The organism is Streptomyces sp. BRA346, assembly GCF_052851135.1.
This window is the reverse complement of record NZ_JAIWIH010000035.1, coordinates 56,321-275,187: the sequence shown is the minus strand read 5'-3', so window position 1 is coordinate 275,187 and position 218,867 is coordinate 56,321. Positions and strand designations below refer to the sequence as shown.

169 protein-coding genes and 6 pseudogenes (1 of these 175 cut by a window edge) are annotated in these 218,867 nt (G+C 72.4%); 78 read left to right on the top strand and 97 right to left on the bottom strand.

The features are described from left to right. Together LCH29_RS33485 and icmF are read left to right on the top strand one after the other, a co-directional pair. On the top strand, positions 1-288 hold a 288-nt coding region (locus LCH29_RS33485; protein ID WP_446464926.1), incomplete at its 5' end, for an electron transfer flavoprotein subunit alpha/FixB family protein. 204 nt (positions 289-492) lie between these two features. Then, positions 493-3,744, top strand: a complete 3,252-nt coding sequence (icmF, locus tag LCH29_RS33480) for a fused isobutyryl-CoA mutase/GTPase IcmF (RefSeq protein WP_446465444.1) — start codon at positions 493-495, stop codon at positions 3,742-3,744. 138 nt (positions 3,745-3,882) lie between these two features. Here icmF and LCH29_RS33475 read toward each other — a convergent pair whose 3' ends face one another. Together LCH29_RS33475 and asnB are read right to left on the bottom strand one after the other, a co-directional pair. Beyond that, complete coding sequence (locus LCH29_RS33475; RefSeq protein WP_446465443.1) at positions 3,883-4,395, bottom strand: hypothetical protein; 513 nt, start codon at positions 4,393-4,395, stop codon at positions 3,883-3,885. Positions 4,396-4,504: 109 nt separating this feature from the next. Then, positions 4,505-6,337 (bottom strand): asparagine synthase (glutamine-hydrolyzing), encoded by a 1,833-nt coding sequence (gene asnB / locus LCH29_RS33470; RefSeq protein WP_446465442.1) that lies wholly within the window; start codon positions 6,335-6,337, stop codon positions 4,505-4,507. A gap of 242 nt (positions 6,338-6,579) precedes the next feature. On the opposite strand from asnB, the gene LCH29_RS33465 reads away from it, so the two are divergent. Beyond that, positions 6,580-6,942 carry a hypothetical protein gene (locus LCH29_RS33465; protein ID WP_446465441.1) on the top strand — a complete coding sequence of 121 codons (363 nt, stop codon included), beginning with the start codon at positions 6,580-6,582 and terminating at the stop codon, positions 6,940-6,942. A 39-nt stretch (positions 6,943-6,981) separates the two neighbouring features. On the opposite strand, the gene LCH29_RS33460 is transcribed toward LCH29_RS33465, so the two are convergent. Further along, positions 6,982-7,722: an SDR family oxidoreductase gene (locus LCH29_RS33460; protein WP_446465440.1), complete on the bottom strand. Its 741-nt coding sequence runs from the start codon at positions 7,720-7,722 to the stop codon at positions 6,982-6,984. 97 nt (positions 7,723-7,819) lie between these two features. On the opposite strand from LCH29_RS33460, the gene LCH29_RS33455 reads away from it, so the two are divergent. Beyond that, positions 7,820-8,380, top strand: a complete 561-nt coding sequence (locus tag LCH29_RS33455) for a TetR/AcrR family transcriptional regulator (protein WP_446465439.1) — start codon at positions 7,820-7,822, stop codon at positions 8,378-8,380. Positions 8,381-8,874: 494 nt separating this feature from the next. Here the strand turns inward: LCH29_RS33455 and LCH29_RS33450 are convergent, their stop codons facing one another. Then, positions 8,875-9,723: a DUF5134 domain-containing protein gene (locus tag LCH29_RS33450; protein WP_446465438.1), complete on the bottom strand. Its 849-nt coding sequence runs from the start codon at positions 9,721-9,723 to the stop codon at positions 8,875-8,877. A gap of 196 nt (positions 9,724-9,919) precedes the next feature. Here LCH29_RS33450 and LCH29_RS33445 point away from each other — a divergent pair, with 196 nt between their 5' ends. From LCH29_RS33445 to LCH29_RS33430, 4 genes are all read left to right on the top strand, one after another. Continuing rightward, entirely contained in the window at positions 9,920-10,381 is a 462-nt protein-coding gene (locus LCH29_RS33445; RefSeq protein ID WP_446465437.1) for a hypothetical protein, read from the top strand. Positions 10,382-10,475: 94 nt separating this feature from the next. Then, positions 10,476-12,095: a multicopper oxidase family protein gene (locus LCH29_RS33440; RefSeq protein WP_446465436.1), complete on the top strand. Its 1,620-nt coding sequence runs from the start codon at positions 10,476-10,478 to the stop codon at positions 12,093-12,095. Positions 12,096-12,202: 107 nt separating this feature from the next. After that, a complete protein-coding gene (locus LCH29_RS33435; RefSeq protein WP_446465435.1) occupies positions 12,203-12,604 on the top strand; it encodes a BlaI/MecI/CopY family transcriptional regulator in 402 nt (133 codons plus the stop codon). Beyond that, entirely contained in the window at positions 12,601-13,521 is a 921-nt protein-coding gene (locus LCH29_RS33430; protein WP_446465434.1) for a M56 family metallopeptidase, read from the top strand. Before LCH29_RS33435 ends, LCH29_RS33430 begins: the two co-directional genes overlap by 4 nt. 11 nt (positions 13,522-13,532) lie before the next feature. On the opposite strand, the gene LCH29_RS33425 is transcribed toward LCH29_RS33430, so the two are convergent. The 16 genes and pseudogenes from LCH29_RS33425 to LCH29_RS33350 all read right to left on the bottom strand — a co-directional run bounded on the left by LCH29_RS33425 (position 13,533) and on the right by LCH29_RS33350 (position 41,469). Further along, positions 13,533-13,871 carry a DUF4307 domain-containing protein gene (locus tag LCH29_RS33425; protein ID WP_446465453.1) on the bottom strand — a complete coding sequence of 113 codons (339 nt, stop codon included), beginning with the start codon at positions 13,869-13,871 and terminating at the stop codon, positions 13,533-13,535. Positions 13,872-13,880: 9 nt separating this feature from the next. Beyond that, a pseudogene (locus tag LCH29_RS33420) lies at positions 13,881-14,732 on the bottom strand (SURF1 family protein); the annotation flags it as partial. 26 nt (positions 14,733-14,758) lie between these two features. Beyond that, on the bottom strand, positions 14,759-16,399 hold the full coding sequence (locus LCH29_RS33415) for a condensation domain-containing protein (RefSeq protein WP_446465433.1): 1,641 nt from the start codon (positions 16,397-16,399) through the stop codon (positions 14,759-14,761). Positions 16,400-16,404: 5 nt separating this feature from the next. Next, positions 16,405-20,415, bottom strand: coding sequence for a non-ribosomal peptide synthetase (locus tag LCH29_RS33410; protein WP_446465432.1), 4,011 nt, complete (start codon positions 20,413-20,415; stop codon positions 16,405-16,407). Further along, positions 20,412-23,882: an amino acid adenylation domain-containing protein gene (locus LCH29_RS33405; protein ID WP_446465431.1), complete on the bottom strand. Its 3,471-nt coding sequence runs from the start codon at positions 23,880-23,882 to the stop codon at positions 20,412-20,414. The genes LCH29_RS33410 and LCH29_RS33405 overlap by 4 nt, the downstream gene beginning before the upstream one ends. Before the next feature lie 322 nt (positions 23,883-24,204). Beyond that, the gene (locus LCH29_RS33400; protein ID WP_446465430.1) at positions 24,205-24,849 is read right to left on the bottom strand and encodes a response regulator transcription factor; all 645 of its coding nucleotides are present in this window, start codon (positions 24,847-24,849) and stop codon (positions 24,205-24,207) included. 237 nt (positions 24,850-25,086) lie between these two features. After that, positions 25,087-26,700, bottom strand: coding sequence for an MFS transporter (locus LCH29_RS33395; RefSeq protein WP_446465429.1), 1,614 nt, complete (start codon positions 26,698-26,700; stop codon positions 25,087-25,089). Positions 26,701-26,779: 79 nt separating this feature from the next. Further along, positions 26,780-29,752 carry a type I polyketide synthase gene (locus LCH29_RS33390; protein WP_446465428.1) on the bottom strand — a complete coding sequence of 991 codons (2,973 nt, stop codon included), beginning with the start codon at positions 29,750-29,752 and terminating at the stop codon, positions 26,780-26,782. Further along, complete coding sequence (locus LCH29_RS33385) at positions 29,749-33,744, bottom strand: SDR family NAD(P)-dependent oxidoreductase (protein ID WP_446465427.1); 3,996 nt, start codon at positions 33,742-33,744, stop codon at positions 29,749-29,751. Before LCH29_RS33385 ends, LCH29_RS33390 begins: the two co-directional genes overlap by 4 nt. 15 nt (positions 33,745-33,759) lie before the next feature. After that, the gene (locus LCH29_RS33380; RefSeq protein ID WP_446465426.1) at positions 33,760-35,388 is read right to left on the bottom strand and encodes a beta-ketoacyl synthase N-terminal-like domain-containing protein; all 1,629 of its coding nucleotides are present in this window, start codon (positions 35,386-35,388) and stop codon (positions 33,760-33,762) included. Then, the gene (locus tag LCH29_RS33375) at positions 35,385-37,154 is read right to left on the bottom strand and encodes a fatty acyl-AMP ligase (RefSeq protein WP_446465425.1); all 1,770 of its coding nucleotides are present in this window, start codon (positions 37,152-37,154) and stop codon (positions 35,385-35,387) included. The genes LCH29_RS33380 and LCH29_RS33375 overlap by 4 nt, the downstream gene beginning before the upstream one ends. 2 nt (positions 37,155-37,156) lie before the next feature. After that, entirely contained in the window at positions 37,157-37,840 is a 684-nt protein-coding gene (locus LCH29_RS33370) for a methyltransferase domain-containing protein (RefSeq protein WP_446465424.1), read from the bottom strand. After that, a complete protein-coding gene (gene purF, locus LCH29_RS33365) occupies positions 37,837-39,297 on the bottom strand; it encodes an amidophosphoribosyltransferase (protein ID WP_446465423.1) in 1,461 nt (486 codons plus the stop codon). The genes LCH29_RS33370 and purF overlap by 4 nt, the downstream gene beginning before the upstream one ends. Further along, positions 39,294-39,815 (bottom strand): hypothetical protein, encoded by a 522-nt coding sequence (locus tag LCH29_RS33360; RefSeq protein WP_446465422.1) that lies wholly within the window; start codon positions 39,813-39,815, stop codon positions 39,294-39,296. Before LCH29_RS33360 ends, purF begins: the two co-directional genes overlap by 4 nt. Further along, entirely contained in the window at positions 39,812-40,696 is an 885-nt protein-coding gene (locus LCH29_RS33355; RefSeq protein ID WP_446465421.1) for a hypothetical protein, read from the bottom strand. The genes LCH29_RS33360 and LCH29_RS33355 overlap by 4 nt, the downstream gene beginning before the upstream one ends. Then, positions 40,693-41,469 carry a thioesterase II family protein gene (locus LCH29_RS33350; protein ID WP_446465420.1) on the bottom strand — a complete coding sequence of 259 codons (777 nt, stop codon included), beginning with the start codon at positions 41,467-41,469 and terminating at the stop codon, positions 40,693-40,695. Before LCH29_RS33350 ends, LCH29_RS33355 begins: the two co-directional genes overlap by 4 nt. 391 nt (positions 41,470-41,860) lie before the next feature. Here LCH29_RS33350 and LCH29_RS33345 point away from each other — a divergent pair, with 391 nt between their 5' ends. The 7 genes from LCH29_RS33345 to LCH29_RS33315 all read left to right on the top strand — a co-directional run bounded on the left by LCH29_RS33345 (position 41,861) and on the right by LCH29_RS33315 (position 49,225). Continuing rightward, positions 41,861-43,492, top strand: a complete 1,632-nt coding sequence (locus tag LCH29_RS33345; RefSeq protein WP_446465452.1) for a (2,3-dihydroxybenzoyl)adenylate synthase — start codon at positions 41,861-41,863, stop codon at positions 43,490-43,492. 68 nt (positions 43,493-43,560) lie between these two features. After that, positions 43,561-44,925, top strand: coding sequence for a salicylate synthase (locus tag LCH29_RS33340; RefSeq protein WP_446465419.1), 1,365 nt, complete (start codon positions 43,561-43,563; stop codon positions 44,923-44,925). 128 nt (positions 44,926-45,053) lie between these two features. Beyond that, complete coding sequence (locus LCH29_RS33335; RefSeq protein ID WP_446465418.1) at positions 45,054-46,667, top strand: DHA2 family efflux MFS transporter permease subunit; 1,614 nt, start codon at positions 45,054-45,056, stop codon at positions 46,665-46,667. A gap of 100 nt (positions 46,668-46,767) precedes the next feature. Beyond that, positions 46,768-47,394 carry a TetR/AcrR family transcriptional regulator gene (locus tag LCH29_RS33330; protein WP_446465417.1) on the top strand — a complete coding sequence of 209 codons (627 nt, stop codon included), beginning with the start codon at positions 46,768-46,770 and terminating at the stop codon, positions 47,392-47,394. Between the two features lie 40 nt (positions 47,395-47,434). Beyond that, positions 47,435-47,869, top strand: a complete 435-nt coding sequence (locus LCH29_RS33325; protein ID WP_446465416.1) for an ester cyclase — start codon at positions 47,435-47,437, stop codon at positions 47,867-47,869. Between the two features lie 369 nt (positions 47,870-48,238). Continuing rightward, complete coding sequence (locus LCH29_RS33320) at positions 48,239-48,919, top strand: DsbA family oxidoreductase (RefSeq protein ID WP_446465415.1); 681 nt, start codon at positions 48,239-48,241, stop codon at positions 48,917-48,919. Continuing rightward, positions 48,920-49,225, top strand: a complete 306-nt coding sequence (locus tag LCH29_RS33315; protein WP_446465414.1) for a hypothetical protein — start codon at positions 48,920-48,922, stop codon at positions 49,223-49,225. It abuts the gene before it with no gap. Positions 49,226-49,356: 131 nt separating this feature from the next. Here LCH29_RS33315 and LCH29_RS33310 read toward each other — a convergent pair whose 3' ends face one another. Then, a complete protein-coding gene (locus LCH29_RS33310) occupies positions 49,357-49,743 on the bottom strand; it encodes a winged helix-turn-helix transcriptional regulator (protein WP_446465413.1) in 387 nt (128 codons plus the stop codon). A gap of 62 nt (positions 49,744-49,805) precedes the next feature. On the opposite strand from LCH29_RS33310, the gene LCH29_RS33305 reads away from it, so the two are divergent. Both LCH29_RS33305 and LCH29_RS33300 read left to right on the top strand, forming a co-directional pair. Beyond that, positions 49,806-50,927: a Gfo/Idh/MocA family protein gene (locus tag LCH29_RS33305; RefSeq protein WP_446465412.1), complete on the top strand. Its 1,122-nt coding sequence runs from the start codon at positions 49,806-49,808 to the stop codon at positions 50,925-50,927. A gap of 129 nt (positions 50,928-51,056) precedes the next feature. Continuing rightward, positions 51,057-51,394 (top strand): annotated as a pseudogene (locus LCH29_RS33300) (IS5/IS1182 family transposase); the annotation flags it as partial. A gap of 214 nt (positions 51,395-51,608) precedes the next feature. Here the strand turns inward: LCH29_RS33300 and LCH29_RS33295 are convergent. Both LCH29_RS33295 and LCH29_RS33290 read right to left on the bottom strand, forming a co-directional pair. Further along, on the bottom strand, positions 51,609-51,734 hold the full coding sequence (locus LCH29_RS33295; protein ID WP_446465411.1) for a hypothetical protein: 126 nt from the start codon (positions 51,732-51,734) through the stop codon (positions 51,609-51,611). 108 nt (positions 51,735-51,842) lie between these two features. Beyond that, complete coding sequence (locus tag LCH29_RS33290; RefSeq protein ID WP_446465410.1) at positions 51,843-52,958, bottom strand: serine hydrolase domain-containing protein; 1,116 nt, start codon at positions 52,956-52,958, stop codon at positions 51,843-51,845. A gap of 80 nt (positions 52,959-53,038) precedes the next feature. Here LCH29_RS33290 and LCH29_RS33285 point away from each other — a divergent pair. After that, a pseudogene (locus tag LCH29_RS33285) lies at positions 53,039-53,191 on the top strand (flavin reductase family protein); the annotation flags it as partial. A gap of 281 nt (positions 53,192-53,472) precedes the next feature. Here the strand turns inward: LCH29_RS33285 and LCH29_RS33280 are convergent. From LCH29_RS33280 to LCH29_RS33270, 3 genes are all read right to left on the bottom strand, one after another. Beyond that, positions 53,473-53,925, bottom strand: coding sequence for a winged helix-turn-helix transcriptional regulator (locus tag LCH29_RS33280; RefSeq protein ID WP_446465409.1), 453 nt, complete (start codon positions 53,923-53,925; stop codon positions 53,473-53,475). A gap of 332 nt (positions 53,926-54,257) precedes the next feature. Beyond that, positions 54,258-55,421, bottom strand: a complete 1,164-nt coding sequence (locus LCH29_RS33275; protein WP_446465408.1) for a thiolase family protein — start codon at positions 55,419-55,421, stop codon at positions 54,258-54,260. Positions 55,422-55,551: 130 nt separating this feature from the next. Continuing rightward, positions 55,552-56,988: a DHA2 family efflux MFS transporter permease subunit gene (locus LCH29_RS33270; RefSeq protein WP_446465407.1), complete on the bottom strand. Its 1,437-nt coding sequence runs from the start codon at positions 56,986-56,988 to the stop codon at positions 55,552-55,554. A gap of 391 nt (positions 56,989-57,379) precedes the next feature. Here LCH29_RS33270 and LCH29_RS33265 point away from each other — a divergent pair, with 391 nt between their 5' ends. The 7 genes from LCH29_RS33265 (at position 57,380) to LCH29_RS33235 (ending at position 65,003) form a co-directional block, all read left to right on the top strand. Further along, positions 57,380-58,573: a cytochrome P450 gene (locus LCH29_RS33265; protein WP_446465406.1), complete on the top strand. Its 1,194-nt coding sequence runs from the start codon at positions 57,380-57,382 to the stop codon at positions 58,571-58,573. 140 nt (positions 58,574-58,713) lie between these two features. Then, positions 58,714-59,607, top strand: a complete 894-nt coding sequence (locus LCH29_RS33260) for an alpha/beta fold hydrolase (protein ID WP_446465405.1) — start codon at positions 58,714-58,716, stop codon at positions 59,605-59,607. 258 nt (positions 59,608-59,865) lie between these two features. Next, positions 59,866-60,609: a thioesterase family protein gene (locus LCH29_RS33255; RefSeq protein WP_446465404.1), complete on the top strand. Its 744-nt coding sequence runs from the start codon at positions 59,866-59,868 to the stop codon at positions 60,607-60,609. Positions 60,610-60,667: 58 nt separating this feature from the next. Next, positions 60,668-62,443 carry a fatty acyl-AMP ligase gene (locus LCH29_RS33250; protein WP_446465403.1) on the top strand — a complete coding sequence of 592 codons (1,776 nt, stop codon included), beginning with the start codon at positions 60,668-60,670 and terminating at the stop codon, positions 62,441-62,443. Between the two features lie 216 nt (positions 62,444-62,659). Beyond that, positions 62,660-63,121, top strand: coding sequence for a phosphopantothenoylcysteine decarboxylase domain-containing protein (locus LCH29_RS33245; RefSeq protein WP_446465402.1), 462 nt, complete (start codon positions 62,660-62,662; stop codon positions 63,119-63,121). 16 nt (positions 63,122-63,137) lie between these two features. Beyond that, complete coding sequence (locus LCH29_RS33240) at positions 63,138-63,929, top strand: class I SAM-dependent methyltransferase (protein WP_446465401.1); 792 nt, start codon at positions 63,138-63,140, stop codon at positions 63,927-63,929. 201 nt (positions 63,930-64,130) lie between these two features. Further along, a complete protein-coding gene (locus LCH29_RS33235; RefSeq protein ID WP_446465400.1) occupies positions 64,131-65,003 on the top strand; it encodes a LysR family transcriptional regulator in 873 nt (290 codons plus the stop codon). A gap of 32 nt (positions 65,004-65,035) precedes the next feature. Here the strand turns inward: LCH29_RS33235 and LCH29_RS33230 are convergent, their stop codons facing one another. From LCH29_RS33230 to LCH29_RS33220, 3 genes are all read right to left on the bottom strand, one after another. Next, positions 65,036-65,953 carry a ketopantoate reductase family protein gene (locus tag LCH29_RS33230; RefSeq protein ID WP_446465399.1) on the bottom strand — a complete coding sequence of 306 codons (918 nt, stop codon included), beginning with the start codon at positions 65,951-65,953 and terminating at the stop codon, positions 65,036-65,038. An 83-nt stretch (positions 65,954-66,036) separates the two neighbouring features. Beyond that, entirely contained in the window at positions 66,037-66,309 is a 273-nt protein-coding gene (locus tag LCH29_RS33225; protein ID WP_446465398.1) for a hypothetical protein, read from the bottom strand. A 430-nt stretch (positions 66,310-66,739) separates the two neighbouring features. Further along, positions 66,740-67,570, bottom strand: coding sequence for a recombinase family protein (locus LCH29_RS33220; RefSeq protein WP_446465397.1), 831 nt, complete (start codon positions 67,568-67,570; stop codon positions 66,740-66,742). Between the two features lie 113 nt (positions 67,571-67,683). On the opposite strand from LCH29_RS33220, the gene LCH29_RS33215 reads away from it, so the two are divergent. Both LCH29_RS33215 and LCH29_RS33210 read left to right on the top strand, forming a co-directional pair. Beyond that, positions 67,684-68,301, top strand: coding sequence for a flavin reductase family protein (locus LCH29_RS33215; protein ID WP_446465396.1), 618 nt, complete (start codon positions 67,684-67,686; stop codon positions 68,299-68,301). A gap of 4 nt (positions 68,302-68,305) precedes the next feature. After that, positions 68,306-68,959 (top strand): HAD family hydrolase, encoded by a 654-nt coding sequence (locus tag LCH29_RS33210; protein ID WP_446465395.1) that lies wholly within the window; start codon positions 68,306-68,308, stop codon positions 68,957-68,959. Between the two features lie 215 nt (positions 68,960-69,174). On the opposite strand, the pseudogene LCH29_RS33205 reads toward LCH29_RS33210, so the two are convergent. Further along, positions 69,175-69,312: pseudogene (locus LCH29_RS33205) on the bottom strand (undecaprenyl-diphosphatase); the annotation flags it as partial. A 693-nt stretch (positions 69,313-70,005) separates the two neighbouring features. Between LCH29_RS33205 and LCH29_RS33200 the strand changes: the two are divergent. The 3 genes and pseudogenes from LCH29_RS33200 (at position 70,006) to LCH29_RS33190 (ending at position 73,427) form a co-directional block, all read left to right on the top strand. Further along, positions 70,006-71,589, top strand: a complete 1,584-nt coding sequence (locus tag LCH29_RS33200) for an ATP-binding protein (protein ID WP_446465394.1) — start codon at positions 70,006-70,008, stop codon at positions 71,587-71,589. Positions 71,590-71,803: 214 nt separating this feature from the next. Beyond that, on the top strand, positions 71,804-71,941 hold the full coding sequence (locus tag LCH29_RS33195; protein ID WP_266567769.1) for a hypothetical protein: 138 nt from the start codon (positions 71,804-71,806) through the stop codon (positions 71,939-71,941). 397 nt (positions 71,942-72,338) lie between these two features. Further along, positions 72,339-73,427, top strand: a pseudogene (locus LCH29_RS33190) (integrase core domain-containing protein). 315 nt (positions 73,428-73,742) lie between these two features. Here LCH29_RS33190 and LCH29_RS33185 read toward each other — a convergent pair. Further along, positions 73,743-74,615: an undecaprenyl-diphosphate phosphatase gene (locus LCH29_RS33185; protein ID WP_446465393.1), complete on the bottom strand. Its 873-nt coding sequence runs from the start codon at positions 74,613-74,615 to the stop codon at positions 73,743-73,745. Between the two features lie 185 nt (positions 74,616-74,800). Then, positions 74,801-75,505, bottom strand: a complete 705-nt coding sequence (locus LCH29_RS33180) for a TVP38/TMEM64 family protein (protein ID WP_446465392.1) — start codon at positions 75,503-75,505, stop codon at positions 74,801-74,803. A 174-nt stretch (positions 75,506-75,679) separates the two neighbouring features. Between LCH29_RS33180 and LCH29_RS33175 the strand changes: the two genes are divergently transcribed. The 3 genes from LCH29_RS33175 (at position 75,680) to LCH29_RS33165 (ending at position 78,225) form a co-directional block, all read left to right on the top strand. Continuing rightward, entirely contained in the window at positions 75,680-75,841 is a 162-nt protein-coding gene (locus tag LCH29_RS33175) for a hypothetical protein (protein WP_446465454.1), read from the top strand. A gap of 103 nt (positions 75,842-75,944) precedes the next feature. Continuing rightward, entirely contained in the window at positions 75,945-77,129 is a 1,185-nt protein-coding gene (gene tuf, locus LCH29_RS33170) for an elongation factor Tu (RefSeq protein ID WP_446465451.1), read from the top strand. A gap of 247 nt (positions 77,130-77,376) precedes the next feature. Then, the gene (locus LCH29_RS33165) at positions 77,377-78,225 is read left to right on the top strand and encodes a spermidine synthase (protein WP_446465391.1); all 849 of its coding nucleotides are present in this window, start codon (positions 77,377-77,379) and stop codon (positions 78,223-78,225) included. Between the two features lie 36 nt (positions 78,226-78,261). Here LCH29_RS33165 and LCH29_RS33160 read toward each other — a convergent pair whose 3' ends face one another. Together LCH29_RS33160 and LCH29_RS33155 are read right to left on the bottom strand one after the other, a co-directional pair. Next, positions 78,262-79,554: an MFS transporter gene (locus LCH29_RS33160; RefSeq protein WP_446465390.1), complete on the bottom strand. Its 1,293-nt coding sequence runs from the start codon at positions 79,552-79,554 to the stop codon at positions 78,262-78,264. Positions 79,555-79,613: 59 nt separating this feature from the next. Beyond that, positions 79,614-80,681: a hypothetical protein gene (locus tag LCH29_RS33155; protein WP_446465389.1), complete on the bottom strand. Its 1,068-nt coding sequence runs from the start codon at positions 80,679-80,681 to the stop codon at positions 79,614-79,616. Positions 80,682-80,765: 84 nt separating this feature from the next. Here LCH29_RS33155 and LCH29_RS33150 point away from each other — a divergent pair, with 84 nt between their 5' ends. Together LCH29_RS33150 and LCH29_RS33145 are read left to right on the top strand one after the other, a co-directional pair. Next, the gene (locus LCH29_RS33150) at positions 80,766-81,218 is read left to right on the top strand and encodes a DUF4442 domain-containing protein (protein WP_446465388.1); all 453 of its coding nucleotides are present in this window, start codon (positions 80,766-80,768) and stop codon (positions 81,216-81,218) included. Positions 81,219-81,399: 181 nt separating this feature from the next. After that, on the top strand, positions 81,400-82,089 hold the full coding sequence (locus LCH29_RS33145) for a DedA family protein (protein WP_123103446.1): 690 nt from the start codon (positions 81,400-81,402) through the stop codon (positions 82,087-82,089). Positions 82,090-82,113: 24 nt separating this feature from the next. On the opposite strand, the gene LCH29_RS33140 is transcribed toward LCH29_RS33145, so the two are convergent. Next, entirely contained in the window at positions 82,114-82,659 is a 546-nt protein-coding gene (locus LCH29_RS33140) for a gamma carbonic anhydrase family protein (protein ID WP_123103448.1), read from the bottom strand. 39 nt (positions 82,660-82,698) lie between these two features. Beyond that, positions 82,699-83,565: an EamA family transporter gene (locus tag LCH29_RS33135; protein ID WP_446465387.1), complete on the bottom strand. Its 867-nt coding sequence runs from the start codon at positions 83,563-83,565 to the stop codon at positions 82,699-82,701. A 114-nt stretch (positions 83,566-83,679) separates the two neighbouring features. Here LCH29_RS33135 and LCH29_RS33130 point away from each other — a divergent pair, with 114 nt between their 5' ends. Together LCH29_RS33130 and LCH29_RS33125 are read left to right on the top strand one after the other, a co-directional pair. Continuing rightward, on the top strand, positions 83,680-84,252 hold the full coding sequence (locus LCH29_RS33130) for a helix-turn-helix domain-containing protein (RefSeq protein ID WP_446465450.1): 573 nt from the start codon (positions 83,680-83,682) through the stop codon (positions 84,250-84,252). A 44-nt stretch (positions 84,253-84,296) separates the two neighbouring features. Next, positions 84,297-84,851, top strand: a complete 555-nt coding sequence (locus tag LCH29_RS33125) for a YbaK/EbsC family protein (RefSeq protein WP_446465386.1) — start codon at positions 84,297-84,299, stop codon at positions 84,849-84,851. 76 nt (positions 84,852-84,927) lie between these two features. Here LCH29_RS33125 and LCH29_RS33120 read toward each other — a convergent pair whose 3' ends face one another. The 8 genes from LCH29_RS33120 to LCH29_RS33085 form a co-directional block, all read right to left on the bottom strand. Then, positions 84,928-85,338: a CoA-binding protein gene (locus tag LCH29_RS33120; RefSeq protein WP_446465449.1), complete on the bottom strand. Its 411-nt coding sequence runs from the start codon at positions 85,336-85,338 to the stop codon at positions 84,928-84,930. Between the two features lie 111 nt (positions 85,339-85,449). After that, positions 85,450-85,644: an MbtH family protein gene (locus tag LCH29_RS33115; protein ID WP_446465385.1), complete on the bottom strand. Its 195-nt coding sequence runs from the start codon at positions 85,642-85,644 to the stop codon at positions 85,450-85,452. Positions 85,645-85,677: 33 nt separating this feature from the next. Then, positions 85,678-86,955, bottom strand: coding sequence for an MFS transporter (locus LCH29_RS33110; protein ID WP_446465384.1), 1,278 nt, complete (start codon positions 86,953-86,955; stop codon positions 85,678-85,680). Continuing rightward, on the bottom strand, positions 86,952-107,030 hold the full coding sequence (locus tag LCH29_RS33105) for a non-ribosomal peptide synthase/polyketide synthase (protein WP_446465383.1): 20,079 nt from the start codon (positions 107,028-107,030) through the stop codon (positions 86,952-86,954). Before LCH29_RS33105 ends, LCH29_RS33110 begins: the two co-directional genes overlap by 4 nt. Positions 107,031-107,041: 11 nt before the next feature. Further along, a complete protein-coding gene (locus LCH29_RS33100) occupies positions 107,042-125,695 on the bottom strand; it encodes a non-ribosomal peptide synthase/polyketide synthase (protein WP_446465382.1) in 18,654 nt (6,217 codons plus the stop codon). A 122-nt stretch (positions 125,696-125,817) separates the two neighbouring features. Next, a complete protein-coding gene (locus tag LCH29_RS33095) occupies positions 125,818-127,182 on the bottom strand; it encodes a serine hydrolase domain-containing protein (protein WP_446465381.1) in 1,365 nt (454 codons plus the stop codon). 49 nt (positions 127,183-127,231) lie between these two features. Then, positions 127,232-128,431, bottom strand: a complete 1,200-nt coding sequence (locus LCH29_RS33090) for a copper amine oxidase (protein WP_446465380.1) — start codon at positions 128,429-128,431, stop codon at positions 127,232-127,234. Between the two features lie 14 nt (positions 128,432-128,445). Then, a complete protein-coding gene (locus LCH29_RS33085; RefSeq protein ID WP_446465379.1) occupies positions 128,446-129,195 on the bottom strand; it encodes a hypothetical protein in 750 nt (249 codons plus the stop codon). A 470-nt stretch (positions 129,196-129,665) separates the two neighbouring features. On the opposite strand from LCH29_RS33085, the gene LCH29_RS33080 reads away from it, so the two are divergent. The 3 genes from LCH29_RS33080 (at position 129,666) to LCH29_RS33070 (ending at position 131,141) form a co-directional block, all read left to right on the top strand. After that, positions 129,666-130,073, top strand: a complete 408-nt coding sequence (locus LCH29_RS33080) for a helix-hairpin-helix domain-containing protein (RefSeq protein ID WP_446465378.1) — start codon at positions 129,666-129,668, stop codon at positions 130,071-130,073. 111 nt (positions 130,074-130,184) lie between these two features. Continuing rightward, a complete protein-coding gene (locus LCH29_RS33075) occupies positions 130,185-130,502 on the top strand; it encodes a hypothetical protein (RefSeq protein ID WP_446465377.1) in 318 nt (105 codons plus the stop codon). Positions 130,503-130,511: 9 nt separating this feature from the next. Then, positions 130,512-131,141: a YigZ family protein gene (locus LCH29_RS33070; protein WP_446465376.1), complete on the top strand. Its 630-nt coding sequence runs from the start codon at positions 130,512-130,514 to the stop codon at positions 131,139-131,141. A 207-nt stretch (positions 131,142-131,348) separates the two neighbouring features. On the opposite strand, the gene LCH29_RS33065 is transcribed toward LCH29_RS33070, so the two are convergent. Then, the gene (locus tag LCH29_RS33065; protein WP_446465375.1) at positions 131,349-132,845 is read right to left on the bottom strand and encodes an ATP-binding protein; all 1,497 of its coding nucleotides are present in this window, start codon (positions 132,843-132,845) and stop codon (positions 131,349-131,351) included. Continuing rightward, positions 132,842-133,630: a response regulator transcription factor gene (locus tag LCH29_RS33060; RefSeq protein WP_123107414.1), complete on the bottom strand. Its 789-nt coding sequence runs from the start codon at positions 133,628-133,630 to the stop codon at positions 132,842-132,844. Before LCH29_RS33060 ends, LCH29_RS33065 begins: the two co-directional genes overlap by 4 nt. A 174-nt stretch (positions 133,631-133,804) precedes the next feature. Between LCH29_RS33060 and LCH29_RS33055 the strand changes: the two genes are divergently transcribed. The 4 genes from LCH29_RS33055 to LCH29_RS33040 all read left to right on the top strand — a co-directional run bounded on the left by LCH29_RS33055 (position 133,805) and on the right by LCH29_RS33040 (position 141,083). Further along, complete coding sequence (locus LCH29_RS33055) at positions 133,805-134,407, top strand: carbonic anhydrase (RefSeq protein ID WP_446465374.1); 603 nt, start codon at positions 133,805-133,807, stop codon at positions 134,405-134,407. 200 nt (positions 134,408-134,607) lie between these two features. Continuing rightward, entirely contained in the window at positions 134,608-136,491 is a 1,884-nt protein-coding gene (locus LCH29_RS33050; RefSeq protein ID WP_446465373.1) for a SulP family inorganic anion transporter, read from the top strand. Positions 136,492-136,644: 153 nt separating this feature from the next. Continuing rightward, positions 136,645-137,805 (top strand): exonuclease SbcCD subunit D, encoded by a 1,161-nt coding sequence (locus tag LCH29_RS33045; protein WP_446465372.1) that lies wholly within the window; start codon positions 136,645-136,647, stop codon positions 137,803-137,805. Next, on the top strand, positions 137,802-141,083 hold the full coding sequence (locus LCH29_RS33040; protein WP_446465371.1) for an AAA family ATPase: 3,282 nt from the start codon (positions 137,802-137,804) through the stop codon (positions 141,081-141,083). Before LCH29_RS33045 ends, LCH29_RS33040 begins: the two co-directional genes overlap by 4 nt. 1 nt (position 141,084) lies before the next feature. Here LCH29_RS33040 and LCH29_RS33035 read toward each other — a convergent pair whose 3' ends face one another. From LCH29_RS33035 to LCH29_RS33005, 7 genes are all read right to left on the bottom strand, one after another. After that, positions 141,085-141,615 (bottom strand): GNAT family N-acetyltransferase, encoded by a 531-nt coding sequence (locus tag LCH29_RS33035; protein ID WP_446465370.1) that lies wholly within the window; start codon positions 141,613-141,615, stop codon positions 141,085-141,087. Positions 141,616-141,849: 234 nt separating this feature from the next. Continuing rightward, entirely contained in the window at positions 141,850-142,734 is an 885-nt protein-coding gene (locus LCH29_RS33030) for an ATP-grasp domain-containing protein (RefSeq protein WP_446465369.1), read from the bottom strand. Between the two features lie 232 nt (positions 142,735-142,966). Further along, entirely contained in the window at positions 142,967-144,649 is a 1,683-nt protein-coding gene (locus tag LCH29_RS33025; RefSeq protein WP_446465368.1) for a DUF885 domain-containing protein, read from the bottom strand. A 138-nt stretch (positions 144,650-144,787) separates the two neighbouring features. After that, positions 144,788-146,071 carry a GNAT family N-acetyltransferase gene (locus LCH29_RS33020; protein WP_446465367.1) on the bottom strand — a complete coding sequence of 428 codons (1,284 nt, stop codon included), beginning with the start codon at positions 146,069-146,071 and terminating at the stop codon, positions 144,788-144,790. A gap of 133 nt (positions 146,072-146,204) precedes the next feature. After that, a complete protein-coding gene (locus LCH29_RS33015; protein ID WP_446465366.1) occupies positions 146,205-146,756 on the bottom strand; it encodes a DUF1990 family protein in 552 nt (183 codons plus the stop codon). Between the two features lie 50 nt (positions 146,757-146,806). After that, a complete protein-coding gene (locus tag LCH29_RS33010; protein WP_446465365.1) occupies positions 146,807-148,390 on the bottom strand; it encodes an alkaline phosphatase D family protein in 1,584 nt (527 codons plus the stop codon). Positions 148,391-148,535: 145 nt separating this feature from the next. Continuing rightward, on the bottom strand, positions 148,536-149,282 hold the full coding sequence (locus tag LCH29_RS33005; protein WP_446465364.1) for an SDR family oxidoreductase: 747 nt from the start codon (positions 149,280-149,282) through the stop codon (positions 148,536-148,538). Positions 149,283-149,465: 183 nt separating this feature from the next. Here LCH29_RS33005 and LCH29_RS33000 point away from each other — a divergent pair, with 183 nt between their 5' ends. Further along, positions 149,466-150,221: a GntR family transcriptional regulator gene (locus LCH29_RS33000; protein WP_446465363.1), complete on the top strand. Its 756-nt coding sequence runs from the start codon at positions 149,466-149,468 to the stop codon at positions 150,219-150,221. Positions 150,222-150,272: 51 nt separating this feature from the next. On the opposite strand, the gene LCH29_RS32995 is transcribed toward LCH29_RS33000, so the two are convergent. After that, positions 150,273-151,463, bottom strand: a complete 1,191-nt coding sequence (locus tag LCH29_RS32995; RefSeq protein WP_446465362.1) for an ROK family protein — start codon at positions 151,461-151,463, stop codon at positions 150,273-150,275. A gap of 136 nt (positions 151,464-151,599) precedes the next feature. On the opposite strand from LCH29_RS32995, the gene LCH29_RS32990 reads away from it, so the two are divergent. Continuing rightward, complete coding sequence (locus tag LCH29_RS32990) at positions 151,600-152,019, top strand: hypothetical protein (protein ID WP_446465361.1); 420 nt, start codon at positions 151,600-151,602, stop codon at positions 152,017-152,019. A gap of 2 nt (positions 152,020-152,021) precedes the next feature. On the opposite strand, the gene mug is transcribed toward LCH29_RS32990, so the two are convergent. Genes mug through LCH29_RS32975 form a run of 3 tightly spaced genes read right to left on the bottom strand, consistent with a single transcriptional unit; the run spans position 152,022 to position 154,851 of the window. Next, positions 152,022-152,582 carry a G/U mismatch-specific DNA glycosylase gene (gene mug, locus LCH29_RS32985; RefSeq protein WP_446465360.1) on the bottom strand — a complete coding sequence of 187 codons (561 nt, stop codon included), beginning with the start codon at positions 152,580-152,582 and terminating at the stop codon, positions 152,022-152,024. 4 nt (positions 152,583-152,586) lie between these two features. After that, on the bottom strand, positions 152,587-154,020 hold the full coding sequence (purB, locus tag LCH29_RS32980) for an adenylosuccinate lyase (RefSeq protein ID WP_446465359.1): 1,434 nt from the start codon (positions 154,018-154,020) through the stop codon (positions 152,587-152,589). Positions 154,021-154,080: 60 nt separating this feature from the next. Next, positions 154,081-154,851: an SGNH/GDSL hydrolase family protein gene (locus LCH29_RS32975; RefSeq protein ID WP_446465358.1), complete on the bottom strand. Its 771-nt coding sequence runs from the start codon at positions 154,849-154,851 to the stop codon at positions 154,081-154,083. 67 nt (positions 154,852-154,918) lie between these two features. On the opposite strand from LCH29_RS32975, the gene LCH29_RS32970 reads away from it, so the two are divergent. Both LCH29_RS32970 and LCH29_RS32965 read left to right on the top strand, forming a co-directional pair. Continuing rightward, entirely contained in the window at positions 154,919-155,131 is a 213-nt protein-coding gene (locus tag LCH29_RS32970; RefSeq protein WP_234365206.1) for a hypothetical protein, read from the top strand. Between the two features lie 148 nt (positions 155,132-155,279). Further along, positions 155,280-155,501 (top strand): hypothetical protein, encoded by a 222-nt coding sequence (locus tag LCH29_RS32965; RefSeq protein ID WP_039936516.1) that lies wholly within the window; start codon positions 155,280-155,282, stop codon positions 155,499-155,501. 71 nt (positions 155,502-155,572) lie between these two features. Here LCH29_RS32965 and LCH29_RS32960 read toward each other — a convergent pair whose 3' ends face one another. The 5 genes from LCH29_RS32960 to LCH29_RS32940 form a co-directional block, all read right to left on the bottom strand. Continuing rightward, the gene (locus tag LCH29_RS32960) at positions 155,573-156,577 is read right to left on the bottom strand and encodes a hemolysin family protein (RefSeq protein WP_446465357.1); all 1,005 of its coding nucleotides are present in this window, start codon (positions 156,575-156,577) and stop codon (positions 155,573-155,575) included. Continuing rightward, positions 156,574-157,959 carry a hemolysin family protein gene (locus LCH29_RS32955; protein WP_446465356.1) on the bottom strand — a complete coding sequence of 462 codons (1,386 nt, stop codon included), beginning with the start codon at positions 157,957-157,959 and terminating at the stop codon, positions 156,574-156,576. Before LCH29_RS32955 ends, LCH29_RS32960 begins: the two co-directional genes overlap by 4 nt. A 113-nt stretch (positions 157,960-158,072) precedes the next feature. Continuing rightward, positions 158,073-158,498 (bottom strand): GNAT family N-acetyltransferase, encoded by a 426-nt coding sequence (locus tag LCH29_RS32950; RefSeq protein ID WP_446465355.1) that lies wholly within the window; start codon positions 158,496-158,498, stop codon positions 158,073-158,075. 52 nt (positions 158,499-158,550) lie between these two features. After that, a complete protein-coding gene (locus LCH29_RS32945) occupies positions 158,551-159,489 on the bottom strand; it encodes a TIGR03621 family F420-dependent LLM class oxidoreductase (protein ID WP_446465354.1) in 939 nt (312 codons plus the stop codon). Positions 159,490-159,544: 55 nt separating this feature from the next. Beyond that, complete coding sequence (locus tag LCH29_RS32940; RefSeq protein WP_446465353.1) at positions 159,545-160,339, bottom strand: ABC transporter ATP-binding protein; 795 nt, start codon at positions 160,337-160,339, stop codon at positions 159,545-159,547. A 247-nt stretch (positions 160,340-160,586) separates the two neighbouring features. Between LCH29_RS32940 and LCH29_RS32935 the strand changes: the two genes are divergently transcribed. Both LCH29_RS32935 and LCH29_RS32930 read left to right on the top strand, forming a co-directional pair. Beyond that, positions 160,587-160,856, top strand: a complete 270-nt coding sequence (locus tag LCH29_RS32935; protein ID WP_446465352.1) for a hypothetical protein — start codon at positions 160,587-160,589, stop codon at positions 160,854-160,856. Then, complete coding sequence (locus LCH29_RS32930) at positions 160,853-161,224, top strand: hypothetical protein (protein ID WP_009712939.1); 372 nt, start codon at positions 160,853-160,855, stop codon at positions 161,222-161,224. Before LCH29_RS32935 ends, LCH29_RS32930 begins: the two co-directional genes overlap by 4 nt. A 23-nt stretch (positions 161,225-161,247) precedes the next feature. Here LCH29_RS32930 and LCH29_RS32925 read toward each other — a convergent pair whose 3' ends face one another. The 4 genes from LCH29_RS32925 to bioB all read right to left on the bottom strand — a co-directional run bounded on the left by LCH29_RS32925 (position 161,248) and on the right by bioB (position 165,326). Beyond that, positions 161,248-161,919, bottom strand: coding sequence for a class I SAM-dependent methyltransferase (locus LCH29_RS32925; protein ID WP_446465351.1), 672 nt, complete (start codon positions 161,917-161,919; stop codon positions 161,248-161,250). Between the two features lie 70 nt (positions 161,920-161,989). Then, positions 161,990-162,724 carry a dethiobiotin synthase gene (gene bioD, locus LCH29_RS32920; RefSeq protein WP_446465350.1) on the bottom strand — a complete coding sequence of 245 codons (735 nt, stop codon included), beginning with the start codon at positions 162,722-162,724 and terminating at the stop codon, positions 161,990-161,992. 54 nt (positions 162,725-162,778) lie between these two features. After that, on the bottom strand, positions 162,779-164,095 hold the full coding sequence (locus tag LCH29_RS32915) for an adenosylmethionine--8-amino-7-oxononanoate transaminase (RefSeq protein WP_446465349.1): 1,317 nt from the start codon (positions 164,093-164,095) through the stop codon (positions 162,779-162,781). Then, a complete protein-coding gene (gene bioB, locus LCH29_RS32910; protein ID WP_446465348.1) occupies positions 164,088-165,326 on the bottom strand; it encodes a biotin synthase BioB in 1,239 nt (412 codons plus the stop codon). The genes LCH29_RS32915 and bioB overlap by 8 nt, the downstream gene beginning before the upstream one ends. 202 nt (positions 165,327-165,528) lie before the next feature. On the opposite strand from bioB, the gene LCH29_RS32905 reads away from it, so the two are divergent. Then, positions 165,529-166,698, top strand: coding sequence for an 8-amino-7-oxononanoate synthase (locus LCH29_RS32905; protein WP_446465347.1), 1,170 nt, complete (start codon positions 165,529-165,531; stop codon positions 166,696-166,698). Positions 166,699-166,732: 34 nt separating this feature from the next. Here the strand turns inward: LCH29_RS32905 and LCH29_RS32900 are convergent, their stop codons facing one another. Further along, entirely contained in the window at positions 166,733-166,966 is a 234-nt protein-coding gene (locus LCH29_RS32900) for a DUF397 domain-containing protein (RefSeq protein ID WP_446465346.1), read from the bottom strand. Positions 166,967-166,976: 10 nt separating this feature from the next. Next, complete coding sequence (locus LCH29_RS32895) at positions 166,977-167,846, bottom strand: helix-turn-helix domain-containing protein (RefSeq protein WP_446465345.1); 870 nt, start codon at positions 167,844-167,846, stop codon at positions 166,977-166,979. 266 nt (positions 167,847-168,112) lie between these two features. Between LCH29_RS32895 and LCH29_RS32890 the strand changes: the two genes are divergently transcribed. Then, a complete protein-coding gene (locus LCH29_RS32890; protein ID WP_446465344.1) occupies positions 168,113-168,541 on the top strand; it encodes an ATP-binding protein in 429 nt (142 codons plus the stop codon). On the opposite strand, the gene LCH29_RS32885 is transcribed toward LCH29_RS32890, so the two are convergent. The 5 genes from LCH29_RS32885 to LCH29_RS32865 form a co-directional block, all read right to left on the bottom strand. Next, a complete protein-coding gene (locus LCH29_RS32885) occupies positions 168,538-169,068 on the bottom strand; it encodes a DUF6328 family protein (protein ID WP_446465343.1) in 531 nt (176 codons plus the stop codon). The two genes, LCH29_RS32890 and LCH29_RS32885, sit on opposite strands and share 4 nt — an antisense overlap. Before the next feature lie 24 nt (positions 169,069-169,092). Then, positions 169,093-170,298, bottom strand: a complete 1,206-nt coding sequence (locus tag LCH29_RS32880) for a hypothetical protein (RefSeq protein WP_446465342.1) — start codon at positions 170,296-170,298, stop codon at positions 169,093-169,095. A 157-nt stretch (positions 170,299-170,455) separates the two neighbouring features. After that, positions 170,456-170,929 (bottom strand): C40 family peptidase, encoded by a 474-nt coding sequence (locus LCH29_RS32875; protein ID WP_446465341.1) that lies wholly within the window; start codon positions 170,927-170,929, stop codon positions 170,456-170,458. 264 nt (positions 170,930-171,193) lie between these two features. After that, the gene (locus tag LCH29_RS32870) at positions 171,194-171,502 is read right to left on the bottom strand and encodes a hypothetical protein (RefSeq protein ID WP_446465340.1); all 309 of its coding nucleotides are present in this window, start codon (positions 171,500-171,502) and stop codon (positions 171,194-171,196) included. A 7-nt stretch (positions 171,503-171,509) separates the two neighbouring features. Further along, positions 171,510-172,145 (bottom strand): ATP-dependent Clp protease proteolytic subunit, encoded by a 636-nt coding sequence (locus LCH29_RS32865; protein WP_446465339.1) that lies wholly within the window; start codon positions 172,143-172,145, stop codon positions 171,510-171,512. Between the two features lie 81 nt (positions 172,146-172,226). On the opposite strand from LCH29_RS32865, the gene LCH29_RS32860 reads away from it, so the two are divergent. Beyond that, on the top strand, positions 172,227-172,529 hold the full coding sequence (locus LCH29_RS32860; RefSeq protein ID WP_446465338.1) for a type II toxin-antitoxin system Phd/YefM family antitoxin: 303 nt from the start codon (positions 172,227-172,229) through the stop codon (positions 172,527-172,529). Positions 172,530-172,550: 21 nt separating this feature from the next. Here LCH29_RS32860 and LCH29_RS32855 read toward each other — a convergent pair whose 3' ends face one another. Beyond that, entirely contained in the window at positions 172,551-173,504 is a 954-nt protein-coding gene (locus LCH29_RS32855; protein WP_446465337.1) for a M28 family metallopeptidase, read from the bottom strand. A 179-nt stretch (positions 173,505-173,683) separates the two neighbouring features. Between LCH29_RS32855 and LCH29_RS32850 the strand changes: the two genes are divergently transcribed. From LCH29_RS32850 to LCH29_RS32825, 6 genes are read left to right on the top strand one after another with little or no spacing between them, the layout of a single operon-like run. After that, the gene (locus LCH29_RS32850; protein WP_446465336.1) at positions 173,684-173,986 is read left to right on the top strand and encodes an urease subunit gamma; all 303 of its coding nucleotides are present in this window, start codon (positions 173,684-173,686) and stop codon (positions 173,984-173,986) included. A 16-nt stretch (positions 173,987-174,002) separates the two neighbouring features. Next, positions 174,003-174,308 (top strand): urease subunit beta, encoded by a 306-nt coding sequence (locus LCH29_RS32845; protein WP_446465335.1) that lies wholly within the window; start codon positions 174,003-174,005, stop codon positions 174,306-174,308. Then, positions 174,305-176,026, top strand: coding sequence for an urease subunit alpha (locus LCH29_RS32840; protein WP_446465334.1), 1,722 nt, complete (start codon positions 174,305-174,307; stop codon positions 176,024-176,026). The genes LCH29_RS32845 and LCH29_RS32840 overlap by 4 nt, the downstream gene beginning before the upstream one ends. Before the next feature lie 5 nt (positions 176,027-176,031). Further along, positions 176,032-176,736: an urease accessory protein UreF gene (locus LCH29_RS32835; RefSeq protein WP_446465333.1), complete on the top strand. Its 705-nt coding sequence runs from the start codon at positions 176,032-176,034 to the stop codon at positions 176,734-176,736. Between the two features lie 33 nt (positions 176,737-176,769). After that, positions 176,770-177,471 carry an urease accessory protein UreG gene (gene ureG, locus LCH29_RS32830; RefSeq protein ID WP_446465332.1) on the top strand — a complete coding sequence of 234 codons (702 nt, stop codon included), beginning with the start codon at positions 176,770-176,772 and terminating at the stop codon, positions 177,469-177,471. Further along, positions 177,468-178,268: an urease accessory protein UreD gene (locus tag LCH29_RS32825; RefSeq protein ID WP_446465331.1), complete on the top strand. Its 801-nt coding sequence runs from the start codon at positions 177,468-177,470 to the stop codon at positions 178,266-178,268. Before ureG ends, LCH29_RS32825 begins: the two co-directional genes overlap by 4 nt. On the opposite strand, the pseudogene LCH29_RS32820 reads toward LCH29_RS32825, so the two are convergent. Next, positions 178,219-178,356 (bottom strand): annotated as a pseudogene (locus tag LCH29_RS32820) (zinc-dependent alcohol dehydrogenase); the annotation flags it as partial. The gene LCH29_RS32825 and the pseudogene LCH29_RS32820 overlap by 50 nt on opposite strands. 273 nt (positions 178,357-178,629) lie before the next feature. Between LCH29_RS32820 and LCH29_RS32815 the strand changes: the two are divergent. The 6 genes from LCH29_RS32815 (at position 178,630) to LCH29_RS32790 (ending at position 184,950) form a co-directional block, all read left to right on the top strand. After that, positions 178,630-180,216 (top strand): alpha/beta hydrolase, encoded by a 1,587-nt coding sequence (locus LCH29_RS32815; RefSeq protein WP_446465448.1) that lies wholly within the window; start codon positions 178,630-178,632, stop codon positions 180,214-180,216. A gap of 373 nt (positions 180,217-180,589) precedes the next feature. Beyond that, complete coding sequence (locus LCH29_RS32810; RefSeq protein WP_446465330.1) at positions 180,590-182,152, top strand: sensor histidine kinase; 1,563 nt, start codon at positions 180,590-180,592, stop codon at positions 182,150-182,152. Between the two features lie 24 nt (positions 182,153-182,176). Beyond that, positions 182,177-182,563: a roadblock/LC7 domain-containing protein gene (locus tag LCH29_RS32805; RefSeq protein WP_184503146.1), complete on the top strand. Its 387-nt coding sequence runs from the start codon at positions 182,177-182,179 to the stop codon at positions 182,561-182,563. Then, positions 182,560-182,919: a DUF742 domain-containing protein gene (locus LCH29_RS32800; protein ID WP_446465329.1), complete on the top strand. Its 360-nt coding sequence runs from the start codon at positions 182,560-182,562 to the stop codon at positions 182,917-182,919. The genes LCH29_RS32805 and LCH29_RS32800 overlap by 4 nt, the downstream gene beginning before the upstream one ends. Then, a complete protein-coding gene (locus tag LCH29_RS32795; protein WP_446465328.1) occupies positions 182,900-183,523 on the top strand; it encodes a GTP-binding protein in 624 nt (207 codons plus the stop codon). Before LCH29_RS32800 ends, LCH29_RS32795 begins: the two co-directional genes overlap by 20 nt. Continuing rightward, positions 183,520-184,950, top strand: coding sequence for a cytochrome P450 (locus tag LCH29_RS32790; RefSeq protein ID WP_446465327.1), 1,431 nt, complete (start codon positions 183,520-183,522; stop codon positions 184,948-184,950). Before LCH29_RS32795 ends, LCH29_RS32790 begins: the two co-directional genes overlap by 4 nt. A gap of 176 nt (positions 184,951-185,126) precedes the next feature. Here LCH29_RS32790 and LCH29_RS32785 read toward each other — a convergent pair whose 3' ends face one another. From LCH29_RS32785 to LCH29_RS32765, 5 genes are all read right to left on the bottom strand, one after another. Further along, positions 185,127-185,279, bottom strand: coding sequence for a hypothetical protein (locus LCH29_RS32785; RefSeq protein ID WP_179932627.1), 153 nt, complete (start codon positions 185,277-185,279; stop codon positions 185,127-185,129). Between the two features lie 118 nt (positions 185,280-185,397). Next, positions 185,398-186,348, bottom strand: a complete 951-nt coding sequence (locus LCH29_RS32780) for a cytochrome c oxidase assembly protein (protein WP_446465326.1) — start codon at positions 186,346-186,348, stop codon at positions 185,398-185,400. A gap of 57 nt (positions 186,349-186,405) precedes the next feature. After that, the gene (locus LCH29_RS32775; protein ID WP_446465325.1) at positions 186,406-187,431 is read right to left on the bottom strand and encodes a 6-phosphofructokinase; all 1,026 of its coding nucleotides are present in this window, start codon (positions 187,429-187,431) and stop codon (positions 186,406-186,408) included. Positions 187,432-187,688: 257 nt separating this feature from the next. Further along, positions 187,689-188,429, bottom strand: a complete 741-nt coding sequence (locus LCH29_RS32770) for a type 1 glutamine amidotransferase (protein WP_446465324.1) — start codon at positions 188,427-188,429, stop codon at positions 187,689-187,691. Between the two features lie 23 nt (positions 188,430-188,452). Next, positions 188,453-189,691: a MurT ligase domain-containing protein gene (locus tag LCH29_RS32765; protein WP_446465323.1), complete on the bottom strand. Its 1,239-nt coding sequence runs from the start codon at positions 189,689-189,691 to the stop codon at positions 188,453-188,455. Between the two features lie 176 nt (positions 189,692-189,867). Between LCH29_RS32765 and def the strand changes: the two genes are divergently transcribed. Beyond that, positions 189,868-190,416, top strand: coding sequence for a peptide deformylase (gene def, locus LCH29_RS32760; protein WP_446465322.1), 549 nt, complete (start codon positions 189,868-189,870; stop codon positions 190,414-190,416). A gap of 10 nt (positions 190,417-190,426) precedes the next feature. Here def and LCH29_RS32755 read toward each other — a convergent pair whose 3' ends face one another. Further along, on the bottom strand, positions 190,427-191,086 hold the full coding sequence (locus LCH29_RS32755; RefSeq protein ID WP_446465321.1) for a TetR family transcriptional regulator: 660 nt from the start codon (positions 191,084-191,086) through the stop codon (positions 190,427-190,429). 181 nt (positions 191,087-191,267) lie between these two features. On the opposite strand from LCH29_RS32755, the gene LCH29_RS32750 reads away from it, so the two are divergent. Then, complete coding sequence (locus LCH29_RS32750; protein ID WP_446465320.1) at positions 191,268-192,494, top strand: acyl-CoA dehydrogenase family protein; 1,227 nt, start codon at positions 191,268-191,270, stop codon at positions 192,492-192,494. Positions 192,495-192,510: 16 nt separating this feature from the next. Here the strand turns inward: LCH29_RS32750 and uppS are convergent, their stop codons facing one another. The 5 genes from uppS to LCH29_RS32725 form a co-directional block, all read right to left on the bottom strand. Beyond that, entirely contained in the window at positions 192,511-193,329 is an 819-nt protein-coding gene (gene uppS, locus LCH29_RS32745; RefSeq protein ID WP_446465319.1) for a polyprenyl diphosphate synthase, read from the bottom strand. Between the two features lie 114 nt (positions 193,330-193,443). After that, on the bottom strand, positions 193,444-194,262 hold the full coding sequence (locus LCH29_RS32740) for an SAM-dependent methyltransferase (RefSeq protein WP_446465318.1): 819 nt from the start codon (positions 194,260-194,262) through the stop codon (positions 193,444-193,446). A gap of 65 nt (positions 194,263-194,327) precedes the next feature. Further along, the gene (locus LCH29_RS32735; RefSeq protein ID WP_446465317.1) at positions 194,328-194,939 is read right to left on the bottom strand and encodes a hypothetical protein; all 612 of its coding nucleotides are present in this window, start codon (positions 194,937-194,939) and stop codon (positions 194,328-194,330) included. 225 nt (positions 194,940-195,164) lie between these two features. Beyond that, positions 195,165-195,404, bottom strand: coding sequence for a DUF397 domain-containing protein (locus LCH29_RS32730; protein ID WP_123100881.1), 240 nt, complete (start codon positions 195,402-195,404; stop codon positions 195,165-195,167). After that, positions 195,404-196,270 (bottom strand): helix-turn-helix domain-containing protein, encoded by an 867-nt coding sequence (locus LCH29_RS32725; RefSeq protein ID WP_446465316.1) that lies wholly within the window; start codon positions 196,268-196,270, stop codon positions 195,404-195,406. Before LCH29_RS32725 ends, LCH29_RS32730 begins: the two co-directional genes overlap by 1 nt. A gap of 289 nt (positions 196,271-196,559) precedes the next feature. Between LCH29_RS32725 and LCH29_RS32720 the strand changes: the two genes are divergently transcribed. After that, entirely contained in the window at positions 196,560-197,960 is a 1,401-nt protein-coding gene (locus LCH29_RS32720; protein ID WP_446465315.1) for a hypothetical protein, read from the top strand. 120 nt (positions 197,961-198,080) lie between these two features. Here LCH29_RS32720 and LCH29_RS32715 read toward each other — a convergent pair whose 3' ends face one another. After that, positions 198,081-198,914, bottom strand: coding sequence for an SDR family NAD(P)-dependent oxidoreductase (locus LCH29_RS32715; RefSeq protein WP_446465314.1), 834 nt, complete (start codon positions 198,912-198,914; stop codon positions 198,081-198,083). A gap of 354 nt (positions 198,915-199,268) precedes the next feature. On the opposite strand from LCH29_RS32715, the gene LCH29_RS32710 reads away from it, so the two are divergent. The 3 genes from LCH29_RS32710 (at position 199,269) to LCH29_RS32700 (ending at position 201,373) form a co-directional block, all read left to right on the top strand. Next, positions 199,269-199,850: an ATP-binding protein gene (locus LCH29_RS32710; RefSeq protein ID WP_446465313.1), complete on the top strand. Its 582-nt coding sequence runs from the start codon at positions 199,269-199,271 to the stop codon at positions 199,848-199,850. Continuing rightward, complete coding sequence (locus LCH29_RS32705) at positions 199,847-200,314, top strand: hypothetical protein (RefSeq protein WP_039936494.1); 468 nt, start codon at positions 199,847-199,849, stop codon at positions 200,312-200,314. Before LCH29_RS32710 ends, LCH29_RS32705 begins: the two co-directional genes overlap by 4 nt. 297 nt (positions 200,315-200,611) lie before the next feature. After that, complete coding sequence (locus LCH29_RS32700; protein ID WP_446465312.1) at positions 200,612-201,373, top strand: sulfite exporter TauE/SafE family protein; 762 nt, start codon at positions 200,612-200,614, stop codon at positions 201,371-201,373. A 6-nt stretch (positions 201,374-201,379) separates the two neighbouring features. Here LCH29_RS32700 and LCH29_RS32695 read toward each other — a convergent pair whose 3' ends face one another. Together LCH29_RS32695 and LCH29_RS32690 are read right to left on the bottom strand one after the other, a co-directional pair. Further along, positions 201,380-202,264 (bottom strand): NmrA family NAD(P)-binding protein, encoded by an 885-nt coding sequence (locus LCH29_RS32695; RefSeq protein ID WP_446465311.1) that lies wholly within the window; start codon positions 202,262-202,264, stop codon positions 201,380-201,382. Further along, positions 202,257-202,682, bottom strand: coding sequence for a nuclear transport factor 2 family protein (locus LCH29_RS32690; protein WP_446465310.1), 426 nt, complete (start codon positions 202,680-202,682; stop codon positions 202,257-202,259). Before LCH29_RS32690 ends, LCH29_RS32695 begins: the two co-directional genes overlap by 8 nt. A gap of 95 nt (positions 202,683-202,777) precedes the next feature. Here LCH29_RS32690 and LCH29_RS32685 point away from each other — a divergent pair, with 95 nt between their 5' ends. From LCH29_RS32685 to LCH29_RS32670, 4 genes are all read left to right on the top strand, one after another. Continuing rightward, on the top strand, positions 202,778-203,419 hold the full coding sequence (locus LCH29_RS32685; protein WP_446465309.1) for a TetR/AcrR family transcriptional regulator: 642 nt from the start codon (positions 202,778-202,780) through the stop codon (positions 203,417-203,419). A gap of 142 nt (positions 203,420-203,561) precedes the next feature. Beyond that, a complete protein-coding gene (locus LCH29_RS32680; protein ID WP_446465308.1) occupies positions 203,562-204,416 on the top strand; it encodes a caspase family protein in 855 nt (284 codons plus the stop codon). 88 nt (positions 204,417-204,504) lie between these two features. Beyond that, positions 204,505-206,634, top strand: coding sequence for a SpoIIE family protein phosphatase (locus LCH29_RS32675; protein ID WP_446465307.1), 2,130 nt, complete (start codon positions 204,505-204,507; stop codon positions 206,632-206,634). 47 nt (positions 206,635-206,681) lie between these two features. Then, entirely contained in the window at positions 206,682-207,821 is a 1,140-nt protein-coding gene (locus LCH29_RS32670) for an asparaginase (protein ID WP_446465306.1), read from the top strand. A gap of 198 nt (positions 207,822-208,019) precedes the next feature. Here LCH29_RS32670 and LCH29_RS32665 read toward each other — a convergent pair whose 3' ends face one another. Beyond that, complete coding sequence (locus LCH29_RS32665; protein WP_446465305.1) at positions 208,020-209,006, bottom strand: GlxA family transcriptional regulator; 987 nt, start codon at positions 209,004-209,006, stop codon at positions 208,020-208,022. Between the two features lie 15 nt (positions 209,007-209,021). After that, the gene (ligD, locus tag LCH29_RS32660) at positions 209,022-210,026 is read right to left on the bottom strand and encodes a non-homologous end-joining DNA ligase (RefSeq protein WP_446465304.1); all 1,005 of its coding nucleotides are present in this window, start codon (positions 210,024-210,026) and stop codon (positions 209,022-209,024) included. Positions 210,027-210,106: 80 nt separating this feature from the next. Between ligD and LCH29_RS32655 the strand changes: the two genes are divergently transcribed. Continuing rightward, entirely contained in the window at positions 210,107-211,168 is a 1,062-nt protein-coding gene (locus tag LCH29_RS32655) for an ATP-dependent DNA ligase (RefSeq protein ID WP_446465303.1), read from the top strand. Between the two features lie 133 nt (positions 211,169-211,301). Here the strand turns inward: LCH29_RS32655 and LCH29_RS32650 are convergent, their stop codons facing one another. Next, positions 211,302-211,964, bottom strand: coding sequence for a dienelactone hydrolase family protein (locus LCH29_RS32650; protein WP_446465302.1), 663 nt, complete (start codon positions 211,962-211,964; stop codon positions 211,302-211,304). Positions 211,965-212,001: 37 nt separating this feature from the next. Continuing rightward, the gene (locus LCH29_RS32645) at positions 212,002-212,787 is read right to left on the bottom strand and encodes a SigB/SigF/SigG family RNA polymerase sigma factor (protein ID WP_446465301.1); all 786 of its coding nucleotides are present in this window, start codon (positions 212,785-212,787) and stop codon (positions 212,002-212,004) included. 234 nt (positions 212,788-213,021) lie between these two features. On the opposite strand from LCH29_RS32645, the gene LCH29_RS32640 reads away from it, so the two are divergent. Further along, the gene (locus LCH29_RS32640; protein WP_446465300.1) at positions 213,022-213,612 is read left to right on the top strand and encodes an HhH-GPD-type base excision DNA repair protein; all 591 of its coding nucleotides are present in this window, start codon (positions 213,022-213,024) and stop codon (positions 213,610-213,612) included. A gap of 18 nt (positions 213,613-213,630) precedes the next feature. Here the strand turns inward: LCH29_RS32640 and LCH29_RS32635 are convergent, their stop codons facing one another. The 4 genes from LCH29_RS32635 to LCH29_RS32620 all read right to left on the bottom strand — a co-directional run bounded on the left by LCH29_RS32635 (position 213,631) and on the right by LCH29_RS32620 (position 218,314). Further along, positions 213,631-214,599: an alpha/beta hydrolase gene (locus LCH29_RS32635; RefSeq protein WP_446465299.1), complete on the bottom strand. Its 969-nt coding sequence runs from the start codon at positions 214,597-214,599 to the stop codon at positions 213,631-213,633. A gap of 607 nt (positions 214,600-215,206) precedes the next feature. Further along, the gene (locus tag LCH29_RS32630; RefSeq protein ID WP_446465298.1) at positions 215,207-215,998 is read right to left on the bottom strand and encodes a DeoR/GlpR family DNA-binding transcription regulator; all 792 of its coding nucleotides are present in this window, start codon (positions 215,996-215,998) and stop codon (positions 215,207-215,209) included. A 22-nt stretch (positions 215,999-216,020) separates the two neighbouring features. Next, complete coding sequence (gene pdxA, locus LCH29_RS32625; protein ID WP_446465297.1) at positions 216,021-217,049, bottom strand: 4-hydroxythreonine-4-phosphate dehydrogenase PdxA; 1,029 nt, start codon at positions 217,047-217,049, stop codon at positions 216,021-216,023. After that, a complete protein-coding gene (locus LCH29_RS32620; RefSeq protein WP_446465447.1) occupies positions 217,046-218,314 on the bottom strand; it encodes a four-carbon acid sugar kinase family protein in 1,269 nt (422 codons plus the stop codon). The genes pdxA and LCH29_RS32620 overlap by 4 nt, the downstream gene beginning before the upstream one ends. A gap of 250 nt (positions 218,315-218,564) precedes the next feature. On the opposite strand from LCH29_RS32620, the gene LCH29_RS32615 reads away from it, so the two are divergent. Continuing rightward, positions 218,565-218,867: the 5' end (the start) of an ABC transporter substrate-binding protein gene (locus LCH29_RS32615; protein ID WP_446465296.1), read on the top strand. It continues 1,302 nt past the right edge of the window; 303 of the gene's 1,605 nt are visible here — the first part of the coding sequence; its start codon is at positions 218,565-218,567; the stop codon falls past the right edge of the window.

Sequence of the window (218,867 nt, the reverse complement as noted above, 5' to 3'; positions counted from 1 at the left end):
CTCGGTGCGGCGGTGGGTGCCTCGCGTGCGGCGGTGGACGCGGGCTGGTACCCGCACACCAACCAGGTGGGGCAGACGGGGAAGACCGTCTCCCCGCAGCTGTACATCGCGGCCGGTATTTCGGGTGCGATCCAGCACCGGGCCGGTATGCAGACCTCGAAGACCATCGTGGCGGTCAACAAGGATGCCGAGGCCCCGATCTTCGATCTGGTCGACTACGGCGTGGTCGGCGACCTCTTCGAGGTCGTCCCGCAGCTGACCGAGGAGGTCAAGACCCGCAAGGGCTGACGCCTGGGCCAGCGGGTCGCATCCGGCAGTGAGAGCAGGGGCACACCGGATTCGGCTTGTGCGGCCCGCCGTCTCCCGATTTACTTGGACGTCCTAGTAGTTCACTTTCGGTGACGGTGGTGCATCACGGGTCGTGGCGTGGTGGCTTCCGGCCGGAGGCGCGTCCGCTTGTTCGCTTCGTTCGCTCCCTCTCTGGAGGACACCTTGCCTGCTTCCGCCTCCGCCGACGCCCTGTACCGCTCGCAGCATCCGGTCCGGTTCGTCACGGCTTCGAGTCTCTTCGACGGGCACGACGCCGCGATCAACATCATGCGCCGCATCCTCCAGACCCAGGGCGTCGAGGTGGTGCACCTCGGGCACAACCGCTCGGTCGACGAGGTGGTGACGGCGGCGCTGGAGGAGGACGTCCAGGGCGTGGCCGTGAGCTCCTACCAGGGCGGGCACATCGAGTACTTCGAGTACCTGGTGGAGCTGCTGCGGGAGCGTGGCGCCGGACACGTGAAGGTCTTCGGTGGCGGCGGCGGGGTCATCGTCGCGGAGGAGATCGCCCGGCTGGCCCGGGCCGGGGTACGGATCTTCTCCCCGGAGGACGGCCAGCGCCTCGGCCTGGCCAAGATGATCAACTCGATGGTCGAGGAGTGCGACACCGCGCTGTGGGATCTGGCCCCGGTCGCGCCGGACCAGGTGCTGGCGGGGGAGCGGCCCGCGCTGGCCCGGCTGCTCACCGGCCTGGAGGCCGGTGCGGTGGCCGACCCGGAGCTACGCGTCGTGCGCGAGGCCGCGGCGTCCCACCGGACCCCGGTCCTCGGCATCACCGGCACCGGCGGCTCGGGAAAGTCCTCGCTGACGGACGAGCTGGTACGTCGGCTGCGCAGCGACCAGGACGGCAGGCTCAAGGTGGCGGTGCTGGCCGTGGACCCGACCCGGCGGCGCGGCGGGGGCGCCCTGCTGGGCGACCGGATCCGCATGAACTGCCTCGACGGCGACACGGTGTTCTTCCGCTCGCTCGCCACCCGCGCCGGACGCGAGGTTCCCGAGGGCCTGGCGGACGCCATCGCGGCCTGTCAGGCGGCCGGTTTCGACCTGGTGATCGTGGAGACGCCGGGCATCGGGCAGGGGGACGCCGCGATCGTCCCGTACGTGGACGTGTCGCTGTACGTGATGACACCGGAGTTCGGCGCGGCGTCCCAGCTGGAGAAGATCGACATGCTCGACTTCGCCGACGTGGTGGCCATCAACAAGTTCGAGCGGCGCGGAGCCAAGGACGCGCTGCGTGACGTGGGTCGGCAACTGGTGCGCAACCGCGAGGCGTTCGGGCAGCGGCCGGAGGACATGCCGGTGTTCGGGACCAGCGCGTCGACCTTCAACGACGACGGGGTCACCGCGCTGTACCAGCATCTGCGGGACTTGTTCGCCGAGCGCGGCCTGCCCGTGGTGCCCGGAGCGCTTCCCGAGGTGGCGGTGCGCCACTCCAGCGGCGCCACCCAGGTCGTGCCCCCGGCCCGGGTGCGTTACCTGGCGGAGATCGCCGAGACGGTGCGCGGCTATCACGAGCGGACCGACGTCCTGGCCGGGCAGGCCCGCCGGATCCAGCGGCTGGCGGCCGTCCGCGACGAGCTGGCGGCGGTCGGCGCGCGCACTGACGACGTCGAGAAGCTGCTGAAGGACGCGGAGGACACCTTCGCACCGGAAGCGCGCAACGCGCTGGCCGATTGGCCGCAGACCGTACGCGACTACTCCGGCGACGAGCTCGTCGTGACGTCACGCGACCGCGAGCTGCGGACCGCGCTGGTGCGCGAGTCACTGTCCGGGAGCAGGATTCCCCGGGTGGCGCTGCCGCGCCACACCGACCACGGAGAGCTGCTGCGGTTCCTCCGCGCCGAGAACCTTCCGGGGTTCTTCCCGTTCACCGCCGGGGTGTTCCCGTTCAAACGGGAGGGCGAGGACCCGGCGCGGATGTTCGCCGGTGAGGGCGATCCGTTCCGTACGAACCGCCGCTTCCACTACCTCTCCGAGGGCAGCGAGGCCACCCGGCTGTCCACGGCCTTCGACTCGGTCACCCTCTACGGCCGCGACCCCGACCTGCGTCCCGACATCTACGGCAAGGTCGGAACCTCGGGCGTGTCGGTGGCGACCCTGGAGGACATGAAGGCGCTGTACGACGGCTTCGACCTGACCTCGCCCACCACGTCGGTCTCCATGACGATCAACGGTCCGGCACCGACGATCCTCGCCTTCTTCCTCAACACCGCGATCGACCAGCGACTCGACGCCCACGCCACCGAGCACGGGCGCGAGCCGACCGCCGAGGAGGCCGAAGAGGTCCGGGCGCATGTCCTGCGCAGCGTCCGCGGCACCGTGCAGGCCGACATCCTCAAGGAGGACCAGGGCCAGAACACCTGCCTGTTCTCCACCGAGTTCAGCCTGCGGATGATGGCCGACATCCAGGAGTGGTTCATCGAGAAGGAGGTGCGCAACTTCTACTCGGTGTCCATATCCGGCTACCACATCGCCGAGGCCGGGGCCAACCCGATCAGCCAGCTCGCCTTCACCCTCGCCAACGGCTTCACCTACGTCGAGGCGTACCTCGCCCGCGGGATGCACATCGACGACTTCGCCCCCAACCTGTCGTTCTTCTTCTCCAACGGCATGGACCCGGAATACTCCGTGCTCGGCCGGGTGGCCCGCCGCATCTGGGCGGTGACCCTGCGGGAGCGCTACGGCGCGGGGACACGGGGCCAGAAGCTGAAGTACCACGTGCAGACCTCCGGGCGCTCCCTGCACGCCCAGGAGATGGACTTCAACGACATCCGCACCACCCTGCAAGCGCTGATCGCCATCTACGACAACTGCAACAGCCTGCACACCAACGCCTACGACGAGGCCGTCACCACCCCCACCGAGGACTCGGTGCGCCGCGCGCTCGCCATCCAGCTGATCATCAACCGGGAGTGGGGCCTGGCGATGAACGAGAACCCGTTGCAGGGCTCCTACGTCATCGACGAGCTCACCGACCTGGTGGAGGAGGCGGTGCTGAGCGAGTTCGAGCGGATCAGCGAGCGCGGCGGGGTGCTCGGCGCTATGGAGACCGGCTACCAACGCGGGCGCATCCAGGACGAGTCCATGCTGTACGAGCAGCGCAAGCACGACGGCACCCTGCCCATCATCGGCGTCAACACCTTCCGCCACCCCCACGCCGACGCCGAAGGGGGCGGGACGGACGTCGAGCTGGCCCGCGCCACCGAGGACGAGAAGCAGTCCCAGCTGAAGCGCGTCAGCGACTTCCAGGACCGCCACCGCGACCAGGCGCCCGCCGCCCTGGCCGCGCTCAAGGACGCCGCCACCAGCGGCCGCAACGTCTTCGCGGTGCTGATGGACGCCGCCCGGGTCTGCTCCCTCCAGCAGATCACCGAGGCCTTCTTCGAGGTCGGCGGGGAATACCGCCGCAACGTCTGACCGCGGGCCCGCCCGCCCCGACCACCCCGACCCCCGGACTTCGGAGCGCACCGTGACCGAAGCCGTCATCGTCAACGCCGTCCGCACCCCCGTCGGCCGCCGGTGCTCCCTGGCCTGCCACACCGGTCTCGCGCGCGGTCACCGGTGACGAGGCCGCCTGTTCCCGGGCGGCTCGGCCCCACGGTCGTCGGCGGGCTCGGTGGTGGCCGGGCGACGGTCCGCGGCGGCAAATCCGATCATCGCCGTCAGCAGCCCGAGCACCTGGCTGATGAGCCCGATCCAGGTGGTGAGCAGCGCCGCCGAATTGGCCACCACCTCCTGTGCGCCCTGGGCCAGCGGGCCCGAGGCGGGGCCCGGCGTGGCGGGCGCGGACTGCGGGGCGGGGCTGGTCGGCGGCGTGGTGGGCGGAGACGTGACCGGTGAGGTCGGCGGCGTGGTGGGCGGCGTGGTCGGCGGTGAGGTCGTCGGGCCGGACGTGGTGTCCGTGACGGTGGGATGCGGGCTGACCGTCCGTGTGGGATGCACCGTCAGGACGGTCAACCCGCCCGCCGACAGGAGCGTGCCGAAGCCGACCAGCACGAGCGTGACCAGCAGCAGGGCGGCCGGGAGCTTGAGGACGGCGAGGGTACCGGCTTGCGGGAGGCGCCACATGGGGCCACTGTACGAACTCGACGCCCTGATCCGATCACGCTGCGTTACGCCTGTCGGGGCAACGCAGCGCCTCCCCTGCTGACCCGCAACCGCGCTGGTGCGGCTCGGCTCAGTCCAGCGTGATGGTGGGCTTCCGCAGATCCAGCCATGCGGCCAGGTCGAGGGCGCGTTCGATGGCGGCGCGCTGCTGCGTGGTGATGGTCTCGCCCGGTGCGGCGATGGCCTGCTTCAGCGACTCGACGCGGCACAGGTCGAGGACCGGGTGCCCCGAGCTGATGAGGTCGCTCGCCTGCCCCTTGATGGCGGCCAGATAGGCGGGGTCGAAGCTGCCGGGGTAGCCGCTCTTCTTGCGGTTCGCCACCGACTCGGGCAGCACATCGCGGGTGGCCTCGCGCAGGATGCTCTTCTCCCGCCCGTCGAACGTCTTGAGCGACCACGGGGTGTTGAAGACGTAACTCACGAGCCGGTGGTCGCAGAACGGCACCCTGACCTCGAGGCCCACCGCCATGCTCATCCGGTCCTTGCGGTCGAGGAGCGTGTTGACCATGCGGGTGAGGTGCAGATAGGAAACCTGCCGCATGCGCTTCTCCAGGCCCGACTCGCCCTCCTTGAGGGGGACTTCCTTCAGCGCGGTGACGTAGTGGTCGCGGAGGTAGGTGTCCAGGTCGAGCCGGGCGGCGAGGTCGTCGGGCAGCAGGCTCGAGGTGTCCCCGAGCATCGGCCCCCCGGCGAGCCACGGGAAGGTGTCGGCCTCGCGCCGCTTGTCGTGGAACCACGGATAGCCGCCGAAGACCTCGTCGGCCGACTCTCCGGACAGCGCCACCGTCGACTGCTCGCGGACGGCCTTGAACAGCAGGTAGAGCGAGTTGTCCCGGTCGCCGAGCCCGGTGGGCAGGTCCCGGGCGGCGATGGCGGCCCGCCGGACGGCCGGGTCGGACAGGGCGGAGCCGTCGAGCACGATGTCCTGGTGGTCGCTCTTCACGTACTCGGCCACCGCGTGCACGTACGGCGTGTCGACGCTGGGCGCGACGTCGAGCGCGCGGAAGTTCTCCGCCTGGTCGGGGAAGTCGACGGCGAAGCTGCGCACGGTCTCGCCGTCCTCGGCGAGCCGGCGGGCGGCGAGCGAGGTCATCGCGGAGGAGTCGAGCCCGCCGGAGAGCAGGGTGCAGCGGGGCACGTCGGAGACGAGCTGGCGGGCGATGATGTCCTCCAGCAGCTCCCGCACATGGGCGACGGTCGCCTGCTGGTCGTCGGTGTGTTCGGACACCTCCAGGCGCCAGTACGCCCGCTCGCGCAGCCCGTTGCTGTCGACGACGGCCAGATGGCCGGGGCGCAGCTCCTTCATGCCCTTCCATATGGCCTCGCCGGGTGTCTTGGCGAACGAGAAGATCTCGCGCAGCCCGTCGATGCCGACCACGGGGGCGGCGAGCGGGTTGGCGAGGATGGCCTTGGGCTCGGAGCCGAAGAGCACGCCGTCGTCGGTCTCGTAGTAGTAGAACGGCTTGATGCCCAGCCGGTCCCGGACCATCACCAGCTTGTCGGCACGGGAGTCCCAGATGGCGAAGGCGTACATGCCGTTGAGCTTCTCGGTGAGGGCCTCGCCCCACTCCAGGTAGCCGCGCAGGACGACCTCGGTGTCGGAGTCGGTGGTGAAGCCGTGGCCCCTGCGGCGCAGTTCGTCGCGCAGCTCGGTGAAGTTGTACGCCTCACCGGAGTACACCAGGGTGACGGGGCCGTCGGCCGTCTCGACGGTCATGGGCTGGGCCCCGCCGGGCAGGTCGATGACGGCCAGCCTGCGATGGCCGAGCGCCGCCTTGCCGGTCACCCAGGTGCCCGCCGCGTCCGGGCCGCGGCACGCCATCGTCTCCGTCATGGTGTCGAGGAGTTGGCGGTGGGAGGTGAGGTCGCGGCGGTAGGAGACCCAGCCGGTGATGCCACACACGAGTGATCAACCCTTTCGATCGGGAGAGCAAACGGTTGCCTGAGATAACCATCTACCTCTCCGGAGGCGGATCGCTACCTTCCGCCGCCAACGCCGACGGGTGGCGTTTCTCACGCGTAAATTCCTGTTAAGGGAACGTTTCGCCTCGAACGCTGTCCGAAATCCAGCCCTTGGAAAGGGGTCCTACGGGAGGCTCACAGCGCATATGGGGGCGCTCAAGTGTTTTTCCAGCATATGTGTGGTTGTCCGGTGGTTCACACACGGTGCGGCAGGGGTCCATTCCTCGCGCCCTGGCGCAGGCCCTATGGGGCAAGCCCGACCACGCCCAAGGCGCGCAGCGCGCCATCGAGGCCACCGATCTGCTCCGCCGACTCGCCACCGGGACCCCCGGGAGATATCGCGGCGGCCTGGGCGACTGGCTGATGTTTCCGGCGATCCCCTACCTGCGGCAGTCCGGCCGACGGGACGACGCGCTCACGCGGGCGCGGGAAGCCGTGGACATCTTCACCGCACTCGACGCCACGGACCCCGCGGTCTACGGGCCGAAGCTGGCGGCGGCGAGGAAACTCGTCGCCGACATCCAGACCGAAGTGCCGTCCGGCTGACCCGCTCCCCGTGCGGCGCGGCCAAGCCTGCGGCGTGCGTCATGCCTGGACGGTGGGGCGGACGTTGATTTCGCCGATCTCGACATCGTCGGGCTGCTCGATGGCGAAGGCCACCGCGCGGGCTACCGCCGCCGGAGGGATGCCCACCGCGTCCATGTTCTTGCGCGTCTGCTCGCGGATGTGCGGGTCCGCCATGGAGTCGGCGAGATCGGTGCGGACGTATCCCGGCGAAATGGCGGTCGTCCGCACCACCCCGTCGGTGGACTCCGTGCGCAGCCCTTCGTGGACGGTGCGCACCGCGTTCTTGGTCGCGGCGTAGACGGCCATCGAGGGGGACACGGACAGACCGGCCACCGAGACGATGCTCACCAGGTGGCCCGACCCCTGCTCACGGAAGACGGGCAGCGCGGCGGCGACGCCGTTGAGCATGCCGCGAAGGTTGACATCGATCATCGCCGCCCAGCTTGCGGTGTCGAGGTCGGCCAGCGGGCTGATCGGGGCGATACCGGCGTTGTTCACCAGGACGTCCATACGGCCGTACTGGCCGACGGTGCTGGAGACCAGGCGGTGCAGGTCCTCGGCCTCGGTGACGTCGACGACGCATGTGGCGGCGCGGCCGCCCGCCTCCCGGATGTCCTCCGCTATGGCGTCGATGCGCTCGCTGCGGCGCGCCGCGAGGACGACCGTGGCGCCGCGCTCGGCGAGCAGACGGGCCGTGGCTTCGCCGATGCCGCCGCTCGCTCCGGTGATGGCGACGATCTTGTCGTGAAGAGAGAGCACTGCTGCCTCCAAGTAAAGTGGACACGTGTCCGCAGTGGGGAATCACCCTAGCGGACACGTGTCCACTTGTCACAGGATGAACATCAGGAGAGGCCCCATGAGCGCGTCAGCCCGTCGTCCGGATGCGGTGGAGAACCGGATCCGCATCGTGGAGGCCGCCCGCGCAGCCCTCGCCGAGTCCCACCACGTCCACCTCAACGAGATCGCCAAGCGCGCCGGGGTAGGACAGGGAACGCTCTACCGGAACTTCCCCAACCGCGAAGCGCTTCTCGCAGAGGTCTACCGGCGCGACGTCGAAGAACTCGTGAACGCGGCCTCCGCCCTGCTGACGGAACACGAGCCCGTGGAAGCCCTGCGCCACTGGCTCGACCGCGTGATCGACTACGCCGAGGTCAAACGCGGCGTCCTGGCGGCGCTCGAACCGGTGGCGTGGCAGGACCTCGTCGCCCACAGCCACAACCCCATCGAAGGCGCCCTCACCCAACTGCTGGACGCCGGGAAGGCGGCCGGTTCCCTCCGTACGGACGTGGACGCCCATGGGGTCCTGCTGCTCATCGCCTATCTCGGCCGACTGGACCGGGATGAGTGGGAATCCACGGCGCGGCCCCTGATGAGCGTCATCCTCGACGGCCTTCGCCGACCGGACGCGGTGCGGTGACCGATGTGGTGAATTCTCGTACTTCTTCTTCTAGGGCTCCTCAAGGCGTGCAACTGTCGCTCAGGAATGAGCGGAAGTGGGGAGGGATTCGAGTGGAGGATGACGAATGGCCAAAGCGCCCGTGGCGTGATCCTGCGTGGTGGCTGGTAGCGATTGCGGCTCTCGGATTAATTCATCAGATGATGGTGAACATGTTCCGGTAGGCCCGGCTCCCCATACCGGCTCGGCCCGCTCCCTCGCCTCACGCACCGGTCAGGTGACCAGCCGGAGGATGTCCGCCAGGCCCCGGTCGGCGGTGTGGCTTCCGGCCGGCAGGATGTAGGTGCGGAGCCCGCAGTACCCGCAGGGTGGGCTCGGTGTCCGAAGAGCCTTCGGCTCCGGCTCCGGAACAGGAAGTGGCGAGGAGGGCGGTGGCTGCGGCACCGACGACGAGGGTGTATCTCGAACGCTGATCCGCTACCTCGACAGCGACGTGGCGCTCGGCGCGGAGCCCGTCACATGGCCATCATGAGCAGCATCGCGGACATGGTTCCGCCCATCCCGATGTGCGCGGCCAGTGCCGCGTCCGGCGCCGCGCCGACCCTGCGCCGTCGGCCGTGGTTTCCCCGGTCCACCGCGCGGGCCTTGTCCCACACCGAGAGGGTCAGCGATACCAGGAACACCACCACGGTGTCCGGCATGGCCAGCAGCCAGCGCCCCCATGTGCGGCTTCGGCCGCTGTCACGGTCGGCGGGGACGTCCTCCCTGTTCGTTCCCCGGATCCGGGCCCAGACGGAGGCGCAGATGGACAACAGGAAGTACACCGCGAGCGCTGCGATCACGTAACGCCAGAAGGGGCCCGACGACATCGCGGTGGTGGAGTCGGCCGCGGTGGGCATGCCCGGCGTGTTCATTCCGTGCATCCCTCCCATGCCCTGCATCCCCTCCATGCCTTCCATGCCTTCCATGCCTTCCATGCCCTGAGCCGAGTCCATCCCGGGCATGTTCTCCATGCCCGGCATCCCGGCCATGGAGGAGCCGCCCAGCGCCAGCACCGGCCCGGAGGGCGTACTCGTCATGGCGAGTGTCATGATCACCATGCCGGCGCTGCCGACGATGAGATGCACCCAGTGGCGGCCGTGACCCCAGCCGCTTGCACGCGTGTGTTTGACGGCCATCATCACGCCGCCGAGAGTCAGGAGGGCGAATGCCGTTGCCCACCACATGCCGTAACCGCCGTACCAGGCTGCCGTTGAGGGCATGGCCATGACAGTCATGCACGCGCCCATCAGTGCATCGCCCCCCGCGGCGAAGCGGGTCTCCCCCCTGGTGGTCATCATGCGGACCAAGCTGACGGCGGCCACCAGTGCGGCGACCGCCGCTATGGACCAACTCAGAGTCTCCATCGTTGCGCTCCCTCTCCGTCCGAGTGCGGTCTCGGTGCCTCGTGCGGCATCGACTGCTGATCCCCTGAGTACGTAGGAGCTTAGGAGAGCGTTCAGCATTACCCCTACCGGGTATATTGGCGGGGTCGCCCACCGGGAGCAGAGAGGGGGAGCCATGACGACAGCCGCGTACGGTCGGGGCCGCGCCCGCGGTGGCGCCGTCCGCTGGGCGCGGGTCGCCGCTGTCGCACTGCTCGCCGCGCTCGCGGTGCTCCTCCACCACGAGACGAACAGCGCTTTCCCGCCCTCGGTGCGTGCCACCGTCATGACCGGTATGGCGGGCATGGCCCACGCCTCCTCGGCGACGATGTCCATGGACGGGGACGGGGACGGGCGCGACGGCCCGGCACGGGCTTCCGCCCCGGCCGCGCACGGTGACGACGCCGGCGCCTGTTCCGGCATGGCCATGCAGCACTGCTCGACCGCCGGCGTCGACGGCGTGGCGTACATGCCACCGAACGAGCCCTGGGGCGGCCGCGAGGGCGACGCGCACGCCACCCCGGCGGGTCGCTTCGTTCCCGGCGCGGTGAGTCGGGCGCCGCCCGACCTTTCCGTTCTCTCCCGATTGCTTCTGTAGGCCGCCTCCACGGCAGCTCCGCGTCCGTGGACGCGATCAGCCGTGCCCGCGTGCGACCGAACAGAAGGCACATCGAGAAGAGGACACCATCATCGTGAACAGCATCAACCGACGTTCCGTCCTGCTGACCGGGCTCGGCATCGCGGGCGCGGGCGCGCTCGCCGCCTGCGGTGGCTCCGGCGGCGAAGAGGGCGGGGCCACCGCCCTGGTCAAGCCGTCCGACCCGGCCGTGGCCGCCGCCGAGAAGAAGCGCACCAGCACCGGCACGGTGCACAAGCTGACCCTGACCGCCGCGCCCGCCATGCTGGAGCTCGGCGGCGGCGTCATGGCCAAGAGCTGGGCCTTCGGCGGTCAGGCCCCCGGCAAGGAGGTTCGGGTGTCGGCCGGTGACACCGTGGCCGCCGAGCTCTCCAACCAGCTGCCGAACAAGACGGCCACGTCCATCCACTGGCACGGCCTCGCGCTGCGCAATGACATGGACGGCGTCCCCCCGGCCACGCAGACTGCCGTACGGGCCGGAGCCGGTTTCACCTACCGCTTCATCGCCGAGACCCCCGGCACGTACTTCTTCCACCCACACGTCGGTGTCCAGCTCGACCGCGGGCTGCACGCACCGCTGATCGTGGAGGACCCGAAGGAGCCGCTGTCCTACGACGACGAATGGGTCGTCGTCCTGGACGACTGGGTCGACGGCGTCACCGGCACACCCGACGAGGTCTTCGCCGAACTGAAGCGGGGCATGGGCGGGATGGGCATGGGCGGCCACGACATGGGCGGCCATGACATGGGTGACATGGGCGGGATGGACATGAGCGGAGACAAGGGCGGGAAGAGCGCCTCACCGTCCGCGTCCGCCTCCGGCGACGGCATGTCGATGAAGTTCATGCTGATGGGCGCCGAGAGCGATCTGCTCGGTGGGGACGCCGGCGACGTGAAGTACCCGTACCACCTGGTCAATGGCCGTGTCCCGGCCGACCCGGACGTGTACACCGGCAAGCCCGGCAAGCGGGTCCGCCTGCGGATCATCAACGCGGGCGGCGACACCGCCTACCGCGTCGCGCTCGGTGGCCACCAGATGACCATCACCCACACCGACGGCTTCCCCGTCGAGCACCGGCGGGCCGACGCCCTGCTGATCGGCATGGGCGAGCGCTACGACGTACTGGTCACGCTCGCCGACGGCGTCTTCCCGCTCGTCGCACTCGCCGAGGGGAAGAACGCCAGTGGCATGGCCCTGGTCCGTACCGGCTCCGGCAGGGCCCCGAACGCCACCGTCCGCCCGAAGGAACTGAACGGCGCGGTCGTGACGGCCTCCCGGCTTCGCGCGGCCGACGACGTCCGGCTGCCGTCGAAGAAGGTCGACCGGGTGCACCGCATCGACCTGACCGGCGGTATGACGAAGTACAACTGGGCCATCAACGGCAAGCCGTTCGACATGAGCGATCCGACGGCCGCCCCCCTCGTGATCGAGGAAGGGCAGCGGGTCCGGCTCGACTTCACGAACCGCACGGGCATGTGGCACCCGATGCATCTGCACGGCCACACGTACCAGCTCGGGAGCTCCGGACCCCGCAAGGACACCGCGATCGTGCTGCCGAAGAAGAAGCTGTCCGTGATCTTCGACGCCGACAACCCCGGCCGGTGGATGCTGCATTGCCACAACGCCTACCACGGGGAGGCCGGGATGATGGCGCTCGTGGCCTATCGAGCCTGATGGCGCCGGAGGCTCCCGCCACGGTGGACGCCACCCGCCAAGTCCCCGTCGGCGAGCACGAATTCAGGGAGGCGATCACGCAACCCTGAGCGATTATTCTGAAGCCCATGCGACGCTTGGGAGATCTGGAAGCCGAGATCATGAATCGGTTGTGGGACTGGGGGCAGCCCGCGACGGTGCGTGAGATCGTCGACGACATCAACAAGAGTCGCCCCGTGGCCTACACGACGGTGACGACGGTGGCGGACACCCTGTACCGCAAGGGCTGGCTCATGCGCTGGAAGAACGGGCGGGCCTGGACGTACGAGCCCGTACGCAGCCGTGAGGATTACACCGTGGGCCTGATGCAGGATGCACTGGGCAGCAGCGCCGACCGGCAGGCGGCGCTGCTGCGCTTCGTCGAGCACATGTCCGCGGAGGATGCCCGGACGCTGGACGAAGCCCTGCGCACCGTTGGGCGCTACGAGTCCGGCGGGGCCGCGGGTACGGGCGGCGGCGTGTCGGCGTGAATCACCACATCGTGCCGCCGCTGATCACGGCGCTCTTCACCGGGCTGGCGTTACCCTGCCTGCTGGCACGGGCGCGCTGGGTCCGGTCGGCGCCCCGGCTCGCCCTCGCGACCTGGGGAGCCCTGGCGGCCACGTTCACCGGGGCGGTCGTGACGGGCGTGCTGACGCTGCTCCTGCCGTACGACAACGCGCACCGGATGGTTCGCCGAGTGGCGGGCTGCGTGCCGGGGGACGGCCAGGGGTGCCACCCGGGCCCGCACGGCACCGCGGATCTCGTGGCACTGATCGCGTCAGCCGCGGTACTGGCGCTGCCGACGGGTGCCCTTTTCTGGGAACTGCTGAAGGCACGGCGTCGGCGGGCCCGGCATGCGGAGGGCCTCCGCATGATCGGCCGACGGGACGCCGGCCTGCGGGCCACCGTGGTCCCGCACCCCGAGCCCATGGTCTACTGCCTGCCGGGGCGCGCCGCGCAGATCGTGGTGACCACCGGCGCCCTGCACATCCTCACCGACGCGCAACTCGCCGCCGCGCTGCGGCACGAGCGGGCCCACATCGCGGGTCGCCACCACGTGATGATCGGGGCCTGTGAGGCGTTCGGCCGGGTGTTCCCGGGCCTGCCGCTCACGCGTCGGGCGCGCTCGGAGGTTCCGCTGCTGCTGGAGATGGCCGCCGATGACCACGCGCTGCGCCGCTGCACACGTGATGTCCTGGCCACCGCGCTCTACTCGATGGCCACCGCCCGGATGACGGAGAAGGCCGCCCTGGCGGCGGGCGGGCCCTCCACGGCCATCCGGATCGCACGCATCCTCGCCGGGCGCCGCGGCGGCCACCCGGTCCTGGCCTGCCTCATGGCCGTCGGGGGCACGGCCATCGCTCTGATGCCCCTTGCCACGACCTGCTGCTTCATCCTGCCGTGAGGTGACGGCGGTCAGCCGGCCGCCGCGTCCTGGCAGCCGACCAGCTCGACCGCCGTGGCGCGGCCCGTCGTACGCAGTTCCACGACCTTGTCCACGCTGCCCTGCCGCTCCGCGAAGCCGACGTCCTTGCGGCCGACTTCGCGGCCCGCCTCGGACAGCGAACGCAGCGTGCACACCACGACCGTGTCGGTGTCCTTGCGGACGGACAGGTGGGCCTGGGCCGACGTGTCGGAAACGACCTCGAAGGCGATCAGCTCACCGCTGTAGTCCTGGCCCGTGAGGTACGCGGTGCCGCTCCAGACGATGAAGGCGAGGAAGGCGGTGCCGAGGACGGCCCCGGCGATCTTCAGCGTGCGGTCCTTGCGGGCATCGGCGGAGCGGTCGTCGGCGCGAGCCAGGGCAAGGACGGGCGTGGCGTCGACGGAGCCGACAGGACTGCCAGGGCTGACAGGGCTGACCGGGCCGGTTGGACCGGCGCCCGCCGCATCGCTCCGGGCCTCCCTCTCCCGGCGGTAGAGGCGGAACCACATGAAGAGGACGAAGCCCGCGAAGACGAACCACTCCCCGGTGTAGCCGAGGTTCTGGAACGCCTTGAGGTCCAGGCCGGTGCCCTGCACGGCGGCCGGTGGGACCGCACGGAGTCCGCCGGCCGTCTCCGGAAGGGTGAGCCACGCGTCGTACACCTCGTACGGCACGACGTTGACCAGCGAGGCGGCACTGATGATGCCGATCCGCCCCGGCGAGAGGCCACCCACCCGTACGCCCTTGGTGCGCTGATTCTCCGGCGCCTGGAGCACGCCGGTGACGGTCACCGTACCCGCGGGCGGGGCGGGGACCTCCGCCGACCGGGCCGCGCCGGGGAGCCAGCCGCGGACCACCGGCAGCGCGGCCCCGCCCTCCGTACGCAACACGGACAAGGCGAAGAAGCCGCGTTCGCCTTCCAGCCGCCGGTCCGGTACGAGAAACTCGGCACCGGGGTCGTACCGGCCGGTGGCCGTGGCGAGCCGACCCACGGTGCCCGCCGTCACGGGCAGCATGCCGGTCAGCGGTGCGGCCGGTGCGTCCCGCGCCTTCCGCTGCTCCTGATGGAATGCGACGCGCGCCGAGAAGCGGTCGAGCTGCCAACTGCCCATGACGAGGCAGAAGGGCACGGCGAGGACGACGAAGAGGTTGATGCCCCACCATCGGGGAGTGAGCAGGAAGTGCTTCATGTCGGGTCCATTCACGACTTTCTGGTTCAAGGTTGTGCGTGCACGCCCGCCGTGGACACCGCGGCCGGCCCCGACCAGTCGTCGTCCTCGTCGGCCAGCCGGGCGAGCAGGCGCCGGTAGGAGCGGAGCATGTCGTCCATCAGCCCGGCCGGGAAGAGTTCGTCCACGGCGTCCCAGGCCAGCAGCACCGCGTCGTCGATTTTGTAGACCTGGTGGTCGAGCCAGACCTGCGGCGTCTGGGAGAGCATCCAGTTCCATTCGCCGAGCTCGGCCCGGACCTCGGGACGGACGAACGCCGAGCCGAGGTTGCAGGCGAAGACCACGGGGGCGGCGGCGCGCTTCCCGTTGTGGGCCCGCCGCAGGTCCTGGAGCACGTTCAGGGTGGAGTACTGGGCGTGCGAGGCGTTCTCCTGGAGTTGCCGCTGGAGGTCCCGTACGCGCTGCGCGAAGGGCAGGGGCTCCCGGAGGTCCACGCGCAGCAGCACGAGGTTGGTGAAGTCGGCGACCATGTCGTGCACTGCCGGGGCCAGTGGCTGCCGGTCGAACAGCGGCACGTTGAGCAGGAAATCCCGCTCCGTGCTCCAGGCGCCCAGCACCTCGGCGTACGCGGTCGCGAGGACCATCGCGGACGTCAGCCCGTGTTCGCGGGCACGGCGGGTGATGCGCTGCCAGTCGGCCGCCCCGAGCGTGAAGCCGCGCCGGGAGAACACCGGTTCGGTGACCTCCTCGGGGCGTACCGCGAGCGGCAGCCGGGGGCCGGAGAGGGGGAGTTCGGACAGTCGTCCACGCCAGAACTCCCGCGCCACGGCGAGCGGGCTGTCCGCCGCGCCGGGGGCGCCGCACGAGGCGCGGTAGTCGTCCAGATACTGCGGGAATCCGTACCCGGGCTCCGCAGGCAGGCGCTCCGGGCCCGCGTACGCCGTCGCGAGGTCGGCGAGGACGATCTCGATGCTGGCGACGTCCGCCACCAGCAGATCGATGTTGATGTGGATGCGGGTGCGCTCGTCCGGCAGCAGGGAGAGCTGTACGTCGAACACCTCGCCGGCGGCGACGTCGAGAACCCGGTGGGACAGGCTCGCGCGCAGGTCCTCGAGGTGCCGCTCGGCCTTGTCGGCGCCGGACGCCGTGACATCGTGAACGCGGAGTCCCGGCCAGGGGCTCTCGGGGAGGATCTGCTGCCGCCCGTCTTCCAGGAACCTGGCGCGCAGCATGCCGTGCCGGGCGAACACCCGCCGTACGGCCGTCTCCAGCCGGTCCGGCCGGATGCCGGTGCCGTCGAGTTCGAGGTAGGCGTGGCAGCCGACGCCGCCGAGGGCCATCCCGTCGCGGCGGCCGATCCAGTAGGCCCGCTGCACGGGGGTGAGGTCGAAGGGCGCGCCGGTGTCGACGGGCGGCCGCTTCGTACGCGCCGCGGGCGCGGTGGTGTCCCGCGGGTCGGTCCGGTGCGCGGTCAGCAGCGCGTGCCAGCGCTCCACGGTCGGATCCTCCGCGAGCTGGCGGAAGGTCACGGCCGAGCCGGCGCGCCGCCAGCCGCCCGCCAGCCGCATCATCCTGATGGAGTCCATCCCGGCGGCGATGAGATTCGCCGAATCGGTGATCGTCTCGGGGTCCGCCGAGAGAACCGCGGCGGCCGCGCGCCGGATGTCGTCTTTCGACAGTTCGGTCATGCCAGTCAGCCCCTGCCGTCGGATGGGGAAATCAGCGCGGTGCCGAGCCAGTCGGCGACGCGGGTGGCGATGGCCGGGAGCCGGCCGGGTTCGACGATCGAGTAGTGGTCGTACGGCCAGACCTCCACGTCGAGGTCGGCGCAGAGCTCGCGCCATGCGGGCGCCGGGTCGGGGCGCCGCACCTCACCGGCGACGAGGAGGAGGGCCGGCACCTTGGACGCGGCTGCCCGGTACGCGCCGAGGATCGCCAGATTGTGGGCGTGGACCCGCATGAGCAGCTCGTACTGCCGTACGTCGGCCTCCGCAGGGATCCAGCCCTGAGCGGCGGCGACCTCCGCGCCGGTCTCCATGAGCCGGTCGACGGGGGCGGCCAGCACGGCCCGCCGCGCGGCCGCGGGCAGGTGTCCGGAGGCCAGGTCGCCGAGGAACGCGAGGTGCCGGTCCGCCTCGCCGGCGGCCTTCCGTTCCTCCGTGAGATCGCTGTCGATCATGAAGAGCCGGACGTCGTGTCCCTGGCCGGCCAGCTGCCCGGCGACCTCGTACGCGAGGATGCCGCCCATCGACCAGCCGCCCAGCACATAGGGGCCGGCCGGCCGCAGTCGCTGGAGCTCCTCGCGGTAGGCCGTCGCCATCGTCACCAGGTCCGGGGCGAGCGCCGCTGTCGTGCCCTCCGCGAGGGCACGGCACTGGAAGGCATGGACGGGGCCGGGCCAGGAGCGCGCCAGCGCGGTGTAGCCGGTGACCGAGCCGCCGACCGGGTGGAAGAGGAAGAGCTCCCGGCCCGCGCCGTCGGGGGCGGCGCCGTCGGACAGGGTGACGCGACAGTTCGCGACCCCGTCGTACTCCTGGATGCGCCCGGCGAGCGCCCGTACGGTCGGCGTCTCGAAGACCTGGCCGAACTGGAGCTCGACGCCGAAGTCCGACTGGATGCGGTTGATCAGCCGCAGCGCCAGCAGCGAGTTGCCGCCGAGCGCGAAGAAGTGGGAGTCAGGGGTGATCGCGGGCACGTCGAGAAGCTCGGCCCAGAGCGCGCTCAGCTTCTGTACGAGCCCGGGAGCGCCGGTGTCCGCTCCGGCGGTTGGGTCCGCCTCCGGCCGGACCTGCTCGGTGAGGGCGGCCAGGGCCCCGGCGACGTCCACCTTGCCGTTGGCCGTCAGCGGCAGCCGGTCCAGCACATGGATCTGTCCGGGGATCAGGTAGTGCGGCAGCCGGGACCGCAGGTGGGTGAGGATCGCCGCGCCGTCGAGCCGCTCGCCCTCTCGCGGGACGACGAGCGACACCAGACGGCGCTGGCCCCCGGGCGTCTCGGCGCCGTCGACCACGCAGTCGCGTACGGCGGGGTGTTCCCGGATCGCGGCCTCGACCTCACCGGGTTCCACCCGGAAGCCCTGGATCTTGAGCTGACGGTCCTCGCGGCCCAGGAACTCGATGGTGCCGTCCGGCCGGTAGCAGCCGAGGTCCCCGGTCCAGTACAGACGCTCACCGGTCCCGGGATGCCGGAAGAACCGCTCCGCGGTGCGCTCTTCGTTCCGCCAGTAGCCCTTGCCGAGCCCCACCCCGCCGATGTGGATGCGGCCGACCGCCCACGGCGGGCGGAGCCCCAGACGGTGGTCGAGCACCCGCATGGTCTGGTTCCGCAGGGGGACACCGTACGGAATGCTCGGCCGGGACGGATCGACGGTGCCGATCTCGTGGATGTTCGACCAGATCGACGCCTCGGTGGCGCCGCCCATCGCGATCAGCCGGACGTCGGGCCAGCGGGAGCGCAGCCGGTCCGGGAGGGTGGTCGGAATCCAGTCACCGCTCATCAGGAAGGCCCGGATGGGTGGGGTGCCCGTCGCCGGCCGGTTCGCCACCACCTCGGCCAGCATCTGCGCCAGCGCGGGCACGGAGTTCCACACGGTCGCGCCGTGGGTGACCGCGGCCTCGGCCCAGCCCACCGGGTCCGGTCGGGATGTCGCGGCCGGCAGCACGACGGCGGCGCCCACGGCCAGTGCGCCGAAGACGTCCCACACCGACAGGTCGAAGCTCAGCGAGGAGATTCCGAACACCCGGTCATGCGGGGCGAGTTGGAGGCGCCCGTTGATGTCGGCGATGGTGTTGACCGCGGCCCGGTGCTCGATCATCACCCCCTTGGGCGTTCCGGTCGAGCCGGAGGTGTGGATGATGTACGCGAGGTCGGCGGGATCGCCCGGCCGCGGGGGAGCAGGGGCGTCCGGCTCCTCCGCGCAGGCGGATTCGTCCACGGACAGGGTCGGCCGGGGGCCGAGCGCGTCGGCGCCCGGGGTGCTGTGGGACTGGACCAGCGCCACCCGCGCCGAGCACGAGTCGAGCAGGTGACGAACGCGCTCGGCGGGCAGAGCCGCGTCCACGGGGCAGTACGCGGCGCCCGCCCGCAGCACGCCCAGCACCGCGACGATCTGCTCCCAGCCCTTGGCCATGACCACGGGTACGACATCGCCGCGGACCGTACCCCGCCGGGCCAGCCAGGACGCCACCGCCCGTGACCGGCTCTCCAGCTCCGCGTAGGTCAGTGTTCGCCGCGCGGAGACGACGGCCGGGGCCTGCGGACGCAGTGCGGCCTGGCGCAGGAAGCCGTCCTCCAGGCGCTCCGCGGGGGGCGGTGAGACGTCCGCGTTCAGCGCCGCCACCAGGGACCGGTGGCCGGGAGGCACCGGGTCGGGTTCCCGCTCCGCCCCGTCCGGCCCGGCGAGGGAGTCCAGCATCCGTCCGTACGCCTCGAACATCAGGTCGGGCAGCCCCGGTGGGAACGCCTCGTCGACGACGTCCCACACACAGTCGACACCGCCGTCCGGCCCGTCGTGCAGCTGATTGTCGATCAGTACCTGAGGGGTGCGCAGCTCGCTGGTGACTTCGCGGCAGGCCAGCCGGTCCTGCTCATGGTGCCCCTGGTCCCGCGCGGCCCCCGCGGTCGGCTTCAGCATGCTGGTGAAGACGTACGGGAGTGCGGCGCGCGAGGTCCAGCCGCGGCGCGCGGACAGCTCGCGTGTGATCCGGACGCCGGCCACATCGGCGTTCTGCAGATCCCGCCAGACCTGCTTCTGGAGGTTTCCGGCACGTTCCCAGAAGTCTCCGGGACGGCGCAGGTCCACCTCCAGTGGCAGGGTGGCGCCGAACTGCCCCATGGTGTTGGCCATTTCGGGCCGGGACGTCGCCCAGTTCTGGTGCAACATGTTCAGGCTGAAGTGCGGGGTGTCCGACCAGGCACCGAGCACCTCGGCGAACACGTGCAGCAGTGCTGTCGTCGGCAGGACGCGGTGGCGGCGGAACGCCGCGCACAGCCGCTGCCACCGGGCGGCGGTGAGGCGGTGGGTGCGGCGGCGGAACCGTACCGAGGTGATGGCCGAGGGCTGCACCGCCATCGGAAGCCGGGGAGCGTCCGGGAGGGTGTCGAGCCGGTTCTCCCAGTACCGCCACTGCTGCTGGTACTCCGGTGTGTTCTCGTGGGCCAGCAGCTTCATCCGGCATTCGCGGTACGTCAGTTCCGGGCGGGGCAGGTGCGCGTCGGGGGCGTGGTAGTACGTCCGCCATTCGTCCATGACCTGGCGGATGCCACGGCCGTCCAGGAGGAGCAGGCTCATCGCGATGTGCACCCGGGCCCGCCGCGCCCGTACGAGACTGACGGAGATCTCGAACAGCGGCCAGCGGGACGGGTCGACGCCCCGCTCGGCCATGCGCCGCCGGGTGGCGAGGAGCTCGGCCTGGCGCGCGTCCTCCCCGAGGCCGGTCAGATCCTTCACCGGCAGCCGGTACGGGGTGGTCTCCGCCTCGTCGAGGACCCGCTGGGCACCCGACGCCTCGACCACCACGCGGAGGTGGTCGTGGCGGCGCAGCAACTGCCCGACGGCGCGCTCCGCGCGGGCGACGTCGAGGTTCACCATGTCGAGCTCGACGTAGTAGCCCGGCAGGAAGCCGCCGAGTTCGACCATGGGGGACATGCCGACGAGGTACGCCTCTTGAAGGGGGGTCAGCGGGAAGGAGAGGTGTCCGGTCATCCGCGAGCCTCCGTCCCGGTGGACAGCGCCACGGCCAGCTCCCGGACGGTCGACGCCTGGAACAGCATGTCGATGACCTCGTCGCCCGCCTTCTCGATTCCGAGTTCGAGCCGGAACCTGGCGACCATGCGGACCGCGTGGAGGGAGTCGCCGCCCAGGTCGAAGAAGTTGTCCTCGACCCCGAAGCCGTCGTGCCCCAGCGCGTCACACCAGATCTCGTACAGCTTCCGCTCCAGCTCGGTCCGCGGCAGGGCCCGGTTCTCCGGTGTCGTCGCACGCCAGGGGGAGGGGAGGGCGGAGCGGTCGACCTTGCCGTTCCCGCTGAGCGGGATCTCGTCCAGCAGCAGGAAGTGGTGCGGAACCATGTAGTCGGGCAGGAGTTCACCCAGTTCCTTGCCCAGGGTGGTGAGGTCGGGGGCGGACCGGCCGACGGGCGTGCCCGCGATCAGCACGTGCTGGATCAGCGCGTCGATCTCCGGTTCGCCTTCGGGTACGGCGGCGACCCGTGTGAAGCCGGCGGCTGTCAGCTGCCGGAGCCACTCGGGCGACGCCAGCAGGGTGGCCTCGCGCTGGTCCTGGTAGTTCCCGAAGCCTTCGAGGAAGGCGAAACTGATCATGTTCAGCGGGGAGTTGACCGTGCCCTCGATGAGCACCAGCAGACCGCCGGGAGCGAGCAGTTCGCGGAGGGTACGCAGGCTCTCGCCCAGGTTCTTGGCGTCGTGCAGGACGTTGGCCGCGACGACGACGTCGGCACAGCCGGGTGCGAGGCCCTGCCCGGTCGGTTCTTCGTCGATGTCGAACAGGCCGTAGCCGACGAAGGGGTAGACGTCCTCGTAGCGCTTCCTGGCCTGTTCGGTGAAGGCGGTCGAGAGATCGGTGAAGTGGTAGGTGACACGGTCGGCCGGCAGTGCGGGCAGCACCCGGTCCGCGGTCGCCCCGGTGCCCGCCCCCACCTCGAGGATGCGGACCGTGCGCTCGGTCGGGAACCGCTCCACGAAGGAGCGGACGGCCCGGGCGGCGATCCGGTTCTGTAGTTCGGCCGACGGGTTGGCGGCGTACAGGGCCTCGGTGACCCGCCAGTCGCCGTCGGGGAGCAGCAACTGAAGCGGACGCACCTCGCCGTGCAGCAGCGGGAGCTGCCGGTCGATGCAGTCGGTGAAGTAGTCGAGGAGCACCCGGTCGGAGCCCGTCGCGGTGACCGAGCCGAGCGCGTCGGTGATCTCCCGGTCGAGGACGTCGGGGTCCAGGGCCCGCTCGCAGCGGTACTCGGCGGGCCGCCCGGTGGCCGTCAGCACGCCCCGGTCCGCGAGGATGGCCGCCCACTGGCCGACCAGGCCGCGGTACAGGGGCTTCACACCGCCGCGCTCCACGATCTCGTCGATGGTGACCGTCTCGCCCGTGGTGGTGAAGACACCGAGTCGCGCGAAGGTGCGCGCCATGACGGACGGGGCGAGCGACTCCAGCCGGTGCCACAGGTGGCGGAACGTCGTGATCGCCGGGGCGAGTTCACCGGCGGCCTGCCGCAGTTCCTCATGGGCCGCGTCGAGCACCGCGGGCCAGGAGGGGGTGGCGGTGTCCGGGGCGGGTTCCCCGGCGTCGTCCGGCCCGGCGGGGCCGTCTTCGGGCACCAGATAGGCGACGAGCTGGTCCCGGTCGGTGGCCGGGTTGGTGTCGATGGTGAGGATCGCCTCGCGTACGCCCGCCTGCCGGCGCAGGACGGCCGCGATCTCGTCGAGTTCGATCCGGAAGCCGTTCAGCTTGACCTGGGTGTCCTCGCGGCCCAGGAACTCGATGTCCCCGCCCGGGAGATAACGGCCGAGGTCTCCGGTCCGGTAGAGCGTTTCGCCGGTCACCGGGTGGACGATGAACCGCTCGCCCGTCCTGATTGGGTCGGCCCAGTACCCCTTGGCCACGCCGATGCCGCCGATGTAGATCTCGCCGGTCGCCCACACGGGGCACGGGTCGAGCCGGTGGTCGAGGACGTGGAGGGTCTGGTTCGCGAGCGGCTTGCCGTACGGGATGCGGGTCCACTCGGCGGGGACCTCCCCGATGGGGAAGTGCACCGACCAGATGGACGCCTCGGTGGCGCCGCCGAGGCTGATGACGTGCGCGTCCGGATACGAGGTGCGCAGGAGGTCCGGCAGCGCCACGGGGATCCAGTCACCGCTGAGCATGACCAGGCGCAGGGGCGCCGCGGTCGGCACCGGGGTGGGGGCGTCCAGCCAGACGCGCAGCAGGGCCGGGACGGAGTTCCAGATCGTGACGTCATGCCGCGCCACCAGCTCGGACCAGTGCTCGGGGTCGTGCGCCCGGCCGGGGGAGGGGAAGACCACCGCCGCGCCGGCGGCGAGCGCGCCGAAGATGTCGTAGACGGAGAGGTCGAAGCTGAGGGAGGAGAGCGCGAGCACGCGGTCGGCGGGGCCCACGTGGAACCGGCGGTTGATGTCCTGGACGGTGTTGGCGGCACCGCGGTGGTCGATGACCACGCCCTTGGGGCGGCCGGTGGAGCCGGACGTGAAGATGACGTAGGCCAGGTCGTCCGGAGCGGGCGCGATGTCCAGCGGACCGGAGTCGGCAGCGCGCACCTCGCCGTCCTCGATGGTCACCAGGTGGACGCCGGTGGGCCACTCCAGCTCGTCACGCAGACGCGGGGTGGTCACCACGATCTCCGCGCCGCCCTGCTCGATGAGCTGTGCGCGGCGGGCGGTGGGCCACTGCGGGTCGATGGGGAGGTACGCGGCCCGGGAGAGCGTGACCCCGAGCACGGAGGGGACCTGGGCGAGGCCCTTGTCGACGACGACGCCGACGAGCTGTCCGGGGCGTGCGCCGAGGGCGACCAGGCGGCGGGCGAGCTGCCGGGCGCCGGTCACGGCCTCGCGGTAGGTGAGCCGGCCCTCCCCCGAGAGGGCCGCGACGGCGTCCGGGGTCCGGGCGGCCTGGGCCTCGACGAGCGCGCCGAGGGTGGTGGTGGGGATGTCGGCGGCGGTGCTGTTGGCGCTGTCGCGCTCGGCGGTCTGCCACCGCGGCAGCGAGGTGAGCCGGCCCGGAGCGTCCCAGGCATCCGGGTCGCGTACCAGTCGGTTCAGGAGTTCCGCGCAGACGTCGGTGAGGTCGTCCGGCAACCCGGCGGGGAAGAGCTCGTCCTGGATCTCCCAGGTGAGGGTGACCGCGCCGTCCTGCTGGGTGACATGGCACGCGATCCCGGACGGGGCGGGCGGGGCGGACCGGCCGGACCCGGGCCGGTCGTCCGGGACCTCGGCGGCGGCCGGGGCGAGCTGCCGCTGGACGCGCTCGGCACGTGCGGCGAAGGAGTCGTCCGGCCGTACCTCGAAGTCGACCGGGCAGCTCGTGCCGAGGTCGATGTCGAGTGAGAAGCCGGGCTGCTTGGACCAGAGCCGCAGCACGTCGGCGACGGCCGTGGCGAGGACTGCGGTGGGGCTCAGACATCGACTCTTCGCTATTTGCACGAGAGAAGAGTAGTGATTCTCGGGTATTCGTGCTTCGCGTGGAACGGTGCTGTATTCCCGTGTCCGTTCGGCGAGCGGCAGAGAGGGGATTTCCGGTGCCGGGGCAGATTCCGGGAATCGTATCCTCATTCCGGAACCAGGAATTTCGGCATGACTGTTCTGCTGCATTCTCGCATGTCCCCCTGTCGAAGATGGTATTGCCCGGCTCATCGCCCGTGGGCCGTGCGGGAAGCCGTGGCGGTGCTGCGGTTCGGCGACGGCGCACGGAGGGCGCGGTGCCGGGGCCGGTGGCGGCCGGGAAGGGGCCGGTGAACTCGGCCGCTCAGGAGGCGTCCGTGCCGACGTCGCTGAGCTCCAGCAGTCCACTGCGGAGCGCGACGGCCACGGCCGACGTCCGGTTCTGGCAGTTCAGCTTGCCCATGAGGTTCGCGAGGTGGCGCTTCACGCCGTGTTCGGTGATGCCCATGGTGCGTGCTATCTGCCGGTTGCTCATGCCCTGGGCCACGCCCCAGAGGGTTTCCGTCTCGCGCTCGGTGAGGCGAGGACGTCGGTTCTCACCCTCGGGCGCGGCGCACGCGAGCCGGATGACCTGGCGCAGGGCCTCGGGCGACACGGAGACCGTGCCGCGTCGCAGCGGGGTGAGGACGTCCTCGGGCACCGCGCTCTGGAGGTCCTCGAGGCGCAACACCACGTCGGCCAGTACCCATTGGGCGGTGTCGAGCTGGTTCTGCATCAGCGAGCGCAGAACCAGCACCACGTGGGTGGACGGCTCGGCGAGCAGCGGGCTGAGCAGGGAAAGGTCCTGTACTCCCAGGGCCGAGGACAGCACCAGGGTCAGGGGCTGGGCGAGCTGATCCAGCGGAATGTCCGCGGCGGAGGCCGTGGAGACGACGGATCCGGCCCGTGCGCCGGGCTCCGCGAACCGCCTCAATAAGACCCGCGAGGCCGGGTCGGGATCGACTACCACTATGCGTCTACGGTATTCGTCCGCGTCTTGACGCTCGACTGTCATGATACCCCCGTGGTCGGCATGTTCAGCCCAAACAACGGGACTACTATTGACGGTAGAAGTTGGAGCGTCAAGCCTTATTCACTAGTTGTGGATCGCAAATCTGATGAGTGCGGTGAACCGCCCCGGCGGGTATCTCGCCCGCCGGGGCCACGGCTCCCGTGTGCGGGTGCGCGGACATGTCTCCGCGGTGGCTCAGTGGGCCATGATCGGCCCGGCGGAGGGGTCGGGCTTGCCCTTGGGCAACAGCGTCAGGCCGACCACGGCGGCCATCGCCGCGATGGCCGCGCAGGCGAGGAACGCGCCGCCGAAGCCGTCGACCGACGCCGTCGTGCCACCCTCGAGGCTGGTGCCGGCGACGGCGGCGACCACCGCGATCCCCAGCGAGGCGCCCAGCTCATGACAGGTGTTCACCAGGCCTGAGCCCAGTCCGGCGTCGGCGTGCTCGACACCGTGCATGGCGCTGGTGATGGCGCAGACGAAACCGGTGCCCAGTCCGAAGGCGAGCAGCAGGAAGCCGGGCAGTACCTGGGTCCATGCGTTCCCCTCCCGCTCCAGGCCGGTCAGCAGCAGCGCCCCGGCCACGGCGAGCACCATCCCGGCGGCGGCCGTCACCCGCCAGCCCAGGCGCGCCACGGCCTGCGAAGCGAGGTGGGCGCCCAGGGTGGTGGCGATGGCGACCGGCAGGAACATCAGGCCGGTGCGCAGCGCGCTGAACCGCAGGACGTGCTGGAGGTAGAACGAGCACAGGAAGAACGCCGAGATCAGTACGCCCGACGCGGCGAGCATCAGCAGGCTGCCGCCCACCATCGAGGGGCGTGCGAGGAAGGGCAGGCGTACCAGGGGCGTTGCCGCGGATCGCTCCGCCAGCACGAAGAGCACGGCACCGACCACCGCGCCCAGCAGCGGGAGCCAGGCGGACTGGTCACCGAAGCCGTGGTCGCGGGCCTGCACCAGCCCGTAGATGAGCAGGGCAGGGGTCGCCGTCATGGTCAGTGCGCCCGGCAGGTCGACCCCGGACGGTGCCTCGCCGTGGCCGTGGCCGTGGCCGTGAACCGCGACCGTCTGCTCCTTGAGCAGCGCGGGGACCGCCAGCAGCACCACGAGACCGATCGGCACGTTGACGAAGAAGATCCATTCCCAGCCGGGCCCGGACGCCAGTACCCCGCCGATCAGCACGCCGAAGGCCGCGCCGGTGCCGCCGATCGCCGCCCACACGCCCAGTGCGCGATTGCGCTCGGGGCCCTGGAACACGGTCATGACCAGGGCCATGGCCGCCGGCGACATGACGGCGGCGGCCACGCCCTGAACGGCGCGGGCGCCGATCAGCACGCCGCCGCTTTCGGCCAGTCCGGAGACGAGTGAGGCGGCCGTGAAGAGCGCCAGGCCGACCAGGAACATCCGCCGTCGGCCGACGAGGTCGCCGATCCGCCCGCCGAGCAGCAGCAGGCTGCCGAAGAACAGCGTGTACGCGGTGACCACCCACGTCAACGAGCTCGGGCCGAGGGAGAGTTCGGCGCCGATCGTGGGGAGCGCGACGTTCACGACGGTCACGTCGACGATGAGCATGAACTGCGCCATGCACAGCAGTGCCAGGATCAGCCAGCGGCGCGGGTCCGGTGGGCCGTCCGCCGCCTCGCCGTGGTGGCCGTGCCCGTGCCCGTGCCCGTGCCCGTGCCCGTGCCCGTGCCCGTGTCCGTGTCCGTGGGGGCCGTGTCCGGTGGCCTCCGGCCGGCTCTGCTGCGTGGCCGTCGCGTCGTGGTGTCCCGCCCCGGCCGCGTCGCCGTGGGTGTGACTCTCCGGGTTCACCGCAGACTCCTTAACTTGAACAATGCTGTCAGGGTTAGCTTAGGGCAAGCCAGGGCTAATCTGAACAGCGTTGTTCAAGTTATTTGTCGGTGCGGACGACCCTGGCCAGCAGCCGGGCCACGGTCGGATGCTCGAAGAGGTCCTTCGGCCGGAACTCCAGACCCGCTGCCGCGGCCCGCGCCGCGACCTGCCCGGCCAGCACCGAATCGCCCCCCAGCTCGAAGAAGTCGTCGTCGGGCCGGACCTGCGTCACGCCCAGGACCTCCGACAAGATCCCGGTCAGCGTGGCCACCGCGCCCGCCGCCTGCGGGACGCTGCCCGGCGCCGTCTCCGCCTCCCCCGCCTCCGCCCGCGGTGCCGCGTACGCCGGGTCGGTCCAGTGCCGTACGCGCCGGAAGGGATACCCCGGCAGCGGAACCCGGCGTACCGGCCCGTGCCGCATTGCCGACCAGTCGACCTCGACGCCGGACTCCCACAGCACCCCGAGCGCCCGCGACAGCGCCTCTCCGTCGTCCAGGGAGGTCTGCTCGGCGTGCCGCATGGCGCTGACCGCGCGGTGGCCGTCCGACCACCCCGTACTGCGCCGCGCCGCCGATACCAGAGAGCGCCCGGGCCCCGTCTCGACGAGCACCCGGCCGGGTTCGGCCAGCAGGGTCCGCACACACTCCGACCACCGCACGGCGCCGCGCATCTGCCGGGCCCAGCGCTCCGGGTCCGTGGCCTCCGCGGCCGTCATCCAGTCACCCGTCACGTTCGACACGAGCGGGACCGCCGGGGCGGACAGCGGGACCGTGCGGACCAGTTCCCCGAAGCGCTCCGCCGCCTCGTCCATGGCCGCCGTGTGGAACGCGTGCGCCGCGCGGAGGACGGACACCTCGACGCCGGACGACGCCAGCCGCGTGGCGAAGGACCGAACCTCCCCGGTGGGCCCGGCGACCACGCACGCTCCGGGCTCGTTGACAGCGGCCACCTCCAGCCCGGTGTCCGTCAGGAGCTCGCCTATCCGCTCCTCCGCGAGCCGGACCGAGAGCATCGCCCCCGCGGGCGCGGAACGCATGAGCCGGCCCCGTGCCGCCACCAGTCGTACCGCGTCCCCGAGCCCCATCACCCGGGCCAGGCAGGCCGCGGTCAACTCCCCGACGCTGTGGCCGCCGAGAGCCGTGGGGCGCACCCCGAACTCCTCCAGGCTCCGCGCCAGCGCGTACTCGACGGCGAAGAGCGCGGGCTGGGCGATGTCGGTCCGGCGCAGTGCTGCCGCGTCGTCGCCGAACAGAGCGGTTCGGACGTCCAGGCCGGTCTCCGCCGCGAACAGTTCCGCGCAGCGGTCGAGTTGGGTGCGGAAGACTCCGCCACGGCGGTACAGGTCCGCGCCCATCCCCGGGTACTGGGCGCCCTGGCCCGGCAGCAGCAGCACCGGGGCGAGCGGGCCCTGCGGGAGGCGGACGGGTGTGCGGTCGGCGCGCAGCAGTTCCGCGGCCCGCTCCGTGGTGTTCGCGGCGACCGCGGTGCGGTACGGGAAGGCCCTGCGCCCTTCGGCGAGGGTGTGGGCGACATCCGTGAGGTCACTGTCCGGGCTCAGGGCGTCGGCCAGGTGCCGGCAGGAGTCCCGCAGCGCCTCGCGCGTGTGGGCGCTGACCAGCAGGACGGGCGTGGCGGCGCGGGAACCGTGCTCCCGCCGCGCTTCCCGGGCGGCGGGGACCGGTGACTCGGCCACCACCACATGGGCGTTGGTGCCGCCGACGCCCAGCGAGCTGACCCCCGCCAGCAGCGGCCCCGGCCCGGTCCACGCCCGCGTCTCGCCGACGATGGCGAAGGGGGAGGAGTCCAGGTGGAGTTCGGGGTTCGGGGCACGGTAGTGGGCGGTCGCGGGCAGGCTCCGGTGTTCCAGCGCGAGGACCGTCTTGATCAGCCCGATGACGCCCGAAGCGGCTTCCAGGTGACCGATGTTCCCCTTGACCGACCCGATGAGGCAGGGCGCCGTCCGGTCGCCGTCGGGGTCCAGGGCCTGCCGGAGGGCGGCCATCTCGACCGGGTCGCCCAGCGCGGTGCCGGTGCCGTGGGCCTCGACGTAGCCCACCTCATGCGGGTGGGCCCCGGCCACCGCCAGCGCCTCGGCCACGACCGCGGCCTGCATCTCGACACTGGGTGCCGTGAACCCCATCTTCAGCGAACCGTCGTTGTTGACGGCGGTGCCCCGGATGACGGCGCGGATCCGGTCACCGTCGGCGAGTGCGTCGGACAGCCGCTTGAGGACGACCACCCCACCGCCGCTGCCGAACACCGTGCCGCTCGCCGCCGCGTCGAACGGGCGGCAGTAGCCGTCGGCGGACATCATCGAGCCGGGCTCGTGAAGATAGCCCACCCGGTGCGGGACCTTCACCGTCATGCCGCCGGCCAGCGCCAGGTCGCTCTCTCCGCACAGCAGGCTCTGGCAGGCCAGATGCACCGCCACCAGGGAGCCGGAGCAGGCCGTCTGCACGGTCAGTGCGGGTCCGCGCAGGTCCAGCGCGTGAGCGGCCCGGGTGGCGAAGAAGTTGGGGTCGGTCAGCGTCAGGGCGTGGATCAGCGCCGCCGACGTGCCCGCGCCGAGCAGCTCCCCGCGGTCGTGGTGCGAGAGCAGGTTGTAGCCGAAGTAGCCGCTGAACGACGGCGCGGCGAAGACGCCCACCGCACCCTCCCGTCGGGCGGGGTCGTGCCCCGCGTCCTCCAGGGCGTGCCAGCAGCTCTCCAGGAACAGCCGCGTTTGCGGATCCATCGCGGCCGCCGTGCCGGGCGGAAGCCCGAAGAACTCGGCGTCGAACTCCTGGTACCCGTCGAGGACGGCGGCCCGGCGCACATACCCCGGCCGCTCCAGCGCCGACTTCGGCACGCCGGCGGTCAGCAGCTCCTCGTCGGTGAGGTCGACCAGGCCGTCACGCCCCGCTCGGAGGCCGGCCCAGAACTCCGCCGGGGTACGCCCGTTGGGAAACCGTCCGGCGAGTCCCACGACCGCCACCGCCTCGGGGCCGGCGAGTTCGCCGCCGCCGCGATGTGCCTGCTGTTCGCCGCTCATGTACGTCTCCTCCGCACGTCGCGCCGCCACGGCCGGGTGGCCGTGCTCCTCGCAGCGGCCCTACGGGTCGCCGCCCGTACCGAGTCGGCCGCCACCGGTCGCGGCCCGTCACCGCCGGACATCATGTCCGTCACCTGTTCCGCCAGCTCCAGCGCGCTCGTTCCCTGCAACAGCCGGGCCACCGGGATCTCCACGTCGAAGTCCTCGCGCAGTGCGTTCCTGATGCGCACCGCGGACAGCGAGTCCAGGCCCAGGTGGACCAGCGGCTCGTCCGCGACCCGGTCCGGATCGGTGAATCCGAGGACCCGGCCGACGCTCAGCAGGGTCCTGGCCCGTACGGTGTCCCGGCGTGCCTCGACGGTCAGTCCGGCCAGCGCCGTCCGGTCGAAGCCGCACCCGTCGCCGTCCTCCTGGTCCGCCTCTCCCCACAGCGCGGCGAAGAAGGACGAGTCACGGCTCTGCGGGTGGGCACGGGCGAAGTCACGGGGCGACAACCGGGCCACACCGCCTTGTCCGGCGCCCCGGGCGATCAAGGTCTCCAGTGCCGCGAAGCCCTCGCGGACGGTGAGCTCGCCCACTCCCGGGATGCTCCGGCCGCGCACCGCGCCGATCTCACCCCACGGGCCCCAGTTGACCGTCAGCGCGGGCAGCCCCGCCGACCGGCGCAGCGACACCACGGCGTCCAGGAAGGCGTTCGCCGCGGCGTATTCGGCCTGACCGGGCGAGCCCACCAGCGACGCCAGCGAGGAGTAGCCGATCCACCAGTCGAGCCCGGCGTCCGCGGTGGCCTCGTGCAAGCGCCACGCGCCGCCCGCCTTCGGCCCCCACACCCGCCGCAGCCTCATGGCGTCGGGCTCGGTCACCAGCGCGTCCTCCAGCACGGCTGCCGAGTGCACCACGCCCCGCAGCCGGGCGCCGGACTCGGCCAGCGCCGCCGTCATCCGCTCGGCCGTCCCGGGCTGCGCCACGTCCCCGGCGACCAGCTCGACCCTGGTGCCCAGCTCCCGGATCCGGTCCAACTCCGCGGCGCAGTCGTCGTCGACGAGCCCTCGTCCGCCCAGCACCACGGCCCCGGCGCCCCGCTCCGCGAGCCAGCGCGCGGTGGCGAGCCCCAGTCCACGGGTACCGCCGGTGACGAGATAGCCGCCGCCCGGACGTACCACCACCCGGTCGCGCCGCGGGGCCGTCGGCGGCCCCGGGACAAGCCGCGCCACCCAGCGCTCGCCGTCCCGCCACGCCACCTCGTCGGGGCCGTCCGCCGCGAGCAGCTCCCCGGCCAGGAGGGGCGACCCGAGGTCGTCCACATCGACGAAGCGGGCGCGGAGTTCGGGTCGTTCCTGGCGCAGCGTACGGACGACTCCGCGCAGCGCGGCCTGTGCCGGATCCGGCTGCTCACCGGCGCGCACCTGCTGAGCACGCCGGGTGAGGACCGTCAGCGGGGGTGGTGGGGTGCCGGCCTCGTCATGAGCGCGCAGCAGCCCGGCGACCAGCCGCAGCATCGAGCGCACCCGGAGCTCCGCGGACTCCGCCGCGTCGGCGGTCCCGGCCTCCCCCTCCCACGCCGCGAGGACGACACCGTCCACGGCCCGCCCGGTGTCCCAGGGGCCGTCGGGGCCGACGGCCACGGTGTGGACACCGGCGGCCGACAGCGCGGCGACGACCGCGGTACGACGCGGAGTCGCGGGTTCGGCGCCCACGAGGAGCAGCCACCGCCCGTCGCCCCGCCGCGGTTTCGGCGGAGGCACGGCGTCCCAGTCCATCCGGTGCAGCAGGGGCGCGACAGCGACCGGGCGCGCTTCCTCGCCGACCGGGCGGAGCCGTACGCCGGTCAGTTCCGCGACCGGTACGCCCCGGTCGTCGGCGATCTCCACATCCGCCGACAGGGCGCCGTCGACCGGGCCGGGGCTCAGCCGGGCCCGGCAGACGAGCGTGCCCCCCGGCTGCCCGGTGACACGGAGCCGCTCCACTCCGGTCGGCAGATGTGTGCCCTCCGTGCCGGGCGGCAGCAGTGCGCCCAGCCCGTGCAGACAGGCGTCGAGCAGGGCCGGATGGAACCGGAACCGGCCGTCCGGCGGCAGCACCGACGGGCGGTCCACCCGGCTGACGGCGGAGTTCCCGTCCACGCGCACGGCCGTCAGCCCCGTGAAGGCGGGCCCGTGTTCCTGGCCGAGGGCACGCAGCGCGGTGTAGACGTCCCGCACGTCGTGCCGTACGCCGCTGTCCGGCGGATCCTGCCGCGGGCCGCCGGGAGCCGCCGCGGCGGCCCGGCCGACGGTCGCCCGGGCGCGGGCCAGCGTCGTGGTGGCGCCGCCCGAACCGGCGACGACCACGACGGAGCCACCGGGTCCCTCGGCGTCCTCCTCCAGGGTGGTGGTGACGGTGGCGGGTTCCGCGACGGACAGGACGTGCTCGAAGGTGAGCTCGGTGATCTCCACCTCGTCCGGCCCGGCGCCGAACACCTCGCAGGCCGCGGCCACGGCCAGCTCCGCGTGGGCGGTGCCCGGCAGCACCGGGTCGCCGTGCACGCGGTGGTCGCCGAGCCAGGGCAGCCGGTCCAGGCCGACGACGCTCTGCCACACATGGCGTACCGGCATGCCGGGCAGCGTGGTCCGGCGGCCGAGCAGCGGGTGCGCCGGAGTGTCCAGGGGGGCGCGGCGCGGGGAGGGGAAACTCTGGTGCTGCCAGTCGTAGGTGGGGAGTTCGGCGTGCCGGCCCGCCGGGACCGCCTCGCGGGGCAACGGAACGCCCGCGCAGTGCAGGGCGGCGAGCGTGTCCGCCAGGGCGGTGTCGCTGGGGACGCCGCGGCTGAGGGTGCCCAGCACGGTGCAGCGGTCCCGGCGCGCGCTGTCGGCCTGCGTCACGGTCTCCAGGACCGAGTGCGCGACGACCGGGTGGGGCGAGACCTCGAGGAAGACCCGCCGGTCGTCCTGTACGGCCGCTTGGACCGCCTCCAGCAGCCGCACGGGGCGACGGAGATTCGCGGCCCAGTACGCGGCGTCCAGCACGGGCCGCTCTCTCGGATCGTACGATGTGGCGCTGTAGTAGGGGAGTTCCACATCGCCGCACGGAATGCCGGACAGGGCCGTGCGCAGGTCTTCGAGCAGGGGGTCGACCAGTGGGCTGTGCGCCCCGATGCGTACCCCGGGCACCAGCCGGGCGAGCAACCCCTCGTCCCGGCACTCGGCCACGAATTCCTCCACGACCGCGGGCAGGCCGGCGACCACACAGGCGCGCCGCGACGAGTGCACGGCGACCGAGATACCCGGACGGCCGTCCAGACGGCGGCACGCCTCGGCGGCGTCCAGCTCCACCAGCGCCGTCGCGCCGGTGCCGGCGAGACGCTCCTCCATCAGCCGGGACCGGCGGCAGACGACCCGCGCCCCGTCCTCGGGTGCGAGCGCCCCCGCGACCACGGCCGCGGCGATCTCGCCCATCGAGTGGCCGATCACGGCGCCCGGATGGATGCCGAGCCCGCGCCACACCTCCGCGAGGCCGACCTGCATGGCGTACACGGCGGGCTGGACACGGTCCATGCCGGCACCCGCCAGCCCGTCCTCGGTGACGAGCACGCGCAGGGACAGGCCGGTCTCCGCTCGTACGACCGGTTCGAGACGGTCGATGACCGCCGCGAACAGCGGCTCCTGGGCCAGGAGTTGGGCGCCCATGCCGTCCCACTGCGAGCCATGCCCGGAGAAGACGAACACCGGGGCGGTGCCGTTCGCGTGCGGAGCCCTTCCCCGCGCGCTGTGCGGTCCCGGCTCCCCGCCGTCCGCGGTCGTACGCAAGCGCAGCGCGAGCGTCGCGCGGTCCGCCGCCCGGATCACCAAGCGCTCCGGCAGATGGGTCCGGCGCTGCGCGAGGGTGTGCGCCACGTCGGCGAGCGGAGTGTCCGCGCCCTCGTCGGTCAGCCAATGGGCGAGCCGGGCGGCGTTGCCGCGCAGTGCGGCGGGTGTGCGGGCGGAGAGCGCGAAGAGCATTTCTCCCTGGGGCATGCTGTCGGTCCACTCTCACTCGGTGACGGTCGCGGTCACGGTCTCGGGGGCGGCGGGGACGGGGGCCGGGGCCTCGACGAGCACCGCGTGGGCGTTGGTCCCGCCGAATCCGAAGGAACTCACACCGGCGGTGCGCGGGCGGCCGCTGCGCGGCCACGGGCGGGGGCGGTCCACCACGGCCAGGCCCAGGTCGTCCAGTGCGATGCGGGGGTTCGGGGCGGTGTGGTGCAGGCTTGCCGGGATGAGCTCGTGGTGCAGGGCGAGCGCGCATTTGGCCAGCCCGGCGAGCCCGGCCGCCCCTTCCAGGTGGCCGAGGTTGGACTTGACCGAGCCGATGCGCAACGGGGACGCCGCGGACCGGCGACTGCCGAGGGCGGCGCCGAGGGCGGCCGCTTCGATCGGGTCGCCCAGCGGGGTGCCGGTGCCGTGTGCCTCCAGATATCCGGCGTCCGCCGGATCGAGGCCGGAGCGGTCCCACACCTCGCGGATCAGCGCCTCCTGGGCGGCGGGGTTCGGCGCCATCAGGCCGTTGGAGCGGCCGTCCTGGTTCATGCCGGTCGCACGGACGACGGCGAGGATCCGGTCGCCGTCGCGCAGTGCGTCGTCGAGCCGGCGCACCACGGTCACCAGGCACCCTTCGCCTCGCACGTAGCCGTCGGCCCCGGCCGAGAAGGGCCGGCACCGGCCGCCGGGCGAAAGGGCGCCGCTCTCCCCGAAGTTGAGCGTCACGCCCGGCGACAGCATCAGATTCACCCCGCCGACCAGCGCGGTGTCGCATTCCCCGGCGAGCAGGGCCTGCCGGGCCAGGTGCAGCGCCACCAGGGACGAGGAGCAGGCCGTGTCGACGGTCAGGCTGGGGCCGCGCAGGTCGAGCACGTACGAGAGCCGGTTGGCGATGATGCTCATGGCGGATCCGGTACCGGTACGTGCCGTGATCGAGGGCAGATCGTCCAGGGCGCTCCGCCCGTGGTCGTCACTGCACGCACCCACGTACACGCCGGTGTGGCCGGTGGCCGGCCCGTCGGCCGGCACCCCCGCGTGCTCCAGCGCCTCCCAGGCGACCTCCAGCAGGATCCGCTGCTGTGGGTCCATCTCGGCGGCCTCCGCCGGCGAGATGCCGAAGAACTCGGCATCGAAGCTTTCGACATCGGCCAGGAAGGCGCCGTGCCGGTTCGCCCGCTCGACCGCCGCCGCGTGGCCGGGCGAGACCTGACGGTAGGAGTCCCACCGCTCGGCGGGCACGGTGCCGACGGCGTCGCCGCCGGAGCGGAGCAACTCCCACAGCCCGGCCGGTGAACCGACCCCGCCGGGCAGCCGGCAGCCCAGCCCGACGATGGCGATGTCTCCCTCGCCGCCGGGGCGAGCGGCCGGAGCCCGGACCGGGGCGGGTGCTGCCGGGGCTCCGGTCAGAAAGGCGAGCAACTGCCGGATGGTGGGGTGCTGCCACACCACGGTCGGTGCCAGGGTCCGGTCGAGCAACTCCTCCAGCTCGCCCGACAGGGTCACCGCGTCGACCGAGGTGAACCCGTACGCGTCGAACGGCAGGTCGGGGTCGACCCGCTCCTCGGGGATGCCGGCGCGACGGGCGGCGCGCGCGACGAGCAGGTGGCGCACGTCCTCCGCCGAGGCCGGGGAACCGGTCACCGGCTCCCCTCCCCGGCCGTCGTCGCGGCGGTCAGCGCACCGGCGAGATAGAGGTCGCGGCAGGCGGCCCGGCGGATCTTGCCGCTCGTCGTCTTCGGCAGGGTCCCGCGCCGGATCAGCACCACCTCCGCGACGTCCAGCGAGTGCCTGGACAGCACCGACCTGCGGATCGTGGAGCGGACCTCCGCGAGATCCGCGCTCGCCCGGCCCCGGTCGAGTTCGGCCACGACGACGGCCCGCTCGCCGTCCTCGCCGAGCAGACCGGCCGGGAAGGCGGCGACATGGCCGGGACGGATCGCCGAGTCCGCGCCTTGAACGGTCAGTTCCACATCTGCCGAATGGTGGTTGCGGCCGTCCACGACGATCAGGTCCTTGAGCCGACCCGTCAAATACAGTTCGCCGTCGTGCACGAACCCCAGGTCACCGGTGCGCAGCCAGGATCCGCCGCCGTCCGCCCCGCTCTCCGGGCCCGCGGCTCCGGAGAGCGCCGCGCCGAAGACCTCGGCGGTGCGCTCCGGCTGGCGCCAGTATCCGGCGCACACGTTCGTGCCGCGCACCCACACCTCGCCGGTGCGCGCCGCGTCCGGCGGGAGGGGCTCGCCGGTGGCCGGGTCGACGATGCGCACCTCCTGGTCGGCGGGGGTTCCGCAGGCGACCACGCGGTAGCCGTCGGTGTCGCCGTCCGGCAGCACCCGCACCCGGTCCCGGGCCAACTCCGCCCGGCTCAGCCGGAGCGTCCGGGGGGCCTCCGGGCCGCCGAGCGTGACGGCGAGGGTGGCCTCCGCGAGGCCGTAGCTCGGGCAGTGGGCCGTGTCCTGGAACCCGTACGGGCCGAACCGCGCCGTGAAGCGGTCGAGGGTGGTCGCGCGCACCGGCTCGGAGCCGTTGACGAGGGCGCGCAGTGACGACAGGTCGAGGCCCTCGCGGGCCTGCCCGGAGATCCGGTCGACGCACAGGTCCAGGCCGAAGTTGGGCGATACGGTGTGCGTGGCCCGGTGGTCGCTGATCGCGCGCAGCCAGCGAACCGGCTGCTGGATGAAGGCGAAGGGTGCCATCAGGACCGCCGGGGTGCCGGTGATCAGCGGCACGGCGATCATCAGCAGCAGCCCCATGTCGTGGAAGAACGGCAGCCAGCCGGCGATCCGGGCGTCCTCGCCGATGCCGAGCCCGGCGCGCAGTTGCTCGGCCCCGACGGCGAGGTTGAGGTGCGTGACCTCGACGCCCGCCGGGTTCCGCGTGGAGCCCGAGGTGTATTGCAGGTACGCGATGTCGTCAGGACGCTCCGCCACGGGCAGCAGCACGCCACGGGCCTGCGCCGGGTCCGCCGTGTCCACGGCGACGACCGCCGTGGAGGCGCCCCCGAGAAGGTGCCGCACCTGCTGCTCGTGGGGTGTGGTCGTCAGGACGGCGCTCGGGGCGCAGTCGGCCATCGCGAGCAGCAGCCGCTCGTCGGACCGCGACGCGTCCGGTGCGTACAGCGGCACCGCGAGCACCCCGGTGTACAGGCAACCGAGGAAGGCGGCGACGTAGTCGGCGGTGTGCGGGCAGAGGATGGCGACCCGGTCGCCGGGGGACGACGTCCGGCTCAGCGCGCTCGCCACCGCCGCCGCCTTCGTGTGGAGCTGACGATAGGTGACGTCGACCGCGGTGCCGGAGCGATCGGTCGCGTAGTCGAGGAACGTCATGGCCGTGGCGTCGGGACGCAGCCGCGCGGCATCGCGCACCGCCGCCGCCAGCCCGAGCGGCTGTGTGGTCGGGGTGTTCACCGTCACATGTCCTCCGACCAGGCGCGCACGGCGGGGCGGGGCAGCGGCTCCGCGGTGCCCCGCAGGTACGGTGTGTTCGTGGGGTAGCGCGGCCACGGTCGGACGACCTCGTGGACACGCACCCGGTAGCCCGCGTCGCGCAGCGCCGGGAGCAGGCGCCGGTTGGCGTTGCAGCCGCCGGCGATCCGGCGCCACAGCGGGGCCAGCACGTCCTGGAGCAGGCCGACCGCGCCGGGGGACCGGACGTGCTCGAAGAAGACCAGCCGCCCGCCCGGTTTGAGTACGCGTCGGATCTCGTCCAGCGCCGCGGGCAGGTCGGCGACGGTGCAGAGCACGAGCGTGCAGACCACCGTGTCGAAGGCGTCGTCGGGCAGCGGCAGCCGCTCGGCCCGGGCGTCCACGACCGTGACGTCGAGCGGCACCTCCTCGGCTTTCCGCGTCAGCTTCACGCGCATCTCACCGGCGGGCTCCACGGCGACCAGCGAGTCGGCCTTGGCGAAATAGGGGAGGTTGGCTCCGGAGCCGGCACCGACCTCCAGGACGTCGCCGGTCAGCTCGCCGAACATCAGGGTCCGCAGCGGTCGCCCCCACTTCTCCTCCGCGCGCGCGGTGATCGCGTCGTAGTAGCGCGCGAAGAGCCTCCCGCCGCGGCTCTCCAGGGGGTTTCTCTCCGTGGTGGTCGTCAATTCAGGGCTCTCTTCCGGGTGAGTGCGATGGGGCGGCCGGCCGGACCGGCGGTGGGGTAGCGCCCGTCGAGACAGGCGGTGCAGAGCTCGTCGGCGGTGGTGCCGACGGCCCGGATCAGATCGGTCAGCGGGAGGAACTCCGCGCTGTCGCACCCCAGTTCGGCGGCGAGTCGGTCATCGGTCCGGCCGGCGGCGAACAGTGTGTCGCCCCGTCCGGTATCGATGCCGTAGAAGCAGGGCAGGCGGTGCGGCGGTGAGGCGATGCGCAGGTGGATGTCCCGGGCGCCGGCGGCACGCACGAGGGCGACGACCGCGGCCATGGTGGTGCCGCGGACCAAGGAGTCGTCGACCAGCAGCACGGACCGGCCCGCCACCGCGGCGGGCACGGCCGACAGCTTGGCCCTCACCGTGGCCTCGCGGTCGTCGGCGGTGCCGCCGATGAACGAGCGGCCTGCCCCGCTGTGGCGCAACAGCCCCTGAACCGTCGGCAGCCGGGACCGCCAGGCGTAGCCGTCCGCGGCCACGCGCGCGGTCTCGGGAACGGCGACGATCGCCGGGTCGACCGCGTCGGGTGGCGGCGGGGCGTGCTCGGCGAGCGCGATCCCGGCCGCGTACCGGGTGTGGTACACGCTCCGGGAGTCCAGGACCGAGTCGGGGCGTGCGAAGTACACGTATTCGAAGAGGCAGGTGGCGCGCCGCGCCCCGGGGGCGCCGAGCCAACTGCTGTGGATGCCGTCGCGGTCGACCTCCACCACCTCGCCCGGCTCCAGCTCCCGGACGAACGCGGCGCCGACGGCGGCCAGCGCGGCCGACTCGGAGGCGAGCAGCCAGGCGTCACCCAGACGTCCCAGGCACAGCGGCCGGAAGGCGTGCGGATCCCGTACCCCGTACATGCGTGAGCCGTCGGTGAGGACCAGGGCGTATGCCCCGGTCACCGTGGGCAGCACATCGTGCAGGGCGGTCGGCAGCGACACCGCGCCGACGTCCGTCGCGGTGTGCAGCAGCCGGGCGAGGAGCGCGGTGTCGGAGTGGCCCGGCACCCACGGTACGCCGCGGGCGGCCGCGACCCGCTCGGCGTCGACCAGGGTGCCGTTGTGGGCCACGGCGAGCGCGGGGTGGTCCGGCGGACCGGCCAGGACGGGCTGGGCGAGCTCGGCGTCGGACGGCGTACCGCCGGCCGCCGAGGCGCCGCTGCCGGAGGTGGCGTAGCGGACATGGCCCACGGCGCCGGGGCCGCTCGGCAGGCTCCCCGGTGTGGCGAAGACCTCGTCGACCCGGCCCGCGCCGGCCCGGCGCTCCATGCGCCCGTCACGGCAGGCGACGATGCCCGCGCTCTGCCGGCCACGGTGTTGCAGCGCCGCCAGCATGGTCCGTACGAGGGGCGCGGCGTCCCCCGTGGCTCCCCACATCCCGGCGACGCCGCACGCCTCCCGGGGCTTGTCGGTGGGATCGCTCATACCGCGTCACCGGTTTCCACGGGCTCCTGGAGCCAGCGCTCGAGGGCGGGGAGGTCGGGCAGGATGACGTCGGAGCAGGACAGCACCGCGAGGTTCTGACGCATCTGGGTGACGGCGACGACCGTGGCGCCGGCGCGGTGGGCGCTGAGCATCTCGGCGGCGGTGCCCATGCTGGGCTCGTGGTCCGGCAGCCAGGCCACGCACACGTCGCTCTCGCCCGCGAGGACGGTGAGCCGGTGAAAGGTGGCGGTCAGCAGGGCGACCGCGGGATCGAGGGCGGCCCGGCGCACCTCCGGGGTGTGCGCAAGCGCGGCGTGCCCCTTCCGGATGGCCTCTTCGTGCTCACCGATCCACTCCTTCATCAGCAGGCCGGGGTCATGCACCACGGCGCCGGGTTCGTGCTCGAGGATGAGACGGCTCAGCCGGCCGCGGTAACTCTGGTCCGAGAGACCGGCCCCGGTCCGCGCCCCCTGCATGAGTCCGGCCAGGAAGAAGGAGCGGGGGCGGCGGCCGGTCACGCGTCCTCCAGGGAGTACTCGGGAACCACGATCGAGGCCGGGGCGGCGGCGTCGTAGAGCGCGGCGGCCTCGACGAGGTGGTCCACGACCTCCTCGGGTGTGGTGCGCAAGGCATCCGCGACCCGCTGGAGTTCGCGGTCGAAGGCGATCTCGCCCCAGGTGCTCACCGTGCCCTGGTTGTCGCGGGCGATGAGCGCCCGCCGGTCGGCGAGCGCGCCGCGGGGGCGTCCCGAGAAGGGAAGGGCGACCTCGGTGAGATGGTCGTCGCCGGGATGCACGGCCCGTATGGACAGGTTGTTCTGCTCGGGGTGCAGCAGCAGTTCACGCACCAGCGGGGCCGGTACGGGCAGTTCGTCGACCGTGTCCCCGGGACGCATGGTGTACGCCCGGTGGGTGACGGTCTCGCCGACGCGCGGACTGTAGCGCAGGTACTGGAGCCGCAGCAGGCCGTCGGCCGGCCGCCAGACGGCACGGAGGGTCGACGGGGCGGGCGAGCCGTCGGGACGGCGGCGCAGCGGGTAGGCGTCGGCGTCGGCCCGTACGGCGCCGTCCACGGCATCCGTGCGCGCGAGCCGCAGTGGTGCGCGGTGCAGCAGATACGGGTCGAGGAGGGTCAGGGCCTTGCCGTCGTCGTACAGCGCGCAGACGTGGCGGCCTCCGACGCGGTACTCGGCCGTCGCACCGGTACGCAGGGCCACCAGCTCGCCCGCGCTGAACGTCTGCCAGGCGCAGGCGGTCCCGAACCGCTCGGGGGACGTTCCTGTCCCGTAGTGGAGGTGGTATTGGGCGGCACTGTTGTACGGGATCCGCGTGAGCACCTCCGTGTGGACGTCCTGCAACACCTGAAGGTCCAGGCGGGCATCGGGGGCGGGAGCCGTCATGGGCGAGGTCTCCTAGAGCAGAGCGTGGCGGCGGGCCGGGGCGTCGCGTCCGGCGACACGGCCCTGATGCCGCCGAGGCTGGTGAGCAGGAAAGCGATCAGTTGCGCACGGCGCGGGACGAGGTAGAAGTGATCACCCGGCATGGCCCGCAGCGTGAACGGCCCGGTCGTGCACGAGCGCCAGGCATCGGCCTGCCGGGCGCTGACGTGGCTGTCGTGTGTGCCGACCAGGGCGGTGACGGGGCAGGCCAGCGGTGGCCCCGGCCGGTAGTGGTAGCTCCGGGCGAGCCGGAGGTCGGCGTACACGGTGTCCGGCGGAATGCCACCGGCTCCGGTGAGGCGGCGCAGCGTGGCGGGTTCGTCGTCGCGTCGCCGCGGTTCCGGGCGCCGGCTCTCCGTCGGCGCCGGCTGCCCGGAGACGAACAGCGCGCGCGGGGAGGGCAGGTGACCGGCGGTCAGGAGCCGGGCCGTCTCGAAGGCGAGGGCCGCGCCCATGCCGTGCCCGAAGAGCACCAGCGGTACGTCGCCCGTCTCGGCCAGCGCTTTCGCGGTCGGCTGCGCCAACTCCTCGAGGTGTCCGGGCACGGGCTCGCCGTCGCGCTCGTCGCGCCCCGGATACCGTACGGCGGCCAGTTCGACGGAGTCCGGCAGGTCGTCCGTCCACGTCCGGAAGAACCGGGCCGAGCCGCCCGCGTGCGGGAAGCAGATCAGCCGCAGCACGGGCCGGCGCCGGGGTTGGGGCGTCCACAGCCAGGACTGCTCGTACCTGACCAAGAGACCGACCTTTCATTGCGTGGCCAGAATGCGGGTGGAATGAAATTGCAGAGCCATTGGGTGAATTCGTCGACGGTAATCGAGGCGACCGTTCTGCGCTCTCGCCGAGGGCGAACCTTTGTCAACCTACGGCATGAAAGCGGCGGGGAGAAGAGGGGTGGCCGAAGGGTGAATACCCGCCCCTGTCATGCCAGATATGAACGGATGTATCCCATTTAACCAGGGCAACAATGCGTCGTGAGCGCGCCGGATTTTGCCAAACGCTGACCAAATTCAGATTGCCTCTGACTTTTCGAGCGGGGGAGTCTTTACGGCGGTGTTAGCGTTGAAAATGCCCCGTGAGTACTGCCGATGATTTCCCTCGGCGTGAGGAGTGAGATTCTTCGTGGACATGGTTCGATGGCCAGGAGCGCTGGCGGAGCGGTATCGGAAGGCCGGGTACTGGCAGGGCCGTCCGCTCGATTCCTTCCTCACCGGGCACGCGCGGACGTTCGGGGAGGCCAGCGCCCTCGTCGCCGACGGACAGCGGCTCACCTACGCCGAACTGGACCGTCGCGCCGGCCACCTCGCCGCCGGCCTCGTCCGTCTCGGTGTCGGCCCCGGTGACCGGATCGTCGTCCAGCTCCCCAACGTCCCGGACTTCTTCGTCCTCCTCTTCGCCATGCTCCGGATCGGCGCCGTACCGGTGCTGGGTCTGCCCGCGTACCGGCGGAGCGAGGCCCTCCATCTGTGTGGACACGCCGAAGCCGTGGCCTATGTCATCCCCGACACCGAGGCCGGTTCGGGCTTCGACTACCGCGAACTCGCCGATGACGTGCGCGCGCACGTGCCCGCTCTCCGCCATGTCCTGGTGGTCGGCGACCCGGGCCCGCACACCGCGCTCGCCGATGTCGAGCGGGCGGGCCGGGAGGCCCCCGGGCTCCCCGCGTTCGTCACCCCCGATCCGCAGGACGCGGCGGTACTCCTGGTCTCGGGCGGCACCACCGGCCTGCCCAAGCTCATCCCGCGCACCCACGACGACTACGCCTACAACGTCCGGACCAGCGCCGAGCTCTGCGGCTTCGACCGCGACACGGTCTATCTCGCGGCCCTGCCCGTCGCCCACAACTTCGCCTTGGCCTGCCCGGGCGCGCTCGGCGCCCTCCAGGCCGGCGGGACCGTCGTACTGGCCGAATCCCCCGATCCGGACACCGCGTTCGGACTGATCGAGGAGCATCGGGTGACCGCGACGGCCGTGGTGCCTCCGCTCGCCGCGCTGTGGTCGCAAGCCGTCGACTGGAGCCCCCACGACCTCGGCAGCCTGACCCTGCTCCAGGTGGGCGGGGCCCGGCTGAGCCCGGACGCGGCCCGGCGGGTGCAGGCCACCCTCGGCTGCGAGTTGCAGCAAGTCTTCGGCATGGCGGAGGGGTTGCTCTGCATGACGCGCCGTGGCGACGACGCGGAGCGCATCGCGACCACCCAGGGCCGCCCGATGAGCCCCGACGACGAGATACGGGTGGTGGACGCCGACGGCACGGACGTCATGCCGTACACCACCGGCGAGTTGCTCACCCGCGGCCCGTACACCCTGCGCGGCTACTACCGCGCCGCCGAGTACAACAAGACCGCCTTCACCGACGACGGCTTCTACCGCACGGGCGACCTCGTCCGACAGCTCCCGGACGGCGACATCGTCATCGAGGGGCGGAAGAAGGACCTCGTCAACCGCGGTGGCGACAAGGTCTCCTCGGACGAGTTGGAAGGCCATCTGCGCGCCCACCCCGCGGTGCTGGACGCGGCCGTGGTGCCCGTTCCCGACGAGTACCTCGGCGAACGCACCTGTGCCTGGATCGTGTTGCGTGAGGGCCACGCCGCCCTCGGCGACGGAGCGCTCGACGCCTTCCTCGACGAGCGCGGCCTCGCCCCGTACAAGAAGCCGGACGTCGTCCACGTCCTCGACGCGCTTCCGCTCACCGGCGTCGGAAAGGTCGACAAGCGCGCCCTCGCGCGGCGTGCGTCCGACTCCGTCGCCCGGCAGAGCTGACCTCCACTCCCGCACCGGTTCCCTCATCGCGGCCGAGCCGATTTCGTATGTCACGAAGGAGACTTCACATGTCCACGACCACCCTGCCGCCCCGGACCGGCCACGCCCCGTTCTCCGGGAGCCCGGAGCGGGCCGCGGTCCGGCTGGCCGAAGCCGGACCGCACGGGCAGTACGTGGTGTACGAGCGGGACGGAGCCTGGTGGTACGCCGGCGGCGTCCGTGCGGCTCTGGTGCTCGACAGATCCCGGGTGACACTCGACCATCAGGGCGAGGTCACCAGCGCACCCTGGCACGAAGACCCCTTGGAAACCGTTCACCGGATGCTGTCCCTGCTGCCGTATCCGGACTGGCGGGCATACGGCTGGGCCGCCTTCGAGCTGTCGTACGCCCTCGCCGGGGAGCCGGTGGAGCTCGGCACCGAGCCGCTGCTGCGCCTGGTGATCCCGGAGACGGAGGTCCGCCTGTCGGCCGGCGGAGCCGAGATCCGATGTAGCGCCGCGGCAGAGGAGGCCGCGGTGCGCGCGCTGCTCGCAGCCACCGAACCGGACGCCGGGCCCGTGGAGTTCACCCCCGTGCCGGTCGACCTGGGCGAGTCGCCCGAAGGCTCCTACCGGGCCTCCGTCGCACGCGCCGTCGAGGCGATCCGCTCAGGTGAGCTCCAGAAGGTCATCGTCTCGCGCGCCATCCCGGTCGAGCGGGACCTGGACCTGCCCGCGACGTACCTGGCCGGCCGTGCGGTCAACTCGCCGGCCCGCTCCTTCCTGCTCGACCTCGGCGGCATCGAGGCCGTCGGCTTCAGCCCGGAGACCGTCCTGGAGGTCTCGGAGGACGGCCGGGTGTCCACCCAGCCGCTGGCCGGCACCCGCGCGCTCGTCGGGGACCGCGCCGAGGACGCGGCCCGCCGCGCGGAGCTGCTCACGGACGCGAAAGAGATCTACGAGCACGCCATATCCGTCCAGGTGGCATGGGAGGAGATGGCGGGGGTCTGCCGCGAGGGATCGGTGCGCGCCGAGGAGTTCATGGCCGTCAAGGAGCGCGGGAGCGTCCAGCACATCGCCTCACGGGTCAGCGGTGAGCTGCCGGACATGGACCGGGGGCCGTGGCCCGCACTTGCCGCCCTCTTCCCCGCGGTCACCGCCTCCGGGGTCCCGAAGGCGGCCGCGTTCCAGGCCATCCGCCGGCTGGAGCCGGGGCCGCGGGGGCTCTACAGCGGAGCGGTGCTGACGGTCGGCAGTGACGGCTCGCTGGACGCGGCGCTGGTCCTCCGTACGGTCTTCCGGCAGCAGGGGCGGACCTGGCTGCGGGCGGGCGCCGGCGTCGTCGGAGATTCGTCGCCGGACCGGGAGCTGGAGGAGACCTGCGAGAAGTTGCGGAGCGTCTCGCGCTCCTTGGTCCCGGCGGGGGCCGTGGAGCCGACTTCGGCGGCGGGCTGACCGATCCGGTGGCCGCCGGGCACGCCCGACCCGGCGGCCGGGCCTAATCTTTACATTACTGTTCGACTTACGCCGGGTGCGGCATTACAGTGAACCCGAACAGTGGTGTTCAACTTATGGAGTGTGCCGTGGGTTCCGTACCGTCCCCGTCCCCAGTCGCCACCGCCCCCGGCGCTGCGGGCCATCCGCTGCGCTGGCCGATCCTGGCGGTGCTGTGCCTGAGCCTGCTGATCGTCGGCCTCGACGTCACCGTGCTGAACGTCGCGCTTCCCACGCTCGTGAGTGAACTCGGCGCCACCACCAGCGAGTTGCAGTGGCTGGTGGACATCTACAGCCTGATGGCCGCCGGTCTGATGCTCGTCGCGGGCAGCGTCGCGGACCGATTCGGCCGTAAGCCCGTCTTCCTGATCGGCCTCGTCCTCTTCTCGGGCGCCTCGGCCGTCGCCGCCTTCTCGGACAGCACCACGTCCCTCATGGCCGCCCGCGCCGTGATGGGAGTCGGAGAGGCGCTCATCATGCCCGCGACGCTCTCCATCATCGGATCGGTCTTCACCGATCCGGCGGAGCGGATGAAGGCGATCGGACTGTGGTCCGCGATGATCGGTGTCGGTCTGGCGATGGGGCCGCTGGTCGGCGGCTGGCTGCTCGGTGAGTTCTGGTGGGGCTCCGTCTTCCTGATCAACGTCCCCATCGGGATCGTCGCCCTGGCGGTGGCCCTCAGGATCGTGCCGAACTCGCGCGCCGCCATCACCCGGCGGCTGGACCTGCCGGGCGCCGCACTCTCCGTCCTCGGCGTCGGCACCCTGCTGTGGGCGATCATCGAGGGCCCGGTCAAGGGCTGGACCAGTGCGCCGGTGCTCATCGGCTTCGCCGTCTCGGCAGTGCTGCTGGCCGCCTTCCTCGGCCGCGAGCGCACCGCCAAGGAGCCGATGCTCCCCCTGGGGATCTTCGCCAACCGCCGCCTCGCCGTGGGCAACGTCCTGGTCTTCCTGGGCCTGCTGTCGCTGCTCGGCGCGCTGTTCGTGCTCGTCCAGTACCTCCAGTTCGTCCTCGGCTACGACGCGGGGGAGACCGGCATGCGGATCGCACCGACCGCCCTGGTCATCCTGGTCGCGGCCCCGCTCGCGTCCTTCCTCGGGCAGCACGTGGGCACCCGGTGGCTGGCCGCCGCCGGCCTCACCTTCGCCACCGTCTCCTTGCTGCTCCTGGCCACCACCGGGGACGGTGACGGCTACGGCCGGGTGCTCGCCGCCATGCTCTTCCTGGGCTTCGGCGCCGGCTTCATCATCGGCCCGACCAGCGACGCCATCGTCGGCTCGCTCCCCGAGGACGACCTCGGCGTCGGATCCGCCACCAACAGTGCGGCCGTGCAGCTCGGCTCCGCGCTCGGCGTGGCCGTACTCGGCAGCCTGCTCGCGGGCACGTACCGCGACCGGCTGGCGGACAGCGGGGCCGCGGCCGGACTGCCCGGGCCGGCGCTGCACCACGCCGGTGAATCAGTCGGCGCCGCGTTCGCCGTCGCCGGCGAGCTCCCCGGACGGGCCGGGCAGGCGCTCGCCGAGGCCGCCCGCTCCGCCTTCGTCTCCGGCATGGCACCCGCCATGTTCACCGGAGCCGTCGTCGCCGCCGTCGGCATCGTTGTATCACTGGTGTTCTTCCCGAAGGGCAGGACCGGGTCCGCGGACGGGCCGGGCGCGGACGAGTCCGCTCCCACGGAGCCGGGACCCCGCCCCCGTGCGTGACCCGCGCAGCGGGCACCCGCTCCGGGGCCGCCCGTAGACCCGCTGCGCCGGGCCACCGACTGCGTGGTACGGCGCGAAGGAGGTGACATACGCTCCCACCATGTCCACGCCGCAGAACAAGGTACGCCGAACCACCGGATCGGAACGGGACGAACCGCGTCGCCGCGCCGACGCGGAACGCAGCATCGCGGCCATCATCGCCGCCGCCATCGACTGTTTCCGCCAGGACCCGAACATGAGCCTGACCGCGGTGGCGAAGGCGGCCGGGGTCAGCCGGGTCACGCTGTACGCGCACTTCCCGTCCCGTGAAGCACTCCTGGACGCCGTGCTGGAGGATTCCGTACAGCAGGCCGATACCGCGCTCCAGGCCCAGCGGCTGGACGAGGGCCCCGCGGACGAGGCGTTCTCGCGGCTCGTCCGGTCCGGCTGGCACATCCTGGAGCGCCACGCCTTCCTCCTCCTGGCCTCCGAGGGCGTCATCGCCCCGGCCCGTCGCCGTACCCACCACAAGAAGGTGCTCGCCCGCGTGGAGCGAATCCTGGTTCGCGGCCAGGAGGAAGGGGTCTTCCGCACCGACCTGCCGCTGGCCTGGCTGGTGACCACGTTTTACAGCCTGCTGCACGCGGCGGCCGCCGAGGCCGACGCACGGCACCTCAAGACCAAGAGTGTCCCGGACATCCTCGACCGCACGTTGTCTTCCATCCTGCGGCCGGTCCCCAACAGCTGACGCTCCCGTACGGGCGTCCTGCTCCCACACCGGAGAACACATGTGCGCCCATGAAGCCCTCGTCCGTACCTGCCTGGCCGCGATCAGCGCGGGCGATGCGGAAGCCTGGCTCGCCTGCTACACCCCCGACGCGGTGTCGGAGGACGTCCCGCTCAACTCCTTCTGGCGAGGACGCGACGGTCTCGACGCGGGGGTGCGCTCCTGGCTGGAGGCGATCCCGGACACCCGCATGGAGGTGCACACCGTCGTCGCGGGCGACCGGGACGGCACGTGCGAGTGGACCATGTCGGGCACGCTCGAGGGCGCCCTCGACGGGCTGCCTCCACATCTGTCCACGTTGGCCAAGGGAAAGAGCTTCTCCATGCGCGGGGTGACCGTCTACCGGTTCTCCGAGGACGGCAGGATCGAGCGGGAGGCCCTGTACTGGGATCTCGCCGGGGTGCTCGGACAGTTCGGACTCCTGCCGCCCTTGTGAGCCCGGGTGGGCGCCCAGGCCCTCCATCGGCCGCTCTCGCCATGGGGGGGCTCGCATCCCGGTATCCCGGGGCAAGGTATCTTGACCCTGGGGTCAAGATGTGTGTTATCGCCCGAAGGGTAAATTGACCCTCGGGTCAAAATGACCCCGTGTTCCACCCGGGACACGGACACCGCGGACCGCCGCGCAGCGCTCCTCGGAAAGAGGTACGTCGAACGTGACATCAAGCCTGAGGAATGTCTCCGCGCAGGCGGACGACACGCCTGATCGGGGCGAGGGGACGGAAGCGACCGGGGTGCGTCCCGCATTCGTGACGCTCGCGTCGGACGACACTGTGGGCGTGTGCACCGTGGACGGGGAGTGTTCCTGATGAGCGCGCCCGAGCGCCCCGAGGGCCGGCTCGTCGTCGATGTGTGGAGCGACATCATGTGCCCGTTCTGCTACATCGGCGACACGCTGCTCGCGCAGGCCCTGGAGAAGTTCCCCCACGGCTCCGACGTCGAGATCCGCTACCACAGCTTCCAGCTGATGCCGCACCTGCCGGCCGACCATGCCGTCGACCTCAACGAACTCCTGTCGAAGGAGCGCGGTTTCCCCAAGGCGCAGGCCGAGGCGATGAACGCGCAGGTCACCGCTCGCGCCGCGCAGATCGGACTGGACTTCCGGCTCGACTCCGCGATCGCGACCAACACCCGCGCCGCCCACCGGCTGATCCACTTCGCCGAGAGCCAGGGCCGTCAGCACGACATGGTCCAGCGGCTCTTCCGCGCCTACTTCACCGACGGACTCCATGTCGGCGACCACGACACCCTCGCCGGACTGGCCGCGGAGATCGGCCTCGACCGGAGCGCCGCCCACGAGGCGCTGGACAGCGGCGCGTTCGACGCCGACGTCGACGCCGATGTGCGGCAGGCCGGGCAACTCGGCATCGGCGGAGTCCCGTTCTTCGTCTTCGACGGTCAGTACGCCGTGTCCGGTGCCCAGCCGGTCGAGACGTTCCTCGAGGCACTCGACGTTGCGTGGAAGGGCACATTCACCAAGAGCGCATGAGTGGCTGGTGTCCCTGCTACCGCGCTCCGCCGCACCGAGTTCCGTCGCGACCGGCTCGGGCGCACGCGGCAGGTGTTGGAGACCACCTGGAACAACTGGCTCACCCGGCTGTTCACGGCCGTATGCGAAGACTGCGCGGGGGTGGTCCCGGATGCGGAACCCGGCGGGACGGGCTGGGAAGCGCTCCGGCGTCGGCTGTACAGGTCCGCCGAGGACCTGCGCGAGGCGTACGGCCCCGAAGCCTTCGATCCGGCATCGGCCCGTGTCCTCATCGGACAGGGTCATCTCCGACGCGACCGCCAGTAGGTCACCGGATGCGGGGGCTTCGGGGGCGGTTGGGTCAGCGGTGGAGGGGCCATGCGCGGCGGATGAGGCTACGGACGGTGATGATCGCGGCGGCGAGGGCGATGAAGAACTCGACATGACAGGTCGGCCGCTCATTCCCCCAGCTCTTCGGGGGCGAACCGGCCGGTGTTGGCACGGATCCAGGTACGCAGGTGGGCCAGCGGCTCCAGGGCGCCGCGGCCGAGATTGGTCAGCTCGTACTCAACACGCGGCGGGACCTCCGGGTAGACGGTGCGCACGACCAGGCCGTTGTCCTCCAGGCGCCGCAGGGTCTGGGTGAGCACCTTGGGACTGACGCCCTCCAGCTTGCGGCGCAGCTCGCCGAAGCGGCGGGGGCCGCCTTCCAGGGCGGTGATGGCCAGGCCCGTCCATTTGTTGGCGAGCAGTTCGAAGACGGCGCGGCCCGGGCAGAGCAATCCGTAGATGTCGTGCCGGTACGCGCGCTCGGCCATGCCGGAAAACTGCCTCTGAGCTGTCACGGTTTCCAAAATATACTTGGCGCCCTTGCAGGTGATCGTGGGGTCGCCCGTACGTTCGCGGCATGCACTCGATGGCCGCTTCCGCCCCTGTCCGCGTTGGCCTTGTCGGCCTCTCCGCCCGCGGCGGCTGGGCTCCCCAGTCGCACCTGCCCGCTCTCTCCCGCCTCAAGGGGTACGAGCTGCGCGCCCTTTCGGCTTCGAGCGCCGAGTCCGCCCGGGCGGCGGGCGAGAAGTACAGGGTGCCGCTCGCCTTCGGCAGCACCGCGGAGCTTGTGGCGAGCGACGAGGTGGACCTGGTGGTCGTCAGCGTCCGGGTGCCGCTCCACCGCGAGGTGATCCTCGCGGCGCTCGGCGCGGGCAAGGCGGTGCTCTCCGAGTGGCCGCTGGGCAACGGGCTCGCCGAGGCAGAGGAGCTCGCGGCCGCCGCGGCGAAGGCCGGAGTGCGGACGTTCGTCGGGCTTCAGGCCCGCTCGGCGCCCGCGGTGCGGCAGGTGCGGGACCTGGTCGCCGACGGGTATGTGGGCGAGGTCCTGTCCACCAGCCTGGTGGCGTCGGGGCGCCGGTGGGGCGCCACCTTCGAGCCGGGCGGAGCGTACCTCCTGGACCGCGAGAACGGCGGCACCATGCTGACGATCCCCTTCGGGCACACCGTCGACGCCGTAGCCCAGGTGCTTGGCGAGTTCACCGAGGTCTCCTCGACACTCGCGACCCGGCGGCCCGTGGTGCACGAGGAGGGCACGGGCCACGCGGCGGCGATGACCGTCCACGACCAGGTCGCGGTGAGCGGCCGCCTCGCATCGGGCGCGGTCGCCTCGCTGCACTTCCGCGCCGGGCTCTCCCGGGGCACGAACTTCCACTGGGAGATCAACGGCACCGAGGGCGACCTCGTGGTCACGGCCGACCACGGCCACCTTCAGCAGGCCGCGCTCACCGTCCACGGCGCCCGGGGCACAGCCGCCGCCCTCGCCGAAATCCCGCTGCCCGCCCGCTACTTGGACGTACCGGAACTTGCCGGTCTGCGGAGGCACACCGCCTACAACGTGGGCGCGCAGTACGCGCAGATCCACGCCGACCTGGCCCAGGACACGGCGCTCTCCCCGGACTTCGCGCACGCGGCGCGGCGGCAGCGGCTGCTTGACGCGATCGAGCGGTCGGGGGATTCGGGGACGCGGATCACCCTCTAAAGAGCGTCTGCGGGTAGGCGTTGACTTTGCCGGTTTCCGCACGCGGACGGGCATGGCGCCGTGATCGTGGAGTTGTTCACGCTCTGCGACCGGGGAGGCGCCGTGAACCGCTACGACGACTTCGCCAAGGTGCTCGGCCCACTGCCCGAGCAGCCGGCGCTGAGCCTGGATGCGGGCTATGACTATCGGCCGGTCCACGCCGACCTCGACGCACGCGGCATCACCGCGAAGATCGCCAAACGGGGCGAACAGACCCGATCCAAGCCGACGGACGGTGGGTCGTAGAGCGCACGAACTCGTGGATGAACAACTTCGGCAAGCTACGCCGATGCACCGAACGCCGCCGCGCCTGTGCCGAGTTCTCCGTCGCACTCGCCGCCGCGCTCATCACCGTCCGTAGCCTCATCCGCCGCGCATGGACCCTCTACCGCTGGCCCAACCGCCCCCGAAGCCCCCGCATCCGGTGACCTACTGGCGGACGCTCTAGTAGTGGGGCGTGGGTCACTCGGCTGGGCAAGGGCCTGGGCCCGGGCGGTGATCCGCCCGGGCCCGGAGGTTCGGTGTTCAGACCCGTACGAGTCGGGCGATCGCCTTGGATGCCTCGGCGACCTTGGTCCTGGCCTGGGAGTCCGCGGTCCGGCAGGTCAGCCGTCCAGGCGGCCGGCGAAGTCGTAGCCGGCCTCATCGACGGTCTTGGCGATCAGCTTGTCGAGCGCCCCGTCGGGCTTGGCGGAGGGAGGTCGTGACGGTCACCAGGCCAGTGCCGATCTCGACCTCGACAGCCTTGACGTCGCCGAGAGCTTCCACGGCTTTGGTGACGATGCCCTGGCAGTGGGCGCTGCCGACGCCGTCGACCTGGTAGACGGTCCTGCTCTCCGAGGTGTGGCAGCTTCCGTCCGTCCCCGCGCAGCGGACCTACGAGCGCGGCTCAGGTACAGAATCCTCGCCCACCACGGTCAGGTCGTCGCCCAGGGCTGCGGCGATTTCGGCGGCCCGGGAGTGATCGTCCAGCCGGCGTGTCAGGTAGGCGCAGGCGTGGTGATGCCGGAGTGACCACCAGGCCGCGGAGCCGCCGATCCCGCCTTTGGCGATCTTGCCCTTGTCGCGTACGAAGCCCAGCGTCCAGGTGATCTCGGTGCCGAAGACCTCGTCATAGTCGGTGACTTGGGAGGCGAGGAGCTCGGTGTGCAGCTGTGGCCCCAGCAGTTCTCGTACCGGTCCGTCCTCGCTGATGAGATGGGAGAAGAACGCGGCCATTGCCGTCGCGGTCGTGTGCAGGTTGACCGCTCCGAAGACCGACTGCCGCCACGCCCGGGAGTTGGTCCGCTTCGTGTCCAGGGCTCCGGCGGGGATCTGAAGCCATGGTGCCGCGTGGAGCAGCCGTGGCCAGTTCGGGTCCGCGTATTCCAGGTCGGCGACGCGGTCCAGTGCGTGATCTGGAACGCCGAACCAGGCGTCGAGGTGCAGCGCGGGCCGCACCACATCGTTGAATATCTCTCCCAGCGTTGCCCCGGCGCCCGCGCGCAGGATGCCGTCGACCAAGTGGCCATAGGTCAGCGCGTGTTCCCCGAGTGATGTCCCGGGAGCGTACTCCGGCGCCGCCTGTGCCAGGCTTGCCCGCAGGCCGCTGTCGTCCAGGAGGTCAAGATCTGCGGCTTCGGGTCCGAATCGCGGCTGACCCGCCCGGTGTGTGAGCACGTGGCGGAGGGTGGTCCGCTCCTTGCCCCGGCTCCCGTACGCGTTCCAGTACCCGGCGATCGGCTCGTCCAGCGTCAGCGCACCGTCGCGAACCGCTACCAGGGCGGCGAGCGTGACGAACGACTTCGACAGCGAGTAAGGCTGGACCAGCGTGTCGCCACGCCAGGGACGGCTCCGTCCGGCATCAGCCCACCCCGCGTTCAGCCGGACGACCTCGCGACCCTCCCGCCACACTGATACGCCCGCACCTGTTTCCAGGCCGTTGTCCACCAACCGCTGGAAGGCTTGACGCACCCCGTCATACCCGTCCTCGGCGAAACCCTCAACGTTCATCGCACCTGCCTCTACGCCCGCTCCGTCAGGGGTGCACTTCTGCCACCAAGTTACCCCGGAGGGGTATCTGGCTCGTTGGGGTGCGTCGGCGGGGTTGCGGATACTGGGGCGTATGCGTATCGACGAACCCCTTCTACAAGCTGCTGACCTCGGTCGTCGTGCCTCGGCCCATCGCCTGGGTGTCCACCATCAACCCGGACACCGGGACGGCGAACCTCGCCCCTGCGAAGTTCTGCGGAAAGCGGTATCGGTGAGCTGGACGTTGGCCCAGGCCAGACCGACGGGCAACCGTCCTCGGGGCGGGGTGGGGCGGCTGCGCACGGCGACGAGCGCCCGGGGGGAATCCGGCCGTCGCCGGATGACCGGGCGCGGGTGCGTAGCCAGCGGCAGCGGACTCGGGCTGGCGTCTTCCGTATGGGCGTCGGCCAAGGCCTCGCCATGGCCCTGGAACGACGATGTGGAACCCGAAAACTGATGTGGGCGGCGCGGAGGAGACACTCCACGGTCCCGCGCTTCAGTCCTCACGGGGCAGCACGCCGCGTCCCGTCGCGGAGTGAAGGTGGTCGCGGGCCGGCTCCTGGCAGTGTCGGCAGACGACGACCGGTTCGAGAACCTCACCGCAGCTGTGGTGCAGCACCACTGGCGGATGGTCCGCGTTGAGGTGCCTGTCACCCCATCGCATGAGCGTGAGAAGGACGTCACCGAGTTCTGATCCCGCCGGCGTCAGGTGGTATTCGCAGCGCTGCGGGCGCTCGCTGTACCGTTCCCCCTTGATGACGCCCACTGTCTCCAGCTTGCGCAGTCGGGTGGCCAGGATGTCTCGTGACATGCCTGTGTTGCGGATGATTTGGTCGAAGCGGTGCACTCCGTGCATCAACTCGCGCACCACAAGCAGTGACCAGCGTTCTCCCACCATCTCGAGCGCATCGGCGATGGAGCACTCGCGGGGAGCCCTCGACTTGGGCATGCCCACCATTCTAGATGAACAGCCGACGTCTTGGGGCCGGCCGCAACCATGGCGGAGGGGGCATTTATCGGCCTTGGCGTGACTTTTCGCCACGCCGCTGCCGTGTGCCGCCTCCTGTGAGACCGCCAAGCGGTTCGGGCCGGTCGAGTATGCCGGATACGGCCACTTCCGCCGGGCGGATCTTCTGGGCGAGCGGAACGTGGTGATCGCGTTACTCGAACGCGATCACCATATCCGGGTACCGGTCAGGCGGCTCTGGTCGGCAAGGGCCTCGCCAGGGCGGGTTTGGGACGTTGCTCACCGTGCCCCGGTGTCCAGCAGAGCGCCGGATCTCAGATGCGTTCGACGATCAGCGCGTTGGCCATGCCGCCGGCCTCGCACATGGTCTGCAGTCCGTACCGGGCGTCATGGTCCTCCAGGTTGTGCAGGAGCGTGGTCAGGATGCGCGCACCGCTGCCACCCAGCGGATGACCGACGGAGATGCCACCACCGCGCACGTTGAGCCTGTCGATGTCCACACCGGTCTCCCGCTGCCAGGCCAGCACCACTGAGGCGAACGCCTCGTTGACTTCGAACAGGTCAATGTCCGTTGCCGCGAGTCCTGCCTTGGCCAGCACCTTCTCCGTGGCTGGCATGATGGCCGTGAGCATGAAGAGGGGGTCGCCTCCGGCCACAGCGAAGGAATGGAACCGAGCGCGGGGCTGTAGCCCGAGACGCCGGGCGACATCCGCTTCCACGATCAGAACAGCGGCGGCGCCGTCGGTGAGGGGCGAGGAGTTGCCCGCGGAGACCGTCCAGCCGATCTCCGGGAATCGCTCCTCCATCCGCGGATCGTAGTAGGCGGGCTTCAGCCCAGCCAGTGCCTCAGTGGTAGTGCTGGGGCGCACGGTCTCGTCACGCTGTCCGCTCCACGCCACTTCCCGGCCGAAGTGACCACTGTCCCAGGCATTCGTGGCACGCTCGTGGGACAACAAGGCGAAGGCATCCTGCTCGCTGCGGGTGATCTTCCAGCGGGCCGCGATCAGCTCTGCGCTGATGCCCTGGCCGACCAGCCCGTCGGGATAGCGCGCAGCTACCGCCGGCCCCCACGGATCGGTGCCGGGCAGCACGCTCGAGCCCATCATTACGCGGGACATCGACTCCACACCGCAGGCGATGGCGATGTCGTACGCTCCGCTCATCACTCCCTGAGCCGCGATGTGGGCGGCCTGCTGGGAGGAGCCGCACTGCCGGTCCACGGTCATCGCAGGCACACTTTCGGGGAATCCGGCGGCCAGCACGGCGTTGCGCGTGGTGTTGAGCGATTGGTCACCTACCTGGGTCACGCATCCGCCGATGACATCGTCGATCAGCCCCGGATCAATCCCGGCACGATCCACCAGGGTTTGCAGCGTCCGGGCGAGCAGGTTCACCGGGTGCTCCCCGCTCAGGGCCCCGCCAGGTTTGCCCTTGCCGGTAGGCGTACGAACCGCTTCGATGATGACTGCGTCACGCACAACGACTCCTATGCGATCGAGATGGGAGGTAACTCGGTAAGGCTGGTGGAACGGGGCCGCTGCCATCGCGGGGGCTATGGGACCGGTACCCCGCGCGCCGGCGGAACGGCCCTCGGCTTCGCGATGTGTGTCAGGGCGTCTGAGGGGCGGCCTTCGGTGCTCGTCCGGCCGCGCCGGTCAGGAGGCCGACGCCCCCGGCGGCAACCGCGACGACGAGGGTCATGAGCCAGCCGTCCTTGAAGGCATCCACGTTCCCGGGCGCGCCGTTCGCGGACGTGCCCATGACAGCCACGAGGAGTGCGATGCCGAGCACTGTGCCAATCTGACGGGCCATGGTCACAACTCCCGAGCCGGTCGAGAACCCATGGGGCGGTAGCGCAGTGATGGCGGCGGTGACGATGGTCGGGAGCGCGAGCCCGACACCGACCCCCGTGAGCAGCATGCCCGGCAGCATGGCCGACGCGTAGTCGGCTGAGGGCGTCATCTGCGCGTACCACCACCAGATGCCGACGGCGAACACCAGGCAGCCGACCGCGGAGACCGGGCCCGCACCCACCTTGCGGATCACTGGGCCGATACTGATGGCCAGGACAGGGGGGAGTAGCGTGCCGGGAAAGAGCGCCAGCCCGGTCCGGAGCGCCGACCAGTGCCAGACGTTCTGGCACCAGAGCACGGCCGACAGGAGCATGGCGGCGAAGGCCACCGCGAAGACAACATTGGCGAAGGACGCCGGGCTGAAAGCGCGCAGCCGGAAGAGCGGAAGCGGAAGGACCGGCGACTGGTGCGTCGCCGAGCGCCTGATGAACCACAGCAGCAGTACGGCCGCGACGCCCAGCGAGCAGAGGAACGCGGCCGAGCCCCAGCCCCACTCGTCGCCCTTCACCAGTCCGAGGGCCACGGCTGCGATGGCGATGGTGAGCACACTGGCACCGAGCAGGTCCGGCCGGGGGACCTGCCGCGGCGGGGACTGCGGCAGGATGCGTCGGCCGATCAGTAGTGTCGCGATCCCGACCGGTACGTTCACCAGGAACACGCAGCGCCAGTCCAACTCGGTGAGCAGGCCGCCGAGGACCGGGCCCAGCGCGCTGGCCACGCCACTGATGGCCGTCCAGGCGCGGACCGAAGCAGCCCGGCGCTCAGGCGGCGCGGTCGCCAGCAGCAGGCCGAGGGACGAGGGGATGAGAAGCGCGGCGCCGACTGCCTGTAGCACCCGGGCAGCGACCAGGACCCACACTCCGGGCGAGATGGCGCACAGCGCGGACGCCGCGGTGAACGTCGCGATGCCGCCGAGGTAGACACGTCGCGGGCTGGTGCGGTCGGCCAGGTTTCCTCCGGGGACCAATAAGGCGGCGAAGACCACGGCGTATGCGTTGAGTACCCAGGACAGCGAGGTCAGTGAGGCACCGGAGTAGTCGCGGCCCATGTCCGGCAGGGCCACGTTGACGATGAAGACGTCCAGATTGGCCATGGCCACACCAGCGGCGATGACGGCGAAGAGCAGGCCGAATGGTGCCTGCGATGCCTGACGGTCGGGGGTTTCCTGTGTTTGTTCCCCAGAGGCACCCATACCGCTTCCCTCCTTGATTGGGTTTGATTTTCCAACTCACCTCGGGCAGCGAAAGTAGCAGTGGGCGGTTGGTGCTGCAACCATGAGTGAGCGAGGGGAGTTTGCTGGTGCAACGGGGGTCGGGGGTGTGTGTCGCAACAACTGATTGTTGGTCGGGGTAACCGGTTGCCCATTTCCGTGGGCGGTTGCTACTGTTCGGTATTCACTGATCGGGTTGAGTCGTTCCACCACCAACTCGGTGCGGAAGCACTTTCTGCCGTTCGGGCACCGCCCTGAAGGCGTTGCGGAGCGTAGGCGCCGCTTGTACCACCTCGCATGGATGAACCGGTACCACCTAGCAACCGGAGTGAGCGTGAGTCCTGGCAGTGCTCTGGCGGATCCCCTCGACGTGATGGGTCGTCTCCTCTCCTACGAGGGCAAGCAAAATCCGTATCCGCTCTATGAGGAGATGCGCGCCCACGGGCCGGTGGTGGCGGTGGGCGGTACCCATGTATTCGTCACCGGATACGAGGAGTGCGCGCGGGCCCTGCGCACCCCTGACCTGCTTTCCACGGACGCCGTCGTGCAGGACGCGAAGCTGCCGGGATGGCGCGAGCACTCGTCGTGGTTATGGCTGACCAGGAACATGCTGTTCTCCAACGACCCGAACCACGAGAGGTACCGGCGTTTCTTCTCCAGCGCCTTTTCGGCCCGCAGTGTGGCTGCCTTCCGGCCCATGGTGGAACGCAGGGCGCACGACGTGGTGCGGCACGTCCAGGATCTTGGCGCCGACGGCCGAACCGTGGACCTCGTGCCCGAGTTCTCGTTCCGCCTGGCCACCGGAGTGATCGGGGAACTGCTGGGCATACCCGATGAGGACCAGCCGGGCCTGCGCGAGCTGGTCGGTGACATCACCCTCGCGCTCGAGCCCATCGGTGACATGCGCCAGCTGCTACCGGGCGACGCCGCCATGGACCGGTTGGCAGAGTACTTCCACGCCTTGGTCGCCCGCCGCCGTGTTGCCCCCGGAACGGACCTGACCAGCGAGTTCGTTCGAATCCGTGATGCGGGCGAGGAGCTGACGGAGCAGGAGCTCGTGGGTAACCTGATGCTTCTGCTCGTGGCGGCGGCCGAAGCGCCCCAGGACCTGCTCAGCAATATGGTGCGCCTTGCCCTGGAGCGCGCAGAGGAGGCCGAGCGGCTGCGTAAGGACCCGGAGGCGGCAGCAGGCTTTGTGGACGAGGCCTTGCGTTTCGACCCGGCGGTGCAGGCGCTCAACCGGGTTGCCGCCCGGGACCTGGACTACTTCGGTGTCCAGGTTGCAGAAGGGACTGCCCTGACCCTGTTGATCGCGGCCGGCAACCGGGATCCCCGCCGGTTCGATGCCCCTGGCGTGTTCGACCCGCGGCGGCCCGACAACCAGCCCTTGACCTTCAGCGGCGGGGCGCACTACTGCCTGGGCGCCGCACTCGCCCGGATGTCGGCCGAGACCGTCGTGTCGAGGTTGCTGACGGAACTTCCCGGCATGTCTCTGGCCGGCCGACCGACGTTCCGGGACCAGATCGTGCAGCGTGGCCACGACCGGCTCCTCGTCACGACGGTCTGACCGGCGTTCCCCCACGAGGTCGCCCGTGCCCGCGGGCCTGGTGGCGCCTCGCGCACTCTCCGGCGCGGCGCGGCCCTCTCGCATGGGGCCGCGCCACCGTTCCATCCAGCGACAGCGAAGCACAGATGAAAGGACGTTACGTGTCGACGAACGCGGTGGCCACTGACGCCGAACTGGCGGCGTCCCTCGACGGGGACTTCACGAGCGCCCATGCTGAGGTCAATGGGGTCCGGTTGCACTACGTGAGCGGCGGTGAGGGTGAGCCGCTGATCCTCCTTCCCGGATGGCCTGAGACATGGTGGGAGTACCGAAAGGTGATGCCCGCTTTGGCGGAGCGCTACCGCGTGATAGCCGTCGACATTCGCGGAATGGGGGGTTCAGGAAAGCCGGCATCGGGTTACGACAAGAAGTCGATGGCGGCTGATATCCGGGGACTGGGTCGTCAACTGGGGTATGAACGGGTCAACATAGCGGGCCACGGGATCGGTTCCATGGTGGCATTCAGTCACGCGGCGAATCATCCCTCGGCCACTGGGCGGCTGGCGCTGCTGAACACCACACACATTGATGAGAGCTACTACGGTTTCCGGATCATGCCGCGCCCGGAAGATACACCTCCGCATCGCTGGTGGCTCGCCTTCAATCTGGTGCCGGAATTCCCGGAGAAGCTGCTGGCGGGCCGGTATCGGCACATGGTGGACTACATGTTCGGCCTCAGCCTCCGGAACGCGGACGCCATCACATCCTTCGATCGCGACGTATACGCCGCCGCCTACTCCGCTCCCGAGGCGATCCGCGCCAGCCAGGCGTGGTTCCAGGCGTACCAGCAGGACATCGAGGACTTCAACCGGTACGGCAAGCTGACCGTGCCGACTCTGGGCCTGGCGTACGGGGGGTTCTTCGAGTACATGCAGAAGGTGCTCCCGGAACAAGCGGAGCAGGCAGAGGTGGTGGAGGTGGCAGACACCAGGAACTACCTGGTCGAGGAGCAGCCGGAAGCCGTCATATCGGCGTTCGTCGATTTCTTCGGCTGACCGGAGCGCCAGGCACCGCCCGAAGCGGCCATGGCGCGGCCGCCGGTGGGCGGATGCCCGGCACCGATCTCGCGAACCAGCTGCCCATCGCAGTGAATGGGCGGGGTATTTTCTTTGTTCGCCGAATTTTTCCCCAGGTTGTCGCGGGCTTCAAATATGCCGTTGTGTCATGCGTATGGGGCCGGTAGTATCAATGGTATGCCTCGTATTCCAAGTGCTCGTGATTCGGGCGAACCAGGAATGCTGTTAAGGAAACCGGTGAGTGGTTGGGTCACCGCGGACAGTAGGCTCAATGGCTTCGGTGGATTTCACGGCGGGCTTGCTCTGGCATTGCTTGCCTCTGCCGCCCGTGAGCAGGTACCGGGATTGCAGTTGCAGAGCATCACCGGACGGTTCGACAGGGCGATCGGAACAGGTTTCGACGTCAAGGCGTCGCTGATCCGTTCCGGACGGAGCACGGCGGTGGTGTCCGCTCGTGCTGAGAGCGACAAGGGCGTGCACATCGAGGCGTCGGCGGTCTACGGGGTTCCCACGGAGCCCGTGTGGGACGCCGTGGCGCCGACCGCGCCACAGGCGCCGCCGCCTGAGGACTGCGACGTGCTGACGATCCCGCCCGAGTTCGTCCCCGTGGCGGCCAGCATGGAGATCCGCCCGGTTGGTGCGGCGCGCCCGTACGGAGGAGGAACCGAACCGGAGCTGATCGCCTGGGTGCGTCTGCTGGAAGACGACGACCCGCCGGACGTGCTGCGCCTGATCTTCCTCATGGACGCCCTGGCGCCCTCGTACACGGCGACGCTCTCCACTCTCGCGCTGGCGCCCACCATCGAGTTGACCGTTCGGCCCGCCGACGGACTCCTCGGTGCGGCGTCACCGTGGATCCTCGTGCGCGCGAGGACGTCGGCCTCGAGCGTTGGCGGCTGGATCGATGAGCACATGGAGGTCTGGGGGCGTGACGGTGCGCTCCTGGGCACCGGTCACCAACTGCGCATCCTGCGCACCTGATGACCCTGCTGGTACGACACCTCTTCTTCGGCACACTACTGACTCGGGGGCCCTGTCTGTGGAAGCACTGGATCAGCACGCCTTACCCTCCCTGCTGCACCTTCTGTACGAACGGGCGCGGACGCAGCCCGATCGGCTCGCCTACCGCTTCCTGAAGGACGGGACGAGCGAGCACGCGGTCGACTGGACGTACGGCGAACTGGCCGCACGAGCCGACTCGGTCGCCGCCGACCTGGAGAGCCGGGGACTCAGCGGCGGACGGATCATCCTGGCCCTCGCTCCCGGACTCGACTACGTGGCGGGCCTGTTCGGCATTCTCAGGGCGGGCTGCACCGCCGTCCCGTCCTTTCCGCCCTTCGGGCGCCGCGCCACCAGCCGGTTCCTCGCCATCGTGGAGGACTGCGCCCCGGTGGCCGTGCTGACCGACGCCGGATTCGCGGGCCAGGTCACGGAGTATCGGCAGCGATTACCGGAATCCGCCCGGTCACTGGAATGGATCCTTCCGGACGAGCAGTTCGTCCAGGGGGACGCCAAGCCTTCGGGCCGGCTCCGGGCGGCGGATCCGGCCCTGCTCCAGTACACCTCGGGGTCGACAGGGGAGCCGAAGGGCATCATCCTGACCCACGCCAATCTCGTGGCCAACTGCCGGGTCTTGGACGTCCACATGGGCTTCGACGCGGACCGGGTGGGTTGTTCCTGGCTGCCCCCGTACCACGACATGGGCCTCATGGGCACCATCATGCTGTCGCTGTACGGCGGCTGGCCGCTGGTCATGCTGTCCCCGATGCACTTCGTGCAGGATCCCTACCGGTGGCTGAAGGCGATCACCGACAATCGCGTGACGATCAGCGTCGGACCGAATTTCGCCTTCGATCTGTGTGCCACGATGGTCAGCGACGACGAGTTGGCGACGCTGGACCTCAGTACCCTGCGGCAGGTCTTCTGCGGCAGTGAGCCGGTGTCGATCGCGACCCTGGAGAGGTTCGCGGAGCGGTTCGGGCCCGCCTGCGGATTCGACCTGTCGTCGCTCATCCCGTGCTACGGACTGGCCGAGGCGACCCTGTTCGTGTCCGGCAAGCCGGAGCGAAGCACCGGCATCCGTACCGAGTGGCTGGACAAGAAGGCCTTGGAGGCGGGCGCCGTCCGCCGGACCGACACCCAGGACCCGGCCGACGCGACAGCCGTGGTGAGCTGCGGGGTGATCGCGGACGGCCACCAAGTGATCATCGTCGATCCCGATTCGTCGGAGCCCCTTGCCGCCGGCCGCGTGGGTGAGATCTGGGTGACCGGCCCCAACATCGCAGCCGGTTACCTCCATCGCCCGGATCTGACCGATCGGACCTTCCGTGCCCGTCCGCAGGGCCGCACCGGCGGCCCCGTCCATCTGCGCACGGGCGACCTCGGTTTCCTGCTCGACGGGGAGCTGTTCGTGACCGGACGGATCAAGGACCTGATCATCGTCAGTGGCCGCAACCTCCATCCGCAGGACATCGAGCGGTCGGTGCTCCAGGCGGACGCGTTGGTCCGCCGGACGGCGGCCTTCTCCGTGCACAATCCGGCGCGGGACGAGGAGGACGTGGTCGTGGTCGCCGAGTACCGAGGGACACCCCGGGACTTCACGGCGCAGGAGAGCGACCTCAGGGAGCGGGTGACCTCGGCGGTGGCGGGCGACCACGGGGTGCGCCTCGCGGCGCTCCACTTCGGCCCGCCGGGCACGGTCCTGATGACGACCAGCGGCAAGGTCCGGCGCCGTGCGACCCGTGACGCCTACCTGGCCGGCACTCTGAGTGCGTTTCCGCCCGTCGCGGCGGGGGATCGGGCGGTGGTGTCATGACAACGGCTGATGTCAACGCCGGTCTGCCGGATCCCGGGGCGGAGATCGCCGGGAAGGCGGATGCCGCGGCCCGCCGACTGGCCTGGATCACGGTCGGGGTGCCGACCCTTGGCATGATCGCGGCCATCGTGTTCGCCGTGCGGTATGGGTTCACCCTGCTGGACGGCGCGCGTCACGGTCATCCACGTCTCGTCCACCGCGGAACTGCGGGACGCCATGACCGTCGCGGCCCGGGGGAGCGGGGAAACCGGCGAGCCTGCGGACGCCGTGGTGATGGCGGCCGCGGTCGCCGACTTCCGGCCGGACTACCAGGAGCTGAAGATCAAGAAATCCGCTGGTATGCCGCCGCCGGTCAATCTCCACCTCAACCCCGATGTCCTTGCCGAGCTGGGCGCGCAACGCACGCCCGGACAGGTGATCGTGGGCTTCGCCGCGGAAACGCACGACCTGCTCGCCGGTGCGGAGGCGAAGCTCAAGCGCAAGGGCTGCGACTTCCTGGTCGCCAACCGGGTGGGCCCAAACCTCACCTACGGGGCCCCTGACAACCAGGGCTTCGTACTGTCGCAGGACGGCGGCCGGGTGGACATACCCCTGAGCAGCAAAGAGGATTTCTCGGATGTCATCTGGGACCTCGTGGTCAAGAAGCTGGCCGAAAATCCGGCCGGCACCGCCCAGTAGCCGGAAGCCAGCTGTCTTGGACACGGACATCCATCCCCCTGCGGGACGGGACGAGCGGGCCCCGCATGAGGACCCCGTCAAGGAAGCCAACGCGGCGCAGTTCGACCGCGGCGGCTATGTCAGCGGCTACCAGCGGGCCGATGCGCGCCACATGGTGCGCATCAGGGAGTGCGCCGACCTGCTGGCAGCCCACCTCAGCCGCCAGGCCCCGGTGACGGGCTCCGTCCCGCGCCTTCTGGATCTGGGCAACGGTGGCGGCATCACGGCCTCGGCGATGCTGGACCGGGGCTTCGAGGTCGTGGCCGGTGACATCGTGACCAGCGGGCTACGGGAGCTGGACCCGCGGGCACACAGAGTCCAGTTCGACGCGGCTCGGCCGTTCCCGCTCGCGGCCGGTTCCTGTGACGCGGTGCTGGCCGGTGACATCATCCACATGATCTTCGATCCGGTGACGTTCCTGCGGCAATGCCGCAGGGTGCTGACGCCGAACGGGATCGTGGTGGTCACCACGTTGAACATGGCGACCGTGCAGGACCGGCTGCGGTTCCTGGCGGGGCGGCCGCCGTACCACATCGATCCGATGAACGAAGTGTTGCGGCTTCACATTCGCCCCTTCACCTTCCCCACGCTGGAGGCATCGCTACGGGCGGCCGGCCTCCGGCCCGTGGCACGCAGGTCCAACCATGTGGTGCTGCGTTGGGGCGAACGGAAGACTTTCGTGCGCTGGCCCGCGAGGCTTCTCCCGGGCCTGGGCAACGCACTGATCGTCGCTGCCGTGCCCGAGCGGCCCGGCAACGGCGATACGTGAGGGAAGAACCGTTTCCACGAGGTCGGCACCTGCCCGCGGTACCGGTATTTCTCCGGATGCCCCGCATGCTCGGGTCCGGAATTCCACGGGCAGGTTGCCGCCGCTGGAGGAGATCATGTCGTTTGGGAACGCAACAGTCAATCCTCAAGGATTCCTGCACACCACCAAGGATTTGCTTGGGTGCTTTGGTAGGTTCAGGCAGTGACGCTTGATGATCTGAAGGTGTTCGCGGCGGTGTACCGGGCGCGCAACCTCAGCGCTGTGGCGCGGGAGATGAATTGCAGTCAGTCGGCTGTGAGTCAGCACGTACGCCGCCTGGAGAAGGAGATCGGTCTTGCGCTGATGGAACGTCGGCCGCGTGGCGTGGTGCCCACGGCGGCCGGAGAGATCCTTTATCAGGCCACTTCGGACGGGCTCACGGCGCTCAACGATGGACTGCGCCTGCTCGCCGAGCTGCGCACCGGCCGGCAGGGTAAAGTGGCCATCGCCACAGGAGCCACCACCATTCGCCATTTCATGGGAGCGGCTGTCGCGGAATTCCGCCGCAGCCATCCCGACGTACAACTCGAGTTCCACACGGAGCGTTCCAGCGAACGCTGTCTCCGGGCGCTCCGGGAAGGTCTGGTGGACCTGGCGTGGGTCACGATCACCCCTGACGTCGCGGGGGTGGAACAACGCCCGGTGACGGATCTCGAGTGGGTCCTCGCGGTCCATCACGAAGACCCACTCGCACGCGCATCGGAGCTTTGCACCGATGACTTTCACCACACACAACTGATCCGCCCGCCATCGAGTACCAGTTCCGGCAGGCAGGTCGATCAGCGGCTCGGGGCCGCTCCCACGGGCGCCACGGATTGGGACACGGCCCTGCTTCTCGCCGAACTGGGGCTGGGACACGCCCTGGTGCCGGCGGTCCCCGGGCTGCGCGCGCATCCCGGGGACGATCTGCTGCTCATACCGGTCAAGGGCCTCGAACCGCTGAGTGTGGGATGGGCGGCCCGTCAGTGGTCGGCGCTGTCCCCGGTGTCACAGGTCTTCGCGGCGATGGTGAGTGATCACCTGTTGTGCAGATGAGGGAGAGGATCGTCACCACTGGCGGATTCAGGTCACCCGGCGCCGAGGCCCAACGTGGCGCTCAGGCGTGCGGTGATGGGCACGGGAATGTCGTGCCGGTCCCCGGCCCGAAGGACCGCGCCCGCGATCGCGTCGAGTTCCAGCGGGCGGCCGGCCTCCGCGTCGCGTTGCATGGAGGATTTGCTGTCCGCGGGGAACGCGTCGTACAGCGCCAGCGCCTTGCCCGGAGAGGTCGTGGCCCCACAGGCCCCGGCCACGGTTGCCACCTCGGTGACAAGGGCTTCCAACTCGGCGCGGTGGTCGGTCCGCAGAGCGCCTATCGGCACGCGATGGTGAGTGGACAACAGTGCCCAGGGTGCCAGGAAGGCGAGCTTGGCCCACAGGGAGGCCTGCTCGCCCTCGACCAAACGGGTCTGTACGCCTGCCCCATCCAGCACCGCCGCCAGCGCGTCAGCTCTCGCGGGCTTCGCCGGGAGGTCGATCTCCATGAACGGGCTGCCGTGCTCGATGACGCCCGGTGCGGTGCGCGTGGATTCCACACGGATCACGCCCCCCGCCACCCGGTGCGCACCGTACCGGGACCGCAACGCGTCGGGGTGTTCGGTGCCGTTGAGCAAGGGAACGATCAGAGTGTCGTCCGCGAAGGCGGGAGGAAAGCGCTCCAGGGCCGCCCGGAGAGAGGTGTGCTTCACCGCGATGAAACAGGCGTCCACCGGCTCGCGTAATTCCACGTCGGCTTGAACCCGCGCGGTGAAGTGCCCGAACTGGCCGCTGCGCACCTCGATGCCGTTGTGTCGCAACGTCTGTACGGTGTCGTCACCGGCGAGGACGATCACCCGGTGCCCAGCGCGCGAGAGAAGCGCGGCAAGGAGTCCACCGACACCCCCCGGGCCCAGTACCGCGATGGTCCACGGGGAGTCAGGAACTGGTGATGCGGACGGGCCTTTCACAGTGGTCGACGTCCTTTCGTATCGGCCGGCGGACAATTCCGTATTTCCGCCGACCAAGATCCTGTGCCAGGAGTGCGTCGAGGTCAATCGTCGAAAACACTTATGTTGCTGAAAGTTGTTGCTACGTGGCGTTGCCGGGTGCTTGCCCGGTGCCGTGGCAGGCCGCGTGACGCGGGTGCGATCAGCGGGGCGGTCCGGCAGAACCACCACCAGTACGCCGATAGTTTCTGCCCTTGGGCAGCAAGCTGGTCACCCGGGAAGCCGACGATGAACGTGTAGGAGCCCAGGATGCCCGCGTCGGCGATCTCGGGCGCCACGTCGAGGATCTCGGGCCGGGTGATCTCCTTCTCGACCACGTCCGCAAGGACCCGGTCACTGCCCGACTCGACGCCCTCGCTCCGCCAGCAGCCCCGGCACGTCCCGCCTGCGTACGCGACCCAGGAGGGATCGCACGTAGTCGAGCATGGAGTTCTGCCCAGGACCTTGGAGGACAGCGTCCACGAGCGGGTGAGCGGCGGTCTGCTCGGGCTGGACCTTGACGTGCGGCCCGCCGAAGACCACGGGAGGGCCCCAGATGCTCGTCCAGGAAACGTTCCCAGGCTGCCTCGTCGCGCTGGTTGCCGTCGAAGAGCACCACGTCCACCAGGCCTCCACTCTGCGGCGGTGATCGCATCGCGGAGTCGTGAGATCTTCTTGTTGAGGCCGGACAACATGGTGAAGAAGTCCTCCTCTGTCAGCCCTGCTTCCTCCAGGGTGCCTTCACTCCAGCGGCGTAGGAGATTCTGCTTACGAGCTGATTCGTGTTCGAGGTTTGCGCACCACTTCCCGCACTTGAGGATGCCTGAGAGGAGGTATCGGCCCGTGACAGGCGGACAGCTGGTGCCCTTCGAGATGCCATTGTTCTGCCGCCGCAGTTGGAGTTCGAACTTGATCCGGGACCACAGGTTTGGTTCGACGATGCGTTCCCAGGTGCCGAGCAACGGGTGGCCGTCCTCGTCGAACAGCACCCGGCAGTCGTCGAAGATGCCGAACGACGACACCCGACTCCTCGGGGATGAGCGTGCCCTTGTCCGGTCCCTTGCGGACCCAGCCGTAGGCGATGCGGCCCTGGACCCTGCCCCGGTCGCTGTCGTTGATCAGGTTCATCCGGCCGCCGGTCGCGCCTACGGCCGGTCGCTGGACGTACTCGACGATGTCGATCAGGTCTTGTAGGTCCCTGGGCTGGCGGACCAGGCGGTCCAGGTCGTAGAAGATCACTCCGTCGATGACCCCGCTGGCCAGATCGGCCAGGAGCTCGCGGAACTTCGGGCGGATGACCACCCAGTCGATCGAGCCGTCGTCCCGGACCACCGTGCGCTTCTTGAAGGCGGAGGTGTCGTTCTCCTTGTAGATCTTGGCGCAGGGGCCCCATTGCAGTCGGCTGCGGGTGTCTTCGGCATCCTCGTGCTGGCGGTCGACGCCGGCTTCGAGGTCGAAGCGGCCGGAAGAGATCCGCAGGTAGGCGCCGGGGCGCTTGGGGATGTACGCGGTGAGCTGGTCGTACGGGTTGAGGGTGGCGCGGCCGCGGCGGGCCTGGGGCGGGATCTCGAAGTCGTCCCGCAGTGGTGCGGCGGACATGGTGGTGCTCAGCTCCGGATGCTCGTGCCTTCCGGTACCGGCACCTTCCATGGGACTCAGGGGGCTGCGGGGCGTTGTTGGGGTGGGCTGCCGGGTTGCGGATACTGGGGCGTATGCGTATCGACTTTGATCCTGAGAACCCCTTCTACAAGCTGCTGACCTCGGTCGTCGTGCCTCGGCCCATCGCCTGGGTGTCCACCATCAACCCGGACACCGGGACGGCGAACCTCGCCCCGCATTCCTTCTTCACCGTCTCCTGCGTGTCCCCGCCCGTCGTGCAGTTCACCTCCGTCGGGCGGAAGGACTCGCTGCGGAATGTGGAGGAGACCGGGGAGTTCGTGGTGAACCTCGCGCCGGAGCGGATGTTCGAGACGATCAATGGGACGGCTACGGACTTTCCGCGCGGGGTGAGCGAGTTCGAGGCGGTGGGGGTGGCGCGGGAGGACAGTGTGCGGGTGAGGCCGCCGCGGGTGGCGGAGTCGCCGGTGGCGTTGGAGTGCGAGCTGCACAGCACCGTGCTGTTGGGGGACTCGACCGTGGTGTTCGGGCGGGTGGTGCATGCCGCGGTCGATGACGGGGTCATGGTCGACGGGCACCCGGAGGTGGGCAGGCTGCGGCCGCTGGCGCGGCTGGGGAAGAACGAGTGGGGAACGGTCGGCGAGGTGCTGGAGATCGAGCGGGTCCGGTACGCGGACTGGGCGGGGGAGAACGGGGAGGCGGGGAAGAGGTAGTGCGTTGATCGACGTGGTGGCGTTCGACGTCGGGTCCACGCTGGTGCGGGAGGACCGCTACTGGGCCGCGTGGGCCGACTGGCTCGGCGTGCCCGCGCATACGCTGTCCGCCCTGGTGGGGGCCGTGGTCGCGCAGGGGCGGGACGACGGGGAGGCGATCCGGCTGGTCAAGCCGGGGGTCGAGGTCGCCGCGGAGCGGCGGGCGTGGGACGCGGCGGGGCGCGGGGAGTGGCTGGGGGAGGGCGATCTGTATCCGGACGCGCGGCCCGCGCTCGGGGAGCTGCGTGCGCTGGGGGTAGGGATCGTGGTGGCCGGGAACCAGCCGGTGCGCACGGGGGAGCTGCTGCGTGCGCTGGAGCTTCCGGTGGATGCCGTCGCGACGTCCGGGGAGTGGGGCGTGGCCAAGCCCGATCCGGGGTTCTTCGAGCGGGTCGTCGCGCTGGGCGGGGCCGCGCCGCACCGGACGCTGTACGTGGGCGACCATCCGGCGTTCGACATCCGGGCGGCGCAGGCCGCCGGGCTGCGGGCCGCGCACATCCGCCGGGGGCCCTGGGGACACCTGTGGGCTGCCGGGGACGATGCGGCGCGGGCGGACTGGCGGATCGCCGGGTTGGGGGAGCTGGTCGAGCTGGTGAGGGAACGGATGAGGGAAGGCTGAGCCGCAGCTCAGGGGAGAGGTCGTACGGAGTGTGATGCTTTCACACCCCGTGTGATCAGAGTGCTTGCATATATCTATCGCACACCCTCCCGCCGCGCGCCGCGTGGCGGTTGACTCGACGCATACCGCTCAGGGGGCGCCAGACCTGAGCGAAGGGGCCGCCGGACCTCCTCCCTCCTCGGCCGGCGGCCCATCCCCCCACATGACGCTGAAGGTCAGCCCGCCGACTCGGCCGCGTGGGCGCTCAGCACGTCGAAGGCGACCAGGGCGAAGAGTGCCAGGCCCAGCAGGACCCGGTAGATCACGAACGGCATGAAGCTCTTGCTGGAGATGAACTTCATGAACGAAACGATGTCGACGTGTCCTGAGCGGCTTTGACCTGCTGTTTTCCATCACTTTTCAAGATCGAATGGTAGAGCAGCGGGAGATGGCGCCTTCCAGTGCTCTCCCTCGCCGACCACGAACGGCGCAGCCACCTGCTTTGCAGCGAATCGGCAATCTCCTGTTCCATGGCCAGGGCAACGGCGAGTAGAGACCTTCCACGCCGGCGACCTCGCGGCCCATGCGGTCTCCACGGCGATGCGACTGTGTCGATCTTCATCCAGCCACTCCTTGCCGCCGTGACGAAGCAGGTACAGCCGCTTTCCGGCGTTTGTGGTCGCGGGGAACCGGCCCCTGACCCGCGGCCAAACTGTCCAACAAGGCGCTGGCCGCAGTGCGCGCCCCGGTCGCTCACCAGCCCGGATGAGATTTTCGGCAAGGGCAGGATGTATGAGGCCGACTGGGACGACGACGGTGCCCCGGATGAGCTGACCGGCACGTGAAGAGCTGTGCCGCGGTGACCTGCGTGCCCTGGCGGTCGCCGGAGGCGCTCCAGTGGTCACCGCACCCCAGCGGGCGCTGGCCGCGTTTCTGCGTCTGTCCGCCGGGTGATCCTGTACCGGGGCGCCGCTGCTGTGGCACTCGTGTCTGTACGGGGCGGTGTAGCCGGTGGTCGGGTGCACGGTCGCCTCATGTTGTCGGTGCCGTCGGCTAGCGTGCGAGGTATGCGCTACTTCAATACGGCCGGGCCGTGCGTCCCCACGCGTCACTACATGGTGCCGGCCCAGGAGCGGCTGCCCAGGGCCCGCGGGTACATCGAGCAGGGCCAGTACTTCGTGGTGCACGCGCCACGGCAGACCGGGAAGACGACTGCGCTGGCGGCGATGGCCCGGGAACTGACGGCCTCGGGCCGGTACGCGGCGCTGCACTTCTCGTGCGAGAACGCGGAGCCCGCCGGAGAGGACTACGGCCAGGCCGAGCTGCTGGTACTGGAAGCGATCCGGCAGTCCGCGGAGTCCGCCGGGCTTCCCGATGAGCTCGCGCCCCCCGCCTCCTGGCCCGACGCGGTGCCCGGGGCTCGGCTCCAGCGGGGGCTGACGCATTGGGTGCGGGGCTGTCCGCGTCCGCTGGTGCTGTTCTTCGACGAGATCGACGCGCTGCGGGGGGAGAGCCTGCGCAGTGTGCTGCGCCAGTTGCGCAACGGCTTCACTGTCAGCCGTGGCGGCTTCCCGCATGCGGTGGTGCTGTGCGGGCTGCGGGATGTGCGTGACTACAAGGCGGCCTCGGGCGGGGATCCGGGGCGGCTTGGTACGTCGAGTCCGTTCAACATCAAGGTGGCGTCGCTGCGGTTGGGCGACTTCACCGAGGCCGAGGTCGCCGAGCTGTACGGGCAGCACACCACGCAGACGGGCCAGGATTTCACGGTGGATGCGCTGGAGCGTGCCTTCAGCTTTACCCAGGGACAACCGTGGCTGGTCAACGCGCTGGCCCGGGAGGTCGTCGAGGAGATGGGGGTGCCGTCGGACACGCCGATCACGGCCGAGCACATGGAGGAGGCGAAGGAGCGGCTGATCCTGGCGCGTGCGACGCATCTGGACTCGCTGGCCGCCAGGTTGGGCGAGGACCGGGTGCGGCGGGTGATCCAGCCGGTGATCGCGGGCGAGCTGCTCCTGCCGACGGACACGTACGACGACGATCTGGCGTACGTGCGCGACCTGGGGCTGGTCGCTCCGGACGCGCCGGTGCGGGTGGCCAATCCGATCTACCAGGAGGTCATTGTCCGGGTCCTGGGAAACAACACGGAAGGCCAGGTCGTCGCCGCCCCGAGCAGCTTCCGGCTGCCGGACGGCCGGATCGACATGGACAAGCTGCTGTGCTCCTTCGCCGAGTTCTGGCGGGAGAACGGCGAGATCCTGGCCACCGCCTCGACCTACCCGGAGGCCGCAGCACAGCTGGTGATGATGGCCTACCTGCACCGGATCGTGAACGGGGCGGGTTTCATCGACCGGGAGTACGGGGTCGGCCGGCGGCGTGTGGACCTGCTGATTCGCCAGCCGTACACCGCTGCCGACGGTTCGCGGGCGGTGCAGCGCGAGGCGCTGGAGCTGAAGGTGTGGCGCCAGGGCCGCACCGACCCCCTCGCCGAGGGGCTGGCACAGTTGGACGACTACCTGGACCGCATGGAGCTGTCCACGGGCACCCTCGTCGTCTTCGACACCCGCCCGAAGGCAGCCCCGGTCCACGAGCGCACCGCCTTCTCGCAGCAGACCACGCCCTCCGGGCGCACCGTCACCCTGCTGCGCGCCTGACGGCCGGGAGACCTCAGCCAGGAGCGCCCCCGGATCTTCCTCCCGTGGCCGTGTTCCCGGAGCGGCACGGGTTCGGTGCGGGAGCTGGAGGGGCTCGGCAGCCAGGAATCACGGCAGTTCGGTGCTGACACGTCCGCACCGTGTCAGCAAATGAAACCCTGGGGCGGGCCGCGGCACGTTCTTCGACAAGCGCGCCGACGGCACCTTCGGTCCCGTGGAGGACATCAAGATCGATGTTCTGGTCACCCCCGAGCAGTGGGACGCCCTGGGCCGCATCGGCGCCCCAGGTAGCCTCGCCTCCGGTGCCCAGAAGGCCATGGCAGCCGGGGTCGCGTCTCTCGACCAGCGATGAGGCGGCAGAGCGCCCGTTACCTCGTCCCCGGAACCACGGTCAGGCGTACGCCAACCCTCGTCAGTGTTCCGAACCGTCGTGCGGGGACGGTGGTGACGCGGGCCCTGGAGGATGCTGCGGGGGCTCTTGGTGCTGCGCTGCTCGAGTGAAACGGGTGGCGCGCTGTCGCTCCAGACGGGGTACGCGCAGTGACCGGCGGTCTTCGGCGCGCGTTGGGAAGGTTGCGCCGAAGACCGCATCCGGCCACTGCCTTACCTACTGACGAGTCAACAAGGTGAGGCGGCGCGCACGCTGTTGAGCTACATGGCCTCACTGGAACGTGTGCCGTTCAGAAATGCGTCGCTGCAGGTCGTAGGCGGTATGACGGGATCAGCTGGCGTGTTGGGACCATGTTCAGGTGATCGTTTCACTGGTTTATCGGGTCACGCGGAAGCTTCTGTCGGTACCAGCGGTGCTGCTGCGTCGGCGGGTGGCCAGAGACGCTGAGTTGCTCGTGCTCCGGCACGAGAACGCGGTGCTGCGCAGGCAATTTGTGAGTCCGGTGCGCTACCAATGGGCGGACCGGTTGTGGTTCGCGGCATTGTCCTCGCTGATACCCCGGTGTCGCTGGGCGCAAGTGTTCCCTGTGACACCAGGGACGTTGCTCGGCTGACATCGACGTCTTGTTGCACGCAGATGGGACTACAGCGAGTGCCGGATCAAGCCGGGCCGGCCAGCGACAGCGAAAGCCGTGAAGGAGTTGGTGCTGCGGTTGGCGCGGGAGAACCCGCGCTGGGGCTGCCGCAGGATCCAGGGAGAGCTCGACCGGCTGGGCCACAGGATCGGCGCGTCCACGGTGTGGAAGATCTTGACGGCAGCCGGTGTCGACCCGGCTCCCCGCCGCGCCGGGCCGACATGGCGCGAGTTCCTGACATCCCAGGCCGAGACCATCATCGCCTGCGACTTCTTGCACATAGACCTGGTGGATCTTCGCCGCGTCTACGCGCTGGTCTTCCTTGAGCACGGCACGCGCCGCCTCCACGTTGCTGGAGTGACTGCGCATCCGACCGCACAGTGGACGGTTCAGCAGGCACGCAACCTCGCCGTCGAATTGGGCGTGCGTTTCGAGTCGCTGCGTTTTGTGATCCGCGACCGGGACGGCAAATACACAGAGTCCTTCGACGCGGTCTTCGCGGCCGAGGGCATCGAAACCGTGAAGAGCGCCCCGCGGTCCCCGCGGATGAACGCGCACTGCGAGAGGGTCATCGGGACGGTACGGCGCGAGGCCCTCGACCACGTGTTGCTCTGGAACGAGGCCCACGCTCGACACGTTGTCGAAACCTATGCTCAGCACTACAACGGGCATCGCCCGCATCAGGCTCGAGGGCAGCTGCCTCCACTCGCCGGCGACCAGACCGCGCCGTTGACCGACCTGAAGAACAGACGATGGCTACTCCGCACGCGTGTCCTTGGCGGCCTGATCAACGAGTACAGATACGCGGCCTGACAAGCCGCAACGGGTTTCTGAACGGCACAGGATGGGACACGGTGGACGAGCGGCTGCGTTTCCTCGTGGCGAGGGTCGCGGCCTAGGCCGGACATGAACCTCAGCTGACTCGCTCCACCCTCTGTATGGAAGGGCCCGCACGGCCGTGCGGGCCCTTCCGCGTCATCCCCTACTTTGCGGACGCACACGTCCTAGTGGGGCGTATCCCGCCTCCCCGATGGGAGATAAGTGGGAGACAAGTGGGAGATGATCATGGCGTGGTGCTGCAATCAGGCGCTAGGAAATGCTAGATAGCGCTACCTGTGTGGCCCGGTTTCAGCCCGCCGACTCGGCCGCGTGGGCGCTCAGCACACCGAGGCCGACCAGGGCGAACAGTGCCAGGCCCAGCAGGACCCGGTAGATCACGAACGGCATGAAGCTCTTGCTGGAGATGAACTTCATGAACCAGGCGATGACGGCATAGCCGACGACGAAGGCGATGACGGTCGCGAAGAGGGTCGGGCCCCACGCGGTGTGTCCCTGGGACGCGTCCTTGAGCTCGAAGATCCCGGAGGCCAGTACGGCCGGGACGGCGAGGAGGAAGGAGTAGCGGGCCGCGGCCTCGCGGGTGTAGCCCATCAGCAGACCACCGCTGATGGTCGCGCCGGACCGGGAGACACCGGGAACGAGCGCCATCGCCTGGCATATACCGAAGATCAGTCCGTCCCGGACGCTCAGCTCCTGGAGCGACTTGCGCTGCTTGGCGACGCGGTGCTTGCCGCCGGTCTCGTCGCGTGCGGCCCGACGGTCCGCGTAGCCGAGGACGACGCCCATCACGACGAGGGTGGTGGCGATGAGCCGCAGATCGCGGAACGGGCCCTCGATCGCGTCCTGAAGTGTGAGACCGAGCACACCGATCGGGATCGAGCCGACGATCACCAGCCAGCCCATCTGGGCATCGTGGTCGCCGCGCCACTCCTTGTTGAACAAGGAGCGGAACCAGGCGCTCACGATCCGGGCTATGTCCTTGCGGAAGTAGATGAGCACCGCCAGTTCGGTGCCTATCTGGGTAATGGCCGTGAAGGCGGGACCAGGGTCGTTCCAGCCCGCGAAGGCGGCAGTGAGGCGCAGATGGGCGCTGGAGGAGATCGGAAGAAACTCGGTCAGCCCCTGGACCAGCCCGAGGATGAATGATTCAAACCACGACATTGCGTCTACGCTATCCAAAGGCTGATCATGCGCTGCTCCGGGGCATGCCGGAACAGGCGGGGCGGCCGAGGGGAGGCCGATGGCCGGGGACCGGCAACCGGTTGTGGTGGCAGCGTAGCGTCCCCGGGTGGACGGCCCGCCAACGGCCCGGTCCGAGGACCTCTTCAGCCGTGTGGGCCATCAACTCACGCGCCCCGCAGGCGGCCGCGCTTGCGCCAGGCCACGATGAGCCCGCCGAGGGCCGGTACGGCGATGCAGGCCAGCGCGATGAGGAAGACGGGCGAGGCGGGCGAGGCCGCGTGGCCGCCCGCCACCACGTACGCCGCCGTGTTCGGCACACAGCCCAGCCCGGTCGCCAGCAGGAACGCGGGCCAGCCCATCCGTGAGATCGCGGCGCAGTAGTTCGCGGCGGCGAACGGGATGCCCGGGAGGAGCCGGATCGCCAGCATCGAGCGAAAGCCGTGCCGACTCAGCTGCCGGTCCGCCGCGCCCAGCCAGCGCCCCCGCAGCAGCGGACGCAGCGCGTCCTGCCCGAGCACTCGGCCCAGGCCGAACGAGATCCCGGCGCCGAGCACCGTCCCGGCGACGGCCGCCGCGAGGCCGACCTGGGCGCCGAGGAGCACACCCGCCGCCAGGTTCAGCAGCGGCCTGGGCACCAGGGCGGCGGTGCACAGCCCGTACGCGGCCGCGAACAGCACCACGGCCGCCGCCCCCGACATCTGCGGCGGCCAGCCGTCGGCCAGCAGCCGGTGCGGCCGCCACACCCACACCGCGGTCGCGGCACCGGCCAGCAGTGCGGCGAGCAGCCCCAGCCGTGACCACGGCGAGAACAGCACGGCGCGGGCGCGGCGCACGGCCGGTTTCGGGGCGGGTACGGCGACATCGAGCATCGGGGGAGCGTAACCGACCGGGCCGCGGGCACGCTGTGATGTCGTCCGCTCGTCGGCTGGTTGTCGACGGACCGATACACGGGACGGCCGGACAACAACCTCCCGGACATCAGGGGTTCGCCTGCGCCGCACCGGCCCCGTGCGCCGCGAAAACCATTCGACGGGGACCGAACGGTGCGCAATGATCACGGCATGTTCCGGTATGCCTTCCTCGTGACGACGTCCGCGGTCGCGGACGCGCCGAAGGCTGCCATCACCTCTTCCGGCGCCGCCGCAGCGGTATTCGCTGCCGCCGCGGCCGTGACAGCCGACCACCTCGACGGCGCTCGAAGCTGACCCTCCTCGGACGACTCCGACGGACCCCACCGGGGGAGGGTCGGCCAGACCCCGGGGTCCGCGTTTCCCCTGTCGTTCCGAGGAGGAACACCCCATGTCCGCCCTGCCCAAGACGGTCAAGCAGACCTACGTGCGCACCAAGCCGCATCTGAACATCGGCACCATGGGCCACGTCGACCACGGCAAGACCACCCTCACCGCCGCCATCACCAGGGTGCTCAGCGAGCGCGGCACCGGCGGCACCTATGTGCCGTTCGACCGCATCGACCGGGCGCCGGAGGAGGCCGCGCGCGGCATCACCATCAACATCGCGCACGTCGAGTACGAGACCGACACCCGGCACTACGCGCACGTCGACATGCCCGGCCACGCCGACTTCATCAAGAACATGGTGACGGGTGCGGCCCAGCTCGACGGCGCCATCCTCGTCGTCTCGGCGCTCGACGGCGTCATGCCGCAGACCGCCGAACACGTGCTGCTCGCCCGCCAGGTGGGGGTCGACCACATCGTCGTCGCCCTCAACAAGGCCGACGCGGGCGACCCCGAGCTGACCGACCTGGTCGAACTGGAGGTGCGCGAGCTGCTGTCCGCGCACGGCTACCCCGGCGCGACCACGCCCGTCGTACGGGTCTCCGGGCTGCGCGCGCTGGACGGCGACCCGCGGTGGACCGGCGCGATCGAGGCGCTGCTCGACGCCGTCGACATCTACGTGCCGACGCCGGTGCGCTACACCGACGCCCCGTTCCTGCTGCCGGTGGAGAACGTGCTGACCATCACCGGCCGCGGCACGGTGGTCACCGGCGCCGTCGAGCGCGGCACGGTGCGTGTCGGCGACCGCGTCGAGGTGCCCGGCGCGGACGTGACGACGGTCGTCACGGGCGTCGAGACGTTCGGCAAACCCATGGAGTCCGCCGAGGCCGGGGACAACGTGGCGCTGCTGCTGCGCGGGGTGCCGCGGGACGCGGTGCGCCGCGGCCAGGTGGTCGCCGCGCCCGGCAGCGTCGTACCCCGGCGGCGTTTCACCGCGAGCGTGTACGTGCTGTCGGCGGCCGAGGGCGGCCGCCGCACCCCGGTGGTCACCGGCTACCGGCCGCAGTTCTACCTGCGCACGGCCGATGTGGTCGGCGAGGTGGACCTCGGGGCCGCCGGGGTGGCCCGCCCCGGTGACACCGTCACCCTGACGGTAGAGCTGGGCCGCGCGGTGCCGCTGGAGCCGGGGCTCGGCTTCGCGATCCGCGAGGGCGGCCGCACGGTGGGCGCGGGCACGGTGCTCACCGTCGAGCCGTAGGGGGTGTCTTGTCGATCAGGCCGGATCAGCGAGCGGCGTCAGGGGGCACCGCCCAGCGGTAGCTGGGGGAGGCGCGAGGGGGCATCTCCCAGCGGTAGCTGGGGGAGCGACGAGCGCGGGGCCGCGAGATGCCGTGCCAGGCGTCGCGAGCCCGGCATGATCGGCACGACACCCCCTGGCGACCGGCTCCCGCTCGCCCCGTGGGTGAGCGGGAGCCGTGGTCCGCCCGGGACGGCACAATGGGACGGTGAACGAGCCGATACCCGTGACCCGGACCGTGGACCACGGCACCGCCAAGCTGATGCCCGACCTGGACCGGCCGCGCGCCTGGCTGCTCACGGTGGACGGCGCGCCGCAGTCGTACGTCGACCTGGACGACCCCGGCCACCTGGAGTTCGAGTACGCGCGCAGGCTCGCCCACGTCCTCGACGCGACCGGCGAGCCCGGCGCGCCCCTCGACGCCCTGCATCTGGGCGGCGGGGCGCTGACCCTGCCCCGCTATCTGGCCGCCACCCGGCCCGGCTCCCGGCAGCAGGTGATCGAGGCGGACGGCGGGCTGCTGGAGCTGGTCGCCGAGCAGCTGCCGCTGCCGCCGGACGGCGCGGGCATCACGGTGCGCCGGGCGGACGCCCGCGCGGCGCTGGAGGCCGCGCCCGACGCGTCGGCCGATGTCATCGTGGCCGATGTGTTCGGCGGGTCGCGGGTGCCCGCGCACCTCACCTCGGTCGCGTACGCGCGCGCCGCGGCCCGGGTGCTGCGCCCCGGGGGCGCTTACGCGGCGAACCTCGCCGACAGCGCTCCGTTCACCTTCCTCCGCTCCCAAGTGGCCACGTTCCGCAGCGTGTTCGTGGAGGTGTGCCTGATCGCGGAGCCCGCGGTGCTGCGCGGCCGCCGGTTCGGGAACGCGGTGCTGGTGGCCTCGCAGAGCGAGCTGCCGGTCGGGGCGCTGGCTCGGCGTACCGCGGCCGACGCGTTTCCGGCGCGGGTGGAGTACGGGGCGGCGCTGGAGCGGTTCACCGGCGACGCTGCGCCGGTGCGGGACGAGGACGCGGTGCCGTCGCCGGAGCCACCGGGCGGCGCGTTCAGCGTCGGCTGACGGTCCGCCGTACGCCCCGTCGCGTACGGGGCGGGCTCAGCGGTCCGGCGCCGCCGTCAGCTCGGTGGCGGCCGTCCCCTCGGCGACCGGCTTCGATGCGCGGCGCCGCAGCCTTCGTACGTCCGGTACGCACAGCACCGCCAGGGTCAGCAGCAGGATCAGCGCCGAGCAGCCCCACAGCGCGGTGGTCCGCCCGAAGGCGCTCTCGGCCGGGCCCGCGAGGGCGGTGGCGACGGGGACCATGGCGATGGAGCCCAGCCAGTCGTACGCCGCCACCCGGGACAGCTTGTTCTCGGGGATCTCCTGGTGCAGCGCGCTCATCCAGGACACCCCGAACACCTCGACCGACGCCCCGGCGACGAACATCACCGCGCACAGCGCGGGCGCGGACAGCGGGACGGCGAGCGCGGCCGACGGCAGCGCGAACGGCAGCACGCACAGGGTGCCCGCGAGCAGCAGCCGCCGCGGCCTCCAGCGCATCATCGTCAGCCCGCCGACGACGGTGCCCGCGCCGAACGCCGCGAGCGCGAACCCCCAGGGCCGCGCGCCGCCCAGGTGTTCCTCGGCGACCAGCGGCCCGTACACCGCCTCGGCCGCTGCCACCACGGCGTTGACGACCGAGAACTGCACCACGATGGACCACAGCCAGGGCCGGCCGATGAACTCCCGCCAGCCCTCGCGCAGATCGCGCAGCATGCCGCCGCCGGGTTCGCGTGGCGCGATGTGGCCGACGTCGAGCAGCGCGCGCAGCGCCCCGGCGACGGCGAAGGCGGCGGCGTCGACGGCCAGCACCCAGCCCGGGCCGACGATCGCCACCAGCGCGCCGCCGAGCGCGGCGCCGCCGATCTGCGAGCCGTTGAGGCCCATCCGGAACAACGCGAAGGCGCGGGCGGACTGTTCGGAGGTGACGCTGGAGAACAGCATGCCCTCGGCGGCGGGGCCGAAGAACGCCTGGCCGATGCCGCCGAGCGCGGCGAGCGCGGCCATCTGCCACAGCCGCGCCTCGCCGGAGAGCACGAGCACCGCGAAGAGGCCCTGCGAGGCGCAGTTGAGGGCGTTGGCCGCGACCATCACCCGGTGCCGCGGCAGCCGGTCCGCCAACGCGCCGCCGATCAGCAGGAAGGCGACGAGCGGCAGGGTACGGGCCGCGGCCACGAGCCCGATGTCGCCGCCGTCCCCGCCCGCGTCCAGCACCGCGAACGCCGCCGCGATGAGGGCCCCGGAGTTTCCGAGGCCCGTCACCACCGCGGCGGCGGTCAGCAGGGTGTAGTTGCGACCCGCCCAGGCGGGCCGGTGCGGTCGGGGATGCGGGGCCGGGGGAGTGGTCACGCAGCGGAACTATCCCCGGGGGCGGGCCCCGGCGTCCAACCCCATTCCGGCCGCGTCGATCAGCCCTCGGACTTCACCGGGCGCAGCGTGCTCATGATCTTCTTGATGGTGGCGTCCGAGACCTCGTCCTTGACGCCCTTGGCGGAGTAGAGCACCCAGGTCGCGAAGTCGCCGTTGACGTCGGTGTAGGTGACGGTGACCGCCTTGCCGTCCGTGACGCACTTGTCGGTCTTCTTGACGCCGGTGACCGTCGCCGTGGCGGTTTGGCCCTTCAGGCCGTGGTCGCTCTTGAACGGCTTGGCCTTGGTGACCTTGCGGGTGCCGGTCTCCTTCTGGTCGAAGGCGGCGAAGACCCAGTTCTTGGCCTCGGTCTCGGCGGCCTCGGCCTCGGTCTTGGCGCCCTGTGCGCCCTTGGTGCCGACCCCGGCGATGCCGCTGGTGTCCTTCTCGCCGTCCTCGTCCGTGACCGTGCAGGCCTCTTCCTTGAACTTGGCCGGTGCGGACATGATGACGAGCGGGTTGCCCTTGTCGTCCTCGAAGCCGATGCTCAGGTCCGGCTTCTTCACCGTCCAGTTGGCGGGCACGTCGAAGGCGTCGTGGCGCTTGGGGTTGACGACCGTCTTCCAGCCCGGGATCACCGGCTTCACCTCGGCCGCGTCGCCACCGGCGCGCGGGTTGTCCTCCTCGCCGGCGGAGGGGGCCTCGGCCGGGCCGGAGGAGGCGGCGGACGAGGAGCCGGCGGGCTTCTGGCCGTCCTTGGCCTGGTCGTCCCCGCCGTCGTCCTGGTTCAGGAAGACGACGCCGGTGATCACGGCCGCCGCGACGACCGCCACCGCGGCGACGATGGCGATGGTCGCCGTGCGCTTCTTCTTGTCCTGTGGCGGCTGCGGCGCCCCGGCCGGACCGGAGGACGTGTTCCAGCCGTGTGCGGGCTGGTGCTGCTGCGGTCCGTAACCCGGCTGCTGCCCCGGCTGGCCGGGGTAGCCCGGCTGTGGCTGCTGATACGGATTCGGCTGTTGGTAACCCGGCTGCTGGTATGGGTTGGGCTGTTGATACCCCGGTTGCTGATAGGGATTCTGATCCTGCGGGTTCTGCTCGCCCCCGGGCGGCTGCTGTCCTGGCCACATGGCCGATAACGATAGATGGGGGCGCGGGCGGCGGCTACGGCCGCCCCTTTCCCCAGTTTTCTACTCGATGGTAACTTCCAGGTCATGTCAGAGACCCTGCCGTCCATCGGCGACATGCTCGCGGCCACCGTGCCCATGGTCCGCACCCTGAACCTGGAGTTCACCGAGGCGTCGGCCGAACGTGCCGTGGTGCGCCTGCCCGACCAGCCCGACTTCCACAACCACGTCGGCGGCCCGCACGCGGGGGCGATGTTCACCCTGGCCGAATCCGCGTCCGGCGCGGTCGTGCTCGCCGCCTTCGGCGACCAGCTCCAGCGCGCCGTGCCGCTGGCCGTGCGCGCCGAGATCGACTACAAGAAGCTCGCCAAGGGCCCGGTCACCGCGACCGCCCGGCTCGGCCGGCCGGTGGCCGAGGTGGTGGCGGGACTCGACGCGGGCGAGCGCCCCGAATTCCCCGTACGGATCGAGATCACGCGCGAGGACGGAGCGGTCACCGGGGAGATGTCCGTCACCTGGACGCTGCGGCCGCAGGGCTGAGGACCGGCCTCCGTCCCCCTCGTACGGGGGTACGTCCCCTCGTACGGCGCCGTCCGGCGAGCCGATGTGGCCGGGACCACCCATCGTGGAATGTGGCGGACGCGCCGATTGAGTACGCTTCCCGAGTGCGCTCGATCGGGCGTGCGCCGACCATGGATCGGCATACGGGAGGGATCCGGCGTTGCACATCGAGGAATGGCTTGAAACCGTACCCGCGATCAGTGTGTATCTGCTCGTCGGTCTGGTCATCGGCCTCGAAAGCCTGGGCATCCCGCTCCCCGGAGAGATCATCCTGGTCACCGCCTCGCTGCTGGCGGCCTCGCAGGACCACATCAACCCCTACATCCTCGGTAGCTGCGCCATCGCGGGTGCGGTGATCGGCGACTCCATCGGGTATGTGATCGGCCGCAAGGGCGGTCAGCCCCTGCTCGCCTGGCTGGGCCGCAAATTCCCCAAGCACTTCAGCGCCGAGCACGTGGCGAGCGCCGAGCGGTCCTTCCAGAAGTGGGGCATGTGGGCGGTCTTCGTGGGCCGCTTCATCGCGCTGCTGCGCATCTTCGCGGGCCCGCTCGCGGGCGTGCTGCGCATGCCGTACTGGAAGTTCGCCATCGCCAACGTGCTCGGCGGCATCGTCTGGGCGGGCGGCACCACCGCGGTCATCTACTCGGTCGGCAAGGTCGCCGAGGACTGGCTCAAGCGCTTCTCCTACCTCGGGCTCGTGGCTGCCCTGTGCTTCGGCCTCGGCTCGATGCTGCTGATGAAGTGGCGTACGAAGAAGGCGCAGCAGAAGGCGGCGGCGCAGCCGGTGGCGGCCACCGCCGGGACCGGCGCCGAGGCGGCCGAGCCGGAGCCCGTCCCGGCCGCCGAGTAGCACCTTTCCGTCACTCCTGGTCCGTCACTCCCGACCGGCCCGCTCCTCCGTCGCCGCACGGTGGTGGCGGGCCAGTTCGACATAGCCCTCGGCGTTGAGCCGCACGTGCTCCCGCTCCTCCTCGGTCAGCTCGCGCCGGACCTTCGCCGGAACCCCCGCGACCAGCGAGCCCGGCGGTACCCGCATCCCCTGCGGTACCAGCGCCTGGGCGGCGATCAGCGAGCCCGCGCCGATGTGCGCGCCGTTCAGGACCGTGGCGCCCATGCCGACCAGGACGTCGTCCTCGACGGTGCAGCCGTGCAGCACCGCGTTGTGGCCCACCGTCACCCGCTCGCCGACGGTGGCGGGGAAGCCGGGGTCGGCGTGGACGGTGCAGTTGTCCTGGATGTTGCTGTGCGCGCCCACGCTGATCGACTCGGCGTCCCCGCGCAGCACGGCGTGGTACCAGACGCTCGCTCCCGCGGCCACCGACACATCGCCGATCACCACGGAGGTCGGGGCGGTGAACGCCTCCGGATCGACCTTCGGCTCCTTGCCGCCCACTCCCGCGATCAGCGCCCGCTCCGCCACTGCCGTCTCCTTCGGTCCGCAACTCCCGTCCCCGGCACGTTAACCCGTCGTCAGCAGTACGGTGCCCACCAGGGCGAGCCCGGCGCCGGTCGCCTGCACCGCGCGCAGCCGCTCGCCCAGCAGCCCGCGGGCGGCGAGCGCGGTCACCACCGGGTACAGCGAGGCGAGGACGGCGGCGATGGTGACCGGTCCGGAGTGGGCGGCCAGGTTGTAGGTGCCGTTGGCGGCGACGTCGGCCAGCCCCACGAAGGCCAGCGCGGGCAGGGACGCCGCGACGACGCGCAGGCCGCCCTCGGGCAGTGCGGGGGTGCCGCGCCGTACGGAGACCAGCAGCGCGGTGCCGCCGACCACCACGTTGCACACCCGCTGCACGAACAGTGCGAGGAAGAGCCCGGTCACGGTGGTGGACGCCTCGGCGATCAGCGCCATCACCGAGCCGAAGCCCAGCGCCGCGACCAGGGTGAGCAGCAGGGTCTGCCGCTGGACGGGGGCTCCGCCGGTCTGCGGCCCGCCGGCCAGGACCACCCCGGCCACCGCCACCACGACCCCGGCCAGCTGGAGCAGCCCGGGCCGCTCGCCGAGCACGATCGCGACCCCGAGCGGCACCATGACCCCGCCCAGGGCGCCGAGCGGGGAGACGACGCCCATCGGGCCGAGCGCGAGCGCCCGGTAGAAGCAGAGCATGGCGGCGGGACCCACGACACCCGCCGCCGCGGCGAACCACAGCTGCGGCCCGGCCTCGGACCAGCCGCCGGTGGCCACCACGATCGCGCCGAGTACGGTCACCGCGATGACCTGCGAGACGACGACCACCGTGAGCGCGGGGGTGCGCCGGGTGAGCAGCCCTCCGCCGAAGTCGGCCAGCCCCCACATCAGGCTGGTGGCAAGAGCGAAGAGTGCGGACATGGAGAGACCTCGCCGTACAGTGTGATGGACGCTGGAGTACACCCCACCGTAGTTCACTTTGTTCGACTATGCCATTCACGATAGTGGACGGCCTCGATGATGGACGGGATGCCCGTGACGGACCTCGATCAGCTCACGCAATCGCTCGCCCGCAACCTCAAGCGCTGGCGCAACGATCGCGGCTACACCCTCGACGCCCTCGCCGCCCGTGCCGGGGTCAGCCGGGGCATGATCATCCAGATCGAGCAGGCCCGTACGAACCCCAGCGTCGGCACCACCGTGAAGCTCGCCGACGCCCTCGGCGTGAGCATCACGACGCTGCTCGACTACGAGCAGGGACCCCAGGTGACCTTCGTCCCCGCCGACCAGGCCGTGCGGATGTGGTCCACCGAGGCGGGCAGCTACACCGCGCTGCTGGTGGGCACCGAGGCGAACGGGCCGCTGGAGATGTGGGAGTGGCGGCTGATGCCCGGCGACGGCAGCAGCTCCGATCCGCACCCGCCCGGCACCTTCGAGCTGCTGCGGGTGACCGCGGGCGAGCTGACCCTGGTCGTCGGGGACCGGACGCACACCGTGCCGACGGGCACCTCGGCCGCCTTCGAGGCCAACACCCCGCACACGTACCGCAACGACGGGGACGTACCGGTGGAGATGACCATGGCGGTGTCCGTGCCGCCCGCCCGCTGATACGCGGACCTGCGCACCCCCTCCGGCCTGCTAGCTTGAGCCGCATGCCTACCCCGATGGATGCCTTCGACGAGGTCCGTCCCGCCGTGGAGTGCCTGGACCTGCTGACCGCCCCGGTGGCCGCCGCGCTGCGCGACTGGCGCGGCACCGACCCGGTGGAGCAGGTGCTGTACGTGGACACCGACCCGGACAAGGCCGACACCGCCGTGCTCGTGGAGAACTACGGCTCCTGGCTGCTGGAACAGTCGGCCAACTGCGTGGTGGTGGCCGGGAAGCGGGGCGGCGAGGTCACGCTCGCCGCCTGCCTGGTCCTGGCCCACACCCGCGCGGACGTCAACGGGGTCGTACGCCGCCATCTGGGCGCCCGCAAGGCGTCGTTCGCGCCTACGAATACGGCGACCGGCGAGAGCGCGATGGAGTTCGGCGGCATCACCCCGATCGGGCTGCCCGCCGACTGGCCGCTCCTGCTGGACGCCGCCGTCGCCGACATCCCGTACGCGCTCATCGGCAGCGGCAGCCGCCGGGGCAAGCTCATCGTGCCGGGCAAGGTCCTCGCCGGGCTGCCGGGCGCGGTGGTGCTGGAGGGGCTCGGCGCGTAGCGGTCGAGCGGCGGTCAGCCCCGGCGCCGGGATCATGGAACGACGCCAGCCGCCGGGCCGCGCCGCCCCAACCCCTTTACCGGCCCAGCCGTGGGATCTCGATGGCGGGGCAGCGATCCATCACCATCTCAAGACCCGCCGCCCGGGTCCGCTCGTACGCCGCCGGATCGACGACGCCGAGCTGGAACCACACCGCCTTGGCGCCGATCTCCACCGCCTGGTCGGCGATCGGCCCGGCCAGCTCGGAGTTGACGAACACATCGACCACGTCGACGGGGAACGGGATGTCGGCGAGCGTGGCGTACCCCGGCTCGCCGAGTACGGTCTCGGCCTTCGGGTGCACGGGCACCACGCGCTTGCCGTGGCGCTGGAGCACCCCGGCGACGCCGTACGCCGCGCGGGCCTGGTTGGACGACAGGCCGACGACCGCCCAGGTCTCTCCCAGCTCGTCCAGGATGGTGCGGATCGTCGCTGCGTCGCCGTCCATGCCATCCATGCCGTCCATGGGTTCCTCCTGCGGGGTGCGGTGTCCGGCCTGCTCATGGGCGGAAACGGACACCGCGCCCCGGAGATTCCCCGGCGGGGTGCCGGGGTTCGTTCAGGAGGCCATGCGCTCGCGCAGGCTGCGCGGCCTCATGTCGGTCCACACCTCGTCGACGTAGGCGGAGCACTCGTCCTTGGTGCCCTCCTTGCCGACGGTCTGCCAGCCGTCGGGGACGTCGAGGTCGGCGGGCCACAGGGAGTACTGGTCCTCGTCGTTGCGGAGCACCTGGAAGCGGGCGTTGTCGTCCATGAGCTGTTTCTCCTGTCGTTCGGTACTGATCTTTTATGGATGTGGTTCCGGGTGGATACGGGACAGCCCGCGCAGGGTCGGGCTGGCGGTGGCGAGGACGGCCGCGGCCGCCATCCCGGCCGCGCACACCAGGATCGCCCGGTCGCCCGGCAGGGCCTGGGCGAGCAGGCCGCCCAGCGCGGGGCCCGCCGCGCCCGCGGCCCCGCAGGCGAGGGCGAGGACGCTGGTGAGCCTGCCGCGCAGCCGGTCGGGGGTGCGCAGCAGCTGCTCCGTCATGATCGCGGTGTTCGCGGTGGGCGGGAACAGCGCCATCAGGGCGAACAGCGCGCCGGTCAGATAGCCGCTGTGCACGACGGCGGCGACCGGGGTGAGCACGGTCAGCGCCCAGAACACCGCCACGATGGCGCGGTAGGCGCCGAGACGGCCGTGGAGTACGGGTGCGGCGAGCGCCCCGGCGACCCCGCCCACCCCGAGCATGGCCGCCATCACCCCGACCTCCCCGGAGGGCACCCCTTGGGTTCCGGCGAGCACGATGACGACGAGGTAGAAGGCGCTGAAGAACAGGTTCAGCACGACCGCGCACAGGATCGTGACCCGGATCCGGCGCTCCTGCCACACCCACCGCAGGCCGGTCAGCATGGCGTGGCCGAGCCTGCCCGGCGCCGCGGCGGGCCGCTCCGGCTCCGGCAGCCGGAGGAAGAGCAGCGCGACGAACGAGAGGGTGTGCATGACGGCGTCGGCCAGGAAGGGGACGAAGCGCCCCACGGCGAACAGGAACCCGCCGGTCGCGGTGCCCGAGAGCTGTCCCATCGACGCCCGCGCCGTGTTCATCGAGACCGCCGCGGACAGCTGGGCGTCGTCCACCAGCAGCGGCAGCGCCGCGTTCTCCGCCGGTTCGAAGAGCGCGGCGGCGGCCCCGAACACCGCGGCGACGGCGACCATGTGCGGCACGGTGGCCGCGTCGCTCCACACCGCCACCACGAGGCTGATGGCGGACACCGCCTGGGCCGCCTCGCAGCCGAGCATCAGCGCCTTGCGGTCGTAGCGGTCCACCAGGACCCCGGCGGGCAGCCCGGCCAGCATCTGCGCGGCGGCGATCGTGCCCATCACCAGCCCGGAGGCGGCGCCCGAACCGGTGAGCGCCAGGACCAGCAGCGGAAACGCGATCATCGACGCGTGGAAGCCGAACTCCGAGAGCGCCTGGCTGCCCCACAGCAGCCGGTAGCCGCGGTTGCGCGCCAGCGGCACCGGCGGGGGCGCGGACGGGGGCGCCTCCACCGGGCCCGACGGCACGGCGTGGTCCCCGGTCATACGGCACCCCGGCAGTCCTGGGCGATGCGGCGCAGCGCGTCCGCGAAGTCCGCGGCCACCGCCGCCACGGTCGACTCCTCGTGGACACCGGGTCGGTAGTACCAGGTGAAGCCGAGCCGTCCGTTCTGCACGGCGCCCACGACCTCCAGCAGATGCGAACCGCCCTCACGCGGGTCGTGGTCCTGGCCGAAGGAGCCGTGCTCGGCGTGGACGAGACCGTCCTTGGCCTCGGCGGACCGGGCGTCCCACTGGCCGAGGTAGTTGAACACGACCTGGGGCCCGGCGCCGGTGCCGGTCAGCCGCTCCCGTACGGCGTCCGTGCCGAAGGTCCGCAGCGCCCCGAAGCCGAAACCGTTGCCGGGGACGGCCCGCAGATGGCGCCTGACCGACTTGACCAGGCCGCGCCAGTCGACGGACGCGGAATCCCGGGCGGCGGGCACGTCGAAGGAGACCGGGTACATCGTGGTGAACCAGCCCACCGTACGGGAGAGATCGGCGCCCTCGACGACGTCCTCCCGCCCGTGGCCCTCCAGTTCGACGGAGACCCGGTCCCGGCCGGTCCAGCGCGCCAGCGCCAGCGCAAGGGCGGCCAGCAGCACGTCGTTGATGCGGGTGCGGTACGCGGTGGGGGCGGCCCGCAGCAGCGCCTCGGTGTCCGCCTCGTCGATCTCCACCGGCACCGCCCGGGGCTCCGTCCCCGGCTCCGGCGGCTCGTGGTCGACCGGCAGCGGCCGCGCGTCCAGCGCCGCGGCCCAGTGGTCGGCCTCGTGGTCCAGGGCGCCGTCGGCGACCTGCTCGGCGAGTTGCCGGGCCCAGTCCCGGAACGAGGTCGACTTGGTGCCGAGGTCGACCGGCTCGCCCCGCACACCCTGCTGGTACGCGGTGTCCAGGTCGTCCAGCACGATCCGCCAGGACACCCCGTCGATGACCAGATGGTGGGCGGTCAGGAAGAGGAACGGCCGCCGGTCGTCGCCGAACCGGAACAGCGCGGCCTTCAGCAGCGGGCCGCTGCCCAGGTCGAAGCCCGCGTGCAGGGCGTCGGCGGTCTTCTCCATCGCCGCGTCCGCCTCGTCCGCGGGCAGCCCCGACAGGTCGTACCGGGCGAGGACGGCTCCCGGTTCGGGCTCCGGGTCGAACTGCCGCCACTCGCCGTCCTCGTGCGTGAACCGCATCCGCAGCGCGTCATGGTGGACGAGCAGGGCGGCCAGCGCCGCTTCCAGCGCCGCCTCGTCCACCTCCCGTTCCAGCTCCAGCAGGGTGGACTGGTTGAAGTGGTGCGGGTTGACGGTGTGGGTGGCGAAGAACCACCGCTGGATCGGGGTGAGCGGAAGGTCTCCGGTGACCGGCTCCGCACCGCCCTCCTCCCGTTCCGTCGTCGCCACGGCGGCCAGGGCGGCCACCGACTGGTGGCTGAACAGATCCTTGGTGGTCAGCCCGAGCCCCGACTGGCGGGCGCGGGACACGACCTGGATGCTCAGGATGGAATCCCCGCCGAGGTCGAAGAAGTTGTCGTGCACGCCGACCCGGTCAAGGCCGAGGACATCCGCCCAGATCGCCGCGATCCGGCTCTCCATCGGAGTGCGCGGCGCGACATGGTCCGCGCCCGGGGCCGGAGCGGGATCCGGATCGGGCAGGGCGCGGCGGTCGACCTTTCCGTTCGGGGTGAGCGGCAGCTCCTCCAGGGTGGCGAACGCCGACGGCACCATGTGGGGCGGCAGGATCCGGCCCAGGAAATCCCGCAGCGAGGCGGCGGTCGGGGCGGTGCCCTCCGCCGGGACCACATAGCCGACCAGGCGCTTCAGCCCGGACGGATGCTCGGCCGTGGGCCCGGTGTCCCGCACGGCCACCACCGCCTCGCGTACGTCCGGGCTGCGCCGCAGCGCGCTCTCCACCTCGCCCGGCTCGATCCGGAAGCCGCGCACCTTGACCTGGTCGTCGGCCCGGCCGACGAACCGCAGCTCGCCGTCGGCGGTCCAGCGCACCACATCGCCCGTGCGGTACATCCGGCTCCCCGCGGGGCCGAACGGGTCGGCCAGGAAGCGGGAGGCGGTCAGCCCCGGGCGGCCCAGATAGCCGCGGGCCAGTCCCGCCCCGGCCACGTACAGCTCCCCGGCCACGCCCACCGGAACCGGGCGCAGCGCGGAGTCCAGCACATAGGCCCGGGTGTTACGGATCGGCCCGCCGATCGGCGGCACCCCCGAACCGGCGGTCAGCGGCCCGGACCAGGTGCTCACCACGGTCGCCTCGGTCGGACCGTACGAGTTGACCATCCGGCGCCCCGGCGCCCAGCGGTCCACCAGTTCGGCGGAGCACGCGTCACCGCCGACGATCAGGGTGCGCAGGTCTGGGGTCCCCGCCTCCGGCACGGTGGCCAGCGCCGCCGGGGGAATCAGCGCGTGGGTGACCCGGTGCCCCGTCAGCACCTGGGCCAGCCGCTCGCCCAGCAGCGGCCCCTCCTCCGCGACCACGAGCGCCGCGCCCCTCGGCAGGGAGATGCACAGCTCCAGTACGGAGGCGTCGAAGCTGGGGGAGGCGAACTGGAGGACCCGGTCCCCGGCCCGGACGTCGTAGTGTTCGGCGGCGGCGGCCGAGAAGCTCGCCAGCCCCGCGTGGGTGACCACGACCGCCTTGGGCACCCCGGTGGACCCGGAGGTGTAGATGACGTACGCCGGATGGTCCGGCGTCAGCGCGCGGACGGTCGGCGGATCGGCGGGGCCGTCCCCGGCCCACACCGACGCCACGTCGTCGAGGACGACCAGGGGCTCGGCGTCCCGCAGCATGAACGCCACCCGCTCCGCCGGGTAGTGGGGGTCGACCGGCAGGAACGCACCGCCCGCCTTCACCACCGCCAGCTGCGCCACCACCATCTCCACCGACCGCGGCAGCACCAGCGCCACCAGCTTCTCCGGCCCCACACCGCGCCCGATGAGCCGGTGCGCCAGCCGGTTCGCCGCCGTCTCCAGCTCGGCGAAGGTGAGCCCGCCCGCCCCGGACGCCACGGCCGGGGCGTCCGGGGACGTAGCCGCCTGCCGCTCGAACAGCTCGGCCAGCGTGGCCGGAGGCACGGGGTGTCCGGTGGCGTTCCACTCCACGACGGTGCGCCGCAGCTCGGCCGGGGTGGCGAGCGGCAGCGCGCCCACCGCCCGGTCCGGGTCGTCGGCGATGCCGGTGAGGAGCGTGACGAGGGCCGCGCCCATCCGCTCGGCCGTCGGCGCGTCGAACAGATCGGTGCTGTAGCTGATCAGCCCGCGCAGGACGCCCCCGTCGGCCTCGGCGAACTCCAGCGTGAGGTCGAAGCTCGCGGTGCCGGTCTCGGGGGCGATGTCCTCCAGCGTGAGACCGGGCAGATCCAGCTGCCCGCCGGGTATGTTCTGGAGCACCACCATCGCCTGGAACAGCGGTGTCCGGCTGGTGTCCCGGGTGGGCTGCACCTCGTCCACCACCCGCTCGAACGGCACGTTCTGGTGGGCGAAGGCGTCCAGGACGGTGCCGCGCACCTCGGACAGGAAGTCGGTGAAGCCGCGCTCGGGGTCGACCGAGGAGCGCAGCACCAGCGTGTTCACGAAGAAGCCGATCAGATGCTCCGCCTCGGCGCGCTCCCGCCCCGAGGTGACCGTCCCCACCGTGATGTCCTCCTGGCCGGACAGCCGGGACAGCAGCACCTGGGCCGCCGCCACCAGCGTCATGAACAGGGTGGTGCCACGGGTCTGTCCGTACTCCTTGAGGCGCCGGTTCACCGCCGCGGGCACCTCGAACTCCACCGTGGCGCCATGTCCGCTGCGCACCGCGGGACGGGGCCGGTCGGTGGGCAGCTCCAGCGGCTCCACCTGGCGCAACTGCCGCTTCCAGTACGTCAGTTCCTCATCGGCCCGCGGGCCGGACAGTTCGGCCCGCTGCCAGGCCGCGACGTCGGCGTACTGCACCGGAAGCGGTGGCAGCGCCGCCGCGTCGCCGGTCAGCGCCGCCCGGTACAGCTCGCGCAGATCGCGGATGAGCACTCCGGTGGACCAGCCGTCGGTGATGATGTGGTGCAGCGTCAGCGTGAGGGCGTGGTCCTCGGCGCCCAGCCGGATCAGCCCGGCCCGCAGCAGCGGGCCCCGCCGCAGGTCGAACGGGCGCTCCCGCTCCCGGGCCAGCAGCTCCGTCAGCTCCGCCTCCCGCCGGCCGGCGGGAACGTCCGACAGATCGTGGCGGGCGAGCCGCACCGCGGAGGGCTCGTGCACGACCTGCACCCCGCGCCCGTCCACCGCGTCGAACGTGGTGCGCAGCGACTCGTGCCGGGCCACCAGTGCGGTCAGCGCGTCCTCCAGCGCCGGGACGTCGAGGGTGCCGCGCATCCGCAGCGCCAGCGGGGTGATGTATTCGGTGCTGTCCGGTGCGAAGGAGTCCAGGAACCACAGGCGCTGCTGGGGATACGACAGCGGCAGCTCCGCGTCCCGGGGCACCGGGGTGATCGGCGCGGACACGGGGTGGCCGCTCGCCTCGGTGAGGGCCGCGGCCAGGGCGGACACCGTCGAGTGGGTGAACACCAGCCGGGGCGAGACCTCCGCGGCGAACGCCTCCCGCAGCCGCGAGGTCAGCCGGATGCTGAGGATGGAGTCCCCGCCGAGTACGAAGAAGTCGTCCTCGGCGCCGACCCGTTCGACCCCCAGCACCTCGGCCAGGACCGCCGCCGTGCGCCGCTCGGCCTCGCCACGCGGGGCGACATACGCCGCCCGGTCCGGGTCCTCGCCGGGGGCGGGCAGCGCCGCGCGGTCCAGCTTGCCGTTGCGGCTCAGCGGCAGCGCGTCCAGCAGGACGACCGCGGACGGCACCATGTACTCCGGAAGCCCGGCCGCCACATGGGTACGCAACTCCGCGCCGTCCACGGCCCGGTCGCCGCCCGGCACCACATAGGCCACCAGCCGCTTCACCCCGGGCCGGTCCTCCCGGGCCACCACCGCCGCGTCCGCCACCCCGGGGTGCGCGGTCAGCACGCTCTCCACCTCGCCCGGCTCGATCCGGAAGCCCCGGACCTTCACCTGGTGGTCGGCGCGGCCGACGAACTCCACCGTGCCGTCCGGCCGCCGCCGCGCCAGGTCGCCGGTGCGGTACATCCGCTCCCCGGCGGGCCCGTACGGATCGGCGAGGAAGGCCGCCGCCGTCGCGCCGGGCCGCCCCAGGTAGCCGCGGGCCACGCCCTCACCGGCGACGAAGAGCTCACCGACGACACCGGGCGGGACGATCCGCAGCCGCGCGTCCAGGACGTACACCCGCATGTTGTCCAGCGGCCCGCCGATCGGCACCACCTCGGGCACCTCGTCGGCCGCGGCCATCGGGAAGGCGGTCGCGAAGGTCGTGGTCTCGGTCGGCCCGTAGCCGTCCACCACGGTCAGCCCGGGGCAGGCCGCCAGCACCCGGCGCACGGCCGCGGCGGGCACCACATCGCCGCCGGTCCACACCTCGCGCAGCCCCGCGAAGCAGTCCGGGGCGTCCTGCGCCAGCAGCCGGAACAGCCCGGCGGTCAGCCACAGGCCCGTCACCCCGTGCCCGGCCACGAGCCGTCGCAGCGCCGCCGCGTCCAGCTCGCCCGGCGGGGCCACCACCACCCGGCCGCCGCGCAGCAGCGGCACCCACACCTCGTAGGTGGCGGCGTCGAACGCCACCGGGGAGTGCAGCGGCACCCGTTCGTGCCCGCCGCTCGCGAAGGCCCGGTGGAGGGCGAGCGCCGCCACATCGCGGTGGCGCACCCCCACGGCCTTCGGCACCCCGGTCGACCCGGAGGTGAACATCACGTACGCCAGGTTGTCCCGGTCCACCGGCACGGCGGGCGGGGTGCGCTCGCCGTCGCGCGCGGCGGCCACGTCGTCCGCCGTCAGCACGACCTTCGCGCCCGCCTGGTCCAGCAGCTCCCGCTGCCGTGCGCGCGGCGCGCGGGCGTCCACCGGGACGTACACCCCGCCCGCCCTGACCACCGCGAGCTGCGCCACCACGAGTGCGGCCGAACGGTCCATGAGCAGCGCCACCCGGTCCTCGGTGCGCACCCCCGACGCGGCCAGGACCGCCGCCAGTTGCCCGGACCACGCGTCGAGGTCGCGGTAGCCGAGTGCGGTGGCGCCGTCGGTGACGGCGACGGCGTCCGGGGTCCGCGCGGCCTGCTCGGCGAACAGCTCGGCGAGCGAGCCCGCGGGCAGCGGGCGGGCGGTGTCGTTGCCCTCCCGCACCGCCCGGCGCTCCTCGGCGTCGGTCAGCAGCCGCAGATCGTCCAGGGTGCGCCCGGCGCCGTCGGCCATGCCCTCCAGCAGGGTCCCCAGATGGCGCGCGGCCCGCTCCGCCGTCGCCGCGTCGAACAGCGCGGGATCGTAGGCGATGTCGAACCCGAGCCGGTCGCCGAGATAGGCGCGGCAGCACAGCGGGAAGTTGGTGGCGTCCTCGGCCCGCACCTCCCGGATGGCGATCCCGGCACCGGACGCCGACTCCTCGTCGAAGGGGTAGTTCTCGAAGACCACCATGGAGTCGAACAGGGCCTCGGCGGCGGGCAGTTCGCTCAACGCCTGGATGCGGGCGAGCGAGACGAAGTCGAAGCGGCGGGACTCGCTCTGCTGGTCCTGGAGTTCCCGCAGCCACCGCATCACGTCGCGGCCGCCGTCGGCCACGGCCCGGGTGGGGACCGTGTTGATGAACATGCCGACCATCGTCTCCACCCCCGGCAGCCCGTCCGGGCGGCCCGAGGCGGTGGTGCCGAACACCACGTCCGGCTCGCCGCCGTACCGGGACAGCAGCAGCGCCCAGGCGCCCTGCACCACCGTGTTGACGGTCAGCCCGTGGCTCCGGGCCGTCTCGCGCAGCCGCGCGGACACCTCCCGGGGCAGCTCCAGCCGGGTCAGCGCGCCCGACGCCGCCCGGTGGGCCTCCCGGGGCGGCCGGTCGTACGGCAGCGGGGTCCGGGCGCCGAAGCCCGTCAGCACGTCCCGCCAGTGGCGCTCGGCCCGCTCCTGGTCCTGCTCCCGCAGCCAGCGCAGGAAGTCCCGGAACGGACGGCGCGCTGGCGGGGCCACGGTGCGGCCCTCGGCGAGCGCGGCGTAGTTCTCGCACACCTCGGCGAAGAGCTGCCCGGTGGACCAGCCGTCGAGCATCAGATGGTGCGAGGTCCACACCAGCATGATCTCGTCGTCGGCCAGCCGCGCCACCGCGATCCGGGTCAGCGGCGCCAGGGTCAGCTCCATCCCGGCCGCCCGGTCCTCGGCGAGCAGCCGCTCCAGCGCGGCCCGTTGGCCGTCCGGGGAGAGGCGGCGCCAGTCGTGCCGGGCGGTGGGCAGCGCGACATGGCGGCGTACCACCTGGACGGGCTCCTCGAGACCCTCCCAGCGCACCTCGCTGCGTAAGACCGGCGTCCGGTCCACGACCCGCTGCCAGGCGGCGGCGAACGCGTCCGGATCGGCGATGCCGCCGATGCGCAGCGCGATCTGGTCGAAGTAGGCGCCCTGGGTGTCGACCAGGCCGTGGAAGAGCATGCCCGCCTGCAACGGGGTCAGCGGATAGATGTCCTCGACATCCCTGCCGTCGCCCGCGATCAGGTCCACCTGACGCTGGTCGAGCCGGGCGAGCGGGAAGTCGGACGGGCTGCGGCCGCCCGCGCCGGGCTCCGCGCAGTGCGCGACGATCTCCCGCAGCGCGGCGACCACGTCCTCGGCGAGGCGGCGCACGGTCGCCTCGTCGTACATCAGCGTCGGATAGGTCCAGCCCAGCTCCAGACGGCCGCCCTGGACGGCCCCGGTGACCTCCAGCAGATACGTACGCGTCTCGGTCTCCGGCGCGTCCCGGCCCGTCGAGGGCAGGGCGGCCCGGTAGAGCCCGGAGGCATCACCCGACGCGGCATCCCACTGGCCGTGGTAGTTGAACCCGATCTGCGGGGCGGGGCCGCCCCGCAACCGCTCGCCCGCGGTGGGGGAGAGGTGGCGCAGCGCGCCGTAACTCAGCCCGCGGTGCGGGACGGCGTGCAGCTGCTCCTTGACGGAACGGAGCGTCTCCCGCCAGTCCGCGTCGGGCGCGACGGTCAGCGCGAGCGGGAACTCGGCGGTGAACCAGCCGACCGTACGGGAGAGATCCAGCTCCTCGAAGAGGTCCTCGCGGCCGTGTCCCTCCACCCCGATCAGCACGGTGTCGCCGCCGGTCCAGCGGGCCAGGCTCCGGCCGAGCGCGCTGAGCAGCACATCGTTGATCTGGGTGCGGTACACGTCCGGGACGTCGCGCAGCAGCGCCTCGGTCTCGTCGCGGCCGAGACCCACGGTCACCGTGGCGGCCGTCTCCTGGGTGTTGGCGCCCCGGCGGTCGACGGGCAGCGGCGCGGGCGCGGTGTCCGCGGTGCGCGTCCAGTACGCCAGGTCGCCGTCGAGCCCGCCGGACCGCACGTGCTCCGCCAGCCGGGCCGCCCAGTGGCCATAGGCGCTGCTCGCCGGGGGCAGCGCGGGCGTGGCCCCGGCGACGGCCTGGTGGTACGCGCTCTCCAGGTCGCCGAGGAGGACGCGCCAGGACACGCCGTCGACCACCAGATGGTGGATGGTGATCAGCAACTCCGGCGGCTGCCCCGGGCCGTGGGCGAACAGCAGGGCCCGCAGCACCGCGCCCTGGGCGATGTCCAGCCCGGTCTGCGCCGCGACCGTGGCCTCCCGCACGGCGCGCGACCGCGCCTCCCCGCCGAGGCCGGACAGATCGTGCCGCTCCAGCAGCGGGCCGGGCGCGGTGGCCAGGACCTCCTGCCGCCACTGGCCGTCGAGGACGACGAACCGGGTGCGCAGCGCCGCGTGGTGCGCCACAACTGCGTCCACCGCCCGCCGCAGCGCGGCCTCGTCGAGGTCGTCGGCGAGCCGCAGCCGGTGGGTCATGGTGAAGTGGTGCGGATCGCCGGGCCGCCGCCCGTCGAGGTACCAGTGCTGGATCGGGGTCAGCGGCGCCGGGCCCGTCGGCGCGGCCGCCGGAGCGTGGTACGGCGCCTGGGTGGACCCGATGGTCACCGCGAGTTCCGCGATGGTCTGGTGGCGGAAGATGTCCTTGGAGGTGATCCGCAGCCCGGCCTGGCGGGCGCGGGAGACGATCTGGATGCTGAGGATCGAATCGCCGCCCAGGGCGAAGAAGTTGTCCTCCACCCCGATCCGCGGGGTGCCGAACACCTCGGACCACACGCGCGCGAGCACGGTCTCCGCCTCGGTGCGCGGCGCCACGTACGCGGTCTCCGCCTCCGGCTGCGCGGGCGGCGCGGGCAGCGCCCGCCGGTCGACCTTTCCGGCGTCGTTACGGGGCATCCGGTCCAGCGTCACGAACGCCGCCGGAACCATGTAGTCGGGCAGGGACCGCTTGAGCAGGGTACGCAGCTCCAGCGCGCCGGGCGCGGCGTCCGCCCCCGTGGCCACGAGGTAGCACACCAGCCGCCGGTGGCCGGAGTCCTCGCGGGCCACCACCACGGCGTCCTCGACCGCCGGATGGTCCAGCACGGCGGCCTCGATCTCACCGGGCTCGATGCGGAAGCCACGGATCTTGACCTGGTCGTCGGAGCGGCCGAGGAATTCGAGCACCCCGTCCGCCGTCCAGCGGGCCCGGTCGCCGGTGCGGTACATCCGGGAGCCGGGCGGGCCGTACGGGTCGGGGACGAAGTGGAGCGCGGTCAGCCCCGGACGGCCGCGATAGCCGCGCACCACCTGGGCGCCGGCCAGATGCAGTTCGCCCGGCACCCCGGCGGGCACGGGGCGCAGCGCCCCGTCCAGGACGTACGCCCGCAGGTTGTGGCCGGGGCGCCCGATCAGCGGACGGTCCCCGAGGTCGGCGAGGCGCCCGTACACCGCGTCGACGGCGCACTCGGTGGGCCCGTAGAAGTTGTACGCCGCCACGCCGGGCACCGCGCGCAGCTCCCGCCACAGCGCCGCCCCGAGCGCCTCGCCGCCCACCATGACGATCCGCGGCCGGTGGCGGCCGTCGAACAGCCCGGCGGCCATCAGCTCATGGAGATACGAGGGGGTGAGGTCGAGGAAGTCCAGCTGCCGGGCGCCGATCAGCTCGACCAGGGCGGCCGGGTCGAACCGCACCGCGTCGTCGATCAGATGCACCTCCTGGCCCGCGGCCAGGAACACCGCGCCCTCCCACGAGGTGTCGAAGGAGAACGCGGCGGTCAGCGCCGCGCGCAGCGGACGGCCCGCCTCGGCCGCGTGCGGCCCGATGAGCCCGGCCACGTGGTCGTGGCAGAGGTTGACCAGCTGGCGGTGTTCGACGGCGACGCCCTTGGGGCGGCCGGTGGAGCCGGAGGTGTAGTTGAGGTACGCGGTGTTCTCCGGGCGCAGCGGGGAGCGCCGGTCCCTGTCCGTGGGGTCGGTGGCGGGAAGGCCGTCGAGGGGCGCGTCGCGCAGCGCCTCGGGGGTGAGGACGACCTCGGGGCGTGAGTCCTCCAGCAGGAACCGGACGCGCTCGGCGGGCAGTTCCGGGTCCACGTACAGATACGCGCCGCCCGACTTGAGGACCGCGAGCTGGGCCACCATCAGGTCGGCGGTGCGCGGCAGCCTGACCGCGACCACCTTCTCGGGACCGGCCCCGAGGCCGATCAGATGGTGGGCCAGCCGGTTGGCGCGGGCGTTCAGCTCCGCGAAGTCGTAGGTGGCGTCGGGTGCCACCAGCGCGGTGGCGGCCGGGGTGCGGGCCGCCTGCTCCTCGAAGTGGCGCGGGAAGGTGGTGTCCGCCACCGGGAGCGCGGTGGCGTTCCACTCCTCCAGTACGGTGTGCCGCTCCCGCGCGGTCAGCAGCGGGAGTTCGCCCACCGGGCGGCCGGGGTCGTCCGCCACCGTCTCCAGCAGCAGCCGCAGCTGCCGGATCATCCGCCGCACGGTGGCCGCGTCGAACAGATCGGTGTTGTACTCCACGTACCCGGTCAGGGCGCCCCGGTGTTCGACGAAGTCGAAGCCGAGGTCGAAGGCGGCGGTCCGGCTCGGGATCCGTACGGCCTCCACGGCGAGCCCCGGCAGGCTCGGCACCTCACCGCCCAGGTTGTGCAGCGCCACCATCACCTGGAACAGCGGGGTGCGGCTGGTGTCCCGCTCCGGCTGGAGCGCGTCCACGATCCGCTCGAACGGCACGTCCTGGTGGGCGAAGGCGTCCAGGACGGTGTCGCGCGCCTCCTGGAGCAGTTCGCCGAACGGCCGGTCCGCGCGCACCCGGCCGCGCAGCACGAGGGTGTTCACGAACATCCCGACCAGGCGCTCCAGCTCGGGCCGCTCCCGGCCGGAGGTCACGGTGCCCACCGCGATGTCCTCCTGCCCCGACCAGCGCGCCAGCAGCACCTGGCAGGTGGCGAGCAGGGTCATGAAGAGGGTGGCGTCGCCGTGCCGCCCGGTCTCGCGGAGCCGGTCCACCAGCTCCGCGTCCAGCGTGAAGTCCAGCAGCGCCCCGTTCCTGGTCTGCACGGCCGGGCGCGGCCGGTCGGTCGGCAGCTCCAGCGGCGCCAGGTCGGCCAGGGTCTTCCGCCAGTGGTCCAGCTGCGGTTCCGCCGCGGCGGCCCCGCCGTCCGGATCGCGCTGCCAGGCCGCGTAGTCGGCGTACCCCAGCGGCAGCGGGGCGAGTTCTGGGGCCCGGCCTCCGAGCGCCGCGGCGTACAGCTCGCCCAGATCGTCGCTGATGACGGCGGTGGACCAGCCGTCCGTGACGATGTGGTGCATCGTCAGCGTGAGGACGTGTTCCTCGTCGTCCAGCCCGATCAGGGACGCCCGCAGCAGCGGGCCACGGCTCAGATCGAAGGCGGTGGCGCCCTCCCGCTCCAGCAGCCGCTCCAGCTCGCGTTCGCGCTCGGTGGCGGGGAGCGCGGTGAGGTCGTGCCGCGGCAGCTCGACCCGGTACGGGTCGTGGATCCGCTGCACACCGCGGCCGTCCACCTCGGCGAACGTGGTGCGCAGCGGCTCGTGCCGGGCCACCAGGGCGTCGAGCGCGGCGCGCAGGGCGCCGGTGTCGAGCGGGCCGCGCAGCCGCAGCGCGAACGGGGTCACATACTCGGTGTCACGGTCGTCGAAGCCGTCCAGGAACCACAGGCGCTGCTGCGCGTACGACAGCGGCAGGTCCCCTCCGCGCGCCACGGCCGGTATCACCGCGCCCGGCGCGGCGTTATCCGGTGCGCTCAGGGCGGCGGCGAGGGCGGCGACGGTGGCATGGGTGAACAGCGACCGCGGCGAGACATCGGTGCCGAAGGCGGTGCGCAGCCGGGAGGCCACGCGGATGGCGAGGATGGAATCGCCGCCCAGGGCGAAGAAGTTGTCCTCGGCCCCCGCCTCCTCGACCCCCAGCACCTCGGCCCACACCCGGGCCACCGTGGCCTCCGCCTCGGTGCGCGGGGCGATCCGCTCGGCGCCCGTGGCGAAGCCGTCCGCGCCCGGGGCGGGCAGCGCCGCCCGGTCCAGCTTGCCGTTGACGGTCAGCGGCAGGGTGTCCAGCGGGACGTAGGCGGCCGGAATCATGTGCTCGGGCAGGCTGCGCCCGAGGAGTTCCCGCAGCTCGGCAGCGGGCGGCGGAGTGCCCTGACCGGTGGACACCGTGCGAGCGGCCACGGTGTAGGCCACCAGCCGCCGCACCCCCGGCCGGTCCTCGCGCGCGATCACCACGGCGTGGGCCACCGCCGGATGCGCGGTCAGGGCGGCCTCGATCTCACCGGGCTCGATCCGGAAACCACGGATCTTCACCTGGTCGTCGGCGCGGCCCAGGTACTCCAGCTCCCCGTCCGCGCTCCACCGGGCCCGGTCGCCGGTGCGGTACATCCGGCTCCCGGGCGGGCCGAACGGGTCGGCGACGAAACGGGACGCGGTCAGCCCCGGGCGGCGCAGATAGCCACGGGCCAGCCCCGCGCCCGCCACGTACAGCTCGCCCACCGCGCCCGGCGGCACCGGTTCGAGAGCCGCGTCGAGGACGTAGATCCGCAGGTCGGGGATGCCGGTACCGATGCCGCTGCCGGTGGCGCGGGCCGCGCTGGCGCGGTCGAGGGCGGTGTGGGTGACGTGCACGGTGGTCTCGGTGATCCCGTACATGTTGACCAGCACGGGCGCGGTGTCGGTGTTCGCGTGTTGCGCGTACCAGCTCTCCAGACGGCGCGGGTCGAGCGCCTCACCGCCGAAGATCACCCGGCGCAGGGCAAGCTCGGTCCCAGGGTTTTCCTCGTCTGCGCGCATCAGCGCGTAGAACGCCGACGGCGTCTGGTTGAGCACCGTCACCCGCTCGTCCGCCAGCAGCCGCAGGAACTCCTCCGGGGAGCGCGAGACGGCGTACGGGACGACCACGAGCCGACCGCCGTGCAGCAGCGGCCCCCAGATCTCCCAGACGGAGAAGTCGAAGGCGTAGGAGTGGAACAGCGTCCACACATCGCTCTCGTCGAACGAGAACCACTGCCGGGTCTGCGAGAACAGCCGCACCACATTGGCGTGCGGGATGACCACGCCCTTGGGGCTACCGGTCGACCCCGAGGTGTAGATGGCGTAGGCGGGGCTGTCCGGCAGCGGCCGGGCGGCGGCCGGGACGGTGGCGGGGCGGTCCCGCAGATCGGCGTCCACCGCCGGGTCGTCCAGGCACAGCCGGGGCACGGCGGTGTCCGCCGCGATCCGCTCGGCCAGGTCGCCGGTGGTCAGCAGCAGCACGGGTTCGGTGTCGGCGAGCATATGGGCGATCCGCCCGGACGGCTGGTCCGGATCGATCGGCAGATAGGCCGCGCCGGTCTTCAGGACGGCCACGATCGCCACGATCATGTCGAGCGAGCGGGGCAGGGCCAGCGCCACATACCGCTCCCGCGCCGCGCCCTCGGCGGCGAGCCGGTGGGCCAACCGGCCCGCCCTCGCGTCGAGTTCCGCGTACGACACCGACTCGGCGCCACAGGTGACGGCCATCGCATCCGGGGTACGGGCGGCCTGCTCCTCGAACAGGTCCACCACGGTCCGCTCCGGCGCGCCCCCTATTTGGGGCTCGGTTCGCCTCCGGGGCGCCTCAGCCGGTGTCGACGGTCGACCGTGCTCGGTCCCTCGTTCCTCGGGACCTCCGCGCGCTCTCCCTTTCGACACCGGCGCGCCCCTTCGGCTCACTCGCCCCTCCGCCGTGCCGTTCCACTCCACCAGGATCCGCCGCCGCTCCTCGGCGGTCAGCCACGGCAGGGCCCGCAGCGGGCGGTCCGGGTCCGCCGCGATCCCGGTCAGCAGGCGGCACAGCCGGTCGGCGAGGGCTTCCGCGGTCCCGGCGTCGAACAGCTCCGGGTCGTAGCCGAGGTCGAAGCCGAGCCGGTCGGAGAGATGGGCGCGCAGGCTCAGCGGGAAGTTCGTGGCATCGGTCGACTCCACGTCGAGGATCCGCAGCCCTGCCTCGCGCGCCGAGGAGTCGTCGAAGGGGTAGTTCTCGAACGCCACCATGCTGTCGAAGAGCGGCGTACCGGCCGGCACCTCGCTCCAGGCCGACAGCTGGGCCAGCGACACGGATTCGAAGCCCCGTGCGCCCGCCTGTGCCACCTGGAGTTCCCGCAGCCACTCGGCGGTGTTCCGGGCGCCGTCGACCCGTACCCGGGTGGGCAGGGTGTTGATGAACATGCCCACCATGGACTCGACCCCGGCCAGCTCCGCCGGGCGGCCCGAGACGGTGGTGCCGAAGACCACGTCGTCCTCGCCGCTGTACCGGGACAGCAGCAGCGCCCAGGCGCCCTGCACGATCGTGTTGACGGTGAGCCCGCGGCGCCGGGCCGCCTCGCGCAGCTCCGCCGAGACCCCGGCCCCGAGCGCCACCGCCACGGTCGCCGAGGACCCGGCCCGGTGGGACTCCAGGGGCTTGCGGTCGTACGGCAGCGGCGTGGGCGCGGTGACCCCCGCGAGCAGCGCCCGCCAGTGCTCCTCGGCCTCCCGGCCGTCCTGGCGGTCCAGCCAGTGCAGATAGTCGCGGAAGGGCCGCCGCGCGGTCAGCGCCGGGCGGTCGCCCCGGGCGGCCGCGGCGTACCGCTCGCACACCTCGGTGAAGACCTGGGCCAGGCTCCAGCCGTCCAGGATCAGATGGTGCGAGGTCCAGATCAGCGCCACCTGGTCGTCGGGGAGTCGCACCAGGGTCAGCCGCATCAGCGGCGGCGCCGTCAGATCCAGGCCCAGCGCCAGATCCGCCTCCCGCAGCCGGTCCAGCTCGGCCGCGCGCCGCTCCTCCGGCAGCTCCCGGCAGTCGACATGGGTGACGGGCACGGCGGCCCGGTGGCGTACGAACTGCACGGGCCGCTCGACGTCCTCCCACACCACACCACTGCGCAGCACGGGCGTGCGGTCGACCGTCTGCTGCCAGGCGAGGGCGAACGCCTGCGGGTCGCCCACTCCGGCCAGGGTCAGCGTGGCCTGGTCGAGATACACGTCCTTCCCGTCGCCCACCAGGCGGTGGAAGAGCATGCCTTCCTGAAGCGGGGTCAGCGGGTAGACGTCCTCGGTCCCGCGCCCGTCACCGACCAGCCGGTCCACGCCCGCCTGGTCCAGCCGGGCGAGCGGGAAGTCCGACGGCGTACGGCCACCGGCGCCCGGTTCCGCGCAGTGACCGACGATCTCCCGCAGCGCCGCCAGCATGGCGTCCGCGAGCCGCCGCACCGTGGACTCGTCGTGGACCCGGTCGGAGTAGAGCCAGGTCAGCTCCAGTTCCCCGGCCGCCACTACGCCCGACACATCGAGCAGATAGGTCGAGGGCTCGTCGGCGGCGAGATCCTGCCCCAGGGTCTGGCCGGTGAGGGTGAACGCGTCGTCGCCCGGTGCGGAGTCCCACTGGCCGTGGTAGTTGAAGCAGATGCCCGGCAGCGGGGCGTCGCGCAGCGCACGGGCGGGGGAGCCGGGCGCGCTCAGGTGGGCCAGCGCCTCGTAGCTCAGGCCCCGGCGGGGCAGCGCCCGCAGCTGCTCCTTCACGGACTTCAGGACCGGACCCCAGCCGCCGCCGGGCAGGGTGAGCGCCACCGGGTACTGCGTGGTGAACCAGCCGACGGTCCGGGACAGTTCGACGGACTCGTCGAGCTCCTCCCGGCCGTGGCCCTCCATCGCCACCAGCACCCGGTCGGAGCGCGTCCAGTCGGCGAGCACCCGGCCGAGCGCGCTCATCAGCACGTCGTTGATCTGCGTCCGGTACACCCCGGGCACCCGGCGCAGCAGTGCGTCGGTCGTGTCGTGGTCGAGCCGCACCCGGACCGTGCGGGTGGTTCCGGCGGTGGCGCGGCCCGGGCGGTCCACCGGCAGGTCGGCGCCGCCCGCCCGCGCCACGCCCTCCCAGTACGGCAGGTCGCCGTCCAGCTCCCCGGCCAGCACGTGGTCGCTCAGCCGGTGCGCCCACCCGGTGAAGGGGGTGCCGACCGGGTCGAGCCGCACCGGGTCCCCGGCCGCGGCCTGCCGGTACGCGCTCTCCAGATCACCGAGCAGGATCCGCCAGGAGACACTGTCCACGGCCAGGTGGTGGGCGGTCAGGAACAGCCGCGGCCGGGTACCCGCGCCGCGCAGGATCAGCGCGGCACGCAGCAACGCGCCCGTGGCGAGGTCGAGTTCGGCGCGGGCGGCCTCGGCGGCCGCCTCGGCCGCGGTGCGCAGCGCGTCGCCGTCCAACTCCGACAGATCGTGGCGGCGGATCAGCGGCCCCGCCACCGGAGCGTCGGCGTGCTGGCGCCACTCACCGCCCTCCCGCACGAACCGGGTCCGCAGCGCCGGGTGGTGGGCGGCCACCGCCTCCAGAGCGGTGTGCAGCGCGGTCTCGTCCACGTCGTACGGCAGGTCCACGACCATCGACATGGTGAAGTGGCGCAGCGGGCCGTGGGTGGCGAAGAACCAGTGCTGGATCGGGGTCAGCGGCGCCGGTCCCGTCGGCTCGGCGGCGGCGTCGGTGTCGTCCGCACCGGGCGCGGTGCGCGGGGCGATGGCGGCGGCCAGGTCGGCGATGGTCTGGTGCAGGAACACGTCCCGGGAGCTGAGCCGCAGCCCGGCCTGGCGCGCCCGGGAGACGGCCTGGATGCTGAGGATCGAGTCGCCGCCGAGTTCGAAGAAGTTGTCCGACACCCCGACCTGCTCGGCGCCCAGCACCTCGGCCCAGATCCGGGCCAATTCCTCCTCCACCGGGGTGCGCGGCGCCTCGTAGGCGCATCCCCGCCGGGAGGCATCGGGCCCCGGCGCGGGCAGCGCCCGCCGGTCGAGCTTGCCGCTCGTGGTGAGCGGCATGGCGTCGAGGGCGAGGAAGGCGCTGGGCACCATGTGGCCCGGCAGCGTGCGCCCGAGGGCCGCCCGCAGCTCCTGCGCGCCGGGCGGCACGGCGGAGGCGGCCGGTACGTAGTAGGCGGCCAGCCGCGCGTGGTCGCCGTCGTCGGTCACGGCGATCACGGCCGCCTCGGCGACGGACGGCAGATCGAGCAACGCGGCCTCGATCTCGCCCGGTTCGACCCGGTGGCCGCGGATCTTCACCTGGTCGTCGGCGCGGCCGAGGTAGTCCAGCTCCCCGGCGGCGGTCCAGCGGGCCACATCGCCGGTGCGGTACATCCGCGCCCCCGCGGGCCCGAACGGATCGGCCACGAACCGCGCGGCGGTGAGCCCCGGGCGGTGCGCATAGCCGCGCGCGAGCTGATCACCGGCCAGATACAGTTCGCCCGCGACCCCGGCGGGCACCGGCTGGAGCCGGGCGTCGAGCACATGGGCGCGCAGATTGCCCAGCGGCCGCCCCACCACCGGACGTCCGGCGCCGCCGATCCGGGCGGCGAGCGCGTCGACGGTGCACTCGGTCGGACCGTAGAAGTTGTACGCCGTGGTGCCGGGCGCGTCCGCCAGCTGCCGCCACAGCGTCTGGCCGATGGCCTCGCCGCCCAGCATCAGCACCCGGGGGCGGTGCCGGGCGTCGGTGAGCAGCCCGGCCGGGAGGAGCTGCCGCAGATACGACGGGGTGAGGTCGAGGAAGTCGATCCGGTGCCCGGCGATGTGGTCCACGAGCGCGGCCGGATCGAGCCGGGTGGTCTCGTCGATGAGGTGCAGCTCATGGCCGTCCGCCAGGAGCAGCAGCCCCTCCAGCGAGGTGTCGAAGGAGAACGACGCGGTCAGGGCGGCGCGCAGCGGACCGCCGCCCGCCTCGGCCACGAAGCCGTGGCGGTGGCCCACCAGCAGGTTCACCATGGCCCGGTGGGTCACGGCCACCCCCTTGGGGCGGCCCGTGGAACCGGAGGTGTAGATGATGTAGGCCGCGCCGTCCGGGTGCAGCGCGCCGGTCCGGTCGGCATCGGTGGGGTCGGTCGCGGGCAGCGTGGCGGGGACCGTACGCAGCGCCGCCTCGTCCAGCACCAGCATCGGCCCAGCGTCGTCCATGAGGAACCCGACGCGTTCTTCCGGGAGTTCGGGGTCGATCGGCAGATAGACGCCGCCGGCCTTGAGGACGGCGAGGATCGCCACGACCATGTCGGCGGTGCGCGGCAGCCGCACCCCGACGATCCGCTCGGGGCCGACGCCCCGCCCGATCAGCTGGTGCGCCAGCCGGTTGGCGGCCGCGTTGAGCGCCGCGAAGTCGTACACCGCGTCCCCGGCGACCAGGGCCGTCGCCGCCGGGGTGCGGGCCGCCTGCGCCTGGAACACGGCGGGGAACGTGGTCGGCTCGATGTCCAGGGCGGGACCGTGGCCCCAGGCCGCCACCTGCCGCCGCTCCGCCTCCGTCAGCAGCGGGAGTTCCCGCACCGGCCGGTCCGGCTCGGCGCTCGCCGCGTCGAGCAGCACCAGCAGATGCCCCGCCATCCGCTCGGCGGTCTCCGCGTCGAACAGTTCGGTGCTGTACTCCAGCAGCCCCCGCAACTCCCCTTCGTCCTCGACGAACTCCACGCTGAGGTCGAAGGTCGAGGACTGCCGCGGCACATCGACGGCCGACGCCGTCAGCCCGGCCGGGCGGGGCGCCGACCGCGGGGTGCTGTGGAGCAGCACCATCACGTCGAACAGCGGGTTGCGCCCGGCGTCCCGGCGCGCCCCCACGGCCTCCACCAGCCGCTCGAACGGCGTCTCGTCGTGCGCGAAGGCGTCGAGGACCGTCGTACCGGCGGTGTCGATCAGCTCGCGGAACGACCGCGCGACGTCGACCCCGGAGCGCAGCACCACGGTGTTCACGAAGAACCCGACGGCGCGCTCCAGCTCGGTGCGGCCACGGCCGGAGGTGACGGTGCCCAGCGCGATGTCGTCCTGCCCCGACCAGCGGGCGAACAGCCCCTGGCACGCGGCGACCAGCACGGAGAACAGGGTGGTGCGCCGGTCCGCCGCCAGCCCCTTCAGCCGCGCCGCGACGTTCCGGTCCACGATGAACTCGTACACCGCGCCCGCCGAGGTGCGCGACCTGGGCCGGGGCCGGTCGGTGGGCAGCTCCAGCGGCACGGTGCCCGCGAGCCGCCCCTTCCAGTAGTCGAGCTGCTTGTCCAGGGTGGCTCCGGAGAGCCGCTCCCGCTGCCACACCGCGAAGTCCGGGTACTGCACCGGCACCGGTGGCAGCGGGCCCTTCTCGCCGGTGTCCGGCCCGGCGTCGTACAGCGTGCACAGCTCGTCCAGCAGGATGCCCATGGACCAGCCGTCGGTGACGATGTGATGGGCCGTGAGCAGCAGGACGTGGTCCTCGTCGGCCAGCCGGACCAGCAGCGCCCGCAGCAGGGGACCGGTCCGCAGGTCGAACGGGCGGGAGTACGCGGCGAGCAGCGTGGCGTCCAGCGCCCCGGGATCGCCGGTGAGGTCGGCCACCGGCAGCGGAACCGCGGTGGCCGCGCGCACCACCTGCGACGGCTGTCCGTCACCCTCCTCGAAGACGGTCCGCAGCGCCTCGTGGCGCTCCACCAGGGCATCGAGCGCCCGGGAGAGCGCGGCCACGTCCAGGGCGCCGGTCAGCCGCAGGGCGACCGCGCTGTTGTAGCCCGCCTCGTCCGGCTGGAGGGTGTGCAGGAACCACAGCCGCGCTTGCGCGAACGACAGCGGAAGCGGCCGCGTGCGGTCCGCGCGGGGGATCGCCGCGGTGCGTCCGGCCTTGCCCGCGAGACGGCGGCGCAGAGCTTCCCGCATTTCCTCGGGCAGGGCGGAGGCGCGGCTGTTCCTCGAAGACGTCATGTTCTCGTTCCTCACCGTTCGTCGTGGTCGCTGCCGCCCGAAGCGGCGTCTTCGAGTTCGCGCAGGATGTACTCCTCGACCAGGTCGGCGAGGGTGGAGACGGTGTGCGCGGTCATGATGTCCCGCGGGGTCAGGTCGAGGCCGAACGCCTCACCCGCCCGGGAGGCGATCAGCAGGCTGCGGACGGAGTCACCGCCCAGGGCGAAGAAGTCGTCCTCGGCGCCGACCGGATCCACCCCCAGCACCTCGGACCAGATCTCCGCGATGACCTCCTCGGTGAGGGTGCGCGGCTCGACATGGCCGGCGGCCGGGGCCGCGGTGGCGGGGCCGGGGGCGGGCAGCGCCGCACGGTCCGTCTTGCCGTTCTCGGTGAGCGGCAGGCGGTCCAGGACGGCGAACGCCGACGGCACCATGTAGCCGGGCAGGGTACGGCCCAGCTCGGCGCGCAGCTCGGCGTCGGCCGGGACGGCGGCGCCGGGGGTGAGGACGAGATGGGCCACCAGCCTGCGGACGCCGGGCTCGTCCTCCCGGACCGTCACCACGGCCTCCGCGACCGAGGGGTGGCCGACCAGGGCGGTCTCCACCTCACCGGCCTCGATGCGATAGCCGTGCAGCTTGATCTGGTGGTCGGTGCGGCCCAGGTGGTGGATCCGGCCCTCGGCGTCGTAGCGGGCGAGGTCGCCCGTGCGGTACATCCTGCTGCCCGCCGGCCCGAAGGGGTCCGCGAGGAAGCGGGACGCGGTCAGCCCGGGGCGGTTCAGATAGCCGCGGGCCAGCGACGGGCCGCTGATCCACAGCTCACCGGGCACCCCGGGCGGCACCGGGCGCAGCCGCGCATCCAGCAGATAGGTCCGGGTGTTGGGGACGGGCCGTCCGATGGGCGGCGGGGCGCCGTCCGCGACGAGCGGATCGGACCAGGTGGCGACCACGGTGGCCTCGGTGGGCCCATAGGAGTTGATCATGCGGTGGTGCGGGGCCCACCGGGTCGTCAGCTCCGTACCGCAGGCGTCCCCGCCCACGATCAGCGTGCGCAGCTCGGGCAGCTCCTTCTCGGTTCCGACGGGCAGCGTGGCCAGCGCGGCGGGCGGGATGAGGGTGTGGGTGACGCGCCGCTCGCGCAGGACCCGCGCGAGGTGCTCCCCCAGCAGCGGCCCGGGTTCGGGCACCACGAGCGCGGCCCCGGTGGGCAGCGCCATGCACAGCTCCAGGACGGAGGCGTCGAAGCTGGGCGAGGCGAACTGGAGGACGCGGTCGCCCTCCCGCACCTGGTAGTGCTCGGCCTCGGCGGCGGCGAAGTTGCCGATCCCGCGATGGGTGACCACCACCCCCTTGGGGGTGCCGGTGGACCCGGAGGTGTAGATCACGTAGGCCGGGTCGTCGGGGTCGACGGGGCGCAGCCGGTCCCGGTCGGTGGGCCGGTGCGCGGGCTCCCCGGAAGCCCCGGCCCCGTCGATGCCGTCGAGGGTGAGGTGCGGTGCGGCGTCCTCCAGCATCAGGGCGATGCGCCCGGCGGGATAGCCGGGGTCGACGGGCAGATGGGCGCCGCCCGCCTTGGCCACCGCGAGCTGGGCGACGACGATCTCCACCGACCGGGGCAGCACGAGGGCCACGATCCGCCCGGGGCCCACGCCCTGCGCGATGAGCCGGTGGGCGAGGCGGTTGGCCCGGGCGTCCAGCTCGGCGTAGGACAGCTCGACGTCGGGGGCGAGGACCGCGGGCGCGTCGGGGTGACGGTCCGCGGCGGCCTCGAAGAGTTCCGCCAGGGTCGTCAGCGGGGCCGGGCGGGCGGTGTCGTTCCAGTCCACCAGCAGCCGTGTGCGCAGCGCGGACGGCAGGATGTCGATCCGGTCCAGCGACTGGTCGTCGGGGGCCGCGGCGAGGGCGCCGAGGACGTGGGTCAGCTGCGCGGCCAACCCCTGCGCGGTGGTCTCCTCGAAGAGCCGGGGGTCGTAGCCGAGTTCGACGGACAGCTCGGAGCCGGGCGAGACGACCACGGTCAGCGCGTAGTTGGTGCTCTCCAGGGCCTGGAGTTCACGCACCCGCAGCCCGTGTTCGGCGGCGGCGGAGCTGTTGATCGGGTAGTTCTCGAACACCACCAGGCTCTCGAACAGGTCCGCCCCGCCCGGCACGTCGCTCCAGCCCTGGAGCTGGGCGAGCGGTACGTGGCCGAAGCCGCGCGCGTCCGCCTGGTCGGCCTGGAGCCCGCGCAGCCAGTCGACGGTGGCGGAGGTGCCGTCCACGGCACACCGCACCGGCAGGGTGTTGATGAAGATGCCGGTGATGCTGTCGGCGCCGGGCAGTTCGGTCGGCCGTCCGGAGACGGTCGCCCCGAAGCAGACGTCCGACTCTCCGCTCAAGCGAGATACGAGCAAACCCCAAGCGCCCTGGACGATCGTATTGAGAGTGAGCCGGTGCCGCCGGGCGAAGTCCTCCAGGGCTGCGGTCTCCTGTTCACCGAGCCGCTGTGAGAGCCACTGCGAGGACCGGGTGGGGGCCTCCGCCGTCGGCTTGCGGTCGTAGGGGAGGGGAGTGGGTGCGGTGAACCCCGCAAGCGTCTTGCGCCAGTGCGCTTCGGCCTGCGCGCGGTCCTGCCGTCCGAGCCAGGCGACATAGTCGGCGAACGGCCTGCGGGCCTGGAGCCGCGGCTGTTCCCCGGCGGCCAGGGCGGCGTGGGCCGCGAAGACGTCCGTCAGGACCTGGAAGACGCTCCAGCCGTCGAGCAGCACATGGTGGAAGGTCCACAGCACCTGCACCTCGGTCGGCGACAACCGGGCCAGGGTGACGCGGAGCAGTGGCGCCGCGCCGAGATCGAGCCCCCGGGCGCGGTCCTGGTCGAGCAGCCGCTCCAGCGCGGACCGGCGCTCGTCCTCCGTCAGGTCGCTCCAGTCCAGCTCCTCGACCGGTACGACCGCGCCGCGGCGCACGATCTGTACGGGCTCGGGCACCCCCTGCATCACCACCTCGCTGCGCAGCACCGGGGTGCGGTCGACGACGTGCTGCCAGGCGGCGGCGAGGACCCGGGAGTCCCGGACCCCGTCCAGGATGAAGGTCGCCTGCTCCACATAGAGCCCCTGGCCGCGCTGGGCCAGCCCGTGGAAGACCAGCCCGCTCTGGGTGGGCGTCAGCGGATAGATGTCCGCCACGTCCCGGCCGTCGCCCGCCAGCCGGTCGACCGTCTCCTGGTCCAGGGCGGCCAGCGGGAAGTCCGAGGGCGTGCGTCCGCCCGCCCCCTCACCCGTGCACAGCCGCATGATCGCGCGCAGCTCGTCCAGGGTCTCCTCGGCGAGCCGGGAGACCGTGCTGCGATGGTGCCGGTCCCGGGAGTAGGACCAGGCGAGTTCCAGCTTCCTGCCCTCCACCCGGCCGACCACGTCGAGCAGATGCGGCCGGGGCGCCTCCGGGCTCATATCGCCCTCCAGGCCGCTGCGCAGGGTGTGCAGCAGACCGCCGTCGGGCAGGTCCCAGTCGAGCTGGCCGAGGTAGTTGAAGCTGATCTGCGGGTCCGCCGCACCGGCGAGCGGGGCGTCCGGGGCCAGATGGCGCAGCGCCCCGTAGCCCAGCCCGTTCCCGGGCATCGCCCGCAGCCGCTCCTTGACGGTCTTCAGCGCCTCCTCGAGACCGGTTCCGGCGCCGCCGTCCAGGGCGACGGGGAACATGCTGGTGAACCAGCCGACCGTACGGGACAGATCGGTGCCCTCGAAGATCTCCTCGCGGCCGTGCCCCTCCAGCGCGACCAGCACCCGGTCCCGGCCGGTCCAGCGGCCCAGCACCCGGCCCAGCGCGCACAGCAGGACGTCGTTGATCCGGGTCAGATAGGCGCCCGGCACCTCCTGGAGCAGGACCCGGGTCTCCTCACGGTCCAGCCGGACCGTCACCGTCTCCTCGCTCGCGGCGGTGTTGGGCCCCTCGCCGTCCGTGGGGAGGTCCGGGGAGCCGTGCGCGGCGGTCCAGTGGGGGAGTTCGGCGTCGAAGCCCCCGGCGACGGTGTGCTCGCTCACCTGCCGCGACCACGCGCGGAACGAGGTGGTCTTCCGGCCGAGGCTCCCCGGCCGCCCGGCGTCGAGCAGCCGGTACGCGGTGTCCAGGTCCTCCAGCAGGATCCGCCAGGAGACCGCGTCCACCACCAGGTGATGGGCGATCAGGCTGAGGACCGGGCGCTCCCCGCCGCCCCGCAGGAACAGCACGGCCTTGAACAACGGCCCCCGGTCCAGCTGGAATCCGGACCGGATCCTCAGCTCCGCCTCCCGCATCGCCGACTCCCGCAGCCCGGGGTCGGTGGCGGACAGGTCATGCACGTCGAGCACCCGGTCGCCGCCCGGCGGGACGCTGTGCTGGCGCCAGTGGCCGTTCCCGGTGCGTTCGAAGCGCAGCCGCAGCGCGTCGTGGTGGTCGAGCAATGTGTCCAGGGCGGCGCGCAGCGTGTCCTCGTCCACCGGCCCGGTCAGCTCGGCGGACACCGCCTGGGTGAAGTGGCCGGGGCTCTCGGTGAGGGTGTCGAACAGCCAGTGCTGGACGGGGGTCAGCGGCACCTCGCCGACGACCGGCCCCTGTTCGGCCGTGACCGCCGTGGCCGGGACGTCCCCCGCGGCGGCGGCCAGGTCCGCGACGGTCTGGTGGACGAACAGATGGCGCGGGGTCAGCTCGATGCCCGCCCGGCGGGCCGAGGAGACGATCTGGATGCTGAGGATGGAGTCGCCGCCGAGGGTGAAGTAGTTGTCGTCGACGCCGACCCGCTCCACCCCCAGCACCTCGGCCCAGATCCCGGCGAGCGCCTTCTCGGTCTCGGTACGGGGCGGCACATGGCCGGTGGCGGGGGCGGCCCAGTCCGGGGCGGGCAGCGCCCGCCGGTCGAGCTTGCCGCTGGGGTTGAGCGGGAGCCGCTCCAGGGTGACGACGGCCGCGGGCACCATGTGGTCCGGCAGGCTCGTCGCGAGGAACGCGCGCATCGCGGCTGGATCGACCGCCGTGGCCCCGGCGGCCGGGACGGTGTAGCCGACCAGCCGCTTGTGGCCGTCCGTTTCGACGACCGCCGCGGCCGCCTCGGCGACCTCGGGGTGGCGCGCGAGCGCGGCCTCGACCTCGCCCAGCTCGATCCGGAAGCCCCGCACCTTGACCTGGTCGTCGGTCCTGCCGAGGTACTCCAGCTGCCCGTCCGCGTCCCACCGCACCAGGTCGCCGGTGCGGTACATCCGGCTGCCCGCGGGGCCGAACGGGTCGGCCGTGAAGCGGTCCGCGGTCAGCCCGGGGCGGCCGAAGTACCCCCGGGCCAGGCCCGGACCGGCCAGATACAGTTCGCCGGGCACCCCGATGGGCACCGGCCGCAGCCGCGCGTCCAGCGCGTACGCCCGAGTGGCGGCGACCGGGGAGCCGATCGGCGGGGTGCGGCCGGGGTCGGCGGGATCGCACGTCCAGGCGGTGGCGTAGACGGTGGCCTCGGTGGGGCCGTAGATATTGGCCACCCGGCAGCCCGGGATGGCCGTACGGACCTCCTGCACCGTACGGGCCGCGAGCCCCTCACCGGCCAGCACCACCGTGTCGGCCGTGACGGAGACGCCGCCCTTGCCGAGCACCTGCCCGAGGGCCGAGGGCACCGCGCTGATCAGGGACGCCGTCCACGGCTCCGGCCGCTCGGCCAGGGCCAGGAGGTCTGCCACGATCTCCAGGGAACCGCCCGCCAGCAGCGTGCAGATGATCTCGAAGACCGACACATCGAAGTTGAGCGAGGTGGACGCCACGACGTGGGAGAGCCCCGCCGCGCCGAACTCCTCCGCCGCCCAGGCGGCCAGGGCGGCGACACCCTGGTGGGTGGCCACGACGCCCTTGGGCGTACCGGTCGATCCGGAGGTGTGGATGACGTACGCCGGGTGGCCGGGGACCAGCGGGGCGGTGCGCTCGGCGTCGCCGACGGCATGGGCACTCAGCCCGGCCAGGGCACGGCCGGTCTCCGCGTCGTCCAGCAGGATCCGGTGGCCCGGCCCGTCCGGGATCCGGGGAGCGGTCTCCCCGGTGGTCAGGACGATGTCCGGGGCGATGTCACCGATCATGAACTCGATGCGCTCCGCCGGGTACGCGGGGTCGACCGGCAGATAACCGGCGCCGCTCTTGACCACCGCCAGCAGCGCCACCACCAGCTCCGGCGTACGCGGCAGCGACAGCGCCACGAAGCGTTCCGGACCGGCGCCCGCGCCGATCAGCAGCCGGGCGAGTCGGTTGGCGCGCTCGTTCAGCTCCCGGTACGTCAGCGTCAGGTCCCCGCCCCGCACGGCCACCGCGTCCGGCGTACGGGACGCCTGCGCCTCGAACAGCTCCGGCAGGACCGCGCGAGGCCCCGGGGCGACGGGACCGCTGAACGCGTCCAGGATCCGGCGGGTTTCCGCCGCGCCGATCAGCGGCAGATCCTCCAGCCGCCGTTCCGGATCGGCCGCCATCTCGGCCAGCAGCCCGTGCAGGCATCCGCCCAGCCGCTCGACCGTGGCGGCGTCGAAGGCGGCGGGGTCGTAGTCCAGCGAGATCGACAGCCGCTCCTCGGGCGCCACGACGACGCTGAGCGCGTAGTTCGTCGGCTCCAGATCCCGTTCCTGATGGATGCGCAGGCCGTGTGCCGCGATGGCCTCGCTGTCGAAGGGGTAGTTCTCGAAGACCACGATGCTGTCGAAGAGGCCGACCCCGCCGGGCACCTCGCTCCAGCTCTGGAGCTGCGCCAGGGACGCGAACTCGAAGCGCCGGGCCTCCGACTGCGCGGTCTGGAGGTCCCGCAGCCAGCTCATCAGCGGGCTCCGGCCGTCCACCCGGACCCGGGTCGGGATGGTGTTGATGAACACCCCGACCATCGACTCCACACCCGGCAGCGCGGCGGGGCGGCCGGAGACCGTGGTCCCGAACGCCACGTCGTCCGTCCCGCTGTAGCGGGACAGCAGCAGCCCCCAGGCGCCCTGCACCACCGTGTTCATCGTCAGCCCGCCCAGCTGGGCGACGGTACGGAGCCGGGCGGACTCCTCCGCGCCGAGGGCGACCCGGTGGGTGCCCGAGGACGCCGTGCGGTGCGCCTCCGCCGCGGGCCGGTCGCGGGGCAGTTCGGTCGGGGCGGTGAAGCCCTCCAGCGCCCCGCGCCAGAACTGCTCGGCCTCCGCGCTGTCCTGCTCGCCGAGCCAGCCCAGGTACTCCCGGAAGGGCCGCCGGGCGGGTACGACGGCGCCGCGCCCGGCGGTGAGCGCCGCGTACCGCTCGCAGACCTCGTCGAAGACCTGCGCCGCGCTCCAGCCGTCGAGCAGCACATGGTGGAACGTCCAGATCAGCCGTACTTCGTCGGCCGACAGCCGGATCAGGGCCAGCCGGGTCAGCGGCGCGCTGCCCAGGTCGATCCCCTCGGCCCGGTCGTCGGCGAGCAGCCTGCTCAGTTCGGCCTCGCGCCACGCCTCGGACCGTCCGGTCCAGTCGTGGTGGGCGATCCGCAGCGTGGCCCGCCGCCGTACCACCTGGAGGGGCTCCGGGGTGTCCGCCCAGACCAGCTGGGTGCGCAGGATCGGGTTGGCGTCCGTGGTGCGCTGCCACGCCGTGGCCAGCGCCTGCGGGTCCGTCACCCCCGTGAGCCGCAGCTGCACCTGGTTGAAGTAGGCGTCGGACGCCGGGTCCACGAGGCTGTGGAACAGCATCCCGGCCTGCATCGGGGTCAGCGGATAGATGTCCTCCACCGACCGCCCGTCGGCGGCCACCCGGTCCACCGCGGCCTGGTCCAGCCGGGCCAGCGGGAAGTCCGATGGGGTACGGCCGCCCGCGCCGGGCCCGGCGCAGTGGGCGACGATGCCCTCCAAGGCGCGGAGCATCTCCCCGGCCAGCCGGGACACCGTCTCCTCGGAGTGGGTCCCGGAGCCGTAGTACCAGGTGATCTCCAGGCAGCGCCGCTCGACCCGGCCCACGATGTCGAGGAGGTGCGCCCGGGGCGACTCCGGTGCCGCGTCACCGCCCAGTCCGCCCCGCACGGTGCGGACCAGGGCATCGTCGCCGGTGGTCCCGCCCGTGTCCGACCAGTCGAACTGGCCCAGGTAGTTGAAGCTGATCCGGGGCTCCGCCGCGTCCGCCAGCGGCGCGTCCGGGGCCAGATGGCGCAGCGCGCCGTAGCCGATGCCCTGGGCGGGCACTGCCCGCAGTTGCTCCTTGACGGACTTCAGCGTCTCGCCCCAGCCGCCGCCCGGGGCGTCCGGGACGTCCAGGACGACCGGGAACATGGTGGTGAACCAGCCGACGGTACGGGACAGGTCCACGCCGTCCAGCAGGTGTTCCTCCCGGCCGTGCCCCTCCAGGTCGACGGCGACCCGCCGCCGCCCGGTCCACTCGGCCAGCACCCGGCCCAGCGCCGAGAGCAGCACATCGTCCACGCGGGTGCGGTAGACCTCGGGCACCTGCTGGAGCAGGGCGGTGGTCCGCTCCCGGTCCAGCGTCACGGTGACCGACTCCATGGCCGCGACGGTGTTGTTGCCCTCGCCGTCGCCCTCGTCCAGGGGGATCGGGGCCGCGCAGTCCTCGGCCACCGCCGTCCAGTGGGGGAGTTCGGCGTCGAAGCCGCCCGCTGCGGTGTGCTCGGCGAGCCGCCGGGACCAGTCCCGCACGGAGGTGGTGCGCGCCCCGAGGTCGGCGGGGGAGCCGTCGAGCGCCTGGCGGTAGGCGGCCTCCAGGTCCTCCAGCAGCACGCGCCAGGAGACGCCGTCGACCACCAGGTGGTGCACGGTCAGGAAGAGCGATGGCCGCGAGCCCTGGCCCGGGTGCAGCAGCCGGGCGGCCAGCAGTGGCCCCCGCTCCAGCACGAACCCGGCGTTCGCCTCGGCCATGGCCGCCTCCTCGGCGGCCCGCCGCTCCGGCTCCCCGAGCCCCGACAGGTCCACCTCCCGCAGCGGGTCGCCGATCTCGTCCGGCGGCGGGCAGTACTGCCGTACGGTGCCGTCCGCGCCGCGCGTGAAGCGCGTCCGCAGCGCGTCGTGGTGGACCAGCAGCGCCCGCAGGGCCTGACGGAGCGCCCGGGGGTCGGGGTCCCGGTCGAGTTCGACCAGGACGGACTGGTTGAAGTACTCGGGCCGGGGGCTGTCCGTGCCGAGGAACCAGTGCTGGATCGGGGTCAGCGGCAGCTCGCCGCTCACCGGGCCCGCGTCGGCGGCGGGCCGGGCGGTGGCGGTGGCCACGGTGGCGAGCGAGGCGATGGTGGGGTGCCGGAAGAGTTCCCTGGGCGTCACCGTCAGGCCCGCCTGCCGGGCGCGCGAGGCGACCTGGATGCTGAGGATCGAATCCCCGCCGAGCATGAAGAAGTTGTCCTCGACGCCGATCCGCTCTCTGCCCAGCAGCGGCCCCATGATCTCCGCCAGGATCCGTTCGGCGTCGGTGCGGGGCGCCACGTACTCCGTGCCTGCCGTGGCCGCCGCCCAGTCGGGCTCGGGCAGCCGGCGGCGGTCCACCTTGCCGTTGGCGGTGAGGGGCAGCTCGTCCAGAGCGATGAAGACCGCGGGCACCATGTAGTCGGGCAGCTCCCGGCCCACCAGGGACCGCAGCTCGGTGGGTTCGGGCACCGCGGCGCCGCGCACCGGGACCAGATAGGCGGCCAGCAGCTTCCGCTCCCCGTCCCGCGCGAGCGCCACGACCGCCTCGGCGACGGCCGGGTGGCGGGTCAGCGCGGCCTCGATCTCGCCCGGTTCGATGCGGAAGCCCCGGATCTTCATCTGGTCGTCCGAGCGGCCCACGAAGGCGAGTTCGCCGTCGGCGGTCCAGGACACCAGGTCCCCGGTGCGGTACATGCGGGAGCCGGGAGGCCCGAACGGGTCGGCGACATAGCGCTCGGCCGTGGGACCGGGCCGGTTCCGGTAGCCCCGGGCGAGCCCGGCGCCCGCGATGTACAACTCCCCTGGTATGCCGGGCGGTTGGGGCTGGAGGGCGCCGTCCAGGACGTAGGCGCGGGTGTTGTCCAGCGGCCGTCCGATGGGCAGCGTCCCGGGCAGTTCCTCACCGGCGCGGAAGGGGCGCCGGGTGACGAAGGTCGTGGTCTCGGTGGGTCCGTAGCCGTCGACCACGGTCAGCTCCGGGCAGGCGTCGAGCACCCGGCGCACCGCCGCGGGCGGCACCGCCTCGCCGCCGGTCCACACCTCCCGGGCGCCGCGCAGGCAGTCCGGCGCCTCCTGCGCCAGGAGCCGGAAGAGACCGGCGGTCAGCCACAGGCAGCTCACCCCGTGCCCGGTGATCGCGTGGCGCACCGCGTCCGCGTCCACGTCGCCCACCGGGGCGAGGACGGCCGTACCGCCGCGCAGCAGCGGCACCCACACCTCGTAGGTGGAGGCATCGAATGCCTGCGGGGAGTGCACCAGCACCCGGTCGTGGCGCGCGAAGGCGCGGTCGTGGGCGAGGGCCGTCACATCGCGGTGCCGGACCGCGACGCCCTTGGGCCGCCCGGTGGATCCCGAAGTGAACATCAGGTAGGCGGTGTTGTCGGGGAAGACCTCCACCGCGGGCGGCCCGGACGGACCGTCGCCGCCCTCGGCACCCGGCGCCACCAGCAGCGTCCGCCCGTCGTGCCCGATGTCCGCGGCGGTCCGCTCCCAGGCGCGGTCGGTCAGCAGGACGTCCGCGGTCGCCTCGGCCAGCACCAGCCGCAGCCGGTCCTCGGGCGCGCGGGTGTCCAGCGGTACGTACACCCCGCCCGCCTTGACGACCGCCAGCTGGGCGACCACGAGTTCCACGGACCGGTCCATCAGCACGGCCACCGGCCGTTCCGGACCGACCCCGAGCCCGATGAGCCGGTGGGCCAGCCGGTTGGCGCGCGCGTCCAGCTCCCGGTAGCTCACCGGGCCGCCGTCGCCGTCCAGGGCGGGCGCGTCCGGCGTACGCCGCACCTGGGCGGCGAACAGCTCGGCCACCGAACCCTCGGGCAGCGGGGCCGCGGTGTCGTTCCACTCACGGAGCACCTGGGCGCGCCGGGCGTCGGTGAGCATCGGCAGGCGCGCGGGCGCCCGGTCCGGGCCGGTGGCCATGTTCGTCAGCAGCACCGACAGGTACTCGGCCATGCGCTCCACCGTCGCGGCGTCGAACAGGGCCGGGTCGTAGCCGAGCCGCAGCGCCATCTCCTCGCCGGGGTAGACCACCAGGCTCAGCGGGTAGTTCGTCGTCTCGACGCCGTCGAGGTCCCGCAGGGCCAGCCCGTGCGCCGCGGCGAGGTCCCCGCCGACGGGATAGTTCTCGAACACCACGATGCTGTCGAAGAGGTTCACCCGCTCCTCGAGCCGGGTCATCGACCGCAGCCGGGTGAGCGGTACGAAATCGAAGCGCCGGTCCTCGGTCTGCCGCTCCTGCACCTCCCGCAGCCACGACAGCAGGGTGCCGCCCGTGGGCACCGGCAGTCGGGTCGGCACGGTGGTGATGAACAGGCCGGTCATCGCCTCGACGCCCGGCAGCTCCGGCGGACGGCCCGAGACCGTGGTCCCGAAGACGACGTCCGCGCGGCCGGTGTACCGGGACAGCAGCAGCGTCCAGGCGCCCTGGAGCAGGGTGTTCATGGTGAGCCCCGCGCCCCTGGCCAGCTCAGCGAGGCGACGGGAGGCGTCCGCGGGCAGCGTGACCCGCACGTCGGCGGTGGACTCCGCGTGATGGGTCTCGGTGGGTTCCCGGTCGAACGGCAGCGGGGTGGGCTCCGACAGATCACCGAGCCGGGAGCGCCAGTGCTCCTCGGCCTCCGCCCAGTCGCGGTCCCGCAGCCAGGCCACGTAGTCGCGGAACGGGCGGCGGCTGGGCAGCGCCGCCCCCGCCCCGGACGCATGGCAGGCGAAGACGTCCGACAGCACCTGGAACAGGCTCCAGCCGTCCAGGATCAGATGGTGGAACGTCCACACCACCTGGACCTCGGTGTCGGACAGCCGGGCCAGCGCCAGCCGCATCAGCGGCGCCGCGGCCAGGTCGAGACCCCGTTCCCGGTCCTCGGCGAGGAACCGCCGCGACTCCTCACGGCGCTCCGCCTCGGACAGGCCGCGCCAGTCGAGATGGGTGACCGGCACCCGGACCCCGCGCTCCACCACCTGGAGCGGCTCGGGCACCCCGTCCCACACGGCGCGGCTGCGTAAGCCCGGCGTGCGGTCGGTGACCCGCTGCCAGGCCGCGGCCAGCGCGCCCGGGTCGGACACCCCGTCGAGGACGAACGTGAGCTGCTGGAAGTAGGCGCGCCGGTCCTCCTGGGACAGCCCGTGGAACAGCATGCCCGCCTGGGTGGGGGTCAGCGGGTAGACGTCCTCCACCGCGCTGCCGTCGCCCACCAGCCGGTCCACCGCGGCCTGGTCGAGGGAGGCCAGCGGGAAGTCGGACGGGGTGCGGCCGCCCGCGCCGGGCGCGGCGGCGTGCCGGGCGATGGCGCGCAGCGCCCGCAGGAACTCCCCGGCCAGCCGCCCGACGGTCTCCTCCCGGTGCAGGTTCGCCGAGTAGAACCAGGTGAACGCGAGCCGCTGGTCCTCGACCCGGCCGACCACCTCCAGCGGATGCGGGCGCAGGCCGTCCGGGTCGGCATCCAGGGCCAGTTCGCGGTGGAGGCCGCGGAAGAGCCCGTCGCCGTCGCCCGGCAGCTCGAACTGGCCCAGGTAGTTGAAGCTGATCCCGGCCGTGGGGCCGGTCGGAAGGCCCTCGGGGCGGGCCAGATGGCGCAGCGCCCCGTACCCCAGGCCGCGCTGCGGCACGGCCCGCAGCTGCTCCTTGACGGACTTGAGCACGTCGCCCCAGTCGCCCTCGGGAAGGTCGAGCGCCACCGGGAAGCGGGTGGTGAACCAGCCGACCGTACGGGACAGATCCACCCCCTCGAAGATCTCCTCGCGGCCGTGGCCCTCCAGGTCCACCGGCACGCGGGTGCGCCCGGTCCACTCGCCAAGCACCCGGGCCAGGGCGCTCAGCAGCACATCGTTGACCTGCGTCCGGTAGACCTCGGGCAGCGTCTGGAGCAGGGCGGCGGTCTCGTCGCGGTCGAGGGTGAGGGTGACCGACCGGGCGGAGGCATACGTGTTCGCTCCGGCCCCATCCACGTCTACCGGCAGCGACGGATCGCAGGTCCCGGCCAGCTCCGTCCAGTACGCGGCCTCGGCGTCGAACCCCCCGGCCTTCGCGTGGTCGTTCAGCCGCCGGGCCCAGGTACGCAGCGGGGAGGAGGCGGCGGGAAGCCCGGCCAGCCGGTGGTAGGCGCTGTCCAGGTCCTCCAGCAGGATGCGCCAGGAGACGCCGTCCACGACGGCGTGGTGCACGGTGAGGTGGAGCACCGGCCGCCCTCCGGCCCCGGCGTTCGCCTCCAGCACCGCGCGCAGCAGCGGTCCGGCCGTCAGGTCGAAGCCGCCGAGGTGGGGTTCGCCGTCGCCGGTGTGGCGGCGCAGCAGATCCGTAAGCTCCGCTGCCCCGCCGCCGTCGATCCGCTGGCACCGGCTCCCGCCGCCGTCCTCGGAGGGGAACCGGGAGCGCAGCGCGTCGTGGTGGGCCACGACCGCCTCCAGGGCGCCGCGCAGGGCGTCCTCGTCGACGTCCTCGGGCAGGACGAGGGAGATCGTCTGGTTGAAGTGTCCGGCCCGCTCGGGGTCGTGCTCGAACAGCCAGTGCTGGATGGGCGTCAGCGGCAGGTCCCCGGTGGCCGCCTCCGCACCGGTGGCGTCCGGCCGGGGCTGCGCGGCCGCGGTGTCCAGGTGCAGGGCGAGGGCGGCGATCGTCTGGTGGCGGTAGACGTCGCGGGAGGTGACGGAGAGCCCGGCCTGCCGCGCCTGGGAGACCACCTGGATGCTGAGGATCGAATCCCCGCCGAGGGAGAAGAAGTTGTCCTCCACCCCGATGCGTTCCACGTGGAGGATCCCGGCCCAGACCGCGGCGAGGGTGCGTTCGGTCGCGGTGCGCGGCGCCACATAGCCCGGCGCCGCCGGGGACCAGTCCGGGTCGGGGAGACGGTTCCGGTCCAGCTTGCCGTTGGGGTTGAGCGGCATCCGCTCCATGACCAGCACGGAGGCGGGGACCATGTAGTCGGGCAGGCTGCTCCCCAGGAACGTGCGCAGCGCGGCCGGGTCCGGTGTGCTGCCCGGCGCGGGCACGACGTAGGCGATCAGCCGCTTGTGGCCGCCGGTCTCCTTCGCGACGGCCGCGGCCTCGGCGATGCCGGGGTGGCGCAGCAGCGCCGTCTCGACCTCGCCGAGCTCGATGCGGAAGCCGCGGATCTTCACCTGGTCGTCGGCCCGGCCCATGTACTCCAGCTGGCCGTCGCTGCCCCAGCGCACCAGGTCACCGGTGCGGTACATGCGGTTGCCCGGCGCCCCGAAGGGGTCCGCGAGGAAGCGGTCGGCGGTCAGCCCGGGCCGGTTGAGGTAGCCCCGGGCGAGGCCCTGGCCGCCGAGATACAGCTCGCCGGTCACCCCGGGCGGCACCAGCCGCAGCGTCGGGTCCAGGACGTAGGCGCGGGTGTCGGCGACGGGCCGCCCGATCGGCGGCGCCTGCCGCGGTGCCTCGCCCGAGGAGAACCAGGCGGTGGCGTAGACGGTCGCCTCGGTCGGTCCGTACATGTTGACGATGCGGCAGGAGGGCAGCGCCGCCTTGATGTCCCGTACGGTCTGGGCGGGCAGCGCCTCGCCCGCCAGGACGACGGTTCCGGCGTCGATGCGTCCGGCGTCGATGTACCCGGGGTCGGTCTGTCCGGCGTCCCCGTTCAGCAGCCGGGCGAACACCGACGGGACGCCGCTGATCAGCCCGGTCGCGCGCGGCCGGTTCGCGGGGTCGGCGAGGACCAGCAGATCCTGGACGATCTCGATGCTGCCCCCGGCCAGCAGCGGGCACAGGATCTCGAACACGGACACGTCGAAGTTGAGCGAGGTCGAGGCCACGACCCCGGTCAGCCGCTCCCGTCCCAGCTCGGCCTCGGCCCAGGCGGCCAGGCCCGCCACGCTCTGGTGGGTGACCACCACGCCCTTGGGCGTGCCGGTGGACCCGGAGGTGTAGATGACGTAGGCCGGATGGGACCGGTCCAGCGGGCCGGTCCGCTCGGCGTCGGTGATGTCGCCGTCCGCCCGCCGCGCCAGCTCGGCGCGGACCGCGTCGTCGTCCAGCACCAGCGGTTCGGCACCGGCGGGCAGGCGGCCCGCCGTGTCGGCGGTGGCGAGGACGGTCGAGGGCGCGGCGTCGCCCAGCATGAACGCGATGCGCTCGGCCGGGTACGCGGGATCCACGGGCAGATATCCGGCGCCCGCCTTGAGCACCGCCAGCAGGACGACGACCAGGTCGGCCGAGCGCGGCAGGGCCAGCGCCACCAGCCCCTCGGGGCCGACGCCCCGGTCGATCAGCAGCCGGGCGAGCCGGTTGGCGCGCCGGTTCACCTCGTCGTAGGAGAGCCGGGTCTCCCCGCAGGTCACGGCGGTCGCCCGCGGGCGCGACGCGGCTTGCGCCGCGAAGAGTTCGGGCAGCGTCGCGTCGGTGAGGGCCCGGCCGGTGCCGTTCCAGGAGTCGAGCAGCTTGTGCCACTCGGCGTCGCTCAGCATCTGGAGTTCGACGAGAGTGCTGCCGGGGTCGGCCACCATCCGGGTCAGCAGCCGGTGCAGATGCCCGGCCATCTGCTCCATCGTCCGGGCGTCGAACAGGTCGGAGTTGTACTCGACGGTGAGCCCCAGCGACCCGTCGTCCCGGGGCAGGAACTCCAGCACCAGGTCGAACCGCGCCGCGGGGCGCGGCAGGGAGTGCTCGGCGATCGTCACGCCGCCCGCCTCCCGGGCGGGCACCATGGCGCCCTGCTGGACGACCAGGGCCTGCACCAGCGGATTGCGGCTGGCGTCGCGCTTCGGGGCCAGCTCCTCGACGACGCGCTCGAACGGCAGCCGGTCATGGCTGAAGGCGTCCAGCACCGTCTCGCGCATCGCGTCCACGAACTGCTCGACGGTGCTGTCCCCGTCGACGTCGGCGCGCAGCACGAGGGTATTGACGAAGAACCCGGCGACCGACTCCAGCTCCTTGCGGTGGCGTCCGCTGGTGACCGTGCCGAAGGCGACGTCCCGCTGGCCCGAGTAGCGGGAGAACAGGACCGCGACGGACGCCGCGAGCAGGGTGAACAGCGTGGTGTTCCGCTCCCGGCCGAGCCGCCCGAGCGCGGCCACCAGATCGGCGGGCAGCTCGCGCCGGTGCACCGCCCCGGCGGTGGTGCGCACCGGGGGGCGGGGGCGGTCGGTGGGCAGCTCCAGGGTCTGCATCCCGGCGAGCCGGGTCCGCCAGTACTTCAGATCGGTGTCCTGCCCGCGCGGGACCGGGTGGTCGCGCTCCCAGACGGCGAAGTCCGGGTACTGGAGCGCGGGTCCGGGGAGGCCGGGGTCGGCACCGGTGACCTCCGCCTCGTACAGGGCGGTCAGTTCGCGGACCAGGAGGCCGACCGACCAGCCGTCGGTGACGATGTGGTGCTGGGCCAGCAGCAGCACGTGGTCGTCGTCGGCGAGCCGGATGAGCAGCGCCCTGGTCAGCGGGCCCTCGGCCAGGTCGTACGGGCGGTTCAGCTCGTCGGTCAGCAGCCGGTCGACGGCGGCGTCGCGCTCCGCGGCGGGCCGCCCGCCGAGGTCGGCGTGGTCGAGCGGTACCGTGCCCCGCTCGGCGATCCGCTGCACCCCGTGCCCGTCCACGGTGACGAAGGTGGTGCGCAGCGCGTCGTGCCGGGCGGCCAGGGTGCCGAGCGCGCGGCGCAGGGCGCCGGTGTCGAGCGGGCCGCTCAGCCGCAGCCCGGCCCCGGTGTTGTACTCGGTGCCGCCGGAGGTCAGGTCGTCCAGGAACCACAGCCGCCGCTGGGCGGCGGACAGCGGCAGCGGCCGGTCGCGCGGGGCGGGCGGGATCGGCGCCTCCGGCGCGTCGGCGGCCTCCTCCGGCAGCCGCGCGGCCAGCCGCGCCACGGTCCGGGCGTCGAGCAGCTCCCGGAGCGACAGCTCCACGCCCAGCTCCGCCCGGAGCCGGGACAGCAGCCGCACGCCGAGGATGGAGTCGCCGCCCAGCCCGAGGAAGTCGTCCTCGACGCCCACGGTGTCCACCGGCAGCACCTCGGTCCAGACCTGGACGAGAGCGGCCTCGGCGGGGGTGCGCGGGGCGATGTGGCGGGAGTGCCCCTCCGCGGTGGCGGACGGGGCGGGCAGCGCCTGCCGGTCGATCTTGCGGTGCGGGGTGAGGGGGAACGCGTCCAGCACGACGTACGCGGACGGCACCATGTGCGCGGGCAGCAGCCGGGCCACCGCGGCCCGCAGCTCCGCGGCCCGGGGCGGCGTGGTCCCGCCGGCGGGCACCACATAGCCGACCAGTCGCTTCAGCCCCGGCTCGTCCTCCCGTACGGTAACGACGGCGGCCCGGACGTCCGGGTGGCGGGCCAGCGCGGCCTCCACCTCGCCCAGTTCGATGCGGAAGCCGCGCACCTTGACCTGGTGGTCGGTCCGGCCGAGGAACTCCACCTCGCCGTCGGCGTTCCAGCGGGCCAGGTCACCGGTGCGGTACATCCGGGCGCCGGGCGGCCCGAACGGCACCGCGACGAAGCGCTCCGCGGTCAGCCCCGGGCGGTCGAGGTAGCCCCGCGCCACACCCGCGCCGCTGATGTACAGCTCCCCGACCGAGCCCACCGGCACCGGCCGCATCGCCTCGTCCAGCACGTACACGCGGGTGTTGGGCAGCGGACGGCCGATCGGCGGGTTGCCGGAGCCCGCCTCCAGGGCGTCCGTCCAGGTGGCCACGACGGTGGCCTCGGTCGGGCCGTAGGAGTTGACCATCCGCCGGCCCGGCGCCCACAGGTCCACCAGATCGGCGGGGCACGCCTCCGCCCCCACGATCAGGGTGCGGAACTCCGGCAGCCCCTCGTGGACCTCCTCCGGGGGCACCGTCGCCAGGGCCGCCGGGGGGATCAGGGCGTGGGTCACCCGGTGTTCCCGCAGCACGGCGGCGAGTTCGGCGCCCAGCAGGGGGCCCTCCGGGGGCACCACGAGCGCCGCCCCGGCGAGCAGGGAGGAGCACAGCTCCAGTACGGAGGCGTCGAAACTCGGCGACGAGAACTGGAGCACCCGGTCGCCCGGCCGTACCCGGTAGTGGTCCGCGGTGGCGGCGGCGAAGTTCCCGAGCCCCGCGTGCGGCACCATCACGCCCTTGGGCACACCGGTGGAGCCGGAGGTGTAGATGACGTACGCCGGATGCTCCGGCAGCAGCGGCGCGAGCAGGTCCGCGTCGCCGGGCGTGTGCTCGGGGCCGGTCACGGCCCGGATGTGCTCCGGATCGTCGAGGACCACCACCGGCCGGGCGTCGGCCAGCATCATGGCCCGGCGCTCCTCGGGGTGTGCGGGGTCCACGGGCAGGAACGCGGCCCCGGCCTTGGCGACCGCCAGCTCGGCCACCACCAGTTCGGCCGAGCGCGGCAGGACCAGTGCCACCACGCGCTCGGGGCCCACACCGCGCCCGATGAGGTGGTGGGCCAGCCGGTTCGCCCAGGCGTCGACCTCACCGAACGACCACGTCCGGTCCCCGGCCACCAGCGCCGCGGCTCGCGGGGTTCGGGCCGCCCAGGACGCGAACAGCTCACCCAGCGGTGCGCGGGAGACGGTGCGTGACGTGGCGTTCCACGCCGCGGGAGGCAGACCCGGGGGGTCCTCGGACGAGGACGCCGAACCCGATGCGTTGTCGTAGTGGTCCATCATGTCGGTGCGGCCCTTCAGAGCGGTTGAAAGGGTGGAACTCGGGTGATGAGGCGCCGCGCGCGGCCGTGGCGAGGCGGGGGAGACGGCCGCGGTGGGGAGTGTGCGGTGGGGAACCTCGGACTTCAGACGAGGACGCTCTTGCGGGCCATGCGGCCCGAGAGCTGAATGCGGTCGACCGTGCCGGTGCGCGGATCGCGCACGAAACGGCCACCGGGGATCCGGCGCCCGGAGGACGGGTCCACCAGGTCGCAGGTCAGGTCCTCGTGACAGACCAGTGGCGCGGGGACGTCACCGTCCACGGACAGGGCGAGGGTGCCGCTGTCGCTCATCGTCACCTGGTACTCGACATCGCCGTTGAGATAGATCCCGGTGCACTGCGCGGTCGCGGCCATGGGGGTGGCCGGACGCGAGGGGGACGGTGTCCCGGGGACGGGGATGCCGGTGATCTCCTCCAGCTCGGCGCTCAGTTCGTGCCACATGTCGGCGCCGCTGCCTGCGTTGCTGGTGAAGGCGACCACGGTGCCGGTGTGCGGATCGGCCCGCAGATAGCAGGACGTACCCTGGGCGTTCCCGTCGTGCCCGAACCAGGTCGTCTCTCCCTGCTGGAAGAGAGCGAAGCCCAGCCCCCAGCCATCGGCGAGGACACCGGGGTCGGCACCGGGCACCGGCCGCCGCATCTCCTCCGCCAGCTCAGGCGGCAGCAGCCCGCCCGGTCCGTCAGATGTGTGGGCCAGGGCCAGCGTCACCAGGTCGGGCGCGCTCGCCATCAGGGCACCGGCCGCGGCCTCCGCCGGGGCGAGGTTCTGCCGCACCGGCCGGGTCCGGCCCGACGCCTTGTTGGCCGAGTGGCCGCGCGCCGCCTGCCGCTCGGGCGTACCGGGCGCGCCGATGAACGACGGCACGGTGCCCAGCGGGTCCAGCAGGATGGACCGTACGGCGTCCTGCCAGCTCATCCCGGTGACCGTCTCGATCAGCCGGCCCGCCGCGACATAGCCCGCGTTGGAGTACGAGAAGTCGGTCCCCGGCTCCATCACCAGCGTGCCGTCGGTGCAGTGGGCCTGGAGGTAGCGCGCGGTGGTCAGCGCGGCGACATGGTCGGAGTCGGGCCCGGAGGCGAGCCCGGCGGTGTGGCTGAGCACCTGCCGTACGGTGCACGGCGGCCCGGCCCGCCGCAGCTCCGGCACATGGTCGCCGAGCTGGTCGTCCAGCTCCACGTCGCCGTCCGCGACGAGGAGCATGACGACGGTGGCGGTGTAGCACTTGGTGAGGGAGCCGATGGGCACCGCCGTCCCGGCGGTGAACGGCTCCCCGGTTATGGAGTCCAGCACCCCGGTGTGCACGGCGCGGGTGGTTCCGCCGCTGTGCACGGCGAGTTGGGCTCCGGGCACCTGATGGGCCCGCGCCAGGGCGTGGAGGCGGTCCTTAAGGCCGTGGGGCGCTGTGGGCCGCCGCGTGTCTCCGGACGTATCCAAGGGCCGGTGTAACACTGTGCACTCCTTGCCGCGAATCATGGGGACGGAAGACGGATCGGGGCGGTCACGGCAGCCGACTCGTGGCCGTGACGTCCCGGGGGACGATCCGGAAGCTCTGCCAGTGCGTGGGCATCGGGTCCTGGTCCTCGTCCCGGGGCACGTGGTGGTAGTCGACGCTGACCCAGGCGACCGGGTCGGTGACCTTCTCACTGTTGGTGTACTTGTCCACCGAGGCGGCGCAGCCCTTCGCGGTGTTGCCGTAGGCCAGCCGCTCGCACGCCCGGTACTGCGAGAAGTACACGTCGTGGTGCGTGAACTTCTCGGTGTCGCCCGGGCCCCGGTACTGATCGCTGTCGCCGTTGTCGATCTCCCACGACATGGGGTGGCCGTCGTCGTTCTCGGCCGCCGGGTTCACCACCCGCCAGAAGCGGGCGGGCGCCAGGTCCGCCCCGGTCTCCTTGGACAGCTCGGTGCGCTTCATGGTGCGCTTGGCGGTGCCGCTGCCCTCGAAGTCGTACTGCTCGACGACGTTCTTCGACTGGCCGTTCACATCGAAGTCCAGCCGCCAGAAGATGTTGTGCGAGTGGTTCTCGCTGAACCGCTGGGAGCCCACCCCCGTCGGCCACCCGCTGGTCGCGTCGGAGAACGCGAACGGCGAGAGGGACCCGGTGGCGCCCGCGCGCGGGGTGATGGCACCGTCGTCGGAGAAGTGCCACTCCATGATGTAGTCGTACCAGCCGATCTCGGACACCGAGAACACGGTCAGATCGGTTCCGTGCCGCACGCTCTTCTCCACCGCGCTCTTGTACGCGAACGGCCGCGGCTGCTCCTGACTGCACATCACGGGCGTGTCCTGGTAGTTCCCGAGCTTGCCGGTGGGGCAGTCGTCCTTCGACAGCTTGGTGAGCGTGCCCTGTTCGAGGTCGCCGAGGCCGATGGACGACACGTCGTAGAAGCGCGGCTGGCCGCTGTCGTAGGGCACATGCACCTCGGCGATCGACGCGCTCTTCAGGACGCGGGTCGGGGCACCCCGGTTGGGGGTGTACGTCACATCGCTCAGCTCCATCCCCGTCTGGCGGTCGATGTTCCAGCACATCTGCCAGCGGGCGCCGTTCTTGAGCGTCTGGTCGACGCGGTTGGCCTTGGGACAGTCGGGAGCCGCCGCGGCCTTCCGGGGAGCGGCGGACGCGGGACCCGGCACCCACAGCGTCAGCAGACCCACCACGGCCAGGAGCACACGGGCACGCCGAAACGAACTGAACACGAACTGAGCTCCCCTCACAGGCCGATGACGGCGGTGCGCCCGGCCGAGAGATCGATGACGATCCTGCTGGTGTCGATCCACTTGCCGCCCGGAATGCGCACGAAGAGCTGGACGCACCGGTGGGCGCCGCACCGCGACACCTGCCCGGCGCCCTTCACGCCCTCGGCACGGGACCCGAGGAACGACATGCCCTGGACCAGCAGCTGGGAGGGCGAGGTCAGCCGCTTCTTCGTCTCCGCCCGGTAGGAGGCGCGCATCCCGTCACCGAGACGGCGGTCGGCCAGGATGACCTTCACCGCCTGCCGGACCTCGGCCAGCGTGGGCGGCGGCTGGACCTCCTGCCGGCGGGTCGAGCGGACGACCTTGCCGGAGCGCAGGTCGACGAGCCGGGTGATCAGGCTGTCGGAGGCGTAGTCGTACAGCTGGACCTCGGCCTCGCTGTCGGGCGCGGACGCGGCCTCCGACTTGGCGCGCGGCGGACGCCGGGTGTCCAGCACCTCGGCGCCCGCACCGCCCGCGGCGTTCTTCTCCCCGCCGTCGTTTTTCTTGCCCTGGGTGTCCTTCTTCCCGCCCTGCTGTCCGTCCTCGGCCCCGACGGCGATCCGGGACGCTTCCCGGGCCTCCTTCGACGTCAGCGGCCCGGTGTGCGAGGCGACGTTCGCCGCGGGCGCCGAGCGGTCGCCGGGCGCGGGTGATCCGGTCGTCTGCGACGCCACGATTCCCCCGCCGGTCAGCACCGCCGCCAGGCCCACGGCCGCGGACACGCGCCATCCACGCTTCCGGCGGCCCCTCGCGTCGGCCGTACCGTCCCCAGTGGCGTTGATTGTCATCACCCAGCCGTTCCCGTTGTCGGTCAAGTGAGCCCCGGACAGGGCTCCGTGACAGCACCCGGCAGGCATCAAGGGGGTGTGACCGCTGGGGCGAGGGCCTTCTCAGCCGTCTCATCCGAAGGAATCGAGACGCTTCCTCACGCTTCCTGCGCCCAGCGCGCGCATCCCCCCGGACTCTGCGCTGTCCACTGTCGGCTCACGTTTTCACCCCTCCGGGCGCCGTAACAGTCGCATTTGTAATGAAGGGGCCGTGAGAAACGCATGTGCCGCTGGGCAGCATTTCGCCGAGTACCACGGTTTCAGGGGTGGGACGCGCGAGATCCGGGGAATGCTGTGGAGGGCCGACGCGTCGCAAAGTATCGGTGTGCAAAGCCGGTTGGCGCGGTGTCTGCCATCATGCTCACATGAGTCATTCGATCACCATTCGATGTGACATCTGTGGCGCCACTTGTACATCCGACGCGACCGACACCGTGAGTGCGGCGCGAGCGGCGATGGTCCCGCTGAGCTGGGCCAGGAGCCTCCGTGATGGCCAGGTGATCGATGTGTGCTCCGCGTGCCGCGTACGGGAAAAGGGGCCGGGGACGCCCGACCGGGAGGCCGGTTGTTCATGCGAGGGCGGCGAACTCTTCGACGTACTGGGACACGACAGATTCGGGCATCGGCTGGCCAACACCTTGCTGCGCGCCGGTGTCGACAGTGTCGAACGATTGTCCAGTCTCTCCGCCCGGCAGTTACGCGATCTGGAGGGAATCGGAGCCGCGAGCGCGCGGCGCGCACTCAGCTGCCTCCGCTCCGAACCGGGCGGATAGCGACTCCCTCGAACATTTCATCGGAACTGGAGTTCGGGGAGTGAGAAATCGGCCAAATGATCGATCCGTGCCCATGCCCATGACCTGTACACCGACCACCGAGAGGTGAACGTGAACCCATTCCCCGCCCCCGCGTCCTCCACCACCCCCATGTACACCAGCCGGCGGCACCGCGCGCTGTGGGTCGTGGGCGTGGTGTTCACCGCCGGGCTGCTGGCGCCGCCGCTGTTCCTCGGCGCCGCCAGAAAGGGGATCGTGCGGCACACCGTCCCCGCCGTCTACGCGGCGGCCATCTACCCGGTCGCGCTGGGCAGGGAGTGGCTGCCCAACCCGGGCAACTGGATCTCATGGGCCCTCGCCGCGGCGGTGCTCACCGCGGCGACCCACGCCGCACTCCTGGCCACCGCCGACGAAGGAGCCGCCGCGTAGGCTGGCCGGATGCAGGAGCAGTACCGGACGGTCGCGCGCGAAGACGTGCACGAAGTCGAGATCAACAAGTCCCGCTTCCTCTGCACGCTCGCGCCCGCCGCGACCGAGCAGGAGGCCCAGGAGGTCATCCAGCGCGTCCGCAAGGAACACCCCACCGCCAACCACAACTGCTACGCCTACGTCATCGGCGCCGACGGCGACGTACAGAAGGCGAGCGACGACGGCGAGCCGGGCGGCACCGCGGGCGTACCGATGCTCCAGATGCTGGTCCGCCGGGAGATGCGGTACGTGGTGGCCGTGGTCACCCGCTACTTCGGGGGCGTGAAGCTCGGCGCGGGCGGGCTGATCCGCGCGTACGGCGGAGCGGTCGGCGAGGCGCTGGACGCGCTGGGCACCGTCACCCGCCGCCGCTTCCGGCTGGCGACGGTCACCGTCGACCACCAGCGGGCCGGGAAGCTGGAGAACGACCTGCGTGCCACGGGCCGGGTGGTGCGGGACGTCCGGTACGCGGAGGCGGTGACCATCGAGGTGGGGCTGCCCGAGGCGGACGTGGCGGCCTTCCGCGGCTGGCTCGCGGACGCCACCGCGGGGACGGCCGAACTGGAACTGGGCGGCGAGGCATACGCAGAGGCTCCCTAGGGGGTGCCTTGTCGGTCAGGCCGGATCAGCGAGCGGCGTCTGGTGCGGTAGCTCGCAACCTGCGTGAGGAGAGCGCAGCGGCGCTGCGCGCGACGAGCGCGGGGCCGCGAGGTGCCGTGCCAGGCGTCGCGAGCCCGGCATGATCGGCAAGGCACTCCCTGGGCCGCGACGCGAGGGTGCGGACTCGCCCCCGGGGCTGCCCGGGGCTCAGACCGGGGTCTGGGCGGTGGGTTCCGGGACGGGCTTGCGGCGCAGGTGCATTCTGGCCGGACGTCCCGGGCCACCAGCGGGCCGGGCCGGGGACCGCAGCCGGACCGCGGCGTCCAGCCCGCCGCCGGGTGCCGCGTTCAGCGTGGCCTCGCCGCCGCTGGCGTGGGCCAGCCGCTGGACCAGCGAGAGCCCGAGGCCGGTGCCGCCCTTGGGGGAGTCGGGGGCCCGCCAGAAGCGGTCGAAGGCACGGCGGCGCTGCTCCGCGGTCATGCCGGGGCCCTGGTCGATGACGTGCACCTCGACCCAGGTGGGGCGGCCGTCCCGGTGCAGATGGCGGCGGTCCGGCGCGGGGTGGCGGACGTCGAGGGTGACGGTGCTGCCCAGCGGCGAGGACCGCAGCGCGTTGGAGAGCAGGTTGTCCAGGATCTGTTCCACGGCGCCGGGCACCGCGAGGGCGTAGCCGACGGGGAGGCCGCGCAGGACGAGGTGGGCGTGGTGCTTCTGGAACAGCGGGGTCCAGGTGTGCAGCCGCTCCCGGCACAGCTCGTCCAGGTCGATCGGCTCCGGGGTCACGGCGCCCTCCTCCATCCGGGCCATCGCCAGCAGCCCTTCGACCATGCGGGCCAGCCGGTCCGTCTCGGTCGTCGCGGCGACGAGCTGGGGGCGGGCGTGCTCGGGGACGTCGGGTTCCACGTTGTCCAGGCGCAGCCGCAGCGCCGCGAGCGGCGTCTTGAGCTGGTGGGACGCCTCGGCCGCGAACGCGCGCTGGGCCTCCAGCAGATGGGCCAGCCGGGCCGCGGTCTGGTTGAAGGTGGCCGCCAGGCTGCGTACCTCGGGCGGTCCGGAGGTCGCCGGGGCGGGCGTGGGGGCCTTGCCGTCGGCCAGCCGGTGCGCGAAGCGCTCCAGCTCCACGATGGGACGGCTGGTCCAGCGGGCGAAGACCAGGGACACCGCGGCGGCCCCGGTGAGGATCGCCAGCCCGGCCAGGGCCAGCAGCAGCCACGCCCGGTGCACCTTGGAGTGCACCGCGTCGGTGGGGACGGTGAGCCGGACGGCACCCTGGAGCTGGTTTCCGTGCGAGACGGGCTGGGCGATCGAGAGATAGCTGACCCCGCCGATGGTGGAGGTCCGTACGTCGACCGCGTCACGGCCCCCCAGCGCCGCCGCGATCTCGGGCCGGGATGTGATGTCCCGCCCCTCCTCGGCGGCCAGCTGATGGGAGGTGGCGAGCACTCTGCCGTCGGCGGCCACGATGAGCACCTCGCCGCCGATGCGCTCGGCGCAGTGCTTGACCCGCGTCGGGAGTTCACGGTCCTGCCGGCCCGCCATGATGGACAGCGAGGCGTACGCGGACACCGACTCGGCCTCGTCCTCGGCCGCGGAGATGACCCGCTCCTTCTCGGACCGGCTGTAGATGTAGCCGAGCGGGATCTCGAAACACAGCAGAACCAGGACGGCGAGGCTCAGATAGCCGAGCAGCAGACGACGGGTCACGGCCGGGCGGCCTCCGGAACGCCGGTGTGCACGGCGAGCCGGAAGCCGACACCGCGCAGGGTCTGGATCCAGGCCGGGTCGCCGAGCTTGCGGCGCAGGGTGGCGATGTGCACGTCCAGGGTCTTGGTCGGCCCGTGGAAGTGCGGATCCCACACCCGGTCGAGGATCTGCTGACGCGAATACACGGCGCCGGGATCCTCGGTGAGCAGGGCCAGCAGCTCGAACTCCTTCGGGGTGAGGGCGACCGGGGTGCCACCGACCCAGACCTGCCGGGTCCTGCGGTCCACGATCAGCGGCTCCTGGCCCTCCAGCGTCTGGTGCTGGACGGGTGCCGGGGCCGGGGCGGGGGTGGGTTCCGGTTCGAAGACCGGTGGGGGAGGAGTGGCGGTGGGGGATGCCGCCGTGGGGACGGTGGGTGCGGTCTCGGTGCGCTGGGTGCGACGGGTGACGGCGCGGATGCGGGCGATCAGCTCCCGCATGCTGAATGGTTTCGCCAAATAGTCGTCCGCTCCCAGTTCCAGTCCGAGTACCCGGTCGGCCTCCTCACCGCGCGCGGTGAGCATGATGATGGGTACGTCGGAGACCTGCCGGATGCCGCGGCAGACGTCGATGCCGTCCATGTCCGGCAGTCCCAGGTCGAGCAGAACGATGTCCCCGTACGGCCCTTCCAGCCCGGCGGCACCCGTGCCGACATGACTGGCCGTCAGCCCGTATCGCCGTAACCCCTCCACGAGGGGCTCGGCGATCGTCTCGTCGTCCTCGATCAGCAGTGCTCGTACGGTCATGGGTCCTGTCTACAGCAGCGCCGGATCCGCGTCCCGGTTTTTGTAATGTTGCGAGTGCGGACCGGAATATTGGCGAAGAACTTGCAATGCTCTAGTGTTCGTTTAGTCCTCGCCTGACACATGCCTCCTTACGGTGAATGCCATCTGGTGACAATCACCCGTCAGGGAGGCACGATGCAGACTCTCCTCGAACACGCCCGCTCGTTCCGGAGTCGGGCAGATTTCGACAGCGGCGAATACCGGAAACTGGCCGAGGGGCAATCTCCACAGGCCCTCTTCATTACCTGCGCGGATTCCCGGGTGATTCCGGCGCTCATCACGGGGGCCCGGCCCGGTGAGATATTCGAGCTGCGCAACGCGGGAAACATCGTTCCGCCGCACGGTATGCACCTGGTCTCCGGCGAGGTCGCCACCATCGAATACGCGCTGGAGGTGCTGGGCGTCCAGGACGTCATCGTCTGCGGCCACTCGCACTGCGGCGCCATGGGGGCGCTGGCCTCCGGGGCGGATCTGTCCGGGATGCCCGGGGTCGGCGCCTGGCTCGACGTCGCCCGGCCCGGACTGACCCCGAGGCTCGGCTCCGCCGAAGAGGACCCGTGCCTGAAGGAATTGGCCCAGCTGAATGTCCGTAATCAGCTCGATGCGCTCAGGGAATACCCGGCCGCCCGGCGCCGATTGGAGAACGGTCAACTGCGGCTGCACGGCTGGTTCTACCAAGTCGACAGCGCCGAGTTGTGGGAACTCGAAGCGGACGGCGATTTCCGGGTGCACTCATGACGACAGGACGGCACGCACGAGGCCGGGCCCCCACGGAAGCGGCCGGGCCCCCGATATACGTCGAAGATTGGGCGGCCCAGAGTCCGGCCCCGTCCCATGGTCCGGCCCATGGTCCGGCCCACGGTCCGGCGTACGCCCCGGCCCACACGCCCGACGACAGAAGCGGGCCGGCTACGGAAACGTTCGACGCCGTGAAAGGGATGGTTAAGACACCCGGTGGCGGGGCCGGTGCTGGCCCCGCCACCGGGGCGGAACCCGGCACCCGCGCGGGCGCCGGTACGGAGGACGGGAGCGGAGGGCGCGACGCCAAGGGGCTCTTTCCCAAGGGCGGCAAGACCGCCGGGGTCAACCTCGGCACCGAGATCAGCGCCTCGCTCGTGGTCTTCCTGGTGGCCCTGCCCCTGTGCATCGGCGTCGCCGTCGCCTCGGGCGCCCCCGCCGAACTCGGCATCATCACCGGCGTGATCGGCGGCCTCGTCGTCGGCATGACCCCGGGCAGCACCCTCCAGGTGAGCGGGCCCGCCGCCGGACTCGCCGCGCTCGTCGCCGAGACGGTGGAGGCGCAGGGCATCGCCATGCTCGGCGTGATCGTGCTGGGCGCCGGAATCCTCCAGATCGCGCTGGGGCTGATCCGCCTCGGCCGGATGTTCCAGGCCACCTCCGTCGCCGTCGTCCAGGGCATGCTCGCCGGTATCGGCCTGCCGCTGATGGTCAGCCAGTCGTATCCGCTGGCCGACAACAAGGCCCCGGGCACGCCCATCGAGAACATGCTCGCCTTCCCCGGACTCGTCGCCGACACCCTGGCGAACCCGCAGGCGGCCATCGCCGCCGGGCTCGGCATCGCCACGGTCGTCCTCAGCTTCGTCTGGAAGAAGGTGCCGGGGCCCCTCAACAAGATCCCCGCCGCGCTGGTCGCCGTCGGCCTCGGCATCGGCATCGCCGCGCTCCCCGGCGTCGAGGTGAAGACGCTCCAGGTCGGCAATCTGCTGGCCGCCATCCAGGTCCCGGGCCCCGAGCAGTTCGCCGGGCTCGCCGACCCCGCGATCCTCACCGCCATCGTCACCTTCACCGTCATCGCCTCGGCGGAGAGCCTCTTCACGGCCGCCGCCGTCGACCGGATGCACGACGGCAAGCGCACCCAGTACAACAGCGAGCTGATCGCCCAGGGCGCCGGCAACACGATCTGCGGCATGCTCGGCTCGCTCCCCATGACCGCCGTCGTCGCGCGCAGCTCGGCCAACGTCCAGTCCGGCGCCAAGACCCGGCTCTCCCGCACCCTGCACGGCCTGTGGCTGCTCGCCTTCGCGCTGCTGCTGCCCAGCGTCCTCGCCCTGATCCCGATCTCGGTGCTGGCCGGTGTCCTCGTGCACAGCGGCTGGAAGCTGCTCGCCCCCGAGCAGTTCCCGAAGATGTGGCACCAGGACCGCGGCGAGTTCATCGTGATGACCCTCACCACGCTCGCCATCGTCGCCACCGCGCTGCTCGAAGGGGTGCTGATCGGGCTGGCGGCCGGAATCGTGCTGGCCGCGCTGCGGATGTCGCAGACCTCCGTCGAGCACACCATCGAGGGCGACACGGCCAAGGTCGTCATGAAGGGCAATGCCACCTTCCTGCGGCTGCCGAATCTCATCGACGCGCTCGAAGCCGTCGGCGGCTCCGGGAAGGAGCGGATCCGGCTCGATCTGATGGGCGTCACCCACCTGGATCACGCCTGCCGCAACCAGGTCGAGGAGTTCGTCGCACAGAAGCGGGCCACCCCGGGCGTACGGGTGGAACTGCTGATGCCGAACGAACGACACGCGCCGAAGGCGGCCAAGGAGCCCGCGCGGCAGCCGGAGGCGGCCGCGGCGACCGGCGCGTGGTCCGGCGATCCGTTCGGCGGGTCCCTGTCCGGCGGTACGGAACCGATGGCCGACCCTTCCGCCGGTCCCGGCCCCACGGCCGAGTGGTACTACCTCGACCCCCGCCCGCTGAACGGCCACCACGACGGCTACGGCGACGGCCACGGCGATGGCTACGGCACCGGCTACCCCGAGGGCGTCGACCTCTTCGACGACCACCGGTGGGGCGAGACACGCAGGTAACACAGGCACACACGGGTACAAAAGCGAGGTCCGTGCGGACCCGGGCACCGATCGCGGTTAACGTGGTCGGTGCTCGTAGCGCTGATCCGGTACGGGCGCGTTGCTGACCGAATGGGGCGGAGGAAGGACAAGCGTGCGGGTCGGAGTCGATCGTTGAGAATTCTGCACACCTCCGACTGGCACCTCGGACGGTCCTTCCACCGCGTCAGCCTGCTCGCGGCGCAGCGGGAGTTCCTCGACCACCTCGTCGCGACCGTCCGGGAGCGGGAGGCGGACGCGGTCCTCGTCGCGGGGGACGTCTACGACCGGGCCGTACCGCCGCTGGCTGCCGTCGAGCTGTTCGACGACGCCCTGCACCGGCTCGCCGACCTCGGCGTACCGACCGTCATGATCTCCGGCAACCATGACTCGCCGCGGCGGCTGGGCGTCGGCGCCGGGCTCATCGAGCGGGCCGGGATCCATCTGCGCACCGACCCCGCCGGGTGCGGCACCCCCGTCGTCCTCGCCGACCGCCACGGCGACGTGGCCTTCTACGGCCTGCCGTACCTCGAACCCGGCCTGGTGCGCGAGACGTTGGACGCGCCCGCCGCCGGACACCCGGCGGTCCTCGGCGCCGCCATGGACCGGGTGCGCGCCGACCTCGCCACCCGGCAGCCCGGCACCCGGTCCGTCGTCCTCGCGCATGCCTTCGTCACCGGCGGCGCGGTCAGCGACAGCGAACGGGACATCACCGTCGGTGGAGTCGCCTCCGTCCCCGCCGACGTCTTCGACGGCGTCGACTATGTGGCGCTCGGGCATCTGCACGGCTGTCAGACCCTCACCGAGCGGATCCGCTACTCGGGCTCGCCGCTCGCGTACTCCTTCTCCGAGGCCGCGCACCGCAAGTCCATGTGGCTCGTGGAACTGGGCGCCGACGGCGGCCTCTCCGCCGCCGAGCGCGTCGACTGCCCCGTACCGCGCCCGCTGGCCCGCCTCCGGGGGCGGCTGGAGGACCTGCTCGCCGACCCGGACCTCGCCCGGCACGAGACGGCGTGGGTCGAGGCGACGCTGACCGACCCGGTGCGGCCGTACGAGCCGATGGCCCGGCTCGCGGTCCGCTTCCCGCACGTCCTCAGCCTGGTCTTCGACCCGGAGCGGCCCCCCGACGACCCGCTCGCCTCCTACGCGCAGCGGCTGCGCGGCCGCACCGACCGGGAGATCGCCGAGGACTTCGTCGCCCACGTACGGGGCGGGCGGGGCCCGGACGCGGGGGAGTCCGTGCTGCTCGGCGACGCGCTCGAATCCGTCAGGACGTCAGGGGAGGACCCGCGATGAGGCTCCACCGGCTGACCGTCACCGCCTTCGGCCCCTTCGGCGCCACCCAGCACATCGACTTCGACGAGCTCTCGGCCGCCGGGCTCTTCCTGCTGCACGGGCCGACCGGCGCGGGCAAGACGTCCGTCCTCGACGCCGTCTGCTACGGCCTGTACGGGCAGGTGCCCGGCGCCCGGCAGGGCAGCGGGCTCTCCCTGCGCAGCGACCACGCCGACCCGCTGACCCCCACCGAGGTCGTCCTCGAACTCACCGTCGGCGAAAGGCGCTTGGAGATCACCCGGCGACCCGAGCAGCCCCGGCCCAAGAAGCGCGGCACCGGGGTGACGAAGGAGAAGGCGCAGAGCCTGCTGCGCGCCTACGACGCCGACTCCCGCACCTGGAAGGCGCTCAGCCGCTCGCACCAGGAGATCGGCGCCGAGGTCGAACAGCTGCTGGGCATGAGCCGGGATCAGTTCTGCCAGGTGGTGCTGTTGCCACAGGGCGACTTCGCCCGTTTCCTCCGCGCGGACGAACCGGCGCGGGCCAAGCTGCTGGGCAGGCTCTTCGACACCAGCCGCTTCGCCGCCGTCGAGGAGCGGCTCGCCGAGCAGCGGCGGGCCGCGGAGAAGCGCGTCATCGGCGGTGACGAACGGCTCCTCGCGCTCGCCCACCGCATGGCCCAGGCCGCGGGTCGCTCCGCCGAACTGGACGCGCACCCGCTGCCGGAGGCCGCCGCCGGAGAACCCGGCCTGGCCGACGCCGTCCTGGAGTGGGCCGCCCTCGCCCGCGCGGGGGCGCGTGAACGCCGCGACATCGCGGCGTCGGCGCTGCGCGGCGCCGAAGCCGTGCACGAGGCCGCCCGGCGGGCGGCGGACGCGGAGAGCGAGCGCGCCGCACTCCAGCGCCGCCACGCCGAGGCGCGCCGCCGCGCGGACGACCTGGAGCTGCGCCGGGCCGAACGCGACCGGCTGCACGCCCTGGTGGACCGCGCCCGCGCCGCCGACGCCGTGGCCCCCGCGCTGGACCTCCGCACCACCGCCGCCCACGCCCACGCCCGCGCCGCCGCCGCCGAACGCACGGCCCGCACCCACCTGACCGCCGACCCGACCCTGGAAGCACTGGCCCCCGTCCCGGGCCCGCGCCCGTCCGCCGACCCGGAGCCCGGCGCGGCGGGCCCGGCCGGGCCCGCGGGTTCGGTGCCGCCCGCGCGCAGCGGCGCGACGCCGGAGCCGGTTGCCGCGGAACCGCCGCCGCGGGTGTCCGGCGACGGCCGGCCGGCCGGGGCTGCTGCCGGGCAGTGGGGGCCCGAGGCAGCCGGTGCGGGGCCGGGCGGAGCAGAACTGGGTGCGCGCTCCGGTGGGTCGTTGGCCGAGGCCGGGGCCGAGTGGCTGGGGCTGGTGGAGCGGCGGGTGCGGGGGGAGTTGGGGGCGCTGGCGGCGGCTCGGCGGGGCGAGGAGCGGGCCCGGGCCGTGGTGACGGAGATCGCGGAGCTGGACCGCGAGGCGCGGGCCGACGACGAGGCCATCGAGGAGGCCGCCCAATGGCTCGCCGGATGGGAGTCGGCGCGGCTCGCGCATCAGGCGCGCATCGAGGCCGCGCAGGAGGCCGCCACCCGGGCCGAGCAGCTCGGCGCGCGGATCGAGCCCGCCGAGCGGCGGCTCGACGCGGCCCGCGAGCGCGACCGCCTCGCCGTGCTGGCGGAGCGGGCGCGGGAGGAGCTGCTGCGGTGCCGTGAGCGGGCGGGCGCCGCCCGGGAGAGCTGGCTGGACCTCAAGGACCGGCGGCTGCGCGGGATCGCCGCCGAGCTGGCGGCCGGGCTGCGCCCGGGGGAGCCGTGCGCGGTGTGCGGCGGGTGTGACCATCCGAGCCCGGCGCGCCCGGGGACCGGGCATGTGGACCGTACGGCGGAGGAGACCGCGGAGGAGGAGTACCAGCGGGCCGAGGCGGGCCGCGAGGAGGCCGAGCGCCGGTCGCAGCGGCTGAAGGAGGCGCTGGCGGGCGCGGAGGCCGGGGCGGACGGCGGCACGGTGGAGGCGCTGGAGCGGGCCCTGGCCGAGGTGCGCACCGCGTACGCCGAGGCCCGCGACGCGGCCGCGGACGGGCACGACGCCCGCGCGGCCCTCGACCGGGCCGAGGGCGAGCACGCGCGGCGGCTGGCCCAGCGGCAGGAGGCCGAGCGGCGCTCGGCGGGCCGTACGTCGCAGCGCGAGGCGCTGGTCCGGGAGCGGGCCGCGCTGCTGGCCGAGCTGGACCAGGCCCGCGACGGGGACGCCACGGTGGCCGAGCGCGCGGCGCGGCTGGAGCGGCAGGCGGAGCTGCTGGCGCGGACGGCCGAGGCGGCGCGGGAAGCCGAGGCCGCCGCGCGGCGACTGAAGGAGGCCGACGCGCATCTCGCCGACGCCGCGTACCGCGCGGGCTTCGACACGCCGGAGGCGGCGGCCGACGCCGTACTGTCCGCGGACCGGCGGCGCGAGGCACAGCGCCGCCTGGACGAGTGGCAGACGGAAGCGGCGGCCGTCGCCGCCGAGCTGGCCGACCCGCGGCTCGCCGCCGCGGCGCAGGCGCCGCCCGCCGACCTGACCGCGGCGCGGGCCGCCGCGGACGCGGCCACCCGCACCCTGCGCGACGCCTCGGCGGCCGACGCGGCGGCCCGCACCCGCTGCCAGGAGCTGGACGGGCTCTCCGCGCAGGCCGTCGAGGACGCGCGGCGGCTCGCCCCGCTGCGCGAGGAGTACGACCGGGTCGCCCGCCTCGCCACCCTCGCCGCCGGCACCTCCGCCGACAACGAGCGCCGGATGCGGCTGGAGGCGTATGTGCTGGCCGCGCGGCTGGAACAGGTGGCGGCCGCGGCCAGCGCGCGGCTGCGGCACATGTCCTCCGGGCGCTACACCCTGGTGCACTCCGACGCCCGGACGGGCGGCCGCGGCCGCTCCGGGCTCGGGCTGCACGTCATCGACGCTTGGACCGGCCGCGAGCGCGACACCGCCACCCTCTCCGGCGGCGAGACCTTCTTCGCCTCGCTCTCCCTGGCGCTCGGGCTCGCCGACGTCGTCACGGACGAGGCGGGCGGGGTCCGGCTCGACACCCTCTTCATCGACGAGGGGTTCGGCAGCCTGGACGAACAGACCCTGGACGAGGTGCTGGACGTCCTGGACTCGCTGCGCGAACGGGACCGTACGGTCGGCATCGTCAGCCATGTCGCGGATCTGCGCCAGCGGATCCCGGCGCGGCTGGAGGTGGTGAAGGGGCGCGAGGGATCGGCGGTGCGCCATCGCACGGCCACCGCCGCCCCGGGGTGACTCAGGCCCCCGTGGCGGCGCGCTGGTAGACGTACAGGTCGCCGCGGTCCGCCGTGCGCGAGAAGTCCGCGCGGAGCAGCACCCGCTGGGAGGGGATGTTCCACGGCTCGGTGGTCGCGATGACGGTGTGGACCTCCGGCCGCTCCGCGGTCCACTCCATCAGCAGCCGCAGCGCGCCGGTGGCCCAGCCCGCGCCGCGCGCCGAGTGGGACAGGTCGTAGCCGACCTCCACCTCGCCCTCGCCGGGGGCGGGCGGGCCGTGGAAGCCGATGCTGCCGAGGGCGACGCCGTCCTCGGCGCGCAGGATGGCGAAGGTGCCCCAGGGGGAGCAGTAGTAGCCCGCCGCCGCGGCGCGGGCGGTCATTCCGGCGGCGCCGATGGACGCGTCGCCGGGGACGCCGTCGATCCAGTCCAGGTCGCCGGGCTTGCCGTCGGCGAGCACGGCCGCGTCCCCGGGCGTGTGCTCGCGCAGCGTCATCCGGCCGTTCCGCAGCACGAACCGGCCGTTCTCGTGCCCCTGCTGGTACGCCACGTGGGCCCCTCCTCGCCGGGACGCGGCGAGGGTGCGCGCGGCCCAGCGTGACTGTACTCGGCCGGGGCGCGGCCGGGCGCCTTTTGACGGCGGACCCTAGTGCCGCGTCAGTCAAGGTTTGCCCGGTAGCGAGGCGTCCTGCCTCGTAGTGGGCCTACTCGGTCGATTCGGCAACGCCGCAGATGGCCGTGCCAGGGCGGCGAGCGGGGTGAACCTTGGCTGACGCGGCACTAGCTAGCGCCCCGCGGCCGTGGTGAGGGCGGTGAACAGGGGCCTTGCCTCGGTGGTCCGCGGCAGGCCGCTGACCTGGGCGTCGCCCGCCTCCACCACGCGCCAGCGGCCGTCCTCGTGGAGGGCGAGGTCGGTGGTGATGAAGCGACAGGCCAGCTGGCGGACGGCGGAGGCCACCTCGGACAGGTCCGGGTCGGGGGTCAGGCCGGGCGTGTCGGGGTGGGGGCCTATGAGGGCGGGTTCGCCGTCGAGCCACCAGACCCGGGCCTCGCCCACCGGCCGGTACGGCTCGTAGCGGCGCAGCACCACACCCCCGGTGAGGTACGCGCCTTGCAGCTCGACGAAGCGGGCGACCACCGAGGCCAGCCGGGCGGTGTCGGCGAGGTCGGGGACGTAACACGCCTCGGACCACTCGTGTTTGCGGGACTTGACCCAGTCCTTCACCACCGCCGGGCCCGCGCCGCCGAGCCGTTCGGCCAGCCGGGCCAGCTCCTCCGGCTCCACCGCCCCGCCGGGCGGCAGCGGCAGCCAGGCGCTGCGCGGGGTCAGCGGCGCGAAGACGTCGTACCAGCCGGGGAGTTCATGCGCGGTGCGGTACCGCTCGGGCGAGGTGAGCAGGGTGTGGCCGCGGTCGGCGAGGGCGGTGGACAGTGCGGCGTACCGCCCGGCGGGCAGCATCCAGCCGCGGTACCAGAGGGGCCCGGCGCCGCCCTCGCCTGGCGTCACCGCGCGCACCGCGCCCGCCGCGTCCCCGGCGGTCAGGGCCTCGTGGTCGACCAGTGCGACGGACGCCCCGGTCGCGCGCACGGCCCGGGCCTCCTCGGCGAACTCGGGGTCGACGCGGCGCGGTGCCAACGGATCACGGGAGAACAGGAACACGGGACGCATGCATACGGACCCTAGTGCCGCGTCAGCCGAGGTTCACCCCGCTCGCCGCCCTGGCACGGCCATCTGCGGCGTTGCCGAATCGACCGAGTAGGCCCACCACGAGGCCGATCCGGCGCCTTGCAGCTGACCGCACCAGGACGCCTCGCTACCGGGCAAACCTTGACTGACGCAGCACTGGGCAACCGGGGCGGCCGGGACACAACACCGTTCCGGCCGCCCGCTTCCCGGCCCGTCAGAGCGCGGACAGCTCCGCCACCAGGTCGTCAAGACCCAGCGACCCCTGCGACAGCGCCGCCATGTGCCACTTCTTGGCGTCGAAGGCGTCGCCGTGCGCCTTGCGGGCCGCCTCCCGGCCCGTCAGCCAGGCCCGCTCGCCCAGCTTGTAGCCGATGGCCTGGCCCGGCATGCCCAGGTAGCGCACCAGCTCGCTGTCCAGGAATTCGGCGGGGCGGCCGCAGTGCAGCCCGAAGAACTCCCGCGCCAGCTCCGGCGTCCAGGTCTCACCGGGATGGAAGGGCGAGTGGCCGGGGATCTCCAGCTCCAGGTGCATGCCGATGTCGACGATCACCCGCAGCGCCCGCATCATCTGCGCGTCGAGGTAGCCGAGCCGCCGCTCCGGGTCGGTCAGATAGCCCAGCTCGTCCATCAGCCGCTCCGCGTACAGCGCCCAGCCCTCGGCGTTGGCGCTGACCATGCCGACCGTGGCCTGGTAGCGGGAGAGCCGGTCGGCGACGTGGGCCCACTGGGCGAGCTGGAGATGGTGGCCGGGGACGCCCTCGTGGTACCAGGTCGAGACCAGGTCGTAGACGGGGAAGCGGGTCTCGCCCATGGTGGGCAGCCAGGTGCGGCCGGGGCGGGAGAAGTCCACCGACGGCTGGGTGTAGTACGGGGCGGCCGCGCTCCCCGGCGGGGCGATCATCGACTCGACCCGCTTGACCCGCTCGGCCAGGTCGAAGTGGGTGCCGTCCAGCTGCTCGATGGCCTCGTCCATCAGCTCCTGGAGCCAGACCCGGGTCTCCTCGACGCCCTCGATGTGCGCGCCGTGCTCGTCGAGGTGGCGCAGCGCCTCCCACGGGGTGGCGCCGGGCAGGATCTTCTCCGCCTCGGTGCGCATCTCGGCGTGGATGCGGTGGTATTCCGACCAGCCGTACGCGTACGCCTCGTCCAGGTCCAGGTCGGTGCCGTTCCACATCCGGGACCAGCGCTGGTAGCGCTCGCGCCCCACCACCTCCGGGGCGCCCTCGATGCCCGGGCCGTACACGTCGCGCAGCCAGTCGCGGAGGGCCACCAGCGCCCCGGTGGCGGCGGCCGCGGCCTCGTCCAGCTCGGTGCGCAGCGCGTCCGGCCCCTCGGCGGTGAAGTCGGCGAACCAGCTGCGGTCGGTGCCGATCCACTCGTCCAGCTGGCCGAGGACCGTGGCCACCTGCCGCGGCCCGGCGGGCAGCCCGCGCCGCAGCCCCTCGGCGAGCGAGGCGCGGTAGCCCTCCAGCGCGCCGGGGACGGCCCGCAGCCGGGCCGCGATCGCCGACCAGTCCTCGTCGGAGGCGGTCGGCATCACGGTGAAGACGCTGCGCACCGAGTGCAGCGGCGAGTGCAGATTGCTGACCGCGCGCAGCGGCTCGCCCGCCTCGTGCACGGCGAGTTCGGCGGTCAGCCGCTCCCGCAGCAGCCGTCCGCAGCGCCGCTCGGCGTCGCTGTCCGCACCGGGCCGCGCCTCGGCCTCGGTCAGCCGCTCCAGGGTGGCGCGCGCCAGCTCGGCGGCGGTCTCGGCGCCCGCGGGGGAGAAGTCGGGGAGGCGGCGTGCGCTCTCGGGAACGCCCAGGTAGGTGCCGGTGATCGGGTCGAGTTCGATGAGGTCGTCGACGTAGGTGTCGGCGACCTGTCGGGGCAGCGGAGCGTTCTTGGAATCGGACATGGGGCCATCCTCGTACGGCCGGGGGCGCGGCGTCATCAGCGTAGGCATGTCATGCGCCTGCGTGGCCTCCGGAAGGCGGTGGCCAGGACCCTCACCTTCGGCCCGGGGCCCGGGGCGGCGGCCCCGGGCCCCGGGTGCTCAGCGGCCGCCGTGCGGCGCCGGGGCGGGCACCTGCGCGGGCGCCAGCTCGGCGGTGACCACGAGCGTGCCCTGCTCGATCTGGTAGTCCAGCGGCAGCCCGAGGGCGCGCATCGCCGCGACCATCCCGGTGTTGGCCGAATGGGTGACCGCGTAGACGCAGCCGCTGCCCGTCTCGACGGCCATCGCGACCAGCCGCCGCAGCAGCTCCCCGCCGATGCCGCGGCGCTGCCACGCGTCCTCGACGATCAGCGCGACCTCGGTCTCGTCCCCGTCCCACAGCAGATGGCCGAGCGCGACCAGCCGCCCGGAGGCGGTGTACGCGGCGAGGGTCCGGCCGTAGCGCGGGCTGAGCAGGTGGTCCAGGTAGCGGTCGGCGTCGCCGAGCGGGCCGTGGTAGCGCCGCCCGAGCGTGGTGGCCGAGCACCGCTGGTGCATCGCGCGGGCCGCGGCCAGGTCCCGGGTGTCGGCCCGGCGCACGGTGACCTCGTTGCCCTCGGGCAGCGTCAGCACATCGCGGCGGTGCGGCAGCCGCGGGCCGAGCCGGGCGTCCAGCTCGACCAGCGCGCGGGCGCGCGCGAACTCGGTCGGGGTGAACGGCAGATGGGGCCGCTCGATGGTGAGCGCCCCGCCGGACGGGTCCCGCAGCCGCATCACGGTCTCCTCCAGCACCCCTTCGACCGGCGGCGTGTCCTCCAGGGGACGGCCGCCGAGCGAGGTGGCCGGAAGCGAGTGGATGGTGCAGCGGCCGAGCAACTGGCGCAGGGCGAGCGGCAGTTCGGCGCCGTCGAGCGCGGTACGGGTCGCCAGCGTCAGCACCCGGGTCGGCGCGTCCACCAGATCGTGGGTGTCGGCGCGCTCGATCCAGGTGTCGCTGCCGCCCCCGGCGGCTATCGCGCGCTTCAGCTCGTCGACGGGTACGGCGGCGGGGGCGCGCAGCAGGAACTCGTCCACGGTCCCCTCGGCCAGCGGATGGGTCTGCAACGACAGGATGTCGACCCGGTGACCGGCCAGTGCGCCGCACAGCGCGGCCAGGGTGCCCGGCTCGTCCCGTACGGTCGTCCGGATCCGCCACAGCGTGGTGGCGGTGTCGTGCTGCGTGGGCTGTGTGTCCTCCGGGGCGCCCGCGGCCTCGGCCGTTTCGGTCCGCATCTCGTCCGCGGGCTCCGGTGAGGATTCCGGCACCGGCGGGGCATGGCCGCGTAGTCGGCGCCACCAGGTGGGCAGCCGCCAGCGGTCACGGAGCCGGGTCGGGTGGTGGTCGTGCGTCGCTCGAGGAGTCATGGAAAACAGCCTCGCGCAAGGGTGTTGCGTGATCACAAACGCTCTGTGACCTATGGGTTAAGTGTGCATCTGCTCGGAGAAGCTTGTTTTGTCCGAGATTAATCTGTCGGAGATTCAATGGTGGCGGATTCTCCTATCCCGCCGCCCGGCTACCGGCCGCCCGGCCCCCGCCCGCCAGCCGCCGCAGCACCCGCCCGCAGCGGCGCGCGTACGCCCGCTGGAAGTACGGCACCAGCGGCGCCACCGCCCGGGTCAACCGCACCGCCGGGCGGCTGAACGCCGTGACCGTCAGCCACACCGAGCCGTCCCGCTCCAGGCTCACCACGAACGACTCCTCGCCGCGCTCCGGATGGCCCGGCAGCGTCCCGTACGCGAAGCCGACCGCCGTCCCGTCCGCCACCGTCCACACCACCGCGCACGGCGCGCGCAGCCGCAGCGGCCCGGCCCCCAGCCCCACCACGACCGTCCGCCCCTCGGCGGCGGGCCCGTCGGCGTGGATCGTGACCCCGACGGCCCGGTGCATCCGCCACTCCAGCACCGCGCGCCCCGCCGCCTCGAACACCGCCGGGCCCGTCCCGATCCGGGTCCGCACCCGCAGATGGCCGTATCCGGCGGGCAGCGGCCGGTGCCGGGTGGCGCCCACCTCGGGGTAGGTGAGGGGGGAGGACGGAACGCGGGAGGCCATGGGCGGTACGGTACGCGCCCCGGGGACGCGTACCGCACACATCGGCTCCGCTACTGACCGACCAGCCCCGGCTTGAGCGCCTTGGTGAACAGCACCGCCCCGCCGACCTCCAGCAGCCGCACCGTCAGCTCGCCGCTGTCGCCGTCGATCTCCACCTCGCCGTAGAACTGGTAGCCCTCGGCGGGCGAGACGTTCGTCCGGTCCGGCGCCTTGAGATACGACTGCTCCGGGCCGAACGTGCCGTCCAGCTTCACCGCCGGGAAGGAGCCCGCGTTCAGCGGACCGGTGACGAACTCCCAGAACGGCGCGAAGTCCTTGAACGCCGCCCGCGACGGGTCGTAGTGCTGCGCCGAGGTGTAGTGGACGTCCGCCGTCAGCCAGACCGTGCCGGTGATCTTCTGGTGCTTGATGTGCCGCAGCAGCTCCGCGAGCTGGAGCTCACGGCCCAGCGGGGCGCCGGGGTCGCCCTGCGCCACGGCCTCGACGTCGCTCTTGCCGTCCGGGACCACCAGGCCCAGCGGCATGTCGCAGGCGATCACCTTCCACACCGCGCGCGACCGCGACAGCTCCCGCTTCAGCCACCGCAGCTGCTCGGCGCCCAGGATGCCCTGGGTGTCCTCCGGCTGGCGGCCCGGTGAGTTGGCGTCGCGGTACGTACGGCAGTCCAGCACGAAGACGTCCAGCAGCGGGCCGTGGTGCTGGACCCGGTACACCCGGCCGCTCGCGTCCGGCCGCAGCGTGCTGATCGGGAAGTACTCGGCGAACGCCTGCCGGGCGCGGGCCGCCAGCACGTCCACGTTCTTCTCGGTGTAGCGGTCGTCGGCCAGGATCTCGCCCGGGTACCAGTTGTTCAGCACCTCGTGGTCGTCCCACTGGGTGATGGTCGGCACCTCGGCGTGGAACCGGCGCAGATTCTCGTCCAGCAGGTTGTAGCGGAAGTTGCCGCGGTACTCGTCCAGGGTCTCGGCGACCTTGGACTTCTCCGGCGTCATGATGTTCCGCCAGGTGGAGCCGTCGGGCAGCTTGACGGTCTCGGTGAGCGGGCCGTCGGCGTAGATGTTGTCGCCGCTGCACAGGAAGAAGTCGGGGTTGCGGCGCCGCATCTCCTCGAAGACGCGATAGCCGCCCCGGTCCGGGTCGATGCCCCAGCCCTGCCCCGCCAGGTCGCCCGACCAGACGAAGCGCACGCCCTTGCGGCGCTCCGGCACCGTGCGGAACGTCCCCTGCACCGGCTCACCGGTGCGGCGCGGGTCCTCCGGATCGGCGAGCAGCACCCGGTAGTGCACCTGGCTGCCGGCCGGGAGGCCGTGCAGCGCGGTGCGCCCGGTGAAGTCCGTGCCCGGCCCGAGCAGCGGCCCCTCCCAGCGGCGCGGGTGGGTGAAGGACTCCGTCGCGGAGGTCTCCACGATCATCCGGGCCGGGCGGTCGGAGCGCACCCACACCAGACCCGAAGACGTCGTCACATCGCCCGACTGCACGCCCCACCGGGCGCTCGGACGGCCCGACAGCGCCTGCGCGGGCGCCGCCGAGGCCACCCCCGATGCCCCGGCGGGCAGCGCCAGCGCCGCGGACGCGGCGGCCGACCCCTGGAGCACCGCGCGCCGCCCGATCCTTCTGCCGGATTCCCTCGCCATGGTGGAGCCTCCCGTTGCTCGTAGAACAGCTGTGCCGGTCTGTTGCTATCGGTGCGAGATGCCTCAATTCCGAACGCACAGTAAACAGCAGGCTCTTCCTGGGCTACCCGGCTGCGGCTGCGGCCCGGTTACGCCTGCGGCCCGGCTACAGCCCGCCGGCCACCCGCAGCACGGCTCCCGTCGTGTACGACGCCTCCGGGGAGAGCAGCCACGCCACCGCGCCCGCGATCTCCTCCGGCTCGCCCGGCCGCCCCATCGGCACCCGCTCCGGATTCCGCCACGGCCGCTCCGGGTCACCCATCTGCGCGTGGATGTCGGTCAGCGTCATGCCCGGCTGAACCGAGTTGACCCGGATCCCCTCGGCGGCCAGTTCCTTCGACAGGCCCACCGTCATCGCGTCCACGGCCGCCTTGCTGGCCGCGTAGTGCACGTACTCCCCGGGGCTGCCGGTCGTCGCCGCACCGGAGGAGACGTTGACGATGGCGCCGCCGCGGCCGCCGTGCCGGGTGGACATCTCGCGGGCCGCCCGCCGCGCGCACAGCAGGGCGCCCGTCACGTTGACGTCCACGACCCGCCGCATCACCTCGGGCGAGGTTTCGGTGAAGCGGCCCAACGGCCCGGTGATCCCGGCGTTGTTGACCAGTCCGGTGATCGGGCCCAGCTCGTCCCGCACCGTGTCGAACATCGCCTCGACCTGGTCCTCGGCGCTGGTGTCGGCCTGGACGACGGCGGCCCGCACCCCCTCCGCGCGCACCAGTTCCGCGCACCGCTCGGCGGCCTCCCGGGCCTGCTCGTAGCCGATGGCGACGCTGTGCCCGGCGCGGGCCAGCCGCACCGCCACCGCCGCCCCGATGCCACGGCTTCCGCCCGTCACGACCGTGACCTGGTCCATTACCTCAGCTCCCGCCCCGTTACCGTCCCTGATGGAATGATCATGACGATAGCTGATCGGGCATTGGTCTTGACCAAGTATGTGCCCCGCCCTATGGTCGCATTGATACTGCAACAATCTTTAATAAATAAGCGCGCATAAGTCAGCTCGCCAAGTCAGCTCGCATATCAGGGGGAGATCAGGGTGGGGACCACACAGCTCGACACGGTGCCGGAGCCGAAGTACTGGCATCTGAAGACCGTGCTCAGCGACGCGCTCGACTCGGAGTTCGCGGTCGGGGAGATCCTGCCCAACGAGCGTGAGCTGGCCGCCCGTTTCGGCGTCGCCCGCGCCACCCTCCGGCAGGCCCTCGAACAGCTGGAGCTGGAGGGCAGGCTTCAGCGCCGCCGCGGTGTCGGCACCACCGTCGCGCCGCCGCGCGTCGGCGTGGCCGTCGGGGACTACACCCACACCTGGACGGAGGCGGGCGACGACACCTGGTCGTGCGTCGACAGCGTCGAGGCGGTGCCGCCCGCCGCGGTCCTGCGGCTCCTCGACACCGACCCCGACGCCCCCGTGCACCAGGTGCGGCGCACCCGGGTGAGCCAGGGCCAGCCGCTCGCCGCCGAGCTGCTGTACGTACCGGCCGCCTCCGTTCCCGGCCTCGCCGCCATCGACACCCCCAGCGGACTGGCCCGCGCGCGTGCCGTGCTGCGCGAGCTGAGCCGGCTGGAGCTGGAGGGGCGGGAGCAGTCGGTGGAGCTGGGGTCGGCCCGGGCGGACGACGCCAAGGAGCTGGACCGGCTGCCCGGCGCCCCCGTCCTCGTGGTGACCACCCGCTACGTGGCGGAGAACCGCACCGCGGCGGTCGCCGTGGCCACGTACCGCGCCGACACCTGCCGCCTCACCTTCGGCGACACCTTCGGCGACGTGAACGGCGTGGAGCTGCTGGCGGGCTGATCCGGCGGACGGCCGCAACAGTCTCAGCGGCGGTCGGGCCCCGAAAGGGGCTCAGCGACCGGCGCGGCGCGCGGTGACCGTGCTGTCCACCGCGAACAGCTCCGCCTCCACATGATCCAGGGCCAGCCGCAGCGCGCCCGTCGTCACCGCGGCCTCGCCCAGCAGCGACTGGGCGACCTGCGGCGGGCGCAGACAGTAGCGGGCCAGTTCGTCGCGGAGCGGGCCCAGCATGCCGTCGAGATCCGCGGCCCAGCCGCCCACCACGACCACCTCGGGGTCGAGGGCCAGCACCAGGGCCGCCGTGTCGTGCACCAGCCGTCGGATGAAGCGGTCCACGGCCGCGCGCGCCCGGGCGTCGCCGTCCCGGGCGAGCGCGAAGACCCGTACGACCTGCGCCTCGTCCAGGGGGTTCAGCGGTTCGCCGGTGGTGGAGAGCATCTGTTCCGGGCTGGCCTCGCGGCCCAGCAGATGCAGCGCGCCGATCTCCCCCGCCGCGCCGCCGTAGCCGCGGTGCAGCCGACCGCCGATCAGCGACCCGGCGCCCGGGCTCAGCCCGGCCAGTACGAAGACGACGTCGTCCGAGCCGACCGCGGCGCCCCTCCAGTGCTCGGCCACGGCCGCGGTGTTCGCGTCGTTCTCCACCAGCACCGGACACCGGAAGGAGCGCCGCAGCCGCTCGCCGAGCGGCAGGCCCGTCCAGCCCGGCAGGGCGGTGCACAGATGGACGGTGCCGTCGGCCTCCACGATGCCCGGGCTGCCCACCCCGACCGCCCGCAGCGAGTGGCGTTCGACCCCGCCGTGCCGGAGCAGCTCCGCCACGGCGGCCCGCACCCGCTCCAGCCGCTCGTCCACGGGTGCCTTCTCGGACACCTCGCGCACCGTCGAGCCGAGCGCACGTCCGTCCAGGTCCGACAGCAGGGCGGCGACCCGGTGCGCGCCTATCTCTATGCCCAGCAGATGCCCGGCCTCGGCGCGGAAGCGGAAGCGGCGCGCGGGGCGGCCCTGGCGGCGGACGCCGCCCTCCTCGGCGGGCACCTCGGCCGCGAGACCGCTGTCGATCAGCCCGTCGACCACCCCCTCGACCGTGGGACGGGACAGGCCGGTGGCCAGGGTGAGGTCGGTGAGGGACGCGGAGGCGGCGTCCGGTGGAGCGGAAGCGGTGGCGGCGCGAAGCGCCTGGAGCACCACGGCGGAGTTGATGCGCCGCAGCAGGGACGGGTCCCCGCCGGTCAGCCGCCCCACGTCGGTCCCCCTCCCACTGCGTATGTGCCGGATCGTATCTGCTGGGGGCGGGCACGGCGAGCCACCTGCGAACCCGTGCCCGCCCCCAGCAGCTGACGGCCGACCAGATGTCTGACCCGGGTTGTTTACTGATGGCATGACCAGTACGGCGGACCACCTGGCCACGATCGACGCGCTCCGGACCCGGGACTTCCCCGCGCAGCGCCGCGGCCCGGGGTTCCACGTCGCCGACCTCCGGGTGAGCGAGGACTTCTGGGACGCGGACCTGACCCGGGTGGAGGAGGTGCTGGAGGAGTTCGAGGCCGAGCTGGGCGTCCTCGTCCAGGTGCTGACCTTACGGTGGGGCGCCCCTCGGGTCCTCGACCTCGCCGACGCCCTGGAGCGGTCGGCGATGGGGGAGCCGGTTCCGCCGCCGCTCGACGACCTGTGCGGCTACGTACCCGAGCTGTACGTCTGGCGCGTGGACGGGCGCTGGGTCGGGCTCGGGGTGGGGCAGGGCGACCGCGAGCTGCCGTTCCAGCTGCTGGTGGCGATAGGGGAGTCGGGCGTCGGCTGACGTCAGCCCCGGGCTCCCGCGTCCCCCTCGGCGGCGGCGCGCAGCCGGGCGTACTCCTCCGCCATCGTCGCCTTCGTCCAGTGCGCGTTCAGCCCGCTGGGGTTGGGCAGGGCCCATATCCGGGTGTCCCCGATGGTCCGTTCCTGGGGGCCGATCTTCGCCCGCTTGTCGCCGAACGCGATCCGGTAGGCGGTGACGCCCGCCACCGCGAGCCAGCGCGGCCGCAGGCGGCGGACCTTCTCCTCCAGGATCCGGCCCCCCTCCCGGTACTCCTCGTCGGTCAGCTCGTCGGCACGGGCGCTGGCCCGGGCGACCACATTGGTGATGCCCAGGCCATAGGACGGCAGCTCCCCCTGCTCGGAGGGGTGCAGCAGCCGCGGGGTGAACCCCGAGGCGTGCAGCACGGGCCAGAACCGGTTGCCGGGGCGGGCGAAGTGATGGCCGGTGGCGGCGGTCATCAGCCCGGGGTTGATGCCGCAGAAGAGGACCCGCAGACCGTCCCCGACCACATCGGGCACGAGGCGGTCGCGGGCGGCCTCCAGTTCGTCGGGCGTCGGGGGCACGGCGTCAGAGGATCGAAGCCGGTGCGTACGCCGCCGCCTCGGGGTGCTGCTTGATGATCTCCTCGATCCGGCCGACCACCGTGCCGACCTGCTCTGCGGCGGCGCCCGTGAAGGACAGCTTGTCCGCCATCAGCGCCTCCAGCTCCGCCCGGTCCAGCGGAATCCGCTCATCCGCGGCGAGGGAGTCGAGCAGCTCGTTGCGCTCGGCGCCCTGCTCGCGCATCGCGAGGGCGGCGGCGACCGCGTGCTCCTTGATCGCCTCATGGGCGATCTCGCGGCCCACCCCGGCCCGCACGGCGCCCATCAGCACCTTGGTGGTGGCGAGGAAGGGCAGGTAGCGGTCCAGCTCGCGGGCGACGACGGCGGGGAAGGCGCCGAACTCGTCGAGCACGGTCAGGAAGGTCTCCAGCAGCCCGTCGAAGGCGAAGAACGCGTCCGGCAGCGCGACCCGGCGCACCACCGAGCAGGACACATCGCCCTCGTTCCACTGGTCGCCCGCCAGCTCGCCGGTCATCGACGCGTAGCCGCGCAGGATCACGGCGAGGCCGTTGACGCGCTCGCAGGAGCGGGTGTTCATCTTGTGCGGCATCGCGGACGAACCGACCTGGCCCGGCTTGAAGCCCTCGGTCACCAGCTCGTGCCCGGCCATCAGCCGGATCGTCTTGGCCAGCGAGGACGGGGCCGCGGCCAGCTGCACCAGGGCGGTGACGACCTCGTAGTCCAGCGAGCGCGGGTAGACCTGGCCGACCGAGGTGAACGCCTGCGCGAAGCCCAGGTGACCGGCGATCCGCCGCTCCAGCTCGGCCAGCTTCTGCGCGTCGCCGCCGAGCAGGTCCAGCATGTCCTGCGCGGTGCCGACCGGGCCCTTGATGCCGCGCAGCGGGTACCGGCCGAGCAGCTCCTCCACGCGCCCGTAGGCGACCAGCAGCTCGTCCGCCGCGGTCGCGAAGCGCTTGCCGAGCGTGGTGGCCTGCGCGGCGACGTTGTGCGAGCGGCCCGCCATCACCAGCTCGGCGTGGTCGGCGGCCAGCTTGCCGAGCCGGGCCAGCACGGCGACCGTACGGTCCCGCACCAGCTCCAGGGAGAGCCGGGTCTGGAGCTGCTCGACGTTCTCGGTGAGGTCGCGGGAGGTCATGCCCTTGTGCACGTGCTCATGACCGGCGAGGGCGTTGAACTCCTCGATGCGGGCCTTCACATCGTGCCGGGTGACCTTCTCGCGCTCGGCGATCGAGGCGAGGTCGACGTCCTCCAGGACCCGTTCGTAGTCGGCGAGGGCGGTGTCCGGCACCTCGATGCCCAGGTCCTTCTGGGCCCGCAGGACGGCGAGCCACAGCCGCCGCTCCAGCGTCACCTTGTACTCGGGGGACCACAGGACGGCCAGCTCCGCGGAGGCGTAGCGGCCGGCCAGGACGTTCGGAATGCGCGGCTTACCAGTCACGTGCACAGAGTCTACTGGGCGTATCCCCAGGCCAGACCGGTGCCCACCGGTCTGGCCCGGTCAGCCCTCGTACGGCAGGAGTTCGCCCCGCTTCGGGGCCCGGCCGTCGCCCGAGGAACGGCCCGTCACCCGACGGGCGATCCACGGGCCCAGGTGCTCGCGGGCGAAGCGCGCGTCCGAGGTGCGGCGGGCCAGCCAGCCCGGGCGGACCGCGGGCGGCAGCGGAGCGTCCCAGTCCTCCTCCGGCTCGTGGCCCAGCGCCTGCCAGACGGCCTCGGCGACCCGGCGGTGCCCCTCGGCGTTCAGATGGAGCCGGTCGTCCGCCCACATCCGGGGGTCGCCGACCGCCTCGGAGGCGTAGAGGTCCACGACGATCGCGTCATGCCGTGCGGCCAGCTCGTCCACGAAGGAGAACAGCCGGTCCATCCGCGGGTGGAACCGCTCCATCACCGGACCGCGCCGACCCGGGGTGCGCATCAGCACCAGCTGCTTGCAACTGGGCGCGAGCCGCTCGGCCGCCTCCTCCAGGAGGCCGCACACCCGTACGATGTCGCATTTCGGACGCAGGACGTCGTTCCCGCCGCCGACCAGCGTCACCAGGTCCGCGCCCATCGCGGCCGCCGGGCCCGTCTGCTCGTCCACGATCTGGCCGATCAGCTTCCCGCGCACCGCGAGATTGGCGTACCGGAAGCCGGGGGCGCGGGCCGCCAGCCGGGCGGCGAGCACGTCGGCCCAGCCGCGGTAGCCGCCGTCGGGGAGGGCGTCGGACATGCCCTCGGTGAAGGAGTCGCCGACCGCGACAAAGCTTGTATAGGTGGTGTTCGTCTGCATGGCTCGGACGATCTTATCCGGTGCACGCGGGCTGCGCGGAGGCCATGGCGCGCGCATCATGAGCCGCATGGCGATGACCCACATCTATTTCGAGGGCGGAGCCCGGAACGGCACGACGGCGAGCTGGAACCTCGAACCCGGCGCGGACATCTACGACGACAACATCTTCCGGCCGCCCGAGCTGTACCGGCGGACGGACCGCACCAAGGTGATCGGGCACGTCGAATACGTCGTCTTCCGCTACGACCCGTCGGGCGCGCGCCCCGGCCGCCGCCCCTGAGCCCCCTCCGCGAGGATGGCCGGGAATCTCCGTCCGGGGCGGCGCGCGGATGCGAACGGGTCGCTCGGTTGGACGGAGCAGGGTTCCGGACGGAGCGGAGTGGGGCAGTCTGGTCCGCGTGGATGCCTTTGAATGCGACCGTACGACGATGGCGATCGTCGCCGCCGCCCTCGCCGACGACGGTGAGGGTGCGGCGGCCCTGCTGGAGCCGCTGGAGACGCGCGACGTGTGCCGGGTCGCCGTCCGGCTCGCCGCGATGGCCGCCGACGCGCTGCTGGCCGTGGCCGAGGAGGGTGGCGGCGGACGGGAGGAGGCGCTGGCGCACTGGCAGGCGTGCATCATCGCCCATGAGTCCAGACGGGACCAGTGACGGCCCGGGGCAGCCGCTCCCCGTCACCCCGCCTCGTCACGTGCGTCACCTCATTGCGCTCGTCGCGCTCGTCACGCCACCAGCAGGCGCAGCACGTCCTCCATCGTGACCAGGCCCTCCAATCGCCCCTCCGCGTCGATGACGGGCGCGAGATGGGTGCCGCTGTCGCGCATCGCGGTGAGCACGTCGTCCAGCGGCGTCTGCGACCGCACCCGGGCCACCGGCCGCAGCTGATCGGGGCGGAACGGAACGTCGCGCGGATGTGCGTCCAGCGCGTCCTTCACATGCAGATAGCCCAGGATCCGCCCGGAGTCGTCGATCACGGGGAAGCGGGAGAAGCCCGTTTCGGCCGACATCCGCTCCAGCTCCTCGGGGGTCACCCCGATCCGCGCCGAGACCACCCGGTCCATCGGCAGCACCACGTCCCGCACCGGCCGCCGGCCCAGCTCCAGCGCGTCCCGCAGCCGCTCGGCACCGCGGTCGTCCAGCAGCCCGGCCTCGCTGGAGTCCGCGACCATGCGCGCCAGTTCGTCATCCGAGAAGGTCGCCGCCACCTCGCCCCGGGGCTCGACCCGCATCAGCTTCAGCAGACCGTTGGCGAACGCGTTGACCGCGAAGATGACCGGGCGCAGCGCCCGCGCGAGCCCCACCAGCGGCGGCCCGAGCAGCAGCGCGGAGCGCACCGGCTCGGCCAGCGCCACGTTCTTCGGCACCATCTCGCCGACCAGCATGTGCAGATACGTCGCCAGGCTCAGCGCGATCACGAACGAGACGGGATGGACCAGCCCGAGCGACAGCCCGGCCGCGTGGAACAGCGGCTCCAGCAGATGCGCGATGGCCGGTTCCGCGACGGCACCCAGCACCAGGGTGCACAGCGTGATGCCGAGCTGGGCCGCGGCCAGCAGCGCGGAGACGTGTTCCAGCCCCCACAGCACGGCCCGCGCCCGGCGGTCGCCCCGCTCGGCGTACGACTCGATCTGGCTGCGCCGCACCGAGATCAGGGCGAACTCGGCGCCCACGAAGAAGGCGTTCGCGACCAGCGTCAGCAGGCCGATCAGCAGCTGGACGGCGATCATGGGCCCGCCCCGCCGTCGTCCCGGCCCCGGTCCCGGTCCCGGCCCCGGCCCCGCCCGTGGCCCCGGCCGTGGTCATGGGGGAGCGGGGCGTGCAGCCGTACCCGGGCGGCGCGGTGGCCCGCCGCGTTGACCACCTCCATCCGCCAGCCCTCCGGCCGGACCGTGTCGCCCACGACCGGGATGCGGCCCAGCTCGGCCGCGATCAGCCCGGCCAGCGTCTCGTACGGCCCCGGGGACACCCGCAGCCCGATCGCCTCCAGCTGATCGAGCCGGGCGGCACCGTCCGCGTCGTACACCGCCCGGCCCTCGGCGTCCTCGCCCGCCGGGACCAGATCGGGGATCTCGTGCGGATCGTGCTCGTCGCGTACCTCGCCGACCACCTCCTCGACGATGTCCTCCAGCGTGACGACCCCGGCCGTACCGCCGTACTCGTCGATGACCACGGCCATGCTGCGCCTGACCGAGAGCCGGTCGAGCAGCCGGTCCACGGTGAGCGACTCGGGGACCAGCAGGGCCTCGTGCATCAGCTCGGACACCGGATGGCGCGGCCGCGCCTCGGCGGGGATCGCGAGGACGTCCTTGATGTGGACGACGCCGGCCACCGCGTCCAGGCTGTCGCGGTGGACGGGGAAGCGGGACAGACCGGTGGCGCGGGTCGCGTTGGCCACGTCCTCGGCGGTGGCCCGTACGTCCAGCGCGATCACCTGCACCCGGGGCGTCATCACGTTCTCCGCGGTCAGCTCCCTCAGATTGAGGGTGCGGACGAACAGCTCCGCGGTGTCCTCCTCCAGCGCCCCCTCCTTCGCGGAGTGCCGGGCGAGCGCGATCAACTCCTGCGGGCCGCGCGTCGACGCCAGCTCCTCGGTGGGTTCCAGGCCCATCCGCCGCACCAGGTGGTTGGCGGTGTTGTTGAGGTGGGCGATCAGCGGGCCGAAGGCCGCGCTGAAGACGCGCTGCGGAGTGGCGACGGCCCGCGCGACCGGCAGTGGACGGGAGATCGCCCAGTTCTTGGGGACCAGCTCGCCGACCACCATCATCACCACCGTCGACAGGGCGGTGCCGATGACGAGGGCCACCGAGTGGGAGGCGGAGCGGGGCACCCCGAGCGCGGTGAGCGGTCCGCCCAGCAGCGCGGCGATGGACGGCTCGGCGAGCATGCCGACGACCAGGTTGGTGACGGTGATGCCGAGCTGGGCGCCGGAGAGCTGGTACGTCAGCCCGCGCACGGCCTTCAGCGCGCTCGCCGCACCGCGCTCGCCGCGCTCCACCGCCTGTTCCAGCTCGCTGCGCTCGACCGTGGTCAGCGAGAACTCCGCTGCCACGAAGGCGCCGCATGCGAGCGCCAGCAGGAGCGCCACGACCAGGAGGAGGACTTCGGTCATCGGTTCACCTCCGTCCCATGGTCCGGCAGGGCCCGGAGGAGCGCGCGACGGAGACGCCGCGCACTCTCATCGTAAAGGCGCGGCAAAGCCCCGCGTGCGGGCGTCAGCGGGCTTCAGGGCGTCAGCGGCTTCACCCAGCGGCTCCACTGCGGCTCCCGGGCGTATCCGGCCGCGCTCCACGCGTGGTGGGCGAGCGCGTTCTCGTCGAGCACCATGGCGTCCCCGCGCCGCCCGCCCAGCGCCGCGAACCGTTCCTCGGCCGCCGCGAGCAGCGCGGTCGCCACGCCCCGGCGGCGGTGGGCGGGGTGGACGGCGAGCCGGTACAGATGGCAGCGCCAGCCGTCGAAGCCCGCTATGACGGTTCCGGCGAGCGCCCCGTCCCGCTCGGCCAGCAGCAGCGACTCGGCGTCCCGGGCGATCAGCCGGGCCACCCCGTCCCGGTCGTCGCTGATGCTCGTCCCTTCCGCGGCCTCGCGCCAGAAGGCGAGCACGGTGTCGACGTCCGAGGGCGTGGCATGGCGGATGCGAAGATCACTCATGGGCCGAGCCAAGCAGAGCGCCGAACCCTCTGGCGAACCATTTCCGGAGGCTTCAGCGGTGCAGCTCCTCGATCACCGGCGCGAAGGCCTCCATGTGGTGCTCCAGCACGGTGAAGTAGGAGAAGCCGAAGCGCTCGCGGTGGGCCCGCAGCTGGTCCGCCATGTCCTTGGGGCTGCCCAGCAGCAGCGCGGGGTGGTCCAGCAGCTGTTCCTCGGTGAGGTCGGGGGCGTACGGCCTCAGCTCGCGGGCCTTGGCGCGGCGGGCGTCGGTGTTCTCGACCATCTGGATCAGATAGTTCAGCTCGGCGGGCTCCGAGCCCGCTGTGGCCCCGGCCCCGGCCCCGGCTCCGGCCCCGGCTCCGGTCCCGGCTTCGGCGGCGAAGCGGTGGAAGGCCGCCACCCGCTCCTCCAGCGCCTCCGGGCTGATGATCTTCACGGGGCCGGGCGCGTCGTCCGGGGCCTGGACCGCGCCCGTGAAGGCCGCGATCTGCGCGTGGCGTGCGGCCACCCGCAGCAGCCGGTCGCCGTTGCCGCCCAGGAGCAGCGGCGGGCGCGGCGTCTGCGCGGGCCGCGGCTGCTGCTCGGGGTCGGTCAGCAGCCGCTCCAGCTCACGGACGGTGTGCTCCAGGTGGTCCACCCGCTCGCGCGGCGACCCGAACGGCAGCCCGGCGCTGTCGTGCTCGGCCTTCACGTACCCCGCCCCGAGGCCCAGCTCCAGCCGTCCCCCGGTGAGCGTGTCGCAGGTGGCCACCGCGCGTGCCAGCAGGGCCGGGTTCCAGAAGCCCAGGTTGAGGACGAAGGTGCCGAGCCGCGGCCGCTCGGTGACCTCGGCGGCGGCCACCAGCGCGGCGAACGGCGCGGGCATGCCCAGGTGGTCGGGGACCAGCAGGACGTCGTAGCCCAGCCGGTCGGCGCGGCGGCACTTCTCCCGCCATGCCGGGGCCGATTCGAGCGTGAGCAGATTGACTCCGAAGCGGAACGGCCTCGCCATGAGCCCTCCTCGACCGGGGAATGACCCGAACCTATCGGAGCGCGGTGCTCATTGGTCAGCTCTCGTGTGCCGTGTACGCCCGGGTGAAGATCTGCATGCGGCCCAGCACCGAGTCGGCCGTGGGGCGTTCCATCCGGTCCACGATCCGGCCGTCGTCGAGGAAGAGCACCAGGTCGGAGTGGGCAGCCGCGCTCGGGTCGTGGGTCACCATGACGACCGTCTGCCCCAGTTCGTCGACCGCCTCGCGCAGGAAGGTCAGCACCTCCAGGCCCGCCCGCGAGTCCAGGTTGCCGGTCGGCTCGTCCGCGAAGATCAGCTCGGGGCGGGAGGCCAGCGCCCGCGCGCAGGCCACCCGCTGCTGCTGGCCGCCCGACAGCTGGGTGGGCCGGTGCTTCAGGCGGTCCCGCAGCCCGAGGGTGTCGATGACCCGCTCCAGCCACTCCGGGTCGGGCTTCTGGCCCGCGATGTCCATGGGCAGGGTGATGTTCTCGACCGCGTTCAGGGTGGGCAGCAGATTGAACGACTGGAACATGAAGCCGATCCGGTCGCGCCGCAGCTGGGTCAGCCGGCGGTCGTCGAGCCCAGTGATCTCGGTGTCGCCCAGCCAGACCTGGCCCGAGGAGACCGTGTCGAGACCCGCCAGGCAGTGCATCAGCGTGGACTTGCCGGAACCGGACGGCCCCATCACCGCGGTGAACCTGCCCCGCTCGATCTCCACGTCCACCGCGTCCAGGGCGATCACGGCGGTCTCGCCGCTGCCGTACGCCTTGGTCAGGTCGCGGGCCCGGGCCGCCGGGCGAGCGCCGCCCTCCGCGTACCCGTCCGTCTTCGTTGCCGCCGGTGTGGACACAAACGCCTCCCGTATCGGAACGGTTTGCCCTCGATGTTAGGGGGTGTCTTGCCGGTCATGCCGGGCTCGCGACGCCTGGCACGGCACCTCGCGCCCCCGCGCTCGTCGCCCTGCGCCCCCAGCTACCGCTGGGAGGTGCCCCCTGACGCCGCTCGCTGATCCGGCCTGATCGACAAGACACCCCCTGGGATCCGCCCGCTTCCGCGCGCCGTTGGCGCAGCTAGCAAATATGCGCTAGCTTGATGGTGTGGCTAAGACACAGCTGAACGTCCGGGTCGACGAAACCACCGCTGAGGTGGCCCGGGAGCGTGCGCTACAGCGGGGAGTGAGCGTGAACCGCTACATCGAAGAGCTGGTGCGGCAGGACGCGGGCGAGGTGGGCCACAAGTTCGTGGAGGCCGCGGCCGACTTCATGAAACAGTACCAATCGGTCTTCGACGAGGAATTCGGCCGCGAGCTCGGCCGGGATCTTGGCCGTGAACCCGGTCGGGAGCTCGGAGGCGAAGCGCGCCCTTGACCGTGCGTATCGATCTCGCCTGGCTTCTGATGATCGCCGAACACAACACCCCGGGGGATCCGCGCGTCACCGACTACGGTGCGCTGGTCGCCGCCGTGAGCCGGCACGAGGCGGAGATATTCGGCACCCCGATCTACCCCGAACCGCAGGAGCGGGCCGCCGCGCTGTTGCAGCTGCTGCTTCTGGTGCCGGCCCTGGAACGCTCGAACGCGCTGTTCGCGTCGGCCGTCGCGTACGCGTACCTGGTGGCGAGCGGCCTGAAGGTGGCCACCTCGCCGGAGCGGGTGCGGGATCTGGCGCGCCTGGTGCACGACGGCGCGGTGGATGTGCACGCGATCGCGGACGAGCTGCGCCGGTGGAGCGTCTAGCGGGACACCTCGTATGACTCGCCCTATGACTCCGGGCGCCGCACCACGCCCAGGGTGCAGGGCGAGGTGGGCAGCGGCAGTCCCCGTTCGGGGAGCCGCAGCGACCGGTGGGTGACGGGCTCGAAGCCCACCCGCGCCATCTCCACCCGCACCTCGCGCCCGGTGTGACACCCGCCGAACATCAGCGGCCACACCGTCCGGTCCAGCACCCCCTGCGTCATCGCCATGGCCCGCCCCTCCGCCCGCCCGTGCTCCAGGAATCGCAGCTCACCGCCCGGCCGCAGCACCCGCATCAGTTCGGCCAGGGTGCGCTGGACGTCCCGTACGGAGCACAGCACCAGACACGCCACCGCCGCGTCGAACGCCTCGCTCTTGACCGGCAGCGCCTCAGCGACCCCGGGCACCACGTCCACCGGCACCTCGGCCCGGTGGCCCGCCCGCACCGCCAGGCGGCGCAGATGGCGCTCGGGCTCGATGGCGACGACCTCGGAGACGGTGCTCGGGTAGTGCACGAAGTTCAGGCCGTTGCCGGCGCCGATCTCGATGACCCGGCCGGACAGCCCGGCCAGCAGCTCGCTACGGAGTTCGGCGACACCGGCCCGTTCGTCGGCGACGGGACCGACCTTGGCCCAGAAGCGGGCGAAGAGCGGGTGGTGGACGGCTTCGCGCGGGGGCCGGGGACGGCGTACGGGCATGGGTGACACCCCTTTTCGAGCGGGACGGCTGTATACCGGTACCGGGAGTCTGCCCACGCCGCCCCCACCGCTACGCCGTGCGGTGCCCCTTCGTGCAGTGCTCCTTCACGAAGCGCTCCGCGTCCCACACGCCGTCCAGCCGCGGTGCCAGCCACCCCGGGGCCGCCGCGCGGAAGTCGGCGGGCGACAGGGCCCCGGCCCGTTCGGGGACGGCGCCCAGCAGCGGAGCGCCCGCCGCCTCCGGCAGGTCGGTCCTGTTGCAGCGGGAGGCGAGGTCCGCGTCCGCGGGCCAGCTGCCGATGACGACGCCGGGGAAGCGCAGGCCCCGGGTGCGCAGCGCCTCCGCCGTGAGGGCCGTGGCGTTGAGCGTGCCCAGGCCCGCATGGGCGACGACCAGGACCGGGGCGTCGAGCAGCCGGGCCGCGTCGGCGAGCGTCGCGCCGGTCTCGTCGAACCGTACGAGCAGGCCGCCCGCGCCCTCGACCAGCACCAGATCGTGCTCGGCGGCCAGCTTCTCCGCCGCCTCCGCGATCTCGTGCGGGCGGACGGCGGGGCGCCCGGCACGGCGCGCCGCGGTGTCGGGCGCCAGCGGCTCGGGGTAGCGGGCGAGTTCCCGCAGGGTCACGTCACCGGCGAGCCGGGCCACCTCGGCGGCGTCGCCCGGTTCGTCCGGAGCGACGCCGGTCTGCGCGGGTTTGAGCACGGCGACCGACCGGCCGTGGGACAGCGCCGCCGCCGCGACGGCCGCCGTGGTGACGGTCTTGCCGACCTCCGTGCCGGTGCCGGTCACGACCAGTACTGACATCTGTTGCTTCGTGCCTCTCGCTGTTGTCTCGCTCGTTGTCCCGCTGTTGCGCGGTCAGCCCGCCGTGGCGGCGGCCGCCCGTACCGCCGCGCAGATACGGGCCAGATCGTCGTCGCCCGTGATGTAGGGCGGCATGGTGTAGAGCATGTCGCGGAACGGCCGCAGCCACACGCCCTCGCGCACCGCCGCCCGCGATGCCGCCGCCATCCCCGCGTCGTCCAGCGGGTGGTCCAGCTGGACGACGCCGATCGCGCCGAGCACCCGTACCTCCCGTACGCCCGGCAGCTCGGCGGCGGGCGTCAGCCCGTCCCGCAGCCCCGTCTCGATCCGCTTGATCTCCTGCCGCCAGTCGTAGGACAGCAGCAGGTCGATCGAGGCGCCCGCGACGGCGGAGGCCAGCGGATTGCCCATGAACGTCGGGCCGTGGGCGAGCACGGGAAGCTCGCCGCGCGAGATGCCGTCCGCCACCCGCGGGGTGCACAGCGTGGCGGCCATCGTCAGATAACCGCCGGTCAGCGCCTTGCCCAGGCACATCACATCGGGGCTGACCCCGGCGTGTTCGGCCGCGAAGAGCGCTCCGGTGCGCCCGAACCCGGTGGCGATCTCGTCGAACACCAGCAGCACGTCATGCTCGTCGCACGCCTCGCGCAGCATCCGCAGCAGGGCGGGGGAGTGGAACCGCATGCCGCCCGCGCCCTGCACGACCGGTTCCACGATCACCGCGGCCAGCTCGTCCGCGTGCCGGGCCACCAGCTCGCGCACATGGGCCTCGTACGCCGGGTCGGGCTCGGCGTCGAAGCCGGGAGGCGGCGCGTCGGCGAAGATCTGCTCGGGCAGGACGCCCGACCACAGCCGGTGCATGCCGCCGTCCGGGTCGCACACCGCCATCGGCTGCCAGGTGTCGCCGTGGTAGCCGCCGCGCCAGGTCAGCAGCCGCTGCTTGGCGGGGCGGCCGAGGGAGCGCCAGTACTGGAGGCACATCTTGACCGCGACCTCGACCGACACCGAGCCCGAGTCGGCGAGGAAGACGTGCCGGAGCGGTTCGGGCGTGATCTCCACGAGCCGGGCGGCCAGCCGCACGGCGGGCTCATGGGTGAGCCCGCCGAACATCACGTGGCTCATCCGGTCGAGCTGACCGCGCGCCGCGTCGTTGAGCACCGGGTGGTTGTAGCCGTGGATGGCGGACCACCACGACGACATCCCGTCCACCAGCTCCCGTACGCCCTCGACCGGTTCGGCGAGCCGCAGCCGGACCCCGGCCGCGGACTCCACGACGAGCGGGTCCGCGCGGCCGGGCATCGGTGCGTACGGATGCCAGACGTGCTGCCGGTCCAGCGCCAGCAGCGCGTCGGGCGTCAGCGGCTCAGGCATTGGGCGGCAGTTCCGTCCCCGCGCCCCGGCGGCGCACCGCGACCAGGTCCGCGTGCGACTCCCCGGCCGCCACCGCGACGGGCTCGGCGACGGGTTCGGTGAGGGGCTCGGCGGGGGCGGTGCCGGCGGTGTGGTCGGCGGTCCCGGGCGCGTCGCCGCAGGGGGCGCAGCCGCCGCCCTCCGCGCCGTGCGAGCCGCAGCCGCCGCCGGCCGCCGCGAGGGCGTCGGCGCGGTGCGCGGGCAGCGTCCTGGTGTCCGTGCCCTCCACCTCGAAGCCCGCGTCGGCGATCATGTCCAGGTCGTCCTTGCCCGACTGGCCCTCGGTGGTCAGATAGTCGCCGAGGAAGATCGAGTTCGCCAGGTGCAGGGCCAGCGGCTGGAGCGTCCGCAGGTGGATCTCGCGCCCGCCCGCGAGCCGCACCTCCACGTCCGGGCACACGAACCGCACCATGGCGAGGATGCGCAGACAGCGCTGCGGGGTGAGGTTCCAGTCCCCGGCCAGCGGGGTGCCCTCGATGGGGATGAGGAAGTTGACCGGCACCGAGTCCGGGTTGAGCTCGCGCAGCGAGAAGACCACGTCGACCAGGTCCTCGTCGCGCTCGCCCATGCCCGCGATCAGCCCGGAGCAGGCCGACATGCCCGCGGACTGGGCCTGCTGCACGGTGGAGACCCGGTCGGCGTAGGTGTGGGTGGTGGTGATGTCGCCGTACGTGGCCTCGGAGGTGTTGAGGTTGTGGTTGTACGCGTCGGCGCCCGCCTCCCGAAGCCGCTCCGCCTGCCCGTCGGACAGCAGTCCGAGACACGCGCAGATCTCCACGTCCTCGTTCTGTTCCTTGATCGCGGCGATGGTCTTGGAGACCCGGTCCACGTCCCGGTCCGTCGGCCCGCGGCCGCTGGCGACCAGGCAGACCCGCTTGGCGCCGCCCGCGACCCCGGCCTCCGCCGCGGCCGCCGCCTGGTCCGGCTTGAGCCAGGTGTACTTGAGGATCTCGGACGTCGAGCCGAGCCGCTGCGAGCAGTACCCACAGTCCTCGGGGCACAGCCCGGACTTGAGGTTCACCAGGTAGTTGAGCTTCACCCGCCGCCCGAACCACCGACGGCGCACCTTGCCCGCGGCGGCCACCACATCCAGCACGTCGTCGTCGGAAGTCGCCAATACCGCGAGAGCCTCTGCGCGGGTCGGCGACTCGCCCCGCAGCCCCTTGTCCACCAGCGTGTTCAGCAGGTCCATGGCGGAGATCCTGTCTTACGGCACCGCTCCTGGCCAAGGAGGGACCGTACAAGACGCGGCGTTCGGGGTGTGTGTATTGCCACACCCTGCCCACGCATGGGCACGACTACCTTCTATCCGGACCCCACAGTCGGCGCCCGGCCCCCGCCCGGCCGGTGCCCGGCCCGTGCCCGCCCGTGCCCGAAGGAAGGCGAGGAAGCCGATGCCCCAGGACCGCCAGGACGCCCCGTTCGCGTGGATCGACGCGGCACAGGAGCAGCGCGGGCGTGCCGGGCTGCGGCGCGTGCTCACGCCCCGGCCCGCCGACTCACCGCTGCTGGACCTGGCGAGCAACGACTATCTGGGCCTGTCCCGGCACCCCGAGGTGACGGCCGCCGCGGCGGAGGCGGCGCGCCGCTGGGGCGCCGGGTCGACCGGCTCCCGGCTGGTCACCGGGTCCACGGAGCTGCACACGGCGCTGGAGGCGGAGCTGGCCGCGTTCTGCGGCTTCGACGCGGCGCTGGTGTTCTCCTCGGGGTACGCCGCCAACCTGGCCGCGGTCTCGGCGCTGAGCGGGCGGGGCGCGCTCATCGTCTCCGACGCGGGGAACCACGCCTCGCTCATCGACGGCTGCCGGCTCTCCCGCGCCGAGGTCGCCGTCGCCCCGCACGCCGACCCCGACGCCGCGGCCAAGGTGCTCGACGGGGCCCGGAAGGAGGACCCGGACCGGCGCGCGCTCGTCGTCTCCGACTCCGTCTTCTCGGTGGACGGCGACGTGGCGCCGCTGACCGGGCTCGCCGCCGCCTGCCGGGCGCACGGCGCGGCGCTGGTCGTGGACGACGCCCACGGCCTGGGGGTGGTGGGCGACGGCGGGCGCGGCGCCCCGTACGCCGCCGGGCTGGCGGGCGCGCCGGACGTGGTGGTCACCGCCACCCTGTCGAAGTCGCTGGGCAGTCAGGGCGGGGTGGTGCTGGGGCCCGCCCGGGTGATCGAGCACCTGGTGAACACCGCACGCACGTTCATCTTCGACACCGGCCTCAACCCGGCCGCCGCGGGCGCCGCCCTGGCGAGCCTGCGGCTGCTGAGCCGGGAGCCGGAGCGCGCCGCCCGGGCCCGTACGGTCGCGGCGCGGCTGCACGCACGGCTGACCGCCGCCGGGCTCAGCGCGGCGCGGCCCGACGCCTCGGTGGTGTCGGTGCGCGCGCCGTCCCCGGAGCAGGCGGTGCGGTGGGCCGCGGACTGCCGTGCGGCCGGTCTGGTGGTGGGCTGCTTCCGTCCCCCGTCCGTCCCCGACGGCATCTCGCGGGTACGGCTCACCGCTCGCGCGGATCTGACGGATCAGCAGGTGGAGGAGGCGGCCGACGTGATCGTGGGGACCGCACCGGCCGCCTGACGGATCGGTGTCCGGCGGTGTGGCGTCCTCCCGGCTACGGCCGGGAGGCGGCCCCGGAACCGGTGTCACCGAGATCGCCGTGGCACAGGTCCTCGACGAACGAGGTCCAGGCCGACGGGCGGAACAGCAAGGCGGGTCCCGCGGTGTACTTCGAGTCCCGCACGGCGAGCAGGCCCGGGCTCAGCCGGGCCGTTTCGACGCAATTGTTCATTCCGACGCTGTAACTGCTCTTCAGCCAGACAGCGGACTTGACGGACAGATCGGACATGGTGCCCCTCTCAGGCGCCGCCCCCGATTTTCGAGATGAGGATCAACGAATCCTCGGGTGACAGGGCGTTGGTCCGCAGCACATCGAATGCGCTGCTGTACGCCCGGAGGTCTTCTTTCCGCTCCAGATAGAGGCTACTCGTCAAATGGTCGAGAACTACTACGTCGAGGTCAGTAATGTGCGGAAAAGAGAAGATAATGAAAGGACCGGTAATACCGATGGGCATTCCGGCGGAGAACGGCAGCACCTGCAATCTCACCTGCGGTAACGTGGCCATCTCCGCCAGCTGTCGCAGCTGAGCCCGCATCACCCCGGCGTCGCCCACCCCGCGCCGTAACACCGCCTCGTCGAGCACCGCGTGCAGCCGCAGCGGCCGCGCCTCGCGCAGCACCGACTGGCGCGCGATCCGCACCTCGACCAGCGTGTCCAGTTGGTCCTGCGGGAGGTCCGGCAGCGCCGCCCGGGTCACCGTCCGCGCGTAGTCCGCGGTCTGCAACAGCCCCGGCACCACCGTCGTCTCCAGCGTGTACGCGGCCGACGCCTCCGCCTCCAGGCTGATGAAGTCCCGGTAGGCGGGCGGCAGCAGATCGCGGTACGCGTACCACCAGCCGCGCCGCGACCCCTCCGGGTCCGAGGCGCCCCCGCCGCACAGCGCCTCCAGCAGCGCCCGCAGCTGCGGGTCGGTGACCCCGTACACCTCCAGCAGCCGCGCCACGTCCCCGGGCTTCGCCCCGCTGCGCCCGGTCTCGATCCGGCTCACCTTCGACTGGTGCCAGCTCAGCCGCCGCGCGGCCTCGCCGCTGGTGAGTCCCGCCAGATCGCGCTGGCGACGCAGTTCCTCGCCGAGCTTGCGGCGGCGTACCGCCGGGCCGTACCGCATCAGATCTCCCTCCCGCTGCCCGTCCGCTGTCCCGCCCTGTCGTGACCGTGGCCCAGTCTGCCCCGCAAATCCGGTCTTCCGTAGCAGAGTTCACCGCTTCGGGCGACAGATATATGCATAACTCGGTGGATCGCCCGCGTCATGGAGGGCATCGGTGGCAGTCTGACGGTCGGAGCCGCCGGGGCCGCCCACCCGGACCCCAAGGCTGCGCGGCGCCACCCGTGCGCGTCCGCAGCCGTGCCCCGGCGGGAAAGGGACAGGCCGTCATGGCAGACCATCAGGAAGCATCCGTCACTCTGCCGAGCGCGCCCGCCTCGGTTCCCGCGGCCCGCGCCTACGTGGGATGCGTGCTGGCCGAATGGGGACTCGGGGAAGGCGAGGAGGCCGCGGACACTGTGCGGCTCATCGTCTCCGAGCTCGCCACCAACGCCGTACAGCACACCCTGGGCGAATCGCCCACCTTCACCGTGGACATAAGGCTCGACCACGAGGGGCGGTTGGAGATCGGTGTCACCGACAGCCACCCCCGTCACCCCCGGCGGCTGTGCGCCGCGACCCACCAGGACAACGGACGGGGGCTGGTCATCATCGGCTGTCTGGCCGCCGAATCGGGCGGCGAGGTGTTCGTCACCCCCACCGCGGACGGCGGCAAGACCGTATGGATCGCGCTGCCGTGGCCCGTGCCGGTGCGCTAGCGGGTGTCCTGGGGCGCGTGATGGTGCGGCGCGGTCGGCGGCGGGTGGTGGCCCATCCGGTGGCGGATCCAGCGCGGGAGGGCGCCCCACAGCCCGCAGCACACCGCGAACGTGCCCATCGCCGCGGCGATCCCCGGGCCGCGCCCCAGCACCACGTCCACCACCAGCAGCACCGACCCGGTGAACGCCATCGTCAGCACGCACAGACCGGCCGCGGCCAGCTTCCCGGAGACGTCCACGACCCGTCGCTTGGCCCCCCTGCGGAACAGCGCCCGGTGCAGCGCCGCCGGGGCCGTGAACAGGACCGCCGCCACGACCGCGAGCAGCAGCGTGGCGACGTACGTGCCGCGCTGCACCTGGTCCAGCGACGCGAAGCGATCGGTGAAGGCCAGGGTCAGCAGGAAGGCGAACAGGATCTGCACACCCGTCTGGGTGACCCGCAGCTCCTGGAGCAGTTCGGCGAAGTTCCGGTCGTCACGCTCCAGCGCGGTCTCGCGACGGACGGTTCTCGGGGCGTCGTTCTTCATACTTTTACGAGTTACCGGATGTGCTCACACTACGCGCTCGACCTGCCCCGTAGCCGCCCGCGCCTCGGTCAGCTCCAGGATGCGCGCATACGTACGACCGGCGTCCGGACCGATCAGATAGTGGGGCATGTCGCCGCGCTCGATCACCCCGTACGGGCTCGTGCCCATCAGATACGAGGAGTAGAGGATCAGCCCGTTCGACTGACGCGGATCGACGGCCAGCGCCGAGAAGCCGGGGAACTCGTCCGTCTGGTAGACCCGCAAGCCGTCCGCCGCCGCCCCGTGGCGCTCCTTGAACCGGCCGAACCGCTCCAGCGAATCCTTGATCTTCCGGGTCATGTCCTCCTGGTACTGCCGCGACAGGGTGGCCGCCGCGTCCGAGGACGGATCCAGCAGGTAGCAGCGGTACACCCCGCCCCGGCGCAGCAAGCCCAGGACCGCGTCGCGGTAGCGGGCCGGGCGCTCGGTGGTGACCAGCCGGGACGACGAGGTGCGCAGCGCGGTGCCCATGTCGAGCACCTCCTCGGCCGCCGCGTCCAGCAGCCGCGCCTTCTCCGCCGAGCTCGGCCGCTCGGGATAGGCGTGCACGGGCGTGCCGCCCGCCAGCCCGCGGCCCGCCAGCCACGCCTTGGCCGCCTCGGCCGGGCCGCCGTCGCCCGCCATCAGATAGACGTCCTTGCCCTCGTGGCTGCCGACGTGCGCGAACAGCTCCGCATACCGGCCCGCGGTGCGGTACACGTCCTCCGAGACCGCCAGACAGTCCGGCGGGGTCGCCTTCTCCAGATGCGCGGCCAGATTGATGTCGGGGGAGTGGATGGTGCCGGTCCGGCCCTCCCCGGTGTGCCGTATCGCCCCCTTGTGCACCGCCATCCGCACATGCAGCTCGCCGTCCACCCCGGCCTGCGCGAACTCGTCCCGCAGATGCCGCAGATCGAGGGTGAGAAACGTCCGCGCCGCCTCCAGCGCGACATCGCGGGCCACGCTCTCGCTGTCGTCGTGGATCGCGAAGAACCCCCCGTCCCCGCGCCAGTTCCACAGATCGCTGCGGGCACAGCGGTGCTGCGCGGAGACCTGGCCGATGCGCGCCCGCATCCGCTCCCGCAGCAGATCGAAGGCGCCCGCGGCCCGGTCCCTGGGGTTCGAGCGGACGATCGTCGAATAGCCGGAGGTGTCGACGAAGACGAGATACACCTGGTCGTAGGTCCGGTCCGCCTGGAACTGGCCGCTCACCGTAGCTCCCCCTCCCGGTGCCGGTCTCCCCGAACCGGCACCGGCCCACGCTAACGCCTCGCGGGGGCGGTCACACCAGACCACGCCGGAAGGTGACGGGGACCAGGGCGCCCCTGATCCGCCGTCAACCTACCGCCGGGGTCCGGCAATCGGCCGGTCAGCGCACATGTCCGTAACTGACCTTGCCCGTCCAGATCCGCTCCAGCCGCACCACCGTGCCCGCCTTGGGGGCATGCCAGATCCGGCCGCTCCCCGCGTAGAGGCCGACGTGGTAGACGCTGCCTCCCGCATGGAAGAAGACCAGGTCACCGTGTTTGCGGGCGGACACCTTTATGTGACGGGTGCGGTTGTACTGGGCCGCGGCGGTGCGCGGCAGGCGCTTCCCGGCGCGCTTGTACGCGTACTGGGTGAGCCCCGAGCAGTCGAAGCGGTGCGGGCCCGCCGCCCCGTACACATAGGGCGCGCCCTTCTTCGAGGCCGCGATCCGCAGCGCCTTGGCCGCCACGGTCGCCGCGTCGGCCTGCTGCGGCAGACCGGGCACCGTCACGGTGCCGCCGACGGCGACGGCGGTGAGGGCCGAGAGGGCACCGGTCCGGGAGACCATTCTGGGGATCCGTATGTGCGCGGTCATCTCGCACACCACCCTTCGGTGGCCGGGTTCGGGTCGTCCCAGGGATGGTCGCCCGCCGCGGCCGCCGGTTCCGAGCCGAGCGGGCGGGGTGTGAGGGTGGTCACGGCTCCGCTGTTCGGGTGACCGGGCCGGGCCGCGGCCCGCCCTCCGGCCTGCGGCGACGGCGGTTTCGGCGCCGTCGGCCGCAACCCGGCGGCGGCCTCGCGCCGGGCTCCGCGCTACGCCGTTCGGGCGACGCCGCGGGGGCCCCGGGCGCGAGCGCGATCAACGCGGCGAGACGGGCGGCAGCGTCACCCGCTCGGAGCGCCGCTCCCCGTCCAGCACGCGCAGCGCACGGTCCAGCGTCGCGGTGTGCAGTTCGCTCTCGCCCCGGTCGTGCATCAGCGCCAGCGCGTCCCGCAGCGCGATGGCCTTCCCGACCAGCGCCTGGGCGGCGCGCAGACCGCCGTAGGTGTCATGGCCGCGCGCCGGGTTGATCCGGCCGAGCAGGTCGACGGCCTCCAGGTAGCCGTCCACGAGGCGCCCCTCCGCGCGGGTCAGCGCGGGCAGCGGGGGAAGTTCCGGTGGAAGCATCGCGCGATCACCGTGCCCCGGGCAGCGCACCAGGACGCTTACGGCTCTGGGTGACCCCGTCCACCAGCCCGTACGCCACCGCGGCCGCGGCGTCGAAGATCCGGTCGCGGTCGATGTCCGCGCGGATCCGCTCGGCGCTCTGCCCGGTGTGCCGCGCCAGCATCTCCTCCAGCAGCGCCTGGGTCCGCAGCAGCTCACCGGCCTGGATCTCCAGGTCCGAGGTGGTCCCCTCGACGGGCTCGCTGAGCGCCGCCTGATGGATCAGCACCCGCGCGCCCGGCAGCGCCAGCCGCTTGCCCGGCGCCCCGGCGGCGAGCAGCACCGCGGCGGCGGACGCGGCCTGGCCCAGGCAGATGGTCTCGATGTCGCAGGTGACGAAGTGCATCGTGTCGTAGATCGCCGTCATCGCGCCGAACGAGCCGCCCGGGGAGTTGATGTAGAGCGAGACGTCCTGGTCGGGCCCGGCGTGTTCGAGGTGGATGAGCTGCGCGATCACATCGTTGGCCGCCGTGTCGTCGATGGGCGTGCCGAGGAAGACGATGCGCTCGGAGAGCAGTTTGGAGTAGGGGTCCATGGTGCGCACGCCGCTGCTGGTGCGCTCGGTGAGCTCGGGCAGGACGTAGCGCGCCGTCGGTCGTTCCATCGCGGTCACCTTCTCGTGGGTCTCTCGGGGATTTGACTCCGTAAAAAATGTACAGGATGTACGTCCCGTACGATGGGGAGCATGGCGTACGAGATTCCGGTGACGCAAGCCCGGGCGGAACTGGCGGACCTGATCAACCGCGTGGTCTACGGCGGTGAGCGGGTGGTCCTCACCCGGCATGGAAAGCCGCTGGTCGCCCTGGTGTCCTCGGCTGACCTGCAACGACTCGACGCGGTCGAGGCGGAGGCGGCGGAGGAGCAGGTGATCAGTACGGTGTCGGCGATGCGCCCGACCTCGTCCGCTCCCGGCGAACGGCGGCGCTTCGGTATCGCGGCAGAACACCGCGGCCCGGACGCCGGGGATCGGCGTCCGGGCCGCGAGTGATGACGGCTGGAGAAGTGTCGATCAGGAGCTGAGCTCCCAGACCGCGTGGGCGATCGCGTCGGTGTTGCGGTCCAGCGCGGTGTCGTCCACGTTGGACGTCTTGTCGCACGCGGAGTGGTAGCACGGGTCGAACGGCTCGCCCGCCTTGCCGCCCCACGCGTCCGCCTGCGCCTGGGACTTGGTGGACTCGGCGCCGGTGAACAGCCCGCCGACCCGCACCCCCGCGTCCTTGAACGGGGCGTGGTCCGAGCGGCCGTCGCCCTCGGTCTCCTTCTCGGTCGCGATGTTCTTGGCCGCGTACCAGTCCTTGAAGACCTTCTCCAGCTCCGGGTCGTCGTCGTAGACGAAGTACCCGGGGTTGGGGGAGCCGAGCATGTCGAAGTTCAGATACGAGTCGATCTTCGACTTCTCGTCCGACTTCAGGCTGTCCACGTAGTGGGTGGAGCCGATCATGCCGTCCTCCTCGTCGCCCCACCAGGCGAACCGCAGATGCTTGGTGGGCTTGAGGTCGGCCTTGGCCACGGCGAGCGCGACCTCCAGGATCGCGGCGGAGCCCGATCCGTTGTCGTTGATGCCGGGTCCGGCCTCGACCGAGTCGAGATGCGATCCGGCCATGAGCACCTTGTCGGCGCTCCCGCCCGGCCAGTCGGCGACGAGGTTGTAGCCCTTGGCGCCGCCCGAGGTGAACTCCTGGACGCCGGTTTTGAATCCCGCCGCGTCCAGCTTGCCCTTGATGTAATCCAGGGACGCCCGGTAGCCGGGCTGCCCGTGGGCGCGGTTGCCGCCGTGTTCGTCGGCGATCGTCTGGAACTGGTCCAGATCGGCCTTGACCGCCTTCACGTCGATGTCCGGCGCGGCGGCGCGGGGGGTGATGGTGGCCTGGGCCGCGGAGGCCCCGCTCAGCAGGGCGGCGGCGAGGGCGGCGCAGGTTCCGGCCGCGAGCGTGCCGCGGCGAAAGGGTGCTATGCGATGCACAGTTGGGCTCCGTAGTGATGTGGGGGGTTCGTGCGGAGCTGATAGATCATGATGCGGACATGAGGATCATCGTTTTTCCGTGCAACCGTCAAGGGCGATTCTTTGCCGACGCGTTAACCAGCCTGAAACGCCGCCCATCTAGCCTTCGATAGTCGTGCGTGAGGATGAGGTGGGACGACGTGCATTTGACGCCGCACGAGCAGGAACGCCTGCTCATTCATGTGGCAGCTGACGTGGCTGAAAAGCGACGGGCCCGGGGTGTGCTGCTCAACCATCCCGAGGCCATCGCGCTGATCACCGTGCACATCCTGGAGGGTGCCCGGGACGGCCGTACCGTCGCCGAGCTGATGGCCTCCGGGCGCAAGGTGCTCACCCGCGACGAGGTCATGGAGGGCATCCCCGAGATGATCCACGACGTCCAGGTCGAGGCCACCTTCCCGGACGGCACCAAGCTCGTCACCGTCCACCAGCCGATCGTCTGACGGGAGACGGCGTTCCATGATCCCCGGAGAGATCTTCCCCGCGGACGAGCCGGTACGGCTCAACGAGGGGCGGCCGGTCATCCGGCTCACCGTGCTCAACGCGGCCGACCGGCCGGTCCAGGTCGGCTCCCACTACCACTTCGCCGAGGCCAACCCGGGCCTTGACTTCGACCGCGCCGCGGCCCGCGGACACCGGCTCCACATCGCCGCGGGCACCGCCGTGCGCTTCGAACCGGGCCTCCCCGTCGAGGTGGAGCTGGTGCCGCTGGCGGGCGCGCGGGTCGTCCCCGGGCTGCGCGGCGAGACGGGAGGCGCGCTGTGACGGAGCTCAGCCGCGCCGCGTACGCGGACCTGTTCGGGCCGACCGCCGGCGACCGTATACGGCTCGCCGACACCGACCTCGTGGTCGAGATCGAGGAGGACCGCTGCGGCGGCCCCGGCCGCTCCGGCGACGAGGCGGTCTTCGGCGGCGGCAAGGTGATCCGCGAGTCCATGGGCCAGGCCCGCACCACCCGCGCCGAGGGCGCCCCCGACACCGTGATCACCGGTGCCGTGGTGCTCGACCACTGGGGCGTGATCAAGGCCGACGTCGGGCTGCGGGACGGCCGTATCACCGGGATCGGCAAGGCCGGGAACCCCGACACCATGGACGGGGTCCACCCCGACCTCGTCATCGGCCCCGAGACCGAGGTCATCGCGGGCAACGGCAGGATCCTCACCGCGGGCGCCATCGACGCCCATGTCCACTTCATCTCCCCGACCCTCGTCGACCAGGCGCTGTCCTCGGGCATCACCACCCTGGTCGGCGGCGGCACCGGGCCCGCCGAGGGCACCAAGGCGACCACCATCACCCCCGGCCCCTGGCACCTTGCCCGGATGTTCGAGGCGCTGGAGGCGTACCCCGTCAACATCGGGCTGCTCGGCAAGGGCAACACCGTCTCGCGCGAGGGCATGTGGTCCCAACTGCGCGGCGGGGCCCTCGGTTTCAAGATTCACGAGGACTGGGGAGCCACACCCGCCGCGATCGACGCGTGCCTCGGCGTGTGCGAGGAGAGCGGCGCCCAGCTCGCCATCCACACCGACACCCTCAACGAGGCCGGGTTCGTCGCCGACACCCTGGCCGCCATCGCCGGACGCTCGATCCACGCGTACCACACCGAAGGCGCGGGCGGCGGCCACGCGCCCGACATCATCACCGTGGTCTCCCAGCCGAACGTGCTGCCCAGCTCGACCAATCCGACCCGGCCGCACACCGTCAACACCGTCGAGGAACACCTCGACATGCTGATGGTCTGCCACCATCTCAACCCGGCCGTCCCCGAGGACCTCGCCTTCGCCGAGTCCCGCATCCGGCCCGGCACCATCGCCGCCGAGGACATCCTCCACGACCTCGGCGCCATCTCGATCATCTCCTCCGACTCCCAGGCCATGGGCCGCATCGGCGAGGTCGTCCTGCGCACCTGGCAGACCGCGCACGTGATGAAGCGGCGCCGCGGCGCCCTGCCGGGGGACGGCCGCGCGGACAACCGACGGGCGCGTCGCTATGTCGCCAAATACACCATCAACCCGGCGGTGGCACAGGGCCTCGACGGCGAGATCGGCTCCGTGGAGCCCGGGAAGCTCGCCGACCTGGTGCTGTGGGAGCCCGCCTTCTTCGGCGTCAAGCCGCACCTGGTGCTCAAGGGCGGGCAGATCGCGTACGCGCAGATGGGCGACGCCAACGCGTCCATCCCCACGCCGCAGCCGGTGCTGCCCCGGCCCATGTTCGGCGCGGTGGGACGCGCCCCGGCCGCCAACTCCTTCAACTTCGTCACCCGGGCCGCCCTGGACGACGGTCTGGCCGACCGGCTCGGCCTCGGGAAGCGGTTCGTGCCGATCCGGGGGACGCGCGGGGTGACCAAGGCGGACATGCGGGAGAACGACGCCATGCCGCGGGTGGAAGTCGACCCGGACACCTTCACGGTGACCATCGACGGCGACCCCGTCGACCCGGCTCCCGCGGCCGAACTCCCCATGGCCCAGCGGTACTTCCTCTTCTGACCGCGATGACCACGAACGCGCCCCCGCCGCCGATGCCCGGCTCCGCCGCGCTGCTCATCCTCGCCGATGGGCGGTTCCCCGCCGGAGGGCACGCCCATTCCGGCGGGGCCGAGGCCGCCGTCAAGGCCGGGCGCATCCACGACGCGGCCACCCTGGAGGCGTTCTGCCGCGGGCGGTTGCACACCGCCGGGCTCACGGCGGCCGCGCTCGCCGCCGCGGCCGCCGCCGGGGTGGATCCGCTGGTGCTCGACGAGGCCGCCGACGCCCGGACCCCCGTTCCCGCGCTGCGCACCACCGCACGGCGGCTCGGCCGACAGCTGATGCGCGCCGCCCGCGCCACCTGGCCCTCGCCCGAGCTGGACGCCCTCGCCGCCGCCCGGCCGCGCGGCGCCCACCAGCCCGTCGTCCAGGGGCTGGCCGCGCGCGCCGCCGGGCTCGACCCGCAGGCCGCCGCGTACGCCGCCGCCTACGAGTCGGCCGGGGGACCGGCGTCCGCGGCCGTACGGCTGCTCAGCCTCGACCCGTTCGACGCCACCACCGTCCTCGCCCGCCTCGCCCCCGAGATCGACCGGATCGCCGCCCGCGCCGCCGAGGCGGCACACCGGGCCCTGGACGAGGGCCCCGGCGCGCTGCCCGCCGCCGCGGCGCCGCTGCTCGACATCGCCGCCGAGCAGCACGCGACCTGGCCCGTCCGCCTCTTCGCCTCGTAACCGCCCGCCTCCTCACCCGCCCCCGGAGCCGCCATGCACCTCGATCACCCCGAGACCTACCCGCAGCGCCACACCCACGCCGCCACCCCGCGCCGCCCCGACGGCACCCGCCGGGCGCTGCGCATCGGGCTGGGCGGGCCGGTCGGCTCCGGCAAGACCGCGACCGTCGCCGCGCTGTGCCGGGCGCTGCGCGACGAGCTGTCGATCGCCGTCGTCACCAACGACATCTACACGCGCGAGGACGCCGAGTTCCTGCTGCGCAACGCGGTGCTGCCCGCGGAGCGCATCAGCGCCGTGGAGACCGGCGCCTGCCCGCACACCGCGATCCGCGACGACATCTCCGCCAACCTCGAAGCGGTCGAGGACCTGGAGGAGGGCGTCGGCCCGCTCGACCTGGTCCTCGTCGAGTCCGGCGGCGACAACCTCACCGCGACCTTCTCCAAGGGCCTGGTCGACGCGCAGGTGTTCGTCATCGACGTCGCGGGCGGCGACGACATCCCGCGCAAGGGCGGCCCGGGCGTGACGACGGCCGACCTCCTCGTCGTCAACAAGACCGACCTCGCCCCGTACGTCGGATCCGACCTGGAGCGCATGGCGCGCGACGCCAAGGAGCAGCGCGGCGATCTGCCGGTCGCCTTCACCTCCCTGGTCGCGCCGGACGGCGTCCGGCCGATCGCCGACTGGGTACGCGAGCGGCTGACCGCTTGGACAGCGCCTCCGGCGGCCCCGGCGTGACCCACACAGGCGGTACGGGCGTACGCGCCACCGCCCGCCTCGTCGCCGAAGCGGACGGCCGCGGTGGCACCGCACTGCCCGTGCTGGCCGGGGACGGGCCGCTGGCCCTGCGGCGGACCCGGGCGGCCGGCGACGGCGCGGCGTGCGTCACCGTGGTCGGCGCGATGAGCGCCCCGCTCGGCGGCGACCGCATCGCGCTGACCGCGGCGGTCGGCCCCGGCGCCCGGCTCCGCGTCGGTTCGGCGGCCGCCACGCTCGCGCTGCCCGGCCGCTCCGCCGAGCCCGCCCACTACGCGATCCGGCTGACCGTCGCCGAGGGTGCCACCCTGGACTGGCTGCCCGAACCGCTGATCTCCGCCCACGGCAGCGATCTGCGCATGACCACCACCGTCGAACTCGCCCCCACCGCCCGCCTGGTGCTGCGCGAGGAACAGATCCTCGGCCGCTTCGGCGAGCCCCCGGGTACGCTGACCAGCCGCCTCACCGTGCACCGCGCCGGGCGGCCGCTGCTGGACCAGGAGCTGTCGTACGGCCCCGGCGCGCCCGGCTGGGACGGCGGCGCGGTGCTCGGCGGGCACCGGGCGGCCGGTCAACTCCTGGTGGTGGACCCGGCGTACGACAGCGATCCCGCCGAGCCCCGGCTGCTCGCCGACACGGCCGTCATCACCCCGCTCACCGGCCCCGCCGCCCTGGTCAGCGCGGTCGCCACGGACGGCCTGCGGCTGCGCCGGATGCTGGACGAGGCGCTCAGCTCGCGGCCGCAGCCGGTGCGATGTCCCGTACGAACACCGGCTTGAGGCGCTTCTCCGGCAGCGCCTCGGGGGGTTGCTCCCAGTCCAGGACATGGGAGACGACGCGCTCGGGCGCCACCTTTCCGGAGCCCGCGAACCGTTGCCATGTGCCGCGCCAAGCGCAGCATCGAGCCGCTGGACCGCAGCGCCGAGCAACTCCAGGCCCTCATCGCCGGTGCGATCAAAGGCTGAGCGGTCTGTGAAGGTGACGTGTTGATAAAGAAACGGCGGTTTGCCCTGTACTCAGCAGTAAGTGAGGCGCGAGGATCCTCCTGACACTCTGTGATCATCGCCGCGCGGCGGCGCAACAAAGCAGGGGGATTTCTACGTGAGACGCACAGCAGTACTCGGCGTGGCCGGCGGCGTGATGACCGGTGCGCTGATAACCGGTGCGCTGGCCGCTCCCACGGCGGGGGCATCGGAGCCCACGCGGACGCCGGGGGGCGCCGCGGAGGCCCGCGGGGCGGCGATCGCCGCGGCGCGGGCCGCGAAGGCGGGCATCGACTGGACGGACTGTCCTGCCGATTGGAAGCTCGCCAAGCCCATTCAGTGCGGCTATGTGACCGTGCCGCTCGACTACGCCAAGCCGAACGGTCGCACCATCAAGATCGCGGTGGACCGCATCGGCAGCACCGGGACCGCCTCCGAGCGGCAGGGTTCGCTGATCTACAACCCGGGCGGACCGGGCGGCTCCGGGCTGAAGTTCCCGACCCGGGTCACCAACAAGAACCCGCTGTGGACGAAGGCCGCGAAGGCGTACGACTTCGTGGGCTTCGACCCGCGCGGGGTGGGCCACTCGGCCGCCATCTCCTGTGTCGACCCGCAGGAGTTCGTCAAGGCGCCCAAGATGGACCCGGTGCCCGACAGCGAGGCGGACAAGCGGGCGCAGCGCAAGCTCGCCGCGGAGTTCGCCGACGGGTGCAAGGAGCGCAGCGGCTGGATGCTGCCGCACATGACGACGCCCAACACCGCCCGCGACATCGACGTCCTCCGGGCCGCGCTCGGCGACAAGAAGCTCAACTACCTCGGCGTGTCCTACGGGACGTACATCGGCGGGGTCTACGCGACGCTCTTCCCCGACCATGTGCGCCGCCTGGTCGTGGACTCCGTGGTGAACCCGTCGCGGGAGAAGATCTGGTACCAGGCCAACCTGGACCAGGACGTGGCGTTCGAAATGCGCTGGGACGACTGGAAGGCGTGGGTGGCCAAGAACGACGCGGCCTACCACATCGGCGACACCCCGGGAGAGGTCCAGGCGCAGTGGGAGAAGCTGCGCGCGACCGCCAAGAAGAGCCCGATCGGCGGGGTCGTCGGTCCGGCCGAGCTGCTCGGCTTCTTCCAGAGCGCCCCGTACTACGACTCGTCGTGGGCCACGGTCGCCGGGGTGTGGAGCGACTACCTGGCCGGTGACGAGAAGGCGCTCGTCGAGGCCGCGGGCCCGGACCTGTCCGACACCGCGGGCAACATCGCCTCGGAGAACGGCAACGCGGTGTACTCCGCCGTGGAGTGCGCCGACGCCAAGTGGCCGACCAGCTGGCGGAAGTGGGACCGGGACAACACCCGGCTGCACCGCGATTACCCGTTCCTGACCTGGTCCAACGCCTGGATGAACCTGCCGTGCGCCACCTGGCCGTCCAAGCAGCACACCCCGCTGGAGGTCGGTGCGGGCAAGGGGCTGCCGAAGACGCTCATCGTGCAGAGCACCCGTGACGCCGCCACCCCGTACGAGGGCGCCGTCGAGCTGCACAAGCGGCTCAAGGGCTCGCGTCTGATCACCGAGAAGGACGCCGGTTCGCACGGCGTCACCGGGCTGGTCAACGCCTGCATCAATGACCGGGTGGACGCCTACCTGCTCAAGGGCACGGTGGACGCCAAGGACGTGACGTGCGCCCCGCACGCCACGCCGAAGCCCGCGAAGGCCGGGGCCGCGAAGGCCGCCGGGGCCGTCGAGTAACGGTCGGCCGAGCCCGCTTCCGTACGAGTCGGCGCCTACGGAAGCGGGTCAGGCGGGGGGTCGCCCATCCGGGCGACCCCCCGTCGCGTTCCCGGGGAAAACTGCCGACTGTACAACTCACCGCCGTGCCCGGCGAGTCGCCACATGTTGTCCGTAATGGTGGCAATTGCACCGCATGTTGGCGGTGTGGGGTTTCGGATTCCCCAGGGGTGTGAGCGAATGCGATCGCTTTCTTGCGCTCATTGAATTCACTCGCCGAATTCGTTACCAAGAAAAAATCATCGTCATTTCGGGATGTGCTCAAACCGCTATGCTCCAGGGCTCATAGCGAGTTCTTCGCACGCATTTTCTCCCGCTGCTTTTAAGGAAGCCGATGGTTTTCGCCGGCGCGTCACCTGGAGGCCGACGGCCCGCCTCCGCGCTCGTATGGCTCATTCCTCCCGCCGCGATGGCGGCCTGCGCGGCGTTCGCCGTGACCGTGGTGTCCACCGGGGCGCGGGCGACGGTCGCCTGGTGCGGCGCGGCGGCGACGCTGGCGGTGGCCCTGGCGGCGGCCGAGTCCGCCCGCCGCGGACGTCTCATCGGCAGGCTGCGCGCACGGGCCGCGGAACAGGACGCCGGGTACCGGCAGCGCCTGGTCGACCAGGAGGTGGAGACCCGGCGGCTGGCCCAGGAGGTGCTGCCCGCGGCCGTGGAGCGGCTCCAGCGCGGTGCCGAGGTCGACGCCGTGATGAAGACCATCGAGCCCTCGCCCGTCCTCGACCCGGACTTCGAGTCCGCGCACCGCGCCGTCCTGCGGACGGTGCTGGAGACCGTGCGGGCCGAGGAGGACCTGCGGGACGCGGCAGGGCGGGCATTCGTCAACGTCGCCCGCCGGGTGCAGGCCATCACCCATCAACAGGCCATGGACATGCGGGACATGGAGGACAAGCACGGGGCCGCCCCCGAGGTCTACAGCGATCTGCTCCACCTCGACCACGGCAACGCGCTGATCGGCCGGCTCGCCGACAGCATCTCGGTGCTGGGCGGCTCCCGCCCGGGCCGCCAGTGGCGCAACCCGGTGCCGCTGTACAACGTGCTGCGCGGCGCCATGTCGCGCATTCTCGAATACCGGCGGGTGGATCTGCACTCGGTGGCCGACGTCGGCATCGTCGGCCCGTCCGTGGAGCCGCTGATCCACGCCCTGGCCGAATTGCTGGACAACGCCACCCGCTACTCCCCGCCCAAGACGCGGGTGCATCTGACGGCGGTCGAGGTCCAGTCCGGGGTGGCGGTCGAGATCGAGGACGCCGGGGTGGGCCTGTCGGAGGAGAGCCGCAGGCGCGCCGAGTACGTACTGGAGCAGGCGGGTACCGGCTTCGACCTCGACGACCTCGGCGAGACGCCCCGGCTGGGCCTGGCCGTGGTCGGCCGACTCGCCGTCAAGTACCGGTTCCAGGTGTCGCTGCGGCCCTCCGCGTACGGCGGCGTCCGCGCGGTGCTCGTCGTCCCGCAGGACGTCATCTGTCCCACCCCTGCCCCCGGCGGTGCCATCGCCCGGGCCCAGAAGCTGCCGCCGCCCAAGCCCATCAAGCGCGCCGCGCCCTACCCGCCGCTGCCCGACAACGCCAACGCCACCGGCCCGGTCGCCCACGACCACAACGGGATCCGCCACAACACCGCGGGACTGCCCCAGCGCCGCCGCCGGATGCCGACCGTGACCCCGCCCATCCGGATCCAGGCCGACCCGGAGCCCGCCCCGGCGGGCCCCCCGGCACCGGCCGAGCCGCCCGTCCAGCCGGGGATGTGGCTGGCCGCGTTCACCAAGGCCGTGTCCGGTGAGGCGGACCCGGCGGACACCTCCGGCCATCCGCACGGCCCGCACGGCGCGGCGCCGTCGGATACGCCGCGCGCCTGGGACAACGCCGTGGACAACGCTTCGGATGAGGGTGAGTAGCAAGTGACGCAAGCGCGGTTCAACATGGACTGGATGCTCCGGGACCTCGCCAAGAGCGTTCCGCAGACCCGCCACGTGGTCCTGCTGTCCTCGGACGGCCTGTGCATGGCCCAGGTCGGTACGGACGAGGAGACCGCCGACCGTCTGGCCGCCGCCTGTGCGGGGCTCCAGAGCCTGTCGACGGCGATCGCCGCCGAATTCCCCACCGGCGACGGGCGGATGCGGCTGGTGGTCATCGAGGTCGACGGCGGTTTCTTCTATCTGATGGCGGCCGGCACCAGCTCCTACCTCGCGGTGCTCGCCGAGGACGGCGTGGACGCCGGGCTGATGGGCCAGTGCATGAGAGACCTGGTCGCCCGGCTCGGCGAACACCTCAGCAGCCCGCCACGGGCCAGCGGACGCATGCCATGAGCCGGACCGGAAAGGGCGCCGACGAAGGCGGCCCCGAACGGCTCTACCTCGTCGACGGCGGCCCCGGCCGGTCCTCGCGGGCGGACACCATCGAACTGGTCAGCCTGATCGTGGCCCGGGCCGAACCCGAGCCGGGCATGCTGCCCGAGGCCGCCGCCGTGCTGCGGATGTGCCACTTCCCGCTCTCCGTGGCCGAGATCTCCGCGTATCTGACGCTGCCCGTCAGCACCGTGACCGTACTCCTCGCCGGTCTGCTCGCCCACCACCAGGTGGAGGCGCGGGCCCCGGTCCCGGCCGCCGTGCTGCCCGACACCGAACTCCTCCAGGCGGTGATGCATGGACTACAGAACCTCTGACACGCTCGTCGGACCCCGCACCGAGGACACCCTCCCGGCCTCCGCCGCCGCGGCCGTCAAGATCGTGATCGTCGGCGGATTCGGGGTCGGCAAGACCACGATGGTCGGCGCCGTGAGCGAGATCCGCCCGCTGACCACCGAGGAGACGATGACCCAGGCCGGGGTCGGCGTCGACGACATCGCCGGGGTGGAACGCAAGACCGAGACCACCGTGGCCATGGACTTCGGCCGCATCAGCCTCAACGAACGGCTGGTGCTCTACCTCTTCGGCACCCCCGGCCAGGAGCGCTTCTGGTTCCTGTGGAACGGCCTCTTCGAGGGCGCGCTCGGCGCCGTGGTCCTCGTCGACACCCGCCGGCTGGAGGTCAGCTTCGACGTCCTGGGCCGGCTGGAGGAGCGGGGCGTCCCCTTCGTCGTCGCCATCAACGCCTTCCCCGGGGCGCCCGTCCACCCCGTCGGCGAGCTGCGCGCGGCCCTGGACCTGCCCGACGCCGTCCCCATCGTCGACTGCGACGCCCGCGACCGCGCCTCCAGCCGCGACACCCTCCTCACCCTCGTGAGCTATCTGCAACACCTCACCACCGTGACCCCGGAGACACCGTGACCCCTCCTCCCGACCAGTGCCCCGCCCACGCCCGGAGCCCCCTCGCCGGTGTGGTGGACCTCTTCGGATCCGAGAACGAGAAGGACCCGATGGGCCTGTACGAGCGGCTGCGCAGCGAACACGGACCGGTGGCCCCGGTGCGGCTCGGCGACGACGTACCGGCCTGGCTGCTGCTGGGCTACCGCGAGAACCTGGAGGTCGCCCGCACCCCCTCCCGCTTCTCCCGCGACTCCCGGTACTGGAGCGCCTGGGGGGAGGGCCGGATCCCGGACGACTCGCCGCTGCTCCCCGTGGTCGGCTGGCAGCCCATGTGCACCTTCGCCGACGGCGACGAGCACGAACGGCTGCGCGCCGCGCTCACCGACAGCATGAACCGGGTCGACCGCCGCGGCATCCGCCGCCACATCACCCGCTTCACCCACGAGCTGGTCAACGACTTCTGCGCCGACGGACAGGCCGAACTGGTCACGGGCTTCGCCCAGCGGCTGCCCATGCTCGTCCTCACCCAGCTGCTCGGCATGCCCGACGAGTACGGCCCACGGCTGGTCGAGGCCACCCGCGACCTGATGAAGGGCTCCGACACGGCCCTGCGCAGCGACCAGTACGTCACCGACACCCTCCGCCAGCTCGTCGAGCGCAAGCGCACCCAGCCCGGCAGCGACCTCGCGTCCTGGCTGCTGAGCCACCCCTCCGAGCTGACCGAGGAGGAGGTCGTCCAGCATCTGCGGCTCGTCCTGCTCACCGGCAACGAGACCACCACCAACCTCATGGCCAACACGCTGCGCATGGTCCTCACCGACCCGCGCTTCCGCGCCTCCCTGGCCGGGGGCCACATGACCCTGCCGGACGCCATCGAGCACGTGCTGTGGAACGAACCGCCGCTCACCGTGATCCCCGGCCGCTGGGCCACCGGCGACACCGAACTGGGCGGACGGCAGATCAAGGCCGGGGACATGCTGCTCCTCGGCCTCGCCGCCGGGAACGTCGACCCCGCCATCCGCCCCGACCTCGGTGCGCCCATGTACGGCAACCGCTCGCACCTGTCGTTCAGCGGCGGCCCGCACGAATGCCCCGGCCAGGACATCGGCCGCGCCATCGCGGACACCGCCATCGACACCCTGCTGCTGCGCCTGCCCGATCTGCGGCTGGACGTGCCGGAGACCGAGCTGAACTGGGTCGCGTCGTGGATCTCCCGCCATCTGGTCGCGCTGCCGGTCGCGTTCATGCCGCGCAGGCCCGAGACGGATCCGGTGGACACCTCCGGCATGCTGCTCGCGCCCAAGCTGCGCCCCACGCGCCGGGTGCCCGCGGACGAGGACGAGGCCTTATCCGCGGACGAAGGCGCCACCGCCGACACCGCGGCCCCGACCGCGCGCGTCCCGTGGTGGACGTCCCTGTGGCGGTGGCTGCGCGGCACCGCGGCGTGACGTAGGGGGTGTCCGCACAGTCGCGTCGGATCAGCCCGCGGCGTCTGGTGCGTGCGATCGCAAGGCGGAGGGTCGTCCTCGTAGTGGGCCTACTCGGACGCGCCCGACAACGCAGCGAGCGTGCGTGCCAGGCGTCGCGGGCCCGGCGGGACTGTGCGGACACCCCCTAGGCCCGCTCAACGGGCCAGCAGCGTCCCCACCGTCAGCAGCGCCAGCACCACCCAGGCGAACCACAGCCAGCCATTGCTCCCCAGCGACACGGTGTAGGCGGTCACCACCACCAGGCCACCCACCGCGCACGCCGTCATCCCCTTGGCAGATCCGGTCATCCCCGACCTCCTCACGGCGGTTCCGGCACCCCGGCCGGAACACCGGCCCCACGGCCGAGACCCCATCGTCTCTCGACCGTGGGGTATCGGCCAGGGGGTGCCTGGCGCCCGCGGGGGCCTAGCGCCCGCGGGCCTGGAGCGACGCCAGATAGGCGTTGTACGCGGCGAGTTCCTGATCGCCGTCGCGGTCCGCCGTACGGTCGTCGCGCCGCGCCTGGCGCTGGTCGGACTTGTACCACTGGTACACCAGCGCCACCAGCACGATCACCGACGGGACCTCGCTGAACGCCCAGGCGATGCCGCCCGCCGCGTTCTGGTCGGACAGCGCGTCGATCCCCAGCGAGCCGGGCGGATGCTCGAACGTGCCGACCATGGGCGCGCTCGCCATCATCAGCGCGATCCCGAAGAACGCGTGGAAGGGCATCCCCGCGAACAGCTCCAGCATCCGCATCACATAGCCCGGCCGGTGCGGCCCCGGGTCCACGCCCATGATCGGCCAGAAGAAGACCAGGCCCACCGCGAGGAAGTGGACCATCATCGCGATGTGCCCGACCTTGGACCCCATCAGGAAGTCGAAGAGCGGCGTGAAGTAGAGCCCGTACAGGCTCGCGATGAACAGCGGGATCGTGAACACCGGATGGGTGATGATCCGCATGTAGCGGCTGTGCAGCAGCGCGACCAGCAGCTCCCGCGGCCCCTTGCGGCCGCGCCCGGCCGCCGGCAGGGCACGCAGGGCCAGCGTCACCGGCGCGCCCAGCAGCAGGAGGATGGGGGAGACCATGCTGATGATCATGTGCTGGACCATATGGACGCTGAACATGACCATGCCGTAGTCGTTCAGCCCGGTGCACATCGCGACCACGACGGTCAGCACACCCGCCACGAACGCCACCAGCCGCCCCACGGGCCAGCTGTCACCGCGCCGCCACAGCCGCACGGCGCCCCAGCCGTACAGGGCGAGCGCGAGCACACAGCCGACGAGGAAGAAGGGATCACCGCCGAACGCCAATCCGCGCGACAGCGTGAACGGCGGCAGATCCATCATCATGCCGTGCCCGCCGTGATCCATCCAGTACTCCTCCCAGTGCGCACGAAATGTGCTCGCACCAGCGTAGAACCGGTCAGATCACAGCACGCACTCGGCCTCGGTGTACCGCTCGGCGGGTACCGTCTTCAGCCGCTCCACCGCGTCCGCGAGCGGTACCATCACGATGTCCGTACCGCGCAGCGCCGTGATCTTGCCGAACTCGCCGCGGTGCACCGCCTCGACGGCGTGCCAGCCGAAGCGGGTGGCCAGCACCCGGTCGTACGCCGTCGGCGTGCCGCCGCGCTGCACATGGCCCAGGATCACCGGCCGGGCCTCCTTCCCCAGCCGCTGTTCCAGTTCGACGGAGAGCTGGCGGGCGATACCGGCGAACCGCTCGTGGCCGTAGACGTCCCGTTCCCCGGCCGCGTACTCCATCGTGCCCTCGCGCGGCTTGGCGCCCTCGGCGGCCACCACGATCGCGAACTTCTTGCCCGCCTCGAACCGTGCCCCGACGGTCGTGGCCAGCTCCTCGATGTCGAACGGGCGCTCCGGCACGACGATCGCGTGGGCGCCCGCGGCCATGCCCGAGTGCAGCGCGATCCAGCCGGTGTGCCGCCCCATGACCTCGACGATCAGCACCCGCTGATGCGACTCCGCGGTGGTCTTGAGCCGGTCCAGGGCTTCGGTCGCCACGCCGACCGCGGTGTCGAAGCCGAAGGTCACATCGGTGGAGGCGATGTCGTTGTCGATCGTCTTCGGGACTCCGACGATCGGCAGCCCGGCGTCCGACAGCATCCGGGCCGCCTTCAGGGTGCCCTCGCCGCCGATCGGGATGACCGCGTCCAGGCCCAGCTCCTCGACGTGGCCCTTCGCGCGCTCCACCCCGTCGCGCAGATGCGCGGGCTGCACCCGTGTCGAGCCGAGGACGGTGCCGCCGAGGGCCAGGATGCCGCTCACGGCGTCCAGGTCGAGCTTGCGGTAGTCGCACTCCAGCAGGCCCTTCCAGCCGTCCTGGAAGCCGATCACCTCGTCGCCGTGGTCGACGACGGCGCGGTGGACGACGGACCTGATGACCGCGTTCAGCCCGGGGCAGTCCCCACCGGACGTGAGCACACCGATGCGCATGGCGCGTGATTCCCTCTGTCTGCGAAAGCCCACCGTTGCGATGGGGGCGACATCCGGACCGCGCTGTCCGGCTGGACGACGACACCCTACAAGCGGCGGACGCCGCGGACCGCGCTTCCCCGCCGGGTGTCCGCGAGGGTGTCCGCACAGTCCCGCCGGGCCCGCGACGCCTGGCACGCTCCCCCAGCTACCGCTGGGAGGTGCCCCCTGACGCCGCGGGCTGACCCGACGCGACCGTGCGGACACCCCCTACGCGCTCAGGCGGGCTGGGCGGTGGCCGCCGCGATCCGCTCGTTGCGCAGCGCCTCGTACCACTGGTCGTCGACCGGCGGCAGCCCGTTCACATCGAGCGCCAGCTTCAGCAGATGGTCCGCGATGTGCGGGTTGCGGGCCATCACCGGGCCGTGCATGTACGTCCCGAAGACGGTGTCCTTGTACGCGCCCTCGTAGCCGTCGCCCGTGCCGTTGCCGTTGCCGTACCGGACGCGCGCGAAGGGGCGTGCGGTCGGTCCCAGGTGGGTGACGCCCTGGTGGTTCTCGAACCCGGTCAGCGGCGGCAGCCCCAGCGGGTCGTCGATGTCGGCCAGCACATCGCCGACGCAGCGGGCGCTCTCGCCGCGGGTGCTGATCACGTCCAGCATGCCCAGGCCCTGCTGGCGCTGCCCGAGGTCGTTGACGAACTCGTGGCCGAGGATCTGGTACCCGGCGCACACCGAGAAGACGATCGCCCCGTTGGCGATCGCGCGGTTCAGCCCGCCGTCCCGCATCAGCCGCTCGGCGGCCAGCCGCTGCGGTCGGTCCTCGCCGCCGCCGATCAGGTAGATGTCCCCGGAGGTGGGGATCTGCTGGTCGGAGCGGACGTCCAGGCGGGAGACGTCCAGCCCGCGCTGGCGCGCCCGGCGCTCCACCACCAGGACGTTGCCCTGGTCGCCGTACGTGCTCAGCAGGTCGGGGTAGACCCAGACCAGACGCAGGCCGTTCTGGCTCGTGCTACGCATCGTCGTGTCTCCTCGTACGGGGGTCAGTTGCCGACCCGGCGGCGCAGGTCCTGGAACGCGGTGTAGTTGGCGATCACCTCGATGCGGCCGGGCGGGGAGATCCGCACCGCCTCGTCCGCGTCCGCGCAGACCCGGAAGTCGAGCCCGGCGACCTCCAGGCGCACCGCGAGGTCCAGCTTGCGGTCGCCGATCACACAGATCGGGTGCCCGGCGAGCCGGGTGTAATCCACGTCCCACAGCCAGGAGGTGTCGGTGCCGTCCGCGCCGCGCGCGTTCACCGAGAGGATCACCGGGGTGGGCGGCGGGTCGATCAGCGAGAACGTCTCCAGCCAGCCGGCCGGGTTCTTCGCCAGCAGCAGCCGCAGCTCGCGCTCCTGGAAGGTGACCACGTCATAGCGGCCGGCGACCGCCTGCACCTGGTACATCCGCTCCAGCGCGACCTGCGGGGGCACCCCGAAGGTGGCGGCGACGGCCGCCGAGGTGGCCGCGTTCGCCTTGTTCGCGCGGCCGGGCAGCTGGAGGTGGATCGGCCAGGCCGCGCCGTGCGGGTCCAGCACGTACTCGCCGTTCAGCGCCCAGCTGGGCACCGGGCGGCGGAAGCCGCACTCGCCGCAGACCCAGTCGTCGCCGGGGCGCTGGAGCACCCCGCCGCACGCCGGGCAGGACCAGGCGTCGTCCTTCCACTCCTGGCCCGCGGCGACCCACACCACATTGGGGCTGGAGGAGGCGGCCCAGACGATGAGCGGGTCGTCCGCGTTCGCGATCACCGTGGCCTTCGTACCGGCCAGGCCCTCCCGCCACTTCTCGGCGAGCATCCGGGTCTCGGCGGCCCGGTCGAGCTGGTCGCGCGAGAGGTTGAGCAGCGCGATGGCCTTGGGCTCGGTGTCGCGCGCCACCCCGGCGAGGTACTTCTCGTCGACCTCGATCACGCCGTACCGGGCGTCGGAGCCGCCCGCCAGCGCCGAGGTGATGCCCGCGGGCATGTTGGCCCCGAGCGCGTTGGAGACCACCGGGCCCGCGGCCCGCAGCGCCTCGGCGATCAGCCGGGTCGTCGTGGTCTTGCCGTTGGTCGCCGACACCAGGATCACGTCCAGGTGGTGCGCCAGCCTGCCGAGCAGATCGGGGTCGAGGCGCAGGGCCACCTTGCCGCCGATCACCGATCCGCTGCCGCGGCCCGCGGCCTTCGACACCGCCGCCGCGGCCCTGCCCGCCGTCACGGCCAGCTTGGCACGTGGCGACAGCGGCTCTGAATTGCCTGCCATCGTCTCTCGATCCTCCTCGCATACCGGCGCCGCACCTGCCCCCCGAGGCACCGGTGGTACGCCCCCTCCGCGCCGAATCGCCAGCCGGGAGGCCACGGTCGGGGATCAGCCTATCGAGATCCGGGCGCTGTCCCGAATTCCGTCGGCCCTTCGGGGGGACCGTACGCTTGGCTGCCATGCGAAACGGCGCGATCCCGGGGAGCCGGGGGACGGTACGGCCCCTGCGGCTGCTCGGTGATCAGGCGCTGCGCGCGCCCTGCGAGGAGGTCACGGACTTCGACGCGGCGCTCGCCCGGCTGGTCGAGGACCTGTTCGCCACGATGTACGCGGCGAGCGGGGTCGGTCTTGCCGCCAACCAGATCGGCGTGGGGCTGCGGGTCTTCGTGTACGACTGCCCGGACGACGAGGACCGGCGTCATCTGGGGCACGTGGTCAACCCGCGGCTCGCGGAGGCCGACGGGGTGACCGTGCGGGGCACCGAGGGCTGTCTGTCGCTGCCGGGCATCGAGTCGGGCACCCCGCGGTTCGACCGCGCGGTGGTGGAGGGCGTGACGGTGACCGGGGAGCCGGTGCGCGTCGAGGGCAGCGGCTTCTTCGCCCGCTGCCTCCAGCACGAATGCGACCACCTGGACGGCGGGCTCTTCCTGGACCGGCTGGGGGGCGTGCGGCGGCGCCGGGTGCTGTGGGCGGCCCGCCGCGCGCCGTGGGCGCGCGGGCGGGCGTGAGCCCGGGGTCTCAGAACAGCCCGGGGGCGCCGGCGCGGTCGTCCACCAGGGCCAGCCGCCCCCACAGCAGATCGGTGAGGTGGTGCACCAACCGCTCGCGCGAGCAGGGCCGTTCCCGCAGCCACCAGTCGCCCGCGGCGTGCATCATGCCGACGATCCCATGGCCCCAGATCCGGGCCACCTCCTCGCCGCCGGGGCCGAGTTCGACCCGGTCGGCGATGACCTTGGCCAGCTCGTCGCCCATGCGGCGCAGCAGCGGCGCGGAGTGGTGGCCCACGTCGAAGCCCTGCTCCTGCTGCTGGCCCTGGTCGGCCGGGTGCATCAGGAAGCGGTACACCTGGGGCCGGGCCTCGATCGCCGCCAGATAGGTGTCCAGGGTGGCCGCCACCCGTCCGCGGCGGTCGGGCGCGGGGGCGTCCAGGGCCTTGCGCAGCGAGGCGAGCAGGGCGTCGGTGTGGCGCACCGCGAGGGCCCGGTAGAGCCCTCCCTTGTCGCCGAAATGCCGGTACAGAATGGGCTTGGTGATGCCCGCCTCGGCGGCGATCGCGTTCATCGAGGCCTCGGGGCCGTCGCGCAGCACCACCCGGTCGGCGGCCTCCAGCAACTCCTTGCGGCGCCGTGCGGCGGCCTCCTGCTGCTGGTCCTCGCGCTGGCTGGTCCCGGTCTCCATGACGTGGCCTCCCCGCCCCCTGACGTGTTCACGCGTTACATGAATGGGCACCGCGTATCTGCGCAACGTAACACCCGGCCGGGGCAAGGTGATCGCACGGCCGTGGAGTTGACATCGCCTACTGACCAGTAACAGACTGCTGTTACCTACGGTAACAGCAGGCGCGGCAGGTGGAGGGGCCATGGCGGAGTTCTCGTTCGAACTCAACGATGATCAGAAGGCAGTGCGTGAGTGGATCCACGGCTTCGCCGCGGACGTCATGCGCCCCGCCGCCGCGGAATGGGACGAGCGCGAGGAAACCCCCTGGCCGATTATCCAGGAGGCGGCCAAGATCGGCCTGTACTCCCTGGACTTCTACGCCCAGCAGTACTTCGACCCCACCGGCCTCGGCATCCCCATGGCCATGGAGGAGCTGTTCTGGGGCGACGCGGGGATCGCCCTGTCCATCGTCGGCACCGGCCTGGCCGCCGTCGGCGTGCTCGCCAACGGCACCGAGGAGCAGATCGGCACCTGGATCCCGCAGATGTACGGCGACGCCAATGACGTGAAGGTCGCCGCCTTCTGCTCCTCCGAGCCCGACGCGGGCTCCGACGTCTCCGCCATGCGCACCCGGGCCGTCTACGACGAGGCCAAGGACGAGTGGGTCATCAACGGCACCAAGACCTGGGCCACCAACGGCGGCATCGCGAGCGTCCACGTCGTCGTCGCGGCCGTCGACCCCGACCTCGGCTCCAAGGGCCACGCGTCCTTCATCATCCCGCCGGACACCCCCGGACTGTCCCAGGGCCAGAAGTTCAAGAAGCACGGCATCCGCGCCTCGCACACCGCCGAGGTGGTCCTCGACGACGTACGGGTGCCCGGCAGCTGCCTCCTCGGCGGCAAGGAGAAGCTGGACGAACGCCTCGCCCGGGCCCGCGAGCGGGCCACGGCGGGCGGCGAGCGGCTGAAGAACGCCGCGATGGCCACCTTCGAGGCGTCCCGCCCGGCCGTCGGCGCCATGGCCGTCGGCACCGCCCGCGCCGCGTACGAGGTCGCGCTGGACTACGCCAAGACCCGGCAGCAGTTCGGGCGCCCCGTCATCGACAACCAGGGCGTCGCCTTCCAGCTCGCCGACATGCGCACCCGGATCGACGCCTCGCGCCTGCTGGTGTGGCGGGCCTCCTGGATGGCCGTGAACGGCAAGCCCTTCGACTCGGCCGAGGGCTCCATGTCCAAGCTGTTCGCGAGCGAAACCGCCAAGACGGTCACCGCCCAGGCGGTCCAGATCCTCGGTGGCAACGGCTTCACCCGCGAATACCCGGTCGAGCGCATGCACCGCGATGCCGCGATCTACACCATCTTCGAGGGCACGAGCGAGATCCAGCGCCTGGTCATCGCCCGTACGCTCTCCGGGGTCCCGATCCGCTAGCGGATCCTCCCGTACGTCACCTCGCGCCGAAGCGGCGTTTGCGCCCCGCGAACGCCGCCAGCAGGCCGCGCAGTTCCTCCGCGGTGAAGTCCGGCCACAGCGTGTCCACGAAGAACAGCTCCGCGTAGGCCGCACGCCACAGCATGAAGTTCGAGATCCGCTGCTCCCCGGACGTCCGCACCAGCATGTCGATGTCCGGGAGGTCGCCGTGCGGCAGGTGCCGGGTGAACAGCGCCTCGTCGATCAGGCCCGGGTCCAGCGCCCCGTCCGCCGAGGCCCGCGCCAGCGAGGTCGCCGCGCGGGCGATCTCCTCCCGCCCGCCGTGGTTGAAGCAGAACGCGAGCGTCATCGCGCGGTTGCCCGCCGTCTCGGCCTCGGCCCGGCGCAGGGCGGCCAGGGTGGCGCGGGGGAGCCGGGCCTCGGAGCCGAGCCAGCGCAGCCGTACGCCGCGCTCGCCGTACGCGCGGAAGACGTCGGCCAGCTGGGCGGTGAGCCGCATGAGGGCGGCCACCTCGGCGCGCGGCCGGTTCCAGTTCTCGGTGGAGAAGAAGAACAGCGACAGATGCTCGACGCCCTCCTCCAGCGCCGTGTCCACCACCCGCGGCAGCGCCAGCACCCCCGCCTCATGGCCCCGGGTGCGGGAGAGGCCGCGCAGAGCGGCCCAGCGGCCGTTGCCGTCCATGATGATGGCGAGGTGCCGGGGCATCGCCGGGGCCTCCTCCCGGGAGCCGCGGCGCTGCCGTACGACGGCGGGCGCGTCGGATCCGGACGCGGTGACGGACGCCCTCAGCAGCCGCTTCACCGAGGGCACCCTCCAGGCTCCGACCTCGAACACCCGCGCGTCCCTCCGCCTCGGCTTCCCCGGTGCCGTGTCTGACGACGGGGCGGGCCGCGGGTTACCTGCCCGGTGGCCGAACCATTCGTTTGGTCGGCACCGCGGCGGCCGCGGTCATGGCTTCCGCGCGACACCCCCGTGCACGTCCGTCGTCTCGATGGGCGTCTCGGACGGCCCGGGCCGCCACAGCGGACACGAGACGATACCCGGTTCGATCAGCTCCAGCCCGTCGTAGAAGCGGCTGATCTCTTCCAGGCCGCGCAGCACGTACGGAACGGCACCGGTGTCGTCGTAGCCCTGCTGGGCCTCCTTGAGCGCCTGGTCGGTGTCGGTGCTGTCGTAGTGCACGAAGTAGCTGCCGGAGGGCAGGGCCTCCTGCAACCGGCGGACGATCGACACCGCCTCGTCGTAGTCCTGGATGTGCCCGAGGATGCCCATCAGCATCAGGGCGACGGGCCGGTCGAAGTCCAGCGTCTTGGCCGCCATCTCCAGGATCCGCTCCGGCTCGTGCAGATCGGCGTCGATGTAGTCGGTCACGCCCTCGGGGGTGCTGGTGAGCAGCGCCTGCGCGTGCCGGAGCACCAGGGGGTCGTTGTCGACGTAGACGATCCGGGCCTCGGGCGCCATCCGCTGGGCGACCTGGTGGGTGTTGTCGTAGGTGGGCAGCCCGGTGCCGATGTCCAGGAACTGGCGGATCCCGCACTCGCCCGCCACATGGGTGACGGTGCGGATCAGGTACGCGCGCGAGGCGCGGGCCATGACCTCGATGTTCGGGGCGACCTCCCGGTACTGGTCGCCGGCGATCCGGTCGACCTCGTAGTTGTCCTTGCCGCCCATCCAGTAGTTCCAGATCCGGGCCGAGTGCGGCACGGTGGTGTCGATCCTCGACCATGCCTGCTGGGCGGGGCCGGGGGTGGACGAGCCGTTGGTCATCGGGACTTCTCCTGCCGTGCGTCATGCCTGTGAGAGGCTCCAACTTACCCACTGCGCCCGGGAGTTCAGCGATTCCCGGCGTAGCGGCGGACGGGTGAGCGAATCCGTGGCAGGCGGCGGGCGAAGGAGGCCGTTTCGAGCGTCACCGGAGTCTCGCCGGGGCCCGGCTCCGCGCCGGGTCCGGAACCGGGGTCCATCGGCGGTTCCTCGTCGACCGTGACCACCGGGGCGTGCTGGGCGAGGGTCCGGAAGGCCTGGTCGAAGCCGGTCAGCGCGGCGTCGATCTCCGCGAGGTCCGCGGCCTCCGCACCGCCCGCGGCCAGCCGGTCCTCCAGCACGGCCGCGGGCGCGGTGACGTGGACGAACAGCCCGTCGCGCTCGGCCACCGCCTCCGCGAAGTCGAACGCCTGGATCCAGGTGACCCGGGAGTGCCCGCGCCGCAGCGGTCCGTAGACCAGCTCGCCGACCAGCCCCGCGTCCACGGCGAGCGATCCCTGGTGCTGGAGCAGCTCGCGGTAGGGGCGGACCGGGTCCACGTGCGGGAGGTCGGGGGAGGCGCGGGTGACGGCGAAGCCGTGCCGGTCCGCGAGCCGGGACAGCAGCCCGTCCCGGCGGACGCCGTCACAGCCCTCGACGATCAGTGTGCGCCGCTGTGGATACGCATGCTGGAGCTTCATCCCGTCTTCCCGTCGTTCCGGAGCGACCCGGATTGGATGGAGGGACGACACAGCCGCCCGCCACGGCGCCTTCAGTGTGCGTGGCGGGGTGGCGGGGGTGGGAGTGCGCTGCGGGGTTGTGCGGTTGTGCGACCGTAGTGGTTTTCGAATCGTGGCCCGTCAGGGGGTGCGCCCGGCGCGCTTCCGGGGGCAGCCGGGGCGGCGGGGCACCCCCTGGGCAACGGGCTAGGCGATGAGGAAGTCGGCGTCGCCCGCCTTGGCGGCCTCCAGGAAGGAGGCGACCTCGGAGCGGGTGTAGATCAGGGCGGGGCCGCCCGGGTCGGTGGACTGGCGGAGGGCCACCCGGCCGTCCTCCAGCCGCTTGGCCTCGATGCAGGTGCCTCCGTTGGACCCGCTCCAGGGCTTTTCCCAGCCCTCCGTGCCCAGGTCGGTGGCCGGCATCCCGGTGTAGACGGGGTCTGTCATCACAGCTCCTTACGCAGTTCGGCCAGGATGGTGCTGGTATCGCCGATCGGGTCCGCCTGGACGGCCATCCGGTCCAGGACCTCCAGATACGCCCCGACCTCCTTCGGTCGGTCCACGTAGACCGCGCCGGTGAGGCTCTCGGTGTAGACGACATCGGGCAGTTCGGAGAACCCGAAGCGGAAGTAGTGGAAGGGGCCGAAGGCCCCGGGGTGCGGCCCGGACGCGAAGCGCATGATCTGGAGCCGGACCTTCGGCATCGACAGGGTGTCGATGATGTAGTCGATCTGGTCCCGCATCACCTCGCTGGGGCCGACGGGCCGGCGCAGCACGGTTTCGTCGAGGATGGCCCACATGATCGGCGCGTCCGGCTTGGTGAGCAGGCTCTGCCGCTGGAGGCGCAGCGCGATCCGGCGCTCCAGCTCCTCCTCGGTGTCGTTGGGGAAGCCGATGCGCAGCACCGCCCGGGCGTAGTCCTCCGTCTGGAGCAGCCCGGGGACGTAGTGCGGCTCGTACGCTCGGATGACGGTGGCCTCGCTCTCCAAGCTGACATACGCACTGAACCAGTCGGGCAGTACGTCCCGGAACTGATGCCACCAGCCGGGCTGGTTGGCCTCCCGGGCGAGGGCGAGGAAGCTCTCGATCTCGGGTCCCCGGACGCCGTAATTCCGCAGCAGTTCCTTGACGTACGGGATCTTGAGGCCGACTTCCGCCTTCTCCATCCGACGCACCGTCAGCGGGGTCACTTCGATGGCCTGAGCTGCCTCTTCGAAGGAAACCTGGGCCCGCTCGCGCAGGTGCCGCAATCGCTTGCCGAGGACCCTGCGTAAGACGGTGGGGGCGGCGCCGCTCGGCCGTGCCTCGCTCACGTCCCGCCTCCCTGAAGGGCTGTCATATGCCTGCACGGTGTGCCTGGACAGTGTGCCACGAGCCCGACGACACAGACAGAGCTATGCGGATCGTTCTGAAATTATCAGAACGAAGGTTGCGGGGTGAGTGACTCACCACGCATAGTGAGCGGGTGACCCATCTCACCCTCCACGGCGGAGGCTCCCAACCTCCTTTGTCCACAACGTCGTTGACACAGCCGATGAGTGCGGCGCCGCGCGGCGGGGATCCCGTACACCTCCGTGGCGCGTGCCGGGGAGGGTTACGGTGATGCCGGGCGCACAGCCGGGAAGCGGGCGCCAGGGCGCCCAGGCCAACGCGGCGTTGGCCGCGGCCCTCAAGGAATCCGGGTGCTCCTACGCCTCGTTGGCGCACCGGGTCAACGAACTGGGCCGCAGACAGGGACACGAGTCGAACTACGACAAGGCGTCCGTCACCCGCTGGTTGCAGGGCGGCCAGCCGCGCGGCAACACGCCGGAACTGATCGCCGCCGTGCTCTCCCACCGGCTCGGCCGGCCGCTGGCGCCCGCCGAGCTCGGCTTCATCGCCGACCGTCAGCGCCCCGTCGTCGCCAGAGCGCTGGCCTACCGGGAGGACGTAGCAGAGACCTTGCACACGCTCGCCGAACTCGGCTCCACCGATATCTCCCGCCGCAGCCTGCTGGGTGCGGTGCCCTTCGTCGCCGGAGCCCTGGTGACCCCGCAGCGCGAATGGCTGCTGTGGCTGGTCGAGAACCAGGACACCCCCCGGCTCTCCTCCGCGGCCGATGGCGGCCGGGTCGAGCAGGTCCACGCGGCCATCAGCATGTTCGACGAGATGGACAACCGCTTCGGCGGCGGCCAGGTCCGCGCCAGCATCGTGCTCTATCTGTCGACCGAGGTCGTGCCCATGCTCCAGCAGCGCGGCGCGCCGCCGCACGAGCGGCGCCAGCTGTTCACCGCGGCCGCCAAGCTGGCCGCGATGGCGGGCTGGAGTTCCTACGACAACGCCGAATACGGCCTGGCCCAGCGCTATATGACCCAGGCGCTGCGGCTGTGCGCCGAGGGCGGCGACCGGGTGCTCGGCGGTCAGATCCTGGCCGGGCTGTCCCATCTGTCCACCAACCTCGGCCAGCCGGAGGCGGGGGTCGAGCTGGCCCGGGTCGGCGTCGCCACCGCCAAGCACGCGGGCAGCCCGCTCGGCCTGATGCGGCTGCACGCCATGGCCGCCCGCGGCCATGCGGCGCTCGACCAGCCCCGGGAGGCGTCCAAGTCGCTGCGCGCCGCCGACGCCCAGCTGGAGGCGAGCCGGGGTGCCGAGCAGGAGTCGCCCTGGGTGCGCTTCCTGGACCACCACTATCTGGCGGCCGAGGCGGCCCTGTGCTTCCGGGACCTGGGGAACGCGGCGGAGGCCGAGAACTCCGCCGCCGAGTCGGTGCGCGCCAACGCCGACCGGCGCCGCCGCCAGGCCATCAGCCGCTCCGTCCTCGCCACGGCCTACCTCCAGCAGAACCGGCTGGACGAGGCCATCGGCACCGCGGGCGAGGCGCTGGACACCCTCAGCGGGGTGCACAGCGAGCGCTCGATCCAGGCGCTGCGCGACTTCCGCTCCCGGCTGCGGCCCCGGCGGGGCGAGCCCATGGTGCGGGACTTCGAGCACCGCTCGCGGGCGGTGCTCGGCTCCGCGGCCTGATAGCGGCGTGCGGCGGGCGCGGTGGGCCCCCGGAGCGGGGGACCGGGGGGCTGTCGCGTGACCGGGGCCCAGGGGGTGTCACCCGATCCGGGTGACACCCCCTGGGCCCGTTGACAGGCGTCAGTAGCCGTTCGGGGTGGGGGCGTTCTGGGCCCGGTCCACGGGCAGATGCGCGCCCGAGACCCCGCTGGAGGCGTCGGACAGCAGAAACGCCACGACCCGGGCGACCTCCAGCGGGGTGACCAGCCCGCCGCAGGGGACCTCGGCCGTGAACCGGGCGTACCGCTCGGGCTCCTCGGCGCGCATGCGGTCCCAGCGCTTGCCAGGGATGAGCATCGAGCCGGGCGAGACGGCGTTCACCCGGATGTGGTCCGGGCCCAGTTCGCGGGCGAGCGAGGCCGCCAGATGGATCTGGGCGGCCTTGGCCGCCCCGTACTGCGCCTGCGGCCCCGGTTTCCACCCGGAGATGGAGGCGATCACCACCACCGAGCCGCTGCCGCTCCGCCGCAGATGCGGCACGGCGGCCTTGACCAGCCGTGCCGCATGGCCGACGTTCAGCTCCCAGGTCGCGGACCAGTCCCGGGCGTCCGCCTCCTCCAGGCCGCGGCCCCGTGCGCCACCGGCACACGCCACGACGCCGTCCAACCCGCCGAAACGTTCCGCCGATGCCTGGACGAATGCCTCCAGCCGGTCCGATGCGGTGAGGTCGAGGGCCTCGGTGAACACCGCCCCCGGCCCCTCCGTATGGAGCGACGCCTCAAGGGCCTCCAGATCCCGCGCCGTTCGCGCACAGGTGGCCACCCGCGCCCCGGCCGCGGCCAGCAGCCGCACGATCTGTTCGCCCAGTCCCCGGGTGCCCCCGGTGACCAGCACACGCTTGCCGTCCAGGCGGAACACATCGGACGGACCGGCCCCCGGCACCGGGGCGGATTCTCCGCCGCGGTCGCCGCTCACGCCTGCCTCGCCAGAGCCGTACAGCCCGAACCACTACGCCCGTACAACCGGACAACCCCCATGCCCTCTCGCCCGCCGGTCGGTTCAACCGTTTTTCTACATGACGGTGACCGATGACGCTCCGAGCTGCCTTCGAAGGAGGAACCATGCCGGTTTCCGGCACCAACCGCGACCGCGTCGACTCCGTCCGTGGCAGCCGGTCCAGGCGGGTCGGACGGGGGGCGCGCACCAACCGCCACCGGCTCAGATGCAGCGCCGTCAGTCCCCAGCAAGCGCCTACCCGCGTAACGGAACATCAACCACCCCATGTGCCTGTATGTCATGAGAGCCCACAGACCGACGAGGACGGACACCGTGAGCCGATCCCTCCCAGGACTGCCGCAGCGGCCGGCACCGGCCGATGACGAGGACCTGGGGCGCGACCGCCCTGCCCTCGCGGTGTCCGTCAACCGCCACTGCATCCGGATCACCGGGCCCGAACCGCGCGGGGAGGGGGCGATGAGCGCCCTCGTCACCCGTCGGCTCTTCCGGGCCGAATTCCCCGCCTTACCCGACCGGGCCGCCGCGGTGCGGCGCATGGTCACCGGCCATCTGAACGACTGGCGGCTCGGCGCGCTCGTGGACGGCGCCGTCCTCGCCACCAACGAACTGTTCGCCAACGCGGTCGAGCACGGCAGCTCCGGCCCCGCCGACACCGTGACCATCACCGTCTCCCTCGAACTCTCCGCCGGACACCTGGGCCATGAGCTGCGGGTCGAGGTCGCCGACGGCTCGCCCGTCATCCCCATCTTCCGCAGCGCCTCGCCGACCGAGGAGTCCGGCCGCGGCCTCGCCATCGTCGACTGCCTGGCCAGCGACTGGGGCACCGAACCGCCGGGACCGGGCGGCGAGGGGAAGAAGGTGTGGTTCACCCTGCCGCTCGAGCGCGCCTCATGAGTCCTGTGGGCGGCACCGTGCAGACCGACGCGGCCGACTGGCTGCTGTCCGCCAGCGACGACCCCGGACGGGTGCGGCTCCAGTGGGCCAGCGGCGACGGCCTCGCCGACCTGCCGGTGGGCACCGTCTTCGACCTGGTCCGCATGGCCGACGACATCGGTACGGCGGTGATCCAGGCCCTCCAGCGGCGCGACGCGGCGACCGGGCCCGTGATGCTGGCGACCTCCAGCCATGTGCTGACCTTCCTCGTCCCGCCCGGCTCCGCGGCCGAGTGGAAGCGCTGGCTGGCCGGGACCCCGTACGCACGCCGCCGCACGGTCGCGGCGGCCGGGGCGGGCCGGGTGCTGCGGTGCCCCCGCCCGGGGTGCGTGCGGCGCGGGCACGTCTGGCTGACCCGGCCCGGGGACGGCCTCACCGACAGCCGTACGCTGCGGGCCGCGCTGGAGGAGGCGGCGGGGCGCTAACTAGGGGGTGTCCTTGTCGGTCAGGCCGGATCAGCGAGCGGCGTCAGGGGGCACCTCCCAGCGGTAGCTGGGGGAAGCTCGCAACCCGCGTGAGGAGAGCGCGGGGGGGCACTTCAGCGGTAGCTGGGGGAGCGACGAGCGCGGGGCCGCGAGGTGCCGCCCGCCGCGGCAGCGGCTGATGTCACCGCGGCGTCGGGAGCCCGGCATGATCGGCACGACACTCACCAGGGGGTCTTGGACCGCCTAGCTCCACCCCGCCGTATTCGTGCAGGTGGGGACGTAGCATCGTGTCGTGGCATGAACACCATCGCCCTTTGGGAACTGGCCGCGCTCGCCGGTGCGGCCCTGCTCGTCGGCTTCTCGAAGACCGCCGTCAGCGGGGCCAACACGGTCAGCCTCGCCATCTTCGCGGCCGTACTGCCCGCCCGTGAGTCGACGGGGGTGCTGCTGCCGCTGCTCATCGTCGGCGATGTGCTCGCCGTCTTCACCTACCGGCGGCACGCCCACTGGGCCACCCTGTGGCGGCTGCTCCCCGCGGTGGCGGTCGGCGTGGTGGCGGGCTGGGTGTTCATGCTGTGGGCCGACGACGCGGCGGTGCGCGTGTCGATCGGCGCGATCCTGCTGTTCATGGCCGCCGTCACGGTGTGGCGGCGGCGCTCGGGGGCGGACGCGGCGGCGGCCGCACAGCCGGCCGGTGGCACCGGGGGCCGGGCCAAGGCCGGTTCGTACGGTGCGCTCGGCGGGTTCACCACCATGGTCGCCAACGCGGGCGGCCCGGTGATGTCCCTCTATCTGATCTCCTCCGGCTTCCAGAAGCTCGGCTTCCTGGGCACCTCGGCCTGGTTCTTCTTCATCGTGAACGTGTGCAAGGTGCCCTTCAGCGTCAATCTCGGCCTGATCGACGGCCACTCCCTGCTGCTGGACGCGGGCCTCGCCCTCTTCGTGATACCCGGCGCCATCCTCGGCAAGGTGTGCGTCGACCGCATCGACCAGCTGCTCTTCGAGCGGCTGGTGATCGCGGCGACCGTGCTGGGCGGATTGCAGCTGCTGCTGCGCTGACGCCCTCTAGTCCCAGGCCGCCCGGTGGGCCTGCGCGAAGTCGCGGAACGACCGGGGCTCGCGGCCGGTGATCCGGCGGACCGTGTCCGTCGTACGGTCCTCCGCGCCGCCCCGGATGTCCTCGTCCAGGCCCGCCAGCACCGCCGCGAACTCCCGCGGTATCCCCGCGTCCGCCAGCCGCTCCCGCAACGCCCCGGGCGCCACCGTGACATGGCTGACCCGGCGCCCGGAGACCTCGGCCACGATGCGCGCCGCGTCGGCGTAGCGAAGCGCCTCCGGACCGGTGATGACGTGGTCCGTGTTGTGCGGGCGGTCATCCAGCAGGGCCCGGACGGCGACGGCGGCGATGTCGTCCGCGTCGACGAAGCCGACCCGGCCGTCACCGGTCGCGGTGACGATCCAGCCGTCGCCGCGGATGGCATGGGCCACCGCGTGGTCGCCGGTGAAGTTCTGCATGAACCACGACGGCCGCAGCACCGCCCACTCGGGCACCGTGTCCCGTACGAGCCGGTGCAGCGCGCCCAGGCCCGGCGCGTCGGCGGGGATCGCGGAGGAGCTGAGCAGCACCACCCGCCGTACGCCCCGGTCGAGCGCGGCGGCCAGGAACGGTTCGACCAGGGGCACCGGGTCGGTCTCGCCGACGGGGGCGACCAGATAGACCCGCTCCACCCCGGTCAGCGCGGCGGCATGGGTGGCCGGGTCGTACCAGTCGAAGCGCACCCCGTCCGCGCCCGGCTCCGGTCCGGGCCGCCGGGCGGCCGCCCGGACCGCCGCGCCGCGCTCCCGCAGGCCCCGTACGACGCGCGAGCCGGTGTTGCCGGTCGCGCCGGTGACCAGCACGGTGGACCCGGAGAGGGGTTCAGCGGTAGGTCCGGTCGTGGGCTCAGGCATCGGTCCGGCCTCCCTCGGCGGCGAAGGACATCCCGTCGTTCAGCAGGAGCGGATTCCAGTAGTCCCGGTACGAGACGATCTCGCCGCCCGCGACGGTGATGACGGCGACGTAGTCGATCCGGAGCGGGCGGCCGGTGGGGACGGCGACGGCCTCCATCGTGAACTCCACGATCAGGACGCCCGGGTCCGCGGTCCGGTGCACGGTCTCCTGGGCGACGGCCCGCAGATCGATGTGGTCGGTGTAGTCGCGCACGTAGTCCCACACCGCCGCGCGCCCCTCCAGCCTGCGCGGCCATCCGGGCGGGGCGAACGGGAACTCCATGGTGCCGTCCTCGGCCCACAGATCCGCGAACCCCCGCATGTCGTGGGCGAGCAGGAGCTTCTTCATCCGCTCGTACACCCTGACGCGTTCGTCCATGACGCTTTCCTTCCGCATGAATGAACGGGACGGTACCGTCCCGTTCGCACTGTAAACAGAACGGTACCGTCTCGTCCATCTGCTAGGGTCGGTCCATGCCGGAACCCTCCCGCCCCACCTCGCCCACCCGGCGCGCCCCGAGCGGCGCCGCCACGCTGCGCCCGGCCAAGACCGAGGCCATCCGCGCCGCCGTCCTCGACGAACTCGCCGAACAGGGCTACGGGCGGCTGTCGATGGAGGCCGTCGCCAAGCGGGCCGGGGTCGGCAAGAGCGCGCTGTACCGGCGGTGGCCGTCCAAGCAGCAGATGGTCATCGACGTCGCGTCCGAGCTGAGCGTCGCGATGATCGATCTGCCCGACTCCGGGTCGCTGCGCGGCGATGTGCTCGCCGCGCTGCAAGCCGTCGCCGACTGGCTGACCCATCCGCGGTTCAGCCGGATCATCCCGGACCTGATCGTCGAGGCGCGCCGGGACGAGGCGCTGGCGGAGGCGCTCGCCATCGGCATCGGCGCGCCGCGCCGCGCCCGCGCCGTCGCCCTGCTGGACCGGGCGGTGGAGCGCGGTGAGCTGCCGCCGGACACGGACCGCGAGCTGGCGCTCGACCTGCTCGCCGCGCCGGTCTACTGGCGTATCGCGGTGCGGGGCCTGCCGCCCGAGCCCGGCTATCTGGAGCGCACCGCCGACCTTCTCGTGCACGCCCTGTCGTCCCGCCCCGCGACCCGGGGCACGGGGGATTAGTTCCCCAGCCTCGTTCCCGTATGGGCCCGGAAAACAGGGCGGGGCGGGGGAGGCACGCGCATCATCCTGGGGAGGGCGATCCGTCGCCCGCGGGGCGGCCGCGCCGCGCACTCGCCGACCGACCGTCACCCGAGGAGCCCCTATGCCCATCGGTCTCTCCGTGCACATCGGACTCAACCAGGTCGATCTCTTGGCGTACGACGGCTGGAGCGGTGAGCTGACCGCCTGCGAGCAGGACGCGACCGACATGGCCCGGCTCGCCGGTTCCGCGGGCTTCGAGGTCACCGGCCCGCTGCTGGGCGGCGCCGCCACCGCCGAGGCGGTCACCTCCGCGCTGGAGACCGCGGCCGGGCGGCTGGCCGAGGGCGACATCCTCTTCCTCACCTACTCCGGCCACGGCGGTCAGGTGCCCGACCTCAACCACGACGAGACCGGCGACCGGCTGGACGGGACCTGGGCGCTGTACGACCGCCAGCTGGTCGACGACGAGCTGTTCGCGCTGTTCGGCAAGTTCGCCAAGGGCGTGCGGATCTGGATGCTCTCCGACAGCTGCCACAGCGGGAGGGTCGCCCGGCGGCTGCCCGAGGTGCTGAGCGCGGGTGAACTCGGCCGCCGCTTCGACACCGACGACCCCCGCGAGGTCGGCAGGAGGCTGCGGGCCATGCCCCAGCCCGTGCAGTCCGCGGTCTACGCGCGCGACCGCGACCTCTACGACCGGATCCAGAAGTCCTGCACCGCCAAGGACCTCGCGAAGATCGACGCCAGCGTGCTGCACATCTCCGGCTGTCAGGACAACCAGACCTCCGCCGACGGCACCGTCAACGGGCTGTTCACCGGCACCCTGCTGGAGGTGTGGCGGGGCGGCGTGTTCTCGGGCAGCTACCGCGCGCTGCACCGGGAGATCGTCAGGAGGATGCCCCCGGACCAGACCCCCCATCTGGTCACGGCCGGAGTCGAGCGCCCGGACTTCGTCCGGCAGCGCCCGTTCACCATCTGACCGTGCCCGCATCCCCCATCGGTGGTGCGGCGGTGCGCGGGGCGAGGTATGACAGAGGGAGGGCACGGCGAGCCGGTGAGGTGCCGGTATGACGACGCATGACCGTCTTGACCAGGACAGCGAGGCGGACCCGACGGGTGGGGACGGCCTGACCACCGTCGCGGGCGGGGTGCTCGACCTCCTTCGGGTCGCCGCCGTGGTGCTCGACGCCGACGGCCGCATCACCCTGTGGAGCCCCGAGGCGGAGTTGCTGTTCGGCTTCTCCGCGGCCGAGGCCCTCGGGCGGCGCGCGGACCATCTGCTCGTCCGCCCGGAGGACCGGCGGGCGGCCAGGGACCTGTTCGCCCGGGTCCGGGCGGGCGACACCTGGGCGGGCGTCTTCCCCGTCCGGCGCCGGGACGGCACCACCGTGCGCGTCGAGTTCCACACCATGGGCCTCCACGACCGCCACGGCGACGCGTACGCCCTCGGGCTGGCCGCCGACGAGGGGACCGTACGGCGGGTCGAGACCGACCTGGCCGTATCGGGCCTGCTGATCGAGCAGTCGCCCGTCGGGCTCGCGGTCTTCGACACGGAGCTGCGGTGGCAGCGCGCCAACCCGGCGCTCCAGAGCATGAACGGCATGCCCGAACCCCTGGTGCGCGGGCGCCGGATCAGCGAGATGCTGCCCGGGCTCGACACCGAGGCCATCGAGACCGCCATGCGGCGCGTCCTGGCCACCGGGGAACCGATCCTGGACCACCAGACCATCGGCCGGACCCCCGCTGACCCCGACCACGACCACGCCTGGTCGGAGTCGTACTACCGGCTGGAGGACGCCGGTGGCCGGGTCCTGGGCATCGCCGTCTCCGTCATCGACGTGTCCGCACGCCACCGGGCGGCCAGCGAGGTCGCCGAGGCGCGCGAGCGGCTGGCCGTCGTCGCCGACGCGGGCGTCCGCATCGGCACCACCCTGGACCTGCGGCAGACCGCCCAGGAACTCGCCGACGTGGCGGTGCCCCGGCTCGCCGACCTCGCGGCCGTCGACGTCCTCGACGCGGTGGTGCACCGCGAACCCGTGGCCCGGGTGCGCAGCGACGGCTCGGCCCGCTTCCGGGCCCTCGCCGTCGCCGCAGGCTATCCCACCGAGGCCGTCCACGCCGCCGACCCGGTCGGCGAGATCGCCCGCTACGGCGCGAACCGCCTGATCGCCCAGTGCGTGCGCGACGGCGCGCCGATCCTGGTGCCCCACACCTCCGAGCAGGACATACGCCGCATCGCGCGGGACGAGGCCGCCGCCGACGTGCTGCGGCGCGAGGGCGTCCACTCCTACATCGCGGCCCCGCTCATCGCCCGCGGCAGCGTGCTCGGCACCCTCAGCCTGCACCGCACGGTCAACACCAAGCCGTTCGACGAGGACGACCTCACCCTCGCCTGTGAGCTGGCCATGCGCGCCGCCCTCGCCATCGACAACGCCCGGCTGTACGGGCGGGAACGCGACGCCGCGCTCACCCTCCAGCGCAGCCTGCTGTCCCTGCCGCCGCGCGACCTCGACGGCCTGGAGACCGCCTCCCGCTATCTGCCCGCGGTCAGCGCGGCGGGCGGCGACTGGTTCGATGTGCTGCCGATGAAGGACGGCCGCGTCGGCCTGGTCGTCGGGGACGTCATGGGCAAGGGCATCCACGCCGCCGCGATCATGGGGCAGCTGCGCACCGCGACCCGCGCCTTCTCCAGGCTCGACCTGCCGCCCGTCGAGCTGCTGCGCCACCTGGACGAGATCACCCAGACCCTGGGGGACTCCATCGCCACCTGCCTGTACGCGGTCTGCGACCCCCGCACCGGGCACTGCGAGCTGTCCACCGCGGGCCATCTGCCGCCGGTCCTGGTCCACCCGGACGGCGACGCCGAGCTGCTGGACATCCCCAGCGGCGCACCGCTGGGCGTCGGCGGCGTCCCGTTCGCCGCGGTCGACTGCGACCTGGCCGAGGGCGCGGTGCTGGCCCTGTTCACCGACGGTCTGGTGGAGAAGCGGCACGAGTCGCTGGACGTCGGGCTGCACACCCTGGTCCAGCTGCTGCGCCGCCACCACCACGGCCCGCTGGACCGGATCTGCGACCAGGTGCTCGCGGCGCTGCACGGGGCGCCGGACGACGATGTGGCGCTGCTGCTGGCGCGGCTGTGCGGGCGCTCGCCCTCGGCTGCCTCGCCGCCGCCGGGGAAACGTGGTTACGGTGAATAGTCCGCATATTCGCTTATGGCCACACATGCCACCTTGGGTGGTGTCCCATGCACCGGATCGCCCGCGGCTCCGCCGTCCTGATCACCCTGATCGCCGTCGGCCTCGGCACCCCGGCCGCGGCCCTCGCCGTCGCCGAACGGTCACCGGAGCCGGAGCGCGGACCCGAGCCGCAGGTCGCCGTCATCGGCACCGGCGGCACCATCGCGGGCGTCAGCAAGAGCCGGGTGTCCTTCCAGAGCTACGAAGCCGGACAGCTCCCGGTGTCCCGGCTGGTCGAGGACCTCAGACCCGAGGTGAACCGGCTCGCCGACGTCACGACGCGGCAGTTCGGCAACAAGGACTCCAACGACTACTCCCTCCCCGAGTACCGGCGGCTCACCACCGCGGTCGACGACGCGCTGCGCACCAACGACGCGGTCGTCGTCACCGCCGGCACGGACACCATGGAGGAGTTCGCGTACTGGCTGGACCTCACCGTCCGCAGCGACAAGCCCGTGGTGCTCACCGGCGCCCTGCGCCCCTGGACGGTCATCGGCTCCGACGGCCCCGCCAACCTCTACAACGCGATCCGCCTCGCCGCCAGTGGCCGCACCACCTGCTTCGGCACGGTCGTCATGCTCAACGACCAGATCCAGGCCGCCCGCGAGGTCCGCAAGGCCGACGCGCTGCGGCTCAACGCCTTCACCAGCGGCAGCAGCGGTGAGCTGGGCGTCGTCGACCAGAACCACATCCGCATCGACCGGGCCCCGGCCCGCGTCCAGCAGTGCGGCAAGCCGGGCTGGAAGACCCCCTTCGACCTGGACCGCATCGCCCGGCGGCCGCTGCCGAAGGTCGAGATCGCCTACAGCTACCAGGGCGCCGGGCCCGAGGCCGTCAAGGCGTTCGCCGACGCGGGCGCGGCCGGTGTCGTCACCGCGGGAACCGGCGCGGGCGGCCTCTCCCCGGCCATGACGGAGGCCCGCGACGACGCCGTGAAGAACGGCGTGCTCTTCGCGTCCGCCTCCCGCACCGGCTCGGGCGCGGTGTACGACCCGCACGAACGCGGCGTGGTCGGCGCGCAGGACCTGACCCCGCAGAAGGCCCGGATCCTGCTCACGCTGTCGCTGGCGCGGACCCACAACGAGGACCGGATCCAGCACTGGTTCACCACCCTGGGCGCGGAGCGGCCGGTATCGCCCCGGCGCTAGGGGGTGTCTTGCCGATCATGCCGGGCTCCCGGCGCCGCTGTGACATCAGCCGCTGCCGCGGCGGGCGGCACCTCGCGGCCCCGCGCTCGTCGCACGCAGCGCCTCCCCCAGCTACCGCTGGGGGTGCCCCCTGACGCCGCTCGCTGATCCGGCCTGATCGACAAGACACCCCCTGGAGCCGGCGTCGGCCCGGGGGCGCTACTCGCCGCGGAAGGTGCAGCGGTACGCGCTCGGGGACACGCCCAGCGCGTCGCGCAGGTGCATCCTCAGCGACGCCGCCGTGCCGAAGCCCGCCTCCGCCGCCACCTGGTCCACCGGCAGATCCGTCTCCTCCAGCAGCTGGCACGCCCGCTCCACCCGGCGCTGGGTCAGCCAGGTCACGGGCGTCATGCCGACCTCCTCCCGGAACCGGCGCGAGAACGTCCGCACGCTCATCGACTCGTGCGCGGCCAGCTCCGCGAGGGTCAGCGGGCGGTCGAGGCGGGTCAGGGCCCAGGCCCGCGCCTCCCGGGTGGAGGAGCCGTGCGGCGCGGGGACGGGGCGGCGGATGAACTGGGCCTGGCCGCCGTCGCGGTGCGGCGCCACCACGGCGCCCCGCGCGACCTCGCCCGCCACCGCGGAGCCGTGGTCGAGCCGGATCAGATGCAGCAGCAGATCGATGCCGGAGGCGTCCCCGGCGGAGGTGAGGACGTCGCCCTCGTCGGCGTACAGGACGTCCGGGTCCAGCTCGACCGACGGGTACAGCGCCCGGAACTGGTCGGCGGCCTGCCAGTGCGTCGTCGCCCGGCGGCCGTCCAGCAGCCCGGCCGCGGCCAGGACGAACGCGCCGGTGCAGATGGAGGCGATGCGGGTGCCGGGCCGCCGGATGAGGGCGAAGGCGTCGGCCAGCGCGGGGCCGAGACGGCCCTCGGTCTGCGGCTCGTCCTTCTCGTTGGCGGCCGGGACGATCACCGTGTCGGCCTCGGCCAGCGCCTCCGGGCCATGGGCGACGTTCACGCTGACGTCGGAGTCCGTACGCACCTCACCGGGCACCAGCGCACACGTCACCACCTCGTACAGCGGCTCGCCGGACGCCGAGACGGCCCGGCCGAACAGGCGGTGCGCCATGCCCAGCTCGAACGGCAGCATCCCGTGCCGGACGAGCACGGCCACCCGGTGGCGGTCCGGATGCGTGAAGACGGCCATGGCCCGATTGTGGCACTACCGCTTGGCCCGGCTCGGCTGCACCCGCTTCGGCTCGCCCTTCATCTTGGGGTGCTCCGGCGGATACGGGAGATCGCCGAGGCCGTGATCCCGCTCGTCGCGGTCGGCCAGTTCCAGCGCGGATTCCAGCCGGTACGCGTGCTCGTCCATGTCCGCGTGCACATCGCCCACTTCCCGGTAGCGCACCGGCATGGTGGCCAGGTCGAAGTCGCGCGGCCGGGCGTCGGGCACCTCGTCCCAGCGCAACGGCGCGGAGACCGGGGCGTGCGGCCGGGGGCGTACGGAATAGGCGCTGGCGATGGTGCGGTCCCGCGCGGTCTGGTTGTAGTCCACGAAGATCTTCTCGCCGCGCTCCTCCTTCCACCACGCCGTGGTGATCCGCTCCGGCGCCCGTCGCTCCAGCTCGCGCGCGACCGCGATCGCCGAGCGCCGCACCTGGGTGAAGGTCCACTCCGGCGCGATGGGCACGAAGACGTGCAGCCCCCGCCCGCCGGAGGTCTTGGGCCAGCCCCGCAGTCCCAGCTCGTCCAGCACCTGGCGCAGCTCGCCCGCGGCCCGTACCGCGTCCCCGTAGTCGGTGCCCGGCTGCGGGTCGAGGTCGATGCGCAGCTCATCGGGGTGGTCGGTGTCGCCGCGCCGCACCGGCCACGGATGGAAGGTCAGACAGCCCAGGTTGGCGGCCCACACCACGGCCGCCGTCTCCGTGGGGCACAGCTCGTCCGCGTACCGCCCGCTGGGGAAGGAGATGCGGCCGGTCGGGATCCAGTCGGGAAGGTTCTTCGGCGCCCGCTTCTGGAAGAACGATTCCCCCGCCACCCCCTCCGGGTAGCGCTCCAGCGTCGTCGGCCGGTCCCGCAGCGCGCGCAGCGCACCGTCGCCGACGGCGAGGTAGTAGCGGGCCAGGTCGAGCTTGGTGAAGCCCCGCTCCGGGAAGTACACCTTCCCGGGGCTGGACAGCCGTACCGTGCGCCCACCGACGTCGAGCTCCACCGTCTCTGCCATATACCAACGCTAGGTCCACTCCGCCCGCTCCACCTCCCGGCGGGCGCGCGGGCCCCGGCGGCCGCACAATCGAAGACATCATGGACCTTCCGGTGATGCCCCCGGTGGCACCGATGCTGGCCAAGTCGGTGGCCACGATCCCGCCCGGTATGCGGTACGAGGCGAAGTGGGACGGCTTCCGGGCCATCGTGTTCCGCGACGGGGACGAGGTCGAGGTCGGCAGCCGCACCGGCAAGCCGCTCACCCGCTACTTCCCCGAACTCGTCGACGCCTTCCGCACCCATCTGCCGCCGCGCTGCGTCCTGGACGGCGAGATCGTCATCGCGCGCGAGGGGCGCCTCGACTTCGACGCCCTCCTGGAGCGCATCCACCCCGCCGACTCCCGGGTGCGGATGCTGGCCCGTACCACCCCGGCGGGCTTCGTCGCGTTCGACCTCCTCGCCCTCGGCGACACCTCGTACATGGACGCACCCCTCGGAGAGCGTCGCGACGCCCTGACCGAGGCGCTGCGCGAGGCCACCGACCCCGTCTTCACCGCCCCCTGGACCGACGACGTCGACGTGGCCCGGCGGTGGTTCGACCACTACGAGGGCGCCGGGCTCGACGGCATCGTCGCCAAGCGCCCCGACCTCGGCTACCGGCCCGGCGAGCGCGTCATGGTCAAGGTCAAGCACGAGCGGACCGCCGACTGCGTGGTGGCGGGCTTGCGGCTGCACAAGTCCGGACCGGTCGTCGGCTCCCTGCTGCTCGGCCTGCACGACGCCACCGGCCGCCTCCAGCACGTCGGCGTCTGCGCCGCCTTCCCGATGCGCCGCCGCCACGAACTGATGACCGAACTGGAGCCGCTGCGCATGGAGTCCGTCGAGGGCCACCCGTGGGCCGACTGGGCGCGCGAGGAGGCCCACGCCCAGAGCCGGATGCCGGGCGCGCCCAGCCGCTGGACCGGCGTCAAGGACCTCTCCTGGCTGCCGCTGCGCCCGGAGCGGGTGTGCGAGGTGGCGTACGACCACATGCAGGGCGACCGCTTCCGGCACACCGCCCGGTTCCGGCGCTGGCGGCCCGACCGCGAGCCGGAGAGCTGCACCTACGCACAGTTGGAGGAGCCGGTCTCGTACGACCTGCGCGAGGTGCTGGGTACCTAGTAGGGGGTGTCTTGCCGATCGCAGCGCCGCTGCGCTCTCCTCACGCGGGTTGCGATGTACCGCTCCCCCAGCTACCGCTGGGAGGTGCCCCCTGACGCCGCTCGCTGATCCGGCCTGACCGACAAGACACCCCCTAGCGCTGGGCGTCGTGCTGCTCGGCCATGCGCGCGAACCAGTCCCGCGCCGCCTCCGCCGCCTGTTCCAGCGCCCCGGGCTCCTCGAAGAGGTGGGTCGCCCCGGGCACCACATGGACCTCGTGCGGCGCGGCCAGCATCGCGGCGGCCTGCTCGTTCAGGCCCAGCACCTCGTGGTCGTCCCCGCCGACCACCAGCAGCACCGGCGCGCCCACCCGGTTCAGCACCCCGCCCGCCAGGTCCGGGCGCCCGCCCCGGGACACCACGGCCCGCACCCGCTCGGGCCGCTCCGCCGCGGCGGTCAGGGCCGCCGCCGCGCCCGTACTGGCTCCGAACAGGCCGACCGGCAGTCCGCTGGTGCCGGGGTGCCCGGCGAGCCAGTCGACCGCCGCCACCAGCCGCCGGCCCAGCAGTGGGATGTCGAAGCGGTGCTCCGCGGTGATCGCGTCCACCCGCTCCTCGGCGTCGGTGAGCAGGTCGAACAGCAGCGTCGCGAGCCCCGCCTCCTGGAGTACCGCGGCCACCGCGCGGTTGCGCGGGCTGTGCCGGGAACTGCCGCTGCCGTGGGCGAAGGCGACCACGGCCGAGGGGTGTTCGGGAAGGGCCAGATCGCCCACGAGCAGGGCGTCGTCCGCGGCGATACGGGCGGTCTCGGAGCGCATCGGCACCTCCTGCCGGGAGCATGGTGGACTACGTGGGCTACGCGTGGGCCAGCAGCCCCTGGCGCAGCTCGCTGTAGAGCCGGGACAGCCTGCGGGATATGTGCATCTGGGAGAAGCCGAGGATCTCGCCGATCTGGCTCTGCGAAAGCCCGGCGAAGAACCGCAGGTAGAGCACGTAGCGGTCCTGTTCGGAGAGGTCCGCGATGAGCACCCGCAGCGACTCCCGGTTGACGACCCGTTCGATCGCGGCGTCGTCCGCGCCGACCGTCTCGGCGAGCAGCCGCTCCTCGGCACCCTGCACCGCGGCGTTGAGGGACAGCGGGGTGCAGGAGGCGCTCGCCTCCAGACCGGCGCGCACGTCCTCCTGCGGCATGCCGGTGCGGGTGCTGATCTCCCCGACGGTCGGGGTACGGCCGCCCAGCTCCTGTTCCAGCGCGTCGCGCGCCGAGCGGGTGCGGGAGCGGACCTCCTGGATGTTGCGCGGGATGTGCAGCGTCCACAGATAGTCGCGGAAGTGGCGCTTCAGCTCGCCGGTGATGACGGGGATCGCGTACGAGGGGAAGGCGTGGCCGAGGTCCGGGTTGTAGCGGTCGACGGCCTTCACCAGGGCCAGCGAGGCGACCTGGGTGAGGTCCTCCATGTTCTCGCCCTTGTTGCGGAAGCGCAGCGCCAGGCGTTTGGCCACCGGCAGCCACTCGCAGATGATCGCCTCGCGCAGCGCGTCGCGCTCCGGCCCGGACGGCAGCCGGGACATGCGCAGAAAGGCGCCGCCGGTGTCGGGGGTGTCGTCATGGCGTCGGCGGCGAGTCGCGGTTGCTGACATGGTCACTCGCCTCCGTGGTCCGATGTCACGGCCTGCCCGCGGCACAGCGGTGAAGCGGTGAGGTCCCGCTCTTGAGAGGGCGATCGGTTGCACGGTCGGTTCTGCGGTCGCAACCAGGCTCGCACGCCCCCCAAGGTCGTGCAATTCGGCCAAATCGCCTCACCATTCCTGCATCTTTGGGGGGAATTGTGACGCTGGGTGATTCGGTGTCGGAGCGGTGGGTATCCGCCGGGGATGGACGCCACCCTTCGTCTCGCCCAGCAGCCCGAGGCCGACGCCCTGCTCGCGCGCAGCCCCCTCGCCCTCCTGACCGGCATGCTGCTCGATCAGCAGGTGCCCATGGAATGGGCGTTCACCGGCCCGTACACGATCGCGCGGCGGATGGGCGCCGACGACCTGGACGCCCATGAGATCGCCGCGTACGACCCCGAGCGGTTCCCGGAGCTGCTGTCGGAGAAACCGGCCGTGCACCGCTACCCCGGGTCGATGGCCAAGCGGATCCAGCAGCTGTGCCAGTACCTGGTCGAGCACTACGACGGCGATGCGGCCGCCCTGTGGCGCGACGCCCCCACCGGCGCCGAACTCCTCAAACGGCTGAACGCGCTGCCCGGCTACGGCAAGCAGAAGTCCCAGATCTTCCTGGCCCTGCTCGGCAAGCGGTTCGGGGTGCGGCCCGAGGGCTGGCGCGAGGCGGCGGGGTCGTACGGCGAGGAGGGCTCGTACCGCTCGGTCGCCGACATCACCGGACCCGAGTCGCTCGGCAAGGTGCGCGCCCACAAGCAGCAGATGAAGCAGCAGGCCAAGGCGCGCGGCGCCGGGGCCTGAACACCGGGGATACCGGGGTCAGGCCGTGCCGAGCGCGTCGCGCAGGGTGTCCACGGCCAGGGTGAGCGCGGCCCGTGCCGCATGGGTGTCCCGCAGCGCGTCGAGCATCAGGAAGTCATGGATGATGCCCTGCATGCGCAGCGCGGTCACCGGCACCCCGGCGTCGCGGAGCTTGTTCGCGTACGCCTCGCCCTCGTCCCGCAGCACATCGGCCTCACCGGTGATGACCAGCGCGGGCGGCAGCCCCTTGAGCTGGCTGGTCTCCGCGCGCAGCGGGGAGGCGGTGATCTCGGCCCGCTGCGCGGGGTCGGTGGTGTACTGGTCCCAGAACCACTTCATGCCCTCGCGGGTCAGGTAGTAGCCGTCGGCGAACTGGTCGTACGAGCCGGTGTCGAAGTTCGCGTCCGTCACCGGGTAGAACAGCACCTGCTGGACGGGGGAGATGTCGCCGCGCTCCTTGGCCAGCAGGGTCAGCGCGGCGGTCATGTTGCCGCCGACCGAGTCCCCGGCCACCGCGAGCCGGTTCGCGTCGAGCCCGGCGCCCTCGCCGTGCGCCACGATCCACTGCCCGACCGCGTAACACTGCTCCAGGGCCACCGGGTAGCGGGCCTCGGGGGAGAGGTCGTACTCGGGGAACACCACGGCCGCGCCGACCCCGACCGCCAGCTCCCGGGCCAGCCGGTCATGCGTGTGCGCATCGCCGAACACCCAGCCCGCGCCGTGCACATAGAGGATCACCGGAAGGGCCCCGGAGACATTCGGCGGACGGATGATCCGCGCCTTCACCCCACCGGCCGGAATCCCGGTGACGCTGATCCACTCCTCGTCCACCTCGGGCTTGGGCACCTCGCCGGACTGGAGCTCGTCGACCGTCCTGCGGCCCTCCGCGGGCGACATCTGGTACAGGTACGGCGGCTTCGCGGTGGCCTCGGCGAACGCGGCGGCCGCGGGCTCCAGGACGGGGCGGGACGGTGCGGTGTGCGGCATCTGCGGCTCCTTGGCGGTCCGGGATCCGGTCCGGGATTCGACCATCTCACCGCGACCGCGCCCGCACGCGTCCGCTTACGCCGGCAGGGGGAGAAGCGTGTTCCGGATCAGGTCAGCGGGCCCGGCGCCGGGGACGGGTCGGGGACCGGATCGGGGCCCGGGGGACGGGGGACCGGGTCCGGGGACGGGCCCGGGGGCGGCCCCGGGGTGGGGTTCGGCGGCGGCTCCGGCGGGGGCGACGGCACCGGGTCCGGCGGCGGTCCCGGCGGCGGACCGGGCACGGGCCCCGGCGCGGGGCCGGGTTCCGGACCGCCGGGCCCGGGCGACGGGGTCGGGTTCGGCGGCACCGGGTCGTCGGGCTGCGTCGGATCGGCGGCGGAAAGGGGATTGATGTGCCGTGCCACGGTGTCCTCCAAAAGCTCATGAGACGGTGGCCACCTCATATGCGGGGCGGGTTCCCGATCGCCCCCTGCCCACGCATGGCTACGGCGCCGAATGGGAGAAAAACACCGACGCCATAACGGTCTATTCCATCCTATCCGTTATGGATTGCCCATGGATTGCACGGATTGCCGCTTTTCGGTGCAATTTGCTATTCCGTGGCGTTTTATTCGTAATTCCCGGCGTCCGCGATCACGACCTCGACGCCCCCGGCGCGCAGTGCCCCGATCTCGTCCGGGTCGGCGCCGCCGTCGGTCACCAGGGTCCAGCCGGGCGGCAGCCGTATCCAGGTGTGGAACGGGCGCCGGCCGACCTTGGCCGCGTGCGCCAGCACGTACACCCGCTCGGCGCGCCGGGCCATCAGCTCCTTCAGCCGGGTCTGGCGCAGATCCGCCTCGCAGATGCCGTGTTCGGCCGTCACCCCGTCGGCGCCCAGGAAGACCCGGTCGAACGTCATGCGCTCCAGCGCCGCCTCGGCGAGCGGGCCCAGGAAGCTCTGGCTCAGCGGCCGGAGCGTACCGCCCAGGCACTCCACCCGCACCGACTCCACGTCGGCCAGCTCCTGGAGCGCGGTGAGCCCGGTCGTGGCCACCGTCAGCCCCTCGGCCGTGCGCAGCTCGTGGGCGAGGGCGCCGACGGTCGAGCCCGCGTCCAGCAGCACCGTCTCGCCGGTACGGACGGTCGACGCCGCCCAGCGCGCGATGGCCCGCTTCGCCTCGAACGCCTCGCCGGTGCGCTGGCGCAGCGACGCCTCGGGGTGGGCGACCAGGGCCATCGCTCCGCCGTACGTCCGCGCCAGCCGACCGTCGGCGGTCAGCTGCGCGAGGTCGCGGCGGATGGTGGACGCGGTGACCCCGAACGTACGGGACAGCTCCTCCACGCTGGCCAGGCCCGTGGTCGTCGCGAGGTGGACGATCTGGTCGCGCCGGGCCCGTGCTCCCTGTACCGGCAATGTCATGCGTCCTTCTCGGTCACTGGTTTCACTGGGCGGGCGAGGGCGACATCTCGGCGGCCTGCCGCAGCGCCTCGATCATGCTACCGGCGTCGGCCTTGCCGGTACCGGCGATGTCGAACGCGGTGCCGTGGTCGACGGAGGTGCGGATCACGGGGAGGCCGACGGTGAGGTTGACCCCGGCCTCCAGGCCCAGCACCTTGACCGGGCCGTGCCCCTGGTCGTGGTACATGGCCACGATCAGGTCGTAGTCGCCGCGCCCGGCCAGGAAGAAGGCGGTGTCGGCGGGGAGCGGTCCGCGGGCGTCGATGCCGTCCTTGCGCAGCACCTCCAGCGCGGGCACGATCTTCTCCTCCTCCTCGCCGTAGCCGAACAGCCCGTTCTCCCCGGCGTGCGGATTGATGCCGCACACCCCGATCACCGGCTCCGGGGTCCCGGCCCGGACCATCGCGTCGTGGCCGCGGCGCACGGTGCGCTCGACCAGCCCCGGCTCGATCTTGTTGACGGCGTCGATGAGCCCGATGTGGGTGGTGACGTGGATGACCTTCACCGTCGGGGTGGCCAGCATCATCGACACCTCCTCGACACCGGTGAGATGGGCCAGCAGCTCGGTGTGGCCGGGGAAGACGTGCCCGCCCGCGTGGAGGGCCTCCTTGTTCAGCGGCGCGGTGCAGATGCCCTGCACCTCACCGTCCAGGGCGAGCCGGGCGGCCGCCCGTACGTACTGGTACGCGGCGTCCCCGGCGACCGCGGACAGCTCGCCCCAGGGCAGCTCGGCGGGGAGCAGCCCGAGGTCGATGACGTTGATCCGGCCCGGGCCGAACTCGGCCTCGGCGGGCGCGCCGACCGTGACGATCTCGCACGCGATGTCGCGGAGCCGGGCCGCCTGCCGCAGCCGCTCCGCGTCCCCGATGACCACCGGACGGCAGCGCCGCAGGGTCTCCGGGGCGAGCAGGGCGGGGACGATCACCTCGGGCCCGATGCCCGCGCCGTCGCCCATGGTGACCGCGATGAGCGGGAGCGGACCGGCGGGGGCGGGGGTGGTGGGTGCGTTCATGAGGTGACCTTCCGTTCGGTCGAGTGGGGGCGCAGCGCCCGGACGATGTGACGCAGGGAATCGGGATCGCCGAAGCTGCCCGGGCGGGTCACGACGGATCGCCCGTCGGGAGTGCTGAGGTGTACGGCGTCGTGGTGCACCTGCCCGACGGGGTCGAGCCGGGTGATCGCGAGCGCGTCCAGCACCCGGCGGGCCGTCTCCCCACCGGTCAGGACGAGATCGGCCCCGCCGCCGTGCCCCGCGAGCGCGGCGGCGACGGCCCGGGCCAGTCCGTGCACGAGCCGCCGGGCGGGCAGGGACGGTGCCGGGGTTTCGGCCGCGGCGATGGTGACGACCGTGACCGGGGCCGTCGGCGGGGGCAGGGCGGCAGCGAGCGGCTCCGACAGCAGGTCGGCGAGGTCGAGCGGGACGTGTACGGCGCCGTCGGCGACCACTCGGCGCACCTGCTCGACGGCGCCCGGCTCGGCCGTACCGACGACGACCAGCACCGGCCGGTCGGCGGTCGCGGATTCGGCCGACGGCGCGGCTTCCGCGCGCGGGCCCGGCGTGGCGGGCCCCTCCGCCGCCAGGTGGCGGCCGAGGGCGGTGGCCAGGCCGCCGGTGCCGACCAGGCGTAGCCGCAGGTCGTCGGCGAGCGAGGCCGCGACGATCGCGTCCAGGTCGGCGTCGGTCTCCGTGTCGCAGACCGCCACCCGTCCCGCCGCCACCGCGGCCCGCAGGGCGGACAGCAGGGTGGGCCGCGCGGCGCGTACGGTCGCGAGGGGGACCAGCGCGGTGGGCAGCCCGCCCAGCGCGTGGGCCACCGAGGACGGCGGAGCCGTGGCCTCGGCGCGCCAGGCGTCGCCCTCGTGCAGCGGCACCCCGCCGAGGTGCACCACGCCCGCGCGCACCACGCGCCCGGCGACCGGCAGGGCGGGGGCGACGACGACGCCCGGCCCGTCCGCGGCCAGCGCGGCGACCTCGGCGGCCACATTGCCCCGCAGCAGCGAGTCGATCTTCTTCAGGACCAGGGTGTCGCCCGTGGGCGCCAGCCGCAGTGCGCCGCGGACCGCGTCGGCCGCGTCCTCGGCCGGGCAGTGGCGCGAGTCGAGGTCCAGCACGGTAGCGGCCCGTGCGTCGGTCGCGGATATCTCCTCGGGGCCGGTTGCGGCAGGTCCGAGGAGGAGCACCCGACTGCGCGTTGTGCGCGACATCAGCCCGGCGGCCGTCTCGGCGGCACCGGACAGGTCGTCGGCGATGGCCAGCACCCCGCGGAAGGGCGGCATCTCCACCCGTACCTCCTTGAATGGCCATGACAGGGGAAGTGATCAGGCGTGATCGAACGTGATCAGACGGCGGACACGTGGTCACCGTGGTCTCGATGATGACACACGTTGCGCGAATCGCGCGAGAGGTATTGCGTAAAGCGCGCAGTCATGTCACGGTGACCGCCGCGACACCTCGACCCGTCCGGCCCCCGGTCCGAGCGGGTCGAGCGAGCCGGTCGCTCGCCTCAGAACCGCCGAGAGGTCAACGATGACCCGTATCCCCCAAGACCCGGACCGCAGCGGTCCGGACGTTCGCGGCCCGGACATCAGCCGCCGGGCCATGCTCCGCCTCGGAGCGGGCGCCTCCGCAGGTCTCGCCCTCGCCCCGCTCGCCGGGTGCGCGGGCCCCACCGGTGGCCCCGGCCCCGGCGCCATCAGCCTGGGGCTGAACCGTTCCCTGGTCAGCCTCGACAACAAGCTCAACCAGTTCGACGCGGCCGTCACCGTGCAGCGGGCGGTCCGCCAGGGCCTGACCCGGATGGGCAAGGGGCTCCTGCCGGAGCTGGTGCTC

Excerpts from the sequence above, each read along its gene's own strand:
- LCH29_RS33475 (WP_446465443.1), bottom strand. The coding sequence starts at position 4,395 with ATGTGGCGCCTCCCGCAAGCCGGTACCCTCGCCGTCCTCAAGCTCCCG.
- LCH29_RS33455 (WP_446465439.1), top strand. The coding sequence starts at position 7,820 with ATGAGCGCGTCAGCCCGTCGTCCGGATGCGGTGGAGAACCGGATCCGC.
- LCH29_RS33445 (WP_446465437.1), top strand. The coding sequence starts at position 9,920 with ATGACGACAGCCGCGTACGGTCGGGGCCGCGCCCGCGGTGGCGCCGTC.
- LCH29_RS33435 (WP_446465435.1), top strand. The coding sequence starts at position 12,203 with ATGCGACGCTTGGGAGATCTGGAAGCCGAGATCATGAATCGGTTGTGG.
- LCH29_RS33415 (WP_446465433.1), bottom strand. The coding sequence starts at position 16,399 with ATGACCGAACTGTCGAAAGACGACATCCGGCGCGCGGCCGCCGCGGTT.
- LCH29_RS33410 (WP_446465432.1), bottom strand. The coding sequence starts at position 20,415 with ATGACCGGACACCTCTCCTTCCCGCTGACCCCCCTTCAAGAGGCGTAC.
- LCH29_RS33390 (WP_446465428.1), bottom strand. The coding sequence starts at position 29,752 with ATGAGCGGCGAACAGCAGGCACATCGCGGCGGCGGCGAACTCGCCGGC.
- LCH29_RS33385 (WP_446465427.1), bottom strand. The coding sequence starts at position 33,744 with ATGCCCCAGGGAGAAATGCTCTTCGCGCTCTCCGCCCGCACACCCGCC.
- purF (WP_446465423.1), bottom strand. The coding sequence starts at position 39,297 with ATGAGCGATCCCACCGACAAGCCCCGGGAGGCGTGCGGCGTCGCCGGG.
- LCH29_RS33355 (WP_446465421.1), bottom strand. The coding sequence starts at position 40,696 with ATGACGGCTCCCGCCCCCGATGCCCGCCTGGACCTTCAGGTGTTGCAG.
- LCH29_RS33345 (WP_446465452.1), top strand. The coding sequence starts at position 41,861 with ATGGTTCGATGGCCAGGAGCGCTGGCGGAGCGGTATCGGAAGGCCGGG.
- LCH29_RS33340 (WP_446465419.1), top strand. The coding sequence starts at position 43,561 with ATGTCCACGACCACCCTGCCGCCCCGGACCGGCCACGCCCCGTTCTCC.
- LCH29_RS33330 (WP_446465417.1), top strand. The coding sequence starts at position 46,768 with ATGTCCACGCCGCAGAACAAGGTACGCCGAACCACCGGATCGGAACGG.
- LCH29_RS33325 (WP_446465416.1), top strand. The coding sequence starts at position 47,435 with ATGTGCGCCCATGAAGCCCTCGTCCGTACCTGCCTGGCCGCGATCAGC.
- LCH29_RS33320 (WP_446465415.1), top strand. The coding sequence starts at position 48,239 with ATGAGCGCGCCCGAGCGCCCCGAGGGCCGGCTCGTCGTCGATGTGTGG.
- LCH29_RS33305 (WP_446465412.1), top strand. The coding sequence starts at position 49,806 with ATGCACTCGATGGCCGCTTCCGCCCCTGTCCGCGTTGGCCTTGTCGGC.
- LCH29_RS33290 (WP_446465410.1), bottom strand. The coding sequence starts at position 52,958 with ATGAACGTTGAGGGTTTCGCCGAGGACGGGTATGACGGGGTGCGTCAA.
- LCH29_RS33280 (WP_446465409.1), bottom strand. The coding sequence starts at position 53,925 with ATGCCCAAGTCGAGGGCTCCCCGCGAGTGCTCCATCGCCGATGCGCTC.
- LCH29_RS33270 (WP_446465407.1), bottom strand. The coding sequence starts at position 56,988 with ATGGGTGCCTCTGGGGAACAAACACAGGAAACCCCCGACCGTCAGGCA.
- LCH29_RS33265 (WP_446465406.1), top strand. The coding sequence starts at position 57,380 with ATGGGTCGTCTCCTCTCCTACGAGGGCAAGCAAAATCCGTATCCGCTC.
- LCH29_RS33245 (WP_446465402.1), top strand. The coding sequence starts at position 62,660 with ATGACCGTCGCGGCCCGGGGGAGCGGGGAAACCGGCGAGCCTGCGGAC.
- LCH29_RS33220 (WP_446465397.1), bottom strand. The coding sequence starts at position 67,570 with ATGTCCGCCGCACCACTGCGGGACGACTTCGAGATCCCGCCCCAGGCC.
- LCH29_RS33215 (WP_446465396.1), top strand. The coding sequence starts at position 67,684 with ATGCGTATCGACTTTGATCCTGAGAACCCCTTCTACAAGCTGCTGACC.
- LCH29_RS33200 (WP_446465394.1), top strand. The coding sequence starts at position 70,006 with ATGCGCTACTTCAATACGGCCGGGCCGTGCGTCCCCACGCGTCACTAC.
- LCH29_RS33185 (WP_446465393.1), bottom strand. The coding sequence starts at position 74,615 with ATGTCGTGGTTTGAATCATTCATCCTCGGGCTGGTCCAGGGGCTGACC.
- LCH29_RS33180 (WP_446465392.1), bottom strand. The coding sequence starts at position 75,505 with ATGCTCGATGTCGCCGTACCCGCCCCGAAACCGGCCGTGCGCCGCGCC.
- LCH29_RS33155 (WP_446465389.1), bottom strand. The coding sequence starts at position 80,681 with ATGTGGCCAGGACAGCAGCCGCCCGGGGGCGAGCAGAACCCGCAGGAT.
- LCH29_RS33150 (WP_446465388.1), top strand. The coding sequence starts at position 80,766 with ATGTCAGAGACCCTGCCGTCCATCGGCGACATGCTCGCGGCCACCGTG.
- LCH29_RS33135 (WP_446465387.1), bottom strand. The coding sequence starts at position 83,565 with ATGTCCGCACTCTTCGCTCTTGCCACCAGCCTGATGTGGGGGCTGGCC.
- LCH29_RS33125 (WP_446465386.1), top strand. The coding sequence starts at position 84,297 with ATGCCTACCCCGATGGATGCCTTCGACGAGGTCCGTCCCGCCGTGGAG.
- LCH29_RS33120 (WP_446465449.1), bottom strand. The coding sequence starts at position 85,338 with ATGGACGGCGACGCAGCGACGATCCGCACCATCCTGGACGAGCTGGGA.
- LCH29_RS33115 (WP_446465385.1), bottom strand. The coding sequence starts at position 85,644 with ATGGACGACAACGCCCGCTTCCAGGTGCTCCGCAACGACGAGGACCAG.
- LCH29_RS33110 (WP_446465384.1), bottom strand. The coding sequence starts at position 86,955 with ATGACCGGGGACCACGCCGTGCCGTCGGGCCCGGTGGAGGCGCCCCCG.
- LCH29_RS33105 (WP_446465383.1), bottom strand. The coding sequence starts at position 107,030 with ATGACGTCTTCGAGGAACAGCCGCGCCTCCGCCCTGCCCGAGGAAATG.
- LCH29_RS33100 (WP_446465382.1), bottom strand. The coding sequence starts at position 125,695 with ATGATGGACCACTACGACAACGCATCGGGTTCGGCGTCCTCGTCCGAG.
- LCH29_RS33080 (WP_446465378.1), top strand. The coding sequence starts at position 129,666 with ATGAGTCATTCGATCACCATTCGATGTGACATCTGTGGCGCCACTTGT.
- LCH29_RS33070 (WP_446465376.1), top strand. The coding sequence starts at position 130,512 with ATGCAGGAGCAGTACCGGACGGTCGCGCGCGAAGACGTGCACGAAGTC.
- LCH29_RS33060 (WP_123107414.1), bottom strand. The coding sequence starts at position 133,630 with ATGACCGTACGAGCACTGCTGATCGAGGACGACGAGACGATCGCCGAG.
- LCH29_RS33055 (WP_446465374.1), top strand. The coding sequence starts at position 133,805 with ATGCAGACTCTCCTCGAACACGCCCGCTCGTTCCGGAGTCGGGCAGAT.
- LCH29_RS33050 (WP_446465373.1), top strand. The coding sequence starts at position 134,608 with ATGGTTAAGACACCCGGTGGCGGGGCCGGTGCTGGCCCCGCCACCGGG.
- LCH29_RS33040 (WP_446465371.1), top strand. The coding sequence starts at position 137,802 with ATGAGGCTCCACCGGCTGACCGTCACCGCCTTCGGCCCCTTCGGCGCC.
- LCH29_RS33030 (WP_446465369.1), bottom strand. The coding sequence starts at position 142,734 with ATGCGTCCCGTGTTCCTGTTCTCCCGTGATCCGTTGGCACCGCGCCGC.
- LCH29_RS33025 (WP_446465368.1), bottom strand. The coding sequence starts at position 144,649 with ATGTCCGATTCCAAGAACGCTCCGCTGCCCCGACAGGTCGCCGACACC.
- LCH29_RS33020 (WP_446465367.1), bottom strand. The coding sequence starts at position 146,071 with ATGACTCCTCGAGCGACGCACGACCACCACCCGACCCGGCTCCGTGAC.
- LCH29_RS33015 (WP_446465366.1), bottom strand. The coding sequence starts at position 146,756 with ATGGCCTCCCGCGTTCCGTCCTCCCCCCTCACCTACCCCGAGGTGGGC.
- LCH29_RS33010 (WP_446465365.1), bottom strand. The coding sequence starts at position 148,390 with ATGGCGAGGGAATCCGGCAGAAGGATCGGGCGGCGCGCGGTGCTCCAG.
- LCH29_RS33005 (WP_446465364.1), bottom strand. The coding sequence starts at position 149,282 with ATGGACCAGGTCACGGTCGTGACGGGCGGAAGCCGTGGCATCGGGGCG.
- LCH29_RS32990 (WP_446465361.1), top strand. The coding sequence starts at position 151,600 with ATGACCAGTACGGCGGACCACCTGGCCACGATCGACGCGCTCCGGACC.
- LCH29_RS32975 (WP_446465358.1), bottom strand. The coding sequence starts at position 154,851 with ATGCAGACGAACACCACCTATACAAGCTTTGTCGCGGTCGGCGACTCC.
- LCH29_RS32970 (WP_234365206.1), top strand. The coding sequence starts at position 154,919 with ATGGCGATGACCCACATCTATTTCGAGGGCGGAGCCCGGAACGGCACG.
- LCH29_RS32965 (WP_039936516.1), top strand. The coding sequence starts at position 155,280 with ATGGCGATCGTCGCCGCCGCCCTCGCCGACGACGGTGAGGGTGCGGCG.
- LCH29_RS32960 (WP_446465357.1), bottom strand. The coding sequence starts at position 156,577 with ATGATCGCCGTCCAGCTGCTGATCGGCCTGCTGACGCTGGTCGCGAAC.
- LCH29_RS32955 (WP_446465356.1), bottom strand. The coding sequence starts at position 157,959 with ATGACCGAAGTCCTCCTCCTGGTCGTGGCGCTCCTGCTGGCGCTCGCA.
- LCH29_RS32950 (WP_446465355.1), bottom strand. The coding sequence starts at position 158,498 with ATGAGTGATCTTCGCATCCGCCATGCCACGCCCTCGGACGTCGACACC.
- LCH29_RS32945 (WP_446465354.1), bottom strand. The coding sequence starts at position 159,489 with ATGGCGAGGCCGTTCCGCTTCGGAGTCAATCTGCTCACGCTCGAATCG.
- LCH29_RS32925 (WP_446465351.1), bottom strand. The coding sequence starts at position 161,919 with ATGCCCGTACGCCGTCCCCGGCCCCCGCGCGAAGCCGTCCACCACCCG.
- bioD (WP_446465350.1), bottom strand. The coding sequence starts at position 162,724 with ATGTCAGTACTGGTCGTGACCGGCACCGGCACGGAGGTCGGCAAGACC.
- LCH29_RS32915 (WP_446465349.1), bottom strand. The coding sequence starts at position 164,095 with ATGCCTGAGCCGCTGACGCCCGACGCGCTGCTGGCGCTGGACCGGCAG.
- bioB (WP_446465348.1), bottom strand. The coding sequence starts at position 165,326 with ATGGACCTGCTGAACACGCTGGTGGACAAGGGGCTGCGGGGCGAGTCG.
- LCH29_RS32905 (WP_446465347.1), top strand. The coding sequence starts at position 165,529 with ATGCCCCAGGACCGCCAGGACGCCCCGTTCGCGTGGATCGACGCGGCA.
- LCH29_RS32900 (WP_446465346.1), bottom strand. The coding sequence starts at position 166,966 with ATGTCCGATCTGTCCGTCAAGTCCGCTGTCTGGCTGAAGAGCAGTTAC.
- LCH29_RS32895 (WP_446465345.1), bottom strand. The coding sequence starts at position 167,846 with ATGCGGTACGGCCCGGCGGTACGCCGCCGCAAGCTCGGCGAGGAACTG.
- LCH29_RS32890 (WP_446465344.1), top strand. The coding sequence starts at position 168,113 with ATGGCAGACCATCAGGAAGCATCCGTCACTCTGCCGAGCGCGCCCGCC.
- LCH29_RS32885 (WP_446465343.1), bottom strand. The coding sequence starts at position 169,068 with ATGAAGAACGACGCCCCGAGAACCGTCCGTCGCGAGACCGCGCTGGAG.
- LCH29_RS32875 (WP_446465341.1), bottom strand. The coding sequence starts at position 170,929 with ATGACCGCGCACATACGGATCCCCAGAATGGTCTCCCGGACCGGTGCC.
- LCH29_RS32870 (WP_446465340.1), bottom strand. The coding sequence starts at position 171,502 with ATGCTTCCACCGGAACTTCCCCCGCTGCCCGCGCTGACCCGCGCGGAG.
- LCH29_RS32865 (WP_446465339.1), bottom strand. The coding sequence starts at position 172,145 with ATGGAACGACCGACGGCGCGCTACGTCCTGCCCGAGCTCACCGAGCGC.
- LCH29_RS32860 (WP_446465338.1), top strand. The coding sequence starts at position 172,227 with ATGGCGTACGAGATTCCGGTGACGCAAGCCCGGGCGGAACTGGCGGAC.
- LCH29_RS32845 (WP_446465335.1), top strand. The coding sequence starts at position 174,003 with ATGATCCCCGGAGAGATCTTCCCCGCGGACGAGCCGGTACGGCTCAAC.
- LCH29_RS32835 (WP_446465333.1), top strand. The coding sequence starts at position 176,032 with ATGACCACGAACGCGCCCCCGCCGCCGATGCCCGGCTCCGCCGCGCTG.
- ureG (WP_446465332.1), top strand. The coding sequence starts at position 176,770 with ATGCACCTCGATCACCCCGAGACCTACCCGCAGCGCCACACCCACGCC.
- LCH29_RS32815 (WP_446465448.1), top strand. The coding sequence starts at position 178,630 with ATGACCGGTGCGCTGATAACCGGTGCGCTGGCCGCTCCCACGGCGGGG.
- LCH29_RS32810 (WP_446465330.1), top strand. The coding sequence starts at position 180,590 with ATGGTTTTCGCCGGCGCGTCACCTGGAGGCCGACGGCCCGCCTCCGCG.
- LCH29_RS32805 (WP_184503146.1), top strand. The coding sequence starts at position 182,177 with ATGGACTGGATGCTCCGGGACCTCGCCAAGAGCGTTCCGCAGACCCGC.
- LCH29_RS32800 (WP_446465329.1), top strand. The coding sequence starts at position 182,560 with ATGAGCCGGACCGGAAAGGGCGCCGACGAAGGCGGCCCCGAACGGCTC.
- LCH29_RS32795 (WP_446465328.1), top strand. The coding sequence starts at position 182,900 with ATGGACTACAGAACCTCTGACACGCTCGTCGGACCCCGCACCGAGGAC.
- LCH29_RS32785 (WP_179932627.1), bottom strand. The coding sequence starts at position 185,279 with ATGACCGGATCTGCCAAGGGGATGACGGCGTGCGCGGTGGGTGGCCTG.
- LCH29_RS32780 (WP_446465326.1), bottom strand. The coding sequence starts at position 186,348 with ATGGATCACGGCGGGCACGGCATGATGATGGATCTGCCGCCGTTCACG.
- LCH29_RS32775 (WP_446465325.1), bottom strand. The coding sequence starts at position 187,431 with ATGCGCATCGGTGTGCTCACGTCCGGTGGGGACTGCCCCGGGCTGAAC.
- LCH29_RS32770 (WP_446465324.1), bottom strand. The coding sequence starts at position 188,429 with ATGCGTAGCACGAGCCAGAACGGCCTGCGTCTGGTCTGGGTCTACCCC.
- LCH29_RS32765 (WP_446465323.1), bottom strand. The coding sequence starts at position 189,691 with ATGGCAGGCAATTCAGAGCCGCTGTCGCCACGTGCCAAGCTGGCCGTG.
- def (WP_446465322.1), top strand. The coding sequence starts at position 189,868 with ATGCGAAACGGCGCGATCCCGGGGAGCCGGGGGACGGTACGGCCCCTG.
- LCH29_RS32755 (WP_446465321.1), bottom strand. The coding sequence starts at position 191,086 with ATGGAGACCGGGACCAGCCAGCGCGAGGACCAGCAGCAGGAGGCCGCC.
- LCH29_RS32750 (WP_446465320.1), top strand. The coding sequence starts at position 191,268 with ATGGCGGAGTTCTCGTTCGAACTCAACGATGATCAGAAGGCAGTGCGT.
- LCH29_RS32740 (WP_446465318.1), bottom strand. The coding sequence starts at position 194,262 with ATGACCAACGGCTCGTCCACCCCCGGCCCCGCCCAGCAGGCATGGTCG.
- LCH29_RS32735 (WP_446465317.1), bottom strand. The coding sequence starts at position 194,939 with ATGAAGCTCCAGCATGCGTATCCACAGCGGCGCACACTGATCGTCGAG.
- LCH29_RS32730 (WP_123100881.1), bottom strand. The coding sequence starts at position 195,404 with ATGACAGACCCCGTCTACACCGGGATGCCGGCCACCGACCTGGGCACG.
- LCH29_RS32720 (WP_446465315.1), top strand. The coding sequence starts at position 196,560 with ATGCCGGGCGCACAGCCGGGAAGCGGGCGCCAGGGCGCCCAGGCCAAC.
- LCH29_RS32705 (WP_039936494.1), top strand. The coding sequence starts at position 199,847 with ATGAGTCCTGTGGGCGGCACCGTGCAGACCGACGCGGCCGACTGGCTG.
- LCH29_RS32700 (WP_446465312.1), top strand. The coding sequence starts at position 200,612 with ATGAACACCATCGCCCTTTGGGAACTGGCCGCGCTCGCCGGTGCGGCC.
- LCH29_RS32695 (WP_446465311.1), bottom strand. The coding sequence starts at position 202,264 with ATGCCTGAGCCCACGACCGGACCTACCGCTGAACCCCTCTCCGGGTCC.
- LCH29_RS32690 (WP_446465310.1), bottom strand. The coding sequence starts at position 202,682 with ATGGACGAACGCGTCAGGGTGTACGAGCGGATGAAGAAGCTCCTGCTC.
- LCH29_RS32685 (WP_446465309.1), top strand. The coding sequence starts at position 202,778 with ATGCCGGAACCCTCCCGCCCCACCTCGCCCACCCGGCGCGCCCCGAGC.
- LCH29_RS32680 (WP_446465308.1), top strand. The coding sequence starts at position 203,562 with ATGCCCATCGGTCTCTCCGTGCACATCGGACTCAACCAGGTCGATCTC.
- LCH29_RS32675 (WP_446465307.1), top strand. The coding sequence starts at position 204,505 with ATGACGACGCATGACCGTCTTGACCAGGACAGCGAGGCGGACCCGACG.
- LCH29_RS32670 (WP_446465306.1), top strand. The coding sequence starts at position 206,682 with ATGCACCGGATCGCCCGCGGCTCCGCCGTCCTGATCACCCTGATCGCC.
- LCH29_RS32665 (WP_446465305.1), bottom strand. The coding sequence starts at position 209,006 with ATGGCCGTCTTCACGCATCCGGACCGCCACCGGGTGGCCGTGCTCGTC.
- ligD (WP_446465304.1), bottom strand. The coding sequence starts at position 210,026 with ATGGCAGAGACGGTGGAGCTCGACGTCGGTGGGCGCACGGTACGGCTG.
- LCH29_RS32655 (WP_446465303.1), top strand. The coding sequence starts at position 210,107 with ATGGACCTTCCGGTGATGCCCCCGGTGGCACCGATGCTGGCCAAGTCG.
- LCH29_RS32650 (WP_446465302.1), bottom strand. The coding sequence starts at position 211,964 with ATGCGCTCCGAGACCGCCCGTATCGCCGCGGACGACGCCCTGCTCGTG.
- LCH29_RS32645 (WP_446465301.1), bottom strand. The coding sequence starts at position 212,787 with ATGTCAGCAACCGCGACTCGCCGCCGACGCCATGACGACACCCCCGAC.
- LCH29_RS32640 (WP_446465300.1), top strand. The coding sequence starts at position 213,022 with ATGGACGCCACCCTTCGTCTCGCCCAGCAGCCCGAGGCCGACGCCCTG.
- LCH29_RS32635 (WP_446465299.1), bottom strand. The coding sequence starts at position 214,599 with ATGCCGCACACCGCACCGTCCCGCCCCGTCCTGGAGCCCGCGGCCGCC.
- LCH29_RS32630 (WP_446465298.1), bottom strand. The coding sequence starts at position 215,998 with ATGACATTGCCGGTACAGGGAGCACGGGCCCGGCGCGACCAGATCGTC.
- pdxA (WP_446465297.1), bottom strand. The coding sequence starts at position 217,049 with ATGAACGCACCCACCACCCCCGCCCCCGCCGGTCCGCTCCCGCTCATC.
- LCH29_RS32620 (WP_446465447.1), bottom strand. The coding sequence starts at position 218,314 with ATGCCGCCCTTCCGCGGGGTGCTGGCCATCGCCGACGACCTGTCCGGT.